The sequence below is a fragment of the Erythrobacter longus genome, assembly GCF_000715015.1.
Classification (GTDB): Bacteria; Pseudomonadota; Alphaproteobacteria; order Sphingomonadales; family Sphingomonadaceae; genus Erythrobacter; species Erythrobacter longus.
On record NZ_JMIW01000003.1, the window covers coordinates 57,672 to 288,357 of the forward strand.

The 230,686-nt window shown below is 57.5% G+C and carries 195 protein-coding genes, 4 tRNA genes and 2 pseudogenes (2 of these 201 only partly in view); 103 read left to right on the plus strand and 98 right to left on the minus strand.

What is annotated here, in order from left to right:
• A protein-coding gene (locus EH31_RS07565) for a lipopolysaccharide biosynthesis protein (RefSeq protein ID WP_034959562.1) crosses the window boundary here: on the minus strand, positions 1-1,282 show its 5' portion. It extends 35 nt beyond the left edge of the window; 1,282 of the gene's 1,317 nt are visible here — the first part of the coding sequence; the start codon lies at positions 1,280-1,282; its stop codon lies beyond the left edge, outside the window.
• Between the two features lie 139 nt (positions 1,283-1,421).
• Here EH31_RS07565 and EH31_RS07570 point away from each other — a divergent pair, with 139 nt between their 5' ends.
• Positions 1,422-2,147, plus strand: coding sequence for an Nmad3 family putative nucleotide modification protein (locus EH31_RS07570; protein WP_034960031.1), 726 nt, complete (start codon positions 1,422-1,424; stop codon positions 2,145-2,147).
• 45 nt (positions 2,148-2,192) lie between these two features.
• On the opposite strand, the gene mmsB is transcribed toward EH31_RS07570, so the two are convergent.
• The 5 genes from mmsB to EH31_RS07600 form a co-directional block, all read right to left on the minus strand.
• A complete protein-coding gene (gene mmsB / locus EH31_RS07575; protein WP_034959564.1) occupies positions 2,193-3,065 on the minus strand; it encodes a 3-hydroxyisobutyrate dehydrogenase in 873 nt (290 codons plus the stop codon).
• Positions 3,066-3,171: 106 nt separating this feature from the next.
• A complete protein-coding gene (locus EH31_RS07580) occupies positions 3,172-3,966 on the minus strand; it encodes an enoyl-CoA hydratase-related protein (RefSeq protein WP_034959565.1) in 795 nt (264 codons plus the stop codon).
• An 88-nt stretch (positions 3,967-4,054) separates the two neighbouring features.
• Entirely contained in the window at positions 4,055-5,113 is a 1,059-nt protein-coding gene (locus tag EH31_RS07585; protein ID WP_034959566.1) for an enoyl-CoA hydratase/isomerase family protein, read from the minus strand.
• Positions 5,085-5,516 carry a VOC family protein gene (locus EH31_RS07590; protein WP_034959567.1) on the minus strand — a complete coding sequence of 144 codons (432 nt, stop codon included), beginning with the start codon at positions 5,514-5,516 and terminating at the stop codon, positions 5,085-5,087. The genes EH31_RS07585 and EH31_RS07590 overlap by 29 nt, the downstream gene beginning before the upstream one ends.
• 418 nt (positions 5,517-5,934) lie before the next feature.
• The gene (locus EH31_RS07600; protein ID WP_034959570.1) at positions 5,935-7,080 is read right to left on the minus strand and encodes an acyl-CoA dehydrogenase family protein; all 1,146 of its coding nucleotides are present in this window, start codon (positions 7,078-7,080) and stop codon (positions 5,935-5,937) included.
• Positions 7,081-7,211: 131 nt separating this feature from the next.
• Here EH31_RS07600 and EH31_RS07605 point away from each other — a divergent pair, with 131 nt between their 5' ends.
• The gene (locus tag EH31_RS07605) at positions 7,212-7,640 is read left to right on the plus strand and encodes a hypothetical protein (RefSeq protein WP_034959571.1); all 429 of its coding nucleotides are present in this window, start codon (positions 7,212-7,214) and stop codon (positions 7,638-7,640) included.
• A gap of 44 nt (positions 7,641-7,684) precedes the next feature.
• Complete coding sequence (locus EH31_RS07610) at positions 7,685-8,683, plus strand: Kelch repeat-containing protein (RefSeq protein WP_034959572.1); 999 nt, start codon at positions 7,685-7,687, stop codon at positions 8,681-8,683.
• On the opposite strand, the gene EH31_RS07615 is transcribed toward EH31_RS07610, so the two are convergent.
• From EH31_RS07615 to EH31_RS07645, 8 genes and pseudogenes are all read right to left on the minus strand, one after another.
• On the minus strand, positions 8,674-9,195 hold the full coding sequence (locus tag EH31_RS07615; RefSeq protein ID WP_034959574.1) for a DUF1254 domain-containing protein: 522 nt from the start codon (positions 9,193-9,195) through the stop codon (positions 8,674-8,676). The two genes, EH31_RS07610 and EH31_RS07615, sit on opposite strands and share 10 nt — an antisense overlap.
• Complete coding sequence (locus EH31_RS07620) at positions 9,192-9,803, minus strand: DUF1214 domain-containing protein (RefSeq protein WP_241765861.1); 612 nt, start codon at positions 9,801-9,803, stop codon at positions 9,192-9,194. The genes EH31_RS07615 and EH31_RS07620 overlap by 4 nt, the downstream gene beginning before the upstream one ends.
• The gene (locus EH31_RS07625; RefSeq protein ID WP_034959575.1) at positions 9,796-10,188 is read right to left on the minus strand and encodes a RidA family protein; all 393 of its coding nucleotides are present in this window, start codon (positions 10,186-10,188) and stop codon (positions 9,796-9,798) included. Before EH31_RS07625 ends, EH31_RS07620 begins: the two co-directional genes overlap by 8 nt.
• Positions 10,189-10,194: 6 nt before the next feature.
• A complete protein-coding gene (locus EH31_RS07630; RefSeq protein WP_034959576.1) occupies positions 10,195-11,706 on the minus strand; it encodes a CoA-acylating methylmalonate-semialdehyde dehydrogenase in 1,512 nt (503 codons plus the stop codon).
• Between the two features lie 184 nt (positions 11,707-11,890).
• The gene (locus tag EH31_RS18135) at positions 11,891-12,598 is read right to left on the minus strand and encodes a methyl-accepting chemotaxis protein (protein ID WP_422110922.1); all 708 of its coding nucleotides are present in this window, start codon (positions 12,596-12,598) and stop codon (positions 11,891-11,893) included.
• Positions 12,599-12,874: 276 nt separating this feature from the next.
• Positions 12,875-13,591 (minus strand): annotated as a pseudogene (locus EH31_RS18140) (protoglobin domain-containing protein); the annotation flags it as partial.
• A gap of 192 nt (positions 13,592-13,783) precedes the next feature.
• Entirely contained in the window at positions 13,784-14,914 is a 1,131-nt protein-coding gene (locus EH31_RS07640; protein ID WP_199797007.1) for a YeeE/YedE family protein, read from the minus strand.
• Between the two features lie 52 nt (positions 14,915-14,966).
• Complete coding sequence (locus EH31_RS07645; RefSeq protein WP_051699056.1) at positions 14,967-15,407, minus strand: rhodanese-like domain-containing protein; 441 nt, start codon at positions 15,405-15,407, stop codon at positions 14,967-14,969.
• Between the two features lie 110 nt (positions 15,408-15,517).
• Between EH31_RS07645 and EH31_RS07650 the strand changes: the two genes are divergently transcribed.
• From EH31_RS07650 to EH31_RS07700, 11 genes are all read left to right on the plus strand, one after another.
• Positions 15,518-15,591 (plus strand) — tRNA-Gly (locus EH31_RS07650).
• A gap of 337 nt (positions 15,592-15,928) precedes the next feature.
• Positions 15,929-17,095: an acetylornithine deacetylase gene (gene argE / locus EH31_RS07655; RefSeq protein WP_034959578.1), complete on the plus strand. Its 1,167-nt coding sequence runs from the start codon at positions 15,929-15,931 to the stop codon at positions 17,093-17,095.
• 169 nt (positions 17,096-17,264) lie between these two features.
• Positions 17,265-19,742, plus strand: a complete 2,478-nt coding sequence (locus tag EH31_RS07660) for a M1 family metallopeptidase (protein WP_034959579.1) — start codon at positions 17,265-17,267, stop codon at positions 19,740-19,742.
• Positions 19,742-20,245, plus strand: coding sequence for a DUF6702 family protein (locus tag EH31_RS07665; RefSeq protein ID WP_051699057.1), 504 nt, complete (start codon positions 19,742-19,744; stop codon positions 20,243-20,245). The genes EH31_RS07660 and EH31_RS07665 overlap by 1 nt, the downstream gene beginning before the upstream one ends.
• Positions 20,246-21,109, plus strand: a complete 864-nt coding sequence (locus EH31_RS07670) for a purine-nucleoside phosphorylase (protein ID WP_034959582.1) — start codon at positions 20,246-20,248, stop codon at positions 21,107-21,109.
• On the plus strand, positions 21,106-22,449 hold the full coding sequence (locus EH31_RS07675) for an amidohydrolase family protein (RefSeq protein WP_051699058.1): 1,344 nt from the start codon (positions 21,106-21,108) through the stop codon (positions 22,447-22,449). The genes EH31_RS07670 and EH31_RS07675 overlap by 4 nt, the downstream gene beginning before the upstream one ends.
• The gene (gene mtnA / locus EH31_RS07680) at positions 22,439-23,494 is read left to right on the plus strand and encodes an S-methyl-5-thioribose-1-phosphate isomerase (RefSeq protein ID WP_034960038.1); all 1,056 of its coding nucleotides are present in this window, start codon (positions 22,439-22,441) and stop codon (positions 23,492-23,494) included. The genes EH31_RS07675 and mtnA overlap by 11 nt, the downstream gene beginning before the upstream one ends.
• A complete protein-coding gene (locus tag EH31_RS07685) occupies positions 23,484-24,437 on the plus strand; it encodes a transketolase (RefSeq protein WP_051699059.1) in 954 nt (317 codons plus the stop codon). The genes mtnA and EH31_RS07685 overlap by 11 nt, the downstream gene beginning before the upstream one ends.
• Positions 24,425-25,447 carry a transketolase family protein gene (locus EH31_RS07690; RefSeq protein WP_034959584.1) on the plus strand — a complete coding sequence of 341 codons (1,023 nt, stop codon included), beginning with the start codon at positions 24,425-24,427 and terminating at the stop codon, positions 25,445-25,447. The genes EH31_RS07685 and EH31_RS07690 overlap by 13 nt, the downstream gene beginning before the upstream one ends.
• Entirely contained in the window at positions 25,448-26,608 is a 1,161-nt protein-coding gene (locus EH31_RS07695; protein ID WP_034959586.1) for a RuBisCO large subunit C-terminal-like domain-containing protein, read from the plus strand. It begins immediately after the preceding gene.
• Between the two features lie 20 nt (positions 26,609-26,628).
• Positions 26,629-27,834 (plus strand): NupC/NupG family nucleoside CNT transporter, encoded by a 1,206-nt coding sequence (locus EH31_RS07700; RefSeq protein ID WP_051699060.1) that lies wholly within the window; start codon positions 26,629-26,631, stop codon positions 27,832-27,834.
• On the opposite strand, the gene EH31_RS07705 is transcribed toward EH31_RS07700, so the two are convergent.
• Entirely contained in the window at positions 27,831-28,388 is a 558-nt protein-coding gene (locus EH31_RS07705; protein ID WP_152553508.1) for a phosphoribosyltransferase, read from the minus strand. The genes EH31_RS07700 and EH31_RS07705 overlap by 4 nt on opposite strands.
• 202 nt (positions 28,389-28,590) lie before the next feature.
• Between EH31_RS07705 and EH31_RS07710 the strand changes: the two genes are divergently transcribed.
• The 6 genes from EH31_RS07710 to EH31_RS07735 all read left to right on the plus strand — a co-directional run bounded on the left by EH31_RS07710 (position 28,591) and on the right by EH31_RS07735 (position 41,110).
• Positions 28,591-29,787 (plus strand): acyl-CoA dehydrogenase family protein, encoded by a 1,197-nt coding sequence (locus EH31_RS07710; RefSeq protein WP_034959589.1) that lies wholly within the window; start codon positions 28,591-28,593, stop codon positions 29,785-29,787.
• Positions 29,788-29,819: 32 nt separating this feature from the next.
• On the plus strand, positions 29,820-30,953 hold the full coding sequence (locus EH31_RS07715; protein ID WP_034959590.1) for an acyl-CoA dehydrogenase family protein: 1,134 nt from the start codon (positions 29,820-29,822) through the stop codon (positions 30,951-30,953).
• A 397-nt stretch (positions 30,954-31,350) separates the two neighbouring features.
• Entirely contained in the window at positions 31,351-32,688 is a 1,338-nt protein-coding gene (locus tag EH31_RS07720) for a multiheme c-type cytochrome (RefSeq protein WP_034960040.1), read from the plus strand.
• A 2-nt stretch (positions 32,689-32,690) separates the two neighbouring features.
• Positions 32,691-34,667 carry a heme-binding protein gene (locus EH31_RS07725; RefSeq protein WP_034960041.1) on the plus strand — a complete coding sequence of 659 codons (1,977 nt, stop codon included), beginning with the start codon at positions 32,691-32,693 and terminating at the stop codon, positions 34,665-34,667.
• Positions 34,668-34,670: 3 nt separating this feature from the next.
• Positions 34,671-36,596, plus strand: a complete 1,926-nt coding sequence (locus tag EH31_RS07730; protein ID WP_034959592.1) for a hypothetical protein — start codon at positions 34,671-34,673, stop codon at positions 36,594-36,596.
• A 56-nt stretch (positions 36,597-36,652) separates the two neighbouring features.
• Positions 36,653-41,110 carry a multiheme c-type cytochrome gene (locus tag EH31_RS07735; RefSeq protein ID WP_051699061.1) on the plus strand — a complete coding sequence of 1,486 codons (4,458 nt, stop codon included), beginning with the start codon at positions 36,653-36,655 and terminating at the stop codon, positions 41,108-41,110.
• Positions 41,111-41,209: 99 nt separating this feature from the next.
• Here EH31_RS07735 and EH31_RS07740 read toward each other — a convergent pair whose 3' ends face one another.
• From EH31_RS07740 to EH31_RS07755, 4 genes are read right to left on the minus strand one after another with little or no spacing between them, the layout of a single operon-like run.
• Entirely contained in the window at positions 41,210-42,136 is a 927-nt protein-coding gene (locus EH31_RS07740; RefSeq protein WP_081853287.1) for a metallophosphoesterase, read from the minus strand.
• 1 nt (position 42,137) lies between these two features.
• The gene (locus tag EH31_RS07745; RefSeq protein ID WP_034959593.1) at positions 42,138-43,928 is read right to left on the minus strand and encodes a cytochrome c3 family protein; all 1,791 of its coding nucleotides are present in this window, start codon (positions 43,926-43,928) and stop codon (positions 42,138-42,140) included.
• A 10-nt stretch (positions 43,929-43,938) separates the two neighbouring features.
• Complete coding sequence (locus EH31_RS07750; protein WP_034959594.1) at positions 43,939-44,802, minus strand: MFS transporter; 864 nt, start codon at positions 44,800-44,802, stop codon at positions 43,939-43,941.
• A complete protein-coding gene (locus EH31_RS07755; protein ID WP_241765892.1) occupies positions 44,802-47,273 on the minus strand; it encodes a cyclic nucleotide-binding domain-containing protein in 2,472 nt (823 codons plus the stop codon). The genes EH31_RS07750 and EH31_RS07755 overlap by 1 nt, the downstream gene beginning before the upstream one ends.
• Before the next feature lie 197 nt (positions 47,274-47,470).
• On the opposite strand from EH31_RS07755, the gene EH31_RS07760 reads away from it, so the two are divergent.
• Positions 47,471-48,430: a tetratricopeptide repeat protein gene (locus EH31_RS07760; RefSeq protein WP_034959595.1), complete on the plus strand. Its 960-nt coding sequence runs from the start codon at positions 47,471-47,473 to the stop codon at positions 48,428-48,430.
• A 105-nt stretch (positions 48,431-48,535) separates the two neighbouring features.
• On the opposite strand, the gene EH31_RS07765 is transcribed toward EH31_RS07760, so the two are convergent.
• Both EH31_RS07765 and gdhA read right to left on the minus strand, forming a co-directional pair.
• On the minus strand, positions 48,536-49,726 hold the full coding sequence (locus EH31_RS07765; RefSeq protein ID WP_206742017.1) for a S41 family peptidase: 1,191 nt from the start codon (positions 49,724-49,726) through the stop codon (positions 48,536-48,538).
• Between the two features lie 105 nt (positions 49,727-49,831).
• The gene (gene gdhA / locus EH31_RS07770; RefSeq protein WP_034959596.1) at positions 49,832-51,187 is read right to left on the minus strand and encodes an NADP-specific glutamate dehydrogenase; all 1,356 of its coding nucleotides are present in this window, start codon (positions 51,185-51,187) and stop codon (positions 49,832-49,834) included.
• Between the two features lie 291 nt (positions 51,188-51,478).
• On the opposite strand from gdhA, the gene EH31_RS07775 reads away from it, so the two are divergent.
• The 3 genes from EH31_RS07775 to EH31_RS07785 all read left to right on the plus strand — a co-directional run bounded on the left by EH31_RS07775 (position 51,479) and on the right by EH31_RS07785 (position 58,324).
• Positions 51,479-53,251: a BCCT family transporter gene (locus EH31_RS07775; RefSeq protein WP_081853288.1), complete on the plus strand. Its 1,773-nt coding sequence runs from the start codon at positions 51,479-51,481 to the stop codon at positions 53,249-53,251.
• A gap of 374 nt (positions 53,252-53,625) precedes the next feature.
• Positions 53,626-56,277 (plus strand): TonB-dependent receptor, encoded by a 2,652-nt coding sequence (locus EH31_RS07780; protein ID WP_034959597.1) that lies wholly within the window; start codon positions 53,626-53,628, stop codon positions 56,275-56,277.
• Positions 56,278-56,350: 73 nt separating this feature from the next.
• Entirely contained in the window at positions 56,351-58,324 is a 1,974-nt protein-coding gene (locus EH31_RS07785) for a tetratricopeptide repeat-containing sulfotransferase family protein (protein ID WP_034959598.1), read from the plus strand.
• Positions 58,325-58,328: 4 nt separating this feature from the next.
• On the opposite strand, the gene EH31_RS07790 is transcribed toward EH31_RS07785, so the two are convergent.
• The gene (locus EH31_RS07790; RefSeq protein ID WP_034959599.1) at positions 58,329-58,667 is read right to left on the minus strand and encodes a tRNA-binding protein; all 339 of its coding nucleotides are present in this window, start codon (positions 58,665-58,667) and stop codon (positions 58,329-58,331) included.
• A gap of 100 nt (positions 58,668-58,767) precedes the next feature.
• Here EH31_RS07790 and EH31_RS07795 point away from each other — a divergent pair, with 100 nt between their 5' ends.
• From EH31_RS07795 to EH31_RS07815, 5 genes are read left to right on the plus strand one after another with little or no spacing between them, the layout of a single operon-like run.
• Positions 58,768-59,250, plus strand: coding sequence for a (2Fe-2S)-binding protein (locus EH31_RS07795; RefSeq protein WP_034960049.1), 483 nt, complete (start codon positions 58,768-58,770; stop codon positions 59,248-59,250).
• A gap of 3 nt (positions 59,251-59,253) precedes the next feature.
• On the plus strand, positions 59,254-61,506 hold the full coding sequence (locus tag EH31_RS07800) for a xanthine dehydrogenase family protein molybdopterin-binding subunit (protein ID WP_051699062.1): 2,253 nt from the start codon (positions 59,254-59,256) through the stop codon (positions 61,504-61,506).
• 38 nt (positions 61,507-61,544) lie between these two features.
• A complete protein-coding gene (locus EH31_RS07805) occupies positions 61,545-62,006 on the plus strand; it encodes a c-type cytochrome (RefSeq protein WP_081853290.1) in 462 nt (153 codons plus the stop codon).
• A gap of 27 nt (positions 62,007-62,033) precedes the next feature.
• Positions 62,034-62,972: an XdhC family protein gene (locus EH31_RS07810; protein WP_034959601.1), complete on the plus strand. Its 939-nt coding sequence runs from the start codon at positions 62,034-62,036 to the stop codon at positions 62,970-62,972.
• Complete coding sequence (locus EH31_RS07815; RefSeq protein WP_081853291.1) at positions 62,957-63,523, plus strand: nucleotidyltransferase family protein; 567 nt, start codon at positions 62,957-62,959, stop codon at positions 63,521-63,523. The genes EH31_RS07810 and EH31_RS07815 overlap by 16 nt, the downstream gene beginning before the upstream one ends.
• Here the strand turns inward: EH31_RS07815 and EH31_RS07820 are convergent, their stop codons facing one another.
• Genes EH31_RS07820 through EH31_RS07830 form a run of 3 tightly spaced genes read right to left on the minus strand, consistent with a single transcriptional unit; the run spans position 63,524 to position 67,838 of the window.
• Positions 63,524-64,993: a TolC family protein gene (locus EH31_RS07820; RefSeq protein WP_051699064.1), complete on the minus strand. Its 1,470-nt coding sequence runs from the start codon at positions 64,991-64,993 to the stop codon at positions 63,524-63,526.
• 2 nt (positions 64,994-64,995) lie between these two features.
• Positions 64,996-66,069: an HlyD family secretion protein gene (locus EH31_RS07825; RefSeq protein ID WP_034959603.1), complete on the minus strand. Its 1,074-nt coding sequence runs from the start codon at positions 66,067-66,069 to the stop codon at positions 64,996-64,998.
• Positions 66,066-67,838, minus strand: a complete 1,773-nt coding sequence (locus tag EH31_RS07830; protein WP_051699065.1) for an ABC transporter transmembrane domain-containing protein — start codon at positions 67,836-67,838, stop codon at positions 66,066-66,068. The genes EH31_RS07825 and EH31_RS07830 overlap by 4 nt, the downstream gene beginning before the upstream one ends.
• Positions 67,839-68,108: 270 nt before the next feature.
• Between EH31_RS07830 and EH31_RS07835 the strand changes: the two genes are divergently transcribed.
• The 4 genes from EH31_RS07835 to EH31_RS07850 all read left to right on the plus strand — a co-directional run bounded on the left by EH31_RS07835 (position 68,109) and on the right by EH31_RS07850 (position 73,293).
• Complete coding sequence (locus tag EH31_RS07835; protein ID WP_152553533.1) at positions 68,109-69,188, plus strand: FAD-dependent oxidoreductase; 1,080 nt, start codon at positions 68,109-68,111, stop codon at positions 69,186-69,188.
• Positions 69,189-69,269: 81 nt separating this feature from the next.
• Positions 69,270-71,408, plus strand: a complete 2,139-nt coding sequence (locus EH31_RS07840) for an FAD-dependent oxidoreductase (protein WP_034959605.1) — start codon at positions 69,270-69,272, stop codon at positions 71,406-71,408.
• The gene (locus EH31_RS07845; protein ID WP_241765863.1) at positions 71,372-72,691 is read left to right on the plus strand and encodes a NupC/NupG family nucleoside CNT transporter; all 1,320 of its coding nucleotides are present in this window, start codon (positions 71,372-71,374) and stop codon (positions 72,689-72,691) included. The genes EH31_RS07840 and EH31_RS07845 overlap by 37 nt, the downstream gene beginning before the upstream one ends.
• On the plus strand, positions 72,691-73,293 hold the full coding sequence (locus EH31_RS07850) for a CDP-alcohol phosphatidyltransferase family protein (RefSeq protein ID WP_034959607.1): 603 nt from the start codon (positions 72,691-72,693) through the stop codon (positions 73,291-73,293). The genes EH31_RS07845 and EH31_RS07850 overlap by 1 nt, the downstream gene beginning before the upstream one ends.
• Positions 73,294-73,296: 3 nt before the next feature.
• On the opposite strand, the gene EH31_RS07855 is transcribed toward EH31_RS07850, so the two are convergent.
• Entirely contained in the window at positions 73,297-74,139 is an 843-nt protein-coding gene (locus tag EH31_RS07855) for a DUF1499 domain-containing protein (RefSeq protein ID WP_034959608.1), read from the minus strand.
• Positions 74,140-74,428: 289 nt separating this feature from the next.
• Between EH31_RS07855 and EH31_RS07860 the strand changes: the two genes are divergently transcribed.
• On the plus strand, positions 74,429-74,908 hold the full coding sequence (locus EH31_RS07860; protein ID WP_241765864.1) for a c-type cytochrome: 480 nt from the start codon (positions 74,429-74,431) through the stop codon (positions 74,906-74,908).
• Between the two features lie 96 nt (positions 74,909-75,004).
• Here the strand turns inward: EH31_RS07860 and hemA are convergent, their stop codons facing one another.
• The 14 genes from hemA to bchF all read right to left on the minus strand — a co-directional run bounded on the left by hemA (position 75,005) and on the right by bchF (position 90,695).
• Complete coding sequence (gene hemA, locus EH31_RS07865) at positions 75,005-76,225, minus strand: 5-aminolevulinate synthase (protein WP_034959610.1); 1,221 nt, start codon at positions 76,223-76,225, stop codon at positions 75,005-75,007.
• Positions 76,226-76,267: 42 nt separating this feature from the next.
• Complete coding sequence (gene puhE / locus EH31_RS07870; protein WP_034959612.1) at positions 76,268-77,062, minus strand: putative photosynthetic complex assembly protein PuhE; 795 nt, start codon at positions 77,060-77,062, stop codon at positions 76,268-76,270.
• The gene (gene acsF / locus EH31_RS07875) at positions 77,056-78,141 is read right to left on the minus strand and encodes a magnesium-protoporphyrin IX monomethyl ester (oxidative) cyclase (protein WP_081853292.1); all 1,086 of its coding nucleotides are present in this window, start codon (positions 78,139-78,141) and stop codon (positions 77,056-77,058) included. The genes puhE and acsF overlap by 7 nt, the downstream gene beginning before the upstream one ends.
• Positions 78,138-78,476 carry a hypothetical protein gene (locus EH31_RS07880; protein WP_034959613.1) on the minus strand — a complete coding sequence of 113 codons (339 nt, stop codon included), beginning with the start codon at positions 78,474-78,476 and terminating at the stop codon, positions 78,138-78,140. The genes acsF and EH31_RS07880 overlap by 4 nt, the downstream gene beginning before the upstream one ends.
• A complete protein-coding gene (gene puhC / locus EH31_RS07885) occupies positions 78,476-78,958 on the minus strand; it encodes a photosynthetic complex assembly protein PuhC (RefSeq protein ID WP_034959614.1) in 483 nt (160 codons plus the stop codon). Before puhC ends, EH31_RS07880 begins: the two co-directional genes overlap by 1 nt.
• A complete protein-coding gene (gene puhB / locus EH31_RS07890; protein ID WP_241765866.1) occupies positions 78,955-79,623 on the minus strand; it encodes a photosynthetic complex putative assembly protein PuhB in 669 nt (222 codons plus the stop codon). The genes puhC and puhB overlap by 4 nt, the downstream gene beginning before the upstream one ends.
• A gap of 41 nt (positions 79,624-79,664) precedes the next feature.
• The gene (gene puhA, locus EH31_RS07895; RefSeq protein ID WP_034959616.1) at positions 79,665-80,489 is read right to left on the minus strand and encodes a photosynthetic reaction center subunit H; all 825 of its coding nucleotides are present in this window, start codon (positions 80,487-80,489) and stop codon (positions 79,665-79,667) included.
• Between the two features lie 80 nt (positions 80,490-80,569).
• Positions 80,570-82,003, minus strand: coding sequence for a BCD family MFS transporter (locus EH31_RS07900; protein WP_034959621.1), 1,434 nt, complete (start codon positions 82,001-82,003; stop codon positions 80,570-80,572).
• Positions 82,000-82,722, minus strand: coding sequence for a magnesium protoporphyrin IX methyltransferase (bchM, locus tag EH31_RS07905; protein WP_034960060.1), 723 nt, complete (start codon positions 82,720-82,722; stop codon positions 82,000-82,002). The genes EH31_RS07900 and bchM overlap by 4 nt, the downstream gene beginning before the upstream one ends.
• Complete coding sequence (gene bchL, locus EH31_RS07910; RefSeq protein WP_034959622.1) at positions 82,722-83,618, minus strand: ferredoxin:protochlorophyllide reductase (ATP-dependent) iron-sulfur ATP-binding protein; 897 nt, start codon at positions 83,616-83,618, stop codon at positions 82,722-82,724. The genes bchM and bchL overlap by 1 nt, the downstream gene beginning before the upstream one ends.
• A 16-nt stretch (positions 83,619-83,634) precedes the next feature.
• Positions 83,635-87,270: a magnesium chelatase subunit H gene (locus EH31_RS07915; protein ID WP_081853293.1), complete on the minus strand. Its 3,636-nt coding sequence runs from the start codon at positions 87,268-87,270 to the stop codon at positions 83,635-83,637.
• Positions 87,260-88,825, minus strand: coding sequence for a ferredoxin:protochlorophyllide reductase (ATP-dependent) subunit B (gene bchB, locus EH31_RS07920; RefSeq protein ID WP_034959625.1), 1,566 nt, complete (start codon positions 88,823-88,825; stop codon positions 87,260-87,262). The genes EH31_RS07915 and bchB overlap by 11 nt, the downstream gene beginning before the upstream one ends.
• 2 nt (positions 88,826-88,827) lie before the next feature.
• Positions 88,828-90,123, minus strand: coding sequence for a ferredoxin:protochlorophyllide reductase (ATP-dependent) subunit N (locus EH31_RS07925; protein WP_034959626.1), 1,296 nt, complete (start codon positions 90,121-90,123; stop codon positions 88,828-88,830).
• The gene (gene bchF, locus EH31_RS07930) at positions 90,120-90,695 is read right to left on the minus strand and encodes a 2-vinyl bacteriochlorophyllide hydratase (protein WP_081853294.1); all 576 of its coding nucleotides are present in this window, start codon (positions 90,693-90,695) and stop codon (positions 90,120-90,122) included. The genes EH31_RS07925 and bchF overlap by 4 nt, the downstream gene beginning before the upstream one ends.
• A 321-nt stretch (positions 90,696-91,016) precedes the next feature.
• Here bchF and EH31_RS07935 point away from each other — a divergent pair, with 321 nt between their 5' ends.
• The 7 genes from EH31_RS07935 to EH31_RS07965 all read left to right on the plus strand — a co-directional run bounded on the left by EH31_RS07935 (position 91,017) and on the right by EH31_RS07965 (position 97,932).
• Positions 91,017-91,790: a cobalamin B12-binding domain-containing protein gene (locus tag EH31_RS07935; protein WP_241765867.1), complete on the plus strand. Its 774-nt coding sequence runs from the start codon at positions 91,017-91,019 to the stop codon at positions 91,788-91,790.
• Positions 91,791-91,802: 12 nt separating this feature from the next.
• Positions 91,803-93,227: a transcriptional regulator PpsR gene (ppsR, locus tag EH31_RS07940; RefSeq protein ID WP_034959629.1), complete on the plus strand. Its 1,425-nt coding sequence runs from the start codon at positions 91,803-91,805 to the stop codon at positions 93,225-93,227.
• Positions 93,228-93,578: 351 nt separating this feature from the next.
• The gene (gene chlG, locus EH31_RS07945; RefSeq protein WP_034960062.1) at positions 93,579-94,460 is read left to right on the plus strand and encodes a chlorophyll synthase ChlG; all 882 of its coding nucleotides are present in this window, start codon (positions 93,579-93,581) and stop codon (positions 94,458-94,460) included.
• The gene (locus EH31_RS07950) at positions 94,460-95,848 is read left to right on the plus strand and encodes a BCD family MFS transporter (RefSeq protein WP_051699068.1); all 1,389 of its coding nucleotides are present in this window, start codon (positions 94,460-94,462) and stop codon (positions 95,846-95,848) included. Before chlG ends, EH31_RS07950 begins: the two co-directional genes overlap by 1 nt.
• Positions 95,845-97,068 carry a geranylgeranyl diphosphate reductase gene (locus EH31_RS07955; RefSeq protein WP_034959630.1) on the plus strand — a complete coding sequence of 408 codons (1,224 nt, stop codon included), beginning with the start codon at positions 95,845-95,847 and terminating at the stop codon, positions 97,066-97,068. Before EH31_RS07950 ends, EH31_RS07955 begins: the two co-directional genes overlap by 4 nt.
• Before the next feature lie 57 nt (positions 97,069-97,125).
• Positions 97,126-97,656, plus strand: coding sequence for a TspO/MBR family protein (locus EH31_RS07960; RefSeq protein WP_081853296.1), 531 nt, complete (start codon positions 97,126-97,128; stop codon positions 97,654-97,656).
• A gap of 21 nt (positions 97,657-97,677) precedes the next feature.
• Entirely contained in the window at positions 97,678-97,932 is a 255-nt protein-coding gene (locus tag EH31_RS07965; protein ID WP_051699069.1) for a hypothetical protein, read from the plus strand.
• 104 nt (positions 97,933-98,036) lie between these two features.
• On the opposite strand, the gene EH31_RS07970 is transcribed toward EH31_RS07965, so the two are convergent.
• The 10 genes from EH31_RS07970 to EH31_RS08005 all read right to left on the minus strand — a co-directional run bounded on the left by EH31_RS07970 (position 98,037) and on the right by EH31_RS08005 (position 109,312).
• Positions 98,037-100,400, minus strand: a complete 2,364-nt coding sequence (locus EH31_RS07970) for a TonB-dependent receptor (protein ID WP_034959631.1) — start codon at positions 100,398-100,400, stop codon at positions 98,037-98,039.
• Between the two features lie 227 nt (positions 100,401-100,627).
• Positions 100,628-101,554: a photosynthetic reaction center subunit M gene (gene pufM, locus EH31_RS07975; RefSeq protein ID WP_034959633.1), complete on the minus strand. Its 927-nt coding sequence runs from the start codon at positions 101,552-101,554 to the stop codon at positions 100,628-100,630.
• The gene (pufL, locus tag EH31_RS07980; protein WP_034959635.1) at positions 101,554-102,390 is read right to left on the minus strand and encodes a photosynthetic reaction center subunit L; all 837 of its coding nucleotides are present in this window, start codon (positions 102,388-102,390) and stop codon (positions 101,554-101,556) included. The genes pufM and pufL overlap by 1 nt, the downstream gene beginning before the upstream one ends.
• 134 nt (positions 102,391-102,524) lie before the next feature.
• Positions 102,525-102,653, minus strand: coding sequence for a light-harvesting antenna LH1, alpha subunit (gene pufA, locus EH31_RS17215; RefSeq protein ID WP_081853297.1), 129 nt, complete (start codon positions 102,651-102,653; stop codon positions 102,525-102,527).
• 86 nt (positions 102,654-102,739) lie between these two features.
• A complete protein-coding gene (gene pufB / locus EH31_RS17220) occupies positions 102,740-102,898 on the minus strand; it encodes a light-harvesting antenna LH1, beta subunit (protein ID WP_081853298.1) in 159 nt (52 codons plus the stop codon).
• A gap of 150 nt (positions 102,899-103,048) precedes the next feature.
• Complete coding sequence (gene bchZ / locus EH31_RS07985) at positions 103,049-104,533, minus strand: chlorophyllide a reductase subunit Z (protein WP_034959636.1); 1,485 nt, start codon at positions 104,531-104,533, stop codon at positions 103,049-103,051.
• Complete coding sequence (gene bchY, locus EH31_RS07990) at positions 104,530-106,056, minus strand: chlorophyllide a reductase subunit Y (protein WP_051699150.1); 1,527 nt, start codon at positions 106,054-106,056, stop codon at positions 104,530-104,532. The genes bchZ and bchY overlap by 4 nt, the downstream gene beginning before the upstream one ends.
• A 40-nt stretch (positions 106,057-106,096) precedes the next feature.
• Positions 106,097-107,086 (minus strand): chlorophyllide a reductase iron protein subunit X, encoded by a 990-nt coding sequence (locus tag EH31_RS07995; protein ID WP_034959639.1) that lies wholly within the window; start codon positions 107,084-107,086, stop codon positions 106,097-106,099.
• A complete protein-coding gene (bchC, locus tag EH31_RS08000) occupies positions 107,083-108,018 on the minus strand; it encodes a chlorophyll synthesis pathway protein BchC (RefSeq protein WP_034959640.1) in 936 nt (311 codons plus the stop codon). Before bchC ends, EH31_RS07995 begins: the two co-directional genes overlap by 4 nt.
• Before the next feature lie 160 nt (positions 108,019-108,178).
• On the minus strand, positions 108,179-109,312 hold the full coding sequence (locus EH31_RS08005) for a methyltransferase (RefSeq protein WP_034959641.1): 1,134 nt from the start codon (positions 109,310-109,312) through the stop codon (positions 108,179-108,181).
• A 117-nt stretch (positions 109,313-109,429) separates the two neighbouring features.
• Between EH31_RS08005 and crtD the strand changes: the two genes are divergently transcribed.
• Entirely contained in the window at positions 109,430-111,013 is a 1,584-nt protein-coding gene (gene crtD, locus EH31_RS08010; protein WP_034959642.1) for a 1-hydroxycarotenoid 3,4-desaturase CrtD, read from the plus strand.
• On the plus strand, positions 110,914-111,846 hold the full coding sequence (locus EH31_RS08015; RefSeq protein ID WP_081853299.1) for a hydroxyneurosporene dehydrogenase: 933 nt from the start codon (positions 110,914-110,916) through the stop codon (positions 111,844-111,846). Before crtD ends, EH31_RS08015 begins: the two co-directional genes overlap by 100 nt.
• Here EH31_RS08015 and EH31_RS08020 read toward each other — a convergent pair.
• The 5 genes from EH31_RS08020 to EH31_RS08040 form a co-directional block, all read right to left on the minus strand.
• Positions 111,843-112,061 carry a hypothetical protein gene (locus EH31_RS08020; protein WP_034959645.1) on the minus strand — a complete coding sequence of 73 codons (219 nt, stop codon included), beginning with the start codon at positions 112,059-112,061 and terminating at the stop codon, positions 111,843-111,845. The genes EH31_RS08015 and EH31_RS08020 overlap by 4 nt on opposite strands.
• On the minus strand, positions 112,058-112,963 hold the full coding sequence (gene bchO, locus EH31_RS08025) for an alpha/beta fold hydrolase BchO (RefSeq protein WP_034959646.1): 906 nt from the start codon (positions 112,961-112,963) through the stop codon (positions 112,058-112,060). The genes EH31_RS08020 and bchO overlap by 4 nt, the downstream gene beginning before the upstream one ends.
• Positions 112,960-114,636 carry a magnesium chelatase subunit D gene (locus tag EH31_RS08030; RefSeq protein ID WP_051699071.1) on the minus strand — a complete coding sequence of 559 codons (1,677 nt, stop codon included), beginning with the start codon at positions 114,634-114,636 and terminating at the stop codon, positions 112,960-112,962. Before EH31_RS08030 ends, bchO begins: the two co-directional genes overlap by 4 nt.
• The gene (gene bchI, locus EH31_RS08035; protein ID WP_034959647.1) at positions 114,633-115,634 is read right to left on the minus strand and encodes a magnesium chelatase ATPase subunit I; all 1,002 of its coding nucleotides are present in this window, start codon (positions 115,632-115,634) and stop codon (positions 114,633-114,635) included. Before bchI ends, EH31_RS08030 begins: the two co-directional genes overlap by 4 nt.
• An 84-nt stretch (positions 115,635-115,718) precedes the next feature.
• Positions 115,719-117,395: an ABC transporter permease gene (locus tag EH31_RS08040; RefSeq protein WP_081853335.1), complete on the minus strand. Its 1,677-nt coding sequence runs from the start codon at positions 117,393-117,395 to the stop codon at positions 115,719-115,721.
• Positions 117,396-117,436: 41 nt separating this feature from the next.
• Here EH31_RS08040 and EH31_RS08045 point away from each other — a divergent pair, with 41 nt between their 5' ends.
• From EH31_RS08045 to EH31_RS08075, 7 genes are all read left to right on the plus strand, one after another.
• Positions 117,437-118,471, plus strand: coding sequence for an ABC transporter ATP-binding protein (locus tag EH31_RS08045; protein WP_034959648.1), 1,035 nt, complete (start codon positions 117,437-117,439; stop codon positions 118,469-118,471).
• Between the two features lie 62 nt (positions 118,472-118,533).
• On the plus strand, positions 118,534-119,574 hold the full coding sequence (locus EH31_RS08050) for a Fe(3+) ABC transporter substrate-binding protein (RefSeq protein WP_034959649.1): 1,041 nt from the start codon (positions 118,534-118,536) through the stop codon (positions 119,572-119,574).
• A gap of 143 nt (positions 119,575-119,717) precedes the next feature.
• Positions 119,718-120,548 carry a ferredoxin--NADP reductase gene (locus EH31_RS08055; RefSeq protein WP_081853336.1) on the plus strand — a complete coding sequence of 277 codons (831 nt, stop codon included), beginning with the start codon at positions 119,718-119,720 and terminating at the stop codon, positions 120,546-120,548.
• Between the two features lie 200 nt (positions 120,549-120,748).
• The gene (locus EH31_RS08060) at positions 120,749-121,891 is read left to right on the plus strand and encodes an acyl-CoA dehydrogenase family protein (RefSeq protein WP_034959651.1); all 1,143 of its coding nucleotides are present in this window, start codon (positions 120,749-120,751) and stop codon (positions 121,889-121,891) included.
• 25 nt (positions 121,892-121,916) lie between these two features.
• Entirely contained in the window at positions 121,917-122,657 is a 741-nt protein-coding gene (locus EH31_RS08065; protein WP_034959653.1) for an SDR family NAD(P)-dependent oxidoreductase, read from the plus strand.
• A 239-nt stretch (positions 122,658-122,896) separates the two neighbouring features.
• Complete coding sequence (locus EH31_RS08070) at positions 122,897-123,919, plus strand: aldo/keto reductase (RefSeq protein ID WP_034959655.1); 1,023 nt, start codon at positions 122,897-122,899, stop codon at positions 123,917-123,919.
• Positions 123,920-124,013: 94 nt separating this feature from the next.
• A complete protein-coding gene (locus EH31_RS08075) occupies positions 124,014-124,703 on the plus strand; it encodes a response regulator transcription factor (protein ID WP_034960072.1) in 690 nt (229 codons plus the stop codon).
• Between the two features lie 143 nt (positions 124,704-124,846).
• Here EH31_RS08075 and EH31_RS08080 read toward each other — a convergent pair whose 3' ends face one another.
• Together EH31_RS08080 and EH31_RS08085 are read right to left on the minus strand one after the other, a co-directional pair.
• Positions 124,847-127,573, minus strand: a complete 2,727-nt coding sequence (locus EH31_RS08080) for a TonB-dependent receptor domain-containing protein (RefSeq protein ID WP_034959656.1) — start codon at positions 127,571-127,573, stop codon at positions 124,847-124,849.
• A gap of 120 nt (positions 127,574-127,693) precedes the next feature.
• A complete protein-coding gene (locus EH31_RS08085; protein ID WP_034959657.1) occupies positions 127,694-129,256 on the minus strand; it encodes a hypothetical protein in 1,563 nt (520 codons plus the stop codon).
• A 317-nt stretch (positions 129,257-129,573) separates the two neighbouring features.
• Here EH31_RS08085 and EH31_RS16865 point away from each other — a divergent pair, with 317 nt between their 5' ends.
• The 11 genes from EH31_RS16865 to EH31_RS08140 all read left to right on the plus strand — a co-directional run bounded on the left by EH31_RS16865 (position 129,574) and on the right by EH31_RS08140 (position 142,233).
• Entirely contained in the window at positions 129,574-130,005 is a 432-nt protein-coding gene (locus tag EH31_RS16865; RefSeq protein WP_051699072.1) for a tetratricopeptide repeat protein, read from the plus strand.
• 315 nt (positions 130,006-130,320) lie between these two features.
• Positions 130,321-131,001: a lytic transglycosylase domain-containing protein gene (locus EH31_RS08095; protein ID WP_081853300.1), complete on the plus strand. Its 681-nt coding sequence runs from the start codon at positions 130,321-130,323 to the stop codon at positions 130,999-131,001.
• 60 nt (positions 131,002-131,061) lie between these two features.
• Entirely contained in the window at positions 131,062-131,388 is a 327-nt protein-coding gene (locus EH31_RS08100; RefSeq protein WP_152553510.1) for a TrbC/VirB2 family type IV secretion system protein, read from the plus strand.
• 4 nt (positions 131,389-131,392) lie between these two features.
• Complete coding sequence (locus EH31_RS08105) at positions 131,393-131,701, plus strand: VirB3 family type IV secretion system protein (RefSeq protein ID WP_034960076.1); 309 nt, start codon at positions 131,393-131,395, stop codon at positions 131,699-131,701.
• Between the two features lie 41 nt (positions 131,702-131,742).
• The gene (locus tag EH31_RS08110) at positions 131,743-134,184 is read left to right on the plus strand and encodes a VirB4 family type IV secretion/conjugal transfer ATPase (RefSeq protein WP_034959658.1); all 2,442 of its coding nucleotides are present in this window, start codon (positions 131,743-131,745) and stop codon (positions 134,182-134,184) included.
• Positions 134,181-135,371, plus strand: coding sequence for a TrbL/VirB6 family protein (locus EH31_RS08115; protein ID WP_034959659.1), 1,191 nt, complete (start codon positions 134,181-134,183; stop codon positions 135,369-135,371). The genes EH31_RS08110 and EH31_RS08115 overlap by 4 nt, the downstream gene beginning before the upstream one ends.
• Positions 135,368-136,204: a TrbG/VirB9 family P-type conjugative transfer protein gene (locus EH31_RS08120; RefSeq protein WP_081853302.1), complete on the plus strand. Its 837-nt coding sequence runs from the start codon at positions 135,368-135,370 to the stop codon at positions 136,202-136,204. The genes EH31_RS08115 and EH31_RS08120 overlap by 4 nt, the downstream gene beginning before the upstream one ends.
• A 17-nt stretch (positions 136,205-136,221) precedes the next feature.
• Entirely contained in the window at positions 136,222-137,349 is a 1,128-nt protein-coding gene (locus tag EH31_RS08125; RefSeq protein WP_241765868.1) for a TrbI/VirB10 family protein, read from the plus strand.
• A complete protein-coding gene (gene virB11, locus EH31_RS08130; protein WP_034959661.1) occupies positions 137,346-138,374 on the plus strand; it encodes a P-type DNA transfer ATPase VirB11 in 1,029 nt (342 codons plus the stop codon). Before EH31_RS08125 ends, virB11 begins: the two co-directional genes overlap by 4 nt.
• A gap of 74 nt (positions 138,375-138,448) precedes the next feature.
• On the plus strand, positions 138,449-140,686 hold the full coding sequence (locus EH31_RS08135) for an RNA degradosome polyphosphate kinase (RefSeq protein WP_081853303.1): 2,238 nt from the start codon (positions 138,449-138,451) through the stop codon (positions 140,684-140,686).
• Positions 140,683-142,233 (plus strand): Ppx/GppA family phosphatase, encoded by a 1,551-nt coding sequence (locus EH31_RS08140; protein WP_034959662.1) that lies wholly within the window; start codon positions 140,683-140,685, stop codon positions 142,231-142,233. Before EH31_RS08135 ends, EH31_RS08140 begins: the two co-directional genes overlap by 4 nt.
• Here the strand turns inward: EH31_RS08140 and EH31_RS08145 are convergent.
• On the minus strand, positions 142,230-143,120 hold the full coding sequence (locus EH31_RS08145) for a queuosine precursor transporter (protein WP_081853304.1): 891 nt from the start codon (positions 143,118-143,120) through the stop codon (positions 142,230-142,232). The two genes, EH31_RS08140 and EH31_RS08145, sit on opposite strands and share 4 nt — an antisense overlap.
• Before the next feature lie 72 nt (positions 143,121-143,192).
• On the opposite strand from EH31_RS08145, the gene EH31_RS08150 reads away from it, so the two are divergent.
• Both EH31_RS08150 and EH31_RS08155 read left to right on the plus strand, forming a co-directional pair.
• Positions 143,193-143,269: transfer RNA gene (locus EH31_RS08150), tRNA-Arg, on the plus strand.
• A gap of 639 nt (positions 143,270-143,908) precedes the next feature.
• The gene (locus tag EH31_RS08155; protein ID WP_034960080.1) at positions 143,909-144,607 is read left to right on the plus strand and encodes a Crp/Fnr family transcriptional regulator; all 699 of its coding nucleotides are present in this window, start codon (positions 143,909-143,911) and stop codon (positions 144,605-144,607) included.
• A 22-nt stretch (positions 144,608-144,629) separates the two neighbouring features.
• Here EH31_RS08155 and acs read toward each other — a convergent pair.
• The 9 genes and pseudogenes from acs to EH31_RS08200 all read right to left on the minus strand — a co-directional run bounded on the left by acs (position 144,630) and on the right by EH31_RS08200 (position 157,137).
• A pseudogene (acs, locus tag EH31_RS08160) lies at positions 144,630-146,550 on the minus strand (acetate--CoA ligase).
• Between the two features lie 107 nt (positions 146,551-146,657).
• The gene (locus tag EH31_RS16870; protein ID WP_051699073.1) at positions 146,658-148,499 is read right to left on the minus strand and encodes a methyl-accepting chemotaxis protein; all 1,842 of its coding nucleotides are present in this window, start codon (positions 148,497-148,499) and stop codon (positions 146,658-146,660) included.
• Positions 148,496-150,058, minus strand: coding sequence for a putative bifunctional diguanylate cyclase/phosphodiesterase (locus EH31_RS08170; RefSeq protein ID WP_241765869.1), 1,563 nt, complete (start codon positions 150,056-150,058; stop codon positions 148,496-148,498). The genes EH31_RS16870 and EH31_RS08170 overlap by 4 nt, the downstream gene beginning before the upstream one ends.
• 153 nt (positions 150,059-150,211) lie before the next feature.
• Positions 150,212-151,078: a CheR family methyltransferase gene (locus tag EH31_RS08175; RefSeq protein WP_034959664.1), complete on the minus strand. Its 867-nt coding sequence runs from the start codon at positions 151,076-151,078 to the stop codon at positions 150,212-150,214.
• A 17-nt stretch (positions 151,079-151,095) separates the two neighbouring features.
• Positions 151,096-152,193, minus strand: a complete 1,098-nt coding sequence (gene cheB, locus EH31_RS08180; RefSeq protein WP_051699074.1) for a chemotaxis-specific protein-glutamate methyltransferase CheB — start codon at positions 152,191-152,193, stop codon at positions 151,096-151,098.
• A gap of 128 nt (positions 152,194-152,321) precedes the next feature.
• Positions 152,322-152,687 (minus strand): response regulator, encoded by a 366-nt coding sequence (locus EH31_RS08185; protein WP_034959666.1) that lies wholly within the window; start codon positions 152,685-152,687, stop codon positions 152,322-152,324.
• A gap of 55 nt (positions 152,688-152,742) precedes the next feature.
• Positions 152,743-153,183 (minus strand): chemotaxis protein CheW, encoded by a 441-nt coding sequence (locus EH31_RS08190; protein ID WP_034959667.1) that lies wholly within the window; start codon positions 153,181-153,183, stop codon positions 152,743-152,745.
• Positions 153,180-155,600, minus strand: coding sequence for a chemotaxis protein CheA (locus tag EH31_RS08195; protein ID WP_034959669.1), 2,421 nt, complete (start codon positions 155,598-155,600; stop codon positions 153,180-153,182). Before EH31_RS08195 ends, EH31_RS08190 begins: the two co-directional genes overlap by 4 nt.
• A 154-nt stretch (positions 155,601-155,754) precedes the next feature.
• Complete coding sequence (locus EH31_RS08200) at positions 155,755-157,137, minus strand: MATE family efflux transporter (RefSeq protein ID WP_051699075.1); 1,383 nt, start codon at positions 157,135-157,137, stop codon at positions 155,755-155,757.
• A 192-nt stretch (positions 157,138-157,329) separates the two neighbouring features.
• Here EH31_RS08200 and EH31_RS08205 point away from each other — a divergent pair, with 192 nt between their 5' ends.
• Together EH31_RS08205 and EH31_RS08210 are read left to right on the plus strand one after the other, a co-directional pair.
• Positions 157,330-158,106, plus strand: a complete 777-nt coding sequence (locus EH31_RS08205; protein ID WP_034959670.1) for a class II aldolase/adducin family protein — start codon at positions 157,330-157,332, stop codon at positions 158,104-158,106.
• 68 nt (positions 158,107-158,174) lie between these two features.
• Positions 158,175-158,735, plus strand: a complete 561-nt coding sequence (locus EH31_RS08210) for a (2Fe-2S)-binding protein (RefSeq protein WP_034959671.1) — start codon at positions 158,175-158,177, stop codon at positions 158,733-158,735.
• 16 nt (positions 158,736-158,751) lie between these two features.
• Here the strand turns inward: EH31_RS08210 and EH31_RS08215 are convergent, their stop codons facing one another.
• Positions 158,752-160,962, minus strand: coding sequence for a TonB-dependent receptor (locus tag EH31_RS08215; RefSeq protein WP_241765870.1), 2,211 nt, complete (start codon positions 160,960-160,962; stop codon positions 158,752-158,754).
• A 157-nt stretch (positions 160,963-161,119) separates the two neighbouring features.
• Between EH31_RS08215 and arsC the strand changes: the two genes are divergently transcribed.
• Entirely contained in the window at positions 161,120-161,464 is a 345-nt protein-coding gene (gene arsC, locus EH31_RS08220) for an arsenate reductase (glutaredoxin) (protein ID WP_034959675.1), read from the plus strand.
• 22 nt (positions 161,465-161,486) lie between these two features.
• Here arsC and EH31_RS08225 read toward each other — a convergent pair whose 3' ends face one another.
• Together EH31_RS08225 and EH31_RS08230 are read right to left on the minus strand one after the other, a co-directional pair.
• On the minus strand, positions 161,487-162,890 hold the full coding sequence (locus EH31_RS08225) for an MFS transporter (protein ID WP_034959677.1): 1,404 nt from the start codon (positions 162,888-162,890) through the stop codon (positions 161,487-161,489).
• Between the two features lie 93 nt (positions 162,891-162,983).
• On the minus strand, positions 162,984-163,814 hold the full coding sequence (locus EH31_RS08230) for a hypothetical protein (protein ID WP_034959679.1): 831 nt from the start codon (positions 163,812-163,814) through the stop codon (positions 162,984-162,986).
• Between the two features lie 72 nt (positions 163,815-163,886).
• Between EH31_RS08230 and lipB the strand changes: the two genes are divergently transcribed.
• Both lipB and EH31_RS08240 read left to right on the plus strand, forming a co-directional pair.
• The gene (lipB, locus tag EH31_RS08235) at positions 163,887-164,600 is read left to right on the plus strand and encodes a lipoyl(octanoyl) transferase LipB (protein ID WP_081853306.1); all 714 of its coding nucleotides are present in this window, start codon (positions 163,887-163,889) and stop codon (positions 164,598-164,600) included.
• Positions 164,597-164,926, plus strand: coding sequence for a hypothetical protein (locus EH31_RS08240; protein WP_152553511.1), 330 nt, complete (start codon positions 164,597-164,599; stop codon positions 164,924-164,926). The genes lipB and EH31_RS08240 overlap by 4 nt, the downstream gene beginning before the upstream one ends.
• Before the next feature lie 49 nt (positions 164,927-164,975).
• Here the strand turns inward: EH31_RS08240 and EH31_RS08245 are convergent, their stop codons facing one another.
• Positions 164,976-166,088 (minus strand): alkene reductase, encoded by a 1,113-nt coding sequence (locus tag EH31_RS08245; RefSeq protein WP_034959681.1) that lies wholly within the window; start codon positions 166,086-166,088, stop codon positions 164,976-164,978.
• Positions 166,089-166,157: 69 nt separating this feature from the next.
• Here EH31_RS08245 and EH31_RS08250 point away from each other — a divergent pair, with 69 nt between their 5' ends.
• Together EH31_RS08250 and EH31_RS08255 are read left to right on the plus strand one after the other, a co-directional pair.
• The gene (locus tag EH31_RS08250) at positions 166,158-167,081 is read left to right on the plus strand and encodes a DMT family transporter (RefSeq protein WP_034959682.1); all 924 of its coding nucleotides are present in this window, start codon (positions 166,158-166,160) and stop codon (positions 167,079-167,081) included.
• Positions 167,082-167,199: 118 nt separating this feature from the next.
• Entirely contained in the window at positions 167,200-168,042 is an 843-nt protein-coding gene (locus EH31_RS08255; protein WP_152553512.1) for a hypothetical protein, read from the plus strand.
• 2 nt (positions 168,043-168,044) lie between these two features.
• Here the strand turns inward: EH31_RS08255 and nadA are convergent, their stop codons facing one another.
• Positions 168,045-169,046: a quinolinate synthase NadA gene (gene nadA / locus EH31_RS08260; protein WP_034959684.1), complete on the minus strand. Its 1,002-nt coding sequence runs from the start codon at positions 169,044-169,046 to the stop codon at positions 168,045-168,047.
• 142 nt (positions 169,047-169,188) lie between these two features.
• Between nadA and EH31_RS08265 the strand changes: the two genes are divergently transcribed.
• Positions 169,189-170,802, plus strand: coding sequence for a class I adenylate-forming enzyme family protein (locus tag EH31_RS08265; RefSeq protein ID WP_034959685.1), 1,614 nt, complete (start codon positions 169,189-169,191; stop codon positions 170,800-170,802).
• Between the two features lie 23 nt (positions 170,803-170,825).
• A complete protein-coding gene (locus EH31_RS08270) occupies positions 170,826-171,269 on the plus strand; it encodes a DUF1499 domain-containing protein (protein ID WP_051699076.1) in 444 nt (147 codons plus the stop codon).
• An 8-nt stretch (positions 171,270-171,277) separates the two neighbouring features.
• Here the strand turns inward: EH31_RS08270 and EH31_RS08275 are convergent, their stop codons facing one another.
• From EH31_RS08275 to EH31_RS08285, 3 genes are read right to left on the minus strand one after another with little or no spacing between them, the layout of a single operon-like run.
• Complete coding sequence (locus tag EH31_RS08275; protein WP_051699077.1) at positions 171,278-171,970, minus strand: SDR family oxidoreductase; 693 nt, start codon at positions 171,968-171,970, stop codon at positions 171,278-171,280.
• 35 nt (positions 171,971-172,005) lie between these two features.
• Complete coding sequence (locus tag EH31_RS08280) at positions 172,006-172,707, minus strand: VIT1/CCC1 transporter family protein (protein WP_034959688.1); 702 nt, start codon at positions 172,705-172,707, stop codon at positions 172,006-172,008.
• Positions 172,708-172,711: 4 nt separating this feature from the next.
• On the minus strand, positions 172,712-173,590 hold the full coding sequence (locus EH31_RS08285) for an MBL fold metallo-hydrolase (protein ID WP_034959690.1): 879 nt from the start codon (positions 173,588-173,590) through the stop codon (positions 172,712-172,714).
• Positions 173,591-173,762: 172 nt separating this feature from the next.
• Here EH31_RS08285 and EH31_RS08290 point away from each other — a divergent pair, with 172 nt between their 5' ends.
• Positions 173,763-175,235 carry a glycerol kinase gene (locus tag EH31_RS08290; protein WP_034959691.1) on the plus strand — a complete coding sequence of 491 codons (1,473 nt, stop codon included), beginning with the start codon at positions 173,763-173,765 and terminating at the stop codon, positions 175,233-175,235.
• Positions 175,236-175,267: 32 nt separating this feature from the next.
• Here EH31_RS08290 and EH31_RS08295 read toward each other — a convergent pair whose 3' ends face one another.
• Positions 175,268-175,744 carry a DUF1465 family protein gene (locus EH31_RS08295; protein ID WP_034959692.1) on the minus strand — a complete coding sequence of 159 codons (477 nt, stop codon included), beginning with the start codon at positions 175,742-175,744 and terminating at the stop codon, positions 175,268-175,270.
• A 240-nt stretch (positions 175,745-175,984) separates the two neighbouring features.
• Positions 175,985-176,182 (minus strand): YdcH family protein, encoded by a 198-nt coding sequence (locus EH31_RS08300; RefSeq protein WP_034959693.1) that lies wholly within the window; start codon positions 176,180-176,182, stop codon positions 175,985-175,987.
• 332 nt (positions 176,183-176,514) lie between these two features.
• On the opposite strand from EH31_RS08300, the gene EH31_RS08310 reads away from it, so the two are divergent.
• The 5 genes from EH31_RS08310 to tilS all read left to right on the plus strand — a co-directional run bounded on the left by EH31_RS08310 (position 176,515) and on the right by tilS (position 182,464).
• Positions 176,515-176,694: a YdcH family protein gene (locus EH31_RS08310; protein WP_034959696.1), complete on the plus strand. Its 180-nt coding sequence runs from the start codon at positions 176,515-176,517 to the stop codon at positions 176,692-176,694.
• Between the two features lie 185 nt (positions 176,695-176,879).
• Entirely contained in the window at positions 176,880-179,162 is a 2,283-nt protein-coding gene (gene ptsP, locus EH31_RS08315) for a phosphoenolpyruvate--protein phosphotransferase (protein WP_034959698.1), read from the plus strand.
• Between the two features lie 173 nt (positions 179,163-179,335).
• Positions 179,336-180,193, plus strand: coding sequence for a helix-turn-helix domain-containing protein (locus EH31_RS08325; RefSeq protein WP_051699078.1), 858 nt, complete (start codon positions 179,336-179,338; stop codon positions 180,191-180,193).
• A gap of 178 nt (positions 180,194-180,371) precedes the next feature.
• Positions 180,372-181,412: a tetratricopeptide repeat protein gene (locus EH31_RS08330; RefSeq protein WP_152553513.1), complete on the plus strand. Its 1,041-nt coding sequence runs from the start codon at positions 180,372-180,374 to the stop codon at positions 181,410-181,412.
• 20 nt (positions 181,413-181,432) lie between these two features.
• Positions 181,433-182,464 carry a tRNA lysidine(34) synthetase TilS gene (gene tilS / locus EH31_RS08335; protein WP_241765871.1) on the plus strand — a complete coding sequence of 344 codons (1,032 nt, stop codon included), beginning with the start codon at positions 181,433-181,435 and terminating at the stop codon, positions 182,462-182,464.
• Between the two features lie 185 nt (positions 182,465-182,649).
• Here tilS and EH31_RS08340 read toward each other — a convergent pair whose 3' ends face one another.
• From EH31_RS08340 to zwf, 5 genes are all read right to left on the minus strand, one after another.
• Complete coding sequence (locus tag EH31_RS08340; RefSeq protein WP_034960099.1) at positions 182,650-183,519, minus strand: L,D-transpeptidase family protein; 870 nt, start codon at positions 183,517-183,519, stop codon at positions 182,650-182,652.
• Between the two features lie 147 nt (positions 183,520-183,666).
• Complete coding sequence (locus EH31_RS08345; protein ID WP_034959700.1) at positions 183,667-186,447, minus strand: phosphoenolpyruvate carboxylase; 2,781 nt, start codon at positions 186,445-186,447, stop codon at positions 183,667-183,669.
• Positions 186,444-187,460, minus strand: coding sequence for a glucokinase (locus tag EH31_RS08350; protein ID WP_034959701.1), 1,017 nt, complete (start codon positions 187,458-187,460; stop codon positions 186,444-186,446). Before EH31_RS08350 ends, EH31_RS08345 begins: the two co-directional genes overlap by 4 nt.
• A 154-nt stretch (positions 187,461-187,614) precedes the next feature.
• Positions 187,615-189,420, minus strand: coding sequence for a phosphogluconate dehydratase (gene edd, locus EH31_RS08355; RefSeq protein ID WP_034959703.1), 1,806 nt, complete (start codon positions 189,418-189,420; stop codon positions 187,615-187,617).
• Complete coding sequence (gene zwf, locus EH31_RS08360; RefSeq protein ID WP_034959704.1) at positions 189,413-190,894, minus strand: glucose-6-phosphate dehydrogenase; 1,482 nt, start codon at positions 190,892-190,894, stop codon at positions 189,413-189,415. The genes edd and zwf overlap by 8 nt, the downstream gene beginning before the upstream one ends.
• A 148-nt stretch (positions 190,895-191,042) precedes the next feature.
• Here zwf and EH31_RS08365 point away from each other — a divergent pair, with 148 nt between their 5' ends.
• The gene (locus tag EH31_RS08365) at positions 191,043-192,086 is read left to right on the plus strand and encodes a LacI family DNA-binding transcriptional regulator (protein WP_081853307.1); all 1,044 of its coding nucleotides are present in this window, start codon (positions 191,043-191,045) and stop codon (positions 192,084-192,086) included.
• 181 nt (positions 192,087-192,267) lie between these two features.
• Here EH31_RS08365 and rimO read toward each other — a convergent pair whose 3' ends face one another.
• Positions 192,268-193,644: a 30S ribosomal protein S12 methylthiotransferase RimO gene (gene rimO, locus EH31_RS08370; RefSeq protein WP_034959705.1), complete on the minus strand. Its 1,377-nt coding sequence runs from the start codon at positions 193,642-193,644 to the stop codon at positions 192,268-192,270.
• A gap of 71 nt (positions 193,645-193,715) precedes the next feature.
• Between rimO and EH31_RS08375 the strand changes: the two genes are divergently transcribed.
• Positions 193,716-194,114 (plus strand): DUF1761 domain-containing protein, encoded by a 399-nt coding sequence (locus EH31_RS08375; protein WP_034959706.1) that lies wholly within the window; start codon positions 193,716-193,718, stop codon positions 194,112-194,114.
• 4 nt (positions 194,115-194,118) lie between these two features.
• Here the strand turns inward: EH31_RS08375 and EH31_RS08380 are convergent, their stop codons facing one another.
• The 4 genes from EH31_RS08380 to EH31_RS16875 all read right to left on the minus strand — a co-directional run bounded on the left by EH31_RS08380 (position 194,119) and on the right by EH31_RS16875 (position 198,589).
• Positions 194,119-195,189, minus strand: coding sequence for a potassium channel family protein (locus EH31_RS08380; RefSeq protein WP_241765872.1), 1,071 nt, complete (start codon positions 195,187-195,189; stop codon positions 194,119-194,121).
• A 90-nt stretch (positions 195,190-195,279) separates the two neighbouring features.
• On the minus strand, positions 195,280-196,035 hold the full coding sequence (gene surE / locus EH31_RS08385; RefSeq protein ID WP_034959707.1) for a 5'/3'-nucleotidase SurE: 756 nt from the start codon (positions 196,033-196,035) through the stop codon (positions 195,280-195,282).
• A gap of 107 nt (positions 196,036-196,142) precedes the next feature.
• Complete coding sequence (gene serS / locus EH31_RS17955) at positions 196,143-197,699, minus strand: serine--tRNA ligase (protein WP_034959708.1); 1,557 nt, start codon at positions 197,697-197,699, stop codon at positions 196,143-196,145.
• Positions 197,700-197,755: 56 nt separating this feature from the next.
• Positions 197,756-198,589, minus strand: a complete 834-nt coding sequence (locus EH31_RS16875) for a hypothetical protein (protein WP_051699080.1) — start codon at positions 198,587-198,589, stop codon at positions 197,756-197,758.
• A gap of 81 nt (positions 198,590-198,670) precedes the next feature.
• Here EH31_RS16875 and EH31_RS08400 point away from each other — a divergent pair, with 81 nt between their 5' ends.
• The gene (locus EH31_RS08400; protein WP_034959710.1) at positions 198,671-199,348 is read left to right on the plus strand and encodes a Fe2+-dependent dioxygenase; all 678 of its coding nucleotides are present in this window, start codon (positions 198,671-198,673) and stop codon (positions 199,346-199,348) included.
• On the opposite strand, the gene EH31_RS08405 is transcribed toward EH31_RS08400, so the two are convergent.
• The 3 genes from EH31_RS08405 to EH31_RS08415 are packed head-to-tail and all read right to left on the minus strand — an operon-like array spanning position 199,323 to position 201,822.
• A complete protein-coding gene (locus EH31_RS08405; protein ID WP_034959711.1) occupies positions 199,323-200,060 on the minus strand; it encodes a hypothetical protein in 738 nt (245 codons plus the stop codon). The two genes, EH31_RS08400 and EH31_RS08405, sit on opposite strands and share 26 nt — an antisense overlap.
• A gap of 53 nt (positions 200,061-200,113) precedes the next feature.
• Positions 200,114-201,592: a sodium:solute symporter family protein gene (locus EH31_RS08410; RefSeq protein WP_034959712.1), complete on the minus strand. Its 1,479-nt coding sequence runs from the start codon at positions 201,590-201,592 to the stop codon at positions 200,114-200,116.
• 20 nt (positions 201,593-201,612) lie between these two features.
• A complete protein-coding gene (locus tag EH31_RS08415) occupies positions 201,613-201,822 on the minus strand; it encodes a hypothetical protein (protein ID WP_152553514.1) in 210 nt (69 codons plus the stop codon).
• A gap of 400 nt (positions 201,823-202,222) precedes the next feature.
• Here EH31_RS08415 and EH31_RS17535 point away from each other — a divergent pair, with 400 nt between their 5' ends.
• From EH31_RS17535 to EH31_RS18145, 14 genes are all read left to right on the plus strand, one after another.
• Positions 202,223-202,810 (plus strand): hypothetical protein, encoded by a 588-nt coding sequence (locus EH31_RS17535; protein ID WP_206742018.1) that lies wholly within the window; start codon positions 202,223-202,225, stop codon positions 202,808-202,810.
• A 9-nt stretch (positions 202,811-202,819) separates the two neighbouring features.
• Positions 202,820-203,284 (plus strand): GGDEF domain-containing protein, encoded by a 465-nt coding sequence (locus EH31_RS08425; protein WP_081853308.1) that lies wholly within the window; start codon positions 202,820-202,822, stop codon positions 203,282-203,284.
• Positions 203,285-203,425: 141 nt separating this feature from the next.
• On the plus strand, positions 203,426-203,755 hold the full coding sequence (locus tag EH31_RS08430; protein ID WP_152553516.1) for a hypothetical protein: 330 nt from the start codon (positions 203,426-203,428) through the stop codon (positions 203,753-203,755).
• A 107-nt stretch (positions 203,756-203,862) separates the two neighbouring features.
• Complete coding sequence (locus tag EH31_RS08435; protein WP_051699082.1) at positions 203,863-204,402, plus strand: heme NO-binding domain-containing protein; 540 nt, start codon at positions 203,863-203,865, stop codon at positions 204,400-204,402.
• Positions 204,403-204,419: 17 nt separating this feature from the next.
• Positions 204,420-205,538 carry a GGDEF domain-containing protein gene (locus EH31_RS08440; protein ID WP_034959716.1) on the plus strand — a complete coding sequence of 373 codons (1,119 nt, stop codon included), beginning with the start codon at positions 204,420-204,422 and terminating at the stop codon, positions 205,536-205,538.
• On the plus strand, positions 205,457-206,236 hold the full coding sequence (locus tag EH31_RS08445; RefSeq protein WP_161782136.1) for an EAL domain-containing protein: 780 nt from the start codon (positions 205,457-205,459) through the stop codon (positions 206,234-206,236). The genes EH31_RS08440 and EH31_RS08445 overlap by 82 nt, the downstream gene beginning before the upstream one ends.
• Before the next feature lie 258 nt (positions 206,237-206,494).
• Positions 206,495-207,664: a tyrosine-type recombinase/integrase gene (locus EH31_RS08450; RefSeq protein WP_034959718.1), complete on the plus strand. Its 1,170-nt coding sequence runs from the start codon at positions 206,495-206,497 to the stop codon at positions 207,662-207,664.
• A 290-nt stretch (positions 207,665-207,954) separates the two neighbouring features.
• On the plus strand, positions 207,955-211,191 hold the full coding sequence (locus EH31_RS08455) for a type ISP restriction/modification enzyme (RefSeq protein WP_034959719.1): 3,237 nt from the start codon (positions 207,955-207,957) through the stop codon (positions 211,189-211,191).
• A 364-nt stretch (positions 211,192-211,555) separates the two neighbouring features.
• Positions 211,556-211,744: a helix-turn-helix domain-containing protein gene (locus tag EH31_RS08460; protein ID WP_034959720.1), complete on the plus strand. Its 189-nt coding sequence runs from the start codon at positions 211,556-211,558 to the stop codon at positions 211,742-211,744.
• Between the two features lie 3 nt (positions 211,745-211,747).
• The gene (locus EH31_RS08465) at positions 211,748-211,939 is read left to right on the plus strand and encodes a hypothetical protein (protein WP_034959721.1); all 192 of its coding nucleotides are present in this window, start codon (positions 211,748-211,750) and stop codon (positions 211,937-211,939) included.
• Positions 211,936-212,820, plus strand: coding sequence for a DUF7146 domain-containing protein (locus EH31_RS08470; protein ID WP_034959722.1), 885 nt, complete (start codon positions 211,936-211,938; stop codon positions 212,818-212,820). The genes EH31_RS08465 and EH31_RS08470 overlap by 4 nt, the downstream gene beginning before the upstream one ends.
• A complete protein-coding gene (locus EH31_RS08475) occupies positions 212,817-214,316 on the plus strand; it encodes a YfjI family protein (protein ID WP_034959724.1) in 1,500 nt (499 codons plus the stop codon). Before EH31_RS08470 ends, EH31_RS08475 begins: the two co-directional genes overlap by 4 nt.
• A 134-nt stretch (positions 214,317-214,450) precedes the next feature.
• The gene (locus tag EH31_RS17650; RefSeq protein ID WP_051699083.1) at positions 214,451-215,110 is read left to right on the plus strand and encodes a hypothetical protein; all 660 of its coding nucleotides are present in this window, start codon (positions 214,451-214,453) and stop codon (positions 215,108-215,110) included.
• Entirely contained in the window at positions 215,010-215,219 is a 210-nt protein-coding gene (locus EH31_RS18145; protein WP_422110923.1) for an HGGxSTG domain-containing protein, read from the plus strand. The genes EH31_RS17650 and EH31_RS18145 overlap by 101 nt, the downstream gene beginning before the upstream one ends.
• An 84-nt stretch (positions 215,220-215,303) precedes the next feature.
• On the opposite strand, the gene EH31_RS08485 is transcribed toward EH31_RS18145, so the two are convergent.
• Together EH31_RS08485 and sppA are read right to left on the minus strand one after the other, a co-directional pair.
• Positions 215,304-215,378 (minus strand) — tRNA-Val (locus tag EH31_RS08485).
• 124 nt (positions 215,379-215,502) lie between these two features.
• The gene (gene sppA / locus EH31_RS08490) at positions 215,503-217,401 is read right to left on the minus strand and encodes a signal peptide peptidase SppA (protein ID WP_034959725.1); all 1,899 of its coding nucleotides are present in this window, start codon (positions 217,399-217,401) and stop codon (positions 215,503-215,505) included.
• 161 nt (positions 217,402-217,562) lie between these two features.
• Here sppA and EH31_RS08495 point away from each other — a divergent pair, with 161 nt between their 5' ends.
• Both EH31_RS08495 and EH31_RS08500 read left to right on the plus strand, forming a co-directional pair.
• A complete protein-coding gene (locus EH31_RS08495; protein WP_034959726.1) occupies positions 217,563-218,609 on the plus strand; it encodes an aspartate carbamoyltransferase catalytic subunit in 1,047 nt (348 codons plus the stop codon).
• On the plus strand, positions 218,606-219,841 hold the full coding sequence (locus EH31_RS08500; RefSeq protein ID WP_034960108.1) for a dihydroorotase: 1,236 nt from the start codon (positions 218,606-218,608) through the stop codon (positions 219,839-219,841). The genes EH31_RS08495 and EH31_RS08500 overlap by 4 nt, the downstream gene beginning before the upstream one ends.
• Before the next feature lie 111 nt (positions 219,842-219,952).
• Here EH31_RS08500 and EH31_RS08505 read toward each other — a convergent pair whose 3' ends face one another.
• Genes EH31_RS08505 through EH31_RS08515 form a run of 3 tightly spaced genes read right to left on the minus strand, consistent with a single transcriptional unit; the run spans position 219,953 to position 222,615 of the window.
• Positions 219,953-221,332 (minus strand): SPOR domain-containing protein, encoded by a 1,380-nt coding sequence (locus EH31_RS08505; RefSeq protein WP_051699084.1) that lies wholly within the window; start codon positions 221,330-221,332, stop codon positions 219,953-219,955.
• Positions 221,333-221,392: 60 nt separating this feature from the next.
• Positions 221,393-221,887, minus strand: coding sequence for a hypothetical protein (locus EH31_RS08510; RefSeq protein ID WP_051699085.1), 495 nt, complete (start codon positions 221,885-221,887; stop codon positions 221,393-221,395).
• Positions 221,888-221,892: 5 nt separating this feature from the next.
• On the minus strand, positions 221,893-222,615 hold the full coding sequence (locus EH31_RS08515; protein ID WP_034959728.1) for a ParA family protein: 723 nt from the start codon (positions 222,613-222,615) through the stop codon (positions 221,893-221,895).
• Between the two features lie 319 nt (positions 222,616-222,934).
• Between EH31_RS08515 and EH31_RS08520 the strand changes: the two genes are divergently transcribed.
• From EH31_RS08520 to bfr, 3 genes are all read left to right on the plus strand, one after another.
• Entirely contained in the window at positions 222,935-224,002 is a 1,068-nt protein-coding gene (locus EH31_RS08520) for an SPOR domain-containing protein (protein ID WP_241765873.1), read from the plus strand.
• Positions 224,003-224,082: 80 nt separating this feature from the next.
• Positions 224,083-225,396, plus strand: coding sequence for a DUF418 domain-containing protein (locus EH31_RS08525; protein WP_034959729.1), 1,314 nt, complete (start codon positions 224,083-224,085; stop codon positions 225,394-225,396).
• Positions 225,397-225,908: 512 nt separating this feature from the next.
• Positions 225,909-226,397 (plus strand): bacterioferritin, encoded by a 489-nt coding sequence (gene bfr, locus EH31_RS08535; protein WP_034959732.1) that lies wholly within the window; start codon positions 225,909-225,911, stop codon positions 226,395-226,397.
• Between the two features lie 67 nt (positions 226,398-226,464).
• Here the strand turns inward: bfr and EH31_RS08540 are convergent, their stop codons facing one another.
• Positions 226,465-226,941, minus strand: a complete 477-nt coding sequence (locus EH31_RS08540) for a DUF2721 domain-containing protein (protein ID WP_034959734.1) — start codon at positions 226,939-226,941, stop codon at positions 226,465-226,467.
• Positions 226,938-228,389 (minus strand): ribosome biogenesis GTPase Der, encoded by a 1,452-nt coding sequence (gene der, locus EH31_RS08545; RefSeq protein WP_034959735.1) that lies wholly within the window; start codon positions 228,387-228,389, stop codon positions 226,938-226,940. Before der ends, EH31_RS08540 begins: the two co-directional genes overlap by 4 nt.
• A 222-nt stretch (positions 228,390-228,611) precedes the next feature.
• On the opposite strand from der, the gene EH31_RS08550 reads away from it, so the two are divergent.
• On the plus strand, positions 228,612-229,175 hold the full coding sequence (locus tag EH31_RS08550; protein WP_241765874.1) for a CHAP domain-containing protein: 564 nt from the start codon (positions 228,612-228,614) through the stop codon (positions 229,173-229,175).
• Positions 229,176-229,186: 11 nt separating this feature from the next.
• Here the strand turns inward: EH31_RS08550 and EH31_RS08555 are convergent, their stop codons facing one another.
• Complete coding sequence (locus EH31_RS08555; RefSeq protein WP_034959737.1) at positions 229,187-229,474, minus strand: DUF3297 family protein; 288 nt, start codon at positions 229,472-229,474, stop codon at positions 229,187-229,189.
• Between the two features lie 136 nt (positions 229,475-229,610).
• Between EH31_RS08555 and EH31_RS08560 the strand changes: the two genes are divergently transcribed.
• Both EH31_RS08560 and tig read left to right on the plus strand, forming a co-directional pair.
• Positions 229,611-229,695, plus strand: a tRNA-Leu gene (locus tag EH31_RS08560).
• Positions 229,696-229,766: 71 nt separating this feature from the next.
• A protein-coding gene (gene tig / locus EH31_RS08565; protein ID WP_034959738.1) for a trigger factor crosses the window boundary here: on the plus strand, positions 229,767-230,686 show its 5' portion. It continues 688 nt past the right edge of the window; the window shows 920 of its 1,608 coding nt (coding positions 1-920); its start codon is at positions 229,767-229,769; its stop codon lies beyond the right edge, outside the window.

Below are 230,686 nucleotides of genomic sequence, written 5' to 3' on the forward strand. Positions count from 1 at the left end.
CCTTATCGGCGTCCACTTCGATCCTGATTTCGGCAAGGTTGAGGATCGCTACATAAAACCCGATCACCGCCAGCGCGCTTGAGCCCAGAACTGTGAAGGCCGCGCCCAATGCGCCGTTCCAACCGATGGCCAGATCGAGCAATCCAAAGGCGAGCAGGGTAGGCGCAGCGCGCACGAGAAAAGCTGTGCCGGCACGCCCGGCTGACACCAGAAGCGATTCCAGGCTTGCGCCCACAAGCTCCACTGCGCCTGCGATCGACAGGATCACCAGCGCCCAATAAAAGCCGCGCCCGCGAAATTCGCTGCCCGCAATCAGATCAAGACCAAGGCGGCCAAAGACCACCGCGAAAAGCACCGCGAGTATCCCCCCGATAAGCGCCACATTGGCCATGCGCCGCGCGATCACCAGAGCGTCTTCCTTGGCATGGACCAGCTCTGGCAGGATGGCTTTGGAAATGGTCTGAGCGAGCGCCACCAATGCCTGTCCCAATTGGCTGGCCACGCGAAAGCCCCCCAAAAGCGCTGCACCGCCAAAGGCACCGACCAGGAGGATCGTGATCTGCTTGCCTGCAATCGTGAGGCTGCCCGACATATTGGTCGACCAGACAAAGCGCCATGCGTCCTTATGCCGCGCCGGAATACGGGTGAGGCTGAGCGCGGAAAGGTCGATCCTCTCGCTGCGCGCAGCCGCAATCCAAAGCGCGACTGCAACAGCAAGTTCTGAGACCGCATAGGCAAGGATAAAGCCTGTCACCGTAGGCATATAAATCCATGCAAGCACAGCGCCCAGCGTGCGCACGACGGGTTGAACCGTCTCCGCAGCGGTGGCGGCCGCATATTTGAACCGAAGCCTCAAAAGCCCCATCGGCGTTGTGCGGATCGCCAGAAGCGACACCACACAATAGCCAAAGGTGAGCGGCAAAAGATCTTCTGGCAACGGCAACCAATAGGGCGCGCTCCAAACCAGAACCGCCGCCAGAACAAGGCCCATGGCGATCGATAAAAGGTCGAGCGCAATAGCAAAGCCGGTCGCCTCGCTTGCTGCGGTGCCATCACCGTTCGTGCCGTTCGCGCCGTTCGCGCCCCAGCGCACGATAAATTGCCATGTCTGGAAATTGGCGATCCCTGTGACCACCAGACCAACCGCAACAATCGCTGCAAAATGGCCGAACATTTCGAGGCCAAGCGTGCGGGTTGCCAGCGCCAAATAGACGATGCTGAGCACGGCATTGATCCCGCGCCCACCAAGAAGCCAGCCGATATTGGTAAAAAGACGCTGCATGAGCGTGGCCTGACGTCCGTCCCTTAGATTGAGGCACATCTTGAAGCGCGCCTTACGTGCCCAGCGCATAGCAATTAAAACGCAGCTTGGGAGAACAATTTGTCGCACCGTGCATGATCTGTGGCTAACCTTGTGGTCAATGCGCATCATTTTTTCACGCAAAGGCTTTGATTCAAGCGCGGGTGGTGGGCCCTCGCCGATTGTGAAGGGTGTCCCGCTGAGCCTGCCTATCCCGGCAGGTGCGGCGAGCAAGACCACCTATGGTGATCTGGGCCTTGGCGATCATGCGGCGAGGGCGAGCCGGGGGAAACTTGGTGCGGATGATCTGTGCCATCACGATCCGATGTTTCTTTCCGATGGAACCTGCGCTTTTGGACAATGCGGGGCGGCACAAACCCATCTGGAGCGGCAGAGCGTGGGGCCGGGCGATGTGTTTGTGTTCTTTGGCCTGTTCGCCGAGGAAGAAACGCGTGAGCCGCATCACCGCATTTTTGGCTATCTCAAGGTTGAGGAAATGGTGCCTTTGGTCGGCGGTGCGCCTCAAGAGTTGGTGTCGATTGCGCACCCCCATGCCCTTGCCATGCACCATTCCAACGACGTTGTCTGGCGCGGGGAAGGGCGTGTGGCAGGCACAGCAAGCAAGGCTTTGAGACTGACTGTGCCAGAAGGACCGCCGAGCCTGTGGAGCCGTCCGGAGTGGCTTAAACGCGGAGGGCTATCCTACCACGATAGGCAAGAGCGCTGGCTAAGAGGCGGGCGATTGAAAAGCGTTGCCCGGGGTCAGGAATTTGTAGCGGATATTGGACGGCGTTCCGCGCCCCGCGAATGGCTGGAACAGGTGATCCAAGAGATCAATCGCCCCTGACCCGTTAATCCTGAGCCTGTCGAAGGACGCTCGCAATGACGGTGGTTAGTCGTAAGTCTTGATAATCGCCGAGAAATCTAGTCCTTCATTGCCAGCGCCAAGGAAATCCTCGTAAAGCGCCGCCGCCCGCGCGCCCAAAGGTACAGCCGCATCGGACGTCTGCGCCGCTTCCATCGCGAGCCGCAGGTCCTTCACCATCAGGGGCGTCGCAAAGCCGCCCGCGTAACCGTTGTCCGCCGGGCTCTCCACTCCGACACCGGGAAGCGGGGTGTAAGCGTTCAAGGACCAGTTGTAGCCGGAGCTTTGCGAGCTGATCTCGTAGAATTTCTGCGGATCAAGGCCGAGCTTTTCGGCCATCTTCATCGCCTCAGCGGTGCCGATCATGGTGATGGCAAGCAGCATATTGTTGCAAATCTTGGCGGTTTGTCCCGCGCCTGCATCGCCTGCGTGGATCACCGCCTTACCCATCGCTTGCAAGATCGGTTCAGCGCGCGCGAAAGCTTCATCGGTCCCGCCCACCATAAAGGTGAGCGTCCCGCCATTGGCCGCAGCGATCCCGCCAGAGACGGGCGCATCGACCATGTCATAGCCTTGCGATGTAGCGGTCTCGATCACCGATTTTGCGGTCGCAACGTCGATGGTGGAGCAATCGAGCAGCACTGCGCCAGCGGGAGCGTGGCCGAAGACTTCGTTTTCGAACAGCCCCTTCACAATCGCGCCGTTGGGGAGCATGGAGACAACCGCTTCGACGCCCTCGCAGGCCTCTTTGGCGCTATCGAATGTGCTGCACCCGGCATCACGCGCGGCTGCCAAAGCAGGCTGAGCCAAGTCAAAAGCGCGCACTTCGTGGCCAGCTTTCACAAGATTAGCGGCCATCCCGCCGCCCATATTGCCAAGTCCGATAAAGGCGATTTTCATGTGTTCTCTCCCCAATTCGTCATCCCAGCGAAAGCTGGGTTCTCAGGCGGCTAGCACCGCTCTTTTCAGCTCTAGACCCCAGCCTACGCTGGGGTGACGGAGCGGATTAACGCCCCTTCCACTTGCCCTCACGCTTTTCAATAAACGCCGCCATGCCTTCAGCTTTATCCTCGCTCGCGGTGAGGATCTGGAAAATGCGGCGTTCCATAATCACGCCTTGCTCAAGCGTCATTTCAAACGCGGCGTTGACCATTTCCTTGTTCGCAATTGCGGCCATCGGCGGCTTGGATGCAATGGTCGCAGCGCTCTTGAGCGCATCGGCGAGCAAGTCCGCTTGAGGGACAACGCGTACTACAAGGTTTGCGCGTTCGGCTTCCTCTGCGCCCATCATCCGGCCTGTGAGGCACATTTCCATAGCCTTGGATTTACCGATAGCGCGGGTCAGGCGCTGCGATCCGCCCATGCCAGGCGCGACGCCCAAATTGATCTCCGGCTGGCCGAATTTTGCATTGTCGGATGCGATGATGAAGTCCGCCATCATCGCCAGCTCGCAACCCCCGCCAAGGGCAAAGCCATTGACCGCTGCGATCCATGGTTTGCGCGTGGTCTTGACCAGATGCGACGTCCATTTGGAGAAGAAATCGTCGAGGTAAAAGTCTGCCGCTGGCTTATCCGACATCTCTTTAATGTCCGCGCCCGCTGCAAACGCCTTTTCACCCGCGCCGGTCAGCACTGCGCACTTCTGCGTCTCATCCGCTTGAAACGCGGCGAAGGCCGTGATCAGCTCTTCAAGCACCACAGAGGAAAGCGCATTCAATGCCTTGGGGCGGTTCAGCGTGATAAGGGTGACGCCGCTATTTCCTTGGGCGTTTGGCTCGGCGGTGATGGTTTCAAAGGTCATAGTAGTGTCGTCACTCCGGCGAAGGCCGGAGTCCAGTTCCGGCGTCGTTGGTCTGGATCCCGGCCTTCGCCGGGATGACGGTTGCGTGTCAAAGCGGCGTCCATTCCTCCCCTTCAGGCAGGGGCGCGAAAATCTGATCGAGCAATTCTTCGCTCACGCCTTCGGGTGTCAGGGGGTCCCATTTGGGATCATGGGTCTTGTCAACGATCACTGCGCGCACGCCTTCTGCAAAATCGGGCCGGGTGAGGACGCGCGATCCGATGCGGTATTCCATGCGCATATTGTCGGCAAAATCGGTGAGCGTCGCGCTGGTCGCCAGTTGGCGAAGGGCGACTTTCAGCGTCTGCGGGCTCTTGGTGCCAAGCGTGTCGCGCTCTTTCTGCGCCCACTCGTCACCGTCAGCCGCTGCCGCCTCAAGGCTGGCGAGAATGTCCTCAAGCGTGTCCGAGGCAAAATGCTTGGCGATTTTGAGCGCGTTTTCTTCGAGCCGTGCAGGGGGAGGCGTGCCCACGGGCTCAGACAAAATGCCTGCGATCCTATCGGGCTTTTCTGCGATGCGCGCTTTCAGGTCTTCGATCATTTCGCTCGGCACGTAATGTGTCGCAAGGCCTGCCCAAAGGCATTCCTCGCCCTTGAGCCGCGCGCCGGTCAGCGCGAGGAATTGCCCCAGCCGCCCGCCAAGGCGTGACAGGAACCAGCCGCCGCCCACATCGGGGAAGAGGCCGATGCCGGTTTCGGGCATGGCAAAGCGGGTGTTTTCGGTCGCCACGCGGAATTTGGCTGGCTGCGAAATACCAACACCGCCACCCATCGTCACCCCGTCCATGAAAGCGACAATCGGCTTTTCATAAGCGAACATCTGGTGATTGAGTTGATACTCGTCGTGGAAGAACTTGCGCCCCGATACGCCGCCATCGTTGAGCGCTGAATTGCGCAAGAAAGCGATATCGCCCCCTGCGCAAAAGCCGCGTGAGCCCTCTGCATGGTCGATGATGATCGCGCGCACGTCGTCGTTGCTCGCCCATTCGGTGAGCGCCGCGCTCATCGCATGGCACATCTCCAGCGTGAGGGCATGAAGCGCCTTGGGGCGATTGAGCGTGATGCGGCCAATGGGGCCTTCAATTCGGGTCAGGACGTCTTGTGTCATTTCCAGCTTTCAATTCGATCAGGTCCCATTTGTTGCCGAACGGATCGGCGAACACGGCCACTGTTGCATAAGGCTCGTGCCGGGGTTCTTCTAGGAATTCCACCCCTGCTGCGAGAAACCTTGCATGAGTATCGGCGAAATTGTTGGTATTAAGGAAGAATGACACCCGCCCGCCGGTCTGATTGCCAATGGCGGCGGTTTGCGCTTGCGTTTTGGCCTTGGCGAGCAGCAGGCGGCCACCCCCGGAAGCCTCCACCACAACCCAGCGTTTTCCGCTCCCCCCAGTACTGGCAAACTCTGTGTCTTCGATGAGGGTAAAGCCAAGTGCGCCCACATAAAAGGCGATGCCTGCGTCATAGTCCGGGACCACCAGCGTGGTCATGGCGAAGGTTTCGGTGGTCATGACTGAGTCTTTAAGTGTTTCGGTGGAAAGCATCGCCAAGCCGCCAACCAATAACTTATCCAGCCAGCGCAAAATGGCCAACTGATCATGGCGTAGAAGCTCCAGAAAACTGGCAACCGGCGGTCGTTGGTGAGGACGAAGTAAAGCAGGATGATCGCCGTGTGCAAAATCGCCAGTAAAAGGAAGCCCCAAAGAGGGCCCTTGCGAAGTTTCTCAGTCGCGATGATCGTGGGCAACCCAAGCGGCAACGAAATCAGAGCCGCCCACATTGCTATATAGGTCAAATCCTTAATCCACGCGCTGCCCGGCTGAAGGCTCGGCGCGTTTTCTCTGAGAGAATCTAGTAGGAAGACGACGAAGATCGTCGCGGTTCCAATAAGGCAAGCTAGCGCATAGCTTGCTAGGACTGTGCGCGCCCTCACTGCCGCAGCAGATCCCGGCCCACGATCATGCGCATCACCTGATTGGTGCCTTCAAGGATCGAATGCACCCGCAGGTCGCGCCAGAAACGCTCGATCGGGTAATCGCGCAAGTAGCCATAGCCGCCAAACAATTGCAGCGCGTCGTTGACGATTTTGCTGCCGTTGTCGGTCGCAAGGCGTTTTGCCATGGCGGAAAAGCGCGATTTGTCTGGTGCATTCTCGGTGACCTTGGCCGCCGCCAGATAGAGCAGCGCGCGCGCAGCCTCCAGATCGGTCGCCATATCGGCGAGCATGAACTGCGTGTTCTGGAAGTCTGCAACGGCGGTATCGAATTGCTTGCGATCCTTGGTGTAGCTGATTGCCTCGTCCAGACACCTTTGCGCGCCGCCAAGCGAGCACGCGCCAATGTTCAAACGACCGCCATCCAGGCCCATCATCGCAAAGCGGAAACCTTCGCCCTCATCGCCGACACGGTTGGCGACCGGTACGCGCGCATCTTCGAATATGACCTGCGCGGTTGGTGACGCGTTCCAGCCGAGTTTCTTCTCCGGCGCGCCAAAGCTGACGCCGGGCGTGTCCTTGTCGATCACAAGGCAGGTGATACCTTTGGTTTTGTGCTCGCCCGTGCGCACCATGCAGACATAGACATCATTGACGCCGCCGCCTGAAATGAACTGTTTCGTGCCGTTCAGCACATAGTGGTCGCCGTCCAGCTTCGCCTGCGTTTTGAGCGCGGCTGCATCCGACCCGCTACCCGGTTCCGTCAGGCAGTAGCTCGCGATTTTGTCCATGCCGATAAGGTCGGGTAGGTAGCGGTCTTTCAATTCCTGACCGCCAAATTCGTCGATCATCCATGCGGCCATATTGTGGATCGAAATGAACGCCGATGTCGTGGGACAGCCATAGGCCATCGCCTCCATAATCAGCGCCGCTTCCAACCGGCCAAGCCCGATGCCGCCCGATTCTTCGGACACATAAATCGCGCCAAAGCCAAGCTCTGCCGTCTTCTTGATCGTGTCCTTTGGGAAGATGTGTTTCTCGTCCCATTCGGCCGCGAAAGGCGTGATGTTGTCGGCGGTGAAACGCTGCGCCATCTCTTGAATGGCGAGCTGATCGTCGGTGAGTGAAAATTGTCCTTGCATGGCATCGAGACTAGCTTCTCTGGACGATCAAGAAAAGGTCTCAAAATAGCGAGGGTAAGGAGCGTGCAGCGCATGGGACCTCACGCGAAATTTTCTGTAACCCAAATGGGGTCTGGCGCGTATTATAAGTTATGTCACACTCATCGCCCTCCGATCCAAAGCGGCTCATTTGCGTTTACAATGCGGATACGGGCCTGATTCAGGCGCTGATGCATGCCGTGCACAAGCAGGTCCGGCCCGATACCTATCCGTGTTCCTTGTGTGCGCTAACCTATGGCGCGGTGTCCATGCGGGGCGATTGGAAGGCCTTTTGGCAAGCGCTGGAGCCGCAGGTTGATTTCTATCACCGCGATGATTTTACAGCGGACTTTCCAGCCTTCGGCACTGGCGGCAATAAAGAGGTCGCCTTGCCCGCGATCCTGATTGATGAAGCGGACGCCGACCTGCGCATTCTGATCTCGAATGAAGAGCTTGATGCGATGGCCAATGTGAACGATCTGATGGCGAGTGTGACAGGCAAATTGGGCTTGGCCGCCTCGCAGGCGCAAGCAGCGACCTGACGCGCCTGCTTGACCAATTGCGCCGTGTGCTCTTCAAAAGAGCGATGCGTATTTTTCGTTATGCTCCAAAGCTTCTCGCGGCGCTTGCAGCCCTTCTCGTCGTGGTTCCGGCAGGCGCCTATCTGATCGGCCCATCGCTTATGACGGGTGCTGGCGATATGTCCGAGCCGCGATCCGAAGTGCACGCAGCCGAGCTTGACGGCACCATCTATGTCGCAGGCGGCATCGGGTTTCAGAGGACGCTGAAAAGCTGCGTTGCCTTTGAAGTTGCCACGCAAGGCTTTTCCGATTGCCCCGACTTGCCGCGCACATTGCATCATGTTGGTATGGCAGCTGGAGAGGGTGAGGTGTTTGCGAGTGGCGGCTACTCAAGTCTGCCCTTCAACCAGGACCCCGATGGCGCCCTTTTTGCCTTCTCGCCCGATGATGCGCAGCCGCAATGGCGCGAATTGTCCCGCCTGCCAGAGCCGCTTGGCCAGCACGCGATGTTCTACCGCGACGGGAAATTGTGGCTGATCGGGGGGCAGTCGGGCGACAGGACGCTTGGCACGATCCGCACCTATGATCTGGCGAGCGGCAAATGGGGCGAGGTCACGCCTATGCCAACGCCGCGCCATTCTCATGCTTTCGCGTTTGACGAGGACAAGCTCTACGTGACCGGCGGGCGCAGCGATACACTTGGCCCCCATGCAACGGTGATCGAGGTCTATGATTTCGCGAGCGACAGCTGGGAAAGCCTGCCCGATGCGCCATTCCCCCTCGCAGGACACGGCGCGGCTGTGTTTGAGGGGCGCTTGCACATTTATGGCGGCGAGGACGTGACGACTTCGGAAGTGTTCACACAGCATTTCTCCATGGACCTTGCCGACCCGTCAAGCGGCTGGCGCGAAGAAGTGCCCATGAGCGCAGGCCGCCACGGCTTTGCCACTTGGCGCGTGGGCGATACGGCGTGGATCTTGGGCGGGGGAGAGCTTGCGGGGTGGAAAACGCTGACCTCGGTGACGGGGACTGCGATTCCGCTAAAACTGAGTGATCAAGAGTAGCCGATCTCGCATCGGTCATTCTTCGCAGCTTCCAGAGCTTGATCGAACAGCTCCTGTGTTGGGGCCAGGCGGCGGATGAGGACGACGCCGCGCTCCGAAGGACTGACGATCTCACCCTCTTTCTTGGAGCCCGCCATGTCGGGAGGTAGAAGCGTCTTAGTCCGCGCAACGCCTTGCCCGCGAACGGTCGCAAAATTGTTGGTCGAGGCATCGAAGAAAGACAGCGATTGATACCCAGGCCAATCGCCCATGGTGACGCGAACGGCGCTCCCCGGCTGGGTCAGATCATAACGGCACAGCGCGTAGAACAGGTCAGGCGATGAGCACACAACCACCTGCGTTTGGGGCGTGATCCGCTCGGGATTGGTGAAGGAATGCAGCGCGATATTGCGCTTGGCGAGCATAAAGAGCGCCTGATCCATGATCACATTTGGCGCGAGAGCCAGAGTTGCGAAGTGCGCCGCGATTCCCGTGACGGCCGCTAGCGCAGTGGGTCCGATCCAGCCTCTCATGCGGCGTCCTCCTTACACGAAAGCCGCTCTATCAGCGGGGGTGAAACAGTGTCTTCGGGAGCTTCGAGCAAAGCCCGTCTTGGCACATAGAGCCGCAAGGTGAGGTCGAAATTTCCCGCAGCTTTGCTGGATATCCATGCCGTGCCTTCCGCAGGTCGCCGTGCTGCGATGATTGCTTCCCACGCGCCTTCTCCAGCATTCAGCCGGGTTGCATCAATGCTAAGCGCGCCGTCGGTGTTATCGGGAAGGAGGCTCTCGCCATTATAGAGCGTGATCGACCACCAATCGGCGGGCATTGCGCCGCCGGTCATCCGGTAGTCGCAATTCTCGCGCAAGGGTTGGCCGTCGCTGTCGGTGGTCCGTGTGAAATAGACCGCCTCGCTTTTCGCAAGTCCCAAAAGACCGTGGCGCGCCACCCGCGCTCTTGTGTAGGGATCGGCAGCCTCCGAGCCGATTGCAAAATCGCTGCGCCAACCGCCAATCTCGACATCGCCGAAATCGAGCGGTTTGGCCCCCGGCCACAACCCCGCCAAATAGAGCGCGCTAGCAGGACCCAGAACAAGGCCGAGAATGAGCGCGAGGATGTAGGCCGCAATCCGCTTAATCATCGCCTATCACAGCTTCCGCTTCGATTTCGACCTTCCATTCGCGGCGGCAAAGCCATGCGACGCCTGCCATGGTCGCAGCGGGGCGCGCTTCGCCGAAATAGCGGGCGTGGACATCGCCAACGGCTTCCTGATCGTCGAAATCGGTCAGCAGCATCCGCGTGCGCACCACGTCTTTTGCAGAGCCTCCCAATTCCTCAATCGCAGCAACGATAATGGCTAAGCACCTGTCAGCCTGCTTGGCAGCGCCGCCCGGTGTGGTCGAGCCGTCGGGCTCCACCGGGCCGGTGCCCGCAACGATGATGCGGTTGCCTTCGCGGATAGCTCGGCAAAAGCCGAATTGGTCTTCGAAGGGCGAACCCGAGGTGGTGCGTTTGCGGTTGCTCACCGCTGATCAGCCCATCGTCGGAATGACAAATGCATTCGACCCATCGCCGCCACCAAAGTCATTGGTTTCTGGCCAGCGTTCGGTGATCTTCTTCTTCTTGGTCCAGAAAGCAAGGCCCTCGGTCCCGTATTGGTCGATATCGCCAAAGCCTGAACGCTTCCATCCGCCGAACGAGTGGTAGGCGACTGGCACAGGGATCGGTACGTTGACGCCAACCATACCCACTTGAACGCGGCTCGCAAATTCGCGGGCGGCGTGGCCGTTGCGGGTGAAGATTGCGACGCCGTTTCCGTACTGGTGCTCAGACGGCAGGCGCACGGCCTCTTCAAAATCCCTGGCGCGCACAATCTGTAGCACGGGGCCAAAGATTTCCTCTTTGTAAGAGGACATTTCAGGCGTCACATGGTCGATCAGGGTTGGGCCTACGAAGAAGCCCTTTTCATGGCCTTGAAGCGTGAAGCCGCGTCCGTCGATGACGATTTCGCCGCCTTCTTCCTCTGCCGTGGTGATCCACTGCTCGATACGCGCCTTGTGCTCTGGTGTTACCACCGGGCCATAATGCGCGTCCGGGTCGGTCGAGACACCCACGCGAAGGGCGTGGATCGCCGGGATCAGCTTTTCTTTTAGACGTTCTGCCGTATCCTCGCCCACTGGCACCACAACAGGCAGCGCCATGCAGCGTTCGCCCGCTGAACCAAAGGCAGCGCCCGCCAGATCGTTCACAACCTGATCGAGGTCAGCGTCCGGCATCACAACGCCGTGGTTTTTCGCGCCGCCAAAGGCTTGAACGCGTTTGCCGTTTTCCGCGCCCCGGTGGTAAATATAGTGCGCAATATCGGACGATCCGACGAAACTGATCGCAGGAATGTCTGGGTGGTCGAGGATCGCATCGACCATTTCCTTGTCGCCGTGGACGACCTGCAAAAGCCCCTCTGGCGCGCCCGCTTCGACGAAGAGTTCCGCGAGGCGAACCGGCACCGAAGGATCGCGCTCGGATGGTTTGAGGATAAAGGCATTGCCCGCCGCACACGCCATGCCGAACATCCACATCGGGATCATCGCAGGGAAGTTGAACGGGGTGATGCCAGCGCCAATGCCGAGCGGTTGACGCATGGAATAGACATCAATGCCGGGCCCTGCGCCTTGGGTAAATTCGCCTTTGAGCACCTGCGGAATGCCGCAAGCGTATTCGATCACCTCAAGCCCGCGCTGAACATCGCCCATGGCATCGGGAACGGTCTTGCCGTGCTCACTCGAAAGAAGCTCTGCCAAAGGCTTCATATTGGCCTCGATCAGCTCCTTGAACTTGAACATAACGCGGGCGCGTTTTTGCGGGTTTGTCGCCGCCCATTCGGGCTGAACGCGCTTGGCAGTTGCGACCGCCCGATCAAGCACATCACGCCCGGCAAGGGTCACTTCGGCCTGCACTTCGCCCGTTGAAGGGTTCCAGATCTGGTGTGTGCGCGATCCACTGCCGCTTGCACCAAGGCTATTTGGAAAATGGTCTACTTGACGCATCAGTGTCCTCTCCTGTCGTTTGGCCAAAGCCATGACGAGGAGAGGTCAGATGCGCAAGCAGGTCTTTCCGCAGAGCGCTTATCAATTATCCATCGCGATCCTTGTGAACAATTATTGCTCAAGAAATGCTGTGAAAGACCGGTTTGAAAATCACTTCGAACACAAAGGTTTGGACGCCGAAACGTCAAGCCGCGAGGCTACGACCCAATCCAGGAGATTGAATTCCGCGCTGCGCGCTGGAGCTTACGCTGAAATGGGCAACCGAGTTCCCAAGCACGTCCGATTCGCGCGACAGGCTGACGGCGGCGGCGTTGCACTGTTCGGCCATCGCTGCGTTCTGCTGAGTAGAGCGGTCAAGATCGCTTACGGTTGCATCGATTTGTTCAAGGCTTTGCGCCTGATCGTGGGCCGCCTGGCTGATGGTTTCCACCGATACTGCAAGCTCGGCCACGCCGTGCGCGATCGAGGCGAAGGATTCGCCGCTGCGATTGACCAGATCAACGCCAGAGGTCACGTGCTCGCTGCTCTTTGATATGAGCGATTTGACCTCGTCTGCCGCCTCGGTGCAGCGCTGCGCCAAGGCGCGCACTTCGCTTGCCACGACGGCAAAGCCCTTGCCCGTTTCCCCCGCGCGCGCGGCTTCGACCCCGGCGTTTAAGGCGAGCAAATTGGTCTGGAACGCAATCGATTCAATCACTGTGATAATGTTGTTGATCTCTTCAGATGACTTTTCAATCTGCGCCATCGCTGTGACGGCTTGTTCAACAATTTGAGAACCATCTTTTGCGACCGTATTAGCCGATGAAATTGTGCTGAGCGCATCGGATGTGGTTCGCGCGGTCTCCTTAAGGCTTTGCGTCGTCTTGGAGACAGCTGCTGCTGTTTCTTCCAGTCTTGCCGCTTGTTCCTCTGTGCGCCGCGCCAGATCATCAGACGCGCTGCGAATTTCCGAGCAGCCATTAGACATGGTATCGACGCCGTTCACGACGGTTGTGATGGTCTGGCGCAACGAACCCATTGCGCTGTTAAAGTCTGCTTCGACTTTGGCGTAGTCTACGGGAAGCTCACTCAATGCAACGTCAAGATTGCCACGGGCAAGTGCTTCGAGTGCATCGCCAAGTTTGTTGCTGACCTCTTGGCGATCGGCATCTATGCCTTCAAAATACCCGGTGAGCGCAAGATCAATATCCAGCAATGCCACTTTCACCAAAGCATTTACGGCATTGGCCTGCGCGCGTTTGCCCGGCAGCACGCTTTGTACTCCCGAACCGATGAGTTCGGTAATGATGTGTTCCAGAACGATCGAATAAGCGCCGACATACCAGCGCGGCTCAAGGCCGATTTTGGAATGAACCTCGCCGATATGGCGCGCGCGGTTCTGAAAACTTTCGTCAACGCCGGTCCTGAACACCTCCCGCCAGTGTTTTCCTTGCATATCTTTGGCTCGGTCCATGCTTTGCTGCCCGCCGAAAAAGTCGCTTAATTCCTGACGAGCCGCAACGGTTTCGTAAAAACCGGTCAGCGCCTTGTCGAGCTTGCGGTCAAGGGCCTTGCTTACGCTTTTAAAAGCGGCCGGTTTGACGCGGTCAAACCCATAGAAATCAAGCCGTTCATGCAAGGGGACATTTGGCATCGGTAGAGGCTCCTTAGGGTCAAATCGCCACAAGAAAAGGGATGTAGATATGCGAAAAAGGGCCGGTAATCGTGGCCCTCCAACGGCGACCATGTCTAGGCACGGTGGTCGAAGATCGGATTGAGTGGAGCCCTCGCGCAAACCCGTAAGGTGTGACTTTGCATTCTTTGGACTTGCCCTTGAACCTCGCGCTTTCGTGCAATTCGCCACAGGAGCATTTTCCTGGCAGGACCATTTTCCTGCCAGTTCCATTTTCCTGGCAGTTCCATTTTCCTACAGGCCCCTCGAATGGGTAAACGTTGATGCAATGACTTGCCCCTTAACCTTTACCTTGACCTGTAATCGCCCAAGTCGATTAATTGCTTGGCCTGTGACCGATTGGTTTTTTGCCCTTGAACAGTGTGTCAAGTGTGTCAAAACTTCGCGATTATTTCGGTTATTCAATTATTTGCTTGAAATGAGGAAACCGCGTCCCGTTCGCAGCTTGAGCGCAGCCGCGCTGCCCACCAAAGCCGCGATCATCCAGACCAATCCATGGAGACTGCCTGAAATCATTCCCCCCAAATATCCGCCGATATTGCAGCCATAGGCAATGCGCGCACCGTACCCCATTAACACGCCGCCAAGCAGGGCGGTGCCCACATCGCTCCATGAAAGGCGAAGGGTAGGGGCAAAGCGCCCAGCAAGGTGAGCTGCAAGCATGGCTCCGCCAATGATGCCGAAATTCATGACTGACGTTGCATCGGTAAGAACGGGGCGGTCGAGCCAGCCTTGGCGATTTTGCCAATAGGGCCAGCTGGCAATGTCGATCCCTGCGAGCGTGCCGATCTTCGCGCCCCAAAGGGTGAAGGCAGAGGTAATGCCCCAAGGCCGTCCAAGCAGCGCCAAAGTGGCGATACTCACCACGAAGAGCGCGGCAGCTCCTGCTAAAAGGGACCATGGGCCTACGATCAGGGATCCGGTTTCGCGAGGGGGCTCAAGCTCGCCGTATAGTGCCTTTTCCCGGCGCACCGAGAGGAATGCAATGATGCCTAAGACGGCAAGCAGAATGGCGAGCCCGCCAAAGGCTCCAGCCTCTTCGACAAGGCCCACGCGGGGCCCACTGGGAAGGGCGCGCCACCACGGGACATGGAGCGTGGCAAAGACCGAGCCTCCGACAAATGCGCTTAACGTGATGACCATACGCGAGCTGCCACCGCCAACTGTAAACAAGGTGCCCGATCCACATCCGCCTGCGAACATCATGCCGAAACCGAAAGTGAAGGCCCCTGCAAGTACGCCGATGCTAACCGGTGCAACAGAGCCGCGCGCGCTGATCCCGATCACGTCGCCATATGCGATCAGGGGGAAGCTGACGATGCTGACAAGGCTGATAAGCAGCAATTGCATGCGCAATCCCCCGCCACGCCCAGCGATAAGAAATGCGCGCCAATGTGCGGTGAAACCAAAGGCTGCGTGGTACAACGCAAAACCGGCCAAAAGCCCGATGCACGTCGCCATTGTAAGCGTAACGCCAGAGACGTGCCAAACCGCGATGAGCAGCGACGCGAGCCCTGCGAGGACCAAGTCAAGCAAGGTCCGCCTTGATCTGAGTGTGCTGGGCAAGGAAGGCACGGTTCAAGCGCCCTTATTGGGGGTCTTGCGCAGCCTTCCACCCATCATATCCAGCGGTGAGATGGGCGACGTTGGTAAAGCCTTGCTCTTTCAGGATTTCCAAAGCGCGCGCGCTGCGCGATCCAGACTTGCAATGCAGGATATAGGCGGTGTCGCGGTCCAGATCGGCGATAGCGGTCACAAAGTCACCGGCGAGGAAATCGGCGTTAATCGCGCCATCGATACGACCTGCGTCAAACTCTGCCGGAGTGCGCACATCGAGCACCACCGCGCCGTTGTCGCCAGCAAGCATTTCATTCGCCTCGGCAACGCTGATGTCGCGAATGCTGCTTGGCGCAGACGTTGCTTGGGTCGCGGCTTTGGCTGCGCCCGCGTCATGCTCGCTCGAGCAACCGGTAAGGGCAATGCTGGCGCAAAGGACGATGGGGGAGGCAATCTGCAATAGTGACTTCATTGATTGTTCCAATTCGAATCTGTGCGGGGCGTAGAATAGATGAAGGGATTGCCCAAGCAAAACCAGTGTTGACGAACGCAAGGACATGATGGAGATGAGCCTTGGCGAAAGCGGGTGTAGCTCAATGGTAGAGCAGCAGCTTCCCAAGCTGACGACGAGGGTTCGATTCCCTTCACCCGCTCCAGCGCCGCCTTCCCAAAACATCCCGGAAACGCTATAAAACCCTTGGAAATCTGAGGGTTTTGATGTCGTGTAGTCCTGCATTTGCCCGGCTAGTCTCGCCAAATCTCCCGAAATTGGGGGCCTTTTTGGGGGCCTCTTAGGTTTCCACCAATTCGAAAGGCCCCCAATCTGGGGGCCTTTTCTGGGTAAAGGTTTGAAATCATGGCGCTAACAGACGTTGGGATTCGCAAGGCTAAGGCTCGTCCGAAAGCCTATAAGTTGGGCGATTCGTTAGCTCCAGCGCCTATCTTGAAACAACAGGCTGGCAGCCATTGTTCGAGCGCGCTAGGTGCTTGTGCATGACTGACCTCCCAAAACTCCATTACGACCGGGCCCGCGCTATCCTTGACCGGCTGATCGCTTTTGACACCACTTCTCGCAATAGCAATTTGGCGCTGATCGAATGGGTGGAGGGCTACCTCGCCGAGCATGGCGTGGCCAGCCACCGGGTGAGCAATGAGGATGGCACCAAGTCCAATCTCTTCGCAACTGTTGGCCCTGATGTTGAAGGCGGCATTATTATGTCGGGGCACACCGATGTGGTGCCTGTCGACAATCAGGATTGGTCAAGCGACCCTTGGGTAACGCTCGAAAAAGACGGCAAGCTGTATGGGCGCGGTACGTCGGATATGAAGAGCTTCATCGCACTGACGCTTGCGTGGGTTCCGGCGTTTGTGAAGGGTTCAAAGCCGATCCATCTCGCGATCAGCTATGACGAGGAAATCGGATGTCTGGGCGCACCTGCGATGATCGAACAGATGGCAAAGCAAGTGCCCACGCCGCGCATGGCGATTGTCGGTGAGCCGACCTCTATGCGCCTTGTCACGGGGCACAAGGGGATCAGCGTTTACCGGGTCGAAGTGACCGGGGTCGAGGCGCATTCAAGCCTCGTCAATCACGGCATCTCTGCTAACGAACACGCGGTCGATCTGATGCACTCTTTGCTGGAGCTTTCGCGCGATCTCAAAGCGAAGGCCGACCCAGGCAATGGCTTTGACCCGCCGTATCCAACACTCACCATTGGCGTGATGCAAGGGGGCGAGGCGGCCAATATCCTGGCGGGCCATGCCCAGTTCCAGTTCGATCTGCGCTGCCCTCCCGGCTTTGTCTCAGCCGATCTGCTCGCCCCTTTCAAGGCGCGTTGCGAGGCGCTCGATATAGAGCTCAAAGCGCGCTTTCCTCAAGCAGGCGTGACCTTCATGAAGGTCGCCGATGCGCCGCCATTGGGCGATGCGGGAAGCGAGGATGCGATAGCCTTTGTGCAAGGGCTGACAGGTGAAAACTCGGCTCCATCCAAAGTCTCTTACGGTGCCGAAGCCGGGCAATTCCAGCAAGGCGGCTTTCCCACTGTTATCTGCGGCCCCGGCTCGATCGAGCAGGCGCACCAGCCCAATGAATGGATCGCAATCGAGCAGCTGGAGAAGGGCGCGCGCTTTATGGAACGCCTCGCCGAGGAGTTGGCGTAAGCTTGCGAAAGGCGTCTTATAAAAGGCATGGCAAGAAAGGCATGGAAACCACACGTCATCCATCGCATTTCGTTTGCCGTTCGTCGAAACTCATGACCCACCGTTGCGACGGGCCAATGTTCCATGTACCCGCCTCGGTCAGTCACTCGAACAGTCTTAGGAATGTGCCTTGCGTCTTATAGTTCTCCTCCTTGCGCTTTTGGTTTCTTCTCCGGCCCTTGCTCAAGGGATTCAGCAAACCAAGGGCGATTTTGAAGACAAGTTTCGCCAATTGGACGAGGTGCTGGCCGATCCAAACGTCTATCGCAATGCAAGCGGTGCGCCGGGTCACCAATATTGGCAGCAGGAAGCCGATTACAGCATCAATGCAACGCTGGACGAAGATGGCCGCCGCCTGACCGCGCGTGCGACGGTCACGTATAAGAACAACTCGCCTGACACTCTGCCTTGGATCTGGATGCAGCTTGATCAGAACCGTTTCCGCACCGATTCCATGGCTGAGCTGACCGATACGTTTGGTGGTCCGGGCAGGCGCGGTCCTGCGCGCTCTCTGGGCAATGGCAGCGCCCCTGCGCGCCTTTCATTGGAAGAGCTACGCCGTCAGCAAGCGCTTGCCGATAACACCTATGGCTATGACATCAGCCGTGTTCAGCTCACCAGCGGACGCGCGCTCGATCACACGATTGTCGGCACGCTGATGCGCATTGATCTGCCCACGCCATTGCGCTCCGGTCAAAGCGTCAGCTTCAATATCGATTGGGCGTACAACATTGTCGAAGAGAACGTGATCTTTGCCCGTTCCGGCTATGAGCACTTTCCCGACGACGCTCGCGAAGGGGGCAATGACCTTTTCCTTTTCGCGCAGTGGTTTCCAAGGCTGGTCGCCTATTCCGACTATGAGGGATGGCACAATAAGGAGTTTCTGGGGCGCGGTGAATTTACGCTCGAATTTGGCGATTATGATGTCGCAATGACGGTTCCTAACGACCACATCGTCTCGTCAACGGGCGTCCTTGCAAACCCCACGAGCGTCCTGACCGCGACCCAGCGTCAACGTCTTGCACAAGCGCGAAACAAAACCGATGAGCCCATGTTCATCGTCACGCCTGAAGAGGCGCTCGCCAATGAAAGCTCCAACCCGACCGGCACCAAGACCTGGCGCTTTACCGCGCAAAAGGTGCGCGATTTTGCTTGGGCGACGAGCCGCAAGTTCATCTGGGATGCGCAGGCTCATAAGCAGCCGGGCGCGGAGCAAGAGACCGTCATGGCGATGTCCTTCTGGCCCAAAGAAGGCGGTGAGCTGTGGCGCAAATATTCAACCGCTGCCGTGGTCCACACGATGGAAGTCTATTCGCGCTATTCCTTCGACTATCCCTACCCAACCGCGCAGTCGGTGAACGGGCCGGTGGGCGGCATGGAATATCCCATGATCACCTTCAACGGGCCGCGCACGACGCTTCAGGATGATGGCTCGCGGACGTACTCTGAGAGCGAGAAGATCTTCCTCATCGGCGTCGTCATCCACGAGATCGGGCACATCTATTTCCCGATGGTCGTCAACTCGGACGAGCGCCAGTGGACGTGGATGGATGAAGGGATCAACTCCTTCCTCGACAGCGTGGCTGGATACGAGTGGGACCCCGACATCCAATGGACCCGCAGTCTGCCGCGCGATCTCATCCCTTATATGACGTCGAGCCAGCAAGTGCCGATCATGACGCAATCGGACAGCGTTCTGAACATCGGGCCGAACGCTTATGGCAAGCCATCGGCTGCTTATCACATCCTACGCGATACGGTGATTGGCCGCGAACGGTTCGATTTTGCCCTTCGCGAATATGCGCGGCGGTGGAAGTTCAAGCGGCCAACGCCGACCGATTTCTTCCGCACGATGGAAGAGGCTTCGGGCACCGACCTCGACTGGTTCTGGCGCGGCTGGTTCTTCACCACCGACCACGTTGATATCTCGCTCGACAGCATTCACCGCCTGCGTATTGATACCGCAAACCCTGACATCGACCTTGCGCGCCGCCGTCAGGAGCTTGCCAATGAGCCTGAGAAGGTTGGTGTGCGCCTTAACCGTGAACAAGGCGTGCCGATTTGGGTGCTTGAAAATCCGGGCGTTACTGATTTCTATGACGAGAACGACCAGTTCACTGTCACCCCGCGCGACACCAAGAAGTATGAAAGCTTTCTTGACGGGCTCGAGGGTTGGGAGCGGCAGGTTTTCGACCGCGCGGTGGAAGAAGACGCCAATTACTACGTGCTCAGCTTTTCCAACCTTGGTGGCCTTGTGATGCCTATCATCCTTGATCTTCACTTTGTCGATGGTTCGAAAGAGCGCATGCACATCCCGGCGGAAATCTGGCGTCGCAATTCGCGCGAAGTTTCCAAACTTTTGATATTCCCCAAGGGCAAGGAGCTTTCCGAAGTGGTGCTTGATCCTGACTGGGAGACAGCGGATGCGGACATCAACAACAACCACTATCCGCGCAAAATCATCGACAGCCGGGTTGAGGCGTTCAAAAGCCCTGAGCCAACCTCGCGTTCGGGTCGTGACCTGATGGCTGAGGTTCAACAAGGCGCCAAAAAGGCCGCTGAGGAAGAGGCCTCCGAAGGTGAAGGGTCAGAAGAGAGTAACCCATAATGCTGCGCTGGATTGCTGCCTTTTTGATGCTTGCGCCAATCACTTTTGGGGCTGCTGTCCCGGCAGCTGCGCATCAACAAAAGGCTGCGATTACCAGCGTGGAGCATAATCCGCGCACTGGCATGATTGAGGTTGTGCATTCCATCCCCTTGCATGATGCCGAACACGCACTGCGCCATCAGGGGCAAAAGAGCGCCGACATCAAAGGCAATGTCGAAAGCCGCCGCGCCTTTGCCCGCTATGCAGCGCAGCGTTTTTCGATTGCTGCCGATGGGCGCGAGCTCGAGCTAGCGGTGCTTGGAACTGAGATTGAAGGTGCGAGCCTGCTGGTCTATCAGGAAGGTCCATCGCCGGGGCCGGGGACACAGCTCGCGATCCGCTCGCAGGTGCTCACCGATATCTGGTTGAGGCAAACCAACAGCGTGAATGTAGGTCGCGGGACCTCGCCTGAAACACTCGTCTTTCGTGGAGGCGATGGGGCCAAGACTGCGGTGCTGCGCTAGATGAAAACCGCGCAATCAAAAGCATTGGGGCAACGCCTTGATGAAGCGGTCGCCTTTATTCGCGGGCGTACCGGCCAGGTGCCAAGCCTTGCGCTGGTGCTGGGATCTGGGTTGGGCGATCTTGCTGATGCGATTGAAGGCGTCGCTATTCCCTATGGGATGATCCCCCATTTCCCCTCATCCACCGCGCCCAGCCACAAGGGTGTCCTGCACATCGGGACTCTTGCAGGTGTGCGCGTGGTTGCAATGCAGGGGCGAATGCATCTGTTCGAAGGTTACACACCTCAAGACGTCGTTTTACCGATGCAGGTGATGGCAAGACTTGGCGCAACAACCGCGCTTCTCACCAATGCAGCTGGCGGCATCCGTGAGGATTTTTTGGTTACCGATCTTGTGCTCATCGAAGATCACCTCAGCCTTGCAGGACTTGCCGGCAATGACCCGCTGCGCGGCATCAATGATGAGAGTGTTGGGCAACGTTTTATCAGCATGAATGATGCTTATGCAAAACGGCTCCGCTGCGAGGCGATGGCGGTTGCGGGTGAGACAGGCGTGGACCTGAAAAGCGGGGTCTACGGCTTTGTAACCGGGCCCAGCTTTGAAACCCCTGCCGAAATCCGCGCTATGCGTGCACTTGGCGCAGACCTTGTTGGGATGTCCACCGTTCCCGAAGTGATCGCCGCGCGCCATTCGGGAATGGAGGTGCTTGCGATCAGCACTGTCACGAATAAAACGGTTAGCAGTCTGGACGATGACCACATCACCAATGCTGAGGAAGTGTGGGAGGCAGCCGAACTGATCCGTCCAAAACTTGCAAGCTTTGTGAATGCGCTCCTCCCGCGCATTGCCGGGACGGCGAAGTGACACGCGTCGATCCGCTGATTACAGGCGGCCACGTCCTCACAATGGATGAGGCATTCACCGATTTTGCCGATGGCGCGGTGGTTATCCGGGACGGCAAGATTATTCAATGCGGCGCAGCGGGCTACCTTGCCGCTCGCTATCAGGCCGATGAAACGATTGACGCAGATGGCGGGATTATCATGCCCGGTCTTGTGAATGGCCATTGCCATGCGGCGATGACGCTTTTCCGCGGCTATGCTGAGAACGTCACGCTCGATGCTTTCCTCGAAAAGCTCAGCCATGCAGAAACCAACTACGTCTCGCCCGAGACGGTTTATATCGGTGCGGCGGTTGCCTGCGCGGAAATGGCGCTTGGCGGGATCACCAGCTTTGTCGATATGTATTGGTACCCGGACGAGACGGTCCGCGCGGCGCGCGGGCTTCATATGTCGATTGTCGCAGGGCCGGTCTTTGTCGCCTTTCCCGGCTATGATGATCTTGCCGAATGGTCGATGCGCACCGGGTTTGCTCCGGCGTTTGCAGAGCGGCAGCGTGATGCGGCAGGTGTCTTTCCCGCCCTTGCACCCCATGGATGTTATACCTTGGATGAGGAAAAGCTGACCGAGCTTGCCGGTATGGCTGAGGCGCTTGATCTGCCTGTCCATATCCACGCCTCCGAAGCGCCAAGCGAGATGCAATTGGTGCGCGATGGTTATGGCGGCGCAACGCCGATTGAGGTGCTGGATCGCACCGGGCTATTGCATCGCAACTGCCAGCTTGCACACGGCGTCCACCTCTCCGACAGCGACATTGACCTCATCGCCAAAGCGGGCGCGAGCGTCATTCACAACCCGCAGTCCAACACCAAGCTTGCCTCTGGAATCGCGCGGGTGTGCGACCTGATGAAAGCTGGCGTCCCTGTCGGGCTTGGCACTGATGGCCCATCCTCTGGCAATGATCTCGACATGTGGAAGGCCATGCGGCTGGCGGCAAATTTGCAGTCGGTTAACTCGGGTAAGCCAGGCGCGCTTAGCGACCGCGACACGGTGGCCCTTGCGACAAGGTTTGGCGCGAAAGCGGCGGGCATGGGTGAGCACACAGGATCACTCGAACCTGGCAAAAACGCTGACGTCATCGTCGTCTCCACCAAAGGGCTCCATATGCGGCCTGTCTTCAACCCTTATGCGGCTCTTGTCTATTCGGCAGGGCGCGATGATGTTGCCCATGTGTTTGCGAGCGGGCGCCACATCGTGAAAGACCGTGTCCTTGCGTGGGAGGGATTTGACGCCGTGCTTGACCAATTTGACTGTATCGCCAAAGCCATCGCTTTGGATCAAAAGGTTGGGCAATTTGGCGTTTAGAAGCATCGAGTGGATCGAGGATAAAGGCGTCTTGCGCCTGATCGATCAGACCCGTCTGCCCGACACGCTTGTCTATCTCGACCTTACCGATGAACACGCCATTTGTGATGCTATCCGCGATATGAAAGTGCGCGGTGCGCCCGCGATTGGAGTGGCGGCGGCTTACGCAATAGTGGCTGCGGCAAAGCGAAGCAAAGCTGAGAGCCTGAAAGATTTGCGCGAGGACCTGCGAGCGGCAGATAACAGCTTGCGCGCCTCGCGCCCGACTGCGGTCAATCTGTTCTGGGCGCTTGACCGGATGGCCCGCGTGATCGGCGCTGCCACCAGCATGAAGAGCCTTCGCACGAGCGTTCTTGCCGAAGCGCGGGCAATTGAGGCCGAAGATGTCGCCGTCAATCAAGCGATCTCGCGCTACGCGATGGAAGTGGTCCCGCAGCGAGCGACGTTCTTCCACCATTGCAACACAGGGTCGCTTGCCACGGTTGATCTTGGTACTGCTCTTGGCGTTATCCGCACAGCGCATGAAAGCGGGCACGAGGTTTTTGCCTATCTCGATGAAACGCGTCCCCGGCTTCAGGGGGCTAAACTCTCCGCATGGGAGCTGATGCAATATGGCGTGCCCCATGCTGTGATTGTCGATGGCGCTGCGCCCCACATCATGCGCACCAAAGGCGCAGACCTTTGCGTTGTGGGATGCGACCGGGTGGCGGCCAATGGCGACACAGCCAATAAGATCGGCACCTATGCTCTTGCCTTGGCGGCAAAGGATAATGGCGTGCCGTTCTATGTGTGCGCGCCGACATCTACCATCGATATGACGACGCAGACTGGCGAGTGTATCGAGATTGAGACCCGCGATGAGGGCGAAATCACACATATCAACGCGGTGCGGGTCGCAGCGAAGGGCGCAGGCGTCTACAACCCCGCGTTCGACGTAACGCCGGCCCGCCTCATCAGCGGGATCATCACCGAATTTGGCATTGCAAAGCCGCCTTTTGAGGACAGCTTGATGCGGATTATGAAAGACAAACACGATGGCAAGTGACGCCCCCACCGCTCTTGCCAATGACGACTGGCTCGCCTGCGCCCAGCGCATGGCAGAACGAATGCGTGTGCGCGGCTTTGATTACGTCATGCGCAACGATGGCGGGTATCTGAGCCAGATTTGTTCCTCGGCGGAAATCTTCTCCTACCTTTACACACGCGGGCTCAACATCGGGGGCAGCATCGCTCCTTTGGTGCCGGAACCCTTTGCGGGCAATCCGGGTGCGGACAATCCGGGCTATACCAATGGCGGGCTTTACAATGGCCCCCGAACCCCTGATTTTGATCGCTTCTACTTCTCGCCTGCGCATTATGCCTTGGTGCTTTACGTCGCTTTGATTGAATGCGGGCGTTTGTCCGAAGAAGCGTTGGAGGCGTTCAACAAAGACGGCTCAAAAGTGGAATTGATCGGCGCGGAGCATTCGCCCGGGGTTGAATCAACCACCGGTTCACTTGGCCAGGCGCTTAGTCAGGCAATCGGCGTTGCCATGGCACGCCGTCACCGTGATGAGGCGGGCAATGTGTGGGTGATGATGTCCGACGGCGAGTTTCAGGAGGGTCAGACCTGGGAGGCGATCCAATGCGCCTCGCATTATAAACTCGGCAATCTCGCAGCGATTGTGGACGTCAACGCGCAGCAATGCGACGGGCCGATGGAAGGCGTTATGACGGTGGAACCATTGGCGCAGCGCATCCGCGCTTTTGGCGGTGAGGCGGTTGATATTGATGGGCACGATATGGCGGCAATGGATGCAGCGTTCAAAACCCGCGCGCCCGATCGCCCACTGTTCATCCTTGCCCGGACTGATCCCACCAGAGGTGTGCCATTGATGAATGAACGGCCCGTGCTCCATTATCTGCGTTTCGGCTCTCACGAAGAACGCGCGCGCTACCAAGCTGCGTTTGAACAATTGAAAGCGGAGAGTGCAGCATGGAACGGGTAAGCACAGAACTCGTAAAACGCCCCCATGTCGAAAACTTCATCCGCTGGGCCAAGGACAGGCCCGAGGTCGTGGTGCTGTCCGCTGATCTTACCAATTCGTGCGAAGTGGGACAGTGGCGCGACACCTATCCTGACCGCTTTTTCTCCATGGGAATGGCCGAACAGAACATGATGGGGGTGGCCGCTGGCATGGCGCGCGAGGGGCTTGTGCCCTTCATCCATACCTTCTCGGTATTCATCTACCGCAGGGCTTATGATCAACTCGCCATGTCGATTGCCTATCCCAATTTAAAGGTGCGGTTTTTCGGATTTTTGCCCGGCATTGTGACGCCGGGCGGGGTGACGCACCAAGCGATTGAGGACGTGGCAATCATGCGTGCGGTGCCCAATATGACGATCCTTGAAACGGGCGATGCGACCGAAGTGGAAAGCGTTCTGGACGCAAGTCACGGCGTCGATGGCCCCTGCTATGTGCGTTTCCTGCGCGGAGAAATGCCCCGGCTTTTCCCGCAGAGCGAACCGATGGAGATCGGCAAAGCAAGGGTGCTTTCAAGCGGTTCAGACGTTGCGATCCTCACCGCCGGGATCACGACCGAAGAAGCCATGCGCGCCTCCGATTATCTCGCGCGCCAGGGCATTGCGGTGCGCCACCTGCATATCTCGACCCATAAGCCGTTTGATGACCCGCAAGTCTTGGCCGCCGTGCAGGAATGCGAGCATGGTGTTGTAACCTTGGAAAACCACCTGATAACGGGCGGACTGGGCACAGCGGTAAGCGAGCTTATGACCGACCACGGCATTGGTAAGCGCCTGATCCGGCTAGGCCTTAATGATACCTACGCTCACGGGGCGAGCCTTCCCTATTTGCTCGACGAATATGGCCTTGATGCCAAAGCGCTGGTGGCAGCAGTGGGCACGCTTATGGGGCGCGAGCTTAAGGTGACGGACGCCGACATCGCAGCCACGCGCCAAGATAGCGCGGCGTCTGATGCCAAAGCGGAAGCGCTCTAGATGATTGCCGATACCCAGGTTGCGGTGTCGGGTGAGCGGCTAACCGTCACATATTCGCTGCACGCAGGGCCCAAGGATGCACTGGCAATCGCTGAGAAAGCGACCACCGAACAGACCATTGAGTTTCCGCCTGAGCTGATCGGGGATGATGGCATTCGCGACCACATCTTTGGCCGGATTGAACGGTTTGAGGCAGTGGAAGAGCGTCTCCACCATGCAGACATTTCTTATGCGGTGGAGTGTTCTGCGTTTAACCTGCCGCAGCTGTTCAACCTTATCTACGGCAACATTTCGCTATTCCCGCAAATGCGGGTGGAGCGGTTTGCTTTGCCTCAGTCTCTCGCCAGTGTTTTCAAGGGGCCGCGGTTTGGGATTGCTGGCCTGCGGGAAACGCTTGCCGCGCCCAAGGGCCCGCTGTTCATGACCGCGCTAAAACCGCAAGGTCTTCCAGCAAACCGGCTTGCCGCCCAAGCTTATGAGTTTGCGCGCGGAGGCCTTGATATTGTGAAGGACGACCATGGCCTTGCCAATCAGCCTTTTGCGCCGTTCCGTGAGAGGGTGGCCCAGTGCTGTGACGCAGTGGCGCGGGCCAACGCCGAAACGGGAGGAAACACGGTCTATGCCCCCATGATCTCCGGCCCTTCCGAACAGATTGTCGAGCAGGCCTTTTGGGCAAAAGAACAAGGCGCAGGCGCGCTTCTGATTGCGCCTGCCTTGATCGGTTTTGATGTGGCACGCCGGTTGGCGCAGGATGATGCGTTGGGCCTTCCCATGATTGGGCACCCTGCGATGATGGGAAGCTATGTTGTCTCTCCCACGAACGGTTTTTCGCATTACGCCATGTTTGGGCAGGTGATGCGCCTTGTTGGAATGGATGTATCGATCTTTCCAAACTTTGGCGGGCGTTTTGCCTTTTCGCCTGGCGAGTGCCGGTCGATCATGGCGGGCTGCACTGATCCGATGGACCATTTTGCATCGATCGTCCCATCACCAGGCGGGGGGATGACGTTCGAAAATGTGCCCGACATGGCGCGATTTTACGGCGAGGATGTGATGTATCTGATGGGCGGGGACTTGCACAAACAGGCGGGCACTCTGGAAGAAAACTGCTGGAAGCTTCGCGCACTTGCCAATGTGCCAGATGGGGGAGAAGTGCGCTGATTGGACTTGTTGGAATTGTAGTGTTGCTTGCGCTTGCCGTGGCTTTGTCAGAGGCGCGCGGGGCCATTCACTACCTTAACGCGGCGAAAGCGCTCGGCTTGCAAATTGCGGTTGCGGTTCTCGCGTTGGTGACGCCCGTTGGACAGGCGATTTTGCAGACCCTTTCTGCCGGAGTGGTTGAAGCAATCTCTTACGCTAATGCAGGGATCGGTTTCGTGTTCGGCCCGCTTGCGGACCCTGCGGAGGGGCTGGTCCTCGCCTTTCAGGTGCTCCCCGTCATCATCTTTATCGCCACCATCATGGCGGTGTTGTTCCATATCGGCGTAATGACTTGGGTGATCCGCATTATCGGGGGCGCTTTGCGGGTTTTAACCGGGGCATCTCGCCTCGAATCCACTTGCGGGGCGGCCAATATCTTTGTCGGCATGGCCGAAAGCCCGCTCACCGTCCTGCCCTATTTGCCAAAGATTTCGCGTGCGCAATTGTTCGTGATGATGTCATTGGGTCTCTCAAGCGTCGCAGGCACTGTCCTTGTCGCTTACTCTGCGCTTGGCATCCGCAGTGATCTGCTTTTGACCGCCGCTTTCATGGCGCCAGCAGGAGGCATACTTTTTGGCCGCATTCTGGTGCCAGAGACGCAAACGCCGTTTGACTTGGGGGAAGGTGATGACACCCAGCCAGCAAGCCTTTCCAAAGCCTCAAGCCTGATTGAAGCGGCAACCGATGGCGCGGTTTTGGGGATGCAGATCATGATCAGCGTTGTTGCCGTGCTGATCGGTTTTATCGCTGGCATCGCTTTGCTCAATGGCATTTTAGGAGGGGTCGGCGGATTGCTTGGCTTCCCCGACCTCAGCCTCGAACTCATCATCGGCTATGCCTTTGCGCCCGTCTCCTACATCATTGGTGTCCCGTGGGAGGAAGCGGCGCGCGCAGGTGTGTTGCTGGGTCAAAAGGTCGTCTTGAATGAGTTTCTAGCCTATGCCAATTTTGCGCCGGTCGCCGACAGTTTCAGCGCAGCAGGCCAGATTGCGCTCACCATTGCGATGTGTGGTTTTGCCAATTTTGGCGGGCTCGCGATCCTGATCGCGGGGCTGGGTGCAGCGGTGCCAGAACGCAAGGCCGAGATTTCCAAGCTTGGTATCAAAGCGCTTCTTGCAGGCACACTATCAAACTTCACCAGCGCCGCGATTGTAAGCGTGATCTTTGCAGCGGGAGGCTTTGCCTAACCTTTGGCGAGCACCACGTTTGCGGCAGGTTTGTGTTCGCGGATTTCATCATCCGTGAGCCCCTGCAATTCATGCGGAAATACCAGCCAATCGTCGGTTTCATGCACGAAAAAGTCGGGTGTCAATTCCGTCTGATTGCGCGAAGGTTTGTAATACACGGTCGCGACTTTGATCGTCTCAGGCAGATTGCGGCGGCATTTGGTGGAAAGCTCGCGCAACAGCGCTTCGATGGAGCGGCCGCTGTCAAAGACATCGTCAATGATCAGCAGCGAATGCTCGCGGTCGAGATTGTCGATAAGATAGTTGAGGCCCAGGACCTTCACCACTTTGTCCTGCTGGTCGATCCCTGTGTAGGACGAAGTGCGCACCGCAATATGGTCGCACGGGTGTCCGCGATATTCGAGCAGTTCCTGCACCGCGATTCCAATTGGCGCGCCCCCGCGCCAGATGCCTACGATATGGGTGGGATAAAATCCCGATTCGATAATCTGGTCGCCGAGCACGAAGGAATCTTCGAGCAATCCATCCGCGCTCAAGAATGTTTTTGAGATCATTATATCTGTCGCCCCGATAGCTCAAACCGCCCGCTTCCCTTACGGCTTTGGGCCATACATGATAGCTTGCATCCAAGCATAGGCCACGCGCGTTGCTTTGAATAGAACACGACGTGCCTGAAATGCGACGAAACAGCCCTTGACGTTTACGTAAGGTGTGGCAGGACGGGGACAACCACAGACCCATTTGGAGAGAGAGAGCATGAATCTGGAATTCACGCCCGAAGAGAACGCCTTTCGCGAAGAAGTGCGCACCTTTATCGAGGAAAACCATCCCAAGCACCTTGAGGGCATGGGCAACCGTGAAGACATGTCGCCTGAAGACATGACCGCATGGCACAAGATTTTGGGCAAAAAGGGTTGGTCAGCCCCTGCATGGCCGGTCGAATATGGCGGCACGGGCTGGGACGCGACACAGCGTTACATCTGGTCAGAAGAAAACGCCCGCGTTGGCACCTTTATGCCGCTTCCCTTCGGCGTTTCGATGGTTGGGCCGGTGATCTACACCTTCGGTAATGAAGAGCAGAAGAAACAGCACCTTCCCGGCATTCTTTCCGGTGATGTTTGGTGGTGTCAGGGGTATTCAGAGCCGGGCGCAGGGTCTGACCTTGCATCCCTCAAGACCACCGCTGTACGTGATGGCGATCATTATGTGATCAACGGTCAAAAGACCTGGACAACTTTGGCGCAGCACGCCGATTGGGGCTTTTTCCTGTGCCGCACCGATCCTGATGCGGCGAAACCTCAGCAAGGCATCTCTTTTATCCTTGTTGATATGAAAACGCCGGGGATCGAAGTGAAGCCGATCAAGCTCATCGATGGCGGCTATGAGGTCAATGAAACCTGGCTTACCGATGTGCGTGTGCCAGTTGAAAACCTGGTCGGTGTTGAGAACCAGGGCTGGACCTACGCCAAATTCCTCCTGGCGCACGAGCGCAGCGGAATTGCTGGCGTTGCCCGGTCGAAACGCGGTGTCGAGAAGCTGCGCGAAATCGCTGCGTCTGAAACACAAAATGGCGCGCCGCTTATCAAAGACTTCGATTTTGCCCGCAAGGTGAGCCAGCTTGAGATTGATCTGGCCGCGCTTGAAATCACCGAATTGCGCACGCTCGCAGGCGAACAGGCGGGTAAAGGTCCGGGCCCGGAAAGCTCGATCCTCAAGATCAAGGGCACCGAAATTCAGCAGCGGCTTACCGAACTGACGCTTGAGGCGGTCGGTTCATACGGCACGCCAATGTATGGCTCGATCGCGGATATCGGCTCTAACGAATATCCGATCGGTCCCGACTATGCGCAGCATTCCGCCGCGACCTATTTCAACATGCGCAAGACCTCGATCTATGGCGGGTCGAACGAAATTCAGCGCAACATCATCACGAAAATGATCCTCGGCCTGTAAGGCGCGAAGACTAAAGGGAAGAGGAAGAAACCGTGGATTTTAACTTCACCGAAGAACAGGACATGGTGCGCGATGGTTTGTCGCGCATGGTTCGTGAGCAATATGGTCCAGAAGAGCGCCGCCAGCTGATCGCAAGTGACGCAGGTTGGAGCAAGGCCATCTGGGGCCAGCTCGCTGAGCTTGGCATCCTTGGCATGTCATTTAGCGAGGAAGACGGCGGCTTTGGCGGCGGCGCGATTGATTCCATGGTTATCATGGAAGAATTTGGCAAAGGCCTTGTGGTCGAGCCATTTGTCCCGACTGTGGTGTGCGCAGGCGGATTCTTAAAACACGCCGGCACCGCGGCACAAAAGGAAGAGCATATTGGCGGCATCGTTTCTGGTGAGCGTGTGTTTGCCTTTGCTTATGCCGAACCGCGCGGTCGCTATGACCTTGCCAATATTGAGACCACCGCCAAAAAAGATGGCGGCGACTATGTGCTGAACGGCCACAAGGCGGTCGTGATTGGCGCACCTTGGGCAAGTCACCTTGTCGTCACAGCTCGCACCGGTGGTGAACGCACTGACGCACAAGGCATTTCTGTTTTCGTCGTCGACAAGTCGGCTGATGGCATTGTCACCCGCGACTACGCCACCGTCGACGGGCGCCGCGCTTCTGAAGTCTACTTTGAGAACGTGCGCGTTCCCGCAGATGCTCTGATCGGTGAAGAGGGCAACGCCCTCCCCCTGATCGAGCGCGTCACGGACGAAGCTATCGCAGCACAATGCGCAGAAGCCTGCGGCGCGATGAAAGTCGCCCATGCGATGACGCTTGATTATGCCAAGCAGCGCAAGCAGTTCGGCGTTCCAATCGCGAGTTTCCAGGTGCTGCAACACCGCATGGTCGATATGTACACTGAGTATGAATGCTCGGTCTCGATGACTTATCTTGCGACCCTTCGCCTCGATGCTGATGAGCGTACCCGCAAGGAGGCGGTGTCCGCTGCCAAGGTCCGCGTTGCGCAAGCTGCGCACCATGTGGGACAAGAAGCGATCCAGATCCACGGCGGCAATGGTATGACCGATGAATATGCCATCGGGCACTATTTCAAGCGTCTGACGATATTCGATTCTGAGTTCGGCAATATCGACCATCACATGAAGCGTCATATCGCTCTGGCGAGCTGATCTTCTCATATAATCAGGGCATAGCCTGACAATTCGAAAGCCCCGGAGCGCGATGCTTCGGGGCTTTTGTGTTCTGTGTCACTTTTTTGCATCCACTGCGGTGCTAAGCACGAATGAAGGCTTGCATCCTCTTGGAAAGCTTGAGAGGTTGTGATTTGTAACATCCGTATGGTTAATTGCTCAGTTTCAGGCTTGTCCGTTCGGGGCGATGTGTGGAAGAACTGCCAACCAGCGCGGATGGGCCAAGAACTGAGGGCGGCTATTCGAGCTAGGGCTTGCGCCTGCTCTCAAAAAAGGCAAAGTTAGCGCATCTCCTGGGGGGGAAGAGATGACAGTATTAAAGCCAAATTGGGGTTTCCTGACCCCGCTGCGCCGCGCAAACGCTGCTGCACTTCGTATGTCTACGGTGCGCGTGATTGCGGCATTTGGGCTTCTTGCAATCTTTCCGTCAGTTACCGCCTCGGGCAGCGGCACCTTCGAAGGTGTCGCTTCTTGCGCTGGCTCCACATGCCACGGCCGCGCCGAAGGCAATGGCGCAGTGGTGCGTCAGGATGAGATCGCAACCTGGCAAGAGCCTTCCTCACCCAGCGGCGCACACAGCCGTGCTTATGCCGTCCTTGCTGGCCGCCGTGGTCAGCAGATCGCGAAAAGTTTGGGGCTGGGTGATGCGACTCAGGCCAAGGATTGCCTTGGTTGCCACGCGACGTTCGCGCCGAGCGCTCAGCGCGGGGCACGTTTTCAGCTATCTGATGGAGTGGGCTGCGAAAGTTGTCATGGCGCATCCGAAAAATGGCTTTCCAGCCACTATGCCGTGCCTGCAACCCACGCATCCAACGTCGCCGATGGTCTGACCCCGCTCGAAAATCCGCAAGTGCGCGCTCAAGTCTGTCTTGATTGCCATTATGGATCGACCAAACCGGGGCAGTTTGTAACGCACTCCATGATGGCGGCAGGTCACCCGCGTGTGTCCTTTGAGCTCGACCTTTTCAGTGCGCTTCAGCAGCACCACAATATCGACGACGATTACAAGCGCCGCAAACGCGCCCCTGATGGAGTGCGTTTCTGGGCGGTTGGTCAGGCCGAAGCGGTAAAGCGTGCAACTGGCCTCTTCTCCAATCCCAAGTTTGCGATGGAAGGGGTGTTCCCGCAATATTACTTCTTCGACTGCCATTCGTGTCACCGCCAGATACAGGACTCCTCCAATCGTCGCCTGACGTTTGAAGAGAACCCAGGGCGGCCCATTCCGTTCGGCAATGCGCCGTTCAATGATGAAAACATCATCATGCTTTCAGCGGTTGCTGGTGCGCTTGTTCCGGGCAAGGCTGATGAATTCAAGCAGGCCAGTCGCAACTTCCACGGCGCGCTTGGCGGGAAGGGTCAGGACCCGCGCAGTGCTGCGCAGGATCTCTCGCGCAGAGCAGGCGCGCTTTCCGATGCTTTGAGCCAGCGGGCTTACAGCAATGCAGACGCTTTCGAAGTGATCGACATCATTGGCAATAACGCGACGCGCCCGCGCTTCACCGATTATTCGGGGTCAGTGCAGGCGGTGATGGCGGTGGATACGCTTCTCAACGGTCTTGTGACCAACGGGCGTGTCACACCGGGCGCTGCTGCCAGTATCCGGGCGAGCATCAACCGCGCATACAAAGCGGTTGAAGAGCCCAATTCTTATAATCCGGCCGACTTCCGCACGTCGCTTGCTTCGGCTCTGGCTTCTATCCGAAGGTTGAAATGATCATGCCGGGGGGACGTAAATCGGCGGGATGGAAATCTCTGGTGGCGGTGCCGCTATTGGCCCTTACGCTGACGGTATCGGCGTGTGGGGGCGGCGGCTCGTCCACGCCTTCTGGCGGAGGTCCGACGGCTGGCCCCGTTCCATCACCGACGCCTACAACTGCACCTCCAGGTGATCTGTTCGCAGCGCCCGCTCAAGAAAGTTTGAGTGTCGCGGAAGTTCAGCAAATCATTGCGCAGGCAGCTGCTCAAGCGAGCTCGCAAGGTGCTCCAGCAACGATTGCGGTCACAGACCGCGTGGGCAATGTGCTTGGCGTGTTTGCCATGCCCGGCGCACGCGACTTTGTCGCTATTCCCGGCGCGCCAAATGGGCAGGATGTCGATATCCAGGGGCTAAATGTACCTGCTGCGGGGGCCGCTATCGCAAAGGCGATCACGGGTGCGTATTTGTCGAGCGCAGGCAACGCCTTTTCGACCCGTGTCGCATCGCAGATCGTGCAAGAGCACTTTCCCCCATCACCAACCACGCTAGGCCTCGAAAGCGGTCCGCTTTTCGGTGTGCAGTTCAGCCAGCTTCCGTGCTCCGACTTTTCCGCGCGCGCGATTGATGGCCTCATTGGACCTAAGCGCTCGCCATTGGGGCTTTCGGCTGATCCCGGCGGCTTCCCGCTCTATAAGAACGGCGTTGTCGTGGGCGGCATAGGCGTTGCGGCCGACCCTGATTATACCTTCGACCCCAACGTTCTCGACGTCGATAATGACGTGGACGAGTTCATCGCGCTCGCTGGTACCGTAGGGTTCGAAGCGCCCGTGGAAATCCGGGCGGATCGCATTTCCGCGGACGGCACCAATTTTCGCTACACTGATGCGACTTACAACGCGCTTGCCAGCGTGACCGGGGCAAGCTTTGCTGGAACAGCGGGCAGTGTCGTTCCGGTAAATGGTTACAATGCCGGTGCGATTGTCGCTGGCACGGCCTATGGCTCTGAGGCATCGGGCATTCGCCCTGCGACCGATACCGAGTTTTCGCTTGGCGGTGCGTTCGTGATGTCTGATGGGGCGGGCAACAACCGCTTCCCCATTCGTGCTGGAACGGACGGCGCGGATGTTGGCAATCCGATCACGCAAGATGAGGCCACCGCAATCCTTGAAGAGGCGTTCAAGGTGATCGCCCGTTCGCGCGCGCAAATCCGCCGCCCATTGGATAGCCAGGCGCAAGTCACATTGAGCCTTGTCGATACGCGCGGCCAGATCCTCGGCATTGTGCGTTCCGCCGATGCTCCGATTTTCGGGTCTGATGTGTCTTTGCAAAAAGCGCGGACCGCCAATTTCTTCTCAGCGTCCTTTGCTGCCAATGAGCTTTTGGCAGGCGACCTTGAGGTGCCGCAATATGTTCAACGGGTACGCGATTTTCTGGGTGATCCCAATGTTCTGACGGGTACGTTTGCCTTCGCCGACAGGTCGGGCGGCAACCTTGCACGGCCGTATTTCCCAGATGGCGAGCTGGGCACGCCCAATGGTCCGCTTTCGCGCCCGATTGAGCAATTTAATCCCTTCTCGACCGGATTGCAGTCAGCTCTGGTTCTACAAAACCTTGCTGAACACCTGCAATTCGTCCTTGGGCAGTCGACCACAGATACCGTGCGCGGCTGCACCAAACTGCCGCAAATTGCTGGCGCGCCGAGGCTGGGCAATGGCATTCAAATCTTCCCCGGCTCGGTTCCCGTTTATCGCGGCAATCAGCTTATCGGCGGGATTGGCGTGTCGGGCGATGGTATCGACCAGGATGACATGATCAGCTTCCTTGGTCTCCACAACGCAGGGGTGCGAACGGGCACGATCAACAATGCTCCCAAAGAAATCCGCGCGGACCGCATCGTGGTGCAAGTGGGCTCACGTCAGGTTCGGCTGCGTTATATCAACTGCCCGTTTGCGCCGTTCCTCGATGATCCGTCGCAAAATGTGTGTGAGGGGCTCTAGACGATGAGTTCGGTCTCTCTTCTCCCGTTCATGATCCTGATGCAGGCCACTCCCGGTGCGGAGCCTGCAACCGCGCCAGTGAGCGATAAGATGCCTGAGGGCATGCAGGATGGGGCCGAGCACAATCAAAGCATTGACCGTGAGGGGTTGAACACGACGGCCAAGGAAGAGGCCGAAGATCTCGACAATCAGGTCATCGAAGGGCGCGAGCGTCCCGGTTACACTGCCCCTTTGCCAGAGCGTGTGACACAGGAAAATCCGGGGGCCGTGCGCGCGCCGCCACCTCAAGCCTTTTCGCCCGATCAAGTTCCGATCCCTGATCGCTGGCGTTTGATCGACAATGTCACTGACATCAACGGCAATCCTGTGATCAAGGAGGCCTTGCTCGACCCCTATAATCAGAACACCTACAAGGGCGACCGTCCGATCAACCCGGACAAGGTTCCTTGGCTTCCGATTAAAGAAAACGACTGGTTCTTCGTCCTCAATGCGATCAGCGACACAGTGTATGAGCCGCGCACTTTCCCGATCCCGGTGGGGATTCAAACGACTGAGGACCCCGACCGGCTGGACGTATTCGGCAATGATTTCTCGACCGTCTTGTCACAGACTTTCATCGTGGGCGCCGCGCTTCTCAAAGGATCGACCGCTTACAAGCCGCCCAGCATCGAGTACCGTCTGACGCTGGCCTACAACGTCAACTATGTCGATGTGCCAGAGCGGCGAGTTCTGTTCGTGGAGCCTTCGCGCCCCAGCCACCGTCTGGATCATTTCCTTGGTGTGCAGGAAGCTTTCGTCGATTACCACTTTACCAAATACGACCGCGACCGGTTCGACTTTATCTCGATCCGCGCAGGGATTCAGCCATTTCAGGCCGACTTCCGCGGTTTCCTTTTTCAGGATCAACAGCTTGGCGTACGTCTGTTTGGTAACCGGGACAACAACCGCTTTCAGTTTAATCTGGCCGGTTTTTGGCGGCTTGAGAAAGACACCAACAGCGGCCTTAATTCGGTCGCGAAAACGCCGCGCGATGATTTCGTCTTTATCGCCAATGTTTACCGTCAGGATTTCCTGATCCCGGCTCTGACCAGCCAGTTTACGGTCGCCTACAACCGCAACCGCGAAGCCAATGATATCCAGATCGATACCAACGGCTTCCCTGTGCGCCCCGCGCTTCTTGGCGATTTGAGGGGGCGCGATTACGACGTTTACTACCTTGGCTACAATGTCGATGGCCGCATTGGCCGGATCAATCTGACCGGCAGCGCCTATTGGGCGCTTGGCGAAGATCGCAATTCCATCCTTACGGGCGAGCCTGTTGACATTAATGCGCAGTTTGCGGCCGCTGAGATCAGCTATGACCGGGACTGGATGCGTTTTCGTCTGTCGGGCCTTTATCAAAGTGGCGACAGCGACCCCTTTGATGACACGCACACCGGGTTCGATGCGATCTTTGAAAACCCGCAATTTGCAGGGGCCGATACGTCGTATTGGATCAGGCAGACTCTACCCTTTGCAGGCGGTGGCCGGGTCATTTCGGTCAATGGCCGCAACGGCATTTTGAATACGCTGCGCTCGTCCAAAGAGCAGGGGCAGTCGAACTTCCTCAACCCTGGCTTGTGGCTGGTGGGCGTGGGCGCAGACTTTGATCTGACACCAGAAGTTCGCCTTACCGCCAATGCCAACCATTTGTGGTTTGAGGACACTGCGACGCTTGAGAATTTCCGGATCGAAGGGAGCATCCCAAGCGAGATCGGCTATGATCTTTCGGCAAGCGCGATATGGCGGCCCAAAGCCAATCAGAACATCGTGTTCCGCCTGTCTGCGGCGACCCTGCTTTCAGGTAAAGGGTTCGAGGATCTGTTCGACAACCTCGGCAATGACGGCAATTTCTATTCCATCCTCGCTAACCTGACGCTGACCTACTGATGGTAAGGAGCAAATTCTTGACGAGCCAAAGCTCACAATTTCGCTTCTTTACGCCGATGCACGTTCTTTTGGCTGTTGCGGCGCTGATCCTTGGTCTTTCGGTTTTTCAAGCTGAGACGCAGGCCGCTGACAAGGAAAAGCCGACAAAGCGCAATTACAGCCTCGTCATCTCAGCGCCGGCGCCCGCGCGTCAGTCACAGGCCGATGCGGATGCAAAATCGGAAGGGTGCCTTACCTGTCACCGCGCAAGCGATGCGCCGACCATGCACGAAACGCCTGCCGTGGTGCTGGGCTGTGTGGACTGTCACGGCGGCAATGCGAGCGTCGCTGGCAATCCATCGCTTCCTTACGATCACCCCGATTATCTGGCTGCGCGCGACACGGCGCACGTGCTTCCCAAATATCCTGACAGCTGGCACTTTCCATCGTCTGCGAACCCTGAACGCTCTTACGCACTGCTCAATAAAGAAGCGCCAGAGTTCATCAAATTCGTAAACCCATCGGACTACCGCGTTGCGCGGGAAGCTTGCGGTTCGTGCCATATCCAGGCGATTGAGAGCGCTGAACGTTCCATCATGGCAACCGGCGCGATGTTGTGGGGCGGTGCGACTTACAACAACGGCATATTGCCCTTCAAAAACTACATTCTGGGTGAAGCGTACACCCGCGCTGGCGACAGCGCGACGATTGCTGGCGTTGGCAGCGTGATCGCATCGCCAGGCGATGATCCATCAGGTCAGCTGTCCGAGGAACAAAAGGCGCGAGGCGTCCTTGGACAGCTGTACCCGCTTCCGACTTGGCACGTGATCCCGCCTGCAGACGTCTTCCGCGTGTTTGAGCGTGGTGGGCGGACCATCAACTCGCAGTTCCCAGAGATTGGCCAACCCAATATCACGGGCCGGATTCAGCTTCTCGAAGAGCCTGGTCGCCCTGACCTCAAACAATCCAACCGTGGTCCAGGAACGGGTCTTCGCGTGGCGATCCCGGCACTCAACATTCACAAGACGCGCCTCAACGATCCGTTCACATGGTTCATGGGAACCAATGATCAGCCCGGTGACTATCGCCATTCGGGCTGTGCCTCTTGTCACGTAATCTATGCCAATGACCGCGAGCCGCGTCACAGCCTCACCTATGCGCAATATGGCCGCGATGGTCAGACGGTGACGGCCGATCCGTGCATCAATCCAGAAGCGAACACAAATTCCGCGCTTCAATGCTACAGCCGCGTGACCAGTGGTGGTCGCAATCCTGGCGAAGCAGGGCATCACGGTTACAAGAAAGACATCGGCCTGCCCGAAAGCGGTCTTAAAGACAGCTCGTTCGATGGTGCTGGCGGCCACGGCGCTTTGAAAGGTCCCGACGATCACGCCGAAGAGGGGTATGATGATGGTCACGGTACCCACAGCGACAAGCCGAAGCGCGAAAAAGGCCACCCGCTCAAACACGTCTTTACCCGCGCGATCCCAACCGCGCAGTGCATGACCTGTCACATGCACCAGCCTAACATCTTCCTCAATTCCTACCTTGGCTACACCATGTGGGATTATGAGAGCGACGCGCCCAAGATGTGGCCTGGCCCCGAAAACGAAACACCGCGCCCGCACGGCATGTCAGATAAGGACTACGAGACGTTCTATAAAACGCAGCGTTTCCCAACTGCCGAGCAAGTGCGTGCGATCATGGACCGCAACCCCGAAGGGGCCGCTGCGCGCGGAATGTGGGCCGATGTGGACTTCCTGCGCAATGTCTATGACCTCAACCCAGAGCTCGAAGACACACAATTTGCCGATTATCATGGCCACGGCTGGAATTTCCGCGGCATCTTCAAACGCGACCGCGACGGCAATCTTCTGGATGCAGAAGGCGAAATTCTGCGCCCGGGCAATCCGGAAACCGACACTCCTGAAGAACAAGCCTATCACGACAACCGCTGGCGTCAGCGCTGGCGCAAGGACGGCGAGGGCAAATTTGTCGAGGTCGAAAAAGACCCGGCGAAAAACGGCTCTAACAATCCTGGCACGGCCGTTCATATGATGAGCATCCACGCTGAGGTCGGCATGCAGTGCGTCGATTGCCACTATGAGCAAGACACGCACGGCAATGGCCTCATCTATGGCGAAGTCGCCAATGCGATCGAGATCGGGTGTAAGGATTGCCACGGTACAGCAGACGCCTATCCAACGCTTCGAACCAGCGGCCCTGCTGCGCCGCCCGAAGGGCACAACCTTGCGCTTTTGCGCAACCCTGATGGACAGCGCCGCTTTGAGTGGATGGAGAAAGAAAACGGCGAGCGGGTTTTGATCCAACGCTCCATTCTTGATCCAGAGCTTCAGTGGGAAATGAGCCTTGTCAAAGACTCGGTCGACCCGAACGCCTCCACCTTCAACGCCAAGGCTGCGCGCTCCAAACTGATGAGCGTCTATGGCGCAGAAACCGGCAATTTCGAGTTTGGCACAGGCGTCGCGAAGGGCGAACGCGCGCACGATGATGACAATATGGCGTGCTTTACCTGCCACCTTTCATGGACGACCAGCTGTGGCGGGTGTCACCTGCCGATTGAGGCGAACTGGAAGACCAAATCGCACCGCTATGAAGGCGGTTCGACTAGGAACTTTGCAACCTATAACCCGCAGGTTGCGCGCGATCAGATGTTCCAGCTGGGCAAGCACCAGACGACAAAGGGCAATCAAACTGCGCCGGTGCGTTCAACCTCGGCGCTTGTATTGTCCTCCACCAACATCAACCGCGAGCGCATCTATGTGCAGCAGCCGCCGATTTCGGCGATTGGCTTCTCGTCACAGGCGTTCGCACCGCACTTCCCGCACACGGTGAGGAAGACAGAGACGAAGCAGTGCTCTGACTGTCACCTTGCCGAAGCAGAAGACAACAACGCCATCATGGCGCAGCTCCTGCTTCTTGGCACAAACTATGTGAACTTCGTCGGCATGCACGCCTTCACCGGCCTCGAAGGCGGGATTTCCGCAGTTCGCGTCACCGAGTATGACGAACCGCAAGCTGTGCTGGGCTCATACCTCCACCGCTATTCCTACCCTGACTATTGGCGTCGCCATGTCGAGGACAATGGCCGCGAGCTTAAGAACTGGGTGCGCGGTGAAGCGTTCGATGGCGATATCTCAGGCGAGACCAAGCCGTTCGAAGAATTCGTCAATGTCCATGAGGGCACAGGCGATGAGGTCCGCTGCCTTCAGATGCGCGGCGAATATCTTTTCGTGGCTGAAGGCAAGGGCGGTTTTCGTGCCTATGATATCGCCTCGGTTGCTAACAAAGGCATTTCAGAACGCATCCTTACAGCGCCTTTCTCACCGCTTGGCCACGACACGCATGTCGATACCAAGGATGCGACCTGTATGGCGGTTGCGACCAACCAGCCTATTGCGCCAGAGCGCAACACGGCCCGCATGCGCGAAGTGAATGAGGAACAACCGTTCAGCCCGATCTATGACTATGCGTTCATCACCGATGCTCAAGAGGGCTTGATCGCGGTCGATGTGAACACATTGAACGATGGCGAGTTCCGCAACAACTTCTTTGACCGGGCACAATTCCCCGGCGGTGTGGATGCGTGGAACCCGAACGGTGTTCTAAACGGAGCAAGCCATATTACCCTTGCAGGCGACTATGCCTACATCACGGCGGACGCTGGCCTTGTGGTTGTCTATCTGCCCAAAGATATCCCGGATAATCCCGCGACCCCATATGTGGATGAGTGCGAGATCGATCCTGCAAACCCGGCTGAGAGCTGCCTTGCACCGCGCGTGACCAAAGTCATTCCGCTTCAAGGTGCACGCGCGACAACCGTCCAGTTCCGCTATCTTTGGGTGACTGACAATGACGGCCTCAAGGTCTTTGATGTCACAGAGATGGGCGATCCTGTGGCTGTACCAGAGGCGACGTACCCTATTGCCGATGCTCGCCGGATCTATGTCGCGCGCACCTATGCATATGTGGCAGCTAAGGGCGATGGCCTTATGATCTTCGATGTGAAGAACCCGCGCTCGCCAAAACTGTATCAAAAGGTCACGCTGGACGGGACGCTAAACGATGCAGAGGATGTGATCGTTGGCTCCACCAATGCGTCGCTGTTCGCCTATGTCGCGGACGGGGTGAACGGTCTTAAAGTGCTTCAGCTGACCAGTCCTGAAAGCCAGCGCAATTTCTACGGCTTCAGCCCCGCGCCAGTGCCAGAGCTTGTTTCTTACGCGAAGACACCTTCGCCTGCGCTCGCGCTCTCGAAGGGCCTCGACCGTGACCGCGCGGTGGATGAAACGGGCGGGCAGATGGCGGTGTTTGGTCGGCTTGGTTCACGCCCATTCACACGCGCTGAGATGGAGAAGCTCTTCATTACCAGAGCCGGTGTGCCATGGAAGGTCACCGATGATGTCGACATGAACCGCTGGGTGGGAAGCGGCTTTGGCCCCAATGTGGCGGTCCGCCGTGAGGAAGAAGCACCTGAGGCGCGGGCTGAGGATGAGCCTGACCTCGGCGGCTAAGCTGCGCAGTCCTGCTACTGGCCGGGCGTGAACTCACAATTGGAATAAAGTGCGATGGCCAAATGGCCGTCCAACAAGGGCCGATAACCGCCCCTGGGCTTATTCCTCGCGTTCGGCGAAGAGTCCCTTCATCATCGGCTTGATGTGCTCTTCAAACCGAGCGAGTGTTTGCCACTGGCCGACAGGTTGGAAGTGCGAGACGAAGGTGGAATTACGCCAGATATGAAGCGAGTAAAAGGGTGGCTCTGCATCAACGATCGGGCGGTGATCGGCGACATCTGTGTCCATTGGACGCAGGTCCAACGCCACTGCGGGGGCAACGGCCGGGGTCACGCTAATCGGGATGCCTTCTACCACAGAATGAAGCGGGCGATGCAGGTGCCCTGCCTGGATCGACAGGATCTGGCTGTGCCCACGCACCGCGTCACGAAAACGGAGCATCCACGGCTCATGCGGCTTGGGGTCCATCCACTCTATCGATGAAACCACCGGCGGGTGGTGAATAAACAGTACCGTTGGCGTGTCAGGATGCGCCTCGAGCTCTTTAGTCAGCCATGCGGCGCGCACCTCGCAGAATGCACCGCCGTGGCGGCCCGGTTCAAAGCTGTCGAGGCAAAGAAGGCGCAAACGCTCCTCTCCCTCACCCAGCTCCAGCGCGAATTGTGCAAAGCCGTCTGCGGTTGGGCATTCCGGGAAAACCTCAAGCATGACGTCGCGGCTGTCGTGATTGCCCGGAATGATTTCATAGGGGATCGGGCAGTCGTTCATCAGATCGCGGATACGGGCGTAGCATTCTGCGCTCCCATTGTCGGTCAAATCACCAGACAGGATCAGCAGATCAGGCTGAACCGGTTGGCTGAGCAAATGGCCCAGCACATTGCGGAAACGCACGAAGTTAAATTCGTTCTCACCCGCCTCGGGTTCAAATCCGACATGAGTGTCAGTGATCTGAGCAATGATCACGCCGGGATGGGCATTGTGGGCTGAGCCCTGAGGTCTGCCGCTGTCCGGCGAATATCTATGCATCCTAGCGCCTTAGACTGCTTAAGATTGCTGCAACATTATCATTTCCACCATTTCCGGGCAAATCGGGGTGATCGGCGGGCTTCCACGGCATCGCAGGCGTGTGATACCCATGGCACATCGCGCAGCCAGATGGCACGATTTCCTCAGTCTTCACAGCCGTTTCACCAAGGTGGCAATCGCGGCAGCTTTCAAGGTCAGGGATCAACAGATCGGTTGCTTCGCCAGAGGTCTCGGTCGCGTGGCAATCTTTGCATTCTGCAACATCATCGCCGTGCGCTTCGTGCGGGAAGAAACCGCCGTGGATGTATTTGTCAGGGATGTTTACAGGAATCAGGTCAAGCCTGCCATCGGTTGTGGTGCGCAGGTGGCAATCCCCGCAGGTGCCGCCTTTTTGAAGTGCCCGGTTGATCGCTATATAGGCGGTCATTGGACGGCCAAAGTTCGCATAATACCGCCCACTTGACGCATACTGCCCTGGACGGCCGCGTCCGGTGACAACCGTCCGTCGGCTGGCAAGGTTTACCTTGGCAAGGTCTTCCATAAGATCGGTGACATCGCCGTGGCGAAGTTTTGTAAAGGCCCCGCCTGCCGTGCCTGAGACAAGGCTGTGACACGCCTCGCAGGAATCTTCCATAACGACTGGTTTGAACCCGCCGGGCGCATTCTTGTCTTCTTCGTGACAGTCGCTGCATTCCAGAGGTGCGCCATATTGTGACAGGCTCAAAGCCATTTTGGCAGCGCCGCCCGTTTCAGAGACATGGATATCGTGTGGGAAGACAAGGCCGCTCTTTTCAACGGGCTTATCATCAAGGCTTACGCGCTTGGCTTTCTTGTCGAAATGCGCGGTGTAGAATTTGGGGCGGAATTGTGGGTGCTTCTCACCGAAATCGCCTGCATTACTGAACGCCACATCCGTCAAGCGTGCGTCCATATCGTTATGGCAATCTGCGCAGAATTTCTCCGTAGAGGCTTCCAGCTTGACCGGGCCCTCGTGCTCTGTGTGGCACGAAACACAGCCCAATGGTCCCTCTTTGCCGAGCGCTTGGCCGATATCCCATTGGATCTGATCGCCCGTGCTGAACGGAGCCATCCCGGTAAGCTGGCGATCCATCTTGGCGTGGTCGTCCAGTTCCTCGTGGCACGTGATACAGGTTTCATCTTGCACGGAAACAAATGCGGTCTGGTGACAGGCCTCGCAATTGTCCTCCAGATCGTGGTGAGCCATGCTAAGATCGCCCGTGCTCCACGAGGCATCAAACAGCACAGAGCCGGTTTCCAAATTCTCCGGATCGTTTTCGACCTTTTCGCGAAACTGGTGCGTAATGACCGGCACCGACAACAGCAGCACGAAGATCAGGCCGAAGAATGTCCAGGCCATAGCGCGCTTGCTGGGCATTGCGCTGGCCATAAGGAAGCCAGCTTCTGGCTCGCCTGCCGATTTGTCTTTAGGCGCAGGCTTGATGATAATCTGAACAGAACCATCTGCATCGCGCGACACAGCGAGAAGGGCAGGGCCCACCGCAATTTCAGCGCCCGCATCAGGATCAATCCGGGCCTCGGTGACGCTCGTCCCATCAAGGTTAAACGGCAGTTCGCCCAATGCGCGCGCTGCGACCATGCCTTTGCCTGCATCGGTCAGCTTCAAGTGCTGAAGCTCAACTGTCAGGTCGGGCAGATGGATGTCGCTTGCCGGGTCGCGCCCGATGATGAGCTCATCCTTTTCAACCCTGCGGTCGCGGACGATTTCGCGGCCCGATTTGGCAACGGCAATGGTACGGATCAGGAATGCCATGGAGCGCGCCTCACCAATAATAGAACACGCTGATCACATGCGCGAGGAGCGCAGCGAGCAGGGCGATCGTTGCCGGGATGTGGATAAAGAGCCAAATTTCAAGCATCGCTTTGATGCGAAGATGGCGGCGGATTTGGGCGAGTTGTTCGGCCCGTGCGGTCAGTAATTCGTGAACGCGGATTTCGGCGTCACTGCCTGTGGCTGGAATGCCTGCCAAGGCGCGCTTGGTTGCGCATCCGGGATAGGACCCCGTAAGACGCGAGAAGGCGCCTGCGTAAAACACATCCTGTTCAAGCACGCCGATCACAAGATCGGACCCTGCACGTCCCAATGGCTGAGCAGCGCTTTCAAGTTTGCGATCAATATCAGCGATTGTATCGAGCATATCACCGCCCGTTTTATCGCCCCTGTTGGCTGACAATTCCTTGGGCAGAGCAGCGTAGGCGTAAACGCCGTAAATCCCGCTAATGATGACGATGAGCATCAGGACATAGGCGAGTGTGTGGACGTTCCAACCGATTTGAAACCCGGTGTGAAGCGTGCCCACAACGATGAGCGCAAGTCCCAGATAAACATGCGCGCTCGTCCACGCCTTAAGGCTCCACGCGCCTTCGGAAATACGCCGTTTGCGAATGCCGAGCATGGATAGCCAGACGATCAGCAAAAGCCCGACTGTCCCAAGTGTATAACCATACCAGCTACCGCCATTGGGGCGCGGTTCCTGATCAATCAGCGCGTAGCCGATGATGCTGAAGGCGCACAAAAGCAGCGCCATCCAAAGCCAGCGAAAGCCGCGATGTTTGAGGAAGCTGATATGGTCCGCATCCCGCCGCTTTTCGTCTTCGCGAAACCTGTTGTCTGCTGCGGTCGCCATCAGCCCTCTACATCCTCTGTCATTTTGGCAAAGGTCAGGAACTTGTCAGGCGACACCCGGATTGCAGCGCCTGTTGGGCATGCGCGAACACACGAAGGGCCGCCCTCGATACCAGCGCACATATCGCATTTGACCGCCTTTTTGGCGACGCCGGGATCGGAATTTTCCTTGCGCCATGAATAGGGCGCCTCGCCTGGCCCAGGCCCGGAACCAAACATCATCCAGCTAAGAAGGCTGGGCTTTTCAGGGGGCACCGGCTCCATATTGATAACGCCGTAAGGGCAGTTACTTTTGCAATTGCCGCAACCAATACAGGTCTCGCGGTTGATGTTGACCTCGCCATCTGCGCCGCGCTGGATCGCGTTTGGCGGGCAATCGGTCATGCAATGCGGGTGTTCGCAGTGGCGGCAGCTGATCGGCACGTGGAGATAGGCGAAGGTCTTGCCCGTCTCCCGGTCAAGGCGCGAAAGGCCATCGTGGCTGTCCGCGCACGCCTTTTCACAATTGTCACAGCCAATGCACAGCCGTTCATCGATCAGCAGGGCATCGGTCGCCTCGCCCATGCCTTCATCAAAGAGGAAGGATGCAAGGCCGGAGAAGTTATCGACTTTACCGCCGTCTTTGTCCTGTCGGCTTTCAATCTCTTCGTTTGAGCGGCGGCGATCATCCATGATCTGGAGCGCGCGTTCACGCAGCTGCGGCTTTTGGGCAAGCAGATCGAGGAAGCCTTCACCCGGCAAACGGATGACCTCAGATTTTACCGCAGCACGCACAGTGGACATGCGCGGTAGCCCGTCAATAATGCCCATTTCGCCGAAGAAATTGCCTGCAGGGATAAGGCCAAGGAACGTCTGTCGTTCCCCTTCGCCTTTTTCCACCCGCATCGAACCAAGTCGCACGATAAACAGGTCTTTATCGTCCGCACCTTCCTGAATGACCACTTTGCCAGCGCTAATCTCTTCGACCACTGCGCTATCGGTCAAAGGCTTGATGTCCTCAGGCGTCAGGCCAGAACCAAACAGCTGAAGGATTTGCCGCTCGATCGAAATGCGTTTGACCGCTTCATCCGCCTCGGGCGAGGAGCCGATGAGTTTAAGCGCCGCCTTACGTGAAAGTTCGACAACCACGGTGTCTTCAGCGGCGCGAATGGTTGCGCCCCGGCGCCTGCCCGAAACCAGGCCAACCTCGCCAAAGATTGATCCTTGACCAATCGGCACAGTGATTGATGGATCGTTCGGGTTGACCTCTACCGCAACGCTGCCCTGGGCGATGGCGAAGAGGGATGATCCGGGGGCATCGCGCCGGAAGATCACCTCGCCCGGCGCAAAGGCGGTGCAAATGGAATCGAGCATCAACTCGCGCATTTGCAGCGTTGAAAGGCCTGCAAAAATATCGACATTGGTGCGATAAAGCTCGAGCCAGTAGTCGACACTTTTGCCGCCCGGAAGGTTTTCGAATACCTTTTCGAGCAGCGGCTCGTCCGCAGGCTTCACCGCTTCGCCGGTCGCCAAGAATTCGATGACGTCGTAGCCCTGGTTCATGCAGTGTTTGATCAGCGGATAGCCAGCCAGCGCGCCGATTACAAAGACGCCTGCTTTGGTTGTCTCGAATTCGGGGGAGAGTTTGGGGAAGGCGCTGCGATCCTCGCTCGTAAACTCAATCCCCATCGCCTCGATAAATTTGCGCGGCGGCTGTGATCCGATGCGGGTGATGATCATGTCGCACGGGATGATTTCCTGCCCCGTCTCAGTCTCAACTACCATCTCACCATCGCGCACTTCGGCAGGCGATGTGCGGTAAGATATGTTGAGGAAGCCTTCTTCATCTGCGCTGGTCAGATCGGTCGCGTTCTTGATCTTTGCCTTTGCAAAATCGGTGCCGCGGTTAAGAACGGTGACAGTGTTGCCAAGCGCCGGGTCTGTCGCAAGGCCAAGCGCGTTTTCAATCCCGGCATCGCCTGTGCCAACGACGATCACATGCTTATCGATGTGGTCTTCAGGATCGTCCAATTGCGGCGTGATCATCGGGTGATCTGCACCCGGGCACCGCAGCAGATTGGGGTTGCCTTGCGTGCCGATAGCAAGGACTATCGTCTCGGCGCGGATGGTATCACCATCCTTCAACTTGATCGAGAAATTGCCTTTTTCGCCTTCGACCGAGACAACTTCCGCGTTCAGCCGGGTGTTGATGTCGAAATCTTGGACCTCGCCCTCATATGTGGGCATGCGTTCATCTTCGATGCGGCAGTGCTTGTTCCAAATACCAAGGATACGCTCACGCGTGCCCTCTTCAAACTCCATGCCCTGATGCACGCCTTCCTCGTACCCGCCTGCGCGAAGCGCGAGGTCGGAAGGGGTCGCCATCACGTGCTTGCCCTTTTGATATTTGAAGATCGTGTCTGAGAGGTGATCGGTTTTTTCGAGCAGGATGTGCGACATCTCGCGCTTTGCGGCCTGTCCCGCAGCGCTCATTCCGGCAGGGCCGGACCCAATAATCGCGACTTTGAATAAGTCAGACAATCTATCCCCCCCTTTTGGATAGATTTTACATACAAGCGCTAACCATAAGGAAAGCGCGCCCCAATGCCGGTTACAATTGCCGCTTTTGCCCGCGGATGCTAGTGCAAAATGCACAGGACTAGTCGAAATACGTGCAAATGAGGGTGTAAATGGGGGAAAATACGCAAAGCCCATCCGGTTCTAAAGCCGGCTGGATACTGCTTGGCGGCGCAGCTTTGCTGGCGGTCGCATCAGTTGGATATAACGTATACTCGGGCGGTGAGGACGACGCCGTGGCAGAGGCCACGAGCGACGGTGTGCCTACGATTGCTGAACTACGCAAGGCAGCAGAGGCGTCGAGCGATGATGCAGGGCCCTGGAGCGAACTGGGCTTTGCCCATTTTGAACGCGGCGAATTTGCTGAGGCAGTAGAGGCTTATGAGAAAGCGGTCGCAATTGACGAGACATCGGCATCACTTTGGTCCGCTTTGGGCGAAGCGCGCGTGATGGCGGTTGATGCGGCGCAAGCTGATGCTGACCCGCTGCCCGCATCCGCATTAGAAGCTTTTGCCAAAGCACTCGAGCGCGATGGAAACGACCCACGTGCGCGTTATTTCATGGCCGTAAAGAAAGACATCGACGGCGACCATCAAGGCGCGATTGACGGTTGGTTTGCCCTGCTTGAAGACACGCCGGTTGGGGCCCCGTGGGAAGGCGATGTGGTCCGCACGATCGAGCAAGTGGCCGCAATCAACGAGATTGATTTGGGCGATCGCCTTTCCACTGCGATGGCCACCCGAACCCCTGAAATCGCGATCCCGGGCTCAGGTTCGGTAGCGGGCGATGCAGCATCGGACAATGTGCGCGGCCCCACCGCTCAACAAGTCGCCGATGCGCGCCAAATGTCGGAAAGCGACCAGCGCCAGATGATTGCGGGTATGGTGTCGGGCCTTGAGGAGCGGCTTGAGGGCGATCCCAGCAATCTGGACGGCTGGGTAATGCTGATGCGCAGCCGGATGACCCTTGGCGAAAGAGGCAAGGCGCGAGACGCCCTGGCGAAAGCGGTTGCGGCTAATCCGGGTGAGGCTGATGAGCTGAGAAGGCAGGCGGCGCAGCTGGGAATTGAGTAAAGGGGCAGCGATCACGCGAATAAGAGATTTCTTGTCGCAGTCGTCCAATTCTTAGTCACTGGTCATGGGGGCAAATCGGGCGTTGTATATACTTCCGCCGGAGGCTCAATTTGTGGGCACAAACTCTTCGCGTGGCGTCCCATCTACCGCGAATAGGCGCTCAACCGGTAGCTTCACGACCAACTGCGAATTGGGTAAGCGCTCATCGTAAACTGCACCCAGCAAACCTGCCATACGCGAGCCTTCGGTTTTTGCTCCAAGAGCGTCAAAGCCAATCGTCAAGCCCTCGCCCATGCTTCCTGTCCAGCGGCCGACGCGCACCGTAACGGGACCAGAATGGTATTTGCCTTCGCGGGGCAGCACTTGTTCAATCCACTGTCGATCAATACCAGTTCGGCGTTTTTCTGCTGGAAGCTGGTGAATTTGATAATTTGTTGGTTCCTGAACAAACCAACCTAAGATTCCGCGAGCGACAACGGTGTTCCCCCCGCTAGCGGTATCAGTCAGGTCGATAATGATATGCTGATCGTTGATCGCTTGGCCCATGGCCTGATCAAAAGCAGCGATGGTATCATTGCGGCCCAGTGAGTCATGAAACCTGATGACTAGACTGTCGTTCTCATTGCTCACAGATATGCTTGGCCTTTCGGCATCATCTATCGAATAGAGGTTGGGTAATTGCAGAACCCGCGGATTGTCTTGTGGGCTTTGCAAAGTGAGTGTTCGTGGTCGATCGCGTCTGCCAGCGGCAAGGACACGGGCAGCAAATGCCTCATCACCGCTTTCATCTATGACCCCAAGATCACGCCAAAACGTATCGATTGCATCTTGAACCGGTAACTCGCCTATCGCGATAAGACGGTCACCTGGTTTTATTCCTTCTTGCGATGCCGGAGAATTCTTTCGCACTTGCTCGATGAGATAATCGTCGCCACGCTTTTCAATCCATAAGTCGCCATAACTGGGAAACACTGCCCAGCTGTCAGAAAGCGATGCGCCCGTAATCGCATGGTGATCGGCGAGTAGCATCAGCGCCCGCTCAGCAAAGCGAATAAGCTCACGGCTGGTTTGAACGCTGGCAGCCTCTGCTCTTAACGTTTCGGTCAATTCGAAATTGCCGTTTGGTAGCCGGTCTAGATAAGCATATTGATACTTAACAAGTCGCTCCAACAGCTCCGCGTCTTCACGAAAGCCATCTGGCTGCGTAGCGAACGAAGCTGTAGCACTTAGCAGGGCGAATACGGTCAAAAGCCATTTCATGAAGGTGACGATACAACCATTGCCGAAAGTCAGCAAATGGGTCGCAATCGGGCTTTGCGTTAATGGCTTGCTTATCCAACAAGAAAAGGGACGCTCCCCGCAAAGGAGGCGCCCCTTTTGTGTTCGTCTTCAGGCTGCGGCTTAAACCACGCCGAAGGCCAGCATTGCGTCGGCCACTTTCTTGAAGCCTGCGATATTTGCGCCTTTGACATAGTCAACATAGCCATCGCCTTGGTCGCCATATTCGGTGCACTTGTCGTGAATGCCTTCCATCAGATCGGTCAGCATTTCGCCGAGGCGTTCATGGTTCCAACTGATGCGTTCCGAGTTCTGGCTCATCTCGAGGCCGGACACCGCGACACCGCCAGCGTTGGCCGCTTTGCCTGGGCCGTACAGGATCTTGGCATCGTGGAAGACCTTCACGCCATCAAGCGTGGTCGGCATATTCGCGCCTTCCGATACGCCTTTACAGCCATTGCTGACCAGCGCTTTGGCTTCGTCTTCGTTCAGCTCGTTCTGCGTCGCGCACGGCAGAGCGAGGTCGCATGACACATCCCAAGGCCGCTTGCCTTCGTGGAAGGTCGCGTTGGTAAAGTGGTCGGCATATTCACTGATACGGCCGCGTTTCACGTTCTTCAGCTCTTTTACCCAGTCGATCTTTTCTTGATCGAACCCATCGGGATCATGGATGAAACCGCCCGAATCCGACATGGTCAGCACTTTACCGCCAAGCTGCGTGATCTTTTCAGCGGCATGGGTTGCGACATTGCCTGAGCCTGAAATCACTGCGGAGTGCCCTTCGACATCCATGCCTTTGTGCTTGAGCATGTTTTGCAGGAAATAGACCGCGCCATAGCCGGTTGCCTCGGGGCGCATTTGCGAGCCGCCATATTCCTGACCCTTGCCGGTCAAGACGCCTTCCCAGCGGCCCGTGATGCGCTTGTATTGGCCAAACATATAGCCAATTTCGCGCCCGCCAACGCCGATATCGCCCGCTGGCACGTCGGTGTCAGGGCCGATGTGGCGGTAAAGCTCTGTCATAAAGCTTTGGCAAAAACGCATGACTTCTGCGTCAGATTTGCCCTTGGGATTGAAGTTTGCGCCGCCTTTGCCGCCGCCCATGGGAAGGCCAGTCAATGAGTTTTTGAAGGTTTGCTCAAACGCAAGGAACTTAAGAACGCTTTCGGTCACCGATGGGTGAAAGCGAATGCCGCCTTTATAAGGGCCGATGGCGTTGTTGTTCTGGACCCGCCAGCCGCGCTGAACGCGGATGTTGTGATTGTCATCTTCCCAGCATACGCGGAACGAGACGATGCGATCCGGCTCCGCAATCCGGCGCAGGATCTGCGCTTCGTGATATTGGACCTTGTCGGCCATGAATTCGAAGATGTCTTGAGCAACTTCATGAACAGCCTGAATAAATTCAGTTTGTCCCGGATTACGCTTTTTCACGCCTTCCATGAATTGCGATAGATTTACGTGGTCAGAAACCGGCATTGCATACCCCCCTTATGAATAACAACGCGACCGCATTTTTGTTTTTGCGTGTAGGCTCTATCCTTTGAAAGCGGGTTTGACGCAAGTGCAAGGATGCACATTGCTCCGCTCTGGCACCAACGCTTGCGCTAAGGGGACGCGGGGTTGCAATCCCTACGCGAAGCCTTGTAGGCAGGCCCCAACGCAAGCGCGCCCATCACGAGGCGTGCGGCTGGGCCCGCCAAATTGCTTGGGCCCGGCAGGCATCAGGGCCGCCAGTTTTGGCCCAAAACAATCGGAACGCACTTTTCCATGACCAGCCCCGGAGCTGACCAGACGCCTGTTGAACAATCGCCTGCTGAAAAAAGGCCTGCTGACCAAATCAATTCGAGCGACCATCCTATTGCGCCGCCATTGGTTGAGCTTGACATTGATACGCATGACAGCGGCTTTTACGACGGGTTCAGCCGCGAGGTGACGATCCCCGCGAAAATCATTGTGTCGCTCATCATATTGTGGGCGATCTTCTTCCCGGTGAATGCGATGGAGACCCTCCAGGTCGCTAATTCAACCATCATCAGCGCGTTCAGCGGATGGTATGTCTATCTCGTCGCGTTTCTCGTTTTGAGCTGCGCCGTTTTAGTGGCGGTCCCTCAGATCGGGTCTTTGCGTATCGGTCCACCGGGTGAAAAGCCGGAATTCTCGCGCGCTTCTTGGTTCTCCATGCTGTTTGGCGCTGGCATCGGCATCGGGATGCTAACCTTCTCCACCGGGGAGCCGCTCGCGCACTTTTCGAACAATCCCGACATCATTCGCGGGACGATAGAGGCGCGCTCTGCTGAAGCGGTGCGACCTGCCTATCTCTACACCTTCCTGCACTGGGGCTTTGGCGCTTGGTGCACCTATGCATTGGTCGGGCTTGGCATTGGTTATGTGGCGCACAGGCGGGGCTTGCTGCTGACTATCCGGTCGAGCTTGGCTCCCCTTTTTGGTGAGCGCATGTCAGGCCTTGGGGGTCATGCAGTTGACGTTGTGGCAGTAGTGGCGACGATCCTGGGCGTCTCTTACACGCTTGCTTTCGGGGTCCAGCAGTTTGTCGCAGGGCTTTACCGAATAGGCTTTGGCGATTGGTTGATGGTCGAAGGCGAGGGCGGGGTGCTTATCGCTTCGAATATGGCGATTGTTGTCGCTCTGGTTGTGTTGGTGGGGGCCTCTACGATCAGCGCCTTGTCCGGCGTTGGGCGCGGGATCAAATGGCTTTCCAACATCAATATGGCGCTGTCATTTGGGCTCTTGGCCCTGTTCGCCATTGTTGGGTCCGGCCTTTTTGGTTTGCAGCTTATGGGCACTGCCACGTGGGATTACATCGTCAATCTGCCCGCACAATCGCTTGCCTTGTTTGCTGATGATGGCAGCGAAACCGCAGGCGCGCTGGTTGACTGGCAGCTTGGCTGGACGGTGATGTATTGGGCGTGGTGGATCGCGTTTGCGCCGTTTGTCGGCATGTTTATCGCCCGCATTTCGCGCGGGCGCACGATCCGTGAGTACATTCTCGGGGTCGCCTTGGTCCCATCGCTCATGTGCTTCATTTGGATGACTTTGGTGGGCGGCACTGCGATTGATCTTGAGCTTTCGGGTGTTGCAGGCGGTACGATTGTCGATGCACCAATGTCCGATCAATTGTTTGCAACGCTCGCATTGCTGCTTGATCCGGGCACTGCGGCCATCGTCTCAGGGCTCGTTGTGATCTTGCTGATGACCTATCTCATCACCTCAGCCGACAGCGCGATCCTGATCGTCAACACGATCAATGGCGCTGGCGATAACGAAGGTGCGCGGCGATTTCATATTCTCTTTTGGGGTTTGGCCCTCGCGTTTGTGGTAGGCTCGATGCTTATCCTTGGCGGGATTGAGGCCATTCGCATCACCATGATTATCGGCGCTTTGCCGTTCTCTGTGGTGCTTGCTGCCATGAGCGTATCAATCGTGAAGGCGGTGGTGTTCGACCTTATCCGCAAAAAACACGGTGTGCCCACCACACAAGAGGCTTGTGAGAACTGGGATGGGGAAGTTACAACCCCTTGAGGACTTTGTGCGGCACTTATAAAGGCAAAGTATTCGCGAAGATATACAGAACAGTATAGATAATTTATGAAGTATGATATCGGATACTTATAAAAGTCGTTTTGTAAAATTTGCGATAGCAATGAATAGTTCTCTGATTACCTAGAGTTTTCATGGCCTAGATTTACATTGTTGTTTCAATGCAACACATCTTTGTAGCTTTGGAAAATGCGAGGGCGCGCTGTGGCCAGCCCGCTTTGCTCTTGTTACCTGCCCCATCAGCGCGCCCCGTAGTTTGTGAAGTTCGCAAACTTCGTTGAGCCCGCTGTTCTTGGATGAACTGGCGCGAACCGTCGCGCCGCCCCCCTCATCCGCAGTCCAAAAGGGATTACATAATGAAGAACATTATAACCGGCGCGTCGCTGGGCGCGCTGGCTGTCGCAATCGCATCGCCTGCCGCAGCGCAGGATGCCGGCGCACCTGCCGCTGAAGAGCGCCAGGGCGGTGTGAACACCATCATCGTAACGGCGCAGCGTCGCAGCGAAGACCTGCAGGACGTTCCAATTTCGGTTTCTGCCATCGGTGAAGAACAGCTCGAAGAGCTCAACATCGACACGTTCGAAGATTATCTCGACCAGATCCCGTCTGTCACAGCAGGCGGTAACGGTCCGGGTCAAAGCACGATCTACATTCGCGGTCTTGCGTCAACCACGCCAAACATCACTGTTGCCGGTGTGGCGGGGCTCGCCCCCAACGTGGCGCTGTATCTCAACGATCAACCGCTTTCACAACCAGGCCGTAACCTTGATGTTTACGCCGCCGACTTGGCGCGGATCGAGGTGCTTTCGGGCCCGCAAGGCACTCTGTTTGGCGCAAGTTCGCAGGCAGGCGTTGTACGTCTCATCACCAACAAGCCGGATCTCTCCGGTTTCTCGGCGAAGTCCTCGGCTGGCGTGTCCTTCACTAAAGGCGGTGAGGCGAGCTATCAGGGCGAATTTATGATCAACGTGCCGGTAAGCGACACGTTTGCTCTGCGCGGTGTTGCCTATCTTGATGACCAAGGCGGCTACATCGACAATGTTCAAGGGACCCGCGACCTCACCGAGAGCGCGCGTTTCCGTCCCGAAGGTTTCGTTCGTGAAAACGGCGTTCCGGTTTCCGCTGTTCGCGCCGGTTTCCAATCGACCGCTGACCTGTCGGGCGTGGAATTCCTTCAGGCCGACAACGCTGGCCTTGTTCAGGATGATTTCAACGACACGACCTACTCCGGCTTCCGTGTAAGCGCTCTGTGGGAAGTGACGCCTGACTGGACCGTCAATATTTCGCACCAACGTCAAAGCCTTGAATCAGACGGCGTGTTCTTCGCCGATCCTGAGCTTGATGGCCTTGGCGATCTTGAAATTCAGCGTTTTGAAGAAGACCGTCTCGAAGACGACTTCTCGAACACAAGCTGGACCGTGGAAGGCCGCATCGGCTGGCTCGATGTGATCTACACCGGTGCCTACACCGACCGTGAAAGCGAGCAGCGTGCGGATTACACCGACTACCTGTTTGCTGGCCAATATCTGCCGTACTACATCTGTGACGGGTCAGTAACCTATCCCGGTGCAGCAGCGCCGAGCGGAACCTGTCAGGCACCAAACCTGTTCATCAATTCGCTTTCGAACACCGAAGTGTTTACGCAGGAGCTGCGTTTCAGCACGCCTGACGATTGGCGCGTGAGCTTTCAGGGTGGTGCGTTCTATTCGGACCTCAGCCTCGAAGAGCGTGTGGACTTTGCCTATCCGAACAATGTTCTGGCAAATCCGTTTGGTCCATTTGCGGAAAATTTCCCGCAAACAACCGGCTTCTTCTCTGATCCGGGCCCGTTCCCGGCATCTACGATTTTCCGCAACGACATTCGCCGTACAGACGAACAGTTCGGCATCTTTGGTGAAGCCAACTTTGATGTCATCCCTGACTTGCTCAGCGTGACACTCGGTGCGCGTTACTACGATGTTGAAGTCGACTTTGAAGGGTCTGCGAACGGTTCGTTCTGTAACTCTGGCGCTGCTACCGATGCCAATGCCTTTGGTACTGACATCAGCGATCTTTATGACGGTGACGGACAGTTCACTTTCATCGGATCGTGTAATGCGGCCTTGCGTCAGACGTTTGACCTCGATGACAGCATCGCTGACATTCAGGCAGCCGGCCTTTCCGAAGCGCAAGCAACGCAGGTCTTCAACGCGGTGCGTGCGCCAGATGTTGCTGAAACCAGCGGCGTGATCTTCAAAGGGACCGTCACTCTGACGCCTACACCCGATATGCTGTTCTACGCGACATATTCGGAAGGCTTCCGTCCCGGCTTCCTCAACCGTCCCGGCGGGGCCGTTGGTGCTGGCGGATTTGTGGTGCCGTTCGAGCTCGAAACCGATGAAGTGAAAAACTACGAACTGGGCTGGAAACTGGACCTCATCGATGGTCAATTCCGCTGGAATGGTTCGGCCTTCTTCGTGGACATTCAAAACCTGCAAACGCAGATTTTTGACCCCTCGATCACAAACCTGTTCTTCTCGTCAAACGCTGCGGATGCAGAGATTTACGGGATTGAATCGGACTTCACGGTCGCACCTTATGCGACGCCGGGTCTGACCTTTGCAGGTGCGTTTTCGATCCTTGACACTGAGATCACCGAAATCCTCATCCCGACCAATGACGTGATCCTCGGAAGCGATCTCGCTTACGCGCCAAGCTTCCAAGGTAACATTCGTGCACGGTATGAATGGGATGTGTCGGACAGCCTTGAGGCTTTCATTCAGCCACAAGCGACCTATTCGGCATCGAAGCAGACCGACATCATCGCGATCAACAATATCCAACTGGACAGCTACACAACCTTCGATTTGTCGATGGGCGTAAAAGCGGACCAGTGGAAGTTCGAGATCTTCGGTGAGAACCTCAGCGACGAGCGCGCTGAAGTTTCCGGCATCTTCGGCAATGACCGTGAGCGCATCATCACCAACCGTCCTCTGACGGTGGGCATGCGCGTTTCGTTCGACTATTAATCGAACGCATCCAATAACAAGCGGCGGGAGTGGCAGTGTTCACTCCCGCCGTTTTGCTGTCTAAGGCAGGCGTATGAACCGCACAGAGCAACTCCAATCCGCGCAAAAGTCCCTTCAAGCTGGTGAGTTTGAAGCAGGGCTTGATGCTGCGCGCGGGCTTCTTGCCGAGAGCCCCTCGGATGGAGAGGCGCTCTACATGGCGGCGGTAGCGTGCCGCTATTTGAAACGATTTGATGAGGCGGGTGAGCACCTCACCGCGCTGCATTCCGCCATGCCTGAATATGGCCGCGCGTGGCAGGAGCAGGGGCATTTGGCCTTGGCGCGCGGTGACAATGCAGGAGCATTGGCGGCGTTTAGCCGAGCCACTCGGTTCAATCCGGCACTGGAGGCCAGCTGGCGCGAACAATCGCGTTTGGAAGCGGCCGCGGGGCGGATGGTCGAAGCCAACGTCGCCAAGGCTCAGCAAGAGCGGATTGCGCGCCTCCCACGCGAGCTTGTCGCGGTGACTAACCATTTGGCCGAAGGGCGCATTGCGCGTGCGGAGGAGATTTGCCGCCACTATCTGCGCACCCATCCCACCCGCGATGCCGCCCATATCGAAGGCATGCGCCTGCTCGCCAAAATCGGGATTGAACTGGGCGTTCTGGATGATGCTGAGTTTCTGCTGGAGAGCGCGGTGGAGTTCTCTCCCGATGACGTGCAACTCAGGCTCGATTACATCGACGCTTTGCGCCGCCGTCAGAAATCAGCAGAAGCGTTGGAGCAGGCCGAACTTCTCATCAAACGCGATCCGGAAAGCCCCGTTTTTCAGTCGCGCCTTGCGATCGAACGCATTCAGATGGGTGACTATGAAGGGGGCCTCGCGCTCTTTGACGAGGTGCTCAAAAAGCTACCCGGAGACCCCGCCAGTCTCACTAGCCGTGGGCACGCGCTTAAGACCAAAGGCGACCGCAGCGAGGCGGAGGCAAGCTACCGCGCTGCCATCAAGGCAAAACCCGATCACGGCGATGCCTACTATGCGCTAGCCAACCTCAAGACCTACCGCTTTGAGCCTTCCGAAATGGCGGCGATGCGCACGCAGGTTGAGCGCAGCGATCTGGCATTCATGGACCGCGTCCACCTCCACTTTGCGCTTGCCAAAGCGATGGAGGACGAGCGTGATTATGAGGCGGCGTTCCATCACTACGATACTGGCAACGGGCTGAAGCGCGCGCAAACGCGGTACAAAGCAGAGGCGATGAGCGCGGAGCTGACCAAGCAGAAAGAGCATTGCACGCCCGAGCTTTTCGCCAAGCATGAAGGGGCAGGGCACGGTGCGCCCGATCCGATCTTTATCCTTGGCCTGCCGCGTGCTGGTTCCACCTTGCTTGAGCAGATTTTGGCAAGTCACAGCCAGATTGACGGCACGCTGGAGCTGCCCAATATCTTGGCGCTTGCCCACCGGCTTAGAGGGCGCAAAGCGGGGCAATCGCTATACCCGCAAGTGCTCCACGATCTGACGGCGGAGCAGCTCGAAAAATTCGGCGCGGATTTCATCGAAAACACCCGCATCCACCGCCAAGGCGCACCCTTCTTTATCGATAAAATGCCCAACAACTTCCGGCATATCGGCCTGATCCATCTGATCCTGCCCAACGCCAAGATCATAGATGCAAGGCGCGCACCGCTCGACTGCTGTTTCTCCGGGTTCAAACAGCTCTTTGCCGAGGGTCAGGAATTCACCTACGGTTTGCACGAGGTAGGGCAGTATTACGCCGATTATGTCGATTTAATGGACCATTGGGATGCGGTGCTTCCCGGCAAAGTCCTGCGCGTGAGCCACGAGGATGTGCTCGACGATCTCGAAGGGCAAACACGCCGGATGCTCGACTTTCTAGAGGTGCCGTTCGAGGAGCAATGCCTCGCCTTCCACAAAACCGACCGGGCCGTCCGCACGGCGTCTTCGGAACAGGTGCGCCAACCGATCAACCGCAAGGGGCAGGATGCATGGAAGCCATTTGAGCCGTGGCTCAGCCCCCTAAAAGAGGCGCTCAAAGGCCACCTATAGCGCCTCACATCAGGCGCACACCTTTGGGCACAGCTTTATCTGGTGCAGCTAGCACAATCGCGCCGCTCTCATCCTCAAAGCCAAGTACCAAAATCTCGCTCATAAACGGGCCAATCTGGCGTGGGGGAAAGTTCACCACTGCCATTACAGTGCGACCCACAAGGCTTTCTGGCGTATACTGCGCGGTGACCTGTGCTGAGCTTTTCTTGACGCCCAGCTCTTCGCCGAAATCGACCCATAGTTTGATCGCTGGCTTGCGCGCTTCGGGAAAGGGTTCTGCGCGCACAACTTCGCCTGTGCGGATATCGACCTTCAAGAAGTCATCAAAGGAAATCTGAGCCATGGGGTCTCCATCAGGCGCGGCTGGACATTCGCGCTATCAATTTCGGGCCTCGCAGGATAGATTGCTCATCGCAACTGAGAAAAAGCAAGAGAGAGACGCCTTGGCAAATTTCATCCTCAACGGTGAGTCGGTCAATATTGACGCTGAACCAGAAATGCCGCTGCTTTGGGCAGTGCGCGAAAAGGCAGGGCTGGTGGGCACCAAATTCGGCTGCGGAATTGCGCAGTGCGGGGCCTGCACCATGCATTTGGACGGACAGCCGGTGCGCTCTTGTTCGACGCCTGTCAGCATGGCTGAGGGACGCGAAGTTACCACCATCGAAGGCATCGGAGGTGTCGATGGCATGATGAGCGCGGTCCAACAGGCTTGGATCAGCGAGCAGGTGCCCCAATGCGGATATTGCCAATCGGGCCAGATTATGAGCGCGACCGCGCTTCTTCGCGACAATCCGAGCCCTAGCGACGATGACATTGATGCGGCGATGAAAGGCAATATCTGCCGCTGCGGCACCTACACCCGCATCCGCCGCGCGATTAAAGTTGCGAGCGGTCAGCTCGAACCCCGCTCAGAGGAGGAGGCGTAAGTCATGAACGATCTAACTCCTGGTGAAAAAGAACGCTCAAAACTCGCCAAATGGAGCCGCCGTGGGTTTATCGGGGCTGGTGTCCTTGCAGGCGGAGGCCTTCTTATTGGCATTGGCGTGCGGCCGGGCAATCCCATCGGCAAGCTGGCCCCCAAAGTCGCCGGCGGTGCGGGTGAGCAGTTGGTCAACAGCTGGGTCAAAATCGACACGAACAACATCATTACCGCTATCGTTCCCCATTGCGAAATGGGGCAGGGTGCTCACTCAGTGCTGGCGCAAATGCTGGCCGATGAGCTTGATGCGGATTGGGACAAAGTGCGCGTCCAACAAGCACCCACCGATGGCTCTTACGTGGTCACAGACACAGCGCGCATGTTTGTCGCACCCTTCACGATGAACGCGGCCGACTGGATTGAGCCGACATGGAACGGCCTTTTCACGCAAGTGGCGCGCATGGCCGATGCAATGCTTACTGGCGGTTCGTCCTCGATCCGCACCACAGGTCAGCACTCCATGCGTATCGCAGGCGCTGCGGCGCGCGGAATGCTCGTCGGGGCGGCGGCTGACGAATGGGGTGTGCCAGCCGGGGAAATCACCACTGAAAACAGCACGCTGTTCCATAAGGCATCGGGCAAATCTGCAAGCTATGCCGAATTTGCCACTGCGGCAGCAGATCAGCCAATGGACCAGACCCCCGCGCTCAAAACACCTGACCAATACAAGCTGATGGGCAAAAGCAAGGCGCGCACCGACATCCCCGCCAAAATCAATGGCACGGCTGAGTTTGGGATTGATGCTGTGCCAGAGGGACTCGATCTCTCTTACGCAGCCATTGTGCGCCCACCTGTGCCGGGCACGAGCGTTGTGAGCATGGATTCGGCCCGAGCGAAGTCCATGAAGGGGGTCTTACAGATCCTCAATATGGAGACTTTCGTTGCGGTTGTAGCTGACAGCTATTGGCAAGCGCAGCAAGCGGCCAACACGATTGGGATCGAGTGGAGCAAATCGGCAAGCCCGATCAAAACCATGGACGATCAGTATGCAGCGTTTGCAGCGGCCTTGGATGAGGCTGGCGAAACCGGCGGCGAGGAAGCCGCAAAGAAGGGCGATGCGCAAAGCACATTGGGTTCAGCTGCCAAAACGATCAAGGCCGAATACAAAGCGCCCTATCTTGCGCACTCTCCGATGGAGCCGATCAATTGCACCGCTCATGTAGCAGACGGCAAATGCGACATTTGGGCGAGCACGCAGGTGCCTTTGATGGCGCGCAGCGGAGTGGCAGAGACGCTTGGGTTCGATGCCGAAAATGTGACGGTCCACCACCCTTATCTAGGAGGCGCGTTTGGAAGGCGGCTCGGCGTGGACGAGATGACTTTGGCCGCGCGCGTGGCTCAGGCAACGGGCTATCCGGTGAAGGTCATCTGGAGCCGCGAAGAAGACACGCAAAAGGCGCTCTATCGCTGCGCTGACATGGCTCGGATGCGTGCAGGGCTGGATGGTGATGGCAAGCTGGTTGCTTTCGATCATGTGTTCACACAGCGTCACGATCCGGCTGAGGCGTGTGTGCCGGCGATCTACAACATCGCCAACACATCCGTGCGCCATGCGCCCGCCGATCTGCACCTGCCGTTTCAGGCATGGCGCTCGGTTGACCATTCACAGCAAGGCTTTTTCATCGAAAGCTTTATTGACGAAGCCGCGCATGAGGCAGGCGCTGATCCGCTCGAATATCGCATGGAAATGCTCAAGGGCTCACCGCGCCATGTGGCGGTGCTCAAGAAGGTTCGCGAGATCAGCGATTGGGGCGGAGAGACGCCTAAAGGCCATGCTAAGGGCGTGGCCATGGTCGAGAGTTTCGGCACGATCGTTGCCGAGGTGATCGAGGTTGATATGACATCGGGCAAGCCCAAACTCGTGAACGCTTGGGCGGTTTGCGACGCGGGCTATGTGATGAACCCGGATGGGTTTAGAAACCAGATCGAGGGCGGGATCGTTTTTGGCCTGACTGCCGCCATGTATGGCGAGCTTGAGCTGGTCGATGGCGCGATCAAACAGAGCAATTTCCACGATTACAAGATGCTGCGCATGGATGAGACCCCGAATATCGAAGTGGCTATTATCAACTCGGGCGATGTGCCGGTTGGCGGTGCCGGTGAACCAGGTCTTCCCCCTGCTGCGCCTGCCTTTGCCAATGCAATTTATGCCGCTACCGGCAAGCGTTTGCGCACATTGCCCATCGCAAAACAATTCGCCTGAACGCTGTGGCAAAATTGAGATTGAGGGAGAAATTGAGGATGCGAAATCGCGGGATGCTCGCTGTGTGTCTGCTAACCGTGATGGTCACTGCTTGCGGGTCATCACAAGAACCACCGCAAGTGGTTGAACAGATCGTGGTTCGCGAGCGTGGTGCCCCTGATGTGGCGCAAACCGCGTCAGCAGGCACGCTCGATCTGGTAGCTCTTGGCGAGGACGCTTTTCAAACCTGTACTGGATGCCATTCGGTCGCGCCGGACGGACGCTCTGCTGCAGGACCTAATCTGTATGGCGTTATGGGGCGCAAAGCTGGCGGCCTCGAAGGGTATTCCTTCTCCGATGCCTTTGCCGCCTCCGACATCACGTGGGATGAGGCAAGCATGGATGGATTTCTCGCAGACCCGCAAGGCTACATTCCGGGAAGCGAAATGCTTGTAGGGGCGGTGCCTGATGAAGAGCAGCGCAAGGCGATCATCGCGTACCTCGCTGCGCAAAGCAAATAAGCGGCAAGGTCGCGGAAGCTTAGCCAAGTGGACCTCACCCAGACCTGTCAGTTCCTAGACGATGCGCAAGGAAAGGGCCTTCGCACGGTTCTGGTCACTGTGTGCGGCGTCGAAGGGTCCTCGATGCGCAACCCCGGCACGATCATGGGCGTCGCCGAAGATGGCAGCTTTGCTGGCTCCTTGTCAGGCGGCTGTATCGAGAATGCAGTGGTGTCAGAGGCTCTGGAAGTGCTGGCCCAAGGCGGCCCCCGGATTGTGCGCTTTGGTGCTGGCTCACCTTATCTCGATATTAAATTGCCGTGCGGCGGTGGGCTTGATGTGGCTTTTCATGTGATCGAGGATGCCGCATTTGCTGCATCGTGCTGCGCGTCGATTGAGGCGCGTGAACCTTTCTCTATCGCGACGGGAGCACGTGGCGCTGCGCACCTGGCCGAATGGCGCGAAGCGTGGTTCGATGCCGACACGGGCGAGGCGGTTTTTGGGCATTATCCGGGCCCGCACCTCCAGATCATCGGTCACGGCGCAGGGGTGGAGGCTCTGGCTTTGCTGGCTAGCGCTTACGGGTGCACTGTCCGCATTCTCACGCCGGATAAGCGGCTGATCGAGCAATTGGCTGCGCGTGCCATTGATGCTCTTTGCCTTGACCGCACCGATCAAACGAGCCTTCTCCAAAGCGATCGCTGGACAGCGACGGTTTTTCTTTTTCACGACCACGATTGGGAGATCGATTTGATGCAAAGCGCGCTCTCCATGCCGCATTTTTACATCGGCGCAATGGGAGGGCGGCGCGCCCATGCGTTTCGGACAGAAGCGCTGATGCAGCGCGGGGCAAGTGCGGAAAAGCTGGTGAGCATCCGCGCACCCATTGGCCTGTTCCATTCCTCACGCGATCCGCAAACCCTTGCGCTTTCCACTCTGGCCGAGATTATCCGTGCCTATGAAGAGACATCATGGACCGCCGACTAGGAGTGGCGCTTCTTGCTGCTGGCTCGTCAAAGCGGTTCGGTAAAGCGGACAAGCTTGCAGCGGACTATCGCGGGCGAATGCTGGCCCAATATGCAGCACTGGCGATCCCGGTCGAGAGGTTTGAAAAAGCCTGGGTGGTGAGCTCTGCCCCTGATCATCCTTGCGAGCCCACATGGCGGGACAGTGGGTTTTCGCCCCTTTTGAACCCCGACGCTACTTATGGGATGGGCACATCTGTAGCCCTTGCGGCACGTGCGGCGATCGAGGCATCACTTGATGGGTTGCTGATTGCCTTGGCCGATATGCCGTTGGTCCCGCGATCCCATTTCGAAGCCCTGATCCAAAGCTGCGAAGGACCGGAAAGGCTGGCAGTTTCTGCGCTGGGTAAGGTGCGGATGCCGCCTGCGATTTTTGGGTCAGCGCATTTCTCAAGGTTAGGCGACACGGCAGGCGACAGAGGCGCGCGAGAACTTCTTGGTCAGGGAGTAATTGTGGAGTGCCCAGCTGCTTGGCTAAAAGACATCGACACCATCAATGATCTCAGCGGCTGATTATTCCAGGCCTAATGCCTTCAAATCCATCGTTGCCGCATTGTAGCTGGCCTCTGCCATTTTGCCGTTGAGGTTTGCGCGGATCTTGCGGATTTGCGCGGTCGCAGCGCTTTCTTCGCGCAGGTTCACAAGAAAGAAGTCGCCGGCGCCAAGGCGAAAGCGTTTGCGTTCTGCCGTCACCATTGCGTTGGCCTGCTCCACCTCGTTTTCGGCTAAGTTCGCAAGTCGCAGGGAAGCGTTCAAAGTGGTCAGGATGTTATCAAGCTCGACCGAAATCTGATCGGCAATCCTCCGTTCGCGCATCTCAATCTCGCGCAATTCAGCCTCTGCGCGCCTGAGCCGACCCTGCGCCGTGCGCCGTTGAAGCGGCACGCTGAAGGTTACGCCCACCACTGTATCGGTTGAGTCAAATGTCGGACCGCCATCGCCAATCGCGCCAAAATCACGCGACAATTCAGCTTTCAGTTCCAGCTGCGGCTGCAGATCGTTCTCTCGCAACGCGACTTTGTTCTGCGCCCGCTCCAAAGCGATTCTGAAGTTTTGGAGTTCAGGACGGTTCGCCAGAAGATCGCTGCGCTGCGCGGTTAAAAGCGCCTGCATATCGGGCAGGCGATCCAGAATTTCGCTTGCAGGAAGCTGTGCGCGGGTGGGAACGATGAGGTTCCCGTTATTGTCACGCAGATAAAAGCTCAAACTTGTGGCCGCTGTTTGAAAGTTGCGCTGCGCTTCGGTCAGCAAGGTGCGTCTGCGAATGACGTTTTGTTCGTTCTCTGTGAGAGCAATGCGCGGCGTTGCGCCTTCGCGAACCTGGCGCGCCAGTCCAATGGCGCGCGCCTCGGCGATCTCGAGAAGCTCCTCATAAACGGCGATTTCCTGGCCCAATGCGACCCAGCGCCAATACGCCGAAAGCGCCTCGTGCTGCACTTTGAGCTGCACCAGAAGCACATCGAGACGCGCCTGATCGCGTGCCAGCTGCGTGTCCCTCACATTAAACCGGCGTTCGTCGATCCGGCGGTCGCGCAGCAGCGACAAAAGGCCGCCGATCTTGAATTCGCCCGCCTGATTGGTGTTGAAAATATTCTCATAAATCGGAAAAGTGCCGTCCGAGAGGCGGTAACTCCCAAAGACTTCAGCGCCCATGGCTGCAATCGGTTGGCGCGCGCCAACTTCTGCATAGCCGCCCGAAAATGTACCTGTGACACGGTCGTAGGCCTCGCCTTCAAGAATAAGGTCAAAAGCGCCATCTGCTGCCAATTGGTCAGAACGCGCTGCCGCCTCGCGCTCGAAGCTTTCAAGGATGCTGGGAAAAGTCAGAGCCGAACTGCGAAGAACGCTTTCAGGCAAAAGCGGACCCGTGCTCAACTGTTCTTCAAGCGGTACGCCGACGCTTTCGATATTCTGCGCGGACAATGGCTGACCAATGACGAGCATTGCCGTCAGGCCTGCGCAGAGGCGTGAAAAAGGCCGCATCCTTACGCACCTGTTCCATTGGCGCTGATTAGGCTGGCAGAGGATTGGCCAGAAGTAGTAGCCGATGAAGGCAGTTCAGGCGGGAAGTTGTTCAACTGACGCCAGATTTCAAAGCCAACAGGCACGGTTTCGAGCAAAATCCATGCGCGCACAAGCGTGCCAAACCGGGCATAGCGTTCCTCCGGCCATTTTTGCTCAGCTTTAGGATCTTCTGCAATCAGAACGCGGAAGCGGCCATCGGGCTGTGCAACCTGATCCACCGATGCAACGATACCGGGGAATGTGCCGATCGCGACCGACGGCCAGCCGCTGAACTGTACGGCAGGCCAGCCTTCAAATTCGATCCGTGCTTCTTCGCCTGATTGGATCAAAGAGACATCGCGGCCATCAACGAACACCTCGACCACACGCGTTTGCGCTTCGGGGACGAAGGTCGCGAGGACTTGCCCCGCGCGAACGAAGGTCGCGGCATCGCCGGCATTTATGCTTTGAATAAAACCATCGCGCGGCGCGGTCACAAGCTGTTCGGATTGGCGCGCAAGGTTGGTTTCTGATCGCGCCAGAGACCCTTGAGCCTCTGCTACGCGCCCGCGCATTTCCTCTACCCGGATCTGCGCCTGCTCATAATCACGCCTTGCAGTCAGCCCTGCTTCAAATAGCTCTCTCATCCGGCGAAGATCAATCTGCGCAGTGGCCAGCGCGTTTTTCGCGCTTTGCAGTTGCACCTCGACCTGCGCGCGCTCTGCTTCCAGTCGATCAACCAGATTGCGATCGATATCCGCAATCCGCACAATTGGATCGCCGCGTTTCACCCGGTCGCCATCCTCGACGAACCATTCGTCAATGCGCCCTTCGACCAGCGCGTTCAATTCTTGCTGGCGTTCATTGGGGTTCAACGTTGTGACAACCCCGCGTCCTGCCGTGGTCTGCACCCATGGCACATAGATCAAGAACAAGACTGTAATCACGATGCCAATCAGCAAGGTAATAAGGACCGCGCGAAAGACCCGTGGACGGCGCACGGTATCAAGGGCGGTGAATTTGGAGCGATCTCTTTCAAGGTGCGCTAACATCATGCGTCTCCTGCCGCCGAGGCACTTGGCGCTGGAAATAGTCGCTCTGGTGAATTGGCCTTGATCGATTTTTCATTTTGGGCGGCAAGAAAATCGCCAAAGTCGTCAAACTTGCGCTGTTTATCCGCCTCCAAATAGAGGAAGCGATCAAACCCAAGATCAGTGCGCCTGCCTGAAAAATAGATAACGGTCGAATAGGATTGAGAGCGAAGATCGCGAATGGCGCGCGCCAGATTGTCTTCGTCCAAAAGGTCAAACAGTTGGCTCAATACCAGAATACGCGGCCGTTCCAGAAGCGCATTGGCAAGCTTCAATTGTTGCAATTCCACCGCAGACAGCGGCCAACCGGTATAAGCCACGGGCGTGTCGAGGCCCTGATCAAGGCTTGAGACAATATCGATTAAGCCTACGGTCTCAAGTGCGCCCATCATCCGCTTGCTCGCCGTATCCTTGCACGACAGCGCCAGATATTCACGGATCGTCATGCCGACAAAGCTTGGCCGGTCAAGAACGTGAACGTCCTTGCGCAAATTGTAAGCTGAGATGTCATTTACATCCACACCGCCAACGGTGATGAACCCGTGCGATGACCGCTTGTGAAGCTTGAGGAAGTTCGTGAAAAGGCGCTGTACCCCGTGGTTGCTCGCCTTTGCCATGATCAATTCACCAGTGGGTATTTCAAGGTCAAACTCGACATCTTCGCCTCTTGCGGTCCCGGTGACACCTTTGAAAACGATGGAGTGGTCAGTGCCGGTCAGTTCGGATGCGCTCATCGGGGGTTCTTGTTCGACCTCGTAGAACAGAGAGATTTCCTCCACCGCGGCGCAAAGATCGTAGAAATAGGTGAGGTAAGTGCCAAGCTGAGCGACGCCGAAGAAGGCGACCGAAAGGACCAGTTCGGCTGCCACCAATTGGCCAAGGGTAAGCTGGCCCTGAATGACAAGCCATCCGCCAAGACCAAGCAGGGCAGCGCTTGCCAATGCATAAAGCAGGAGGAACGAGAGTGTTTGCGAGAAATGCTGCCGAAAATGGCGGCGATGCGCGTTGAGATATTCGTGAGTGTATTGGTCTGTACGCGCGATCGCATCGTCAATGCGGCGCTGTGATTTAAAGAACCCGTTGGACCCACCGATCGTCTCTAACCAATTGGCGGTCTCATGTTTTGCATGAGACAGATCGATCCCGGTGCGGATCGCGCGCGCGCCCCAGATCAGCCAGATCACCCAGATGAGCGCTGACATGACCAGAGTGAACACGAGGAAAAGCGGGTGGTATAGCGAGACCAGCACAAATCCGACCGCGACCTGCAAGACAACGGAAAACCCTCCGATAAACAGAACGGGAATGGCTTTTTGCACGATAATAACGTCGAAATAGCGGTTGAAGAGCGCAGAAGACTTGCGATCTGAAAAGAACGGGTCTTGCGCATAGACGGACAAAAGCGCGATTTCTTGCACCATGCGGGCGTAAAAATGCCGTTGAAACAGCTCCATCAAGTGGATGCGCAAAGCATAAAGCAGACCGAACAATATAAGCAGGCCAAACAGTGTCATCGACAAGATCACCAGTGGCGCAGCCAAAGCGGTGTTTGCAACGGTATTGACCAGAAACTGAACCGAGATCGGCGTTGCAAGCGAGAGCAAGCTGACACCGATACCGTACACGATCGCCAGCCCATAGAAGCTGCGCTCAGGCTTCATTATGGCCAGAAATATCCGGAAAAACTGGACCAGAGAAATCTGGGTGCCTTTAGTGGGAGCCTCTAGAGCCATTACCGTCCTTTAATTCCATTTTCGATGGTCAAACCGGGACCCCTTCCAGCATGATCATGGAATGTGCTTTATCGCACTGTTTAAACGCATAGATGGGGGTAAGGGTTCCTGCAACTTAAACGCATAGATGGTGGTAAGGGTTCCTGCAACAAGTGGGGCATTGCCTTGGAACATTGTATGGGCTCTGCGGAATAGGCCATATGACGGATGTCATAACCATCCGGGCACTTTGATTGGACAGACAAGTTGATGGAGCAACATGCGCAGCACATGATGCTTGTAGGCGGTGGGCATGCTCATGTTGCGGTGCTTGCGGATTGGATTGCCAATGGCTTGCCTGCTGCGCGCGCCACGCTGCTAACCCCGCACCGCCATTTGCGGTATTCGGGCGTGGTGCCAGGCTGGATTGCCGGACAATATCAGCGCGAAGACGGGCTTGTCGATCTGGCGGCATTGGCAAAGCGTGCGGGGGTTCAGTTTTTACTGGGGCGATGCACCGGAATTGATCCGGAGGCGCGCTGGGTCAAAACCGGCGGTGGTCAGGTTCTGGAATATGATGTCGCCTCGTTTGATACAGGCGGTGTCGGGCGCGCGCATAACGTCTTGGGCAAGGACAAGCGCCTTATTGACGTGCGCCCGATCGACCGGTTTGTGGAGCGTTTGGAAACGGCCGAAAAGGCGGGCGATATTGCGGTAGTCGGCGGAGGCGCTGCGGGGGTCGAGATTGCCTTTGCAATGCGAAACCGCGCCGGCACCAAAGATGCAAAAGTAACATTGATCGCAGGCGATGATGGCCTCCTGCCCAGCTTTTCAGCCGGAGTGCGCCGCAAGGTTTCCCGCGAACTGGCCGCGCAAGGGATCGCCGTTCTCAATGAAAATGCGCGTCTTTCAGAAGGGGAATTGGTGACCACGAGCGGTTCTTGTGTTCCTGCGGATATTATTGTCGCAAGCCTTGGCAGCGGCGCGCCGGATTGGCCGAAGGCCGGCGGGCTTGCGACGGATAGCCAAGGCTTCATCGCGGTCGATCAACATCAGCGTTCAACTTCGCATCCAGATGTGTTCGCCGTTGGTGATGTTGCCTCGCGTCAGGACCGTCATGTCGCGCATTCGGGCGTCCATGCGGTAATGGCGGGGCCGCACCTAGCCCGAAACTTGCGGGATGCGGTGCAGGGACGCGAAGTGGGCTCTGTCTACCGCCCGCGCCCGGTGAGCCTCTACCTCCTCTCCACCGGCAATGGCCGCGCGATTTTGAGTTATGGACCGCTTTCGGCGCAAGGGGCATGGGTGGCAAAGCTAAAGCACGCCATCGACAAGCGCTGGATTTCCCAATACGCCTCCCTTTGTCGGTAAAGGCGGCGATTGTAACCGCATAACGGGCCCTGGCGAACACGGGCTTGAAAGCGTATTTTCGACGCGCACAAAGGGGTTTTCGTGAAAAAGATTTTGATCCTTGCAGCCCTTGCGGCGCTGATTGCGTCCTACTTCTACTTCGATCTGGGTCAGTATCTGACGATTGAAGGGATCAAGGGTGTCGTGAACGATGTCCAAGGGTTCTATGCCGAAAACCAGTTCTTGGTGCTCGCGATCTTCTTCGCGATTTATGTTGGTGTGACCGCTGCCTCGCTTCCGGGCGCTGCGATCATGACTTTGGGTGCAGGCGCGCTATTTGGATTGGTGACAGGCACAATTCTGGTGTCTTTTGCCTCTACGCTCGGGGCGACGCTGGCGTTCTTATCCTCGCGCTTTGTACTGCGTGACACGATTGAGGCGCGTTTTGGCGACCGGCTTAAAACCATCAACAGCGGGCTGGAACGGGACGGGGCGTTTTACCTGTTTACCCTGCGGATGATCCCTGCATTCCCATTTTTCGTGATCAACCTTGTGATGGGTCTGACGCGCATCAAGACGTGGACCTTTGTATGGGTGAGCCAGATCGGGATGCTTTTGGGCACGATTGTGTTTGTGAACGCCGGTACGCAATTGGCACAGATCGAGAGCACGTCTGGCCTTCTGTCACCCGCCTTGATCGGCAGCTTCGTACTGCTGGCTATTGTCCCATGGATCGCGAAGGGGGTGGTTGGCTTTATCCAGGCGCGCAAAGTGTATCGCGGGTTCACACGGCCCAAAAGTTATGACCGCAATATGGTTGTGATCGGGGCAGGGGCCGCTGGCCTTGTTTCCTCGCTCATCGCCTCCACGGTCAAAGCCAAGGTGACTTTGGTCGAAGCGCACAAGATGGGCGGCGATTGCCTTAACACCGGCTGCGTTCCGTCTAAGGCTCTGATCAAAAGCGCCAAGGTCGCAAACCAGATGCGTAATGCTGATAAATACGGGCTTGCTCCCCACGAACCCACAGTTCCGTTCAAGCAAACTATCGCGCAGGTGATGCAGGCGGTAAAGACCATCGAACCGCACGACAGCGTGGAACGCTATGAAAGCCTCGGCGTGGATTGTGTCTCTGGCTATGCCAGGATTATCGACCCGTGGACGGTGGAGATTGCCCGCAATGATGGCGAAACGCAGCGCCTCACTACCCGAAGCATTGTGATCGCCGCAGGTGCAGCGCCTTTCGTGCCGCCCATTCCGGGGCTCACCGAAAGCGATTACCTAACCTCGGACACGATGTGGGATGCGTTCGCCGAAATGGATGCTCCGCCTTCGCGCGTTGCAATTCTTGGCGGCGGACCGATTGGGTGTGAGATTGCGCAAAGCCTTGCACGGCTGGGTTCTAAGGTCACTCAGATCGAGATGATGGACCGCATCATGGGCCGCGAGGACGAGGAAGTTTCCGCTCTCGCCAAGGCGGCTCTGGAAGAGTCTGGCGTGACCGTGCTTACTGGGCATAAAGCGGTCAAAGTCGCCAATGGCGCGGTGCACACCGAACATGATGGCGGCGAAGCTGAAGTGGGTTTTGATGCGTTGATCGTCGCCGTCGGGCGCGCTGCCCGGCTTTCGGGTTACGGGTTGGAAGACCTTGGCATCGACACCAAGAAAACCGTCGTGACCGACGAATTTCTCGCAACCAAATTCCCCAACATCTTTGCGTGCGGCGATGTTGCGGGACCGTTCCAGTTCACCCATACCGCCAGCCATCAGGCATGGTTTGCCAGCGTCAATGCGCTGTTCGGCCAGTTCAAGAAATTCAAAGCGGATTATTCGGTGATACCCGCGGTCACCTTCCTCGACCCGGAAATCGCTCGCGTTGGCATCAACGAGGCGGAGGCAAAGGAGCAGGGCATCGAGTATGAGGTCACGCGCTATGACATCGACGACCTCGACCGCGCCATTGCCGAAAACGAGACCAAGGGATTTGTGAAAGTGCTCACCAAGCCTGGCAAAGACACGATCTTGGGCGCGACTATCGTCAGTATGAATGCAGGCGAGATGCTGGCCGAATACACGCTTGCAATGAAGCACAAGCTGGGCCTCAACAAAATCCTTGGTACAATTCATCCATACCCGACCATGGCCGAAGGCAATAAATTTGCCGCAGGGGAATGGAAGAAGGCAAGGAAACCTGAAAAGCTCCTTGAGTGGGTGGAGAAGTATCACGATTGGCGGCGCGGGTAGGCTACGGCGAAGTGGAGTATTTTGACCAGTTTCGCGGCATCATCGGCATTGCAGTATTGCTACTGATCGCGTGGGGGCTGAGCGAAGATCGCTCTGCTCGCCCAAGCGCCAAGTGGATCGCAGGCGCGCTCGCGCTTCAATTGGCGCTGGCACTGCTTATCGTTCGGGTTCCCTTCGTCTGGGATGTTGTGACGCTCGCAAATGAAGGGGTTGCCGCGATTGAACGCGCGACACTTGATGGCTCTGCCTACATGTTCGGATATTTGGGCGGTGCGGACCTGCCCTTTGAGCTCAAAGAAGGCGCGCAGCCGCCGCTGGTGATCGCTTTCCAGATCCTGCCATTGGTGATCGTCTTCTCCGCGCTTGCCGCCCTCTTTTGGCATTGGGGTGTGCTGAGATGGCTGGTCAATGGCCTGTCCTTCCTTCTTCGCCGAACATTGGGCGTTAGCGGTGTCGTCGGCCTATCGGGCGGCTCAAACATGTTCCTTGGCGTGGTCGAAAGCCCGCTGGTTGTGCGCGCATATTTTGCAAAGATGAGCCGCGCCGAATTGTTCCAGGTCATGGTGCTCGCCATGGCAACGATCTCGGGCGCAATCCTGATCCTTTATGCCACCACCTTGCGCGAAACCGTGCCCGATGCGGTGGGTCATATGATTTCGGCCTCGCTCGTCTCGCTTCCGGCCGCTTTGCTGATCGCCAAGCTGATGGTGCCGGGGAGCGCAGAGGACGAGGCCACCGAAACGAGCGAGGGCGAAGAGGGACTGAAATACGAAAGCAGCATCGATGCGATCGTCAAAGGCACAATGGACGGAATGCAGCTTTTCCTGGCGGTCATCGCGGTGATCATCGTGGTCTTTGCGCTGGTGTCGCTCTCAGATCAGATACTCGCTCTGCTACCCTTGGTGGGCGATGAACCCCTCACGTTGAAACGCATCTTTGGCTGGATATTTGCGCCCTTTATGTGGCTGATCGGCATTCCTTGGAGCGAGGCCCAAGCAGCAGGCGGCCTTATGGGCACCAAGGCGATCCTGAATGAATATGTCGCCTATCTCGAACTCGCAGCGCTTCCCGAAGACACGTTTTCGCAGCGCAGCCTGCTGATCGTCACCTATGCGCTTTGCGGGGTAGCCAACCTTGCAAGCGTTGGGCTGCTGGTCTCCACCATTGGCACGCTGTGTCCTGACCGCCGAGCAGAGGCCGCAGGATTAGGCATGAAAAGCTGGATCGCGGGCAATATCGCCACTGCGATGACCGGCGCGTGGATCGGGTTGGTGACCTCTTAATGTTCGATGCAAAACTGCGCCCCCTAATCGACCCGCCTTTGAACGCGGTTGGGGCGAAGCTTGCAAGGGCTGGCATCAGCGCCAACGCGCTCACCTTTACAGGCCTTGCGATGGGGCTTGGCGGGGCGGTGGCCATCGCGTTTGGAAATTTATGGCTCGGCCTTGGGCTCATCATCGCAAACCGGATAATCGACGGCCTTGACGGTGCTGTTGCAAGAGCCACCACTCCAACGCCATTGGGTGGATATTTCGACATCGTTGCCGACTTTGCGTTCTATGTCTCTGTGCCCGTGGGCTTTGGGGTTCTATCAAGCGAAAACACGTTGCCCGCGCTTGTTCTGGTTGCAAGCTTCGTGCTTACCGGGGTGAGCTTTTTGGCCTTTGCTGTCATCGCAGCAGAGCGAGGCGAGGAGACTCAGAGCCACGGGAAGAAGAGCTTTTTCTATTCGACAGGCCTCGCAGAAGGTACAGAAACCATCGCGGTGTTTATTGCCATGTGCGTGTTTCCGGCATGGTTTGGCATAATCGCCTACGCATACGCAGGACTCTGCGTGATTACCGTGTTCCAGCGCAGCCTGCGCGCAAGAGCGACGTTTCGATAGGCTTTATCGCTGCCCGATCTGGGCCGCGACCTTCTCGCGAAGTTCGGCGATGCGAGCCGCATTTGCGCCAAGGTCGCTGCGGCCCACCCGGCTGACTGAGCGAAAGTCGATTTCATTCTCGCCAACGCGAGCCACAACATCGTCTTTAAAGCCGTACCAGAAGGTTTCAGCCACGCCTTCAACGCGGCCCTCTGCTGCGTCCTGACGAATATCGACAAAGCCCATTGAGCCCATCGCCGCCGCTACCGCTGCGACCCCGTCCGCCTTGCTCGCACCGCCCAGTGGCAAAGGCGCAAGGTCGGCATAGATGTCGTTGATAATCTGAGCATGGCTTTGGATTGCAAGTTCAGGCGGACTGCCTGCAAACACTTCGATTTCGCCCAGTGGTATTTGATAATCATGCACCGGGTTCGATTCACCTTGCGCACGCTCTGCCATTACTTCGGCGGAAAAAACCGGCGGGTTTGAGGTGTCTGTCGCAACATCGTGAATAGGGTTCGCACCAGCTGTCGATGAAACCGATTGCCCGAAAAGAACGAAGCCTGCCGGCACAATCAGGCCCAAGATGGCGGAACCAACAACGATCTTGTTGCGAGGGCGTTTGACGCCGTCTTCTTTTTCCGCCTTGCGCCCTGACCAATTGATCAACCCGAATATGAGCGAAATGAGGGCAACGATTGCAACGATGCCGACCACGAACGGTCCGGCTGTGAATGTCATGGCGCCAAGCCCAACCTGCCAGCCCCAAAGGCCGATTTTGGCGCCGAGGGCGGCGACCATAAAATACAGTGGCAGAAACGCGGTAAGGGCGAGGACGAGCTTGGTATGCCAGGGTTGATTTTTCATGGCCCCAGTGTTTAGCGCGGCCCCGGCTAAAGGCAATCCAAAGTGCTTCCCTTCTACCCGTTTGGACCTAATGTCCCCTTCACAGATTTTTTTTGCATTTTGTGCAGGATTTCAGGGAACCAGCCTAATAAGCATTCGTTTGATTTACCGAGTTCAGCTGAGGATTTACTCGAAGACTCGTTGAATTGCGGCGCTAGGTCCTCTAGAGGATTGCCGTGGGATATAGATCAGGCAGGCTTTTCGTTGCACTTATCGGCCTGTCTCGAACTTGGAAAAGGGAAGAAGTTGAATGCGTAAAATTGTAATGAGCGCAGCCCTCGTGCCCGCTGTACTGGCACTGGCTGCATGTGGCGGCAAGCAACCTGAAGCTGAAACAGAGGCACCGGCCGAAGAAGTGGCTGAAGAAGCTGCTGAAGTCGAAGCACCTGAGCCTGCTGCTGATGTTGCTTTTGCTGACCTGACAGGCGACGCTGCTGCTGGTGAAACTGTGTTTGCACAGTGCCGCACCTGCCACCTTGTCGAAGAAGGCAAAAACGGCGTTGGTCCATCGCTTTATGGTATCGTTGGCCGCGCTTCGGGTTCGATCGAAGGGTTCAAATACTCTGACGCCAACGCAAACAGCGGCGTGACCTGGACCCCGGAAGTGTTGTTCGAATATCTCGAAGCACCGCGTGAGTTTATGCCGGGCACACGGATGGCCTTTCCAGGCCTCAAAAACCCACAGGACCGCGCAGACGTCATCGCTTACCTTGATGCGACTGACGACTAAGTGATACCAAGGTTCCCGTGCTTTTAGCCGGGTGCACACAAAAGGGCGGCGTGGTTACCACGCCGCCCTTTTTGTTTGTCCTCGTGAAAGAGGCGGTTAAGCGGCGATCCGCCCGCGAGCCAATTCGCATTGCGACCAGATTTCACTCAGCGCATTAATCAACCGGGTGATATCACCTGTGTCATGAACGGGTGACGGCGTGAGCCGCAGACGCTCTGTTCCAACAGGCACGGTCGGATAATTGATCGGTTGCACATAAATGCCGTGATTATCCATCAGCCAGTCGCTGATCATTTTGCACTTCTTCGCATCACCCACCATCACCGGAATGATGTGGCTGGGGTTGGGCAGGTGCGGGATATTCATCATATCAAGTTGCCGGCGCACCTCTGCCACCCGCTGCTTTTGAAGATCGCGCTCTTCGCTGCTTTCCTTAAGGTGGCGGATACTCGCCGCAGCGCCCGCAGCAACGGCCGGGGGAAGGGCAGTCGAAAAGATGAAGCCGCTGGCAAAACTGCGCACGAAATCGACCAGATCACGGCTCGCCGCGATATATCCGCCCATGACGCCAAACGCTTTGCCAAGGGTGCCTTCAATCACGGTGATGCGGTCCATCAACCCTTCTTGTTCGGCAACACCGCCGCCGCGCGGACCGTAAAGGCCAACACCGTGAACTTCGTCGATATAGCTCATTGCACCGTGTTTCTCGCATACGTCCAAAATGTCTGCGATAGGGGCAATGTCGCCGTCCATCGAATAAACGCTCTCAAACGCGACCAGCTTTGGCGTGTCGGAGGGATATTCGGAAAGCAGGCGGTCGAGGTCTTCGACATCGTTGTGCTTCCACACTTTGTAAGGCGCTCTGGAGTGGCGAATGCCTTCGATCATGCTTGCATGGTTCAGCGCATCAGAGAAGACGACGCAGCCCGGAATTTTGCTCGCCAAAGTGCCAAGGCCGGCCCAGTTGGAGACATATCCGCTCGTGAACAAAAGCGCGCTTTCCTTGCGGTGCAAATCGGCCAGCTCGGCTTCCAATTCAACGTGATAGTGATTGGTGCCAGAGATATTGCGCGTGCCCCCTGCGCCCGCGCCGCATTCATCAAGGGTCGCGTGCATGGCATCGATCACCTTGGGGTGTTGGCCCATGCCAAGATAATCATTGGAACACCAAACGGTAACAGCCTGCGTTTCATTGTCGACAAAGCGGGTGGCGTGCGGGAATTTGCCGCAGTGGCGCTTGATGTCGGTGAAGACGCGGTATCGTCCTTCTTCGCGAACGCCGTCCAGCTGCTCAGCAAAAAATGTATCAAAGTCCATGGGTGTTCCCCTGCTCAATCATGGTATTGTTATTGTTAGTGTTCATACAGGATCGCTCCTGCGCTTGAATGCCCAGCCCCACAGCATTCCGTCCCGAAACGGTAAGGCCAAGAATAGATGTTCGAGTGTGCCTAGCAAGCACAATGCGGTAAGAAGGCTTGCCCCGACCATTTCAGGACTTCCCGCAGGCGCTGTCATCGCAAGGTTTGCAAACCAGGCGGCAAGCGCGGTGATCCCAAGGATCGACACTGCCAACAGGACTGTCATCCGGTTGGCGCCAAAATAACTTTTGAGATAGCCAAGATGGGCAGGCATCATTTCGGTGGTGGTGTTGGGCACGCCGACGAACAGGTTGATCTTGGAAGAGATCCTGAGGCCAAACATCAACACAAAGACCGTCGCCCCGATTTGATTGGGAGCATTCCATGAAAGCGAGATCAGCATCAGTGCCGTAAAAGCGAGGGCTAGTTCATGGTGCATCACTGTCGCGCTTGCTTGTGTAAAGCGCTCCACTCCGCGCGCGCCCAAGGTTTGTGCCTTGCGCCTGGGGCCTGCTGCGGCCCCTGTCAAAAAGCCGATTTCATGCCAGCCCCAGACCATCAATGCGCCCACAAAGGAGAGGTAAACAGCGGCAACGCTGACCATGGTGGAGGCAAGAAGGATCGCGACCAGTCCCGCAATTCCAGCAATGCCGCCAACTGCAACGCTGCGCCGAAACGTACCGTGGCCACGCGTATCTGTTCCGCGGTTCGCGAAAAACGCGATAAGCCCGGTTGCCATAAACCAAATGGCCAGTGTCACGATGAACGGGACAATATGACCGCTCCAACTTACCATGCAGGATGAAGCCGAATGGTCGCGGGCAGTTCATTGGTCTTTGGCGTCATGAAATACATCCGCGCAAAGTTGTATCCTGCGCCTGCCATGCCGCTTACACGCTTGAAAAAGCCGCCAATGCCGCCTTGCGCTTTGCCATCCTCGATCCTGAGCGATGCTTGGCGCAATGCCTCCATCGCTTCGCGAAACTTGGGATTGTCGATGTCGAGTTCGACTGGATAAACCTGGCGCGAAATCTGATTGCAGATGTCGAAGACCTTGTAATCATATTCGGTCGGATCAACGCCAAGAGCCTTGTGAAACACCGGGCGGGAGTGATCGCGCACATACATGGTGGCATAGACCGACAAGAGAAAGAACCGGATCCACAGTTTGTTATGGCCTTTGAGAAGGTCCGGGTCTGCATGCATCAACATCGCAAACGCCTCGCCGTGGCGAAACTCGTCATTGCACCACTCTTCGAACCAATCGAAGATCGGGTGAAACTTGTTTTCCGGATGCTTTTCCAGATGGCGGTAAATCGCGATGTAACGCGCGTAGCCAATTTTCTCGGAGAGGTAGACCGCATACCAAATGAATTTGGGACGGAAATAGGTGTATTTCTTGGTCTTCGTCAGGAAGCCCAGATCCACTCCGATGCCTGCGTCTTTAAGGCTTTCGTTGATAAAGCCAGCATGGCGGCTTTCATCGCGAGCAAGCAGTTTGAAGAGCTGCTTCACATCAGGGTTCTTGGTGCGACGCGCGATCTCTGCATACAGCACACAGCCGGAAAACTCTGAGGTCATCGAGCTTACAAGAAAGTCGGTAAACTCGGCGCGAAGCTCAGGCTCCATCCCTTCGATGATGCCAGCAAAATCGTTCTTGTGGCGAAAGTGGGTCTTGTTGGGGTCGCCCACCATGTCGGCGATCAGCTGGTCCCATTCCTCGCGCACGAGGCTGACGTCAATTGCGTCAAGCGCGTCAAAATCGGTGGTGTAGAAGCGCGGCGTCAAGACTGTGTCCTGCGTTGCCAGAGCCATCGCCTCTTCGCTGGTCATCATGTGACCCGGATCAGCCTTGATCTGTGCATGTGCGTTCATTTGATCCTCCCAGCATTAAAACTCACTTCGTAAAGTTCGGCCAAGTCGAAATAGGCGGCAAATTTGGTCAGCACGCGCATAACCGGCCCGGCGCGCGTCACAGTGGCGGTGCGATTGAACACCTCGCGGCTGCCGAACGGAATTGAAATTGGCGCGCCGTGTACCCGCACCTTGTCGCCTGGTTCCATCGTGATGGTTTCAGGCAATTCGACATGCGCATGAAAATGCAGTGAGCTTTGTTCAACCGTGATCGTACAGGGCGCGTCGAAGACGCGGGTGTCGGGCGGTGTAAACCTGTTGAGGTCAGCCGATCCCTTAGCTGCCAGTGTCGCCATTATTGTGCTCCAGTTTTCAAGAAATTCGCGAAAGTCGTGCGGTTGCCCTCACCAAAGGAGTGAAGCTCGACGGTCTCTTGTGTGGTCGGGTCAAGAAGGGTGAGCATGCCATTGTTCCACTCGATCAGCTCAAACGGCACTTCACGGCCAAATCCATGGACACGCCTTTGGTAAACAAGGCTGCGCAAAGTCGAGCGGACAAAACCGCCTGTGCCAGGGCCAAAACTCCCGACTATCTCACCAGTGCCGGCGTCTTCGACCCGCACTGTGCCGTCGGCTTCGTCGAAGAACAGCAGCGAACGGGTTGCGGTTGCTTGCGTTCCGCTTGCTTCGCGCACTTCGCTTGGAACAGCCTGGCGTTCAAACACACCCAAACTCACAGCCGATGTGAGAGCAAGGCTGATCACAATCAGCCCTCCCATAAGCATTAGCGGGAAGCGATTGACGGTAATTTCGTCTTCTTCATACTCGCGAACAATCATGCGGTGACCCCCCTTACATCGCCTTCGGTAAGACCACTCTTGGAGGAGGTCTCGGAAGTTGCATTGATCTGTGTCAAATTTTGCTCGAGCGATACATGTTTTGACGCAGCCTCAGCCAGAATATTGGCGACCTTTTGCGCCTCAGGCACAGCGCGCAGCATCGGCTCTGGTTTTGACACGCGCCATGGCCGCGCATGGGGCCACAACAATGCATAGCCGAGCAACCGGTCGCCCCCGATCGTCATCGCAATATCGCCCATCGTCTTGCCCCGCGAACGCAGGTTTGCCGATTGGACATGCTTCAAAGGAATGTTGATGCGCGTCTCAATCCCCATACCGATACGCATGATGAGACGCGTATCGGTGAGGATGTAGAGCGTTGTGCGCGCACTAAGCCAGGCAAGGCCATACAATATGGCCACACCCAAAACGCCCAACCCTGCGCAAACGAGCGCGGTGCTCACATTGCCAAGCACCAACGAGATCGCAACGAGCAGGGCAAAATAGATGCCAACTGTTCGTGTATGAAAAGCGGTGCGCGCCAACGTCGGCAGGTCAGGCCGCCCCTGCCACAGGACTTTTTCCTGCGGCTGGGGCGTACCCATGGGATCACCATGGGCAGCCGGTCCTGCTTCTTCCAGCGCTTGGGCTGTCTTGGACAGCACGCGTTTTGGCAAAGCTGTTTGCGTAGGGGCGGGCGTGGTTTTTAGATCCATGGCTCAGAACGCTCCGGCAGGGCATGGATATAGCCGCCGCCATAATAGGCCTGGATCTTGTCCTCTTCGAGGCGGGTGATCTGGCCTGGTGTCGCAATCGCTGGAACAGTGTCAAATTGGTCGGCACGGATTGCGTCAATGTCGATCAATTCAGGTTGGTCATCCACAATCGGGATGAGGCCACCAAACCAGCTTTTGCCTTGCACGGCGGCAAAGGCCATCGGAGCAAGAACCTTCTTGCCTGAATTGGTGGTAATCTCGAGATAGCGGATGAGGTGCTCGGCCTGGTCAACCCAGACATCGCTGACGACGCCCGCTTTCTTCTTATCAGCAGCATAGACCGACAGCCCAACCGGGTTGCGATCCTGCGCCGCGATTTCGATGGCATGAACGGTATTCGCAATCGGCACGATGCGCGGGTGGCCATCCATCGTAAGGTCAGGATAGTCTTCGCGCATCGCATAGGCTGCGGTGCCAAGGCCATCTGCCATCGCGTCGCCGGTTGGCTCCCAAGGGGCGCCAGCAGCGCCAAAGGTTTGCTTGGCCGGGATGTTGCCGACTTTCGAAAGCTCGTCGCGTGGCACATCTTCGGGCACATAAGTGCCGCGGCCGTGTGGCAGGTGGAAGGTCTTTTTACCGGCATCTGAAAGCGGAACGCCGCGATCAATGATTCCGGTTTGTTCATGCTCAAGCGGATAGCCTTCGCGGCGGCTTTCACGATTGAGATAAATCACCAGTCCGACAAAGAAGATGAAGAACAAAATGAACGTTAGCTCGGCTACGTCAAAAAGCCCGGCAATGTATACGTTACCCATGGTACTTTCCTTTAGTCATTAGACAGAGCCCCTGCAGAAGGCCCTCTCGGCTTTTGGACCGCTCTATCCCGAGCAAGCGATCATGTTGGGAATTCGCGCAGGCCAAAAGGTTGGTCGGCGCTATTCCGTGATTGGATGGATGATATGCGAGAGTGTCCGACAAGCGGACCAATCGCGGCGAGGCCTGCGATAAGCAGCAGGATTTCAAGAATATAGACGGATGTGTATCCGCTTGCGCGGGTTGCAATCGTGGCGCTGGCATCGGCTGCGGCTACCCATGCGATAAGGTCGCGCAGTGCCCCGCCAATGGCGATCCCGCCGCCTGCACAGGTCGCTTGAACTGCGCCCCACGCACCAAGCGCAAGACCAGCGGTCTCGCTTTTTGCAAGCGCCATAGCTTCGATAAGGGTGCCCACTGAGAAAAGGCCAAGGCCAAGCCCGATTAGCCCCGCACCTGCATACAGCATTACAGCTGATCCAAACGGCCCAGCAAACAGCACGAGGAGGAAAGCATTGACGCCAATAACAAGGCCAAGCCCGGCAAGCCGGAGCGGATCAGCGCCAAGCGACATTTTGCGGCCTGAATAGATAAAGCCAATCAGCGCGCCCAATGCCCATGCGCCCGTAAGCCCCGTGGTTGCGCCCACGGAAAGACCAAGGATTTCCCCGCCAAAAGGCTCAAGCAAAGCATCCTGCATGGCAAAGCCAGCAGCCCCGATGCCGATAGCGATCAAAAGCCGCGCATTGCGGCCATCGCGCACAAAGGCGTTCCAAAGCTCGCTAAAGCTCGGCGCATCAGAGTCCGCTTTCGTGCGTTCAGGGGCGCGTGCCTCTTGCTTCCACAAAGCCACCAAATTGAGCACCATGGTAAACACGGCAGCCCCTTGGATGACCTGCACAAGACGCGTCGGTGAGAAATCGATCAAAAGCCCGCCAATAACGAAAGCCGATAGCATCATGCCGACGAGCAGCATCACATAGAGCAGCGCCACAGCACGCGGACGTTTTTCTTCAGGCGCAAGGTCAGTCGCCAGCGCAAGACCAGCGGTTTGCGTCACATGGAAGCCAAGGCCCGTGAGAAGGAAGGCAATAGCGGCCGCCACAAGGCCGATTTCAAACCGTCCTTCAAGCTCCAGCAAAAGCAGCGCGAAAGGCATGATCGCAAGGCCGCCAAATTGCATCATCGTACCAAACCAGATGTAAGGCACGCGCCTCCACCCAAGGGCCGAGACGTGGCGGTCCGATTTATGTCCAATGAGCGCGCGGAAGGGCGCGACCAGCATAGGCACCGCGATCAACGTCGCGATCAGCCATGTCGGCGTGCCAAGTTCGACCACCATTACGCGGTTCAAAGTCCCGCTCAGCAAAACCATCGCCATACCCACGCTCACCTGGAACAGCGACAGGCGAAGGAGGCGCGACAGAGGCAGCTCCTTGCTGGCCGCGTCGGCGAACGGCATTAGGTCCGCCATCATCCGGGCAAATTGATAGGAAGGGCGAGGAGGCTGGCTCATCCGTGCTTCACCAGCTCCAGCGCTTGGCTGGTGTAGAACCCGCTCGAAACCCGCTCAGTGCGGCCAATTCTCCACCCATCAAGGCGGGAAAGCCGCGCGTGAAGATCGCTCTCAGCAACTGGTACAATCGCTGGCGAACGGTCGCTTTTGGGAAAGACCTTGCCCACCGAATGCATCGCGCCCAGCAGTTTTGTGTGCGGGGCATATGTGAAGATGATCGAACCGCTCGTCCGCTCGCTCAGCTCTTCCAAGGCATCGACCAGATTGTCGGGCGAATAGTGGATGAGCGAATCCATCGCGACCACATGGGCAAATTCGCCATGCGCAGGGTCGAGCATATCGCCCGCTCTCCAGCGCACTTTGCCGTGACCGATAAATCCGGTGGCGCGGCTTTTGGCGACTTCTACAAGCCCGCCTGCCACATCGACTGCGGTGACATCTGCGCCAAGGCACGCGGCTTCCAAAGCGAGCGCTCCTGTTCCGCACCCTGCGTCGAGAAGGCGCGTGCGCCTGAGATCGGTCGGCAGCCAGCTCACCAAGGTGCGCCGCATCTGCTCGCGGCCTGCGCGCACAGTCGCGCGAATGCCGCTGACCTTCACGTCAGAGGTAAGGTCGATCCAAGCCTGCTTTGCAGTGCTGTCGAAATACGTTGCCAGCGCCTCGCGGCGTGCCGTGTAGGGCGCGCTTAAGCCGGTGCGTTCGGGAGCGTGTGTAGCCATCATTCAAACCCCAAAAAGTCGAAGATGTCGCGGTCCTTCATTGGCGCCGCGCTCGAAGGTTCAACACCTGCCCACAGCATGGCGGCAAGCCGCATGTATTCGTCCTGTGCCTGAATAACCTCAGGGCTGTCGGGCATTTCAAAGAGGGTGCATTTCTTCAGGCGCGAGCGGCGGATTTCGTCGACATCGCGGAAGTGTGCGAGGCGCGGCATGCCGACCGCTTCACAGAAACGGTCGATCTCATCGGTTTCGCGGCTGCGATTGGCGACGACGCCAGCAAGGCGCACGTCATAGTTCTTTGCCTTTGCACCGATTGCCTGAACGATCCGGTTCATGGCAAAAATGCTATCAAAATCGTTTGCAGCGACCACCACAGCGCGTTCAGCGTGCTGCAAAGGCGCGGCAAATCCGCCACACACAACATCGCCCAGAACGTCAAAGATCACCACATCGGTATCTTCGAGAAGGTGGTGCTGTTTCAGGAGCTTAACTGTCTGTCCTACGACATAACCGCCGCAGCCTGTGCCCGCAGGCGGTCCGCCCGCTTCCACGCACATGACGCCGTTATAGCCTTCGAACATATAGTCTTCGGGCCGCAGTTCTTCAGAGTGAAACTCGACCGTCTCAAGCACGTCAATCACCGTCGGCATCAGCTTTTTGGTGAGTGTAAAGGTGCTGTCGTGCTTGGGGTCGCACCCAATTTGCAGCACTCTGTGGCCAAGCTTTGAAAAGGCGGCTGAAAGGTTCGAGGAGGTCGTCGATTTGCCGATCCCGCCCTTGCCATAAACGGCAAAAACCTTCGCGCCCTTGATTTTGTCCGCAGGGTCCAGTTGCACTTGAACCGAGCCATCCCCGTCCGGGCGGCTAAAGCCTTGTTTTGGTGTGTGAAGGTTCATGAGCGTCCCTACTCTTTCAATTTTCTGCAACAAAGACGCCTTCAAGGCGGTCTTCGAGTTCGTCATTGGCCTCGCGAAGCGCTTCCAATGTCGCTTCGTCAGGCTCCCACAATTGCCGGTCACATGCCTCCAGAAGGCGGCCTGCAACGCGCGCGCTCGCCTTCGGGTTCAGTTTGGCGAGGCGCCGGCGCATTTCTTCGTCGAGCACAAATGTCTCGGAGATTTTCTGATAGACCCAAGGTTGCACCTGGCCCGTTGTCGCGGACCAGCCAAAGGTCGAATTCACATGGCCTTCGATCGCGCGCACGCCTTCAAAGCCGTGTTCAAGCATGCCCTCAAACCACTTGGGGTTGAGCGTACGGGTGCGCGCTTCGAGGTCGATCTGTTCCGACAAAGTGCGTACCTTGGCTTTGCCGCGGGTCGCATCAAGGATGTAAACGGGCGCGTTCTTGCCCTTGGCTTTGGAAACCGAACGGCTCACCCCGCCAAGTCCGTCGACATATTGGTCAACGTCGTTGATGCCGAGTTCCACGCTCTCAAGGTTTTGATAGGTGAAGTCCACTGAGGCGAGGTGGCTTTGCAGCAGTTCGCGTTGTTGCACCGGAGCACCGCCGACGCCGTAGGCAAAACCTTTATTGATCTCAAACGCATTGGCGAGTTCGTCGGGGTCGGCCCAAACGCCGCCTTCAATCATCTGGTTAACGTTCGCGCCGTATGCCCCTTCGGCGTTGGAGAAGACGCGAAGTGCCGCCGTCTCCATGTCGCAGCCGTGTTGTTTTTGCTGGGCAAGGGAGTGTTTGCGCACAAAATTGCGCTCCAAAGGCTCGTCCACCTGGCTTGCAAGCAAAGCGGCTTCGGCCAGCATCCGGGTTTGCAGTGGCAAAAGGTCGCGGAAGATACCCGACAGGGTCATCACAACATCGATGCGCGGCCGGCCTAATTCCTCGAGTGGGATCAACTCAGCGCCTGCAAGACGCCCATAGGAATCGCGACGCGGCCGCGCTCCGAGGAGGGTCATCGCTTGCGCAATTTGCACCCCTTCGGTTTTCATATTGTCTGTGCCCCACAGCACCATGGCGATGCTTTCGGGGAAGGGTTCACCACTATCTACATGGCGGGCAATCAGTCGCTCTGCCTGATCCTGCCCTTGCATACAGGCATAGGCGGACGGGATGCGGAACGGGTCGAAACCGTGGATATTGCGCCCTGTGGGGAGCACTTCCGGGTTTGCTACGATATCGCCGCCGGGGGCTGGCTGGACATAGCCGCCATCAAGGGCGTGGATCAGCGAACCGAGTTCGTCGCAAGAGGCAATTTTGGCAGCAAGTGAGGCGCGGTCGTTGTTACCGTCACCGTCTTCTTGCGCTTCCATCATTGCATCGAGCATGTCCTCAAGCTGATCGCCTGTCGGGTTGCTTCCCAGAACGTGGAGACCATGGGGGATAAGCGTCTGTTCAAGCTCGTAAAGACGCCCTGAGAGGCCGCCGATATCGCCCATCTCAATGTCGAGTGCGTCGCATTGGTCAGCGATAAGCTGCGACAGATCAGCGCGTTCGGCTTCATCCGCGCCCATGCGCCAGCGTTCGACGCTCGCTTTGAGTTCGGCAAGATCCTTATAGAGCCCGGCCTGTGCCAAAGGCGGCGTCATATAGCTCACCAAAGTGGCAGCAGACCGGCGCTTTGCCAACATGCCTTCAGATGGGTTGTTGGCGGCATAAAGGTAGAAATTGGGCAGGTCGCCAATCAGGCGCTCTGGCCAGCAATGGCCGCTCATGCCCGTTTGTTTGCCCGGCATAAATTCAAGCGCACCATGGGTGCCAAAGTGAAGCACCGAATGCGCGCCAAAGTCTTCGCGAATCCAGCGGTAGAACGCGCTGAATGCATGGGTAGGGGCAAAGCTACCTTCGAAAAGAAGGCGCATCGGATCGCCCTCATATCCGAACGCAGGTTGTACCCCGACAAACACATTGCCGAAATGCGCGCCGTAAACGTGGATATTGCTGCCATCTGACTGCGCTTTGCCAGGGGCAGGGCCCCAAGCGGCTTCGATCTCTGAAAGGTAGGTCTCGCGCCGGACGTGTTCGTCGGCGGGTATGCGCACTGCGACATTCGCGTCCGAACCAAAGCGGTCGCAATTGCCTTTAAGGATCGCGTCTTGGAGCGCTTCGAGGCTTTCTGGCACATCCACGCTGTAGCCTTCGGCAGAAAGGCGCTTAAGCGTTGCGTAGAGCGATTGGAAAACCGAAAGGAACGCCGCCGAACCTGTTGCGCCCGCATTGGGTGGGAAGTTGAAGATCACAACGGCAAGCTTGCGCGCGGCACGTTCTTCGCGGCGAAGAGCGACCATTTTAACAACCCGCGCAGCCAAAGCTTCGGCGCGTTCAGGGCAGCCTTGCATGGGGCGCACTTGATCGGAATGGGCGCGCTCACAATGGCGGTCACAGCCATTGCAAACCGAGCCTGCCTCACCAAAGCGGCCACCGAAGACAGATGGTGTGATCGCCCCGTCCAATTCGGGCAGAGCCACCATCATTGTGGCTTCTAATGGCAGCAGGCCCTGCGCGCGCTTTTGCCAATCCTCAATCGATTGAAACTCAATCGCGTGAGCGGCAAGATAGGGCACATCCATGGTGCCTAGAACTTCGCGTGCTGCTTCTGAATCGTTGTATGCGGGGCCACCCACAAGGCTAAAGCCGGTGAGGTTCACAATCGCATCGACCGTGGGCTTCCCGCGCTCGACGAAGAATTTCTCAATCGCAGGCCGCGCATCAAGCCCGCTTGCAAAGACGGGGACGACTTTCAGACCCGCCGCTTCAAACGCCGCAATCGCGCCGTCATAATGCCCCGCATCGCGGCCCAAGAGGTAGGAGCGCAGGAGGATTAACCCAACGGTGCCGCTCTTGCCGCCGCCATCATTGGTTCGCGCCTTGGGAAGGATACGAAGGCTTTCCGAAATCCGCTGCTCTGCGCCGGGATGATAGACACCCGTTTCGGGATATTCGACCGGAGCATCAGCTTGTGTCTCACCGCGCCGGCTTTCGCGCTCCCCACTTGCGTATCGGTCGATCAGAGCGCGCACCATGGCGATAACGTTTTCATCCGAACCCGACAGCCAATATTGCAGCGTCAGGAAATAGGCGCGCACGTCCTGCGCTGTGCCGGGAATGAATTTGAGGATTTTGGGCAGACGCCGCAGCATCTTCATTTGCCCTGCGCCAGAGCTTGCGCCCTTCTTAGGCGAGCCGCGCAGTTTTTTAAGGAGCGCCAGCGGCCCCTTGGCAGGCGCGTCCATCCGGTAACCGCCCATGCGCGTGAGCTTCACAATCTCGCCTGCCGACATCATGCAAACCATGGCGTCGCACTGTTCGCGGCGCGCTTCCAAGGCCGGCAGGATCGCGCGCATGTGATCATCGAGGAAGATCATCGTGGTGATGACGATATGCGCCTCAGCGATTGCCTCTTCGCATTTTTCGAGCTGACCAGCTTCCGCGCCCCATTCAGAGGCCGCGTGCAAAGTCAGGCAGATATTGTCGCGGGCAAGCACTTCATTCGCGCGTTCCACAGCCCCTTTGAGGTGATTGTCGAGAGTGACGATCACCACATTGACCGGCGCTTTTGCGCGGTTGGCAGAAGGTGTCGCCTTACCGTGCATAATGCGCTTTCGCATCGTAGAGCGTGTCGAGATCAATCTCGCCGCGTCCAAATTCGGCAGCAAAAGCCTCTGTATTCCGCTTGGCTTTCCCGCGCACGAAGAACGGGATTTTCTTAAGCTCTTTGGAAGCCTCTTGTGTCCACGCCGGGCTGTCGAGCTCGGTTACTTCCGGCTCTGGAATAACTTCTTCTTCCATCACCGGCGCTTTGTGAGCGGTGTTGGGCGCATGCGCCGCATGATGCGAGGGGCCTGCTTCGTCGGAGAACTCAAAGTCCTCGCGGAACATGGTAAGGAGGTGCTCCTCCAGCCCCATAACAAGTGGGTGGACCCAGGTGTCGAAAATGACATTGGCGCCTTCAAAACCCATCTGGGGTGAGTGGCGCGCAGGGAAATCCTGCACATGGACCGGCGATGAAATCACCGCGCAAGGAATGCCCAGACGTTTGGCAATGTGCCGCTCCATCTGAGTCCCTAGCACCATTTCAGGCGCGGCCTTGCCGATGGCGTCTTCGACCTCGAGATGGTCATCGGTGATCAGCGGCTCTATACCGTGGTCTTTTGCAGCTTCGCGCACGTCGCGGGCAAATTCACGGTTGTAACAGCCAAGGCCGCACACTTCGAAGCCAAGCTCATCACGCGCAATACGCGCAGCGGCCACCGCATGGGTCGCATCGCCAAAGATGAAGACGCGTTTGCCGGTGAGATACGTCGAATCGACGCTGCGGCTCCACCAGGGGAGCCGGGAAGAGGTGTCGCCGAGGGCAGGCGTGGGATCTGCACCCACCAACTCGGCGACTTCGGATATAAATGCACGAGTGGCACTCACACCGAATGGGATTGAGCGGATACGCGGCTGATTGAACGTGCGTTCAAGCCAGCGAGCCGCCTCATCTGCAATTTCTGGATAAAGGACGATGTTGAAGTCAGCATTGCCGATCCGGGCAATATCGGATGGCCGCGCGTTCAAAGGCGCCACCAGGTTCACTTCAACGTCCAGTTGTTCAAGGATCTTGCGAACCTCGATTAAATCGTCGCGGTGGCGAAAACCAAGGGCGGTAGGCCCGAGGATATTGGCGCGCGCTTTTCTGCCTTCGCGCGGGCCGGGCGAGACAGACTTGTCCGCCAGATGCCGCAAGATTTGATAAAATGTCTCTGCTGCGCCCCAGTTTTCTTTGCGCTGATAGCTTGGAAGCTCCAGCGGGATCGCAGGGCAGGGCAGGTCCATCGCTTCAATAAGGCCGCCGGGATCATCCTGGATCAGTTCAGCGGTGCAGGACGCGCCCACGATGATCGCCTCAGGCTTGAAGCGCTCAATCGCATCCATTGCGGCGTCCTGGAACAGCTGCGCTGTATCCTTGCCAAGGTCGCGCGCTTCGAATGTTGTATATGTCACCGGTGGACGGTGATTGCGCCGCTCGATCATGGTGAAGAGCAGGTCCGCATAGGTGTCACCCTGCGGCGCGTGCAGCACGTAGTGCAGCCCCTTCATCGCCGTGGCGATCCGCATTGCGCCCACATGGGGCGGGCCTTCATATGTCCAGACCGAAAGCTGCATCTCTAAACCTCCAGCCTGTCGCGCCGGCGCATGGGCCGTGCGAAAAGTTCGGCGAGGTCACCCGCTTGGTCGAACCCGTGAATGGGGGAGAAAACGAGCTCAATCGCCCATTTGGTGGTGAAGCCTTCCGCCTCGAGCGGATTGGCAAGACCAAGACCGCAAACGATGAGGTCAGGCTTGTCAGAGCGCACACGGTCGAGTTGATTGTCGACGTGCTGGCCTTCGCTGATGCGCGTAGTTTCCGGCAGAAGCGCAACTTCATCAGCGCAGTGCGAGGCATGCAGATAAGGCGTGCCCACTTCAACCGGGTCCATGCCAAGCTCTGTGTGAAGGAAGCGCGCAAGCGGCACTTCCAATTGCGAATCTGGCAGGAAGGTCACTCGCTTGCCTTGAAGTGCAGCTTTTGAGTGCTCAATCGCGCGCGCGGCCCGTTCGCGACCAGGAGCGATGACGGCCTCGACATGGGCGCTATCAATGCCAAATTCACGGCCAATCGCACGCAGCCAATCGCTTGTGCCTTCGGCTCCAAACGGGAAGAGCGCATTGATGCGGGTCGCGCCTCTGCCTTCCAACGCCATGGCGGTGTCGGAAAGGAAAGGCTGTGCCAGAATATACCGGGTGTTTGGCCCTACAGGCGGCAAATCGCGGGCATTGCGAGCGGGCAAGACGCCGACATGCTCGATACCAAGCTGGCCAAGGAGGCGCAGGAATTGGTCTTCTACGATGTCCGGCAGTGCGCCCACCATCAGCAATTGCTTGGGAGCGGCCTCGGCCTCAGCGGGCATAACCGGGACAAGCGCGGCCAAGCACGCATCCTCGCCTTGCGTGAATGTCGTTTCAATACCGCTGCCCGAATAGTTCAGGATCCGGACCCTCGGCATATATTGCGCGCCAAGGCGTTCAGCTGCCTTAGCCAAGTCCAGCTTGATGACTTCCGATGGGCATGAGCCGACGAGAAACAGCGTCTTGATGTCCGGGCGCCGCTCAAGAAGGCGGGTCACCACGCGGTCAAGCTCGTCCTGCGCATCGACCATACCAGCCAAATCGCGCTCTTCCATGATGGCGGTTGCAAAGCGGGGCTCTGCAAAGATCATCACGCCTGCGGCTGATTGCAAAAGGTGTGCACACGTACGAGAGCCCACCACGAGGAAAAAAGCATCCTGCATCTTGCGGTGGAGCCACACGATGCCGGTCAGGCCGCAGAAAACCTCGCGTTGACCGCGTTCGCGCAGCACAGGCTTCGCGGCGGATTGAGCTTGAGGGGCATCACAGCCCGGAAGGGTCGTGGCGACGCTCATGCGGGCACCGCCTGCTGTTGTTCTTCTTGCGGGGTCGAACCTTGCAAACGCGCCTGACGCAGTTTCCAGAGGAATTGGCCTGCATTGATCACATATGCCGCATATCCGGCCAATGCGACGCCGAGTCGCTGCTCAACCGTGCCAATCGCGCCGAACAGCATGACCAGATAGGCCGTGTGCAAGGCCAGCACGAGCATGGAGAAGACATCTTCCCAGAAGAAGCTTTCGGCAAACAACCATTTGCCGAACACGACCTTCTCCCAGATCGAGCCGGTAATCATGATCGTGTATAGAATAAGCGTTTTCACGATGATCGAGACGTCAGCGGCAAATGCGCCCTCTCCCGATGACAGAGTGCGAAGCACAAGCCCCAGACTGATGATGAACACGAGGAACTGTAAGGGAGCAAGGACACCTTGCACCACGGTCCAAACCGAATCGTCTCGCCGCTGCCGCTCCTCTGGTGAGTAAAGCGACCCAGTGCTCCTGTGGTCATTGCTTTCCTGCGCCCTAGCAAGATTGGCATTGGGCGGAGGGGAAATGGCCTGGGATGTGTGCGTAGTGCGAGTCATCCTCGGTTGTTGCCCTTCGTATTAGAATTGGAACTTACGCCCATATTCCTACAGGTGTCAATTAAATTGGACGTAAAAAGAAATGGACAACTAAATCATCCCAAGTGCAGTCAATCATCGGCGTGATTGCCATTGCGGAGTTTCTAGGGTAATGCTGCTTTCGCTGATGGACGAAGAGTCGGAAGCGTTTCGACCTCATCAGCCTCGACGCAGGTGTGCGCCAAACTCGGAGACTATCAGCCGAGATCTCGGAGGCATGTCATAGCTTTTCCCAAGATACCACGAAGCAGAGGCCTTAATCGCTTTGGCTTGGGTGCGACCTTGGGTGGAGCGATCCGCCGGGAAGAGGCGTCTGGTTCGCGCGCTTCAAAAGTATTGTCGGACTTCCAGCATAAAGCTCTGCCCGGTCGGCGTATTACGCCTGAAGAGGCGCAGCAGTTTTCTCAGCTTCCTTTAACTGTGGGGGCCGATGGCCTTCTGTCAGAGATCGACCATCTGATGGAGCAGGGCGTCACGGTCGATACAATCTACATCGATCTTCTCGCTCCAGCGGCACGCCGAATGGGCGAGCTGTGGGAAGAAGATCAATGCGACTTTGTGGATGTGACCATGGGATTATGGCGTTTGCAGGAGGTTTTGCACGAAATCTCCTCGCGCACTCCTTCGCGTTCGGCTCTGCTTGAGCCCGGTGCCCGGCGCGCGATGTTCCTGCCAATGCCAGGCGATCAACATTTCCTCGGCCCGCAAATGCTTGAAGATGTGTTTGCCCGTTCTGGGTGGGACACACTTGTGATGACAAAGCCATTGCGCCGAGACGTGCTCAACCTTTTGTCAAACACGCGCTTCGACCTCGTAGGATTGACGCTTTCTAGGGATTGCCCTAGCGCGGCGGTCAAGAGCATAATAAGGGCCGTGCGCAGCGTTTCACGCAATGAACATATTTCAATTCTCGTCGGTGGTCATATGATCAACCAAAATCCAGCATTAGTTGCCGAAGTGGGAGCCGATGGGACCGGCGCCGACGCTAGGTCTGCCCTCGAGGTGGCAGAAGCGTTGGTCCAGTCCGCGAAGGTGCGTGCGCAAACGCTAAAATAGGCATTCTCCCGCATGCTAACCCGTAAGCATTCGATCGAGGGTAAAAACCCTTTCGGCAAAGCCGCAGAACTGTTCAATTCGCTCGACGCTGATGCAGCGATGAAGCTTGCAATGGTGGCTGGCGACATCACTCTTGTGCTCGATGAAACCGGATTGATTGTTGATACAGCTTTTGATCCCAAGGAATTCCCCGGCTTTGAAGGCTGGGAGGGCACCAACTGGCTCGACACCGTCACGGTGGAAAGTCGCCCGAAAGTCATGGAAATGCTTGCCGCTTCACGCCGCGGCGAGGTGCAGCATTGGCGGCAGGTGAACCATCCAACAAGAGACGGCGATGTGCCGATCCGTTACGCGGTTCTCACCGTAAACGGGGGAGAGCACCGGATCGCCTTTGGACGGGACCTGCGCGAGGCGGGCCGGATGCAGCAGCGCTTGTTGCAAGTTCAGCAGTCGCTTGAGCGAGACTATTTGCGAATGCGCCAACTGGATGCGCGCTATCGCATGTTGTTCGAAAACTCGGGTGAGCCGATGATGCTCGTCGAAGCGGCAAATCTCAAAATCCGTGAAGCAAACTCGATGGCACATTCGCTGCTCGGCGCGCGTGCCGGAAGCCTGTCAGGCAAGAAGCTTTCTGGTTTTGTTGATAAATCATCGCGTGATGCGCTTCAGTCTTTGGTCGGCGCAGCCTTGGCTTCCAATGCAGCCTCGCCAGCTGAAATCACCTTGTCAAAAGGCAACCGCACCGTTGCGGCCTATGCCAGCGGCTTTATCCAGGACCGCGCGCAGCAATTGCTCGTTCGGTTTGCGAGCGTTGAGGGGGCGGATGCAGATATCACCTCTCCTGTGCTGGAACTGGTCAATGAGATGCCCGATGGCTTTGTCATCACGGATGCAAATCTTGACGTGGTAAGCGCAAACACGGCCTTCATCGAAATGGTACAAGCCTCGAGCCTTGACCCAATCGTTGGCCGCAATTTGTCCAGTTGGATCGGCCGGCCCGGTATCGACCTTGAGCTTATCGAAGGGCAGGTTGACCAGCACGGAAGTGCCCGCAATGTAAGCACCGTCTTGCGCGTAAATGATGACCTTGAAGGAGAGCAGATCGAACTCTCGGCTGTGCGCGGTGATGCAGAGGATGGACACTACGCTTTTGTTATTCGGCCCATCGGCAGGCGCCTTCGCGATCTTCCGCCTGGGCCCCAGGATTTGCCGCGTTCGGTTGAGCAATTGACCGATCTTGTGGGCCGCGTGTCCTTGAAGGAGATCGTGCGCGAAAGCACCGATTTGATTGAGCGGCTGTGTATTGAGGCAGCGCTCCAATACACCTCGGACAATCGCGCGTCCGCCGCTGAGATTCTCGGCCTTTCGCGCCAAAGCCTTTATTCCAAGCTTCACCGTCACGGGTTGGGCAATTTGACCGGCGAAGACTCCGACTAATCGGACCCACATTCTCTTGAGGTTTGCTTGGTTTGCACGCCATTAGAAACGGTGCGAGGCGGAAAGCGGTTCAAGTAAAATCCGGCTTGCCCGCTGTCCTTAGAATGCCGCTTTGGCACCAATATTGGGGCCCAAAGCCTTCTCGCCTACTTGCAAAACACCGGAATCCGGCGCGCTCTGCCGATAAAAACGGCTCAATTTGGGATTCTCGGCAACTAAGTGTCAAATTTATTTGACGCATTGGGCTGTCAAGCATAGTTTCGAACTATGGAGCCTTCTGTAGTCTCGACTCACACATCCACTCTGCCCCCGGGGCGGACTGACGATGAACGAGTGGAAGGCGCGCCCACCGTGATCGACCAGCGCTCACCGCGCGTTCGAGACATTGTCGAACTTTTGAAGCCGATCACATGGTTTCCGCCGATGTGGGCGTTCATGTGCGGCGCGGTTTCGTCCGGCGCAGGCTTGGATGGCCGCTGGCTGTTTGTGGCAGGCGGCGTGCTTCTTGCAGGGCCGCTTGTTTGCGGGACCAGCCAAGTGGTGAACGATTGGTTTGATCGCCACGTTGATGCCATCAATGAACCTGATCGGCCTATCCCCTCGGGTCGTATTCCGGGCCGGATGGGGCTTTGGATCGCGCTGATCGCGACGCTTCTTTCAGCAGTGGTGGGCTGGCTCTTGGGGCCGCTTGTTTTTGCAGCAGCCTTGGTGGGGCTTGCGCTTGCCTGGGGCTACAGCGCGCCGCCGTTCCGTTTCAAGACCAGCGGTTGGACGGGCCCTGCGGTCGTTGGCCTCACCTATGAAGGGCTGAGCTGGTTTACCGGCGCGACCGTTATGCTGGGGGCACTGCCACGCGCTGAGGTGCTGATCGTCCTCGTGCTGTATAGCCTTGGCGCCCATGGCATCATGACTTTGAACGACTTTAAGGCGGTTGAAGGCGACCGGGCCACAGGGCTCAAATCTCTTCCCGTAACATTGGGCGTTGCCAATGCGGCGCGTCTGGCCTGCGCTGTGATGGCATTGGCGCAGCTTGTCGTGATCGCGCTTCTGGGCGTTTGGGGCGAATGGATTTCGGCAGCGATAGTGGCGCTTGTCCTCGTCGCCCAGTTCGCCGCCATGCCGCGGCTGCTCAGCAATCCAAAGAAATATGCGCCCTGGTACAATGGGGTAGGGGTCACACTCTACGTGCTTGGCATGTTGGCAGCAGCTCTTGGTTTGGGCGGGTACATCTGATGCACGCGCCCACATCACCCACGCTGCAAAAGCCCCAAGGCCTGTCGTGGTTTGCGATTATCCGCATTGGCCTGGTGCAAGCCTCAATCGGGGCGATGGTCATGCTCACCACAACTGTACTCAACCGGTTGATGGTGGTCGAATATTCGCTTGCCGCTGCACTTCCTGCAGGTCTGGTCGGCTGGCATTACGCGGTGCAATTGTGCCGCCCATTGTGGGGGCACGGCTCCGACAAAGGGGGCGGCAGGGCTATCTGGATTATGGGTGGGCTGGGCGTGCTTGGGGCTGGCGCACTGTTGGCGGTTAAAGTCACCTTGATGAGCGCAGCGAGCCCTGTGCCAGGCTTAATGCTGGGCGTTCTTGCCTACACTCTGATCGGCATCGGCGTGGGCGCAAGCGGCACCTCTGCCCTTGCGCTTCTGGCCTCAGGTGTCGCGCCAGAGCGGCGCGCAGCGGCGGCGGCCGTTACTTGGATCATGATGATTGCGGGCATCGTCGTGTCAGCCATTACCGTTAGTCAGCTGATCGACCCATTCTCGCCCCAGCGCCTGTGGTGGGTCGCAAGCGGGCTTTTGGCCGCCTGTTTCATCATTGCTTCGATCGCCACATTCCGGCTGGAGCCGCGCGAAGCGGTTGATTTTGCTGAAACCGCCAAAGACGCATCCCCCCCTGATTTTAAGGAGGCGATTGCCGAGATCTTCGCAGAGAAAGCTGCGCGCCGGTTCACCCTGTTTATCTTTGCCTCGATGATGGCCTTTAACATGCAGGATTTGATCCTTGAGCCGTTTGCCGGCCTCGTTTTTGGCATGACACCGGGCGAGAGCACCGGCCTTGGAGGGATGCAGTCGGGCGGGGTTCTGGTCGGCATGATCGTCGCCGGGATCGGGGGAAGCGCGTTCAAAGGCCGCATGCCGGTAGAGCTTCGCCACTGGATCGTCTTTGGCTGTCTAGGGTCCGCAATAGCGCTCGCCTGCCTTGCGGTCGGGGCCAAGGTTGGGGTCGGTTGGCCGATCCACGCCAATGTCTTCGCTTTGGGTTTTTGTAACGGCCTCTTCGCCGTCGCCGCGATCGGCGCGATGATGGGCCTCGCTGGGTCGGGAGAGCGCACCCGCGAGGGTGTGCGCATGGGCGTTTGGGGCGCGAGCCAGGCCATAGCCTTCGGCCTTGGCGGCCTCGTCGGATCGCTCGGTGTCGATATCGGGCGCAAGATGATGGACGACGGCTCGGCATTCCAATTCGTATTCGCAGCTGAAGGCGCTCTTTTCGTCGTCGCTGCATGGCTAGCTTTGCGGGCTACGCAAAAGGGGCTCACGCCCAGAAAAGCTGCAGCAATCGCCAAAACGCAGAGCAATCAGCAACCCAAATATTCAAACGGAGCATTCGCATGACTGACAAAATTTATGACGCTGTCGTCGTAGGCGGAGGGCCTGCTGGCTCCACGGCCGCGACCGAGCTTGCACTTGAAGGCCATTCGGTTTTGCTGATGGAACGGGGTGGACGGATCAAACCATGCGGAGGCGCTGTACCGCCGCGCCTTTTGGAAGATTTCGACATCCCGCAAAGCCTGCTCGTTGCCAAAGCGCGCTGTGCCCGGATGATCGCTCCCTCTGGCCGCGCGGTCGATATGCCTGTTGGCGAAACCGGCTATGTCGGCATGGTCGACCGTGAAGATTTTGACGAATGGCTGCGCGAACGCGCGGTGGAATGCGGGGCCGAGCGCCTTACTGCGACTTTTGAGAAGATCGAACGCGACGATGAAGCGCACCCTCTCGTGGCGTTCCGCCGTGAGCGTGGCGGCCCGATTGAAACGGTGCGCGCGCGCATGATTATCGGAGCCGATGGAGCCCGTTCAGCGGTAGCGAAACACGCGCTTCCCAATGCCGAGCGGGTTAAATGCGTGTTCGCTTACCATGAGATTATCGCATCGCCCAAAGAAGCGGGCGACGTGTTCGACCCGGACCGCTGCGATGTGTTTTATCAAGGCAAGCTTTCGCCCGATTTCTATGCCTGGGTGTTCCCGCATGGTGACACGGCGAGCGTCGGTGTGGGAAGCGCGAACAAAGGCTTTTCGCTTCGCGGCGCGGTTTCAGAGATGCGCTCTGAGCTTGACCTGACCCGGTGTGAAACCATTCGCCGCGAGGGCGCGCCCATTCCATTGAAACCCCTGAAACGCTGGGACAATGGCGCGGATGTTATCGTTGCAGGTGATGCAGCGGGCATCGTGGCCCCCGCATCGGGTGAGGGCATCTATTACGCCATGGTTGGCGGGCGCTACAGCGCTCAAGCAGCGAGCGAGGCGCTCAAAACGGGCGAGGCCAAAGCGCTCAAGAATGCGCGCAAACGCTTTATGAAAGATCACGGGCGGGTGTTCTGGATCCTGGGGATGATGCAATATTTCTGGTATTCCAGCGACAAACGGCGCGAGCGTTTTGTCGATATGTGCGACGACAAAGACGTGCAGCAGCTCACCTGGCAGGCTTACATGCACAAGAAACTGGTGCGTAAAAAGCCGCTCGCACACCTTAAAATCTTCCTCAAAGACACCGCTCACCTTCTGGGACTGAGACCGGCGAACTCTGAGGTGCGCTCGCAAGAGAAAGTCGCCTAGAAAACAAAACAGTAAGCAAAAGCTGCAAACCAAACGCAAACGAGGAGTGGGATCGTCATGAGCATAATTACAAGCAGAGAAACCGGGGCAGGATTGCCCATTGGCGTCAGCAAGACCTGGATATTACCAGCCATCCTTGCGGCAGTTGCGGCGGCGATGGTTGCAGCCTTGGGCGCAACCATCACCGATTTGGGCCCTTGGTATCAAGCGCTAGAAAAGCCGGGCTGGAACCCGCCTGATGTGATTTTCCCGGTCGGTTGGACGATTATCTATGCGCTCAACACAGCTGCGATTGTGAGCGCGTGGCGCGCGGCCCCGACGCCAAAAGTGTCTGACACGATAGTGGGACTGTTTGCTCTGAACGCTTTCCTCAATATCGGTTGGTCTGTGCTTTTCTTCCGGTTTGAGCGGCCTGACTGGGCGCTTTTCGAAGTGGCACTTTTGCTTGGCTCGATCCTGTCGCTGATCGTCTATTGTGGACGGTATTCCCGCAATTCGGCGTTGCTGTTTACGCCCTATTTGGTCTGGGTTGGTTTTTCCGCAGTGCTCAATTGGGCAATTGTGGATTTGAACGGTCCCTTCGGCTGAGACACGCCGTTTGGCAGCCAGATGATTGCGAACTTCTTTGAAAGCGGTCACGCAGCCGACCTTGTTCTGGCAGTGCTTGCAGCAGAGGCCATCTGGCTGAAGTTGCGCGGGTGGACCCTTGGCAAGATTATCGGCCTTGTGGGCCCGGCGGTCTTCATCGTGCTTGCATTGAGAGCAGCGCTTGTGGGCGCTGACTGGGAATGGGTAGCGGTGTTGCTGGCCCTGTCCTTCCCGCTGCATTTGATGGATCTCAAAGCTCGTCTTTCCCAAATTTAGCCGCCACAGATTTACCCATTACCGCCTTCATAAGAATGAAAAGGTCCGCTGAACCTATGAGTTCAGCGGACCTTTTGCATGACCAGATGGTACCTTAACGATGATCAGTCGCCAAACCGTGCGGTCAATTGAATCCCATAGAAGCGCGGCTCTGCCGGGATGAAGGTTGGGATACCAAACGCGCCGCCTGTATTGCCCGCATCAAGCAGATAGTCTTCGTCAAAGGCGTTGCGGATGAAAGCCGCGATTTCGTAGCGATCATCGGCAAAGCTGACCCCGGCACGTGCATTGACCAGCGTGACGCCTTCTTGGCTGATCAGGTCGCTATTGGGCACTTCGAAGAAAATGCGGCTGCGATGAGTGACGCTTGGCGTTGCGAAGAGGCGGGCGCCATTGCCGAATTCATAATCAACGGTGAAGCCCGCCGAGGCCTGAAATTCGGGTTGGAGACGGAAGCGGGCGCCGGAAAAGGCAGGTGAGAAGGCTCCATCTTCATCAATGCCGCCGTCAATATAGCCAAAGTTGCCGAACACGCGCAGCCAGCCGGTTGCATCAATCGCGACCTCGCCTTCGACGCCAAGGTTGCTGGCAGAGCCCGCGCTTTGAGTAATAAAGGTGCCGACCGGACCGTCCGGGTCCTCAACCGAGACCTGGAAGTTTTCGTAGACCTGATAGTAAACACCAAGCGACGCGGAAACAGGCCCGCTGGCAAGTTTGATCCCGCCTTCGTAATTCCACACCGTCTCTTCGGAAACGATTTGCGGGTCCGGGACCACATTGCCTGCGCCATCGATGGTCGCGCCAAGGTTGACGACGGGCGAACGGCGACCCTTCGAAATGGTCGCAAAGACATTCACCTCATCGCTGATGCGATAAAGTGCGTTGAAGCGGGGAAGGGCGGCAGAAAAGCTCGCTTCGTCTCGGAAAGTCTGGAGATTGGTATCCAGAAATCCGGGAATCAACGGTGCCCCGCTCAGCACGCTGTCAGGCGAAACCGAGATGAAGCCAGACCGGCGGTATTCGGCGAGGAAGCGCACGCCAGCGGTGAGCTCCAGATCGTCGGTCGCAAGCCAGGTCACATCGGCAAAAACCGAATAGGCTTCGTTACGGCCTTGGTTTTCAAACCGGGCGGAATAGGGAAGCGCATCGACCGCCCCCATCGTCGCAAGGCCGGTGACCGCCGTTGCCGGCACACTGCCATCAGGTGCAACGCAGGGGACGCCCGGGATCAAAGGCGCGCCGAAAATGGAGGTCAGGCATTGCAAGAAGAGCCCTTCTTCGGTGGCGAAAGGCACGTTTTGTGCGCCCTCTTCGATGAACACGTTCCACCCTGCGCTTGCACGAAGATTAGTGCCCGAATAGGTAAAGCGGCCTTCATGGCTGGCCTGCCAGCCGTCGGCGATTTCGGCAAATTCAAGAAAGGGCGCAGCCGTTCCATCGGCGTCGAAAACTTCCGCGCTGTTAAATTCGCGGTAGCCGTTGACCGTGGTGAAGGTCCATTCGTCCGCAAACTGGTATTCAGCCGTCAGATTGACGTCGTAAACCTCGCGATTGAGGCCCAATTGATCGTCGCCCAAGGCCGCCGCCCCTTCGGGAAAACCGCCCAGATTTGCATCTGCAAAAGCGTTGTCTGGGCCGCCCGGCGCGCCTGCAAAGGCGGGGAAGGTGCCAGAGACAAACGGTGTGCCGCCGTTGCGTTGTTGATCGTATGTGCCGATCAGGTCGAGCGTGAAATCAGCTGTAGGTGTGTAGCGCAACGACGCGCGCACGCCGAGTTGATCCTGTGCGTACAGATCCTCTTCCTGATTGGGATTGAGGTTTTCGACATAGCCATCGCGGGTGCGATGTTCGAACGCGATCCGGCCCGCCAGCACGTCTGATCCGGCATTGATGAAACCGCCCAGCAGCGTCTGTTCAAAATTGCCATATCCGCCGGTGATCTCGCCGGAGAAGCCTTCACGCGGTTTGGCTGAGACAAGGCTGATCGCGCCAACGGCGGACGCGGTCCCGAACAAGGTCGCCTGAGGGCCTTTAATAACTTCGACGCGTTCAAGATCGTAGATCGCCTGATAGGACCCACGCGAGCGCGAAATATCGACGCCATTGTAATAGAGCGTGACACGCGGACCTTGCTGCGAAGAGCCGCTGTCAGAGGTGATGCCGCGAATGACAACGCCCGGGTTATTGGCGCTCTGTTCCTGGATCAGAAGGCCCGGAATGTAATTTGAAAGTTCGTCAAGGTCAGTCACGCCGAGATCTTCGATATTGTCACCGCTCAGAGCCGAGATAGTGATCGGCACGTCGAGTGCGCGCTGTTCAACCTTTTGCGCGGTAACGATGATCGTGTTGCCGGACGAAGCGGACTGATCGCTCCGTTCAGATTGGTCGGTGGTGTCCTGCGCTGCGGCGAACGTCGGAAAGGAGACAGCAGAGGTAAGAAGAGCGATGCGCAATAGTTTTTTGGTCACGGTGTTTTCCCTGGACTGTAAGAGAGGTTTGACCGCGCGCTAGAGCAGAGTGATGACAACCGTGCGGCGTTCATGTTTCAAATCAGCGAAAAACGGCGATTTATGCGTTTTGCCAACACCAAAGCCCACCTAAGCTCCAAAGAAAAAGCCCGGCCGCACACTTTGTGCAGCCGGGCCTTTTTCGACCTATGGATGAAGGCTCGCCTTAGCCCTTGAGCGTCAAGCCTTTAGTTGGCTGGAGCGTAATAGTGCTCTTGTGCCCAAAGGTACCAATTGTCGACCACAGTGCCTGACAGAAGGATACCAATCCCGCCTGTAAGTGTGGTCAGAACCGCGAACCACCATGCCCAGCGGTGGATCGATTCCATCGTGGCGTTAAAGCCCATGGTCCAGCGCCAGAAGAGGCCCGCACGCTCAGAGGCTGTGCCGCGGTCCGTGATCTGTTCAATCTCACGCTCACCGCCGTAACGGCCCACAGCAAGGATCGTCGCACCGTGCATCGCGAACAGGACTGCTGAACCGTAAAGGAACACAATCGAGAGCGCGTGGAACGGATTGTAGAACAAGTTGCCGTGAATGAGCGAGAAGTTGTTGGTCCAGTCAAGGTGACTGAAGATCCCGTAAGGAACAGCCTGTGACCAATCCCAAAGGAGCAGCGGGCGGATAAAGCCCAATACGAGGAACAGCCAGATTGCCGACGCAAAGGCCCAAGGGATGTGCATCCCCATGCCCAATGCCTTGGCCCGCATATAGGTACGAGCCCACCAGCAAAGAACCGCAATCGAGAGGAACGCGCCGGTCATGATGAACCAGCCGCCTTCATTCAAGGGTACGAACGGGCTAAAGCCGTATTCGGCACTTGGCGGATCAAGCGAGAGCCAGAAAAGCTCGCGCATGAAGGTTTGCGGGTCCCATCCGGCCTGAGCCCAGAAGTTCAGTCCGATGATCATAAAGGCCGCAAAGCCAAAGGTGAGCGAGATCATGCCGAGCCAGCCGAGATAAACCGGGCCAAACTGCGACTGGCCTATCTTGCCCATCCAGTAGGAATAGCCAGTGATAGGAATACGTTCTTCGCTGCCATCGGTCAGCGGAACGCCCATTTCAGGAGCGGCCTTGACCTGGATCTGGGTGAAGATGTTTTGATAGGTAGCCATCAGATCGGTTCTCCTTGCCAGATTGGGATCACACGCCACCAATCCCACCATTCAACCCAGCTTCCTGTCATCAGTGTGCCGGAAATCACGATGCAGATCGCGCTCCAGAACCCTGCGTTGAGGGCCAGGAACAATCCAACACGGTGGATGCCAAGCGTACCGACAGAATAGCCGATGAAATCGCGGAAATAGGTGTCTTCATATTCCGGTGAGCGCACTTCATTGCCCTTGCCAACGTTGACCGCTGACAAGACCAGACCGCCGTGCAGCGCAAGCGCCAGACAATTGGTGAAGAAGAACGTAATCGCCAGCATATGAACCGGATTATAGTGGAAGTTCACATAGTTATATCCGGTGTAGGAAACCCAATCCAAGTGGGACCAGATGCCATAAGGGAATGCGTGCCCCCATGCGCCCATCCAGAATGGACGGATAATGTTGAGTGTCACAAAGGCAAAGACAGCAACACTAAACGCGATCGGAACATGATAACCCATGCCCAGCTTTCGCGAGATTTCTGCTTGTCTTAATACCCAAGATCCAAATGCAATCACCGCGCAAAGCGTGATGATCTGGTGGTAACCCCCTTCATTCAGGGGAGCGAATGCTAACCCTGCTTCAATCGCTGGTGGCTGTATATCGATTAGCCAGGGGTTGAGGGTCGGACCCGCAGCAGCAGCAGCGAAGATCAGCATTGTGCCAAGGGCGGCGCTGATTGCTACCAATACTCCGAAGAATCCGACATAAAACGGCCCGACCCAAAAGTCGAAAAGGTCGCCGCCGATCAATGTGCCACCGCGTACGCGGTATTTCCGCTCGAAACTAAGGAGCGCCATAGGTCCATCCTTCCCGCCTTTGTGGCAGGCGTTGTCGTTTGCGTATCGGTTATTTGTGGGAGGCAGGCAGGCGAACCTGCCCCCTCACAAGGATTTGCCTGTTCAGTTGTAAAAAACAGCCAGCAAACTCACGATTAGGTGAGCCAGCCGTATGTTTCAGTGCTGAGCAGGATGAAGTGGATCGTGAACGCGAGAACCGCGAGGCCGACATGCAGCGCTACGAGGGTCCGGCGAACATCGAAATGATGCCAAATCTTGTACATGATTGTTTCCTTAATTCCAGATACTTGGTTTGCCCGGTCACGCCCCGAAACGAGACGATCAATGGCAAGTCAGGCAATATGGATTATCAGAGTGGGAGCCACGGTTTGTTGACCCACAAAAGAATGTGGGCGACAACCGCAATACCGACATAAAGACCAAAGGTGCCCATGAACGCGCCATGGATTTCCTTTGCCTCTTCGTCGGTCAGATACGTTCCCACGTTGGGGCGATCAGTATCGGCCATAGTTGTATCTCCGTCTATTTACATTGGAGCGAGGACGGAATTGTCCCCGACGGTACCCGCGCGTGATCCCCCACGTGGATTGCGGATGCCCGATACGATCAGGCAAAACTTGTGATCCCTCAAAAGTTTGGTTGGTGAGCGAGAGGCAGGTCATACAGCTTCTCCCTCGAGCAATGCCTCTTGGAGGCAGTCTTTGGTAACTGTGTCTGCGCCTTTTGCGCGCGCGGCTGCCTCGGCGGCATCGCGAAGGCGCTTGGCGACGGAAATGCGGATAAGGACGGGCTGCTCTTCGACCAGCTCATCGAGCCGGGCCTTGGCCTCCGTGTCCCATGTCACTTCGTGTGTTGGCGCGCCGTTTGACCCGGCTTTCACAGGCACATCTGCACCGCGCGCCAAGGTGGCTTGGCCTTTGTCCATGTCTGTGCCCAGGGGCAGGATATGGAACAGCGCATCGAAGAGCGCGTTGCACACTTCCTGCACCAGATAGGTTGCACCCGAATATCCCATGAAAGGCGTGCCGATATGGCGGCGGATGGCCGCGCCCGGGAAGCTTGCCGGGATGAATTTCCCGCGCGCGCCGACCTCGGCCATGTACATGCGCTCATTATAGCTGCCGAACATTACGAGCGGCGGAGACTTGTGAATGTCCTCGCGCACTTCGTCGTTCCTCGGTTTGACCCCTGCTTCGCGCGAATAGGCAAAGGCACACGGGAGCCCCATGTCGTCTTCGAGGAAGTGGCGAATGCCGCGCGCGTAGGTGTCATTGGCGACAATGCCGAAATTGGCGGTCGCAAAGAAGTCTTGTGTGACCGAGCGCCACAAATCCCACAAAGGTTTGATCGTAGTGTGCTTTTCGCGCTCGATAAACGGCTCTGGATCAAGACCCAGTTCCGCGGCCAGGGCGCGCAGGAATTTGGTTGTGCTTGAAAGGCCGACTGGCGCTTGGAAGTAAGGCCGCTCGAGCGTCTCGCACAGATTGCGGCCAAACTCGCGGTACATGCAGACATTGGCGTCCGCTGTGCCGAGTTTGCGAATATCGGCAAGGTGGCAGCCCAGCGGGAATACCACGCCTACTTCTGCGCCGATTCCCTCGACCAAACGCCGGATTTCGGCGAGATCGCTTGGCATGTTGAACATGCCATATGACGGGCCAATGATGTTGACGACGGGCTTTTCGCCCTCTTTGCGTGGCCGAGGCTGCGGCATCTTCTTGGGACCAAATTCGGTCCAGAGCCATGTGAGCGCGCGGTCCGCTGACTGCCATTGATCTTCGTCGATCGTGCGCGGCAGGAAGCGCTTGATATTGGTGCCCTCTGGGGTCACGCCGCCGCCGATCATCTCAGAAATCGAACCCGTTACCACCACAGCAGGAAGCTCAGGATCAAGCGTTTGCCAAGCCCGCTTCATCGCGGCTTCGGTGCCGGTTTTACCAAGTTCCTCTTCGCCAAGGCCTGTGACCACAATCGGCAATTCATGTGGGGGAAGGGCATCGGTGTAATGGAGCACGGATGTCACCGGCAGGTTTTCGCAGCCCACCGGGCCATCGATGATGACCTGCAGGCCCTTTACGGCTGTAAAGACGTATGTTGCGCCCCAGTATCCGCCGGCCCGGTCGTGATCGAGGACGAGGGTCATGTGCCCACCGCCTCAGCCGCTTTACGCGCTGCTTCGTTCAATGCCGCATATTTCTTGCGGAATTTCGGACGGTCGACGGGAGTGTCTTCCCATACGCCAGTTGCGTGGGCCTCGCCAACGCCTTCGAAAAAGTCGCGCATCGTATCGAAGCGCTCTTTATTGGCCATGGCGGCGTTGATGACCTGAGCCAAGCTGCCGGCGCCTGCCGGACCCATCAGGGGGCGGGCTGAGATGAGGTTTGTGAAATAGAGCGCCGGAATGGCTTTCGCCTTCGCGTGTTGCACCACGGGTGTCGTGCCGATGGCGAGATCTGGGCGGAATTCCTCCACCGCTGCAATATCGTCTTCAAGACTTGCGCGGAAGTTTACCCTTACGCCTTTGGCCTCGAGCCATTCGCGGTCTGGATCTGACCATTTTGTCTTGGGGCAAGCGCTGCCAACGTAAGGCACATCGGCGCCGCTTTCGATGAGCAGGCGCGCAACCAGAAGCTCCGAACCCTCATAGCCCGAAACGGTTACACGGCCCTTGATCGGAGCCGAGGCAATTGCGCCCTTGCAAGCGCCAATCATCGCGTTTTTGACGCCTGCAACTTTGTCCGCTGGCAAGCCCATGACATCGCCAAGGCTATCAAGCCATGCAGCTGTGCCGTCGGCGCCCACGGGGGCAGAGCCAATCACCGGACGGCCTGCGTGTTCAAACTCGCGAATGCTCGCGGTGTAGAAGGGGTGGATCGCAGCCACGACTGAACAATCAAGCGCTGCGTACAATTCGCGCCATTCGCGTGTGGGAACAACCGGTCCAGCCGCCAAGCCAAGCGGCTCCAGCATTTGGTCGATCACCACCGGATCAGCTGGGAACATCTCGCCCAAAAGCGCAACCGTCGGTTTGTCAGAGCGTTTTTCGGGCGTTGCAACCGGGCCTTCCATCGCCTCTTTACGGGCATAAGCAAGCATTGCGCCCGCCAGAACATCCTTCGCCTCGGCGTGGGTTGGAATACCAAATCCAGGCACGTCGATGCCGATAATACGCACACCGTTAATCTGGTCCGGCAGCAGCCTCAGCGGAACGCCGCTTGCTGTGGGAACGCACAGATTGGTGACAACAACCGCGTCATAATGCTCTGGATCAGCGAGGTCCTCGACCGCTTCCTTGATGTCTTCAAACAGCTTGCCGGTGACCAGCGTTTCGGAAGAAAACGGCACATAGCCAACCGTGCGCCGCGCGCCGTAGAAATGCGAGGTGAAGGTAAGGCCGTACACACAGCAAGCCGAGCCTGAGAGCACGGTTGCCGTACGCTTCATCCGAAGGCCAACGCGCAGTGACCCGAATGCGGGGCACATGGATTGCGGTTGATCGTGTGGCCCTTTTTGAGGGTCCACCGGATAGTCGGCGGCGTATTGGTCGAGAATGTCACGTTTCCCGGCCGCGCGCGCTGCCTCGCGCATGGTATCCTTGCTCGAACACGCGCCGCTTGGCTGCGTGGCAGTGCCACTGCCCACATCCAATGTGTCACGATTGCGCATCGCATTTTTGGGCGCGTCTGAGGAAGAGATATCTGTCAAATCAAATCTCGTCGTAGATCACTTCAAGTGATGGTTTTTCTTCAAAAGTGCCGCCGCGCATGTCGGCTTGGGTGGCAGGGACCAGCTCGACGTTTCCGCCTGTTTCGTCGGCAGAAAACAGATTGAGAAGGCCGTCTTGATCCAGAGGCGCAGGTTGGCGCGGCGGGGCTTCTGCGACATTGATGGCAAGCTCTTCAAAGAGGCTTGCCCATTCGCCGCCTGGTATACCAACAATCTGATAATTTGCGCTTTTGCGGCGAATATCTTCGTTTGCGGGGATCGCGGTTAAAACCGGAATATCGACAGCTTTTGCAAAGGCTTGCGCCTCGCCTGTTCCGTCATCTTTGTTGATGATCATGCCAGCAACGCCGACATTGCCGCCCATTTTGCGGAAATACTCAACCGCATGGCACACATTGTTTGCAACATAGAGCGATTGGAGGTCGTTTGAGCCGACCACGATCACTTTTTGACACATGTCGCGCGCAATCGGCAGGCCAAAGCCGCCGCACACAACATCGCCTAGGAAGTCCAACAGAACGTAGTCAAAGCCCCAGTCATGGAAGCCCAGCTTCTCAAGCAGTTCAAAGCCGTGAATAATCCCGCGACCACCACAGCCACGGCCCACTTCTGGCCCGCCAAGCTCCATCGCAAACACACCGTCACGCTGGAAACAGACATCTTCGATAGAAACCTCTTCGCCGGCGAGCTTCTTCTTCGACGAGGTTTCAATGATCGTAGGACAGCTTTTGCCGCCGAACAGAAGGCTGGTCGTGTCGGACTTCGGATCGCAGCCGATCAGAAGAACACGCTTCCCTTGCTGCGCCATCATGTAAGACAGGTTGGACAGCGCAAATGACTTGCCCGAACCGCCCTTGCCATAAATCGCGATGACCTGCGTTTCCTTGGTCACTTCCCCGGTGTGTACCGGGTCTGGCTCTTGCGAAGCTTCGTCGCGTAGAGCCTGATCTTGGGCTTCCAACATCGTCATGCAGCTTCACTCCAGTCTAGAACCATTTTGAGGCAGTCAGGATCGCTGAACGCTTTGGGATAAGCCTCAGTCGCGCGCGATGCCGGACTTGTGTCAGTGATCAAGCCGCCCAGATTGAGAGCTCCTGCCTGAATAAGGGCGATGGTCTGCGCAATGTCTTGCGGCTGCCATTCCGCCGCCACGCGAAAACGCGCCTCTCTCATGAAAGCAGGGGCAAAATCGAACCCGAGCCGGCTTTTGTAAAAGCCCGCCAGTGTGATTTCCCCGCCTTTGGAGAGGCGGCCAATCAACTCATCGAGCAGCCCCGCATCGCCGCTTGCATCATAGATGGATGCGTAGTCGGTGCGCGTGTCATTTTCTGGCGAGATGACGTTATAGCCTACCGCGCCAAAGCGGCGGTTATTGCTGACTTCCCAAACGGTCGGGGCTTTTCCGCCAAGCGCGAGGGTAAGCCTCGCGAGCAAACGCCCAAGCACGCCGTGACCAATAATCAAATCGGGAAGCTCGCCTGCGTTGATCGCATGGAGCGCAGTCGCGGCCAGTGCGCACAAAACGCCGTCGGCGCCTAAACTTTCAGGGATCGCAAGGGCGCGCGCCGATGGCAGCATCACTTTGCTTGCCGTACCGCCAAACAGGCCGCGAGCACCAGAATAGCAATTGGAGCCGGGCACAAACACCCATTCCCCAATCCGCGATTTGGCAGCGGGTCCCGCTTCCACGACCCGGCCGATAGATTCGTACCCTGGCACAAGCGGATAACCCATGCCGGGAAAATCAGGCATTTGCCCTGTGAATAGGAGTTTTTCAGTGCCTGAGCTGATCCCGCTCCAGGCAATTTCAACGAGGACGTCACTAGCGCCAGCTGGGCTTAGCTCGAGCGGCTGAAGCGCAACGGCCTCAGGTTTCTCAAGTATTACAGCCAAGCTATGCATCGGTGGACTCGCTTTCCCGGTATTCAGCCTCTCCATTCGCTTTGGCGCAACAAACATGCGACTCGGCGAATGTCCCAGGAGGGGCTTCCTCTCATCATGTGCTAGGCTTTACACTTTAATGTGTCAACTAAAGCGGACAGTTAATAGTGTAATGTTGCATTTATGCGAAGGCGATGAGGATGCTGGCGTTGATGGGTTGGGGTGTGGGAACGGCTTTTGTGCGGACAAACCCCGCTTTGCGCGCCATGGCGGCGATCTCATCTGCGCTGCGCGCGCGGCCAGATCCCATGGCCCATAAATACATCCCAAAAAACGCCTCGCCCATGCCCTGTGCACCTGGCGTGCGCGCCATCGGCTCTGCGATGAGCAGTTGTGCCCCCGGCGCAAGGCTGGCGCGGATGTTGGTGAGCAGTTTGAGTGCGGCCTCATCGTCGTGATCATGCAGGATCCGCACAAGCGACAAGACGTCGTAACCTTCCGGAATCGCGTCATTAAAGAAGTTACCCGGATGCGGCGTCACCCTGTGAGCACCAAAGCGTTGGGATAGTATCGCAGCGCCTGCCTGGGCCACTTCGGGAAGGTCAAACAGTCCAAGGTGCAGGTCCTCGAAAGCGTTCCCCATATGCATCAGAAACGCACCATGTCCGCCGCCCACATCAAGCAGCCGTGCGTTTTTGGGAAAGCGATAAGAGGCGAGCACCTGGTCGGCCACAAAATGCTGTGAGGTGGCCATTAGTTCGGAATATTCCGCCGTCTCAGTCCCGCGTTCCGCCGCGCCGTGCAAAGCACCAGCATAGGACCAGAAACGCGATAGCTCGGTCGGCTCCTTGCGATCTTTCCTGAGCAATTCCAGCGGGTCAGCAAGGTCGCGGTATAACAAACGGTGGTGGCGTACCATCGCCTGTGCGCCCTTGTCAGCGGCCAGAACCGCGCCCGCCTCACCCAGCATCCAGCCATCTTCGATTGGTTCTTCGGACAGTCTTAGGGCTCGTCCTGCGCGAAGGAGGGTCAGTGCCGCATCACGGCTGAGGTCCAGCTGGGAGGCGACGTGTTGGTGGCCAACAGGGCCGTGGCCGAGCAGGTCGAAAAGCCCGGATTCCACATAACTTCTAAGGATTTGGCTGTAAGTGAAGCCTGCAAGGATATCGAAAGCCTCGCCTGCGCGCGCTCTCGCAATGCGGTTCACCAAAGGCAGTTTGGCGCACCAATATTGGAACCGCGGGGATGCGAACACCGCATTGCGGCGTGCAATCCAGCGCACTTTTAGCGGTGCTTTGGGTGATCCCCCACTCATGCTTTAGACGCAAATCCCAAAAAAATGACACTTCATTTGTCCAAAGAAGTGGACACATGCTACAGTCAGGTCAACTAGAATGTCACATTTGACCGGTGAGAGGTCCCGGCTGGAGGGGTGTTGGAGACATCAGTCGTCATTATTGGTGCAGGGATGGGCGGGCTTGCGAGCGCGGCCAGACTTGCTGCGCGCGGGGTGCGTGTCACCCTCGTGGAAAAGGCCGATGACGTCGGTGGAAAGGCGCGCCGGGTCGAAGTGGATGGCCAGCTTATTGATGCAGGCCCCACCGTCTTCACCATGCGCGATGTCTTCGATGAAATCTTCGCCGACTGCGGCGCGCGACTCGAAGACTATGTAAGCGTCAAAAAGGCACAAGTGCTCGCCCGTCATGCCTGGGCTGGGGGGAATCGCGGCGACACGCTCGATCTATACGCTGACCGTGCCCGCAGCATTGATGCGGTTGGCGATTTTGCAGGGGTAAAGGCAGCGCAGGGGTATGCCCGGTTCACCGATGAAACTGCGCGCATGTATGACATCCTCAATGAACCGATGATGCGCGGCGACAATGTGTCGAGCCCGCTGCCGCTGCTATGGCGCATTGGTCTTACGAGGCTGGGTGATTTTGCCGCGATGCGTCCGCACAAGACCATGTGGAAGGCATTGCGCGAATTCTTCCCTGACCCGCGATTGCAGCAATTGTTTGGCCGCTATTCGACCTATTGCGGATCGTCCCCGTTCGAAGCGCCCGCGACACTAATGTTGATCGCCCATGTTGAGGCGATGGGCGTGTGGCAGATCGATGGCGGTATCCACGCGCTTGCGGTGGGATTGCGAAAACTTGCCGAAGGGCAAGGTGCGCGTTTTCGCATGGGTGAAAGCGTTGCAGAGATCCTCACCCAAGGGGGCAGAGCACGCGGTGTGCGCCTTGCCAACGGTGAGGTAATCGCGGCCGATGCGGTGATCTGCAATGCCGATCCCAATGCAATTGCTGTCGGCAAATTCGGAGGGCTCGTGAGGTCTGCGGTCAAGCCGTTGCCGCCGTCCAAACGCTCACTTTCCGCGCTTGTCTGGTACGCCCACGCCGAAACGAGTGGGTTCGATTTGACCCATCACAATGTCTTTTTCTCAGGCGATTACAAACGCGAGTTTGATGAGATCGCCAGCGGGCGTCCGCCAAGCAATCCCACCGCTTATATCTGCGCCATCGATCGCAGTTCGGACGCTTCCGCCAGCTCAGCACAAGCCAAGCGAGAGCGCCTGCAAATCATCGTCAATGCGCCTGCCAATGGCGACACCAATCCCTATGATCCCAAGGAGACTGAGCAATGCACGAGCGCAATGAGAGAGACGCTTCGATGCTGCGGCCTGACACTAGAGGACGAGATGCCTCACCAGGTCGCGACACCGGCACAGTGGGAGAGCCTGTTTCCGGCAAGCGGGGGGGCTCTATATGGCAGAGCGTCGCACGGCTCGGCGGCCTCTTTCCTGAGGCAGGGGCCGCGCACCAGGATCAAACATCTTTATTGCGCTGGGGGCGCGACGCATCCTTCAGCGGGCGTCCCGATGGCCGCCTTATCCGGGCTGCTTGCGGCGAGAAAACTGTGCGAGGACCTCGTTTCGACGAAGACGTACCACCGGGCGGATACACCTGGTGGTACATCGATGCGATCAGCGACGACGGAGCCCACGCCCTCACAATAATCGCCTTCATAGGCAGCGTTTTTTCGCCCTATTACAAGGCATCGGGCAGAGGCTCTCCGCTCGATCACTCTTCAATGAATGTCGCGCTTTACGGGCCTCAGCACCGCTGGGTCATGCATGAACGCCCGCAAGGCGATGTCCGGCGCGATGCGACCAATCTGGAAATCGGGCACAGCGCGATGCGATGGAACGGCGATCATCTCGAAATCGACATTGAAGAACGCGACACCCGCCTGTTCAACCCGATCCACCGCCGTGTGGCAGGCAAGGTTCGCGTTCACCCCGAGGCTCTGAATGCCGCCAGCTTTGCGCTCGACCCTGCGGAAAACCACATCTGGCACTGCATGGCGCCGCGCGCCCGCATCGAGGTGGAGATGGAGGAACCGGGCCTGTCATGGTCAGGCACAGGATATTTCGACCACAACCGGGGCAGCGAGCCTTTGGAGAGCGGCTTTAACACATGGCACTGGTCGCGGGCGCATCTCAAAGAAGGCGCGGTGGTTTGTTATGAAGGAGAGCGCGGCGATGGTTCGCTTTTCGCAAGCGCCATCCGTTTTGATCGCCACGCAGAGGCGTCTCACGTGGAGCTTCCAGCCGTTGCGCCTTTGCCAAAAAGTAAATGGCAGGTCGACCGGCGCACACGCTCCGAAATTGGCGTCGCTGAAGTGCGCAGGACTTGGGAAGATACGCCGTTTTATGCGCGCTCTGAATTGTCGTCCAAATTGTTCGGTGAAGAGGTCGAGACGGTTCAGGAAAGCCTTGATATGCGGCGCTTTGGCTCACCGGTCGTGCAGTTCATGCTGCCTTTCAGGATGCCCAGAAAGCCAGCTTAGTCGCTAGACCTTGTGTCCTTTTCAGTTGGCTCCGTGGCAGCCTTTTCCTCTGATTCGCGCGCTTCTCGAGCTTCTCGTTCGGCCCGCATTTCGCGCACTTCGCGGCGCATTTTCCACCATTGCCAAAAACACACGCCAATCGCGATGGAATAGAAAAATACGATCTCCAGCCAGCCGAAATTATCGGTCACATTGTGCATGTAGCTGGCGATCATGTTGGCTCTCCGTCAGCTAAAGAGGGAGGCAAAGCGGCGAAAGCTGTAATCAAGGGCGCGATCAATTCGGGCGCTTCCTCGTGGGCCAAATGGCCAAGACCTTCGAGCACTTCAAGCCGAGATGTTGGGAGCCAGAGATGGGCTTCCTCAGCCCAATCGAGCGGGATTGCCGCATCGTTGTCAGAATGCACCATCAATATGGGGTTGGAAAGCTCGTGCATCCGCGTGCGCAAGGTGGGCAGGTCCCAATTGGCCATCATCGAGAGCGCGCCCTTGGTGTGAGCCGCATTCTTGATGAGCGCTGCGTAACAAGCGAGCCCTTCCTTATCGAGGCGCGAATGGGTGGAGCGGTAGATAAACCGTTCTGCCTCGTTCCCAAAGCTTGCAAGCCCAGAGAAGATGCGTGGGACAAAAGGGTTCACGAACAACAGCTTGGCAACGGCAGGGAATATCTCTGCGGCCGGACCGGGGAAGGGGCGAAGCGCCGAATTGAGCCCCACGATAGGTCCGGTGTACCCGTGATCCAGCGCCATTTGCAGAGCGAGCGCAGCACCTGCCGAATGGCCCACGATAAGGTCCGGCGTAAAGCCAGTGTGATCGAGCAACCCGGCAATGCTGCGCGCCATACCGGGAAGCGAGGTTTCTTCTGGCGCATGGCCTTTGGTAAAGGCGTGGCGCGGCAGATCGGGCGCGAATAGCTCAAAATCCTGGGCCAAAAGCGGTGCAAGCCCGCGCCATGAATGGACAGAGCCCCCGGTGCCGTGGAGGAGCAGAATGCGCTTTCGCCCGACCTCTCCAAAGCGTTGAGTGTGCCAGTTGGCACGGCCTTGGGAAATGAACTCGCTTGCATTGCGGTGAGGCCAGATGCGCCCGTCGCGCTCCCAGGTTAGGCCAGCGCTCATACCGATTCTCTGGCAGAAATGGCGGCGTGCAGGGTCTTTGCATCGGCGCGCGGCAGGGCGAGGTAACGGGCGTTCATCGCGTCCGCTAACACGGCGCCCTCGCGGCTGGCTCTTGCCGATATATCGACCACCAGAGCATCAACGCCTTCGCGCGCGATGGCTTTGGCCGCGGCCTTGGTGTCTTCGCCCGCTTGTTTGCGCCCCGGCTGGCCTGCTGCATCGATATTGGCGCGCCCGTCGGTGAGGACAATCACGCTTGGCGTGCGCCCCTTTGAGCGCACCGATGCGGCCAATTCGCGCGCGGCGTGAAGGCCCATGGCAAGCGGTGTTCCGCCACCACCGGGAAGCTCTGCAAGAGCGCGGCGCGCCCGTGTGAGAGAGCGGGTTGGGGGCAAGAGCATTTCTGCCACCTCTCCTCGAAAAGCGATCAGGGCGACTTCGCTTCGGGTGACATAGGCCTGCGCCAGCATCATTTCGACCGCGCCTTTTGCCTCGGCCAATCGCGCGGCGGCGGCGGACCCGCTGGCATCGACGGCGAAGATGGTGACGCGCGCGGCTTTTTCCTCAAATCGGCGAACGCGCAGGTCGTCCTTACGCATGATCAGCGGCGCGTCTTGGCCGGCACCCGCCTCGCGTCTGCGCACACCTTGCCAAGGGACCGCTGCTCTAAGCGTGTCGATCATTGCCAGCCTTGCGCCGCCTCTTGGCATTCCGGGACGCGCGCCCAAAGGTTTTCCGCGCAGTCCGCTTTTGCGCTTTTGTCCAGACCCGCTCCCACCCGCCTGGCGCGGAGCGAGGCCTTTGGCGAGTTGCTCCAAAAGGTCGGCGGGGATCGCAGCTGCGGCGGCTTCTACCACCTTGTCCTCAAGCTTTTGATCGGCGGATTGCTGGTCATTGTCTTGCGGCGTTTCTCCCGGTTCGGGCGGCGGCGCATCGTCTGCCTCGGGTTCCTCTGGCGGTGGGGGAAGCTGGGTTGCACGCGGAGCCAGCACAAGGCGAGCAGCAGCCTCTAGATCTGCCCGCTCGGGGGTGTCGCGCCCAGAAATCGCAGCATGCGCGCGCGCCGCTTCGCTTGCATGGATGAGCGCGCGCACGGAATGCACTCCCAGCGCCGCGCCTGTCGAAGCAATCGTGCTGAGCGCGTCATTGCTTAAGGGTGCCGTGTCGCAGGTGCGCGCATCCTGAAGTTCTGCCTCGTGCGCCCTTGAATGCGTCAGGTCGCATTGGAACGCGAGCCGCTCCAGCAGCGCCAGAGGTGCGCCTTCATCCGCCTCACGTGCGTCATCGAGCAGGATCAACGCGACTCGCTTATCATCAAGCGCCTGTGCGAGCCGTCCAGCCAAAGCCTCTCCCATGCGTTCAGCCATGGGCACGACCAAAACGCCGCCTTGAGCTTCGGTAAGGAGGCCGCTGGTTTCCACCGGCCTTCCTGCTGCAAGGCTCGCCGCAATGTCGATCCCGCCGAGCAGGCGCTCATCATCGACATGGGTCGGCAGGCGTCTTGTCGGGATATTCGCAGCAATCGCAGCCACCAGAGCATCGCGGGCAGGGGAACTACCGCGCAGCACCATTCCGCCAAAATTCAGCGGATTCTGAATGAACAGTTGTGCGGCGAGAATGGCGTCGTGAAGAGGGTCGCTTTGAAGGCTATCGGGGGCAGGCTCGCCCGTCACCCGAACAGCTCTTGCAAAGCGCGGGTGATGCGCACGGTGGAGCCTGTTTCATCAAGAACATCGCGGCGCAGGCGGTGGCGCAATGCAGACGGCGCAACCGCAATCAAATGCTCGCGTTTCACTTTGCGCGCGCCTTCAAGCGCTGCAAAAGCACGCGCTGCGCGCATCAAGGTGAGCTCTCCGCGAAGGCCATCCGCACCCACGGCCATGCACAAATGGGCGGCATCGATGAGGATGTCTTCGCCCGTCTCAAGCTTGGCAAGCTTTGCCTTGCCGCGCGCGATCTGTTTGAGGATTTTTTCGTCTTCGCCCGCCCACTGAGCGGTAAAGGCGTCGGGGTCGCGTTCATTAGCCGCCACAAGGCGCATGATGGAAACGCGGGTTTCGATATCTTCGGGCGTGCGCACTTCAACAGATAGGCCGAAACGGTCGAGCAATTGCGGGCGCAGTTCGCCTTCTTCCGGATTGCCGCTGCCGATGAGCACGAATTTGGCAGGGTGGCGGACCGACAGGCCTTCTCTTTCGACCACATTCTCGCCTGATGCAGCGACATCAAGGAGCAGATCAACGAGGTGGTCTTCGAGGAGGTTTATCTCGTCAATGTAAAGAAAACCCCGGTGCGCTTTGGCAAGGAGGCCGGGTTCAAAACCCTTTTCGCCCGATCGAAGAGCCTTCTCCAGGTCGAGCGAGCCAATCACCCGGTCCTCTGTCGCGCCCAAAGGCAAGTCGACGAACGGCACAGCGCGCTTTCGCAATGGCCCGCCGCCGCACACATCAGGGTATGCGAGCGCGTCTTCTTTCGAGCCGCCATAGGGGCAGTTTTCATGCGCGGTAATCGGCGGTAAAAGGCTGGCGAGTGCGCGCGCTGCGGTGCTTTTTCCAGTGCCCCGGTCGCCGAACACCATGACCCCGCCAATGCTCGGATCGACAGCTGCAATCAGCAGCGCCTGCTTCATCTCGTCTTGCCCGACGATTGCGGAGAATGGGAACTTTGCCATGTAAGCGGCATTGTGGACGCTTAAGACGCTTTCGACAAGTATGCGTGACACCCAAACTGACAATTTGTCCTTACATGGAGCGGTTTAGCGTCTGTCCCGCCCTTGGCTCGTGCGTGTCAGAAGCAGGACCGGCAACAGCCCGGCGGCCAGCAATATCAGCGCAGGGATCGAGGCTTCGACCAGCCTTTCATCGCTCGCCAAGCGGTAAGTGCGGGTTGCCAGAGTTTCCAGATTGAAGGGCCGCAGGATCAGCGTTGCAGGAAGCTCTCGAACCGTGTCGATAAAGACCAGCGCGGCTGCTGCGGCAAGGCTGGGGCTTAAGAGGGGCGCATAAATACGCGTCAGAACTTTCGCAGGGCCAGCGCCCAATGACCGCGCAGCAGCGGCAAGCGAGGGCGGGATTTTGCTCATGCCTCCATCGACGCTGTTGTAAGCAACGGTCAGGAACCGCACCGAAAGCGCATAGACCAGAACCGCGCCCGTCCCAGTCAGGATAAGCCCGCCCGAATAGCCGAACACATCGCGCGCAAAGCGGCTGATCGTCACATCAGCGGCCCCTAATGGTGCAAGCAGGCCGACCGCCAAAAGCGCGCCGGGCAGGGCATAGCCAAGGGTCGACACGCGGATAGAGGCCTTTACCAAAGTGCTTTCGGACCGTGCCTTCGCAAAGGCGAGCAAAAGGGCGGCGATCACGCAAACGAACGCAGCGCCAAGGCCAAGCCAGAGACTGCCACTGGCAAAAGACCAAAGGTCGCCTGCTGCATTGATGGCAGCATCGCTCACTGACATGGAGAGGAGGTGCGCTGCCGGTACGACGAAACCCAAGAGCACTGGTGTGGCGCAAACAATCATGGCCATAAATTTGCCCACGGGTGACAGTTCCACCAGTGGCTCATTATCAGCGCGGGCATCTTTGCTTGCCGAACGGCCTTGGCGAGTGCGCGCTTCAAGAACGATAAGCGCGATCACGAATAGCAGCATCATGGCCGCCAATTTTAGCGCGGCCTGCTTGTCCCCCATCGCAAGCCAGCTTCGGAAAATGCCGGTCGAAAATGTGGGGATGCCAAAATACTGCGCGACGCCAAAATCGGCCAGCACTTCCATTAGGACCAGCGCCAGGCCGCCTGCGACCGCTGGCCGCGCGGCGGGCAGGGCCACTTGCCAGAACGCACGCCATGGCGCTGCACCAAGGCTGCGCGCGGCGCGAAATTGCGATACGCTTTGCGAGGCGAATGCACCGCGCGCGAGCAGGTAAACATATGGATAGAGCACAATGCCAAGGACAAAGGCTCCGCCCGGCAATGAGCGTACTCTGGGGAACCAATATTCTCCAACACCAAGCCCGGTGACACTGCGAAGGGCGCTTTGCACTGGCCCTGAAAAATCGAGCAAATCGGCATAAAGATAGGCCGCGATATAGGCAGGCACAGCAAGCGGGAGAACAAGCGCCCATGCAAGGATTGAGCGTCCCGGAAAGCGAGCGGCGCTGACCAGCCACGCGCAGCTTGTGCCCACCACCAAGGCGATGCCCCCTGCCATCACCATCAACAAAAGCGTGTTCGCAATATAGCTGCCAAGGACGGTGCGGGCGAGGTGGGCAATCGCCTCAAACCCGCCATTTGGGGCAGAGACAAGGATTGCCACGATCGGCAATGCAGCAAGGCCAGCGAGCACGAAAGCGCCCACGCTCCATCCGTCAATTCGCGGCGCTTTCACCATCAGCCCACTTGCGGGGCGGCCAGCAGATTGCCTAAGGCTCATGCCAACAATTTCCGCAGACCGTTTTTGCATCGGACAATTTTGTGAGCCTTGAATTTCGACATATTGCCCATGCTTACACCGGAAGAACCGGAAGGGTGGAGGCGCTCTCGGACATCGCCTTTACAGCGCCGGCTGGAAAAATCACCTGTCTGCTTGGCTCGTCAGGCTCGGGCAAGTCAACCTTGTTGAATTTGGCAGCGGGCCTTCTCCCCGTCCAATCGGGCAGTATATCGGTGGGAGGGAATGAAATGGCCGCCCCCGGTGTCAACCCGCCGCCCGAAGCGCGGCCCGTGGGCCTTGTGTTTCAGGACGGCGCGCTCTTCCCGCATATGACCATTGCTAAGAATATTGCTTTTGGATTGCCAGGGGGCGGGAGCGCTGGAGTGATCGAACAATGGCTGGACCGTGTGGGGCTTGCAGGGTTGGGTGAGCGCTTTCCCCACGAGCTTTCCGGCGGTCAGCAACAACGCGCCAGCCTTGCCCGCGCCATGGCGCCAGAACCGCAAGTGCTGTTGATGGATGAACCCTTTGCCAGCGTCGATATTGTCCTTCGTCGCCGTCTTCGCCGCGATTGCAGGAGGCTGCTGCGCGAGGCGGGGACGACCACGATTTTGGTGACGCATGACCCGGAAGAAGCGCTCGATATTGCGGATCACATTGCGGTGATGGAAAACGGGCGGATCATTCAATTTGGCACGCCAGAAGACTTGCACGAACGCCCAGCGAGCGCTTCGGTGGGCGCGATTTTTGGCGGGGCTCAGATTGTCTCTGCGATGCGCGACGGCGATGTGTTGCGAACATCGATGGGCGTATGGCCGCTTTCCTGCATTGCTGGCGATCTGCCAGATGGGGCCGAGTTTGACCTGCTTGTCCATGCCGAAACGCTTGGTTGTGAAGCGGATGAGGCGGGGCTGGAAGTGGTCGACGTGCACCCCTTGGGCGTTGCCAGTCGCCTGCTTCTGCAAACACCCGATGGCAAAGAAATTACGGTGCAATCAACCGCCACTGTCAAAGAGGGGATGCGGTACCGCATTGTCCCGCAGACGCGCAGCGTTCGGGCATTTCTACGCAGATAAAGCTTGCATTGGTAAAGCCACTATTGCAAGTCGTTCGCAAATACGACGGAAGGCTATCCAACATGAAAAAAGTGATTCTCGGGCTCGCAGCAATGCTGGCCGTCACCGCCTGTGCTGAGACTGAAGGGGGCGATACCGCTGGTCAGGGAGGCGAGGTGAACATCTATTCCTCGCGCCATTATGACACTGACCTTGCACTTTACGAGGATTTTACTGCGCAAACCGGGATCAAGGTCAACCGGATCGAAGCTGATGCCGACGCTCTGATCGAACGTATCCAAAGCGAGGGCGAGTTTTCACCCGCTGACCTTTTGATCACTGTGGATGCAGGTCGCCTTTGGCGCGCGGAAGAGGCCGGGATATTCTCGGCCGTTCAATCCGATGTCTTGAATGAACGCCTTCCTGCCCATCTGCGCCACCCCAATGGCCTGTGGTTTGGCCTTTCCACCCGTGCGCGCATAATTATCTACAATAAAGAAGCAGGCGTTCCAGAAGGCCTCGATACCTACGCTGACCTCGCTGACCCGCAATGGAAAGGCGACATCTGCATCCGCTCCTCGTCCAATATCTACAACATCTCGCTCCTTTCCAGCATCATCGCCAACGACGGCGCAGAGGCAGCGGAAAGCTGGGCCAAGGGCGTTGTTGCAAACTTCGCGCGCCCGCCAGAGGGCAATGACACAGCGCAAATCGAAAGCGTGGCGGCGGGTGAGTGCCGCATTGCTGTGGTGAATTCCTACTACCTTGGCCGATTTGCAGGCGGCGAAGGCGAAGAGCGGGCGGTGTTCGATAAGCTCGGCGTGATCTTCCCCAATCAAGGCGAAGGTGACCGCGGCGCGCACGTCAATGTCAGCGGCGCTGGCGTCACGGTCAACGCGCCCAATCGCGAGAACGCGATTGCCTTCCTCGAATACCTCACCAGCGAGAGCGCCCAGCGGTATTTCGCCGATGGCAATAATGAATATCCGGCTGTTATCGGTATGAAGGGCAATTCCGCTCTGGAAGAGATGGGCACTTTCCGCGCTGACACTTTGAACGCGGCCAGAATTGGCTCTGGCCAGGCGCAGGCGGTGCAGATTTTTGACCGCGCTGGCTGGAACTAATTGATGTGATTGGGGGGCGAATGGCGAAGTCGCACTTTTGCCCCCAATCGCTAATCTAACTTGAAGCGGCGCTACAAAAAGGCCATTTGCGCATCGCAACAGGGCGCGACTCTCCCGCGTCAGACCAGATTTCGAGGCCGATTTTGACCGATACAGCAGTCACATCTCCGATCCCTTCCCGAGATGCTTTTACCGAAAGCGGCGCTGTTTCGGTTGAGACGATCACCCACGTTCATCAGTGGAACGAGGAGCTGTTCACGCTGCGCATGACGCGTCCAGCTTCGTTCCGCTTCCGCTCGGGCGAATTTGTGATGATCGGCCTTCCCAAGGAAGACGGCAAGCCGCTGCTTCGCGCCTATTCGGTGGCCTCGCCGTCCTATGATGAGGAATTGGAATTCCTTTCAATCATCGTGCAGGACGGGCCGCTCACCTCGCGTCTTCAGCATATTAAGGTCGGCGATCCCGTCTACCTTGGAAAGAAACCGACCGGCACGCTTGTGACCGACGCGCTTTTGCCCGGCAAACGCCTGTTCATGCTATCAACCGGGACTGGCCTTGCGCCGTTTATGAGCCTTGTTCGCGACCCGGACGTCTATGAGATGTACGAGGAAGTCATCGTCGTGCATTCGGTGCGCCGCGTGGTCGATCTTGCCTACCGCGAACTTCTCGAAAGCAAGCTTGAAGGCGATCCGCTGCTCGAAGATGATCAGCGTGAGCGCATGATCTATGTCCCCACCGTGACGCGCGAAGATTTCCGTAACCAGGGCCGTATCCAGACATTGATCGAAGATGGCCGCCTGTTTGAACAATCCAAAGGCCCAAAGCGGTTCGATTCAGAAACCGACCGCGTCATGCTGTGCGGTTCGATGGCGATGATCAAGGACCACGCAGCCGATCTGGAAGCGCGCGGCTTTGAAGAGGGCGCAAACAACAAGCCGGGTTCATTCGTGATCGAACGCGCCTTTGTGGGGTAAGGTCAACAAACATCTTCGCCTTTAACCGTCATCCTGAACTCGTTTCAGGATAACCCTCAATGCAAGTGTGAAGCCGCTGTTATCCTGAAATGCGCTCACGGTGGCGGCGCTTGGTGAGACTTTTGCACTTTACTTAGGCTCCTTTCTTGGGTCAGTTGCTACTCGCAACTTGAAAAACACCAAGAGAGAGACCCCACCCCATGCTCGAAGTAGCAAACCGCACCGCTTACAACGAAGACCACGAGGCGTTCCGCGAAACGGTCCGCAAAGTGTTTGGCGAGCATATGGAGCCGCACCTCGACCAGCATGAGGCAGAGGGCATTGTCCCGCGCTCTGCGTGGAAGGCATTGGGCGAAGCGGGGATGCTGTGCCCCACGGTTTCGGAAGAAAACGGCGGGCTTGGCCTCGATTTCGGCTTCAACTGCGTGCTTGCCGAAGAGCTTGCCTATTTGGGCTCGTCTGCTGGATTTACGCTGCAAAACGACATCACGGTCAATTATTTTGAGCGGCTGGGAAGCCCGGAGCAGAAGGCCAAATACCTTCCCGGCATGATCTCGGGCGATATCATCACCGCCATTGCGATGACTGAACCTGGCGCAGGCTCCGACCTTCAGGGCATTCGTACGACGGCGGTTGAGGATGGCAATCACCTCGTGATCAATGGCTCCAAAACCTACATCACCAATGGCCAGAACGCTGATGTGGTGATTGTGGTCGCCAAGACTGACCCGACAGCAGGCGCTAAAGGCACTTCGCTGATCCTTGTGGACGCCGACACCCCCGGCTTTGCGCGCGGGCGCAACCTCGACAAGATCGGACAGCATTCCGCTGACACCTCAGAGCTGTTTTTCGAAGACGTGCGCGTGCCCAAGACTAACATTCTGGGCGGGGAAAATCGCGGCTTTATCCACCTGATGGAGGAGCTTCCGCAAGAGCGCCTCTCCATCGCGGTCTCAGCCATGGGCGGGGCTCAGCGCGCGTTTGACGAAGCGGTGAAGTTTACCAAGGAGCGCAAGGCCTTTGGCAAGACGGTGTTCGAGTTCCAGAACTCCAAATTCACCCTCGCGGACCTAGCGGCCAAGCTGCAAGTGGGCTGGGCGCACCTCGATTGGGCGATTGCGCGCCACCTTAAAGGTGAGCTCACCACGGGCGAAGCGTCCGCTGCAAAGCTTTGGCACACCGAAATGCAATGGGAGATGGTCGACGCCTGCCTGCAACTCCACGGCGGCGCTGGCTATATGAACGAATACCCCATTGCGCGTCTGTGGCGCGATGCCCGCGTCCAGCGCATCTACGGTGGCACGAGCGAGATCATGAAAGAAGTGGTCAGCCGCGAGATTTGATGTAGCGTTCGCGGGGGAGACAAACATGACCAATCCATTGGACTTCACTGGCAAGCGCGTCGTCATCATTGGCGGGTCAAGCGGCATCGGTAATGGCATGGCGCATGAGTTCCGCCGCGCCGGAGCCGACGTTCTCGTGACGGGTACTCGGCCAGATGAGGGCGACTATCTCGAAGCCGAGGACAGCGATTTTACCGGGCTCTCCTATGCGCAATTGAATGTGAGCGACCGCGATGCCGTCGGCGCGCTGGTGGAGACGCTCGGCGCGGTGGACGTTCTCATCCAATGCCAAGGCATCGTGCGATATGCACGCGGTGAGTTTGAGCGTGAGGGCTGGGACGCGGTCGTTGATGTGAACCTCAATTCGGTGATGGATGTGGCCCGCGCTTTCCACCCAAAACTCGCCGAGGCGGATGGCTCGATGATCGTTGTATCCTCGGTCGCGGGGTTCAAGGCGAATATCGGCAACCCTGCCTATTCCGCATCGAAGGCGGGCGCGGTGAGCCTTGTGAAAACGCTTGGCGCAGCTTGGGCAAGGGACGGTATCCGCGTGAACGGCATTGCGCCGGGGCTGGTGCCGACAAAGATTACTGCGGTCACGACCGAGCATCCCGAACGCCTCGAAGGGGCGCTGCGGTCCATCCCGCTAAAACGGTTGGGCACGCCCGAAGATATGGCTGGTGCAGCGATGTTCCTCGCCTCGCCACTATCGTCCTATATGACCGGGCAAACGCTGGTGGTGGATGGCGGCCTGACGCTTGCCTGATGGGAGAGCTTGATGGGGGAGCCTGGTCCAATTGGCTTTCCTACAGGCGGCCTTGCGTGGCAATCTTCACCAGCTTCGGCTTGGGGTAAGGTGGACGATAGGCACAGGGCAGAACGCAGATTTGAAAGTTGACACTTACTATCCGCAAAAGGCACAATTATCTATTTAAATCAGGTATTTACTCGCAATGGGAAGCTTTTTAAGACGGTAGCTTCGGTGTTCCACGAGGAGAAGAGAATATGAAATTTACCCGCCTCGGAAACTCTGGTCTGACCGTCTCGCGCCTTTGCCTGGGTTGCATGACGTACGGCGACAAAGCCGCCGGATGGCATGGCGATTGGCTGCTCGATGAAGACGAAAGCCGCCCCTTCTTTCGCCAGGCGTTGGAGGCCGGGATCAACTTCTTCGACACCGCCAATGGCTATGCGGGCGGCACATCGGAAGAGATTACTGGCAAGCTCCTGAATGAAATGGCCAGCCGTGATGAGATTGTGGTGGCGACCAAAGCATACATCCCATGGCGGCGCGCGCCCAATACGGGTCTGCTTTCGCGCAAGGCCTTGTTTCAGGCGATTGACGACAGCCTGACGCGCCTTGGCATGGATTATGTCGATCTGTTCCAGATCCACCGCTGGGACGATGCGACCCCGATTGAAGAAACAATGGAGGCGCTGCACGACATCGTAAAAGCGGGCAAGGCGCGCTATATTGGGGCGTCGTCGATGTACGCATGGCAGTTTGCAAAGGCGCAAGAGACAGCGCGCAGCAATGGGTGGACGCGGTTTATCTCCATGCAAAACCAACTCAATCTCCTCTACCGTGAGGAAGAGCGCGAGATGCTGCCGCTTTGCGCAGATCAAGGCGTTGGGGTCATCCCTTGGAGCCCGCTTGCAAGGGGGCGTTTGGCAAGGCCTATGGGTGAAACAACCGTGCGCAGCGAAACGGACGGCGTTGGCAAAGTGCTCTATAAAGATGATGATGCGGCAGACGGCGCAATCATCACAGCGCTTTCGCAAATGGCTGAGGCGCGCGGAGCCAAGATGGCGAGCCTTGGCCTTGCCTGGCACTTCACAAAACCGGGCGTGACCGCTCCCATTATCGGAGCAAGCAAGCCGCATCACATTGCCGATGCCGTGGCCGCACTGGACGTGGAATTGAGCGTTGAAGAGCTGGCCCAGTTGCAAGGGCCATATCGCCCCAAATGGCCTACCGGCCTTGGTATGCCTCTGGCACCGATGGATCAGGTGACATTACGACAATAAGAGGCGCAAACCGGCGCATTTCGTCATAAACGCGTCACAGAATTGCGTCACTCATCACTGTGAATTCTCAATGCAGTGGCGGGCAATTGCGAGCATGGAAGTCATCAATATTTTCCTGACAAGTGCGCTTGAGGCAGGGACTGAAGATTTTGTCCATAATGGGCACCGCTTTGTCTTTGATACGATTGGGCCAGACGGGCCCGAGCGTCTTGTTGATGGGCCCATCTGGGCTTTCGTCGATTGGGTCATGGATGATCTGGCGGGCCTTGAGATGTGTCGCCGATTGCGGGCTGATGAGCGCACCTCTCATGCCCATGTGACGATGGTTCTGGAAGAGGACGATGCCGAGGATCGCAGGCGCTCTCTAAAGGCTGGCGCGGATGATTACATGGTGGGCCCGCTTGACCGAACCAAAGTGCTGGACCGGGTGCTAGCCTTGCAATCAAGCAGCTGTGAGCCGCACGTGATCCGCAGCTTTGAACACGGCGCTTTGGTGATCGATATGGCGGCATTGCGGGCACGTTGGAATGGACAGGTGATCGAAGCGCGGCCCAACGAATTCCGCTTGCTACGCTATTTCGCGCAGAATGCCGGAGTGGTGATGAGCCGTGATGAGATCATTGCGGGCCTTGGCAAAGGGGCTACAGGTTCTTCTGGGCCGCCTCTGGATGAGCGCACGGTTGATGTCTGGGTGGGCCGCCTTCGCCGCGCGATAAAGGCTGCGGGTGGTGGCAATCCGCTGCGCACGGTACGTTCACGAGGCTATGTCCTGGACCTTAGCTAAAGCGGGCCGGCGCTTGCCCCGTTTCCTACTTGGCTTTGCCCCGCTACGAACACAGCACCTTAAAGAAAATGGCCGCTCCCTACACGCTTTTGCGTGAAGGAAACGGCCAGTTGTCGGCGGGAGAGGGTGCCGATTAGAAAGCTCTAGAATTCTGCCTTAATGCCAATCGAGAAGCTTGTTCCCACATCGAAAGTGTTGATTTCGAGGCGGCCCGTTTCGCTTTCCTGGAATTCGAAATTGTCGCGTCCAAAGATGTTGCGAACCTGCATCGACAACTCCACGCCTTCGCGCAGGAAACCAAGCTCTGTGCGAGCGACAAAGTCGACGGTAAAGCCGGGGTCTTCGACGACATCGGGAAGCGGGCCGCCGCGCAAGGTCACACGCTCGCTCGCGTAATTGACGAGGATGCTGGCCTGCTGGGTTTTCTCAGTGTCTTCGATCCCAACGGAGAAGTTTGCAATGTGATCCGATTGTCCAACCAATTGCGCGCCGTCGTCGAACAGCAGGCTTGCAAGCTGGTTAGGAGCACCAATGATGGGTGCCACATCATCCGGGCCAACTTGAATTTCCGATTGGGTGAACGTGTAGTTGAACTGGATCAGAACCTGCTTGGTTTCAAAGAAGCTTCCGCCAAGGTCGTACAGGTCAATGCCGTAAACAAAGTCGAATTCTGCGCCGTAAAGCTCTGCTGTTGGAGCGTTTGCAAAACCTGTGCGAACCACGCCTGACGCCGATTGGAGAGTGTTCTCAATCGGATTGTCGATCTTCTTGTAAAAGCCTGCAAGGCTGACCTTGTCGGGACCACCGAAGTAATATTCGGAGCGTGCTTCAAGGTTGAGAAGCTCGCTGTCGTTCAAAAGCGGGTTACCCACAAATTCGCGGTTGCTTTCCGGGTCGAAATACACCTGCTCGACAAGTTCACGAAACTGCGGGCGGGCAATCGTTTGGGATGCTGACAAACGCAATTGGAGATCGGGAATAGGCTCCCATGTCACCGTGCCGCTTGGCAGGAAATAGTCGTTGTTGAGGTTCGTGGACGTTGCCCCTGGAATCGGCGTGTTAAACACCGATTGGTCAAGCGCCACGACTTGGGCGGCTTCCTCATACCGAAGGCCCACTTCGATTGTGAGCGTGTCGGTAGGAACCCAGCGCGCAAGGCCGTAGCCAGCGTTGATCTCAAGCGCTGCATCAAACACCGGGAACGGTGTCGCCTCTGTCAATGTGACATTAAAACCGGCCAAGGTCGCGCCATTGATGATGTCACCGGGACGCCGAAGGCCAAGCGCTGGTACGACGCTGTCGTCGACCACGTCACCGGAAATGAAGGGGCGAAATTCACGGCTTTCCGAACGGCGCGTGGTATCCGAATAGGCATATCCGGCCGTCACTTCGAGATTGTCGAGAAGCTCGTAGGACAAATCGATGCTGCCAAACCAAAGTTCTTCGCGAAGATCATCGAAAGCAACGGTTGAAATGCCTGCATCCGAGAGCTGGTTGAAGTATGCTACGAATTGGTCACCGAACGGGTCGCCGGGAAGGTTCGTGCGGGTGTAGCTGAAGTTGGCGTTATACGGCGCCTCGCGGTCGGTGCGAGCATAGCCGCCGCGAACGTCCACGCTGAGGCGGTCAAACTCAAATTCACCCACAAGCTGGCTGTCGATCAACTGGCGTTCGAACCATGCGGTTTGCTGGTTCTGGAAATCAAAGCCGGTGACACCGGGGAAGATATCAAAGCCTTGGGAAAGGCGAGCGGTCTTCAGCGTGTCGCGGATGTAAAGATTGGTCCAGCGAACCGTGTTCTCACCAAAATCGAGGCCAAAGCTCAAGAGCCCGTTCACAAGGATGTTTTCATCGGTGATGAAAGTCTCTTGCTGCTGGAAGATCTCGGTAAGGTCACCGCTCCCACTCTGGCTCAGGACTGAGCGGTTGCGAAGGTTGTTCTTGATCCCGGCTGTTGCAATGATCCCGAGGAAAGTATCTTCGCCAAGGTCCACTGACAAACCGCCTGTGACCGAGCCTGAGAAGTTGGGGCGCTGATCATCGACGCGTTGCAAAGTGACAAGGTTGGTCGGGAAAAGCTGTCCGGCGATCCCCTCTGTCACTGAAAGCGGAACACCGCCGATGCGTTCCCCGCTGTCGAAGAAGGCTTGAAGGTTTGATGGTACTGCGCGGTTGCCATTGTCGAAACCGAAGGAGTCGAGATTGGACCCAAAATAGGTGAGCCCGTTCTGGAAGGTCGTCTCAGTATCCCCGCTTGCGCCAAAGCTGACTGTGAGGAAGTCTTCTGTGGGAACGGCCTTGGTCGTGAGGTTGATTACACCGCCGCCAAATTCGCCGGGATAGTTGGCAGAATAGGTCTTTTGGACCAGCGAAGACGCCACGACATTGGTCGGGAAAATATCAAGCGGAACAACGCGGCTAAGCGGTTCCGGGCTTGGCAGGGGAAGACCGTTGAGTAGCGCGAGCGAATAACGATCACCAAGACCGCGCACGAACACACGGCCATCGCCCACAACCGAAAGGCCGGTCACGCGGGTAAGCGCGCCAGCGATATCGCCTTCGCCGGTGCGGGCAATATCGGCTTCGGTAAGAACGTTCAAAACCTGTGTCGAAGAACGCGCTGGATCGCGGTTGCGACGACCAGTCACGATGATCCCGCCGCCGGGCACCGAAATTTCCGGTTCCTGTGCGTCGTCTTGATCGTCATTTTGTTGGGCGTCATCCTGATCTTCTTCGTCTGCGCCCGTATCCTGAACCATCTGGTCTTCATCATTGCCGGCATCGTCAGCCGTTTGCGCAAGAAGGACCGATGGAAAGGTGAGCGACGAAGTGAGAAGCAGCAACCCTGCGAGGCGCGTGCCGGTCGACATAATATTAGACCCCCTCATAAAATAGGTCTGAAAATTTCAATGAGCTCTCGTGGAACTCTGCAAAAGCGAAGAAGGGGACGCTCGCGAAACGCTGCGCCCCCTCAATTCAAAAGACGTGGTTTAGTAAACCGGGAGCGATGTGCAGGCGCCGGTCGCGCTGCCGAAGTCCTGGATGCTGGAGTTACAGGTCCAATCACCAAAGTCTGCAGCAAGGTCCGCTTGAACAGCGCCGATCACGCTGGCGGAGGTGAAGAACGAAGATCGTGCGGTTGCATCAAAAACAGTGACGCCGTTTTCAGTCGCACCGTTCACCAGATTGTTGGTGAGCGAGAGCGTGGCGGTGAGATTGTTGTTGGTCCCTGCGTTCACAACCGTTTGGACTTCAGCATCGCTGACACCCGAAGAACCGCGAACAGGGCGGTTCGCGCCGTCACAGATCAACGAATCGAAGCCTATGATCGCCGCCAAAGTGATCTGTTCATCAATCCGGATGCAGACGCTATCAGCCGTGTTCACGTCGATCACACCGTTTGTAAGGCCAAGAGCTGGACCACCACGGGCACGGATCGCTTGGCCAGAGGCCGAAGAACGCTGGACGAAAGTGAAGTTGTTAACCTGCAAAGTGCTCTGCGGGATCGCATTACCTGGTGTGCCATCAGCAAGGTCGTCTGGAGAATCGAACTCGATGATGCTGTCACCTGTGGTGCCGCGCTGAACGACAACGGCGTCTTCGATATTGGCCTGAGCGCCCGAATCGACGTCGATCGAGTCGTCTGACGCGCCAATGACAGCAAGCTGGCTCATGTTGACCGAGCCACCGAAGAACTCAACGCCATCATCCGAACTGTTGAATGACATGACGTGGTTAAATGTGGTGCCGCTGCCCACGCCGCCGGTGGTGAGGCACTGAAGCTCATTGCCCTGAGTAAGTTCAAAGCCGCAGAAGCGCATTTGAACATATTCGAAGGTACCAGACGAGTCTGCGTCATTACCGCCGCCAAAGAAGAAGGTTGCGGCCGAGCCTTCGAGGCGTTGCTGACAGGTCGGGTTGGCGTTTGGAACTGCGGCGGTGTTGAACACATTGTCCTGGCAGTCGGAAACAGGTGCGCGGCCAAGCATCACGATGCCACCCCACTGCGCCTGACTGTTGTCATTGTTGAGGCCAAGGACGTTGTCGCGGCTGGTGAAGACAATCGGCATTGTCGGCGTGCCACTCGCGTTGAGCGCATTGCCGCGGTTAACGATGAGCGCTGATGCTGCCTGCGCGAAGAAGATTGCGCCTGGCTCAACCGAAAGAGTGACCTTGGTGCCAGTGCTGCTGAAGCCTTCATCAACGCCGACCGTTACTGTGTCTTGGATTTGATAAAGGAGGCCCTCGATAAACGGCAGATTGTCGTTGGTGTCGAAGGTGCTCGGCAGGGTGCATACGCGATATTCACCAGTCGGACCGGTGATTGTTCCGCCATCAGTCAGGCCGCCGGTAGACGCGATTGTCGGGCAGCCTGCTGCAGGTGTTACGGTTCCGCCTGTGGATGGGGGTGTTGGCGTTGAAGTGGGCGTTGGTGAAGGATTGTTAATGATGATGTCGCCTGAAGTACCAGGCGAAACAATTTCATCAGCGCCGCAGCCTGCAAGTGCCACAATGCTGACGCCAAGAACGAGAGTACGTTGGATGTTTTTCACAGCAAGCTGTCCCCTAAAAAACCGAGAATCAAATCGCGAGAATTGGCTCGCGTGATGTCCGGCTAGGGTGTCGATGTGACAGAATTTATGCGGCGATCACGTTTGTGCGACAATTTTGTAATGCGACAAAAACATGACGAATGTGACATTCGTTCTGACGCTGTTTGTAACAAGAATGCAATATAAGGGATTGTCTAAGTCTCTGTAATTCAACAATTCAGCCGAATTACAATTGCGAAATTATGACAATGTTACAGATTTATTGCATTCTCGCCCGACGTCAGTCATTCTCTGACAAAGATTGAAGGAGACGAGAGATGACCTTGCTGCAACCGACCAAACTGCGTCTGGCTCTAATTGCCGCAATCGGCCTTGGTAGTGTGGTGCCTGTGGCCCCGGCTTTTGCGCAAAGCGATAACGTAGGTGGTGAGGGGCTTGCTTCGGCAGCTTTGGTCGATGGCAACGCCTCGACCGCGATTGAGCTTTTGCAGTCCGAGCTAAAAGAAGCCCCGCAGGATCCAGCGATTTTGATCAATCTTGGGATTGCCTATGCGCAAACCGGAAACGAAGCCGAAGCGCGCTCCCATTTCGAAGCCGCTTTGACATCGCGCCAAGTTATCGAGCTTGATACTGCCAATGGCCGCACGACCGATTCGCGCCGTCTTGCTCGTCAGGCAATATCCATGCTTGATCGCGGTGAGTTTCGTCCCTTGGCACGCCAAACAGACCAACTCACTCTGCGCCAATAGTTGGGGCGCCAATAGTTGGGGCGCCGGTAATCGGGGCGCCAGTAATCGGGCCTCCATTGGTAGGCTTTCCCGAAAGTCCGCGCGCATGCGTTGAGGCCCACAAATGACTGAGCTGGACACAGCTGGCCCGATGCGGTCCGCACGGCATGAAGAAAAAACCGGACCTTGGATCAAGGGGGCTTTGCGCCCCCTTTTTCGTGTGTAGCCGGTATCTGACGTAAAGGTGGCACCGCTTGCCGGGTGGCCCTTTATGGCTATGCTGTCACCTGCTTGTCATTTAGGTTAGACAAGAGAGCTGTATCGGGAGGAACCGGAATGATTTTCATTCGTGCGAGGGGAACAGTGACCGCTGCCATTTTGGCAATGTTTGCAAGCACTTCGCTTGTGAGCCCAGCGAAGGCTGACGTTTTGGAGATCACTCCTGACGGCGCGCGCTGGGTTGCTGGTGGTCCTTTGCAGACCGTGGTTCAACCGGCAGGCGTCGTGACTGCTGATGCAAGCGGAGTGGTCGTCCCAGACCGTATTATCGCCAATCCGCAAGCCCATGCCGCCGGTATCCCGATGCAATATGCAGCCAAGATTGCTGAACTTTCAGAGCGGTTTGACCTTAGTCCTGCGCTTCTCGAAGCGGTGGTATGGCAAGAAAGCCGTTGGCGTGAAGGGGCCGTGTCGCCTGCAGGCGCGCGCGGTCTTGCGCAATTGATGCCGGGAACGGCGCGGGACCTCGGCGTGGACCCCGATGATCCGATGCAAAACCTTGAAGGCGGCGCGCGATATCTGCGTGAGCAGCTCGACCGCTTCGATGGTGATCTGGAAAAGGCGCTTGCTGCCTATAATGCGGGCCCTGGGCGGGTGGAGCGTGCAGGCGGTGTTCCCAATATTCGCGAGACAAAGCATTATGTTGCGGCCATTTTGGGCCGTCTTGCCAATCATTCGCGGCCTGCAATGCAGGGCGCTCCCATGCAGCTTCGGGCAATGGTGCCTGCGCAAAGGTAGATGGATTTCGGTGTTTGGCGGCATTCGCGCCTTCAAGACTAAAGGGATATGAGAACTGTAATGACTTCGCTTCTTCAACTGCCTGTCCGTTTGAAGGCCCGCTTGATGGCTTTTCTGGCGCTTTTCCTGACGCCAAGCGCGGCAATGGCCCAGCAGGCGACCAACCAAGGCGGCGACCCGATCACCTCTGCGCTTTTGTGGATGCAGAGCATTCTTCTCGGTCCCATCGCAACTGCGCTTGCTGTGATGGCTGTGGCAGGTGTTGGTTTCATGATGCTGACCGGCCGCATGAACTGGCGGTATGGTATGACTGTGATCATCGGCGTATTCATCATCTTTGGAGCGCCGCGTTTGGTGGCAACCATTGCTGGCGGAGCGGGGGTTTAAAGCGGTGAGCGATCTCATCCGTCACCCCGTGCACCGGACCCTTACCCGGCCGCAGATGTTTGCGGGCGTCACCATGGTGTTCTTCATCATCAACATGATGGTCTCGATGATTACCTATCTCGTACTGTCCCACTTGATGACCAATATTTTCATGGTGTTGCTGTTCTTGCTCGTGCCGCTCACGATCCATGTGATCGGCTATTTTGCGTCGCTTCGCGAGCCACGTATCTTTGACCTTTGGATCACCAAGGTGTCGAAATGCCCGCGTGTCCCCAATTTCCGGCGGTGGAGCTGTAACAGCTACGCGCCTTGATGAATTTTGAGTTTGAGGCCTTTTAAGGAGGGCCTGTAAGTATGGTGAAATGGATCGGACCCGCGAGCTGGAGCGCTAAAGAAGCGCTTGCTGGTGATCGCCTGCCGTATGAACGGCTGGTCGATGAAAGCACCGTTCTATTGCGCGATGGATCTGTGATGAGCGTGATCCAAGTGCCGGGGCTCTTGTTTGAGACAGAGGATTCAGACGCGCTGAACTCTCATGCGGCGACCCGCGAAGTGGTGCTGCGCTCAACCCTTGATGCGCGCTTTGTCCTTTATCACCATGTGATCCGCAGACGGGTTGAGGTGGAGCTTGATGCAGAGTTTCCTGATCCGCTCTCGCGCCATATTGATGCGCGTTGGAAAGAGCGGCTCGCGGGTGGATCGCTGTTTATCAATGACCAATTCGTGACCCTTATCCGTCGCCCTGCGCGGGGAAAAACTGGCCTGCCCGAGAGGATTTCCAAATTCTTCTCCCGCACCACACAAGAACAGCTTGAGGCCGATCCTAAAGACATTCGCAGCCTTAAAGCAGCCGTGACGGGGCTAACCGCAGCGCTCTCGGCCTATGGGGCCAGCGTTCTGGGCGAATACAATTCCCCCGCTGGCGGTACGAATTCGGAGATGCTGGAGCTGCTTTCTGCGCTTTACAATGGCGAGATGCGTCCTGTGCGCCGGCCTTCGGGCGATACGGACATTGGCCACATGATCCCCTATCGCCGGGCCAGCTTTGGGCTTGATGCGATGGAGTTGAGGGGAGCGGGTCAGCCTGATTTTGCTGCGATCCTCGGCCTCAAGGAATATCCTGAGGCGACCTCGCCGGGACTGCTCGATCCTCTTTTGCGGCTGCCGTTCGAGATGATCGTGACCGAGAGTTATGCGCCCAATGAACGCACCACTGCGCGCGAGCGAATTGATCTGGCTCTTCGCCGGTCGCGTTCGGTTGACGAAGAGGCTGCGGCTGAACGGGCCGACATGATGGCTGCGCGCGATGCTCTGGGCAATGGCGCGGTGGGCTTTGGCGATCACCATCTCACGGTGCTTGTGCGCGAACGCTCGCTTGACCGGCTCGATGATGCTTGCGCCTCTGCAGCGGCGGCATTGGCAGATACGGGCGCGATTGCGGTGCGCGAAGACACCAATCTGGAGCCCAGTTTCTGGGCGCAATTCCCCGGCAATGAAGATTATGTGGTGCGCCGTGCGCTTATCTCAAGCGCCAATATGGCGAGCTTCGGAAGCTTCCATGGCTTTGCCTTGGGACAGGCCAGCGGTAACCATTGGGGCGATGCGGTAACGCTGTTGGAGACGACGAGCGCGACCCCGTTCTTCTTCAACTTCCACAATGGCGATTTGGGAAATTTCAGCGTCATCGGTCCATCCGGCTCGGGTAAAACAGTGGTGATGAATTTCTTGGCGGCCCAAGCGCAAAAGTTCAAACCGCGCACCATCCTGTTCGATAAGGACCGGGGCGCAGAGCTGTTTATTCGCGGGATCGGCGGGCGGTATGACCGGATCAATCCGGGTGAGCCAACAGGGTTTAACCCGCTCTCGTTGCCCGATACCCCTGCGAACAAAGCGTTCCTTCGCGATTGGCTTGGCGTGCTTCTGAATGCCGATGGGCCAGAGGAATTTGCGACGATCAGCGCGGCGGTCGATGCGACCTATGCCAATGATCCATCATTGCGCCGTCTGCGGCATTTCAAGGAATTGCTGGCGGGGGCCCGACGTCCTCAGCCGGGTGATCTGGCCGACCGGTTGAGCGCGTGGATTGGCTCCACCAGCGGAGATGGCGGCGAACACGCCTGGTTGTTCGATAATCAGGTTGATGCGCTTGACCTTGACCAACGTGTCCTTGGCTTTGACATGACGCAGCTGCTCGACAATCCGCGCCTGCGCACGCCGACGATGATGTATCTCTTCCACCGCATTGATGAGCGGTTGGACGGTGAGCCCACCATGATCCTGATCGACGAGGGCTGGAAGGCGCTCGATGATGAGGTGTTCGCAGCGCGCATTCGCGATTGGCTGAAGACACTGCGGAAACGCAACGCTCTGGTCGGGTTTGCAACGCAAAGCGCCAAGGACGCCTTGGAAAGCCGTATTTCAACCGCTCTGGTTGAACAGACCGCGACCATGGTCTTCATGCCCAACAGCCGCGCGCGGCCCGAGGATTATTGCGACGGCTTTGGCCTGACTGAGCATGAGTTGGCCCTGATCCGCTCGCTTCCGGCTCATTCGCGCTGTTTCCTTGTACGCCAGCCCGATGCGTCGGTCGTGGTGCGGTTGGACCTGTCGGGGGCTCCGGAAGTCCTCACAATCCTGTCCGGGCGCGAGGCTTCTGTGCGCAGGCTCGATCTTTTGCGAGAGGCTGTGGGTGATGCCCCAAGCGCATGGTATCCAGCGCTCACCAATCGCGATTGGCCAGATGGCAGCGCGCAAGTGAACGAAGACGGCTCGCCCGTCTGGCAGGCGGCCGAATGACAACCGCTTGCGATCTTGTCGCTGGGGAAATGGGCTCGGGCGTTGCCGGGGCTTTGACCGCGGTTGATTGCATCGCAAGCGAGGTAAGCAAGCAGGCATTTGAGCGCCTGTTTGGCGCCGATGGTCAATTTGGCACTGCGCTTATGGTGCTGCTGACGTTTTATATCGCCTTTTTCGGCATTTCTTTGCTGCTGGGCCGGTCGAACCTGTCAGTGCGCGCGCTGATCCCAAAGATGGTGACGGTCGGGCTTGTGCTGACTTTTGCGACCAGCTTTGCCGCTTTCTCGACGATCTTTTACACATTCTTTGTCGCGTCGCCTGACCTTTTGGCGGGCGTGCTCACCGATAGTGAAGGCTCTGCCACCGCCACTTTCGCGATGAAGCTCGATATTGTGTTCCTTGCGATCCAGGAGGCGAGCACGGGGATCGAGGATATCAGCGCATTCTCACCCCCCGGCATGATGTGGATCGGGGCGATGTTGCTTTTGATCGGGACCGTTGGCCTTCTGGTGACGGCGCGCATTGGCTTGGCGCTGTTGCTCGCGGTTGGTCCGATTTTCGTGGTGCTTGCGCTGTTCAATGGCACACGCGGGCTGTTTGTGGGCTGGCTCAAAGGCATGGTCATGCTCGCGCTTGCGCCGCTGTTTGCGGTTGTTGGGGGGTCAATCATGCTTGAGATGGCGGTGCCTATCCTCTCCGCTCTTGTCTCCACTCCTGGCCAGATCGATCAACAAGCCGCAATGGCGTTTTTCCTCGTGGGCTTCGTCCACTGCGTGCTGATGCTGATGGTGCTTTATGTCGGGTCCAAGATGGTAAGCGGGTGGGAAGTCTTTGGCTTTGCAAAGCCGGATGTGGCAACTGAACCCAATGCCGACGCCTATCGCACGACACCGGTCGCGCCGCTTGCAAGCTCGCTAGGCCGCGCGGTTCAAGTGACACCGGCGGCAACCATGACCAATCCTCAGCGGCGCATCAACGTGGCGATGGCAAACGCTGTTGCCGCCAATGATGGTGGCGGCCAAGCCGGCTCTACCACGGTGCGCGAGACCAAGGTTTACGCCACCAGCTCTGGAAATGCACAGAGCGGGCCGACAACCGCTGCTGCTTCGCGTACAAGGGGCATTGGCAACCGTTTCCGCTCGGCACCTTCTGCGCCCGCGCTAAAAAATACGGAGACTTCGCAATGAACCCGTCAGGGACCCGGGCAAAGCCATTTGGGCTTTTTCTTTTAGCTGGATCGCTGGCGCTTGCTGCGCCTGCATACGCGCAAGACCCCGCTCCCGGCGCGCCTGCCGATCCGCGCCTTGTGACGCAGGTTTTTGACGAGGCGCAGGTTTACACCATCAATGGCCGCGTAAAGGTTCAAACGACGATCAAATTTGCGCCCGACGAAGCGATCCAGAACGTTGCAATTGGCGACAGCAGCGCGTGGCAGGTCCAGCCCAATCAGGCGCAGACTTTGCTTTTCGTGAAACCATTGGCGACATCGGCGCGCACAAATATGACCGTGGTGACAAGCCGCCGGACCTATCTGTTCGACCTTGTAGCATCCCCTCGCAATGCGCCGCTTTATGTGATGCAATTCCGCTATCCCGAGCTTGAACGCGCGGCTGAAGAAGCGGCAATCGCCGCCGCGGCCCAAGCAGAGCGAGAGGCGGCAAATGAGGTGGAACTGGCCGCAGCCCGTGATCCTTATGCGGTGGTGGACCCCGCGCGACTGAATTTCGATTGGGCGCCAGCCGGGGAGCGCAATCTGTTCCCGGCGCGCGCTTATGATGATGGGGAGGCATTGTTCCTCACATGGCCCGCAGGCACCGCGATTCCAGCCATCCTCACAACTAATGAGGAGGGCGATGAAGGCCCTGTCAATTTCACCGTTCGCGGGGAGACTGTGGTGGTCGATACCGTGCCGACTCAGATCATCCTGCGGTCAGGCAAAGAAACGGCAACACTCACCAACCTTGGGCCCAATCTATCGCGAAGTGCGAGCGCTGACGACAGCCGTTCGCGCGGTTCATAAGAGAGAGAGAAGACGATATGCGACTTGCGATGCGACTTCCATCCAAATCCGGCGGCAATGGCGCAGCGAATACCGACCCGCGTGAAGAGACGAGCGCAGAGGTTATCGACCTTGCCAGCCGCACTGGCTTTTCCCCCGTGGCACAGCGCAAGACCAAGACCGAAGGGTTGGGGCTGGCAGCCGGTGTTGCCATCGTCGCGCTATTGGGGGTGACCACATTTTGGGCGATGAATGCGGCGCAATTGCCGGAACCCGAGACGGTAGGAGCCGCTGCTCCCGCGCCGGTGCCGGCCGCTGTCCCGCCTGCTGGACCAGTGGAAGTGGCAGCGCCAGTCTCTCCGGTTGTGGCCCCGGTTGATCCCGCTCCATCGCCCGTCCTTGCGAACAGGCCGGCAGTTGGGCCAGCGGTCAATCCTTACGCCTCGCCTTCGCTCGTCTTCGATGCCAGCGCCGCTGCGCGTCAGGCCGCCAATGCCACCGATGCAATCGCTGCGCCCGCCACAGGCGCTGCTGTGAACGAAAGCAATGGCGCGGGCGGTGCGGCCGCAGCCTTTGCCAGCCGTATAGGCGGGGTAGGGGGCGCGCCTGCTCAAGCACGGGCCATGACCAATCCGTCCACGACGGTCACCGAAGGCACCATGATCCCTGCGATCCTTGAAACGGCGATCAACACCGATGTGCCAGGATATGTCCGCGCCGTTGTTAGCCAGGACGTGCGCAGTTTTGACGGGACAAAGGTGCTCGTCCCGCGTTCATCGCGTCTCATCGGACAATATCAATCCGGCGTGCAGCAGGGGCAAAAGCGCGCCTATGTCATCTGGACAAGGCTGATCCGCCCCGATGGCGCTTCGGTAAACATCGCCTCGCCTGCGGTCGCGTTCAACGGGACCACCGGGCTTGAAGGGGACGTGGATAACCACTTCTTCCGCCGCTTTGGTTCAGCCATGTTATTATCAGTGGTCGGGGGGCTTGGTGCGTTCGCATCGGGCGGAGGATCGGTGATATTGGGCGGAGCAGGGCAGAGCGCAGCCTCTGTCGCAGCGCAGCAGGATGGGGCGATCAGCCCAACGATCCGCGTGCGCATGGGTGAACCGATCCGCGTCTTTACCGCGCGTGACCTGGACTTTTCGACGGTCAGTGGATGAGCGCGGATATCCACCCATTGAATGCCGCACCCGAAGCTGAGCCGGTCGCGACCACGGACGCACCTATTTCCGGTGAGCGCAGCGTCTATCTTGAGGCGTATCTTGCCCCGTTTCAACGCTGGCTTGAACAAGACACTGTGACCGAAATCATGGTCAATCAGCCCGGCGAGGTTTGGGTTGAGGATGCGCGCGATCCTGGCATGAAGAAGGTCGTCATCCCTGAAATCGATGACCGTCTCATTCAGCGGCTTGCGGAGCAAGTCGCGCGGGTCAGCCACCAGGGTATTAACCGCGAACACCCGCTTTTGGGTGCGACGTTGCCCGATGGCGCGCGCATTCAGTTTTGTGGGCCGCCTGCAAGCCGCAAGCATTGGGTGATGGCTATTCGCCGCCACCGCAGGCTTGATTTGCCATTGGATGCGTATGACGCGGGGCCTCTCGCGGGCGAGCAAGCGGTCACCATGCCCGATCCCAGCCGGGAGCCGATCGCTTACCTGCGCACGGCCATTCAAAACCGCCGAACGATCCTGATTTCGGGCGGGACAAGCACGGGCAAGACCACATTCCTTAACGCGATGATGGGAGAAATCCCCCGCGAAGAGCGCGTAGTCATGGTCGAGGATACGCCTGAACTCAAATTCCCGGGCGAAAACTCGGTCGGTCTTGTCGCGGTCAAAGGTGAACTTGGCGAGGCCAAGGTGACGCCTAATGAGCTGTTGCAGGCTGCGCTTCGCCTTCGCCCGGACCGCATCGTATTGGGCGAACTTCGCGGCGCAGAAAGCGTCTCGTTTCTTCGGGCGATCAACACTGGCCACCCAGGCAGTTTTTCCACGATCCACGCCAACTCCCTGCGGGGCGCGCTTGAGCAATTGTCGCTTATGGTGATGCAAACCGGCATTGGGCTGACCCGTCAGGACACGATTGAATATGCCGCAAGCGTCATTGACGTGATCGTTCAACTTGGGCGTGATGGAGCAGGCAAACGCGGGATTACGGCGATTGCGGACAGCAAATCGCTCCTTTGAAATGCGCCCGGCAATCTCCATTTGGAAAGCCGTTGGCAGGTAGACAGGTACGCACATAGGCAGGCAGGTTCCAGATGAGCAGCCCGAACATCGTTGAGACAGCAAATGGCGAACAAAGCGCGCAGCCCGCTGTCTCGGCCGCGTCCCCGCCATCTGTGCCCCAGCCTTTCTCCGTCCCGGAAAGCGATCGTTACTTCAATCGCGAGCTTTCATGGTTGGCCTTTAACGAACGCGTACTCGCCGAAGCGTTCAATCAACGTTATCCGCTGCTTGAGCGTTTGCGCTTTCTCTCCATATCGGGGAGCAATCTGGACGAGTTTATGATGATCCGTGTGGCGGGCCTTGTGGGGCAAGCCCAACGCGGAATTGACAAGCCCGCGATCGATGGCCGCTCGCCCACTCAGCAATTGACCGCGATCAGGGAGAAGCTCGCCTCTATTTCTTCGCGGCAGCAAGACATTTGGCTCGATCTCAATACCGCTCTTGCAGAGGCCGGTATCCATATCGCAGATGAGAAACGGGTGGAACCGGCGGCTCATGCGTGGCTTGAGGCGTTCTTTCGGGATGAAATTCTGCCGATCATAACGCCGCAAGCGCTCGATCCTGCGCATCCGTTCCCTTTCGTTCACAACGAAGGGATGGGGCTGCTGTTTACGCTCACGCGCGAGGCAGATCGCGAACAGATTATCGAGATGATCCTCATCCCCTCAGCGCTCCCTCGCTTCGTGCGTGTGCCCGGCGATATCGCTGGGGCAGGGGAGGCCGTTTACATCTCTATCGCCAGCCTCATCCAGCGCTATGCAAGGAAGCTCTTCCCCGGATTTACTATCGAGGGCGATGGCCTGTTCCGGGTCCTGCGCGACAGCGATATTGAAATCGAGGAAGAGGCAGAGGACCTTGTACGCACCTTCCGCAGCGCCATCCAGCGCCGTCGGCGAGGCCAGGTGATCCAGCTCGAGATTGAAGAGGACTTTGACCCCAAGGCCGAAGAAATCCTGCTTGAACAATTGGGCGTGCACGAAGCCGCGGTCATCAAGACCGATGGCATGATTGGTATCGATGGCCTTGCGGAAATCGTTGAAGAAGACCGTCCGGATTTGAAATTCGATGCCTATTCGCCGCGCTATCCAGAGCGCGTGAGAGAGCACGACGGAGACGTCTTTTCCGCCATTCGCGAGAAAGATATGATCGTCCACCACCCGTATGAAAGCTTTGAGGTGGTAGTCGATTTTATCCGTCAGGCTGCGGTCGATCCCGATGTTGTGGCGATCAAACAGACGCTTTATCGCGCAGGCTCCCAGTCGGCAGTGATCAATGCTCTGATCGAAGCGGCTGAAAACGGTAAATCTGTGACAGCTGTGGTTGAGCTTAAGGCTCGCTTTGATGAGGAGCAGAACCTCAAGTGGGCGACCAAGCTGGAACGCGCCGGTGTGCAGGTGATCTATGGTTTTACCGATTGGAAAACCCACGCGAAGATATCCATGGTGGTGCGGCGCGAGGACAAGGGATTTCGCACCTATTGCCACTTTGGCACTGGCAATTATCACCCTGTCACCGCCAAGATTTACACTGATATGAGCTTCTTTACCGCGGATCCCAAATTGGGCCGGGATGCTGCGAAGATGATGAATTTCGTAACCGGCTATGTTGAACCAGCAGGCCTTGAGCGCATCGCTCTTGCCCCGCTTAACCTGCGTGAAAGAATCCTTGAAAGGATCGATGCCGAAATCGCGAACGCGCAAGAAGGCAAGCCTGCGGCGATTTGGTTCAAGTGCAATCAGATCACCGACAAGGGCATGATCGACCGTCTCTATGCGGCGAGCGATGCCGGGGTTAGCGTGGAATTGGTGGTGCGTGGTATTTGCTGTCTCAAGCCGGGCGTGCCGGGCCTTTCTGAAAACATCCGGGTCAAATCGATCATCGGCCGCTTTTTGGAGCACAGCCGCATTTATGCCTTTGCCAACGGTAAGCCGATGCCCAGCCCCGGCGCCTTGGTCTATATCGCTTCTGCAGATCTCATGGAACGCAACCTTGATCGCCGGGTGGAAACGCTGATCCCGATCCTTAACCGCACGGTGCATGATCAGGTTCTGCAACAGGTCTTGCTCGCCAATATGCTCGATGTGGAGCAAAGCTGGTGGCTTCATTCAGATGGCAGTTATGCACGGGTCGATCAGGCCCCTGAAGGTGACAGCAAGCCCTTTAACTGCCACAGATATTTTATGACTAACCCTTCCCTTTCAGGTCGCGGCGGCGCGTTAGAAGCGGGCGGGGTGCCCAAACTTTCGTTACGCAAAGGGCGCGCTGGGTGAGCTCGGCGAAGCGCCGGGCTGGTCGCGACGGCACGTTCTCGGGAAATACGCCGGGCCGTGCAATCATTGATATCGGCTCCAACACAGTTCGCCTGATGATCTATGGCGGCTCCATGCGTGCGCCCACCGTGCTGCTTAACGAAAAGGTGACGGCCAAGCTTGGGCGAGACATCGCAAGCGAAGGTGTGCTTGCAGACGAAGCGATCGACCTTTCGATGCGCGGGCTCAAACGGTTCGCGCTGCTTTTGGAAGACTTGAAAGTTGAGCACGTCGACACGGTCGCCACTGCTGCTGTGCGCGAGGCCAGCAATGGCAAGAAATTCATACGCCAGCTGAAAAAGCTTGGGTTTGATCCACGGATTGTCTCTGGCGAAGAAGAGGCCTGTTTGAGCGCCAATGGCATCATCGGCGCATTTCCCGGCGCGCGCGGTACAGTTGCCGATTTGGGCGGGGGAAGCCTTGAGCTTGTTCGGATTGGCGACGAGGGCGTGCGCGATCCGGTCTCCTTGCCGCTTGGCACTTTGCGCTTGCCCGATTATCGCGGGAACTCGCGCAGTGATATGCGAAACGCGCTTGAAAAAGCTCTCAAGAAAGGCGCGCCTGATATCGTCAAGGGTGAACCTCTTTACCTTGTCGGCGGCACGCTTCGCACCATGGCCGTTTATGTCATGCAAGAGGAAGGCCACCCGCTCTCTGACCCGCATGGCTTTGAGCTTGATCCCAAGCAGGCCAAGCGCTTTTTGGGCAAGGCGCTTGCCAATGAGACGATGGAAAGCCTCAAGATGCGCGAGCGGATTTCGACGATGCGTGCAGAAAAGCTGCCTGACGCGTCCGTCTTGGCAGAGGCGATGCTTTCGCGGTTTGAGCCTAGCCGGATCATCTTTTCCTCCTGGGGAATTCGCGAAGGCCTGCTCTACTCCTCGCTGCCCGAGCACACGCAGGCGCGCGACCCGCTGCTGGCCGGCATTTCGGTTTTCGCAGCACAGCGCGGCGCGCCTACGATTTTGGCGACGCGTATCGCCGGGTGGACGGTGGATGCTGCGCCCTCGCGTGTTCTTGGCAGCAAGAGCCATGGCAGCGAGAGGCTTCGCATGGCTGCAACCATGCTGGCGCTTGCATCGATGCAGATCGAACCCAATATCCGCGTGCCCCACGCCATCGACTGGGCTTTGCACAAACGCTGGATCGCGCTTGACAGCAAGGAGCGCGCCATGCTCGCAGCGGCCATTGCTGCCAACGGCAATGTGCTCGAATTGCCCAGCGAAGTGACCGCTTTGGCAAGCGAGGAAGCGCTTGAAGAAGCGGTGTGTTGGGGCCTTGCTGTGCGGCTGGCACGGCGGCTTGGCGCAGGATCGCGAAGATCGCTGCAGGAAAGCCGGTTGAGCGTTCAGGACGGCACGCTCACCATGCGATTGGCGCAGAGCCAGGCGGCGCTGTTTGGCTTCTCGACCGAGAAGGACATCAAGCTGCTCGCCGGGCGGCTTGGCCTTGATTGGATCGTCGAAGTCGTCGCCGATGACGAAATTCGTAAAGCCAAGAGCCGTTAAGCCTTCTTGGTTGAGAAAGGTGAGAAATCGGTGTCTGTGTCGAACAGATCAACGCCTTCAGCCTTCTTCAGCTTGCCCACCACGAAATAGGTTACCGGCGTCAAAGCAGCTTCCCAAAAGACCTTCAACAGCCAATTGGTGATCATCACCGTGACGACCAATTCGGTGCTCCAGATCCCGTAGAACGCAAGCGGGTAAAAGATCAGGCTGTCGACACCCTGACCCACAACGGTCGACCCAATCGTGCGGGTCCAAAGCGCCTTGCCTTTGGTCCAGACCTTCATATTGGCCATCACATAGGAATTGACGAATTCGCCCGCCCAAAAGGCGATGATGGAGGCGGCCACAATGCGCCATGCATTGCCAAAGACCGAGACATAGGTTTCCTGACAAATCTGGCCCAAGGGCACATCACCGCCGCCGCGCGCGGTCAATGGGCCTTGCCCGTCAAAGCCGCTCGCCGCGCACCGCCAGTCATCAAACGGGGGCAGGGCCACCACGACATAGCTCATAAACGCCAGGAACAGCATCGCGGCAAACCCGGTCCAGATGACCCGGCGCGCTCGTGCAAAGCCGTAAATTTCGGTCAGGACGTCGCCGATCACATAGCCCAGTGGGAAGAACAGGATCCCCGCGCCATAGACAAATACGCCATCGGACGCAGGCCACAACCCATCGGGCCAAAACGGCACTTCGACAAAGGTCGTCTTCGCAGCGCCAATGATGTTCGACAGCAAGAGGATCGCCACAAAGGCCGCCATGACAAAGTCATAGTATTTGAACGTCACCGGCGCGTGGCTGGTCGCCTGTATCCCGTCATAAGGATCGGTGTCGAATGCAGCGCCCCTGTCTAGGCTTTGATCCGAAGAGGTTTGGTCTTTTTCCATTGCTCAGCCGTTAGCGCGATTTGAAACTGACGCAAAGCACGCTATGGGGCGCCCTATTGGCACAAACGATGCGCGCCCTTAGCTCAGTTGGATAGAGCACGGGATTTCTAATCCTGAGGCCGCAGGTTCGAATCCTGCAGGGCGCGCCACCTCTTTTTTCCTTGCTGCAATTTCCTCCCCCTGAAATGCGTTCAGGGTTCGGAGCATCTGCGGGCGGGCGGTCGCCCTTGCGAACTCTTGCGAGTTCGAAACTGGGCGTTCCTTGCGTGCCAAGCCCCTTAAAGCCACAACCCTTTCTATTCCCGCGATTAAACGCAAGTTTTGACACACTTGACACACTGTTCAAGGCAAGAAATCGGTTCGATTGAAAACGCGGGTTTTGATCGGGAAAAGCGATTAAACCTGGGCGAGGACAAGCAAGCATTCTCATGCGTTAGCAAGCGCTCTTGCAGTAGGAAATGGCGAGTAAGGCCCAGCACCTCTGATTTGCGGGTAAGGCCCACACTTCCCCCCGAAGTGTGGGCCAGGCGCCGGAAGGGTGCACCCCCTTCCGCTCGGGTCGCCTTCTTTTGCCCCCGCGTATGCTCCCCCCGCTATGCGTGACGGCGTTTGCATGACGTCGTAAGCATGGGGGTGATTTAGGCAGGGTCGTTCTTTGGGTATGTGATGAGCATCACTATTCAGCCTAAAATTTTTAAGCCAAGGTGCTTGATACTTTCGAAATCCGCCTCTCAGGGGTAACGCTTGAGAGTGCGGATTTGGTTGTGGTGCTTGGGGGAAACGCAAATATGGATACGGCCAAAACCATCATTGATACGCTCGCACCCGACAGCCTCCTGCGCGCGCTTTCGCCTGAGCAGTTGGAGCGCTTGCTTGCCAAATCGACCCGCCGCTCGTTGAAGAAAGGCGATGTCCTTATCAACCAGGGCGATGAGGATGGCGATTTTGCGGTCTATCTTTTATCGGGCGCGCTCAAGATCAGTTTTGTGAGCGCAGGCGGTCGCGAGATTATTCTGAACTACAGCGCGCCTAACGAACTCGTCGGCGAAATTGCTCTTCTGGACAGCGGCCCGCGCACAGCATCGGTCACAGCGGTTGTCCCGTCCGAGGCGTTGTTATTGCCAACCAGCACGTTTCTGGAAACCGTCTCGACCAGCCCCGCCTCGGTTGTGGGGGTCATGCGCGAACTTGCCCGGCGGGTGCGGCAATTGAACCTTGTGGTGGAAAGCGACCGGACGTTCTCCATGGGACCACGGCTTGCGCGCGCGCTGGTGCGCCTTGTCGATCAAAACCGCGATGATGGACAGCTTATCTACAACCCAAGTCAGAACGATCTGGGAGCTTTTGCAGGGTTGGCGCGCGAAAATGTCAGCCGCCTGCTGTCCGAATGGGAAAGCCAGGGGATCATCGCACGCGAGGGTCGCGCATTGCTGGTTCGCGATGCGGAGTATCTCGAACTGCTCGCCGAATTTGGCGACGATATTTGATCCCGTTTCGGGGGCAAGAGCCTTAGCGGTTTTGCCGCCCTTCGATCAAACGCTCTACCAGCGAAGGATCAGCCAGCGTCGATGTATCGCCAAGCGAGCCGTAATCGTTCTCTGCCACTTTGCGCAAAATCCGGCGCATGATCTTGCCCGAACGGGTCTTGGGAAGGCCATCGGTGAACTGGATATGATCGGGCGTTGCAATCGGGCCGATTTCCTTGCGCACATGGCCACGAAGCTCCTTGTCCTTTGATATCATGCGGATAGCCAACCACGGCGGCTTCGGCGACGAGGGGGTGGAGCACCAATGCGCTTTCCACCTCGGCGGTTCCCATGCGGTGGCCAGACACGTTGATCACATCATCAACGCGGCCTGTGATACGGTAATAACCGTCGGCGTCGCGCTTGCATCCGTCGCCGGTGAAATACTTGGCCTTGTAGGTGCTGAAATAGGTTTGGATGAAGCGTTCGTGGTCGCCATAGACCGACCGGGCCTGGCCGGGCCATGAATGGGTAAGGCACAAATTGCCTTCATTTGCGCCTTCCAAAACCGCGCCTTCATTATCGACTAATTCCAATTGCACCCCGAACATCGGCAGGCCAGCGCTTCCCGGTTTCATATCGTGCGCACCGGGCAGGGTGGTCAGCATACAGCCGCCCGTTTCCGTCTGCCACCACGTGTCGATAATGGGACAGCGCTGATCGCCAACGACATCGAAATACCACCGCCAGGCTTCCGGATTGATCGGCTCACCCACGGTGCCAAGGAGGCGCAGCGAAGAGCGGTCGCGGCTGGTCACAAAATCGTCGCCTTCACGCATCAAGGCGCGGATCGCGGTGGGGGCAGTGTAGAGGATATTGACCTTGTGTTTGTCCACTACATCCCAGAAACGGCCATGGTCGGGGTAGTTGGGAACGCCTTCAAAGATGACCTGTGTCGCCCCGTTAAAAAGCGGGCCGTAAACGATGTAGGAATGGCCCGTGACCCAGCCAATGTCGGCACTGCACCAGAACACTTCGCCTTGTTTGTAATCAAAGATGTAGTGAAACGTTGTCGCCGTCCAAACGCCGTATCCGCCGGTTGTGTGGAGCACGCCCTTGGGTTTGCCGGTGGAGCCAGAGGTGTAAAGGATGAAGAGCGGGTCTTCTGCGTCCATAACCTCGCACGGGACAGCGGCATCGGATCTGGCTTCATGGAACCATTGATCGCGGCCCTCGTGCATCGTGATTTCGCCGCCGGTGTGCTTTACCACCAGAACGCCATCGACCGCTTCTGCGCCAGCTTCCCTATTGGCGATTTCAATCGCGGCATCTACATTGGCTTTGAGCGGGATGGGCTTTGATCCTCGCGACCCTTCATCAGCGGTCACAACAAAGCGCGAGCCGCAATCCTGAATGCGCCCGGCCAGCGCCTCGGGGGAGAAGCCGCCAAAGACCACAGAGTGAATGGCCCCAATCCGCGCGCAGGCGAGCATGGCGGTGACCCCTTCGATCACCATCGGCATATAGATCGTGACGCGCTCGCCTTTGGTAACGCCAATCGCTTTAAGAGCATTGGCCATGGCGATCACCTCGGATTGCAATTGCTTAAAGGTAAGGGTGCGCCCCGGACTATCGGGACTGTCGGGTTCAAAGATCAGCGCGGTGACATCGCCGCGCCCTGCGTCCACATGGCGGTCAACCGCGTTGTGGCACAGGTTCAAGGAGCCATCTTCGAACCATTTGATCGCGACCGGATCATAGGACCAATTCCCGCCCTTTGTCGGCAGGCTCGCCCAATCGAGGCATTCCGCCTGCTCAAGCCAGAAACCATCGGGATCTGCAATCGAGCGGGCATACATCTCTTCATATTGCGCGGCGGTGCAATGCGTTGGCGGGCCAGATTGTGGGCCAGATTGCGTGCCAGATTGCGGGCCTGCTTGCGGGCGCTGAACGGCCTCTGTCATTATCGTGTGCTCCCATGGATTTGTCTTGGGAACGATCAATAGTCGCAAGAAGGCTTGCGGGGGAAGGTCTGAATTTGGCTTTGCGATAGAAGCTTAGGGTCCTGAGCCTAAGGCGCGCGCACTTCGTCAAGGAAGCCGTTCACCTGGCTGCGCAGAGTTGCTGCCTGCTGTTGGAGCGCGGTCGCGCTGGAGAGCACCTGACTTGCAGCATTGCCCGTGGATGCGGAAAGCTCTTGCACTTCCTTAATATGCTCAGAGACTTCTGCGGTTCCGCGCGCGGCCATATCGATGCTGCGCGCAAGGTCCTGGCCAGCATAGCTTTGCTGATTGACCGCGCCTGCCATTTCGACGGCCACGCGTTCAAGCCCTTCCACTTCTATGGCAATCGAACGCAAAGCCGCAACGCTGGCCCCGGTGGTCTCCTGCATCTCGCGGATCTGTTTAGCCACCTTTTCCGTGGCCCGGCTGGTCTGCATCGCGAGCTCTTTCACCTCGCTTGCGACCACGGCAAAGCCGCGTCCCGCCTCGCCGCCGCGTGCCGCTTCGATAGAGGCGTTCAATGCAAGCAGATTGGTGCGCTGCGCAATGGTCTGGATAAGCTCGACAATTTGCCCGACCTGCTGCGCGCTTGCCGCCAGTTTGGCGATGGTCTCATCTGCTTCTTGGGTCGATGCGGAGGCCTTGCGTGCGAGCTGCGCGGAAGATTCAGCCTGCCGACTGACTTCGCCAATGGATACCGCAAACTCATCAGATGCCGACGCTGCCGCTGTTGCTCCGAAATTGGCGTCCTGCATTGCGGAGGAAACCTCGCTTGTGCGGGTTGATGTTTGCTGTGCTCTTGCCGCCATTGAGGTTGCGGTTGTTTGCAGCTGGCTGGATGCGGCGGCGACTTCACCAACGACATCGCCGATCTTGCGTTCAAAAGAATCGGCGATTTTGCGCAAGGTCTGCTCTCGCTCGGTCCTTGCTGCTTCGCGCTCTTGCTGGACGCGGGCTTGTTCTTCAAGCTGTTCGCGCGCCTTTTGCGAGCGCTCAAGGCTCAGCCGTTCGAGCCTGATGGCTGCCCGTTGGAAAACCATCACGGCGCGGGTCATCTGGCCAATTTCATCAGCGCGGTTGCCGTGCTCGAATTTCTCGATCTGTTCGCCCGATGAAAGGCGCGTCATCACATTGGCGAGCCCGGACAATGCAGCGCTTACGTGCCGGTCAAAGAATCGCTGCGCCATCAAGGTCAGGGCAAGAAGTATGATGACAATCGCGATCCAGAAAGCGAGGACACTCGTCATCAAGGAACTGTTGAACGATGCCGTTTGCAGGGCATCCGCTTCAAGCTGTTTGGCAAGCGCTTGGGCTGTATCCAAATCGAATGAACCCATTTCAGCAGAGCTTATGCCAAGTGTGCTCGCACCAATTGCGCGCGAACGTATGATGGTATCACCAAGGTCTTCGCGCAGCTTCGATACCGAAGTGGTGAGTTGCGCAATTTGAGCGGAGTTTGCGTCTGATTGGCGCTCAATCTTTTGGCCCTGAGCCGTTTGATTTCGCGTCGTCGATTGCAATTCACCAAGCGATACCAGCGCGCTATCAAGCCGTGACAGAGCCACTGCGCCAGTCGTTGGATCGCCTGCTTTGACAAGATTATTTATCTGATGCTCGGCCTCGGTCAGGTCGGCCACAACACGCTCCGCCAAAAAGGCGCTCCGATGCGAGTTGGTTGTCTGCTGCGTTTGCTTGTTGAGCTCAACAAAAGCGAAAATGAAAACGACACCGCCGAGAAGCGCAAGCGCCAAATTGACGCTGAAAAACAATGTGATTTTGCGACCAATGGAGAGACCTTTGAGCCATTCCAGGACACCTCCTTCACCTGTTTGCAGGCCGCCGTCTGCTCGCTTTGGATCGGCTGCCCGGCTGGCCTCAAGGTCAATTGCGATTTCTTGCAATGCGCTCATTGCGTGGGCTCGCGATTTGCGCAGGGCAGCGAGTCTTCCAAACGCATCTCTGTCTCATTGTCGCTTTGTGCGGTTTGGCGATCAATCAGAGCATCGATCTGCGCTGCAGGCATAGGCTTGTAATAAAGCCACCCCTGAATTTGATCGCACCCTGCCAAGCGCACCAGATCAGCCTGATCGTTGGTTTCAACACCTTCAGCGGTCACGTCCATCTGAAGCGCACGGGCGACCGCAATGCTCGATAGCATCATCGCACGGCTTCCTTCGTCAAGGGAGGCCTGAACCACAAGGCTTCGATCAAGCTTCAGTTTATCGAACCGGAACCGGCGCAAAAATCCAATCGAAGCGTAGCCTGTGCCAAAATCATCGAGCGAAATCCTGACCCCGAATTTGCGGATCACATCCAAAGTGCGTTCAGCGACATGGGGGTCGAGCACAAGATAGGTTTCGGTCACCTCCAGCTCGAGCATGTGCGGAGGAAAGCTGGTTTCTTCGAGTATCTCGCCAAGATTGATTGCAAATTCGGAATTGCGCAATTGCGCAGCGGATATGTTGACCGACAAGGTGATCCCGGGCCAACCGCGCGCCATGGTCATGGCTTCTTGCAAGACCCAAAGGCCGATTGAGTTGATGATCCCTGCTTCTTCAGCCACCGGAATAAACACATTGGGGCCGATTGGCTTCCCGTCAGACCGGTTCCAGCGCAGCAAAGCTTCAACCGCGACGATGCGGCCATCTTGAGCATCTACCAGGGGTTGGTAGGCAAGCTCAAACTCGCCCTTTTTCAAGCCTTCGCGCAAGCCATCTTCGAGATCGCGAACGATTTCGCGGCGTTTGTCGAAGCTTGAATTGAACCAGGTGCAGCGCATTTTGCCGCTGCGCTTTGACATATACATCGCCACATCCGCCCGGCGCATCAACTCTGCTGGATCAAGGCTGAAATCAGTGGTGATTGTGGCAAGGCCGACACTTGCGCCAATCGCCAGTTCCCGCTCGCCAACGCCAATGGGCGCTTGAAGCCGATCAAGTATTTTGCGGCACAGACCTTCGAGGATTGTGCCTGCCAGGGGGCCGCTGGCGAGGCTTGCAAATTCATCACCGCCAAGGCGATAACAGCGCGCCTCATCGCCAATCAATTCCTGCATAAGCACAGCGTATTGCTTGATCAATTCATCGCCTTCTTCGTGGCCGAAACGATCATTGATGAGCTTGAACCCGTCAAGGTCGAATACCGCCAGAGCAACCTCCTCACCGCTTTGGGCAAGATTGGCGATATCTCTTCGTAAAGCGCTGCGATTGGGGAGGTTTGTGAGGGTATCTCTGCGTCCCAATCGCTCCAATTCGCGGACATTGGCAACGCCGCTGCGGCTCAGGAAAAAGACTGTTGCTGCGTAAAGGAAGGCTCCTGCGATCAGCAAAAGGCTTGTGTCAATTAATGACAGCTTCTCGCTTGCAATAACCACCAAAGCGATTGCCGAAACCACCAATGAGACGGTGGCGAGCGGAAGCAGCACCAATCCTGTTGGGGTCAAACGCAGTGGTTTGGATGGTTGAGGCACTCAGCTTCCCTTAGAGGCGCGATCATTCCTGATCGCCAGCAGTTCACGCTAAAGATGAATGGCTAACGCCCGGTAAAATGTGGGCCTGTTTGAGCTACGCAATGCGGGCGTAAGACTTAGAATCACGGCCTATGTGCATCTACTTACTTGCATCTATGCAAATTGGGCGGTGGGCTCGGCCCCCTGGATGGAGCTGCGCAGTTCGAAAATGCTGGCGCGTTTGCCCGAGGGGATGAACGCATCGGTGTGCGGCGACACGGTTTCGCCAGCGCCCAGCATAAGAAATCCGTCATTGGCAAGCGCATTGGAAAGCCGCTGGAACGCAAGCGCGCGTTTCTCGCTACCGAAATAGAGCAGAACATTGCGACATAAGATGAGATCAAATCGCCCCCGACCCGGGCTTTGCGTAAGGATATTGTGCTCTTCAAATCGGCTATGCCGGCGTGCATTCTCGCGCATCTGCCAACCACCTGCTGCCTCATCGAAATAGCTGAGCATTGCCGACACACCAAGGCCGCGCTGAATTTCGAATTGGGTGTATAGACCTTTGCGGGCGACCTGAATCGCCTTGTTGGAAATGTCAGTTCCCAGGATTTCAATGTTCCAGCCAGCCCACAGACCTTTTTGCTCTTCAAACAGCATTCCAAGGCTGTGGACCTCTTGGCCGGTTGAACATCCCGCGCACCAAATTGAAAGACGCCGCTCGCGTTGGCGGCGCTTTTTCAATTCGGGTAAAACCTCCAACGGGATCTGATCAAATGTGGGCTTGTCGCGGAAGAAATAGGTTTCGTTATTGAGAAGCGCCTCGACGATTTCATCCGCCAGATCGTTGTACTGGGATGGCTGGGAAGCGGCACCAAGCAGGCACACAAGCTGATCGATATTGGCAATGCCGTGCCGCCGAAAAACGCCTGAGAGCGCCGATTCAAGGCGCCATTTGCGGCTATCGGTCAACTGTTGCCCGGTCCGCTGGGCCAAAAGATCAGAGATGATCTTGTAGGAGGCTTGGCTAAATTCCATGAGCAAATCGCCGCGGGTTACGCGGCAGGAACTCCGCCGCGGGGCACCGCTTTGTCGGCAAGCCTTGCCATGATTGCCTGGCCCAAGCCTTGAGGCGTAGCGACAAAGCTTGTGAGGCCTGCTTTTGTGACTGCGCCCGGCATTCCCCAGACCGCACACGTTTCTGCGCTTTGTGCCCAGATGGAGCCACCTGCCTCGACCAGACTTTGCGCGCCGTGGAATCCATCGCGGCCCATGCCCGACAAGATAATGGCAAGAACGCGGCCCTCGCAGGCCTCCGCCAGGCTTTTGAGCATTGGGTCAACTGACGGCAAGCAGCCGCTCACCGCTGGCTCAGCAGAGGTGCGAGCGACCAGGCGGTCAGAAAGGCGGGACACGCGCATATGGCCATGACCGGTCGCAATAGCGATTTCGCCCCCGCGTATCTCGGTTCCATCTTCGGCAATCTTGGTCGGTCGCCCGCTCGCAACTTCGATCTGGCGGGCGAAAACCGGAATGAAATTGCTCGGAAGATGCTGAGTGATCAAGATGGGCAAGGTGCATGAAGGAGAAAGCTCTCGCAGCATGAGGTTGATCGCGTGGATGCCCCCGGTAGAGGCTCCAATAGCGATCACGTCAGGCCGTTTGAGCCTCGGGGTCTTAAGAGCTGGCGTGATAGAGCCCGATGTGGCCTGTGCGTCCAATGCTGTCCCAGCCAGTGCGCCCATTTGTTCAGCGGATGATGCCGCATCAGTCCCGTCAGAACCAAGCGCGCGAATTTTGCTCAGGAGCTGGCTGCGATAGTCTTCAGTAAAGCCGCCGGGACGCGGTTTTTGCAAGGTGTCTGCTGCCCCGTTTGAAAGCGCTTCAACCGTTGCCTCTGCGCCATCTTGGGTGAGCGAGGACACCACCAGAACTTGAACGCCCGGAGCTGCTGCAAGAAGGTCCGGCAACGCTTTGAGCCCGCCAATGCCCGGCATCTCCAGATCAAGCAGGACGACGTCGGCTGGCTCTTTTTTGATTTGCGCGATGGCACGCTCGGCGCTGCTTGCCGTTCCTGCGATTTCCATTGAGGGATCGCCTTCCACCATGCGGCGGAAAATTGTGCGCACCGTCAGCGAATCGTCGACGATCATCACTCGGATGAGCGAACCCGCCTTACCCTCAGCAAGACGCTGAATGCGGCTCTGGATTCGAGGTGAGGCAGGAGCCGTTGACGAAGGCTTAGAACCTGCCTTCCCGAAAGGAGGGCTGGGCGGGATGTTCATGCAAAGCCAACAAGCTGGAGTTTGATCTGAAGCGTTTCGTGGTCGAAAGGTTTCATTACATATTCGTCAGCACCAGCGCTGATCGCTTCGCGGATATGGGAAACATCGTTTTCCGTGGTGCAAAAGACCACCTTCGGCTTATCCCCGCCATCCCTTTTGCGAAGGTGAGTGATGAACTCGATCCCGGTCATTACCGGCATATTCCAATCCAGCAGAATGACGTCAGGCATCGCCTTGTCACACGCATCCAGACCCAATTGACCGTTTTCGGCCTCACCCACAGTAAATCCCAAGGTTTCAAGGATGTGCCTCGAAACCTTTCGGATCACTTTAGAATCATCAACAACAAGGCAGGTTTTCATTATTATTCCCCGAAGCCAGAACCCTTATCGGTATGCCGATAAGGTAAGCATTGAATTAAGCGGCCATGTCGTTTGCTGCGTGCCCGTCGACTATTTTTTCAAGATTTAGCAAGAGTGCAGGCCCCACCCGAGTTTCGATCAAGCCTTTGGAAACACGCGACCACCGTTTGCCAAACCCACCCGGAACGGATGCGGGTTCGCTCATGGCGGTGCAAATATCCTCGATTGCATCCACTCTTAAAGCGTAAGCGTCTCCATGAAAGCTGGCCACGATAGCGCGGTGATCGGTTGCAAAGTTGTCTGCGTCAAAACCCATCGCGGTCCGGCAATCCAATACCGTCAATGCCTGGCTTCGCAGAGCGGTAAGGCCGGTGATGTAACTGGGCGTGCGCGGGATTGGGGTGACCGCCGCGATCTCGATCACAGACTGCACCTCTGGCGCTAGAAATGCACAGCGGCGCCCTGCGATAAGCGCCATGACAAGGAGCGAATTCATGTGGCGGTCCCTCCTGCGCGTCGAACTTTACGAAGCGCCTTGATCAGGCCTTCTCGGTCATATTTGTAGACGGTGTCTGCATCCCCGCTGGCCTCTGGCGCATCGCGAAGGCGTACAACAGGAGTGGTTGATGCGGTGCCCGGATCGCCTGAGGGTTCGGCTTGATCTTCAAAGTAGATCGCAACGTCTTCCACAGCATCGCTATCGGATGCGACATCGTATCCCGCTGATACAACTAACGGCGCAAGAACGGTGCGTGCCCAATCGCCATCGGGTATGCGGCAGACCGGCTTTGCCGCGCTCTCAGGCGCTTCACCAAAGCGGGCGAACAAGTCGTGCCCGTCAAGTAGTCTGACGGTTTTTTCACCCGTGGCTTTGTCCCCTACCAGGATCACAGCCTCGACCGATTGCTCGTCTCTTACCGGCTTAAGATCGCCACTAAGGTCAATCGCCTCTTCGACCGCGCGCACAGCGTAAAGCAATTGCATCGTGCCATCGTTGAGGTGCAGCAGGCGTAGTTTTTGAAGCTCAATCGGGTCTTTGGGAAGTCCAGCCAAAGGCAGGATTTGCCCATCGAGAATAGCGCGCATTTGGGTGCCGGTGCGGTCAACCGCGTCCATCGCGATGGTCTCGATGCGTTGAACAAGCTCCAAACGGACAGCGCATCGGCGGCCTTCGAAGTCTTTGAAAAGCATAGCGCGGCCTGCTTGACCCAATTGTGCCTCAGCAAAATCACCCTCGCTTTGCAGAACACTGCTGCTGAGGTCGGAGGTGATTTTCTGCTCTGAGGCAATGTTGGTCACATCAAGCAGCAAGACGGGCTGACCGTCATCAAGCAGGGTGGAGCCAGCATAAACGCCCGCTTTCATCACTGCAGGCGCAAGAGGTTTCACCACGATATCGCCGTGGGAATGGATCCCATCGACCGCAAGGGCAAACAAATCCCCATTCGCCAGCCGAAGCATGACCATCGTGTGTTCGCTTTCAGCCACCGTGCTTGGGGGAAGGCCAAGAACTTTGTGCAGGTGGAGGCATGGCACGCGCTTGCCTCTGAACGTGACAAGCGCGGTTTCGCCCACCCGAGTGAAATCGAGCGCCTTTGATGAGGAGTGTATGATTTCGTCGATATAGCTTTGCGGTATGGCAAAACGCTGGCCGCTGGTCTCCACGGTAAGCCCGGCGATAATGCTGAGTGTCAAAGGGATTTGCAGGGTAAACTGCGAGCCAACGCCTTTGGTTGATTTGACCGATATGGTGCCACCAACACGTCCCAGATTCTGGCGCACCACATCAAGGCCAACCCCGCGTCCTGAGATATTGCTGACTGTTTCTGCGGTTGAAAAGCCCGGCTGAAAGACGAGCTGTAAAATCGCATCGCGGTTCATTGCGGCTCGCTGAGCTTTGGTGATCAGGCCGGTTGCGACGGCTTTATCTGCGATATTGTCTTCGCAAAGGCCGCGTCCATCATCGCTGACCACAACCAGGATCATATTTCCTGATTGGCGCGCAGTGATCGACAAAAACCCGATCTCAGGTTTACCAAGGGAAAGGCGTTCAGACGGTGGTTCGATGCCGTGGTCGATGGAATTGCGGATGATGTGCGTGAGCGGATCGCGGATCGTCTCGATCATCTCGCGGTCAAGCTCAACATCGCCGCCTTCCAGATCGATCATCACCTGTTTGCCAAGATCATTGGAAAGGTCGCGGACAAGCCGGGGGAATGCGTTGAACAAGGTTTCTATGCGCTGCATCCGCATCCGCGTGATGGCATCGCGAACATCGGAAAGGATCGCTGTCAGCCGCTCAAAAGGGCCGTCGATCATGGGCTGAGTGCCGGCTTGGCGCAGGCGGTGGGCCAGATCGTTGCGGGCCAGAACCATATCGGAAACGCCGCTCATCACCCGGTCAAGCAGATCGACAGGCAGGCGAATAGAGCGCTGGCCCCCGACACCATCGGCTCTCTTCGTGTTTTGTGCAGGGCCCTTATCTTCAGCCGTGTTGCTTTGGGAAAACGTGTTTGCAGCCGCGGTTGCGTCCGCATTTTGCACACCGTCCGCTTCAAGCGCTGCGATCAGCGCTTCATCCCCGCCATTGGGAAGGTCTTCACCTGCATCAATTGCATCGACCATGACGACAATCCGGTCGATGATGGCCAAGACGGCGGTGACAAGTCGTTGATCGGGCTGGCGCTTACCCGAGCGGCAATCAGACAGCGCATCTTCAGCGGCGTGGCTGAGCGTGGCGAGCCGGGGAAGATCGAAAAAGCCGCAATTGCCTTTGACCGTATGGACAAAGCGGAAAATGGTGTCGAGACGCGCGCTATCTGCTGGATTGGCCTCCCAAGCGACAATTTCGCCTGCGCTTGCCTCCAGCATTTCGCGTGTTTCTGCGACGAAATCCGCCAGCAGGTCGTCCATATTGCGCGTGCCCTTTGTTCGTTGCCGAACCGCTTTTATTGGGGTGTCACCTGTAAAGAGATGTCACTTCGGAGGTCGCTTATGAACGGGGATGGTTAACGATTGCCTATCTTGCGGGACTTATCGTTACCTGCGTGATGCAGTGGCTTTCGCATCAACTGCTGTGTTTGTCGGGCGCTCTTTTCGCAAGCAACCAATAGGCAAGCGCGCCGCCGGTCAGGCCGCCGAAAATATTGGCAGCAAGTTCAGCGGAATAGACAGCAGCGCTGCCCCAACTGGCAAGGAACACCCATGCAAAGGGCAGCATGACGAGGAAAACACGGGCCGCCGATTGGCTCAGCGCAAAAGAGGCCCTGTCGATCGCATTGAGAATGCCGTTTGAAACGATCAAAACGCCAAAGCCTGCATATCCCCACGCAGCGATCTGGATATAGAGCGCGAACTGCTCAATGATTTTTGGGTCTTGGCTAAAGAAGCCTGCAAACCATTCAGCCATCGGTACTGTGACAGCGACAAGCGCAAGGCCCCAGACAAGACAAAAGCCAAAGGCATAAAGCGCGGATTTTCGGGCGCGGCCATATTCGCGCGCGCCCCAGTTCTGGCCCACGATCGCCCCGATTGATCCCGACAATGCGAGCAACGGGACAGTCGCAATTCCCTGCAAACGTCCCGCTGCGCCAAAGGCTGCGACCGCCGCTTCGCCCTGGGTCGCGATTACGGCAGTGAGGACCGAAAGGCCAATCGGGTTGATCGAATTGGAGAAGGCGGCAGGGCCTGCCACGCGCAAGATCGATACCGCTGGATCAACCCAGCTTCCCTCGCGGATAAGCGATGGGTCAAACGGCAGGTCAGTCTGGCGAAGCAACACGAACGCCACCACAACGCCGATCAAGTATCCGATGATCGTCGCATAGGCGGCGCCGACAATTCCATAACCTTCGAACCCAAATGCGCCGGTGATGAGAAGGGGGTCGAGCACCCAATTGGCCGCTGCATAGCTGACCGAGACAATGCTGGTTTTCTTCGCTTCGCCCTGACCGCGAAGCACGCCGTTAAAACCCATTATTGCAAGGACCAGCGGAAAGCCAATCGCATAGGGTTGCATATATTCAAGGATGAGAGGCCGCAGATGATCGGGGGCATTCATAAGCGCAAACAGCGGATCAAGCAGGGCAAAAAGCACCAGGCCCATGACGACACCGATCAGAACCGCAAAGATCAGCCCAAAATTCGCCCGCCGTGCGCAGCGTTCAAAATCCCCTTCGCCAAGGGCTCTTGCAACGACCGAATTGATCCCGACCATTACCCCCACACCGATGGAAGAAAGCGCGACGGTGATAGGGAAAATGAACGAAATCGCAGCCAGCGCATCGGAACCCAACTGGCCGATGAAATAGGCATCCACCAGCCCGATTGACATGATCGCCGAGACACCGATGATCGCAGGCAGAGTTTGCCCGATCAGGTGCCCGATCACGCTGCCTGTGGCGAGCTTTGCAGATGTATCTGATGATGGGGCAGAGGCGGATTTGCTCATGGAAGGCGCGGGCTTATCCGGCCAAACACGTTGGCGCAAAGCAATTCACCTTCGCGCTTTTCAAACAAGGCCTTGTGAACTTCCAACGGCAGGCCAAAACAGCAGGTACCCGCCTATGCGCAGAGATGCTTGCCGCGATGGGCAGATTAGTGCGATAAGGGCACCAAAGATATTTGAGAAAGGGATAGTTCCATGGCAACCCAACTGAAGCCTTCTGAGAGCTTAGAGGGACAAGTGAGCAAGGAAGAATGGCAGGCGCGCCTTGATCTGGCCGCATGCTACCGGATTTTCGACCACATGGGTTGGGGCGAATCGATCTACAACCACATCTCTTTGAAAGTGCCGGGCGAAGAGGACACCTTCCTCATCAACCCGTTTGGGCTTCTTTATGACGAAGTGACCGCATCGAACCTTGTGAAGATCGATGTCGAGGGCAACAATGTGGGCGGTTCGCCATACATGGTGAACAAAGCGGGCTTCACCCAGCACGCGCATTTTCACAAACATTTGGGCGGGCGCGCTGATGCGATTTGCCACGTGCACACGACCGCAACCATGGCGGTTTGCAGCCACAAGGAAGGCCTTCGCCCGATCAGCTTTTACGCCTGCAATTTCCAGGACCAGATCGGCTATCACGACTTTGAAGGCGTGACGGTGCGCGCCGAAGAAGGCGACCGTTTGGTGCAAAACCTTGGCAACCACACCATTTTGATGCTGCGCAATCATGGCCCGGTTGTCATGGACGGCACCATTCAGGGCATGTTTGTGAAGATGTGGGCGCTGCAACGCGCCTGCGAAATTCAGGTTGCAACCCTTTCCCAAGGCGAGCCGCAGGTTGTGCCGCAAGAGGTGATCGACGTCCACCAGCGCGATCTTTCAGTCATGGCCAGCCAGGGCGGGGCAGGCGTCTTCGACTTTGAAGCGTGGAAGCGCCGCATCGACAAGATCGACGACAGCTGGCGCCATTAAGGCGGGCTGCGCGTTCACATTTTTCTCATTCCATTCACCTCGATGGTAAATCGCCTTGATGGTCAATCATGCCTAGGATGACAGTGAACGGGCGTCCGGTTGAGTTTGATCTCGACCCGGATATGCCATTGCTCTTCGCGCTGCGCGAGGCGGCGAACCTGACTGGCACCAAGAACGGTGGCGGCGGGGCGACGTGTGAATGCGGGGCGTGTACCGTTTTGGTCGATGGGGCCGCGCTTCGCTCTTGCCGGATTACTCTGGCAGAGGCGGAAGGGCGCTTTATCACCACGATCGAAGGACTGTCGCGTGACCGGGCTCACCCGGTGCAGCAGGCCATGGTGGCAGAGCAAGCGATACAATGCGGATTTTGCACGCCGGGCATTGTGATGGCAGGTGCGGGCCTCCTCACCCGAAACCCCGCGCCCAGCCGGGCTGAAATCGAAGAGGCGATCCCCAATGATTGCCGCTGCGGCGTATATCCGCGCCTTGTCAGCGCGATTGAGCGTGCAGGGCGCGTGACACAGCGCCAGGAAAGCATCAGCGCAGCGCCCGCGCCTGCGATTGACGCAGACGACGCAGCGCAAGCTGTTCCAGCGCTCAGAGTGGCTCCGAGTTCCGAAGAACCCTGAGCCTAGTCTCTGATCCTTAAAAACGTCCCGTAATCGCGAAGCGTGCATTGAGCGGCGCGCCGACGGTTACTTCGTGTGTCGAATGTGAATTGGGGAAATATGTTGTGTCAGTCAGGTTCTCGATATTGACCTGCACGCGCACATTGTCGCTCACATCATAAAATGCGGCGGCGTCAATTCGCGTATATGCGGGCAGAACGGCGGTGTTGCCATTGTTGACGAAGCTTTCGTCCTGATGCGTCAGGCCAAGCCCGATGCCAAAGCGCTCAGTGACTTCCACCTGGTTCCAGATTGAGAACGTGTTTTCCGGCAATTCACGCGGGCGAAGGTCGGTTGGGCCAAGGCGGTCCACCTGTTCGCCATCGAGATAGGAATATCCCGCAATCACCGTCCAGCCGGGCAGCACTTCGCCTTGCAATTGCAATTCAAACCCTTGGATTTCGCTGTCAATTATATCGAGCGTTGCCGCGTCATTGTCATTGGGCTGAGGTGAGCTTTGGCGGATCTCGAAAATCGCCGCTGTCAGGCTAAGGTCGTTCGCAAAATCCCATTTGACGCCTGCTTCAAGGTTTTCAAACCGGTCGGGATCAAGTGCATTGTTGGCGCCATTAATATCGGTAAACTGCTCGCCTGAACGCGGCAGGAAGCTTTCCGAATAGCTGGCGTAAATCGAGATGTTTTCTTGCGGTTTGAGGATGATACCACCGCGCGGCGAAAACTCTTCATCCTTGCGGGTGCGGATTTCGGCTGCGGGGACATTGTTGACGGTGATGTCAAAGCTGTCGAAGCGCCCGCCCACAATCACGTTCAGCCAGTCGGTAATCTCGATCTCATCTTGAATGTAGAGCGAGACAACGTCGATATCGACCTGTGTAAAATCATTGAGGTCGGTGGTGAAATCATTGGTCGTGGTGCGCCCGTCGGCAAGTGTGCCGGTGTTTGCGCGAAGGGCAAGCGGGCGGTTGGCAAAGAAGATCGCCAGATCGGAGCGCGCTGCGCCAAAGAAGGGGTCAACCACGCCATTGGCTGCGTCCTGGACAGATGTGTCAAAGCGCGAATTGAAGCGGTCCTGATCTGACGATGTGTTGATGTATTCCCCGCCGATCAAAAGCGTGTGCGCAAGCGAGCCGGTTTCAAATTCGCCGATCAGATTGCCCGACAGGATCAGGTTCTCGCGAAAGGTGCTGTCGATATATCCATCAAGCTCGATCCGGTTGGTGGCCGGGTCATAGTCAGAGTTGAAGAAGTTCGAATACACTTTGTCAAAGTCGCCATAGAACGCGTTGAAGACGCCTTTCCAATTGTCGGAAAAATTGTGGGCGACATTGGCGCGTAAGATATGCGCTTCCAGATCGTTGAAGTTTTCTTGCTGCGTGCCAAAGGTCACACGGTCAAGCGCTTCGACCGGGCGGCCATCTGCGCCGGTGGGAATTCCGCGATCCACAAAACGGCGGTGGTTGGCATATTCATACGCCACATCGACAATGGTGTCTTCGCCCAAGGCAAAACGCGCTGTTGGGTTAATCCCGATCCGTTCGCCATCATACAAATCGCGGTGGTTGTTGAGGCTTTCATAGGCCGCGTTAAGGCGGAAGGCGGCCGTATCGGAGGATGAAAGGTTGAAGTCGGCAAAGACGCTGAATTCGCCAAAGGTGTCGACCGCGACCTGGCCACCGGCAAAGTTGGTGTTGAATTCGCCTTTCTTGGTCACACGGTTGAGAACGCCGCCTGCACCGCCGCGACCGAACAGCAAAGCGTTGGGACCTCGCAGGATTTCGACCTGCTCGATATTATAGAGGCTGCGATAGTATTGCACGTCATCGCGCGCGCCATCGATGAAGAAGTCGGCTGTGGAGCGAACGCCGCGAAAGACGATTGCGTCGCGGTGCCCTTCGCCCTGAGATGTGTTTACGCCGGGCGTGTAGTCGATGATCTCGCCAATGCTGACCCAGCCGCGATCCTGAATCTGCTGTTCAGTTGTGATCGACAGGCTTTGCGGCACGTCGATAATCGGGGTCGGTGTCTTGACCGAATTGACGGCAGAGGATTGGAGGATGTCGCCGGTTACAAGGATGTCATTGCCCTGCGTTTCCATGATCGGTCCTGCGTCAGTGATCAGCGGAGCATTGCGTCCAGCATCTGATTCGGTTTTTGTCTCAGCAGCGGCAGGAAACGCGATTGCGGCACAGCCAATAAGAAGCGCGGTGCGGGCGAGATGAGTAGTCAAGATATTCCCCTAGAATGATGTCCGGCCACTCTGCTATTGCAAGCCATTCGCAACTGCAAGACAAATATTGCGAATAATTCGCATATTCTATTCCTGTGGCAAATTTGCCCCGTCGAAGCTATGGGCGCGCTGATCAAAAACTGAGGAATACAACGGCATGAAAGCGACCATCTGGCACAATCCGAAATGCGGCACTTCGCGCAAAACGCTCGCCATATTGGAAGAACGCGATGATGTGGAATTGACCGTGGTTGAATATCTGAAACAGCCTCCCACCCGCGAAAAACTTGCGCAGCTTTACAAGGACGCCGGGATCACCCCCAATCAGGGCCTTCGTATTCGCGGAACCGATGCGACAGAACGCGGGCTGCCTGATGCGGATGCTGACGCGGTTCTGGATGCGATGGCAGCGGACCCCATCTTTATCGAGCGTCCTTTGGTGGAAACCGACAAGGGCGTTGCGATTTGCCGACCGCAAGAAGAGGTGCTGAAGCTGCTTTAGCGGCTATCCGTTGACCTCACACTCAGCGGTCTGTGGTCAGCACTTCATCGCGCGCAAGGTTGAGCCAGCTCACCAGCGCAACGCCAAGGCAGACCGCGATGATCGCACCAAAGCCGAGCCAGTCGTTGATAGAATAAAGCCACACGCCAAGGCCGGGCGCATAGATGAAGCTTGCGCCTGCAACGCTTGCGACAATGCCGGATGCCTGCCCTTGTTCAGCGCGCGTGACCGCCAGCGATGTGCCTGCGGTGGTGCCGGGGCGAAACAATCCAAAGCCAAGCGAGGCAATGGCAAAGCCCAGAGACAGCGTCAGCACCGTATCTGCAACGCCCAGAATAGCTGTGCCAAAAGCTGCGACGACCAATCCCCACAAGGTGGCAGCACGCGGCCCAATCTGGAAACGCGGGATAATGCCCCATTGCGCAAGCAAGGTCGCAAGCGCTCCAAACACCAGAACAAGGCTTACCAAGCTTGTTCCTTCGGTCAGGTTATCGCGCAGGTCCAGGCGGTCGAGCACAAGAAACCCAACAATCCCCATGATCATCGCCTGCGCATGACCGCCAAAAAGGCTGGCGATGACCCAATGGCGAAGGCGCGGTTCAAACCATTTGAGGCGAGCCTGATCGCCTTGCGGAAGCGCGGGGTCGCTTTCCTCTTCATCGTCCTCCTGATCGTCTTTATCGCGTTCGTTCATCGCATCGGAATCGTTTACCCCGGCCCCTGGATCGCCAAAGGTTTTCCCGCGCGCGGCAAACTGCGGCTCATCATTGGGCAGGCGAAGGCGCACAAGGATGAGCACAATGATGCCCACCAGAGTGAAGAACCAGAACGGACCCGTCAGCCCAATGCCAAAGAAGGGCACGATCATCAGCGGGGCAAGGACGGGACCCACCACTGTGCCAAGGCCAAAGCTTGAAGCGACAAGCGACAGCGCTTTGGTGCGTTCAGAGCGCGGGGTGCGCGCGGCGACATAGGCTTGCACGGCTGGCGGGGCCGCGCTGCCAAATCCGCCATAGGCGCTGCGGGCGATGGCAAACAGGATAAGCGTCCAAGTGCCTGCAAGCCAGCCGGAAAGCCCTGCCCAAAGGACAGCGGCACACAGCGACATCGAGGCGATAAACCCGATCAGCCCCAGCGCCATCATCGCCTTGCGCCCGCGTTTATCGGAACGCCGCGCCCAGATGGGCGCGCACGCCACCCACAGCAAAGCCGACCATGAATAAGCAAGGCTGATCCAGACATCATCGATTTTGAGAGCCGTACCCACCGAAGGCATGACCGAATGCATTGCCGTGTTGCCAGCCGCCGCAACCAGCATGACCATAAACAATAGCGCCATGCGCCCGTTGGAAATGGCGCTATGACCTTGGGTGTGATCGGCAGGCGGTAAAGCGCTGCTTTGAGGTGGAGGCTGGGTTTGGGACATTGGCAATGCCGCTAGGCCAGTGGGGCGCGGTGATCAATCAGTGATTGATCCGCCGACGTTCTAAAGCGCGCTTTTCAAGGCGCGCCTTTGCCCTTACCCGAACGTGTCCTCGATCGCGGCTTCGCTTGGACCTGCCAATTGGCCGTACATTGCCACTGCGATACCGCACAAAACCATGCCGTAAACCATGCCGGTAAAACCGCTCGCAAGGCCAAGGATCATGGCAGAGACAAGCCCCGTCCCGGCAAGCGCTGCGATGACGCCAAATACACCTGTGAAAATCAGGCTGGCCACGATCATCACAATGATGATGATCGCCCAAAACCCGATGATCGGCCATTGCTTTGGCTTGGTCAGGGCAAAACTTCTGGTGATCGCGGTGATCGGGTTAAGAGTGCCCTCCAGAACCATGACAGGCATCGCCATGCATACGCGGCCCGCAAGCCATGCGACGAAAAGCACAACCGGGATAACCCCGATAATCCCGAACACCGCAGACCCGGCAAGCCCTGCCAGAAGCGAGATTGGCACGATAATCACCATCGCGCCCAAGAAATACATGACAAAAAACAATAGGGTAACGGCAAACAGGCTTGGCACGGTCTTGGCCCCTGTGCCCAAGGCTTGGCCAACGGTGGGGCGGTTGTCGCCCATCAATGCAACCATTGCCGAATACCCTGCCAGTTGAAACGCCAACGAGAACAACCCGCCGCCAATCAATGGCCCGATCAAACCTTCCATTTGCGCGGCCACCACATCAGGGTCCGCCATGGGGTCAACCAACGCCTGCATGTTGGGGACCAGCATATAAATCGCGACATTGGGCAGCAGCAAAAAGACCGCTGCGACAATAAGAAGCAATTGAAAATTCGCCTGGATCAGCTCAACAGCGCGCGACCAACAGCTATTCATGTCAAAGTTCATTGCTATCCCTCAGTACGCAAAACTTGCGCATTGTTTCTTGATTTTGAGCAGCATTGGCCCCACGCCGGAGCAATGGCAAGCCATGCACAGATTTTGCCCCAAGACTTTGGCGCTACCGCTCTTGATTGGCGGCGTGAAACCGCGCTCGTGCCTTACCGCGAGGCATTGGAAGCGATGGAGGCGCGCAACGCCGCTATTGTAGCGGGCGAGGCGGTGGAGCAGGTCTGGCTGCTGGAACACCCGCCTGTCTATACAGCGGGGACATCCGCTGATCCCGCAGAGCTCACAGACCCGCGTTTTGACGTGGTCGAGACAGGGCGCGGCGGGCGCTACACCTATCACGGGCCGGGGCAGCGAGTCGGCTATCTTCTGCTCGACCTCAATAAACGCGGCAAAGACGTACGCTGTTTTGTCCATGCGATTGAGGGCTGGGTGATCGATACGCTGTCGGATTTCGGAGTTGACGCGTGGCGAGCTGAGGGGCGCGTCGGGATCTGGTGCAAGGATATTGACGGGCGCGAGGCCAAAATCGGCGCGATTGGTGTGCGCGTTCGCCGCTGGGTTACGATGCACGGTTTTTCAGTGAACCTTGACCCGGACTTGTCGCACTTTGGCGGCATCGTCCCTTGCGGGATTGACGAATTTGGCGTCACCAGCCTTGCGCGGCTGGGCAAGAATGTCTCCGCCATGGAATGGGACGAGGCATTGATGCAGCGCGCCGACGGATTTTTGGGCACGCTTGAGGCGGCCCGCCAAAGAGCTAGCCAGAAGGCATGTCAAAAATGAGAATTTCTAAGCGTTTAATGTTGGTAGCCCCGCTTTTGGTTGTGGCCGCGTGCGAGGAAGAGGCGCCGGAATCGGTCGGCAGCGAAACCGGCGGGGAGGCCGCTGGCGAAGTTTTGGGCGGCACGATCAGCGACGAAATGATCCCGTTGGAAGAGCTGACCTCGACATCGCCCCCAGCCGAGCGTTCTCCGAGCGCATCATCCGGTGATGGCGCGGCTGTATCCACTGAACAGGGGGATGGGGCGGATGTGCCTGAACCCGACGGCCCTGTGACCGCAGGACCTGCGGGTCCTGAACCCGAAACGTCAGAGGAAGATATACAATAAGCCGGGCCACCTTTCGATAGCCCGGCTTATTCAATGCGTTACGCCAGGCTTACGCGGCGTTTGCAGCCTGTTCTTCTTCCAATGTGGGATAGTCGATGTATCCGTCGGGAATTGGGAAGTACCAGCTTTTGGGCACGTCCTTGTTCGGGTTGAAGTCGGCCCCTGCCGCGATCCGTTTTTCGAGGTCCGGGTTAGAGATATACGGACGGCCAAAGCTCACCGCATCACAGCGGCCACTGGTCACATCATCGTCGGCTTCTTGCGCGGTGTAGTCGGAGTTCAGAATCAACGCGCCGGAGTAAAGGCCACGGATGAGCGCATCCTGCTTGGGCACATCGGTTTGGCCAAAGGTGCCGTCGGGCCCCGGTTGGCGCAGTTCGAGATAGGCAAGACCCAGCTCTTCGATCACTTTGGTCGCCGCGCCAAAAGTCGCGGGCGGGTTGCTGTCATCGGTCCCTTGGCTGTCGCCATTGGGCGAGAGGCGGATGCCAACACGATCCGCGCCCCACACATCTACAAGCCGCTCCAGAACCTCGCGCATAAAGCGGGTGCGGTTTTCAGGGCTTCCGCCATATTCGTCTTCGCGAAGATTGGTCTTATCGCGCAAGAATTGGTCGATCAGATAGCCGTTCGCACCATGCAATTGAACGCTGTCGAAACCAGCCTTCTTCGCGTTTTCAGCGGCGCGTTGATAGTGGTCTAGGGTGCGGTTGATATCGTCCTTGGTCATAGCGCGGGCGACATCGTATTCTTGGCGTCCTACCGGCGTGTGTGCTTCGCCAGGAGCCTTGGTTTCGCTGGCCGAGAAGGGGCGTTCGCCGTCCAGGAAGTAAGACGAGACAATCCGGCCCATATGCCACAATTGCATCGCGATCAGGCCGCCTTCTTCATGCACGCCTTCGACAATAGGCTTCCACGCCTCGGTCTGCTCATCGCTCCAGATACCGGGGGCCGATGGCCAGCCAAGCCCTTCGGTGGAAATGCCAGTCGCCTCGGTCAGGATCATCCCTGCGCCTGCGCGCTGACGGTAATAGGTGCCCATCATTTCATTGGGCACAAACATCGGATCAGCCGCGCGGCCACGGGTGAGCGGGGCCATGAAAATACGGTTTCTGGCCTCGAGCGCGCCCATCTTCAGTGGTTGGAACAAAGCATCATGCATCAGTGGATTTCCTTTCGGATCAGTTTCATTTGGCTATTCACTTGGAGACTTCGGGGCTAGGGCGCAAGCATGGAAACGGTTGAACGCCAAGAAGAGAAAGTTGGGGGTGAGGGTTCGGCCGTTCGCTCGGCTTTGCTCTTGGCGGCGCTTCTGGCGGGCAATTTTGCGCTTGCGCTGGGCCCGTGGTTGGTGCGGCTGGCCGATACTGGCGCGGTGAGCGCGGCGTTCTGGCGATTGTTTTTGGCGCTGCCGTTTCTGGTGCTCTTTGCGCGAATGGCGGGTCAGCCCATGCGCGGCCTTCCCAAAAAGACGCTTATCGTAGTGGCGATTGGCTCCATCGCCTTTGCGAGCGACCTTGCCAGTTGGCACATCGGGATCGAGATGACGCGGCTGGGCAATGCGACCTTGTTCGGCAATGCGGGCTCGATCATCCTCCTCTTCTGGGGTTTTATCGTTGCTCGGATGCTGCCCAAGGGTTTCGAGTGGCTTGCCATCGTCTGCGCGCTTGGCGGGGCGGGGATATTGCTGGGCCGGTCATTGGAGATTTCCGCACAGACATTCGTGGGCGACCTGTTCTGCATCACGGCGGGCCTGCTCTATGCGGTGTATTTGCTCACGCTTCAAAAAGAGCGCAGGGCATTCGGTTCGTGGAGCCTGCTCGTCTGGGTGAGCATCTTTGCCTGCCCCTATTTGCTGGGCCTCGCGCTCATCTTGGGAGAGCCGGTCTGGCCGACCGATTGGACGCCGGTGATCGTGCTGTTCGTGACAAGCCAGCTGATCGGGCAGGGGCTGCTTGTCTATTCGCTAGGCCACTTCCCGCCGCTGATTATTGGCTTGGCGCTGTTGACCCAGCCCGCGATTGCGGCGGTGATCGGCTACTTCGTGTTTGACGAGGTGCTCAGCGCGCTGGACGTTGTGGGGATGTTGCTACTGGGCTCGGCGCTAGTTGTGGCGCGGGTTGCTCAGGGACGGGCCAATTCGTCGAAGCTATGAAGATAGAATGTTAGAGCCACCAAAGACAGTATTCTTAGATCAGAATAAGTGGATCGACCTTGCGCATGCGTTTGAGGACCCGAGTGCAAATCGGGAGACTTATGAGATCGGATGCGCGATGATTGAAGCACTCAAGGCAGGGCAACTACAATTCCCTCTGACTAGCGGTATTCTCATCGAAACTTATCGAATGCGCAACGATGACCACCGAAGGCTCATCGCAGAAGTGCAAGCTCGACTGAGCCAAGGTCGAGTGTTTCGGAATCGAGATTTCTTGATCCGACACGAGATTTTGAGGTTCTTCGAGCAAGATGATCCATCCTCAATCTCGCAGATTCCACCGCTTTGGTGGATGTCGCGTCACTTTCTAGAAGCTTTCGTGGACTTTCAGACCGCAATTTCTGAAATGGGACTGGAAGCTCATCAGGTCAAAGGGTTGTTGGCGGATCCAATTTTGGCGTTGTTTGACTGGGTCGCAAGCGCGCCGAGTGACGAACGTGAAATGGCAATTGGCCACTGGGAAAGAGAGGCTGGCCGCCTGATAAGTCAGTTCGACGAGCGTCGCTCAAGACTGAAAGATGAGTCTTTCAGTATGCAGAAGAGAGTCTATGCGACGACTTTGGCAATCGAAGAGCAAGACCGGATAATCTCGGTATGTCTAGGTTCAGGTCGTGATTGGAACCAGCTGACTGAGAACGGTCCGAAAATCCTCAAAGACATTATTCAGTATGTCTCGACCTACCAGGCTGAGATCGCGTTGGCTTGTTCTATCGAACGATTGGGCAGGCAAATTCAGTTGAACGACCTTCGCGATATGAGCTCCTATGTCGCTGTCTTACCCAATTCTGACGTTATTATTGGTGAGAAGCTATTCGTCAACTTGGCTCGTCAGGGCGGCTTGGGGAAAAGATTTGGTTGCGAGCTCCACACCGACCTGAGTTCGCTAAAGCCATTTTTGTAGGCTCAACTCCCCCCAAACTTCACAAAGCCCAAATCTCCCTGACCTACAGTCCCGCTCGCCATCTCCAGCATACGGTCAAGGCTCTTCTTCGCTTGCAAACGCAACTCCTCGTCCATCTCGATGCGCGGCTCCAGATCGCGTAGCGCCGTGTACATCTTCTCCATGGTGTTGAGCGCCATATAGGGGCAGATGTTGCAGTTGCAGTTGCCGTCCGCTCCCGGCGCTCCGATGAAGGTTTTTTCGGGCAGCGCCTTTTCCATCTGGTGCATAATGTGCGGCTCGGTCGCGACGATCAGAGTGTCGCCTTCAAAGCTTTGCGCGAATTTTAGGATACCGCTGGTTGAACCAACGTAATCGGCGTGGTCGACGATGGCTGGCGGGCACTCGGGGTGTGCGGCCACAGGCGCGCCGGGGTGCTGTTCCTTGAGTTTAAGAAGCTCGGTTTCAGAAAACGCCTCGTGCACCACGCAGACACCCGGCCACAGCAGCATTTCGCGGTTGAAATTGCGCGACAACCAGCCGCCCAAGTGACGGTCGGGGCCAAAGATGATCTTCTGGTCCTCGGGGATTTGCGACAGGATCGTCTCAGCGCTGGAGCTGGTCACGATAATGTCGCTCAATGCTTTCACCTCGGTCGAGCAATTGATGTAGGTGAGCGCGATGTGATCGGGGTTTGCTTCGCGGAAAGCCTTGAACTTCTCGGGTGGGCAGCTGTCTTCCAAAGAACACCCTGCGTCCATATCGGGCAGGATCACGGTCTTTTCTGGCGAGAGGATTTTGGCGGTTTCGGCCATGAATTTGACCCCGCAAAACAGGATCACATCCGCGTCTGTCTCCGCCGCCTTGCGCGATAACTCGAGGCTGTCGCCCACGAAATCGGCAATGTCCTGAATATCGGGGGTCTGGTAATAGTGGGCAAGGATCACCGCATTGCGCGTCTTTTTGAGGCGGTTGATCTCGGCGTGGAGTGCTTCCCCGCTTGGTACTTTGCTTTCGAAGCTCATGGATGGGTCCCTAAGTCTTTGGCCTGCTATCTTACTTGCGTTTGACATAAGCATGATTGCCGAGATTTGCGAGAGTTCAGTTTGCGAATGACTCTCGCGCACAGTGTGTTAGCTTTGGCCCGAGTGAGAGAGGGGAACAGCTATGTACAAGCTTGATCTCAAAGAGGCCTATTGCCCCGCGCAAACCGACACCGAGTATAAAGAGCGCACCATCGAAGGGGTCTTGCGCGAGCAGGTGGCAATACGCCCCGATGCGCTGGCCTTGCGCGAATTGCTGGCCGATGGATCTGCGGGCCGCGACTGGACCTATGCTGAATTGCTTGCAGATAGCGAGCGGGCAGCGCGCGCGCTTGCGGCGCGGCATCCGGCTGGCACGCGCATTGCGGTGATGGGCGGCAATTGCCCGGAATGGGTGATGATACAGCTTGGCGCGGCGATGGCGGGGCTGGTCATCGTCACCGTCAACCCGAGCTTTATCGCGCGCGAGGTGCGCTATGTCCTAGAACAATCGGGCTCCGGCGCGGTCTATTATCAGCCCAATGTGCGCGGGAGTGCGCTTCGTCCCGTAGTGGATGAGGCCGCAGCAGGGCTCGCGGCGTCCGAGTATGTGCTTGACATGACTGATCATGGCGAATTGTTCGCGGGCGAGAAAGACGGCGAGCTGCGTTCAAGTAACCCGCGCGATATCGTCATGATCCAATACACATCGGGCACCACCGGCTTTCCCAAGGGCGTGCTGCTCCATCAACATGGATTGGTGCAATCGAACAGGGACGTGTTCGAGCGCTGGAATATTGGGCCAGGCGACAAGGTGACGTGCCCGTTCCCGCTGTTCCACACGGCTGGCAGCGCGGTGTGTGTGCTTGGTACGATGGCACGAGGTGGCACTTTGATGCTTGTCTCGGTGTTTGATCCGGTCGCGGTTGCAAAGATGATCGAGCGCGAGAAACCGGAGGTTCTGGGCGGCGTTGCAACCATGCTCTTTGCTATCATGGAGGCGGCCAAGGCGACCGGCACCGATGTGTCGAGCGTGCGCACGATCCTGTCTGGCGGCGCGATGGTACCACCGGAATTGAACCGCGCGGCGCAGGCCATTTTCGGAGTGCCGATCCTGATCGTTTATGGCCAGACCGAAACATCGCCTGCGATCACCGCTGCATGGCCCACCGATACCGGCGAAGAGCTGATGGAGACCATCGGCCAACCGTGCAGCCATATGGAAGTCTCGATCCGCAACCCCAATGACAACAGCGTGTGCGCCATTGATGAACAAGGCGAGATCTGCATGCGCGGGTTCAATATGATGGCGGGTTATAACGACAATCCGCAGGCGACTGCGGAGACAATCGATCAGGACGGCTGGCTCCACACAGGCGACTTGGGCAGCATTTCTGCGACCGGATATGTGAAGATCACGGGCCGGGTAAAAGAGATGATCATCAGAGGCGGCGAGAACCTCTTTCCCGCCGAAATCGAGGCCGCGATGATCGAGCATCCTGCCATTGCCGAGGTTGCCGTGGCAGGTGTGCCGGATGAAAAGTGGGGCGAGATTGTCGCGTGCTTTATGCGGCTTGCCGAAGGCGCGACACGGCCTTCGAACGATGACCTCAAAGCCTTTGTGCGCGAGCGTTTGTCGCCGCAAAAGACCCCTGCGCATTGGGTTTGGGTCAGGGAATTCCCGCTCACGGGCTCTGGCAAAATTCAGAAGTTTCAACTGGCGGAAGACTTCGCCAAGGGTGAATTGGCAAGCGCCTGAACCTGCACGAAAAAGGAACGGTAATGGGTATTTTGAAAGCTTTGGTCTTCGGCATTTTGGGCCTTGCGGTTCTGGGCGCAGCGGGATTTTTCGTCCTTGGCTTGATGTCGCAAAATGGTGAGGCACCCGGCCTTGTCCAGGGTCAATTGGCCCCCTGTCCCGACAGCCCCAATTGCGTAAGCAGCGAGACGGGCACCGTTGCGGAAAAAGCGACGCAACCTTTGTCTGCGGATGCATGGGACAAACTTCCCGAAGCGATCGCTGCGCAAGGCGGCACAGTCACCAGCGCGTCGGACGATTACATCTCAGCCGAGTTCAAATCCGCCATTTTCGGTTTTGTCGACGATGTCGAATTTCGCAAGGCCGAGGACGCGGTTCATCTGCGTTCAGCCTCGCGGGTCGGATATTCGGACGCAGGCGCAAACGCTGCGCGGGTGGCGGCGCTTCGCGGAGCGCTTGGCGAGTAGGGGCGACCTTACCAGGGGTGCTCTGTCCCGGCCCATGTCCAGAAGCGGCCTGACATCTCATTGTTAAGACCACTTGCGAGGAGGAATATTCCCTCAGCGCTTTCTTTGGGCGAAATGGCAGCTTGTGGTCCGCCCATATCGGTGCGCACCCAGCCGGGGTGTATCGGGACCACAGTGATGCCATCGCTCGCAAAATTGGTGGCAAGAACCTGCATCGCCTTGTTCACCGCCGCCTTGCTGGTGCGGTATGCGATGGCGCCTTCCAGATTTTGATTGAGCGATCCCATCTCGCTGGACACTGTCACAATGCGCGGATTGGGCGAGCGTTTGAGATTGTCTTTCAACGCCAGCGACATGCGAACAGGGGCCATTGAATTGGTCGCAAATATTGCTTGCCACTCGTCATAATCGATGGATGACAAATCATTGCGGTTCGCATCCAGAATGCCAGCGTTGTTGATAAGGACATCAAGTGGTTCATCACCCAACTGCTGTGCAAGAGCGGCGATGTCATCGGGATTGGTTACATCAAGCTTGCAGATTTGGATGTCATGGCCCTCTTGCAACGCGGTCAGAGCAGTGGCTTGGGCAGGGTTGCGGCATCCTGCGATGACCTTCCAACCGGCCTCAGCAAATTTCTGTGCCAAAGCAAGGCCAAGGCCGCGATTAGCACCTGAGATTAGAACGGTTTCGATCGACATTCTCCTTTGGATTGGCAATTCGCATTAATTGCCCTTTAAACCGCTATCCCGAACAGCGAGCCGATGGCAGCCGTTGCCGCCATTGCAAGGATACCCCAGCCTACCACGCGGATGATCGCTGGCATGGTTGGTGCACCGCCCAGCTTTGCACCGGTTGCTCCCAGCAAGGCCAGCGCGATAATTGAAACAACAGCGATAGCCCAGATCGTCCATTCTTGGGGGGCGAGAACAGCTGCAAGAACGGGCGGGGCTGCTCCCACGGTGAAGGTCACGCCCGATGCAATCGCTGCTTGAAGAGGCTTTGCCGCCAATTCATCCGACAGGCCAAGTTCGTCGCGCAAATGGGCGGACAGTGGGTCTTTTGCCGTCAACTCACGCGCAACCAGCGAGGCAGTTTTCTCGCTAAGTCCGCGTTCCTTGTAGATGGCGATGAGTTCGGCGAGCTCTTCGCCTGGTGTTTCTTCGATAGCCTTTCGCTCGCGTGCAATATCGGCCTGTTCGGAATCGCGCTGTGCCGAGACAGAGATATATTCGCCCGCTGCCATCGACATGGCGCCTGCGACGAGGCCTGCAACGCCCGAGATTATGATGACGGAAGGGTCCGGATTGGCGGCAGCGACGCCAATGACGAGCGATGCGACCGAGATGATCCCGTCATTGCCGCCAAGCACCGCTGCACGAAGCCAGCCGCCGCGCTCGACATAGTGCGGGTCGTCAGGATGCGCGCTGGGGGTCATGGGGTCAATTCACGCTCCAAAGCGTGCCGTCTTGCTTGGCAAGCCCGCGTTTCTCAAGGTCGAGCAAATGGGCCGTCACGCTCATTTCAGCGGCACCGATCAGGCGTTTATCAAGCCCCTTGTACATGTCGGGAATGAAATCGGCGGCAATTCTTGCCCGCTCTCCCATCAGGCGCAAGATCTGGTTCTCGCGCTGGCGGCGGTGGCCAATCATACCGCGCACCAATTGCTGCGGCTTGGTGATCGCTGCACCATGGGCCGAGTGGTAGACTTTGTCGCCGCGCGCCTGAAGCTTCTCGAGGCTCGCCATATAATCACCCATATCGCCATCGGGCGGGATGACGACGCTGGTGGACCAGCCCATGACATGATCGCCGGTGAACAGCGAACCGCTTTCTTCAAGCGCAAAGCACAGATGGTTCGAGGTATGCCCCGGTGTGGCCACAGCGGTTAGCGTCCAGCCGGTTCCGCGCATTTGCTCGCCGTCTTCAAGCACGCGGTCAGGTTCATATGTGGTGTCGAACGCCTCATCAGAACGCGGGCCATCCACTTTGAGCACCAAAGGCGCGCAGCCCACAATGGGCGCGCCCGTTTTCTCAGCCAAAGGTGCAGCGGCAGGAGAATGGTCGCGGTGCGTGTGGGTACACATGATCGCAGTGACCGTGCGGGTGCCAACAGCGGCAAGGATTGCCTCGATATGCGGTGCCTCGTCTGGCCCCGGGTCAATCACCGCGCAGTCCGGGCCAGTGGGATCGCCCACGACATAGGTCTGCGTGCCGGTAAAGGTATAGGGCGATGGATTGGGCGCGAGCACCCGCATGACAAGCGGCTCTACCGGATCGGCAAGGCCTGTGGGCCATGGCTTCGGGGGTATCTTCGACATGGGTATTGCATATGCCGTCATGGACGGTCCGTGTCGAGGGCAGGCCCACCCCGCTGCGACTAAGCACGACCCAACTTCGTTAGGGTCTTGCCAAGTCTCGCCCCCCTCCCGCTTGCGGGAGGGGTTGGGGGTGGGTAAGCGGCGAAGAACCAAGACTTGATAAGGGATCACCATGTCTGATTACATTCTCGTCCTTGATGAAGGCACCACCTCCACGCGTGCAATGTTGTTTGCAAGCGATGGCGTGCTTGTCGCGAGTGCACAAGCGGAGCTGACCCAGCATTATCCGCAAGGCGGGTGGGTCGAACATGACGCGGGCGAGATCTGGTTGAAGACGCTGGCCTGCGCAAACGAGGTGATCCCCAAGGCGGGTGGTGCGGCGATGATCGCTGGCATGGGCATTACGAACCAACGCGAAACCGTCGTTGCCTGGGACAAGGTTACGGGCGAGCCGTTGACCCGCGCTATTGTGTGGCAGGACCGGCGCACAGAGCCGCTTTGCGATGCGTTGAGAGGGGCGGGTCACGAGCCGGACATTCAATCAAAAACGGGCCTTTTGCTCGATCCATATTTTTCCGGCACCAAAATGCGCTGGATGCTCGACAATGTGCCTTCGGTGCGCGCGGCCGCCAATGCGCGCACCTTGGCTTTTGGGACGGTGGAAAGCTGGCTCACCTTCAAGCTTTCAGGCGGCGCTACGCACATCACCGATGCCAGCAATGCAAGCCGGACCTTGTTGATGGGCCTTGGCGATCCGGGCTTTGATGAAGGGCTCTGCGATCTGTTGGGTGTGCCGATGGATGCTCTTCCTCGGGTGGTCGATATGTCGGGCGAACTTGCCCATACTGCCCGGTCATTGTTCGGGTGCGAAATTCCAATCACAGGCCTTGCAGGCGATCAGCAATCGGCAACCATCGGGCAGGCGTGTTTTGCCCCCGGTGAGACAAAGGCAACCTTTGGCACTGGCGCGTTTGTTCTGACCAATCAGGGCAGCGTTATTCCAAAGTCCGATAACCGCCTGCTTGGCACAGTGTTGATGCAGATTGGAGGCAAGCGAACCTATGCCATCGAGGGCTCGGTTTTTGTTGCAGGAAGCCTTGTTCAATGGCTGCGCGATAGCCTTGGCATTGTGGGTGCAGCAAGCGAGACCGAAGCGCTGGCCCGGTCGATCCCCAACAGTGGCGGTGTGACCATTGTGCCCGCTCTATCCGGGCTCGGCGCGCCGCATTGGAAGCCGCAAGCGCGCGCAGTTCTAACCGGCCTCAGCTTCTCCAGCGGTAAAGCCGAAATCGCCAGAGCCGCGTTGGAAGCCATGGCGCATCAAACGTATGATCTGGCGCAGGCTTTTGCGGGTGACGGGGCCCGGTGGCAGACATTGCGGATCGACGGCGGAATGGCGGCCAATGACTGGATGGCGCAGGACCTGGCGGATATGCTTGGCATCACTGTCGAGCGGCCCGACTTTATCGAAACCACCGCCCTTGGAGCAGCGATGCTGGCAGCGGCCGGGGCAGGCCTTCACAGCGATCTTGGAACTGCAGGAAAGGCGATGCGCGGCGGGCAATCAGCCTTTGAACCTGCGATGGAAGAGGCGGTGCGCGAAGAGCGTTTGACCCGCTGGCGGCGCGCGCTTGAGGCGGTTTGAGTGGGCGGGTAAGCACGCCCACCACACGGAATTTATATCGAAAGGTCGCTCAACCGCCGCTCTAGCCGTGAGTGAATGGCGCGCGCAGGCGAGGCCATTTCAAAGCCTGAACGCCATGCTTCATCAAGGCGCGCGATACGTTGATGCAATTGCTCGCTTTCCGAAATCAGATCGCGGGTCGCGGGTTCGAGCACGGCAAGCGCTCTTTGATCCGATGGGCGATCTTCGGGCAAGGTGCCGTGCAAGCGCACCTGCTTTTCTGTAAGCTCACCGGAGAAAAAGGCGCGCTGATTAAGCAGCCATGCAAGGACGTGCATCATCCGCGTGGTGGTCTTCAATCCCTCAGTTGAAAGGGCGAGGCGCATGATAGTGTCATTGCCCGTTTCCAAAGCAATTTCAGGTTCATAAGTGCCACGCGCAAACACCGCCCGCACTTCGTCGGCGAGCACCAGGGCTTCGGTGTAAAGCGCTTCCACAATAGGGCGCGAAAGGTTCGTGGCGTTTGTCATATATTATCAGCTAGTCCGATGAGCGCGCATGTTCCAGTGGCCTTTGGTTACTTTCCATTTAAGATTTTCCCGTGTCTCTAAAAGGGACGATAAGGGGTATATACTTACCCATTCAGGTGAGTCCCTTAGGTAGAAACGCGCATAGGGAAGACTACGTATAAATCTGAGCGCCGCAGTGCCGCACGTGTGAGGTTCGCCCGGCTGTATGGGGTACGCCCGCTTTGACAGTTTCAGCCGCGCTTACGCGATGATGTCCGGAAGCAATGCGTCCTCGATGATCGCAATCTGATCTTTCAATCGAAGTTTGCGTTTTTTCAGCCGTGCGATTTGCAATTGATCACCTGAGCCCGCTTCGCTCAATGCAGTTATGGCTGCGTCAAGGTCGCGGTGCTCGGTCCGCAACATCTCAAGTCGCTTTTGCAGCTCTTGCTCATTCATGACTGTGTTCGACCTGTTCGGCTTTGCGCAAAGATGTGGTGCCTGACGCGGCTATCAACCGCAGTCATTTCCATGGCGGGTTCGCAGGCGGACTGCAAGGGCTCTACTTGGACCGGGGCCTTGCGCATCACCCCTAAGGGATTGCCCCGTTGATGTGAGCGGTTCGTCTTGGATAAACCCTGAACGGTCGCTTCATATCTCAGTAGCACTTTGCAAGTTACCCAAAGATATGATTGTATCGCAATTGCGGCGCGGACTTGTCGATCCGAGTCGCTTTCCGGGGGCAAACCCCCGAAAAATTTTTGGCCCGACCAACATAGGAGACCAAGCATATGGCAACAGCCCATTCCTCTGGCGCAGCATCCTCACACGTAAATGCTCTCCAATCCAAACACGCGGGGTTAGAAGCCCGTCTTCGTGACGAGATGGCTCGCCCGGTTCCCGATGCAGCGGCGGTTCAGGCGATCAAACGACAGAAATTGAAAATAAAAGAAGAGATTGCGCGCTGTTGATCCGCAAAGCGCGTTTTTTCCCTGACATCAGCTCCCCATTGGTGGGCCTTCACGCCGATCCCGTGTGGCAGTCCCGTTTGGGCTCCGTCGGGTGTCTTATTCTGACTAAAAGCACGCGAGCGGTCGCAATTTGAGGCCGCTCGCCTTTTCCTTTGCCGCTCTGCGCGCTAGGGACCATAGCCATAATGACAGCCGTTGACGCAGCCCGCCAGATTCTGACGAGCCTTCATGATGTGATGGCTTCGCGCGCACGCGCTCAGGAAAAGCTTGATCAGGTGGTCGATATCATCGGCGAAAGCCTCTCTTCTGAGGTCTGCTCGATCTATCTCCTGCGCGAAGGGATGCTGGAATTATACGCGACGCGCGGCCTTAACAAAAGCGCAGTGCACGTCACCCGCATGGCCATTGGCGAGGGGCTAACCGGTTCCATCGCGGACAAGGTTGAAACGCTCAACCTTGCAGAGGCCAAGGCGCATCCTGATTTCCAATACCGCCCTGAGACGGGGGAGGACAAGTTTCACTCCTTTGCCGGTGTCCCCATTGTCTATCGTGAGCGCGCGGTTGGCGTTTTGTGTGTCCAGCATGTCGACCCCCGCAAATATGCAGATGTAGAGATCGAGGCGCTGCAAACGACGGCCATGGTCCTGTCCGAACTCATCACCAATGCCGAATTGGTGGATGAGGAAGATGCGCTTGGCCTGACGCCTGAACAATCAGGGCCACAAATCATCAGTGGCCTATCCCTTGTCAAAGGCCTTGGCGCAGGCTTTGCCGCTTATCACCAACCCCGCGTTCAAATCACGCAAGTGGTGGCCGATGATATCGAGGCAGAGCGGCACCGCGTTTACAATGCCTTTGATAAAATGCACGAGCAGATCGACGGCCTTTCTGCGCAAGCCGATTTTGGCGTCGGCGGCGAGCATGAAGAGGTGCTCCAAACCTACAAAATGTTCGCTTACGATGAAGGCTGGTCGCGCCGCATCAACGAAGCGATCAGCTCTGGTCTGACCGCAGAGGCCGCGATTGAGCGCGTACAACAGCATACCCGCATGCGGATGCGCGAGATTGACGATCCGCTTCTGGCTGATCGGATGCACGATCTTGAGGATCTGGCGAACCGGCTTTTGCGGATTGTGTCGGGGCAACTCGGCACTGCGGCGCAGCAGGGGCTTCGCCAGGACACGATCCTTATCGCGCGCAATCTGGGCCCTGCGGAATTGCTCGAATATGACCGGCGGCGTTTGAAAGGTGTGATCCTCGAAGAAGGCTCGCTCACCGCTCACGTCGTTATTGTCGCGCGCGCGATGGGTGTGCCTGTTCTGGGCCGTGCGAACCATGGCAATGGCGGGCTGCGCGGGACCGTGCGTGATGGCGATGAAATCCTGCTTGATGCAACGGCGGCGACTGCAACCGTCAGACCAACCGCGCCTGTCGCCGATGCCTTTTTGCAGCGTTTTGCCAAGACCAAAGAGCGGCAGGCCGTTTACGCTTCCTTGCGCGATGTGGAACCCTTCACCAAATGCGGCACGCGCATTCAGGTGATGATGAACGCAGGGCTTCGCGATGATATCAGCGCGCTTGCAATGACAGGCGCAGACGGCGTTGGCCTGTTCCGAACCGAGTTCCAGTTCCTCGTGTCTGCAACTTTGCCCGCGCGCGAACGCCAGCAAAAACTCTACCGCGATGTGCTTGATGCAGCGGGTGAAAAGCCGGTGATTTTCCGCACAGTCGATATCGGCGGTGACAAATCGGTGCCCTACCTTGCATCGGAAATGGCGCGTCAGGATGAAAATCCGGCGATGGGCTGGCGCGCCTTGCGCCTCGCATTGGAACGCGATGGCTTGATGAAGGCACAAGCCCGCTCGCTGCTTGAGGCAGCCGCTGGCCGGTCGCTTTACGTCATGTTCCCCATGGTGTCCGAAGTGTGGGAATTTGACGCCGCCAAAAAGGTGTTCGACGAACAACTCGCTTTCCTGCGCTCCAAAAAGAAGATGGTGCCAGAAGCGATCCATTTCGGCGCTATGCTCGAAGTGCCCGCATTGGCAGAGGTGCTGGACCTTCTTTTGCCGCGTTTGTCGTTCCTGTCGATTGGCACCAATGACCTGACGCAATTCCTTTATGCCGCAGACCGGGGCAATCCGGCCTTGGCAGAGCGGTACGACTGGCTTTCTGTTGCTATCCTGCGCTTCCTGCGCCGGGTTTCCCAACAGACGGTGGGAAGCGGTGTCGATGTGGGTGTTTGCGGCGAGATGGGGGGACGCCGTTTGGAGGCGCTCGCGCTTCTTGGGATTGGTTATCGTCGTTTGTCGATCACGCCTGCTGCAGTTGGTCCGATCAAGGAACTCGTGCGAAAAGTGGATTTGGCAGAGCTGACCGAGGCGATGTCGCAATGGCTTTTGAAGCCGGAGACAAACTTGCGTCAGGAGCTCAGCGCTTGGGCACAGGAGCGCGAAATCGAATTTGATTAACCATCCAACCGCCCAGAGCGCACGGCTTAAAGCTCAGGTGAGCGATTTTTGGGGTCGCTCTGTCTTGGCAGCGCAAGTTTTTTACGAAGCCTCCCTTGACTTAAGTCTCATCGCAAAGCTTCTATACGCCAATAACAAAAATATGATTTTGGGCGCACATGCGAAACGGTTTGATGGATAGCGAACACAACAGCACCGATGAAACCGGCACTGATGAAACCGGCGACGATCTGCTGGGCACTGCCAGTGCGGGCGCAGGGGATCGCTTAAGGGCTGCGCGAGAGACGCGGCGGATGGACCTCGCTCACATCGCCGCTGAAACTCGCATCCCTATACGGCATCTTGAAGCTATCGAGGCAGGTGCCTACGACACGCTGCCCTCACGCACTTATGCCATTGGATTTGCACGCACTTATGCGCGCATCGTTGGTCTTGATGAAAAATCCATCGCTGACGCTGTGCGCGCGGACCTTGCTGAAGGCGGGCTTCATCCATCGGTTATGGCAGGCGGGATGGAGCCGGGTGATGCAAACAAACTGCCATCGCGTGGTCTTGCCTGGTTTGGCGCTTTTGCAGCTTTATTGCTGATTGTTGGCGTGATCGCCTTTGCCAGCACATATTTTGGGGCTGGCGCCCCGCTTCCTTCGCTCATCGCTGAGGGCGATGAGGCGCAAGGGACGAGCACTGACGTGCAAGAGCCGGTTGCAGTTGCAAGCGAAGAGGGCGCGCCTGCTGGCCTTTCACCTGACGGTCAAGTGGTCCTGACGATGACAGGTGACGAGGCATGGGTGCGCTTTTACGAAGACGGAGGAGAGCGTCTTTTCGAGGGCGTGATGCGCAATGGCGACACATACGAAGTGCCTCTTGATGCTGATGATCCGCGCATCAATACCGGGCGTCCCAACCTGTTTGAGGTGACTATCAACGGACAGGCGGTTCCCCCGCTTGCAACCGAAATGGTCCCTGTGAGCGATGCCCCCATTTCGGCAAGCGCTCTGCTTGCGCGGGGCACTGAAGACGCCGCGAATTGATCGCGCGGCTGGACCGGAGCGAAGCACATTCCCCCGATTAGTGATGTTCCGGGCTCGACTTGGCCGCTTGGCTTGGGCAAGATTCGGACACTATTCATGTGGCCCGTGCCAGACCCCTGGAAGGCGCATATTTTGCCACAAAAACACTATGATGGACCATGAGGGAGCCTGACAAGTCATGCATCTGACCCGTGCAATCACCCTTTTGCGCAAACACGCGCCTGCCCGTAAGGTGGGGGCCGCGCTTGGCGCGTTTACCGCTGCAGCGGTTGTTGCAACCACGCCCATTCCTGCAATGGCCCAGGATGATACAGAAGCGCGCTTGCGCCGGGCAGAGGCGGAAATTCGCGCCTTGCAACGCACCGTCTTTCCGGGCGGCGATGGCCGTTTCTTTGAACCATCCATCCCGGCTAACGGGGGTGAGCAGCCTACGCGCACCACTGCACAAACAAATGCGCGACCTTCGACCACTGCGGTGACAGATATCCTCGCAAGGCTTGATGCGATGGAGCTTCAGCTTCAGCGTCTGACCGCGAAGACTGAAGAGAACAGCAACGCTTTGAGCGCGCTTGATACAAGGCTTGCGGCCTTAGAGGGCGGAGGGGCTGCTCGCACTCTTCCATCAGGAACACCATCGGGAACCGAAATCGCACCCGAAGTCACTGGCGAGGCGACCAATCGGAATCTCGGTGTTATGACGGGAACAGGCTCAGGTGCTGGCGGCAGCAGTCAGGAGCAAGCATCGGGCACTACGACAAGCGCGGCTGCGGGACCAAGCGCTGAGCGTGTGGCGGGCGTCCAGGCCATCACAAAGCCGCAGACCGATGATGCGGGCGATGACGAATATTCCTACGGCTTCCGGCTGTGGGAGGCGGGATATTATCCCGAAGCGCGCCAGCAATTGGCCTCTTTCGTTGAAGCATACCCCAACCATTCGCGCATCACTTATGGCCGCAACCTTTTGGGCCGCGCCTTCCTTGACGATGGTATGCCCGAAGAAGCCGCGCGCTGGTTCCTGCGCAATTATCAGGCTGATCGCACAGCGCTTCGCGCGCCGGATAGCCTGTTGTACCTCGCACAATCCATGATTGCGATGGATGATACGCGCCGCGCCTGTATCGCTTTGGCAGAGTTTGGTGAGACTTATCCAGCGGTCGCAACCGGGCGTTTGGCGGGCCAATATCAGAGCAATCTGCAAAAGGTCGCTTGCGACAACTAATCCCTCGAAGAGAGGAGGGGGTGCTGATTGCTAGGCCGCTTGATCTGACCGCGATTGACCCGGAACGCCTTGTGCGTTTCGCGGGCGCTCTCGAACGCCTGTGGCCCCAGGAACACCGCGAGGGACCTTTGGGGCTGGCGGTTTCAGGCGGGCCGGACAGCCTTGCTCTGTTGTTCTTGGCAGCCAGCGCCATGCCCGGTGAAATCGCAGTTATGAGCGTGGATCACAGCCTTCGCACAAGTGCTGAAGGCGAAGTCGCGCTGGTCGAAAACCTGTGCGGCGCGCTTGGCGTCCCGTTTACCAGGGCCAAGGTGAAACTTGCATCGGGCAACCTTCAGGCCAAAGCGCGCGAGGCCCGCTATGCAGCGCTTGGGCATTGGGCGCATCAAGAGGGGCTGGGCGCGGTTGCAACGGCCCATCACACCGATGATGCGGCTGAAACGCTGCTTATGCGGCTTGCGCGCGGGAGCGGTATCGCCGGGCTTGCCGGGGTGCGTGAATGGACCCACGTGCCGGGTTATGAAGACTTGCCGCTGATCCGCCCGCTTCTCGGCTTTAGAAAGGCCGAGCTTGAGGAGGTGGTGCACGCCGCCGGGGTTGCGCCTGTGCGCGACCCGTCCAATGCGAACCCAGCCTTTGACCGGGTGCGGGTCCGCCAACATCTGGCGCAGCACGAATGGCTCGATGCGCAAAACCTCGCGGCCAGCGCGCAGCATTTGGCGGAAGGGTGGCGGGCGCTTGAATGGTACGCGCAAGCCGATTGGGAAGAGATGGTCACGCGCGAGGAGACGGCGCAGGGCCTCCCCCAATATCGGTATTACTGCAATGTGCCGCGCGTTATTCAGATCGAGACTGTGGTGCGCATCGTGTCCGAACTTGGCGGCCGGGTGAGCCGGAGCGAAGCGGGCACAGCGGTAGACCGGCTATGGCGCGGCGAAAATGCCTCGCTTGGCGGGGTGCTGGGCCGCTGCGATATTGAGAAGGTCGCCAAAGTGGGCGTGGAAATGCGCGTGTGGCGCTTTGTCCCCGAACCGCCGAGGCGGATGCACTAGGCTCAGGACCTATGAATCCCACCTTCGAGGTTTGAAGCAAAATGGCCTTGGGCAAGGAGTAAAGGTGCAGGAATACTGGCGGTCTTTCAAACCTTTATGACGCAGCACAGGGCCATTTTGGTCAAATCCGTGCTGGAAGTCATTCCGGCGCCTCGATGGAGGGATTCATAGGTCCTGAGCCTAAGTCACCCGCTGATGAGCTTGTCGCCCACGTTGACCATCCTGCCGCGCGTGACGATCACCTTGTCCCCGCGCTTGGCGATGGCGAAAAGCTTTTCCGCAAATGGGTCAGGCACACCCACACAGCCGTGCGAGGCGTAGCCGTTCATTACCGGTGAGCCGTGGATTGCAATACCATCCCACGTCATGCGCAGCGTCCAAGGCATTGGCGCATTGTCATATTTCTCCGACACATTGTCCTTTTCCTTGGTCAGGATTGGGAAGGTGCCGACGGGCGTCGGGTGGCTTTTTGTGCCGAGCAGCGCGACCGCTGTGCCAATTTCGTGGCCGTCGCGAAAAACGCTGATGACGCGCGCATCGAGGTCAACAGTGATAACCAGCTTGCCCTTGGCAGGGGCGCGGCTTTCATCCCAGAACCACTCGCCATATTTGATCGTGCCTTCAATCGGCAGGATTGAGTTGATCACAAAGGGATCTTCGGGCGCTTCTTTTTTGGGAGCAAGAGCAGGGGCGGGCGCTGGTGCCCGTTCCAAAGCGCGCGCCGTGATGTCGGCAGGCGCTGCTGGAAGCTCTGGCAGGGCGCCATCTTGCGCAGGGATCATGCGAGCCGCGGGCCCGCGTGGTGCATCCTGCAGGGCTGCGCTGGTTAGTTCTTCTGGTGCCGACGGAAGTTCAGGCAGGGAGGCGTCATTGGCCGCGTATGGATCAGGCAAGGACGGGTCGAACACCAGCGAGTCGCCACCCGTCGTGGGGTCGATCGCCCGGATTTCGTCAACCGCCATATCGCCAGCGTTTTGTCCAACCACAAGCGTTGCACCGCCCGTCAACGCAGCCAACCCTACGACGGTTGCCAAGCGAAGTTTGCCAAAAGCCATAACCAAAAATCCCTTCATTACGCAGCGCATTATGCCGTTTTTTGGAGCTCGCCGCTAGGGGTAAGCGCGCAGGCGTCCCTCGTGGGGACGTAAAAGGGTGCAAATTCTTAACGCGGGACCTGTGAAATGCGAGCGCCGAGGCGGCAATTAGCCATGCGCTCCAAACTGGTTGGCGATAGCGACCGAGAGGCGCAGCATCAGACCGTAGGCGCGTTCAATCGGGTCGATGTAATCGCGCGATATTGCACCGTAACCCTCGCTTGACGCATCAGGATAATCGGACGGCGCATCCATCGCAAAGTCGGATGGCGATGGAAACTCAACCGGGAACGCGCGGCGCAATTGCGCAAGCGCATCATCAATCCGCAGGCTGAACACCATTTCCAGCACATCTTCGCGGGCGATGTCGTTGGCGCGGCTGAAGACCGGCACAGAGACGGCGCGAAGGAATATGTGCTGCATCAATGCGAGGCGCAGAGCCTGTGCGGCCCCAATCATCCGGCGCGTGTCCTGGTCAAAACCAAGGCGTTCTTCGGCCGGAAGCTGATCGAGCAGACGGTGGAATTTCAATGCGTCCACGCGGACACGCGAAGCCAGGCGGCGGAAAACTCCTGTGCGATCGTCCTTGGTCAGATATTCCGCTAACACTTCGCACGCTGCCGACAAATGCGGCTCGGTCCCGCGATAGGGGCGGCTTGCCCAATAGGCGGAATTGAACAGCTCGCCATAGGCTGCAACGGTCTTGATACTGGCAAGCGCGTTTGAGGTTTGCGCAAGGCGCATCAATTGCCGCCCGCGTTCGCTTTCCGCCAAAAGCGCGGCCAATTCTTCGTAATTGCCGTCCGCCGCGCTGCCGATACCGGCGATGACATTCACCGGATAGCCCAGCTGTTGCAGGATTGAATTGTGCGGAATTGCGCGGATTTGCCGCAGGTTCATGTCGCGGTCAGCCGAAAGGTCGCTTTGCCGGCGCGACACGCGGCTGCCGGTGGAATTAAGGAGGCCAAGCCCAAATGCAGTGACTGCGCGGCTGTAAGTCTGGCTGTGCAGATGCCGGCGTTGATGGGTGCGAATGGCGCGATAGAAATCGAGGCTCAGATCCGTGCGGGCATAAAACGGGTCATCGCACACTTCGCTTTGTTCAGGTGTATCTGCGATGATCCGCATAAGCGTCGCGCGCGCCAATGTGTCATTGGCAAACGGCAGATATCCATCGCCGCCCTGAAAACTGACCTCTGGTTCAAGTGCGATTGCGTTGCGGTGAAACCGGCTGCGCGCCCAAGGGCTGAGCGGCCATGTCAGGCGGTCGGCAAAAGACGATGGATGCGCGCCGCGCCCCATACTTTCACCATGGGTGTTAAAGATAAGCGCGGCCACATCGTTCAGCCCGTTCTTGCCCATCGCCTGTGCCAAGCGTCCCTGAAGCCGTTCAATCGCAAGGCTAGCCGGGATTTGCCCGACGAACCGGCCCGCATCGGAAAAGCCCGTTTGAATACAGACCCTTCCCCGCCCGCGTGCATATTCCTGATAGGATTTTTCCGCGCATAATGCGTCAAGGAAACGGCCCCCGTGCTCCAATGCCTCTTCGGTTTCAAACAAGGGCGAGACATCGACCTTGCCCTCGATCCCGAACAATTTGGCAAGGTAGAGCGCGGCCAGAACGGTTGAGGGCTGTTCGCATTCGGCAACCAGCATGCGGATCGGCGTATCGGCATCGATATGCTCAAGGATTTGCGCCATAGCGAGAAATTGCCGGGTCGCGGTCGAGCTTTCGATGGCGAGCGAGGCGAAATTGGTGCGTTTGGGCGTCACCTTGGCCAGCATACCGCGAAGGGTTGCGACTGCCCCCTTGCTCGACAGGTCGAGTTGCGGGCTTTCGTGAAGGTGGACGCGGATAGCGTTGTGCAATTGCTTGGCGTTCACCCGGAAATGGATATGCGCCATGCCAAGCCCATCGGCGCGCATTGCCGCTGCCAATGTCAAAAGGTCGGCAGCTTTGGCGTCCTTGCCTTGCGCCTCGGCTTCTTCCTCAAGCTGCGCGATCAGAGGTTCCAGGCTGGTCAGTTTTGCCGGGTCATCAGCCGTCAGGCGATTGGCAGCATCGGACAGCGCTTTGGGCTGCGACAAATCGCCCGCAAAATCCTGCGCGCTTGCCGAGGCATGGGCGCTGGCCCCTTTCAATGTTTTGATAAGGGCGTGGCCTGCATCAATCGCGGACAGTTCATCGGCATAGCGGGCAAGGCGCTGCGCCTTTTCGCTCAATCGGAAACGGATCGATGTGTACCACGCAATATCGGTGCGCCCGTCCATGTCATAACCAACCCATGTGGCAAAACGGAACGGCAGCGGGCGCAGGGTCTTCCACTGTTTGGGCCAGCACCCATAGGCGTGTTCGTACACCTCGCGCACAATGGCGCTGCGGGCGGTTTGTGCATGGGCAATCGCGGCCATCGCTTCTGCGTGTTCGTACTCAAGCGTGATTTGCGGGCGGTTGGCCCCGCTTAAGTCAGGGGCTCTGACTAGAGTGCCGCCATCGCTTGCTGCATTGGCCACCGCGCGGGTTTGTTCGGGTGTCAGCAGGAATGTGGGGTGAGCGGTGAAAACGGCGTGGAGGCTCGGGCGCTCCCAGCGTTTTTGAAAGCTTTCAAATTCTACGCCGTCTTCGCACGATGCGGCCACCGGGCTTTGCGTTTCGTTTGGCTGTATCAATGCGCGAAGCCGTTTGGTGCGCGCATTAAGGCTGGCACATTCAAGCTCTTCGACCAGCACCTCTAACCCATCAAGGTCGAGCCCATCCCCTTCGAGCCCACGCGACAGGTCCAGACCCAGTTGAAACACCGGATTGAACAGCGGCGTCTCCCTCGTGCGCGCGTGCAGTTCCTGCAGACGCTGAGACAGATGATCGACGGTGTTCAGGGGAAGGTTCATTGAGGTTCCATATCCGATTGAGCCCCGTCCAGATAGGTTTGCGCAAAGGCAGCTGCGGCGCCCAAAAGGCCGGGTTGGGGATGAGTGATAAGCTTAACGGGAAGCGATGCCATAAGCGAGGTAAAGCGTCCTTTCGCGCAAAAACGGTCGGCAAAACCGGATGCGAGGAGTGTTTCGCGAATACGATAGCCAAGCCCGCCTGCGATCACGACGCCTGATGCGCCTTGAACAAGAGCGATATCGCCAGCGACCGATCCAAGCGCGAGGCAGAAACGGTCGACCGCCGCTGCCGCTAGAGAATCGTTTCCACTGGTGCCAGCGGTCCATATCTCGACATCGGTCCGCTCAACCACGGCGCGCCCTTCCATCGCGGCAAGCGCTTGATAGATATCGACAATCGCCGGGCCAGAGACAACGCGCTCGTTAGAGACACGGGTGTGCCGCTGGCGCAGGCGCGCAAGGATAGTGTCTTCGATCTGGTCAAGCGGTGCGAAATCGCCGTGCCCGCCTTCGGTGGCTTGCACGTGATAGCGAGTGGGCGCGGTGCGGTGGAAATGCGCAACGCCAAGCCCGGTGCCAGGGCCAAGCACGCTGATTGTGCCGGTTGCGGGAAGAGGGGTGTCTGGCCCAGCCAGATGCAGGAATTGGTCCGCAGGCGCGCGCGCGGCGGCATGGGCAACGGCGGCAAAGTCATTGATGACAACGTGCGCGGACGCACCGAGTTTCTCTTTTATAAGAGGCGGGCGGATGATCCACGGATTGTTGGTGAAGCGGATGAGATCAGGCTTGATCTGAGCCGCGACAGCCATGGCGAGTTTGTCAGGAAGCGTGCCGCCTTCGCGTTCGTGCCTTTCGCGAAAATCCTCCCATGCGGTCTGAAAACTCGCGTGGTCGGATGTGTGGAGCGTGGTTGGCTCATCCAAGGAGATAGTGCCATCGCTGGCAACGCTCGCAATCGCAAAGCGCGCATGGGTGCCGCCAACGTCCACGGCGACGATTTGGGTGTCCGTCATTGGGCTCCCCTCCCGCTTGCAGGAGGGGGTGAGGGTGGGCCAGCGAGGTCGAGTAGGCCCAGCCCGCTGCGGCTAGGCAGCAGGCTGCCAAGTCTCGCTGCCCCTCCCGCAAGCGGGAGGGGCGAATTATTTGCCACCTTCATAGCCTCAACACTCACAACCCCGCCGCAACCAGCATCGCTGATGCGCCTTTTTCCGCCTCGTCCGCGTGGACTTGCATCATGCGGAAAAGCTCGCGGCCTACGCCCCATTCCTGAACCGGATCGGGCGCAGGTGTGCGGGCCGAAAGGTCGGCGCTAGTGCTAAGAGTGCCGGTCGCGGCGCAAACGGTGATCTCGTCACCGTCTTCAAGAAGGCTCAACGGTCCGCCGCCATACGCTTCGGGTGAGCAATGGATTGCGGCAGGCACCTTGCCCGATGCGCCAGACATACGCCCATCTGTGACCAGCGCAACGCGGAAACCCTTGTCTTGCAGCACGCCCAGAGATGGGGTGAGGCCGTGAAGCTCTGGCATCCCATTGGCGCGCGGCCCTTGGAAACGCACGACAACCACAACGTCGCGGTCAAGCTCGCCGTTCTGGAAGGCTTCTTTCACCGCCTCTTGTGTTTGGAACACGCGGGCACGGGCGGTGATGGTGTAGCGTTCCTTGGCAACCGCGCTGGATTTAAAGCACGCGCGGCCAAGGTTGCCAGTGAGCAGCTTCATCCCGCCATCGTCCTGAAACGGGGCAGAGGCAGGGCGCAGCATGGTATCGTCCTTGCTTGCCTCCACGCGGTTCCATTGAAGGGTGTCTTCTTCCCACACAGGTTCAGCGCGGTAAGCGTCAAGGCCGTCCTCCCACACGGTCAGGATATCCCCATGCGCAAGGCCTGCATCGAGCAGTTCGCTGATGACATAACCCATACCGCCCGCCGCATGGAATTGGTTCACATCACCAGAGCCATTGGGATAGACGCGCGCCAGAAGCGGCACGGCGCTCGACAGCTCAGCCATATCGCTCCAGTCGATAATAATGCCAGCTGCGCGCGCCATCGCCGGGATATGGATCGCATGGTTGGTTGATCCGCCCGTGGCGAGCAGACCGATAACCGCGTTCACAATCGCCTTTTCGTCAATCACTTGGGCGAGAGTGCGTTCCGTAGTACCCGAAAGCTCAGCCAAGCGGTGTACAGCGGCGCGGTCGAGCGCTTGCCGCAATTTCGTACCCGGCTGGACAAAGGCGCTGCCCGGTACGTGCAGGCCCATCATCTCCATCATCATCTGATTGGAGTTGGCGGTGCCGAAAAAGGTGCAGGTGCCCGGCGAATGGTAGGAGGCAAGCTCGCTTTCCAGAAGAGCATCGCGGCCCACTTCGCCGCTTGCGTATTTTTGGCGGGTTTCCTGTTTTTGCTTGTTGGAAATGCCGCTTGGCATCGGGCCAGAGGGCACGAAGATAGCGGGCAGGTGCCCGAACCGCAGCGCGCCCATCAAAAGGCCCGGTACAATCTTGTCGCAAATGCCAAGGAAGGCGGCGCCATCATACATCTGGTGGGAGAGCGCAACGCCCGTTGCCATGGCGATATTGTCGCGGGAAAAGAGCGAAAGCTCCATCCCGTCTTCGCCCTGCGTCACCCCGTCGCACATCGCAGGGGTCCCGCCAGCCACTTGAGCGGTCGCGCCCACTTCCCGGGCATAAATCTTCATCCTGTCAGGATACCGCCCATAGGGTTGGTGGGCGCTAAGCATGTCATTGTACGCGGTGACAATGCCGATGTTCGGCCCGCGATTGTCCTTTAGCGCATCCTGATCTTCCAAAGCGCCCGCAAAAGCATGGGCAAGGACCGAACACGAGACGGCTGAGCGTTCAGGCCGGCGGTCCGCCTCGCGCTGCATTAAATCGAGATAGCCCTTACGCGATGGCTTTGAGCGCTCAATGATGCGCTGTGTAACGCGCTCAATAGTGGGATTGAGATTACTCATGCCAGCTCACTCCGTCGCGTTCGGTAAGGGCAATTGCGCCCGATGGTCCCCATGATCCAGCCGTGTAGGTCTGGGGTTTGACGCGGTGCAATTCCCATTCGGCGCGAATACCGTCGATCCAGTTCCACTGCGCCTCGACCTCATCGCGGCGCACGAACAAGGTCTGATCGCCTTTGATAAGGTCCAAAAGGAGCCGTTCATAAGCAATGCGCCGCTGCGCTTCGGCAAAGGCATCGGGCATAGTGATCGCCAAAGGCACTTCGCGAAGGCGCACGCCGTCTTCGTCAAGACCCGGAACCTTCGCCATCAATGAAAGGGTGATGTTCTCTTCCGGCTGGATTTCGATCAACAGGTGATTGGGCTGGAGCCCTGCGCCGGTCTTAAGTTTCTGGCCTTCAAAGATTGAGTGGGGGACGCTGCGAAACTGCACAAGGATTTCTGTCACACGCTGAGGCATGCGCTTGCCCGTGCGAAGGTAGAAGGGAACGCCCTTCCAGCGCCAATTGTCGACATGCGCTTTGATTGCGGTGAATGTCTCGGTCTGGCTTTCGCCAAGGCCATGTTCCGCCAGTTCCTCGTCATAGCCCGGGACCGCTTTGCCATTGCTTGCGCCTGCGCGGTATTGCCCGGTCACCGTCTCGCTTGCTGTAACCTGACGAAGCGCGCGCAGCACTTTCACCTTTTCATCGCGAACGGCGGTCGCATCGAACGAGGTCGGCGGCTCCATCGCCACCAGCGCGAGCAATTGCAGCATATGGTTCTGAACCATGTCGCGCAGCGCGCCCGCATCGTCATAAAAGCCCACGCGCCCCTCAAGCCCCACGGTCTCCGCCACGGTGATCTGCACATGCTCGATCACATTGGAGTTCCAGATGGGTTCAAACAAGATGTTGGCAAAGCGAAGCGCAAGAAGGTTCTGAACCGTTTCCTTGCCCAGATAATGGTCGATGCGGAAAATGCGTTCCTCGGGGAATGCCGCAGCGACGGCGTCATTAATTTGGGCAGAGGAAGCAAGATCAGTGCCCAATGGCTTTTCAAGGCACATGCGCACCTTTTCGCCCGTCAGCCCAGCTTTTTCGAGACCCGCAATCGTTGGCCCAAACAGGCTTGGTGCAGTCGATAAGAAGATCGCCAGACCGCCCTCGGTGGTACCAGCATCTTCAATCTTGGCCGCAAGCTCGTCAAAGCCATCCAAAGTGCTGGCATCGAGCGCCTGATAGCTCAAGCGGTTGAGAAAGCCCGCCATTCCGCCCCGGCGATCGGCTGGCAAGAACTCTTCTAATGCGGCGCGCGCCATGTCGCGAAAGCCGGCATCATCAAGCTCGCTGCGCGCTGTACCGATAATCTTGAGCTTTTCGGGAAGCAGTCCTTCGGCATCAAGCGCGCACAATGACGGCAAGAGCTTGCGCCGTGACAGATCGCCTGTCGCGCCAAATAAGAGCAATCGCTCAGCAGCAAATTGGGCTGCGGCCATAAATCTTCTCCTCAAGCGCGCATGGATGTGCGCACATATTACCCCTCTAGCAGGCCGAGCTAGATGTGGACCATACATTGCATAGCTATTCAAATGCGCACCATGGTCATTTACGACGGTATTGCGACAGCAAAAAGGATGCGCGTTGATGGAAGACCTGCGCAAGAATGCACGGATCACAAGCTTTGATGTGGCTGAACGCGCAGGCGTGAGCCAGTCTACGGTGAGCCGCGCGCTTTCCGGTTCTGCTGTGATCAGTGAGGCGACCCGGCAAAAGGTCATGAGCGCAGCCCAGGAAATGGGATATTACGTCGACGAACGCGCCGCCCGGTTACGGCGCGGGCATACCGGCACGCTGGCGGTTGTCGTGATCTGTAAACCGGGCGCACGCGCGCGCGATGTGAACCCGTTTTCCTATGCTCTACTGGGCGGGATTTGCGCAGCGGCTGCGGAGCAAGGTTTAGAGGTCCTCGTCTCGCTCCAAGCGGATGAAGACAAGCTGTTTGGCCATTATGTTGAACGTGGACAGGCAGAGGGGCTGATCGTAATCGGCACCACCGCCAACCGCCCCGCGTGGGATTATTTCAGCGATATTGGAAAGGCAGCGGCACAAACGGGCGCGCCTGTGGCCTTTTGGGGGTCGCCATTGGGTGACCTTGACCGGGTCCTTTCCGACAATGAAACGGGCGCAAAGGCGGCGGCCGATCACCTGATCGATCAGGGAGCGAAGAACCTTGTTTGCATCGGTTCTTTGGGAAGCCCTCAACGCCAATTTGCGGAGCGGGCGCAAGTTTTCCTGAACCGGGCAAAGATGCGCGGTGTCACCGCCAGCCTTATCGAAATCGAACCGGCAGATGCACGGCGCGATCAAGGGCGGCTGGCGGCGAAAAAATTGCTTGAAGAGCATGGCGAATGCGACGGCGTGTTTGCGGTGTGCGATGCGCTTGCCTTTGGTGTGATCGAGGAATTGCAAACGGCGGGTAAGGCCATCCCCGATGACCTTCGCCTGGTGGGTTTTGACGGCATTCCGGCAAGCGAGATGACATCGCCTCCGCTTACCACGGTTGAGCCTGATCTGGATTTGGCAGGCCGTATGCTGGTCGAAGCGGTCGCAGGTGCAATAGGCGAGGGGGGCGCCCATCCCAAGGTGCAGCGCGTACCGGTAAAGCTGGTCAAACGGGCGAGTTCGTAGCGGGCCCATAAACGGCCCTCATAATTTCGGATTTTCCTACAGCATCGGCAAGGCGCTAGGCGTTAACGAATGGGCCCTTTTGCACTTTCATTACCCCTGCAACAGCCATGGATTCTGACCCACAAACTTTTTGGCCCTTGGACAGTGTGTCAAGTGTGTCAAACTTTTCGCCATAAATTGGCTATTGATCTGAAATCACGCCAAAAAGATCGTGCGCATCGGCATCTTCGATTCCAACATTCACAATATCGCCCGGAACCAGCGTTTCAGGGACATTGCGCAAGTAAACCGCGCCGTCGATTTCCGGCGCATCGGCCTGTGATCGGCCGGTCGCGCCAATGTCGCCGTCCTCATCTGGCTCGCCCACCTCGTCGATGATGACGCTAAGCGTACGGCCCACTTTGGCGGTCAGTTTGGCGGCGCTGATCCGTTCGGTGACTTCCATCAGCCGGGCGTATCGTTCTTCTTTGACCTCTTCGGGCACCGGATTGGGCAGAGCATTGGCACGCGCCCCTTCGACGGGCTCAAACCGGAACGCGCCCACGCGGTCCAATTGCGCTTCTTCAAGCCATTCCAGGAGATATTGGAAATCCGCCTCAGTTTCACCTGGAAAGCCCACAACGAACGAGGATCGGATCGCAATATCTGGACAGATGTCGCGCCATTTCGTGAGGCGTTCCAAGACCTTGGCCTCATTTGCCGGGCGGCGCATGGATTTAAGGACGGAAGGGGCAGCGTGCTGAAACGGGATATCCAGATAGGGCGTCAAAAGCCCCTCTGCCATCAACGGGATCACATGGTCGACGTGCGGGTAGGGGTAAACGTAATGGAGGCGGACCCAAGGCGTGCGGTCATCGCTGGTGCGCAATTGGCCAAGCTCGCGGGCCAGATCGGTCATATGGGCGCGCACCTCGCGACCCTTCCATTGGCGCGGGTCATGCTTGGTATCGACGCCGTAAGCGGAGGTGTCCTGAGAGATGACAAGCAGCTCTTTCGTGCCCGCCGCGACCAGCTTCTCTGCCTCGCGCAGCACAGCATCAATCCGGCGGCTTGCCAGTTTCCCGCGAAGGTCGGGGATGATGCAGAAAGAGCAGGAGTGATTGCAGCCTTCAGAAATCTTCAGATAGCTGTAGTGGCGCGGCGTCAGCTTTATATCCGGCTGGGGGATAAGGTCGACGAACGGCCCTTGCGACGGGGGCGCATGTTCGTGCACGGCCTCAACCACTTGTTCGTACTGATGCGCGCCTGTGACGGCGAGAACCTGAGGGTGAGCGGCGCGAATGGCGTCTGCCTCTTCACCCATGCAACCGGTGACGATCACGCGGCCATTTTCGGCAATCGCCTCGCCAATCGCGGCGAGGCTTTCTTCCTTGGCGCTGTCGAGGAAGCCGCAAGTGTTGACCAGCACCACGTCAGCGCCCGCATAATCGGCAACAAACGCATAGCCATCAGCGCGAAGCCGCGTGAGGATGCGTTCAGAATCGACCAGCGCTTTGGGACAGCCAAGCGAGACCATGCCAACTTTCTTGGCATCAGGGAGTGTGGTGGTGTTCGACATGATTGCCGCGCCCCTACACCGGAAGCGAACATTGCGCTAGAGAGTGCAAAACAAATCGGGAGGGATCAAACATGAGTGACTTTGCATTGTGGCCAGTTTTGGCCGGAGCAGCCGCATTCTTTGTAGTGGGCGCGATTTGGTACGGCGTGCTTTTTGGCAAGGCTTGGCAAAAGGCCGCAGGGCTTTCTGACGAGGATGTGCAAACCGGCAATATGCTGGTGATATTCGGGCTCACATTCCTGTTCGAGATGCTGATCGCGATGGTGCTGTGGCACTTGATCGCTCGCACGGGCGCTGCGCCCCATGTCGTCATGATGATGTCGATCGGCTTTGCCCACGGGATCATGGCACCGGCAATCGGGATCAACTACCTCTATCAGCGCAAATCAGGCATGCTTTTTGCGATTGATGTGGGGCACTTTACCGTTGGCATGGCGGCAATGGGCGGGGTGTTCTTGCTCTTCCTATAGCGGTTCAGCTGTCGCCGTTACTCTTGGAGTGGCCGCTGCCATTCCCGCTGCCATTCCCGTCGCCATTCTGGTTGCCATTTTCGGACGGCACGATTTCGACAATCACATCGCCGGGTTGCAGGCTCTCGCATTCCTCTTCCCAGAAACCGATCGCGCGGCCATTGCGATAGATGCGAAGGCCTCTGCCCCCGGTGCTAAGCTCAGTGATAGAGCATCCGCATTCCTCTTCGGTAACGACCCGTTCGACCAGCTGGACCCGGCCTGAAACCGATGCCAGATCGGCGAGGTATTCCGCAATATGCGCGCCGTTTGCGCTGCCTGCCAGAAGAAGCCCGGTAAACCGCACCGGATTGATCACATTGGTCGCGCCCGCCTGACGTGCGAGGATTTCGTTGTCATCTGCACGCACGACAACACTGATCGGTACTTTCGGAGCCAGATGGCGAACAGTAAGCACAATCAGGATTGAGGTGTCGTCGCGCCCAGCGGACACAAGAATATTCTTCGCCGTCGATATGCGCGCGGCTTTCAAGGTCTCATCGCGGGTCGCATCGGCGGCAAGGACGTTGACCCCCAGCTTCTCCGCTTCGCGCAGACGATCCTCGCTTGGGTCCACGACGACAATCTTGTCAGCAGGTGTCCCGCGTTCGATCAATTCCTCGACGCTCTGCGAACCTGAGACGCCGTAGCCAAGGACAACCACATGGTTCGAGAGCTTTTCCTGAATGCGGGCCATGCGCCATTTCTCCCAGCTGTGCTTGATGAAAAAGTTGTAAGTCGTGCCAACGAAAATGAAGAGGACAAGGAAACGGATCGGGGTGACGATCACCGCCTCTTTGAACCGGGCAGCTGCGGACACCGGGGCGATATCGCCAAAACCGGTCGTCGTGATCGAGATCATGGTGAAATACACAACGTCGAGGAAGCTGATATGCCCATCGACATTGTCAACCAAGCCTTCGCGATCAAACCAATGGATCATCACCACCAGTAGAATAAGGGCAAAGGCGGCCCCCAAACGAATTGACACATCGGCCCAGACCGATAGACCCACTGCGCGGCGCAGTGGCCTCATGCGTTTTTGCACAGGGTGACGACCGCGCTGGCTGTCTCTGGGCCGCGAAAAGGACCGCTCGGTCTCCCGTTGTGCCATCGCTCGTCTGTTTTACCCCTCGAACCTGCCGGCAAGATTGTCGATTGTAGGGTAATGCGTCAAGTCGAGCTGGAGCGGTGTCACCGTCACAAATCGATCATCGATCGCTTCCAGATCAGTGCCATGGTCAAGCGTATGCTCGATCGGGTCGAGGCCAAACCAGAAATAGCGAAGCCCGCGCGGGTCGGTGCCTTCAACCACGCTGCCGCGCGAATAATCGTGAAAGCCCTGGCGAGTGATACGGATGCCCTTGGCATCTTTCGGCGGGAAATTCACATTCAGGAACGTGCGATTGCCAAAGGGCGCATCGATCAGCGGCCTTATGACTTTGGGAGCCCACTCGAGCGCCTGCGCAAACTCCGCGGCCGTGCCCCGTGTTTCAGGCGAGATCACTTGGGAAAGCGCAATCGCGCGAATGCCTGCCAGCGCCCCTTCCATCGCGGCCGATGCTGTGCCCGAATAGGTGACGTCATCGCCAAGGTTTGCGCCCCGGTTCACGCCGGAAAGGATGAGGTCAGGCGGCCTGTCGAGCACTTGGCGCAGGCCCATTGTGACCGCATCCGTCGGCGTGCCGGTGACGGCAAAACGCCTGTCACCAAACTTCTGGAGCCGCACGGGATGATTGAGGGTCAGCGAGTGGCCCGCGCCCGATTGCTCTTCCGAAGGCGCGCATACCCAGACATCGTCAGAAAACTGAGCCGCGATTGCCTCAAGCACCTCAAGGCCAGGGGCATGAATGCCATCATCATTGGTGAGGAGAATTCTCACTCTAACTTCTCTCCTAATACGTCATCCTGAACTTGTTTCAGGATAACCATCGAACCTTGGTCCTGCGCTTCTGTTATCCTGAAACGAGTTCAGGATGACAATTCTTACTATTGAGGCTCAAGCTTGGTCACACCGCCCATGTAAGGGTGCAGCACCTCGGGCACGAGCACAGAGCCGTCCGCCTGTTGGTAGTTCTCGATAACCGCAACCAGCGTGCGGCCCACAGCAAGGCCGGAACCGTTGAGGGTATGGACGAATTCGTTGCGCTTTTTCTCGCCCGCCACCTTATAGCGGGTCTTCATCCGACGCGCCTGAAAGTCGCCCGTGTTGGAGCACGAGCTAATCTCACGATAGGCACCTTGGCCCGGTAACCACACTTCAAGATCGTATGTCTTGCGCGCGCCGAACCCCATGTCGCCCGTGCACAGCAGCATTTTGCGATAGGGCAGGCCCAATGCTTCGAGCACTTCTTCTGCTGCCCGCGTCATGCGCTCGTGCTCGGCTTCGCTGTCTTCGGGTTTGACGATGCTGACAAGCTCGCATTTTTCAAACTGGTGCTGGCGAATGAACCCTCGTGTGTCGCGTCCCGCAGACCCCGCCTCAGAACGAAAGCACTGGGTGAGCGCGGTGAGGCGGATTGGGAGGGCGCTTTCTTCGAGGATTTGGCCCATGACGCTGGCCGTGAGGGAGACTTCGGATGTGGGGATGAGCCAGAGTGAAGAGTCTTGACCCCGCTTCCTCAGCTCTTTCTCTTCTTTCAGTAACTCGTCGTATTTCTCGGGGAGACCTTCCCCCTTGGCTTCAATCACTTTGCCAAGCTCGAAAACCTTATCGAAAGCTATCGAGAATTCCTTCGAAACCCGATGGGAAAGATCATTATCCAGCTTCCAAAGCATCAAGTCTCCGACTGCTGTAAGCAAAGCATCGTATTCTTGGCTAAGTTGCTCTGTCAGTTCCTCGGCAGCATCTAACTGAATGCTTAGCGCCTTGTATCTGTTGATTACTGCAAAACTATCCTCGGCAAACTTCGGTAGCTTGTCTGTCCCATACATCGCCTCGTCTTTGACCAGCACGGGCGGCATGCATTCGGTATAGCCATACTCTCGCGTCTGGCGGTCGATCATAAACTGACCAAGGGCGCGGTGGAGCCGTGCCATATCGCCGCGAAGGAAGGTGAAACGCGCGCCGGAAAGCAGCGCGCCTGTCTCAAAATCCATTCCCAGATCGGGGGCGAAATCGGCGTGTTCCTTGGGCTCGAAATCAAAGCTGGGCTTCTCACCCCAGACCGCGATTTCGACATTCTGCTCTTCGCCTGCCCCTTGCGGCACATCGTCAAACGGCAGGTTGGGAATGCGGGCAAGCGCATCTTGCAATTTTGCACCCAGTTCCCGCTCGCTTTCTTCAAGCGCAGGCATCGTCTGCTTGAGCTCGGCAACCTCGGCCTTCAGGCTTTCGGCCTTGTCCTTGTCGCCTTGGCCCATCGCCATACCGATAGCTTTGGATGCTTCATTGCGGCGCGATTGCATCTCTTGCAGCTTGGTGGTGAGAGCGCGGCGCTCCTCGTCAAGCGCAAGGATCTGCGCCGACACAGGATCAATTCCGCGCCGGGCTAGAATGGCATCAAACCCTTCCGGGTCATCTCTGATCAAGCGAATATCATGCATGGGTCACGCCTATGCCCTCATCGCCCAATGATGAAAAGGGGGATTGAAAGACCCGATCAGCTTGCGGCCAGCAGAACGCCTGCCGAAGCGCCCGAGAGCGCGCCTTGTTCCGCATCAAGGGTATCTGGGCGAAGAGCGCCAGGATACGCTTTGCCAAGCAGCTTCAAGGCCGCTTCAATGCGGCTTGCCAGGTTGGCATTTTCGCCTTTGATTGCGCCTCCTGATCGCTCGTAGGTGGCCGTCGCCGCTTTGAAATAGCCATAGCCGTCAAGGTAAGGGCCGTAATTCGTGCTCTCGCGCGCCTGTGCATACATGGCGACGGCGCGCTCGATCTGGTCGGCCACAATGCCGCCTGCGACCTTGCCCGCGCTTGCATCGCTTGCTGGTGCTTTGGTTTCGGCTTTGCGAAGCGCTGCGATGATTGCGTCTGTTTGCTCTGCGATTTTCTCAGCACTGGCGCCTTTCAGAGCCGCTTCAGATGCGCGTGTAAAAAGGGGTGAGAAATCCTCTACGCCTCGGCTCGCGAACACCGGCTGCATCTCTAACAGAACTTCGGAAACAGGATGCGCGAACATTTCAGCGCCTGCCTCGGTTTGGCCCGCCGCATAGGCGTCGCGCGCGGCCAGGACATGGGCTTCTGCAATACCAAGGGCAGAGCCATAGACGACCGGATCATTGCCCGCCGCCGCGATCTCTACGCCGCCTTCGCCGCCCTCTCCGCCAGTGCCTTCGCCCGCTTCGCCGCCTTCACCTTCGCCAGCGGTGCCGACCACGGCGCTCTCATCACTCTGGCCCGCGTCACCTGCCTCGCCCGAACACCCCGCAAGCGTGAGGCCCGCCAAAGCGGTCGCAACGCCAAGCTGGCTCCAGGTTTTCAATTCGACTTTCATTTAAGGCGCTCCAAATCTATTCCTTGGTCAAGCGCATAAGGGAAGCGATCCTTTTTGCAAACCATTATCAAGAGGCCTTTTATGATCCTCAGTATCGCCGCCATTTCACAGGCAGGTAAGCTCGACGAAATCCGCGAGGGGCTTACCAAGCTGGAGTGGCAGGACGGGCGCGCCACGGCGGGCAAAGTGGCCTCGCGCGTTAAGGTCAACGAACAAGCCATCATGAGCAAACCGGCGGGGCGCGCGCTTCAGCAAATGCTCACGCCATTGATCCTTGATCACCCGGTTGTAACAGCGGCCGTGCGCCCGCGTCATATGTCATCGCTTATGATAAGCAGGACGATGGATGGCGGGCATTACGGCGCGCATGTCGACAATGCGCTTATGGGCAAAGGGGCCGCGCAGCTTCGAACCGATATGTCCTTCACTCTCTTTTTGAGCGATCCCGAAAGCTATGAGGGCGGCGAATTGGTGGTGCAATCAGCGGGCCTGACGCAGACGGTCAAAGCGCCGGCTGGCAATCTTGTTCTGTACCCCTCGACCAGCATTCACGAGGTGAAACCCGTTACCAGCGGCACACGCATTGTCGCAGTGGGATGGATTGAAAGCCAGATCCGCGATGCAGCTCAGCGCGAGCTTTTGTTCGACTTGCAAAACACGCGCAGTTCATTGGCTGAAAAACTGCCTGTAGATGCGCCCGAGCTTTTGATGATCGACAAGTCGATCGCCAACCTTATGCGGATGTGGGCCGGGCGTTAGCCTGCGCGCGCGGTTTGGCCACCCGCTTCGCCTGAAGCGTGAAGCCGATGATGAGCGACACGCCAACCGCGCTCGGCAAAGCCCAGACCAGCGGGTTGAACACATGTTCCGGGATATAGCGGATAAGGCCCACCGACATGAAAGCGGTGTAGGCGGAAATGCCCATGCCGATCAGCGCGCGGAAGTGTTCGCCAACGTATGAACGCGGGGCAGGCGCTGCCTTGCGCCAGATGTAGAGCTGCTGGATGCTCATCGCCACAATGCCCAGCACCGCGACCGCCATCATCAAGGCCTCGCCAATGGTGAAACCGTAATAAAAACAATAGGCAGCCGATGCGAGCACGGCGGCAATAACGAGCTGATAACGCGCGCTTCGCAGCGCCTTGCGCTCGCGCGAATGCTTGACCACCGCAAGCCCATAATCGGCAAAACCAATGGTGAGCAGGCCCAGATACAGCATCATCCAGCCAAACAGCCCATCGAACAACACGCGGTCTGTGACAGAGGGAATGCGCTCCTCAGGCCCGTACAATGACAAAAGCGCCATCGCGATCGCGAGCGCTCCTGCGCCCATAAAGCCATAACAACAAATGCGGCCCCAGCGCCGGTGGTTCTTTGCGCCTTTCTTGGAGACTATCGGCACCCAGAACGCGATCAGGCCGGTGAGCCCGGTGATCACATGAAAGACAACGAGAATCTCGAACAGGTGCATGGCCAAGGGTGTACAGAAATCTGGACTATTTGAAAATCCAGCTTGATTGACGCCTAGGCTGCGGCCCTTGTGAACCCTTCACTGTGGTCAGCATTTTGCGGCTGGGTCAGCAGGCTCACCGCGATCAAAACCGGGATATGGACCATAAGTCCCAGCATCCCTTCGTGCAGGTCAAAAGGCCTGAGATCATTGCCTAAATATCCGCTGAGGAAGAAGAAGGCGGCGGTCAGGGAGCCGCTGGCAAAACCTGCGATCACGCCCGCTGTGGTCGCACGGCCCCAATACATCGCGGCGACAATGGGCGGGGCAAGCTGGCAGATGATCCCGTATGCAGTGAGTAGCAGCACGACGAGCGACACACCCTCGACCACGGCAAAGGCATAGGCGAGCGCGCCGACAACAACCACAAGCACCTGGATCAATCGCCGCCGTGCTTCGTCTGACATCTCCTTGAAGGGTTTGATCCCATCTTCAACCGTGACGGATGCGGCGGCGTGCATCAATGAATCGCCCGTGGACATGCTGGCGGACAATGCGCCAGCGCAAAACAGGCCAACGACGATTGCCGGAAGTTCCGCGTTGAGGATCATGAACGGCAGGATGAAATCGGATGAAGGCGGAGCTTTGGGATAAAGCACCCCTGCAAACCCGATCAGGAAGACCGGGATCAGAAACAGCTGAAACGTCGGGAACAGGACCACTGTGCGTCGCAAAGTGTTGTCCGAGCGCGCGGTAAAGGCCTTCATAAACAGATGCGGCCACATCATCAGGCCAACAGCGGAGACGATGATCGCGCTGGAATAGCCGCCCCAGCTCCAAGGCTCGCCGCTCGCGGTCAGCCCTGGCATAGTCAAAAGCTCGGGTCGCTCTGCCATGATCTGCGTGAACATGTCGCCGACCCCGCCATAGAGCGAAATCGGCAGGTAGAGGCCGAGTGTCCACGCGATGGTGAGCATGAAAATGCCCTGAAAAGTGTTGGTCCACCCCACCGCAGCAACGCCTGAAAACAGGACATAGATGAGCACAATTCCGTAAGCGACGAGCGAGCCTACCCACAGCGGAATGTTCCCCTCGGTCACCGCCTCGATCACAATGCCGGCCCCGCGCATCTGCAAGGTGATGTAAGGGATGAACGCCAGCACAGTGAGGACGGCTATCATCAACGACAGGCTGCGCGACGGGAACCGCCCGCAGATCAATTGCGCCTGCGTCACATATCCGAATTTGCGCCCCAGTGCGGCGGCTTTGGGGCCGAGGAAGAAATAGGGCGCGATGCCCAATACGCCGTAACAAAGGATGTAAAAGGCAGCCGCGCCCCGGCTATACGCCCAACCAGGCCCACCCAGAAATGCGAAAGCGCTGAAGATCGAGGCGCCAAGCACGAAATACATGACCAGAAGGCCGAAATCGCGGTCGCCTGCAACATAGCCAGCCACGCTCTTCGAAGCGCGCCTTCCCGACAGCAATCCGATGGCCAACGTGATGCCAAGATACGCCGCGATAACGGCTGCAATGATGTGCCAGCGTTCCATCGCGACCTAGCTCCCGGTTATCATTCTTCAGGTCGCGTTTCGCTAACGTACAATGCTGCCAACATGACCAACGCTACCGAGATCAGCATCGCCAAGACAAACAGGTTGAACGGCAAGCCCAGAACAAGCGGTGTGGCGGTGTTGAAAAGTGTTGCACCCGGCCATGTCGTGGCAAGCAAGAACAGCAGCATGTAAGCTGTGACCAGTCCTCGCACCATACTCTTGCTCAACAACAAACGCTCCCATTTCATACAGCTGCAAATTCACACTGCTGCCAGTTCACAAAGGCTGATCGTGTAGCCAAAGCCGCCGTTCCATCAAGCGCAATATCAAATGTGAAATGTGCAATCGAATTCGGAAATCTACCTCTCAGTACATCTGGCTTGGTCCATGAATGCGCTCTAATCTGTTCTTTTTCGCACCTTTTTTACCAACACCAATGGTCTTTGAAATGTGAATTCGCTACATTCTTCAACAGATGTTGGTGCAAACATGAATATTGAAGCAGCCTTGGCTTGGCCCGCCCTTGCACTTGTATTTGCGGGTGTATTTGCTGGCCTTTGGAATGCGAACCGAAAAAGGATGCACCTTCTGGGCTTCGGGGTCGGTTTTTTTGCGCTCTTTTTGGCCATGACGGTCGTGATCGCGGCCCCTTGCGCGAACCAGCCAGTGATTACGACCGGGCTCCACCTATTGGCTTGCATAAGCGTGATGGCGATTGTTTGGGGGAGCTTACAACGCCTCAATCAAAGAACACCGATTTTCGCGATGTGCACTTTGTCGGTTTTCTCCAGCGCGCTTCTTTATCTTGCACTAGAGAATGCCGAACAAGAAGTGGCTTTGCTCGTCCATAATGAAGCAAGCGGGCTGCTGTTTGCGATTGGCGCTGTCTTACTGTGGACAGCCCGCACGACCAACATGCTGGATCGCATATTGGTGTGGACCATGAGCTTGCTTGCGATTTTCAGCCTCCTGCGCCCGATTGTTCTGTTTTATCTTCAAACCGGGCCGGCCTCTCTGGTTCAGCACAAGATTGAAGCCAGTGCCGCAAGCTTTGTCCTCTTCATGGTTCTGACTGCGATGCTGGGGGGTGTTCATGTTGCGATTGCCATCCACGAAGCGATAGACATTCGCCATGGTTCCAAACGCACTGATCCGGTGTCCGGCTTTCTCGATCAGCGCACTTTTGAACTGACTGGCGAGCGCGCACTGGCTTAGGCGCACCGCCTGAAAGCTCCGGTTGCACTTGCGGTGCTTCAATTTGATTGGTTCCATTCCATTACAGAGAAATGGGGCCAAGTGACCAGTGATATGGTGGTCCGGGAAATCTCGGATGTTGTACGAAAATGGAAGCGCGACAGCGATGTTTTCGGCCGGGTGGGTGAGGACCGTTTTGCGATCATTTTTGTGGGCGTTAAAGCCGTTTCAGCGCAAGCAATCGTAAACACGCTTCGCGATGAAATCGATGAGGCCTGTAACGAGCGCATGAGCGGCCTTCTTAAATTCACTATCAGCTCGTCAATCTTGGATGCGCAATCTGGAACGCTTTTGGGAACGTTGATGCGCAAGGCGCTCATCCCCCTTGGCCGGGCGGGAAAACTGGGAGCCAATATCAGCTTTGTGAATGGAGTTTACGAACAGCATTTGGGTCTTGGCGCTGCTAATGACGCAACCTTCATGGCCCACGGATAGTATTCTCACCCAATACTTCTCGAAACTGGCTGGCGAGTAAGCAGAAACATGGCAAACGGGAGTTCTCAAGCGTCAAGACAGTTCAAACGCTTTGGCGAAACGCTTTCAGAGACTGCAATGAGGGCTCCTGAGGAGCGACGGATGCGCTCGGAGCATCTGGTTATTCCAGAGCTGTTCGGTGAACCGGCATGGGATATCCTCTTGCACATTTTCTATGGGCAGTCAGAAGGGCGAGAAATCAAAATCCAGAGCATAGCAATGAGTTGTCGCCTGCAGATCACTAGCGTGCTGCGATGGCTTGAGGTGTTGGAGCGCAGGCGCCTGATTTTCGCATATCGCAAGGAAGACAGCGAGACACTCAAACCAGGGCAGGTCTGCTTGCGCCTTTCGTCCCAGGGGTATGAGGCGATGGCACAATATCTGGAGCGCTTCGCATGGCGCGATCCGTTCTGCGATCGTTACAGAGTATAAGGTGCCTTAGAGGAGAATACTCAGGCGCTGTGTCTCGCCGCCTTAATATATTCACAGCGTATCCCAACATCTTACTCAAATCTACGAGTGAGGCGCGCATATATGGGATGGTCAACGAAGGTGTCCGCACATTCGTAATCAAGAAATTCGGCAAAGATGCTTGGGAAACCATTCGTTTGGATGCGGGTATTGATACCTCGCAGTTTGATCGGATGCACGCCTATGACGACGCCATAACCTGCGATCTTGTAGCTGCAGTGGCTAAGCATAGGGATATGGCTCAAGGCGAGGTTCTCAGCGTTTTTGGCGAATACTGGGTTGGCTATGCTGGCAATTCGGGTCTTGGCAATCTGCTCTCTTTATCTGGCCGCAACTTTGTCGAGCGCGTTCAGAACCTCGACGATATGCATGATCGCAAGATGATGGCCATGCCAGGTCTAAAACCGCCTTCCTTTGAGATTGTTGAGCTTGATCAGAGCATTTTTGAACTGAGTTACTATTCGGTTCGCCCTGGCCTTACTCCGATGGTTATCGGCTTGCTGCATGGCCTGGCAGCTCAGACAAATGAGAAGATATCGGTTGAGCTTACATCTGCTCGCTCTTCGGCGAACGCGCCTGATCTATTTCGGATTGAGCTGCTTGCTTAAAGAGTGCCCTGAGACCAATGCTCTCCTCACCTGATCTTGCGTACTGCCTCACTGCCGGAGCATTGAACACGCTGTTTCCGATGCACTGCATCCTTGATGATGAGGGGCGTATCGTTCAGGCCGGATCAACTTTGTCCAAAGTCATGCGGCGCGCGGTCGTTGGAGAGGCGCTGTTCGACCTTTTTGAGATCAAACGCCCACGTTCATTGCACTCCTTAGCAGACCTGCAATCGTATACCGGCCCAAAATTCGTCCTTCGTGCAGTCTTCGAAGCCGAGCACCCTCTGGAATTTCGATGTGTGGCTACTGCAATGGAGGCAGGCGGGAAAACCCTGCTCATCGATTTCGCCTTTAGCGCAGACTTCCTCGATCTGTTTTCTTTGCTTCAATTGAACGCCTCGGACTTTAAGCCCAATGACCCTTCCCTGGATTTGATCTACACGATTGAAACCCAAAGAACGCTGGTCGAAGACAGCCAAAAACTCACGCTTGCGCTGGAACGCTCAAGAAAAGAGGCAGAGCACGCGGCCAATATTGATCTGCTCACCGGCATCGCCAATCGCCGCTTTCTGTCGAGTTATCTTCGTCAAGAGCCTGCACCGATCATTTCTCGGTGTGGCGGTTTTTTGCTCCATCTGGACCTCAATAAGTTCAAATCCATCAACGATACGAGCGGCCATTCAGCCGGGGACGCAGTGCTGCAACATACGGCGCGCATTCTTGATGAGGCGGCGGGCGAAACGGGCTTTGCGGCTCGCCTTGGCGGGGATGAATTCGTCTTGCTGGTGCGCGGCTACACATCGCGCGCGGCCATCGAAAGCCTCTCTATAGGCATTTGTCAGCGCATATCAGAGCCGATTGCTCATGGTGGACATGTGCTTCAGGTATCGACCTTGCTGAGCATGGCGGTGTTGCTCCTGATCAATTGCTCAGCTTCTCTGACATCGCACTCTACGAAGCAAAACGCAGCCGGGAAGACATCGTCTTCTTGGATCAAGAGATGCTTCACAACCATCACGAGCGCCAAGCGCTCATCCAACAGATCGAAGACGGGTTGCAGCTGGGCCAATTCGTTCCGTTCTTTCAACCAAAGATTGATACGCGGACAAACCGCATATCCGGCGTGGAAGTCTTAGTGCGATGGCAGCATCCACAGCGCGGTCTATTGCCGCCATCACAGTTTATTGATGAGGCGGAAGCCGCCAATCTTATGGGGAGGATTGATCGCTGCATTATCGCGCAAGCGGTCAAGGCTTACGGAGACTGGCTCAACGCTGGTTTCATCATTGGCAAACTGTCGATCAATCTGACCGCCTACAATTTGCAGTCCGGGACTTTCGTCGAATATCTGGCTGATGAGCTGCGCAACTCCGGTCTGACTGCGCGGCACGTTGAGCTTGAGTTGCTGGAGTCGATACTTTTCGATTGCGATGATTCGTCGTTGTTTGAGAGGTGCCGCGAGCTAAGTCAGGCTGGTTTTCACTTGGCGCTCGATGATTTTGGGACTGGCTACGCTTCGATCTCAACCTTGATCGACAATTCGATCACGACAATCAAGATTGACCGCTCCTTCATCTCCGGGATCGACAAACAACCTCGATTGCAGCGCATCACCCGGTCAATTCTGGCTTTGTCACAGCAACTTTATCTTGATGTTGTGGCAGAAGGGGTGGAGACCGCTGCCGAACTGGAAGTGTTGACGGCGTTTGGATGCCATCTGGTTCAGGGATACCATTTCAGCCGGCCGCTCGATGCCAACCGGATGACTGGCTGGCTGCGCGCTCGGGACGAGTGTGCTGAAGAGCAAAGCCGAACCCAGCAGTCCATGAGATAGCGTGGACTCACCCCGCAGGCACCCCGCAGGCACCCCGCAGGCCCCCCGCAGCATAGCGGAAGGTAAAGCGCCAAGGAATTCAATAATTGGTGGGCGCGGCAAGGATTGAACTTGCGACCCCACCCGTGTGAAGGGTGGGAAACTGGGCGATTGCGGCTATACACGGACGATAAAATCCAATAAAAACAATCACAGGCGTTCAAGTGTGTCCGCCCATGTTTTTCATGTTTTTTTCATGGATTTTGAAAGAGCCGTTGGATGCCTGATTTAAGCCGGATCAAAGAACGCGAAAAATTGAAGCCTAAAGCTGGAGACGAACCGCACTGGCAGCGCTTGCGCCAAGGCTGCTATTTGGGCTTCCGGCCTTCCAAGAAAGGTAAGCGGGGCACTTGGTTTGCGCGCGCTTACGATCCCGATGGCAACAAGTATCGCCGTAAGTCTCTTGGAGATTATGGCGCGCTATCTGGCCATGATGTTTTTTCGCAAGCGAAGGTGGATGCCGAAGGCTGGACCGAAACGGTCGAGAGTGGCGGCGAACGCGCCCGCGATATGGTGACGGTCAAGGATGCGTGTGAAGCCTATCTTGCCGAAAAGCCGGGAGCGATTGCCGAAGGCGTATTCCGGCGGCACGTCTATTCTGACCCCATTGCCAGAGTGAAGCTCGATAAGCTGCGTCGGCACCATCTTCGAAGCTGGCGCAAGCGGCTGGAAGAGGCACCGGCTTTGCTCACCCGCTCCAAGAAAGGCGAGAAGCGCTGGAAGGAGCGCGCCAAGTCGACTGTCAATCGCGACATGGTGCCGCTGCGTGCCGCATTAGGGCAGGTGCTAAAGCCCGGTGCGCCAAACACAGATGCGGCATGGCAAGAGGCTCTGAGGCCATTCAAAGGTGCGGATAAGCGCCGAGAGCTCTATCTTGACCGTGATGAGCGCAAGAGGATGATTGAAGCCTTTGACGGGGAAGCCTTGCCCTTTGTTAAAGCGCTTTGCCTTTTGCCTTTGCGACCCGGTGCGCTGGCTAGTTTGACGGTACGCGACTTCGACAAGCGCACGCGAAGTCTCACAATCGGCAAAGACAAGAACGACAACCCCCGCCAGATTTCCTTGCCGCAAGTCATTGCCGATTTCTTCACCGAGCAGGTTAAAGGGAAAATGCCAGCCGCGCCGATCTTCACGCGCGGCGGTGGCGAGGCATGGAACAAAGACGCATGGAAATACCCAATCAAGGAAGCGGTGAAGGTGGCTGGTTTGCCCCTTGCTGCATCCGCCTACACACTGCGCCATAGCGTCATAACGGACCTGATCCGCGCTCGCTTGCCAATCCTCACGGTTGCGCAGCTATCGGGAACAAGTGTGGCGATGATTGAAAAGCATTACGGCCACCTTGTGCGCGATGATGCGGAAGAGGCATTGGCGAGTATTGCGTTTTAGGTCTTACTTAGAAAACCTCTTATGGCCTTTTAGTCTAGAAGAGCAGCGCGACTGAGATAGGGTCGTAAGAAACTAAGGGGCAATTCTGGAAGGGAGGGGTGGCCAAATCTCCAAGCCTTTTTTGCCGGACACCGCTGCCTTGTCCGCTACACAATCGCTAAGATAGTTTTTTGCCCTTGCGATTGGGCGGCTCGACACATCACAAAAATCAGGTTTTCCCTATTGATTTAGGAAAACAATTGGCGGCTGGGGCAATGGCCATTAGCAAAGGCATGAATAGGAGAGCATTTATGGAAATTGCTGAGTATCTGGCCGAAATAAAAAAGCTTTATGATAGCGGCCAGACAACTGAGCACAGTTTCCGGCCAGCGCTTGAGCGGCTTTTCAAGTCGATTGATCCAGACTTGACCGTAATCAATGAACCCCGGCGCACAGTGGATGTTGGCGCGCCTGATTTCGTGTTCCAGCGGGGCGACGTTTCGATTGGCTGGTGCGAGGCCAAGGACATCGGCAAGGACATCCGCAAGTTTGCCAAGGGCGATTACAGCAAAGAGCAAAAGGGCCGCTACGCAAAAGGCCTGCCCAATCTGATCTACACAAACGGGCTCGACTTTGAGTTTATTCGCGATGGTGAGGCGGTGGACTTCATCACCATTGCGGACCTGATCCCGACAATGCCCGCGCGAACAGAGGCGTTCCCGCTTCTCGAAGCGCGGCTGGCAGAATTCGCACAAGTCACCCCGCTTAGCGTTACCTCGTCAAAGCGCCTTGCCGAGCTGATGGCGGGTAAGGCTGCGCTCATCAAAGAGATCATGGGTAATGCTCTGGTGAGCGACCTCAAGGCGCAAGGCGACGGCGGCCAGCCGACCGACCTTATCGGCCAGTACGAAGCGTTCAAAGAAAGCCTGATCCACGACATCACAGTTGCAGAATTTGCGGACATCTATGCCGAAACCATAGCTTACGGCCTGTTTGCAGCGCGCCTGCATGATGAGACGTTAGAGACGTTCAGCCGGACCGAGGCGCTGGAGCTTTTGCCCAAGTCTAACCCGTTTTTGCGGGCGCTGTTTGTCTATATCGCAGGCCCCAATCTGGACGAACGTCTGCGCCGCGTGGTTGATGATCTGTGCGAAGTTTTCCGTGCGACCGATATGGAGAAGGTGCTGCGCCATTTTGGCAAGGTCACAAAGCGTCAAGACCCCTTCCTGCACTTTTACGAAGACTTCCTCGCCGAATATAACCCCAAGAAGCGCAAAGCACGCGGGGTCTGGTACACACCGGAACCCGTGGTCAATTTCATTGTGCGGGCCGTGGATGAGGTGCTCAAGACCGAATTTGGGTTAAGCGATGGCCTTGCGGACACAAGCAAGATTTCGATTGATTGGGACACAGGGCAAACGGACAAGCACGGCAAGCCTGCGACCATCAAGAAAGAGGTACACCGCGTCCAGATTTTGGACCCTGCAACCGGAACGGGCACATTCCTGGCGGAAGCAATCAAGCTGATTGCGGGACGCGTACAGAACATCGCGCCCAGCCAATGGTCCGGCTATGTCGAGAATGATCTGATCCCGCGCATTCACGGCTTTGAGTTGCTGATGGCAAGCTATGCCATGTGCCATATGAAGCTGGATATGATCCTTACCGGATTGGGGTACAAACCCAGCGACAAAGCGCCCCGGCTGGGGGTTTATCTCACCAACTCGCTGGAGGAAGGCGAGCGGGTGGAGCAAACACTGTTTGGTCTATCGCGCGCCATTGCTGAGGAAGCGAAAGCAGCGAGTGACATTAAGCGGCAGACACCCATCATGTGCGTGATTGGGAATCCGCCTTATGCTGTGAGCAGCAGCAATAAGTCGCCGTTCATCGACCGCCTTCTGGCCGACTATAAGAAGGACTTGAACGAGCGTAATATTCAGCCTTTGTCAGACGATTATATCAAATTCATCCGATATTCTCAGCATCTGATTGAGCAAAATGGAGAGGGCGTCTTAGGGTTCATCACAAACAACAGCTACTTGGATGGCCTCATTCACCGGCAAATGCGGCAATCACTCCTTGATACCTTCGACCAAATCTACGTGATTGACCTGCATGGCAGCAGCAAAAAGAAAGAGGTTTCACCGGACGGTTCACCCGATCAGAATGTTTTTGACATCATGCAGGGCGTCGCGATCATCGTAGCGGCGAAGCTTAATCGCGAAAAACAAATGCCCGCAACGGTTAGGCACCTCGATGTTTGGGGAAGCAGAAAGGCAAAGAACTCGTCTTTGTTTGAGCTCGAGATCGACGCGACGGATTTTGCAGAGATCGATACTACGGCACCCAATCGCTATCTTGTGCCAAAGGATTTTGAATCGGCAACTAGTTACAGCAACGGTGTTTCGCTCAAGGGCCTGTTCTCAAAAATTACCTCTGGAATAAAAACCCACAAAGATCACCTTGTGATCGACTTTGAACGGTCGGCCTTAGTTGCTCGTATGCAATCCTACTTCGATCCCGCAATTGGTGAGAGTGAAATCCGCGAACGGCTGAGATTGAAAGACAACAAGTCTTGGAGCGTGGAGGCATCCCGAAAAGATAACAATTTTAAAGATAGCAACGTCAAAAACGTGTTCTATCGGCCATTCGATTCACGCTCTCTTTACTATGATTCTAGGATCGTCGAGCGTGACCGAACAGCCGTAATGAAGCATATGATGTTTGGCGGTAATCTTGGGTTTGGTTTGAACCGACAAATCGAAGTGAAACGAGGGTTTCATGACATTGTCGTTTCAGACGAGGTTTTTGACCTCCATGCCTTGAGCCTCAAAGAAGGTAACCACTTCGCCCCCCTCTACCTTTACCCAGACGAGCAAGACCTAGACCAATCCATCCGCGTCAATTTCGACCACAAGTTATACGCTAGAATCCGTGAGGCCGCTGGGCTCACTGGCCCAATCAAAGCGCCAGACACGCAGGCCGTCGAAAGCGGCGCTTTCCGCACAGCCACTGGTGACAGCCGCCCTGATGAGGTCAAGGTCTTCGATTACATCTACGGCGTGCTCCATTGCCCTCAATACCGCGAAACCTACGCGGAGTTTCTCAAAATCGACTTCCCCCGCGTTCCCTTCCCGCCATCACCCGAAGTCTTCCGCACAATCAGTGGGCAAGGCGAGGCCCTGCGCCGTCTACACCTGATGGAAGACGCAAGCATTGGCGACACCGCCTACCGCTTCGATGGCGAAGCGCCAGAGGGGCAGGACAACGAGGTCGAAAAACCCCGCTTTGAGCTCCAGCCGGACGGCACAGGCCGCGTCTACATCAACGGCAAAGGCACTGAGGGGCAGTATTTCGAAGGCGTCCCAGAAGTCTCATGGGGCTTCCCCATCGGTGGCTATCAGCCTGCGCAAAAATGGCTCAAAGACCGCAAAGGCCGGAAGCTGAGCTTCGACGACATCCGCCACTATCAAAAGATAATCAAAATCTTGGCGGAAACTGATGGAATTATGAAAGGCATTCAGATGCCAAGTATTGGTGATGGCTGATTCTCTACCCTGACTGCGCTTTAGGGGCCATTGGTCCTATTCGGCATTGATCTGTCCACAGCGAATCAAAAGTCGCACGGCTTATCCCCACCGAATCATACACCCTTGTCTTCGGTTGCCTCGCTTGCTTCTCTATAATGGGGACGCAAACGCACGTGTTTGCGTTCACTAACCACTAGGAGAACAGCCATTTTTGACACCACATAAACGAAACCCCCGCCGAGATGGCAGGGGCTCCGTGCGAAAGATTGGCGTCTCATCGCACTGCAGTTTCTACCCATTCCGGCGGTCTTCGACAACCGCAAATATGTGCGCGGGCGAACAACAAGGTTCGCTGGCGGACGCTACGAATGGATTGACTACAATGACAAACACCTCTCCAAATCTTGAACCTCTGGCCTACAGCGTCGCAGATGCCTGCCGCGTCTCCAGCATAGGCCGCACCCGCCTTTATCAGCTTATCGGTGAAGGCCGACTCGAAGCCAAAAAGATTGGCAAACGCACCCTTATTCCAGCCGCCAGCCTTCGCGCCCTTATCGAAGGGGAGGCTTGAACCATGCACCCTTGCAACAAAGAAACCCCGCTGGCGGCAACCGGCGGGGCTCTAAGCGATGGTTTGGAAGGCCTCTCGCTTAACCCTTCTAGCCTTGCGTTCCAACGGGCGCAATTCCTGATGAGCGCCCATGCGATCCGGCCAGATTTGGCTTTGATGCTTGGCGGATTGATCTTTGAAGGGGGCGCACAATGACTGATGCACGCGAAGTGACGCTGGCGCTCGGCGGGCGCTGGCATGGCCGCTATGGAACTGCGCCTTGCCCGGTTTGCCAAATGGATCGGCGGCGCGACCAGAACGCGCTAACCTTGGCCGATGGCGAGGCGGGATTGCTTGCCCATTGCAAACGGTCTGGCTGCGACTTTCTCGACATTCTGAGCGCGGCTGGTCTGCGCTCCGGTGATTATCGCGCCCCCGATGCGGTCACGGCTGCCAAACGTGAAGCCAAGGCAAAGGCGGACACGATCCGCAAGCAAAATGCTGCAAGGCGGCTTTGGGAGCAATCCCAGCCAATAGGGGACACTCTGGCAGAAACCTATCTGCGTGGGCGCGGTATAGGCTGCGCTTTGCCCGACACGCTGCGCTTTCATCCAAATTGCTGGCACGGGCCAAGCGAAAGCCGGTGCCCTGCAATGATGGCGCTTGTCGAAGGGGGCGATGGCTTTGCGGTGCATCGCACCTATTTGCGCGCCGATGGCAGCGGGAAGGCGGGTGTAGCTGGTGGCGACAAGCTTATGCTGGGCGCGACCGCTGGGGGCGCTGTAAGGCTCTCGAAGGGCGCTTCGCGGCTTGCGGTGGCGGAAGGCATTGAAAGCGCCTTGTCGCTGTTGTGTGGGCTTATGGTTGAGCCTGCGACTGTCTGGGCAGCGCTCTCGACAAGCGGGATGCGCTCGCTTCGATTGCCTGAGAAACCCGCGCGGTTGGTGATTGCTGGCGATGGCGACAAACCGGGCCGTGCTGCATCGCACGCGCTCGCGACAAGGGCGCATGCGCTGGGCTGGCAAGTCTCGATGCTCGACCCCGGCAATGGTGCAGACTTTAACGATGTCCTCACCGGAAAGGCGGTGGCAGCATGAGCGCGCAAGCCAAACAAGTCGAAACCCCTTTCAAGCCCGAAGCGCCGCAACCGCTCTTACGAGAAATCCCACCGGGTGCGCCCTATCCCATTCATGCGCTCGGGCCGCTTAAAGGTGCGGTGGAAGCGGTGCAGGGTATGACACAAGCTCCAATGGCGATCCCGGCACAATCCGCGCTCGCGGTTGCATCGCTTGCGGTGCAAGGCTTTGCCGATGTGGAGACACTTGGGGGCAAGAGGCCAACGTCTCTTTACGCTCTGACTATTGCGCAATCTGGCGAGCGGAAATCCGCCTGCGATGCGCCTCTAATGGCGGCTGTTAGAGAACACGAGCAAGAGCAGGCGAGATTGCATCGCAAGGCTATGCAAGCATGGCAGCGAAGGCACGACGTATGGAAAGCAAAACGCGAGCGGATTTTGGCCGATGTGAAGAAGGCAAAAGGCGGAGATAGTGCAGCATCTGAAGCTGAGTTGCAGGCACTGGGGCCTGCACCAGAGCAGCCACCTTCGACCGACCGACTTGTCACCGAACCGACCTTTGAAGGGCTCACTAAGCTATTCGCGAATGGAGAGCCTAGCCTTGGCCTGTTTTCAGATGAAGGCGGGCAATTCCTGGGCGGTCATGCAATGAACAGCGACAACCGGCAAAAAACTCTAGCCGCTTTCAATGACCTTTGGCAGGGCAACCCCATACGGCGGACACGCGCTGGCGATGGCCATGCAACGCTTTACGGGCGGCGATTGGCTGTTCACTTGATGGCCCAACCAACTGTTGCGCGGGCTTTCATGGCGGACCCGCTGGCGGCTGATACGGGCTTCCTGCCTCGCTTTCTCATCTGCGAACCGCCCAGCACAATCGGCACACGCTTACACGAAACCGCGCGCAATGATGATCGTGCAATCCTTAGCTTCAATGACCAACTGCGGTTCATTCTTGAAAGCGAAATGCCGATGCATGCGGAAACCCGCGAACTCCAGCCGCGATGTTTGCAGCTAAGCCATGGTGCGCGGGAAGCACTGGTGCGGTTCTCGGACAGTGTGGAACGGGCACAAAACCCCGGCGGCGATATGGCGCACCTTACTGGCACGGCTTCAAAGGCGGCGGAACAAGCGGCACGAATTGCCGGTGTGCTGACACTCTGGCGGGACTTAAAGGCGGAGCAAATTGAACCCGCTGATATGGCCAACGGAATTGAGCTTGCTAAGTTCTATTTGCTCGAAGCCGTACGGCTTGCCGATGCGGCGCAAGTATCGGCAGAGATTGGGCAAGCCGAAAAACTTAGGCGGTGGCTTCTCGAAGGCTTTGATGAAGCCGAAGTGACGGTGCGCGATGTGGTACGTCTTGGCCCTAATTCGCTTCGCGAAAGCCCGAAGGCACGGGCCGCGCTCGCGATTCTCGAAAAGCATGGATGGCTTTCACCGCTTGACGCGGGAACCGTAGTGCGAGGCTCTGCGCGCAAGGAGGCTTGGCGAGTTATGAGGCCCAGCGTGGAATGAGACGTGAAGCCATACCCCTGCGACATTCGCGACTGCTGCGACAATGGCCAAGCGCGGCTGGATTTTGTCGCAATTGTCGCGGTTGTCGCAAGGGGGAAGTGATTGCCCAAAATTGAGCAAAGGACGAAAACCAGATGACTGCAAAATCGAAGAAAAGCAAAGCAGGTTCGGCGCGAAGCAAGGCTCGCCTTGATATTGAGGGAGAACCCGAAAAGAGCAAAGAACGCAACCTTGCTAATGTCTCGCTTGATCCAGCGGCGAGCGGGATGGCAGCAACCCGCATGTTCAACGCGGGGAGCTTTGGTGAGCAAGATTCCACTGAGCTCTATCTATCTCTCAGTGACAAGGGAAAGGCTGCGACCTCTGGCGACCTAACTCATTACAAGGCCATGCTGGCTGCGCAGGCGGATACTCTCAATTCAATCTTTACTGAACTGGCACGGCGGGCCGCTCTCAACATGGGCGAATATATCAGTGCAACCGAAATATACATGCGCTTGGCCCTAAAGGCACAGGCACAGTGCAAGGCAAACATAGAAGCGCTCGACCGGCTCTCGAATGGGCGGGTGCAAACTGTGCGGCACGTGCACGTCAACGAGGGCGGGCAGGCTGTTATCGCGGACGAGTTTCACCATCACACAGGGGGATGCAAAAATGGAAAATCAGACAAACAACCCCATACAACCGGAACGGCTGGCAAAAGCCCCGCGCTGCTTAGCCAAGACGCGCAAGGGGACGGCGTGCCAATCTCCAGCGGTAAAGGGAAGCAAGAGGTGCCGGATGCACGGCGGTAAAGGCAGCGGAGCGCCAAAGGGCAATAGCAACGCTCTTATGCACGGCGCACGATCTGCAAACGCTAGAGAAGTACTAGACCTGATCCGGCGATTGGGCCTGCCAGATTAGAATGAAACACAGCTATTCTCGCACGCTCTTTTTCATGTTTTTTTCATGGAAATGTGGCCCATCTCTTCTAAGTCATTGAAAAGATGGTGGGCGCGGCAAGGATTGAACTTGCGACCCCACCCGTGTGAAGGGTGTGCTCTACCACTGAGCTACGCGCCCGCCCGAGCTTCATATCCATGTCTGGACGGATTGAGGGCAGGGCCGGTCAAATACTGCCGACGCTGCCGTGATGCAAGATGACTTTTGGCAAGGTACCTGTGGCCAAGTCATCCGCTAGCGTGCCTTAATCAACGAGCCATGAGCCGATGAGCTTGGCGAAACCTGCAGCCTCATTGGCTTGCAAGGGACGCGCATCAGCCGGGCATTCGAGGCAATAGGCCTGCACCCCTTGAGTGCCGGTGAGCATCTTAGCATCGCTCGCCAATTGTCCGATCAAGACTTCGCGTTGACGCGCGGTCATTGCGAAAAGATCAGCGCGGCGTGAAACCGTCGCAGGGGCAACCGCATTGGTGACGAGCTGACGGATGAGAGAATCGTAATTGCCCGGCGTATCGCCAAGGAACATCGCGCTCCAATCGTCTTCGGAAAGGCCAGCTTCGCCAGCCACCCATTGCATTGCATCCGAAAGTCCGCCGAATTGATCGACAAGACCAAGCTGGCGCGCCGTACCGCCGTCCCACACGCGTCCTTGCGCGATCTGGTCGACCTTGTCATTCGTCATCCCGCGCGCCTCGGCAACGATGGTGAGAAAGTCGGAATAGGTGTCTTCAACCCCTGCTTGCAGGATAGAATCGAGTTCCGGCGACAATCCGCTCACAAGGTCAGGTTGGCCCGACAATGGCGTGGTGCGGTATCCGCCTGCACTAACGCCAAGCTCATCCGCGGTTCCTTCAAAGGTCGGGATGACCGCAAACACACCAATGGAACCTGTAATCGTTTCAGGTTGGGCAAAGATCCGGTCGGCTTTGGTCGCGACCCAATACCCGCCGCTGGCAGCAACATTGGCGAAGGACACTGCGACCGGCACATCCTTGTCGGCGCGGTAGCGTTCGATCGCCTGGCGAATGTCTTCTGATGCCAGAGCGGAACCACCCGGCGAATCCACGCGCACCACCAACCCTTTGATGTTGTCATCGCTAAGCGCTGTGTCGAGCAAGTCGACAATCCGCTCACCGCCTGCAATACCGGGTCCTGCTTCGCCGTCGACTATAGTGCCCGCGATGGTCACAATCGCGATTTTGTTGCTGGATGATCCTGTGCCGGGGCCGACATCGGCAAGATACGGCGCAAATTCGCTTTTGGCATATGCGCCCGGTTTTTTGTCGAAGGCATCTTCGCCAGCGATTTCAGCAACGCGTTCGCCAAATTTTACGCGGGTTCCGATTGTGTCGACAAGCCCCGCATCAAGCGCCGCTTTGGCAAGATCACCCGATGATGCCTCAACCCATGCAACCGTATCGCCGGTTACCCGGTCGAGATCGAGCGAGGGGCGCGCTTTCTTGACGTTGGCCTGCCATTCTTCCCACAGCGAACCATAAAGTGCGGCCAGATTTTCGCGGCTCGCCTCTGATGGGCCATCAAGCAGATAGGGTTCAACCGCCGATTTGAAGGTCCCGACGCGGTAAACGCGCACATTGACTTTGAGCTTTTCCAGAAGGCCAGCGTAATACAACCGCGCGCCGCCGGGCCCTGCGATTGTTGCGCCGCCCATCGGATTGACCCAAACTTCGCTTGCGTGAGAGGCCAAGTGCATATGGTCATCGCCATAGCCAAGCGCGTAGGTGAGTACCGGTTTTTCCGCCTTGCGCACCCGGTCCATGGCGTCTGCGATTTCTTGCATATGCACCTGACCGCCGCCGATAAAAGTGGTCATATCCATGACAACAGCTTTCACGCGGTCATCGGTGGCTGCTGCATCAAGAGCGCGCACAAGATCACGGGCGCGCAATTCAACCGGCGGGGCCGTGCCGCTCAAAAGCGTTGCAAGCGGGTCAACCTTGCTGTTCTCTTCAACCACATATCCGGTCATGTCGATGTAAAGAGCGCCTTCGCGCACTTGCCCCGGATTGGGGGCAGCGGAAAGAATGCTGAACAATGCGACGAAGAAAAGCAGCATGAAAACGAGGACCAAGCCATCCTTGATCCCGACGATAATTTTCCATGCCTTACCCAAAAAGCTCATTATTTTTCCTTGTTTCTCTCGCAAATCAGCCTTGACCGAACAACGACCCGACAACCTTTGCGGTTCCCTTGGAACATAACCACGTATTCGTAAACTTCTAGGGGAGGGGAGAGGCTCATGGGTTGAGCGCCCGACACGTCTCGACTAAGGGCTTGGGTTTAATGAACCAGACACCGCAATCCAGCGAGCCGCCAAGTGCAGGCAACACACTTGGTTCGGGACGCTTTCCCGAAGGCCGCCTCGCTTTTCCGCACCGCGATCTAACCGGTATCAGCCAGCTTGAGAGGCACGAAATCCTCTATCTCCTTGCGTCAGCTGAGGAGTGGGTGGAGCACAATAGAGGCCGTAACAAGCGTGCCGATCTTTTAAGCGGGCTCACCATCATCAATGCCTTTTTCGAAAACTCAACGCGCACGCTTTTGAGTTTTGAAATCGCGGGCAAACGCCTTGGCGCAGATGTTGTGAACATGCACGCTGCGCAATCAAGCGTTAAGAAGGGTGAGACGCTGATCGATACAGCGATCACGCTGAACGCGATGCGGGCCGATGCAATTGTCATACGCCACGGGTCAAGCGGCGCGACACAGCTGATCGCGGATAAAGTTGATTGCCCGGTTTTGAACGCGGGCGATGGCCAACACGAACATCCTACACAGGCGCTGCTCGATGCGCTTGCCTTGCGTCAGGCATTGGCGGCGCGTGGTGAGGGCGCAGAGGACTTTACCGGGCGCACCGTCCTGATTTGCGGAGACATCCTGCACAGCCGCGTCGCGCGCTCAAACATCTTGTGCCTTCAGGCAATGGGCGCAAAAGTGCGCCTGTGTTCCCCGCCAGCCCTTATGCCGCAAGGGGTGGAGATGATGGGCGCAGAAGCGTTCCACGATTTTGATGTCGCTCTCGAAGGCAGCGATGTGGTGATGATGCTGCGATTGCAAACCGAACGTATGTCCGGCCAGTTTATCCCGTCGGCTCGCGAGTATCATCACCTTTACGGCCTTACGAAAGCGCGGCTTGAACGCGCTTCACCAGATGCGCTCGTGATGCACCCTGGGCCGATGAACAGGGGCGTTGAGATCGATAGCGATGTTGCCGATATGCTCGACCGGTCGATTATCACCAGCCAGGTCGAGATGGGGGTCGCCATTCGCATGGCGTGCCTTGAAATTCTGACGCGTTCCGGGCGCGGTGTTGAGGGGTGGGCGGCATGAAGCAGATCAAACCCCTGACAATCACACATGGGAAGCTCGTCACCAGCGAAGGCATCGTCGAAGGCGCTGTGCGCTGTGTTGGCGGTCTGATCGAAACGGTTGGCCGCGATGTCACTGCGCAAGACGGCGATGAAGTCCTGTCAGCCAAAGGCAAGCTTATTACGCCGGGCATTGTCGATTTTGGCGTCTTTGCCATCGACAAGCCTGCTTTTCATTTTGGCGGGATTACGCGGGCGGCCTTGATGCCGGATCAATCCCCTCCGCTCGATTACCCGAGCCGCGTCAATTACATCGCCAAAAGCGGCAAGCCGGACCTGTGGGTGCACCCCCTTGCGGCGGCAACGCGCTCGCTTAAAGGCGAAGAACTTGCTGAGATTGGCCTTATGCGCGAGGCAGGCGCAAGGGGCGTTGCAACGGGCCGCAAGTGGATAGGTGACAGCGGTGTTATGCTCCGCCTTTTGCAATATGCCGCCATGCTTGATCTGGTAGTGGTGACCCATGCCGAAGATGCAGCTTTAGTGGGCAGCGCGGCAGCAACAGCTGGCGAATATGCAACGCGTCTGGGTTTGCCAAGCGCGCCTGCTGAGGCGGAGGCGCTGGCTGTGGCCCGCGATATCGCCTTGGCAGAGCTAAGCGGCGCGCAGCTCCATTTGCGCCAAGTGACAACCGCTGCCGGGTTCGATCTGGTGCGCGCTGCCAAAGGGCGGGGCGTGCGTGTGACTTGCGGGATTACGCCTGCCCATTTCATGCTATCTGATCTTGCCACAGCTGATTTCAGGACTTTCACCAAGCTGTCGCCCCCCTTGCGCAGCGAAGCGGACCGTCAGGCAGCGCTTGCCGCGATCGCAGATGGGACGATTGATGTCATTTCAAGCGGGCATGACCCGCGCGGGGCAGAGGACAAGCGCCTGCCTTTTTCCGATGCAGAGCCCGGTATGGCAGGCGCTGAAACACTGCTCGCGATGGTCTTGGGCCTTGTCCGGGACGACGTGATCGACTTGGTCAGGGCGTTTGACGTGCTGGCCGCGAACCCAGCAAAGCTCCTCGATGTACCAGCGGGCGCGCTCGCAAGCGGATTTGAGGCTGACCTTGCGATTGTCGATCCCGAAGCGCCCTGGGTCATCGACCGCCGCAAGATGACAGCAACGGGTGATAACACCCCTTTCGATATGCAGGGCGTCCAAGGCCGGGTGAAAGCCCTCATCAAAGGCGGCGTGCCGGTCGAGGGATAAGCTAGAGCCAGTTTGCCAAACAAAAAATACCCTCGGAGGCCAGGCTTTTGGGCCGGGGCTCTGAGGGTAATTTTGCTAAAAGCTGTTTGAGCTTTCAAGCGGGGGGAAGGGTTATCTTGAGCGTGAGGCGACGCGGATGTCGCGCTCGACCGCTCCAGCAGGTGGGCTGGATTTCGCATAAGCAAAGCAACCAATACCCGATGCTTTGACCGAGCCGCACATTGAGCGAGCAGAACGTGCGCCAAAGCCAGCGGCGGCAACACGGAAGAACGTGCGACCATTCACGCGCGCTTCGGTGATGACAGCGTCATGACCTTTAAGCGCAGGGAAGCGGCGTTGGAATTCGCCCCATTTTTGTTCGGCGACCTGACGGCTGTCGAACGACCCAAGCTGGATGCGGTGCGTGTCAGCTGAACCGGATGCCGGAGTGCTGATTGAAGGAGTGCTGGCACGGCTGGGTGCTGAACGCGCTGCCACGCTGGGTGCAGAACGCGTTGCCACACTGGGGGCGGGAGCCGATGCAGGAACTTTCTGCACAACCGCGTTTGAAACAAAGCGCGGTGCTGGCGGCGCTGCTGGGCGCGGTTTTGCCGCCGCAGGTTGAGCAATGGGAGGGGCAATCGAGGGCGCTGGTGCCGATGACGCCAATGCGACCGGCTGTGCGACTGGAGCAGCGACGACTTCTGGGGCCGGTTGAGGCTCTGCCATTGCCAGTTGCGCGGCTTCATCTGCCATCTGTTGCTGGGTCGGGAAGTTTGCAAGCGCAAGGTGGCGCGGCTGTCCGCCATCGCTCACGGGTTTAAGGCCAAGCAGATTGGATACGCGAAGCAGATGATCTTCTGGACGTGCGCTTGATGCCCAATTCGACAGACGTGTGTCGAGCTGGTCAGCTGGCACATCTTCTGCGGCCATCACGCGTGCAGCGCGCCAGTTGCCGGCAAGTGAATAGGCATATGCAAGGTTTTGACGCGCTTTGGGCGACGTGTTGCCTTCGCGGATCGCATCGACAAGCAGTTTGACACCGCGATCGGCTTCGCCAGCAAGAGCGAGCGCAAGACCAAGATCAGCGCGCGGGATACTGTTTTGACGCTCTTGAAGAACGCGCACCGCATCGCGGTTGTTGCCATTGGCAGCTTGCGTAAGGGCATAGCTTAGCGCGGTGCGTCCGCGATTATCGCCAAGGTCAATCGCATCGCCAAACGCGGTTGCGGCAGATTGGAAGCGACCCGCTTCGAGATAGGCTGTGCCAAGGGTGGCGCGGTATTCTGGATCGCGGGGGGACGCAAGAACGGCAGCCTCAGCGTAAGCGATTGCCTTGTCGACTTTGCCGTCTTCCAAAGCGGTTTGCGCCTTGTTGAAAGATACCTGAGCAGGAGGCGCGGAAGACGCGCAACTTGCAAGGGCAAGACTAGCCAAAGCTGTCCCAAGGATAAGGCCAACTTTCTGGCCGCTGGATTGTGCAGGCGATGCACCAAAATTGCTGCGAGCCATTTTTGTTTCCCCTAATTTAATCATGTTCTTGTCTGTCTTATTGACGGCAAGGGTTAATATTCAGTTGCGTTTCATGCGCTTGGCGAGTGCGTCGAGGTCTTCGATCTCGTTGAACATCGCATCAATCGCTTCAGTCACCAGAGCTTGTGCACTCATGCCGTGCATGGTTGCGGCCAGGCGCAGTTTGAGGTGGCGGTCAGCGTCAAGACGCAATGTGAAAGCTGCGCGCTTCACGGGTTTGGAGCCGGACTTTTCGGCAGCTTTGAAAGCAAGCTCGGATTTCTTCGAAGCTGCGGCCTTCTTTGCCTTTTTGGCAGACCGTTTTTCGGACGACGTACGCCTTGCGCCGCCGTATTCCCTTGCTTCGCCCATATCGTTCCAGCCAAGATCTTCGAGCATCTCGGGATCAACCAGAGCGATATCTGGAAGAGCTGCGATCTGTGGGCGCATCGCGGGCTTAGCGCCGCCCTTGCGAGCGAGCAAAGTCGGTCCCAGCGAGGCGAATTCGATCTCTGGGCTCGATTTCGCCTCAGAGTCAGAGTGGGCGCGGGCCACTGTTCTTACTGCGCCACGCGGCGGCCAAAGCCACCGGCTGGACGTTGTACGCCATTGGACTGAACCTGCTGGCCAGTACCGGGAGCTGCGAAAACGGTGCGACGGAAATTCTTTTCAAGCCGGTCAGAGATGTACTTCCACAGCGCTGTGATTTCAGCGCAGCTGCGGCCTTCAGGATCGACTTCCATCACAGTGCGGCCATCGATCATCGAGGCGGCAAAGTCGGTGCGGTGGTGAAGGGTGATCGGTGCAACGGTTCCGTGCTGTGACAATGCAACAGCTGCTTCCGAAGTGATCTTGGCCTTGGGCGTTGCAGCGTTCACTACAAAGACAAGCGGCTTTCCGGCGCGTTCACACAGGTCCACGGTCGCTCCAACAGCGCGCAGGTCGTGCGGGCTTGGGCGGGTTGGCACCACAATCAGCTCCGCCACCGAAATGACCGATTGGATCGCCATCGTAATGGCTGGCGGCGTATCGATAACCGCCAGTTTGAATCCCTGCTGGCGCAGAACGGCCAGATCGTTCGCAAGACGCGAAACCGTGGTTTGAGCAAAGGCAGGATATTCCGCCTCACGTTCATTCCACCAATCGGCGAGCGAACCTTGCGGGTCGATATCGATAAGAACGACCGGGCCAGCGCCAGCGCGCTGTGCCTGAACGGCCAGATGCCCGGAAAGGGTTGTCTTACCTGATCCGCCTTTCTGCGATGCCAAAGCTAGTACGCGCAAAACCGGTCCCCCTGAAATGTGACCATAATAAATGCCGCCTGATTGCAGCTGTTGGACCAGTGGGATCGCAGACTACCCCTAATTTAGAGTTAACAGCGACCCGCTTTAGGTTGATCGGGTCCTGGCTCCAGCGCGGTCATTAGGAGCTTAAAACTCGAAACTCGTGGCAGGATGCGAAGCAAGATTTGCCCCATCACGAAGCTTACCCCCTTTACCCGTCAACCAAATGCTAACCATTATGACGCTAGGAAACCTGCGTCTGATTAAGCGGACCCCAGCGCGATTTGACCCGCGCAAACAACACAGGAACCCAGACGCCATGGCACAAGGCACCGACTTTAAACCGAGCATTCTTCGTTTCTTAGGCGGCATGGGCACAGCAGCAGCTGTTCTTGGTGCAGCGCCTGTTTTCGCCAACGTAAAACAGGGCGTCGATGCGTGGAGCTCGGGCAATTACACTGCGGCAGTGGCTGAATGGCAGCAGCCTGCAAGCAATGGGGACGCCGATGCGCTGTTCAATCTGGCGCAGGCCTACAGGCTTGGCCGGGGGGTTCCAGCCGACATTAACCGGGCGCGCGAACTGTACGCAGAAGCCGCGCAAAAAGGGCATGTAAAGGCGGCCGATAACTACGGCCTTCTCTTGTTCCAGCAAGGCGAACAAGCCAGTGCCATGCCGCTTATCAAAGATGCGGCCGAACGCGGCGATCCGCGCGCGCAATATGTTTTGGGGCTCGCCCACTTCAATGCTGACTATGCGCAAAAGGATTGGGTTCGTGCCTATGCTCTTTTGACGCTCGCCAATGGCGCTGGTCTGCCGCAAGCGGCCAATGCATTGGCACAGATGGACGCCTATGTCCCGATCGAACAACGCCAGGTGGCGCAGTCGGTCGCGCGCGAATTGGAAGCCAATGCTGCGCAGCGCCGGACCGCAGAACTCGCAGCGCTTGATCTGGGCAGCACTGGTGGCACTTTTCCCGCTCCTGCCACCTCTCCATCGCCGCAGCCTCGTCCTGCTTTTGTAGAGCGCGCACCGCGCGGTGGCTCTGTTGAGGCCGCACAAGTTTCGGCAACACCGGCAGTTGTGTCCGCTCCAGCGCCTCAGCCCGTTCGCGTGGCACAACCTGTCGCATCGTCGCCGGCTCCGTCCACAGCGCGTAATGGCAACTGGCGCGTCCAGCTTGGCGCGTTTGGTGTGAAGGCCAATGCGGACCGCCTGTGGTCGACGCTTCAATCAAACCCGGCATTGTCCGGGACGAGCAAGGCACTTGTTCCTGGAGGCAATGTTACCCGCCTTCAGGCGGTTGGTTTCTACAGCCGCGCAGAAGCCCAGCGTGCCTGCGACAGCCTGAAGCGCGAAGGGCAAGGCTGCCTCGTTAAACAGCCCTGAGCCGGATCGCGCTCGTTCCCCCTTCCCCTGAGCCACCGCGATGCTAAGCTTCGCGATGACTTGGGATCAGGGGAATATGCATGACCACTTCTGAAAGTGCTGCTCAGGCCGGTATTGGCTTGGACGCTGACGCTGCTGGTGAGAGCGCGAGGGCAAAAGTTGCAGCCCCTGTTGCCACCAAGGACCGCATCGAAACGCTCGATTTTATTCGCGGACTGGCGGTGATGGGCATTCTGGCGGCAAACATTGTTGCCTTTGGTCAACCCTTCAACGCCTACACCTATCCCGGTGCTTGGATCGGGCCCACGGGTGATCCCGATGGTTGGTTGTGGATCGCGCAATTTGTGACGGTCGATGGCAAGATGCGGGGGCTTTTCACCCTGTTGTTTGGCGCTGGGATGTACTTGTTCATGGAGCGGGCATGGGCGCGCGGGGACACAGCAAAACTCCAGGCGTGGCGATTGATGATATTGTTCGCCTTTGGATACGCGCATTTCCTCTTCCTTTGGGTAGGGGACATTTTGGCGATGTATGCCCTTATCGGCCTTCTTGCCCTTACCTGTGTGGGATGGAAGGCAAAGACACAGCTTGTCGTGGGGCTTGCCGCATATGGCTTTGGCGCTGCGGTCAGTCTCCTTTTTTCATTCCCCTATTTGGTCACCAATACAAAATTGGGCGAAGCTGAAGGCATGGGAGAATTGAAGTCTGAATTCCTTAAGGCGACAGAGCAGGCCTTGGCTGACGACAAAGTCATCACTGCCTTCAAAACTTCAGGCGATTATCTCGGGCTCGTACAGCACCGTTTGAGCGATGAATGGTACATTCCGTTCGCCAATTCCGCGATGTTCTTCCTTGAGACGTTTCCGCTGATGCTGCTTGGCATGGCGCTATACCGGCTTGGCTTTTTCAGCGGCGCATTAAACCGCGGCAAGATGATTGCGTGGGGATGGATTGGCCTATTTGTTGGCGCAGGCGTGACCTTGATGATCGGCCTGATCGCAAAAGGCTCAGGGTTCGATTATTGGGCGAGCAATTCGGCCTTCCTTGCATGGAGCCCGCTTCCACGCCTCGCGATGGTTCTGGGGCTGGCTGCGCTTCTGGTCGCCTATTCGCCCGCTTGGACGGGTTGGTTTGCGACACGGGTGAGGGCTGCGGGAAGGGCGGCATTCACCAATTACCTCGGCACTTCTGTCGTGATGCTGTTTGTGATGCACGGTTGGGCGTTTGGCCTGTTCGGTGAGCTTACCCGGCCTCAGCTTTATCTGGTTACGCTGCTGACCTGCGCTCTGATGCTGGCATGGTCCAAGCCGTGGCTGGATCGCTATCGCTATGGCCCGCTTGAGTGGTTGTGGCGCTGTCTAACCTATCGGCGGGTCTTCCCAAACAAGCGATAAGTCACGCGCGCATGCCGGCGCGGGTGTGGGAAAAGGCGTTCGGCGGCTACGATTTGGCTTGCTATTGCGATTAATTCGCATATCTAGGTGTTGCAAACGCCTCGCAGGAGAGATTCGGAAGCTTATGTACACTTGCATTTGCAACGCTATTCGCGAAACAGACTTACGTGCAGCTGCGCTGAAGTCAGATGGCTGTGCCGAAACGGTCTATGCGAGCCTCGGAAAAAAACCGAATTGCGGGCAGTGCCTTGAGAAAGCTCAGAAAACTATCGAGGAAGAGCGCGCTTTGATCGCAAGCCTCGATCCGCGCCGGAAGTTTTGCAAAGAAGTCGCATTATAAGCCGCTAACGCGCAATTGCGAATAGGTCGCAAGCACCTGATTTATAACGAAAAATGTTACGCTAGCCCTTGCGCATACAGGGGTGCAGCCTCTATATAAGTGTTCAACAAGGGCCGGCATTGATCTGGCTCAAAGGTATTTAACCCCGCACACCAATAGAGGACTTCCACCCATGAAGGGCGATCCCAAAGTAATCGAATTTTTGAACAAGGCGCTCACCAACGAGCTGACCGCGATCAACCAATACTGGCTCCACTACCGTGTGCTCGATGATTGGGGCGTGACGAAGCTCGCCGAATATGAGCGCAAAGAATCCATCGAGGAGATGGAGCATGCCGACAAGCTGGCGGCGCGTGTTCTGTTCCTGAATGGCCTCCCCAACTTTCAGGCGATCCACAACCTTCGCGTGGGCGAGAACGTACTTGAGATCCTCAAGGCCGATATGGCCCTGGAAGAAGACGCGATCCCACTGCTGCGCGATGCGGTCGAATATTGCGAAAGCGTGCGCGACTATGTCAGCCGCGATCTGTTCGCTTACATCCTCGACAACGAGGAAGAGCACGTTGATTTTCTTGAGACACAGTTCGATATGATCGAGCGGATGGGCCTTGAAAACTACGTTCAGTTGAACAGCCGGGCTGCCGGTGACAAAAGCGAATAAGCCGTTTTGACAATGTGAATCGAAAAAGGGCGGAGCAGTGGTGCTCCGCCCTTTTTCTTATGCCCAATTAGGGGCGCTGATCGTTCTTAGGCCCGTCAGCGGCAAGAAGCGTCTCGCGCAGGAAATAGACAAGGGCTGTTATCAAAAGAACGACAGTTGTGACCCACAAAATCGCCACAAGGGTCCCGATCTTAGGGTCGATATAAGCTGACACGAACAGGATCGCGATGACCACGCTTATTACAACAGCAGCGGCGGTCGAAAACTTGATCGCCACGCGCACAAGACTGCGGCGTTTGCGGAGCCATTCGATCTCGCTTGCATGCGCCACATCGCACGACACGTTGTCGCTTTCGGCCAAGCGCTCAATCCGACCCGCGACCCAAATGATCCGCGCCATCATCACATTCATAATGCTGCCAATGCCAACCAACAGGAAGGCTGGTGCAAGGCTGAGTTCAACCGCCCGCAGCACACGCGGTGTGTCAGCCGTCCGCTCAAGGAATTCGCTGGCAACGCCCGCCGATAAAAACTCAAAAATCATGATTTCTTTGTGCCGCTTGAATAGTTCCCCCCGCCGCCGCGATTGGCGTTATAGGGGTTTTTGGCGCTCTTCAATGTGACACGCACGGGCACTGCGTCAAACCCAAGTTTGGAACGGATGCCGTTGATCAAATAGCGCTCATAACTCTTGGGTAAATCATCCAGCCGTGATCCGAAGATAACGAAGCGAGGGGGCCGGGTGCCTGCCTGTGTAATATAACGCAGCTTGATCCGGCGGCCTCCCGGCGCTGGCGGCGGGTTTGCGGCCAATGCATCGTCAAACCAGCGGTTAAGAGCGGCGGTTGGTACGCGCTTTGACCAGCTATCGCGCAAGGTGAAGGCTGCGCCCAGCATAGTGTCCAAACCTTTGCCGGTTTTGGCGCTGACAGAGAACACGGGGAGGCCCCGGACCTGCGCCAAACCATCGTACAATGCCGCCTTGATCCCGTTGAAAAGCGAGGACGCGTCTTCTGCAATGTCCCATTTGTTGATCGCGACCATTAAAGCGCGACCCTCTTCAAGAGCAAGGGCAGCGATTTTGAGGTCTTGGTGTTCCAGACCTTGAGTTGCATCCAATAGCAGGACGACGACTTCGGCAAAATCAACCGCGCGCCGTGCATCGGCAACCGAGAGCTTCTCCAGCTTCTCGGTCACATTGCGTTTCTTGCGCATCCCGGCGGTGTCGATCAGGCGGATTTCGCGGGTCGTGCCCGAACGTTTGTCCTCCCACTCCCAATCAATCGCAATCGAATCGCGGGTGATCCCTGCCTCTGGCCCGGTGAGCAGGCGGTCTTCGCCAAGCAAGCGGTTGATGAGCGTTGATTTGCCCGCATTTGGCCTGCCAACAATCGCAAGCTTTAGCGGGCCAAGCGGTGCCTCTTCGCCTTCTTCGAGAGGCGCGTTGGCTGCAGCTTCTGCTGCGTCGGCCTGCTCTCCGATGATCGGCCAGAGCCCGCCAAACAGGTCGGCAATGCCTTCGCCATGCTCCGCGGATACAGCGACCGGTTCACCAAAGCCGAGCGAGTAGGCTTCAAGAACGCCGCTTTCGCCCGATTTGCCTTCCGCCTTATTGGCGACCAGCACAATCGGCACGTCATGCTCGCGCAGGTAACGGGCAATCTCATTGTCGAGCGGGGTCAGCCCAGCGCGTGCATCGACCACGAACATGGCCGCATCTGCGCCCTCAAGGCTGGCTTCGGTTTGTTTGCGCATCCGGCCGGGCAAAGTGAGTTCGTCCTCATCCTCCCACCCGGCGGTGTCGACTACGGTGAATTGGAGGCCAGCAATTTCTGCATCGCCCAAACGCCGGTCGCGCGTGACGCCGGGTTGATCATCGACCAGCGCAAGCTTCTTGCCCACGAGCCGGTTGAACAGCGTGCTCTTGCCCACATTTGGGCGTCCGATGATGATGACAGTTGGTTTTGCCGGATTGTTTTTTGGCGAATTCATGAGTGTGTGCCTGCTTATTTAGGCGCCAAGTGGGCGCTTAGCCGCAAATACGCAAGGCTAAGGGGATGTGAGAGTTTGTAAAAGGCCAAACGGTGTAAACCCGCAATTAACCCTCCTGCAAAGGCTCATATCAAGATTACCGCGCCATTAGGGGTAATTATGAAATGCCACCTCAAATCTCTTTTTGCAGCCAGACTTGCCCTTGCAAGCGCCTCGCTCGCCATGGTTCCTGCGCCTGCAGTCGCGCAAACCTCGGACTATTTGCAATGCGTTCCTTATGCGCGCGAAATGTCTGGAATTCAGATTTATGGCGATGCCCGCACCTGGTGGGATCAGGCAAATGGCGAGTATGCGCGCGGGCAACGTCCGCAAAAAGGCGCGGTGATGGTGTTCAAACCCCATCGCAATATGCACCTTGGCCACGTTGCCTATGTCAGCGAAGTCGTCGATTCGCGAACCGTGCGCCTGACCCATGCCAACTGGTCAGAGATCAACGGACAGCGCGGTCAGGTGGAGCGCGATGTGCCAGCAATTGATGTGTCGCCCAATAACGATTGGAGCGAGGTGCGCGTTTGGTACCATTCGATCGGAGCGCCGGGCGGCACGCATTGGCCACTGCATGGCTTCATCTACGCCGACGGCCAGATTTCTTCGGGCAGCCGGCCACAGATGCAGCGTGCCACCCCCCGTGAGCGTGGCCCTATCCGCGCGAAAAGCTCAAGCGAGTTTGAAAACGCGTTTGCGAAACTCGAGTTCGAAGACGCTTTTGCCAAATTCAGCCGCTAGCAGCGGCCAAATCAGCCCTTTTTGGCGACGGGTGGGTTTTCGCCCAGATCTTCAAACCAGGCTTCAACAGGTCCGTTGAGTTTAATCGTCAGCGGTTGGCCCTTGCGGTCGACCGTCTTTCCAGCCTGCACCCGGACCCAGCCTCCGGAAATCGAATACTCTTCGATATCCGTGCGCACGCGGTCTTTGAACTTGATCCCTACACCGCGCTGAAGCACCTCGGCATCGAACGCAGCACTGCGTGGATTGACCGAAAGGTGGTCGGGCGGAACGTCATTTGAATTTGTTTTGTCGCTCATGCTTTTCGCCCTTAGTCACGTGTGAGACATGAAACAAGCATCCTTACGCTTGCCCTTTTGGCAAGAGCGATATAGAGGCCCCCTCTGACGCGCGCGGGGAACCTATCTGGTTTGCCGCGCGGCTTCGTCTGGGCATGCGGGCGTGGCGAAATTGGTAGACGCGCCAGATTTAGGTTCTGGTATCGCAAGATGTGGGGGTTCGAGTCCCTTCGCCCGCACCACCTTCGCCGTTCTGCAGACGCCCTTTCGAACCACGAAATTCTTGCTCGCAAAGGCTAAAAGTAACAATCTCATGGCTATCAAGCAGACCACAAACGAAGGCCTCAAACGCGCCTATCTGATCACCATCACTGCCGCAGAAATTGCGTCCAAGATCGAAGCTGAGATCAAAAAGATCGCGCCGCAGGTCAAAATGCCGGGTTTCCGTCCGGGCAAGGTTCCTGCGAACCTCGTCAAGAAGATGCACGGTGAACAGATCCACGGCCAGACGGTGAACGATATGATTCGCGATTCGGTCGATGGCCTGATCCGCGATGAAGACCTGCGCCCTGCAATGCAGCCATCGGTTTCGCTTGGCGAAAGCTATGAAGAAGGCAAGGACGCGGAAATCACTGTTGAGCTCGAAGTGCTCCCAGTGGTCGAAGCGCCTAGCGCCGATGGCCTGAAGCTTGAAAAGCTCACGGTCCCGGTCACCGATGAGCAACTCGAAGAAGCCATTGCGAACATCGCAGGCTCCAACAAGAGCTATAAGGATGCAGCCAAATCCAAGAAGGCAGCCGAAGGCAACCAGCTGATCATCGATTTCGTTGGTAAGCTCGACGGGGAAGAGTTCGAAGGCGGCAAAGCCGAAGACGCAGCGCTCGTTATCGGTTCAGGCGCATTCATTCCCGGCTTTGAAGAGCAGCTTGTGGGCGTAAAGACCGGTGATGAGAAGACCATCACCGTCACTTTCCCTGAAGAGTATCAGGCGGAAAACCTCGCTGGCAAAGAAGCGACTTTCGACATTACTGTTAAGGCCGTGAAGGTTGAAACCGAGACCAAGATCGACGACGAGTTTGCCAAGAACCTTGGCCTCGACAGCCTTGAGAAGCTGCAGGAGATCATGAAAGGTCAGCTTGAACAGCAGACCGCTGGCCTCACCCGCACACAGATGAAGCGTCAGTTGCTCGATCAACTGGCTGCTGGTCACGATTTCGAGGTGCCTTCGCAAAT

Coding starts and splice junctions, on each gene's coding strand:
- EH31_RS07570 (WP_034960031.1), top strand. CDS start 1,422: ATGCGCATCATTTTTTCACGCAAAGGCTTTGATTCAAGCGCGGGTGGT.
- mmsB (WP_034959564.1), bottom strand. CDS start 3,065: ATGAAAATCGCCTTTATCGGACTTGGCAATATGGGCGGCGGGATGGCC.
- EH31_RS07580 (WP_034959565.1), bottom strand. CDS start 3,966: ATGACCTTTGAAACCATCACCGCCGAGCCAAACGCCCAAGGAAATAGC.
- EH31_RS07585 (WP_034959566.1), bottom strand. CDS start 5,113: ATGACACAAGACGTCCTGACCCGAATTGAAGGCCCCATTGGCCGCATC.
- EH31_RS07590 (WP_034959567.1), bottom strand. CDS start 5,516: ATGACCACCGAAACCTTCGCCATGACCACGCTGGTGGTCCCGGACTAT.
- EH31_RS07600 (WP_034959570.1), bottom strand. CDS start 7,080: ATGCAAGGACAATTTTCACTCACCGACGATCAGCTCGCCATTCAAGAG.
- EH31_RS07605 (WP_034959571.1), top strand. CDS start 7,212: ATGTCACACTCATCGCCCTCCGATCCAAAGCGGCTCATTTGCGTTTAC.
- EH31_RS07610 (WP_034959572.1), top strand. CDS start 7,685: ATGCGTATTTTTCGTTATGCTCCAAAGCTTCTCGCGGCGCTTGCAGCC.
- EH31_RS07615 (WP_034959574.1), bottom strand. CDS start 9,195: ATGAGAGGCTGGATCGGACCCACTGCGCTAGCGGCCGTCACGGGAATC.
- EH31_RS07620 (WP_241765861.1), bottom strand. CDS start 9,803: ATGATTAAGCGGATTGCGGCCTACATCCTCGCGCTCATTCTCGGCCTT.
- EH31_RS07630 (WP_034959576.1), bottom strand. CDS start 11,706: ATGCGTCAAGTAGACCATTTTCCAAATAGCCTTGGTGCAAGCGGCAGT.
- EH31_RS07645 (WP_051699056.1), bottom strand. CDS start 15,407: ATGAAGTCACTATTGCAGATTGCCTCCCCCATCGTCCTTTGCGCCAGC.
- argE (WP_034959578.1), top strand. CDS start 15,929: ATGACTGACCTCCCAAAACTCCATTACGACCGGGCCCGCGCTATCCTT.
- EH31_RS07665 (WP_051699057.1), top strand. CDS start 19,742: ATGCTGCGCTGGATTGCTGCCTTTTTGATGCTTGCGCCAATCACTTTT.
- EH31_RS07670 (WP_034959582.1), top strand. CDS start 20,246: ATGAAAACCGCGCAATCAAAAGCATTGGGGCAACGCCTTGATGAAGCG.
- EH31_RS07685 (WP_051699059.1), top strand. CDS start 23,484: ATGGCAAGTGACGCCCCCACCGCTCTTGCCAATGACGACTGGCTCGCC.
- EH31_RS07690 (WP_034959584.1), top strand. CDS start 24,425: ATGGAACGGGTAAGCACAGAACTCGTAAAACGCCCCCATGTCGAAAAC.
- EH31_RS07695 (WP_034959586.1), top strand. CDS start 25,448: ATGATTGCCGATACCCAGGTTGCGGTGTCGGGTGAGCGGCTAACCGTC.
- EH31_RS07705 (WP_152553508.1), bottom strand. CDS start 28,388: ATGATCTCAAAAACATTCTTGAGCGCGGATGGATTGCTCGAAGATTCC.
- EH31_RS07710 (WP_034959589.1), top strand. CDS start 28,591: ATGAATCTGGAATTCACGCCCGAAGAGAACGCCTTTCGCGAAGAAGTG.
- EH31_RS07720 (WP_034960040.1), top strand. CDS start 31,351: ATGTCTACGGTGCGCGTGATTGCGGCATTTGGGCTTCTTGCAATCTTT.
- EH31_RS07725 (WP_034960041.1), top strand. CDS start 32,691: ATGCCGGGGGGACGTAAATCGGCGGGATGGAAATCTCTGGTGGCGGTG.
- EH31_RS07730 (WP_034959592.1), top strand. CDS start 34,671: ATGAGTTCGGTCTCTCTTCTCCCGTTCATGATCCTGATGCAGGCCACT.
- EH31_RS07735 (WP_051699061.1), top strand. CDS start 36,653: ATGCACGTTCTTTTGGCTGTTGCGGCGCTGATCCTTGGTCTTTCGGTT.
- EH31_RS07740 (WP_081853287.1), bottom strand. CDS start 42,136: ATGCATAGATATTCGCCGGACAGCGGCAGACCTCAGGGCTCAGCCCAC.
- EH31_RS07745 (WP_034959593.1), bottom strand. CDS start 43,928: ATGGCATTCCTGATCCGTACCATTGCCGTTGCCAAATCGGGCCGCGAA.
- EH31_RS07750 (WP_034959594.1), bottom strand. CDS start 44,802: ATGGCGACCGCAGCAGACAACAGGTTTCGCGAAGACGAAAAGCGGCGG.
- EH31_RS07755 (WP_241765892.1), bottom strand. CDS start 47,273: ATGAGCGCTGCGGGACAGGCCGCAAAGCGCGAGATGTCGCACATCCTG.
- EH31_RS07760 (WP_034959595.1), top strand. CDS start 47,471: ATGGGGGAAAATACGCAAAGCCCATCCGGTTCTAAAGCCGGCTGGATA.
- gdhA (WP_034959596.1), bottom strand. CDS start 51,187: ATGCCGGTTTCTGACCACGTAAATCTATCGCAATTCATGGAAGGCGTG.
- EH31_RS07775 (WP_081853288.1), top strand. CDS start 51,479: ATGACCAGCCCCGGAGCTGACCAGACGCCTGTTGAACAATCGCCTGCT.
- EH31_RS07780 (WP_034959597.1), top strand. CDS start 53,626: ATGAAGAACATTATAACCGGCGCGTCGCTGGGCGCGCTGGCTGTCGCA.
- EH31_RS07785 (WP_034959598.1), top strand. CDS start 56,351: ATGAACCGCACAGAGCAACTCCAATCCGCGCAAAAGTCCCTTCAAGCT.
- EH31_RS07790 (WP_034959599.1), bottom strand. CDS start 58,667: ATGGCTCAGATTTCCTTTGATGACTTCTTGAAGGTCGATATCCGCACA.
- EH31_RS07800 (WP_051699062.1), top strand. CDS start 59,254: ATGAACGATCTAACTCCTGGTGAAAAAGAACGCTCAAAACTCGCCAAA.
- EH31_RS07805 (WP_081853290.1), top strand. CDS start 61,545: ATGCGAAATCGCGGGATGCTCGCTGTGTGTCTGCTAACCGTGATGGTC.
- EH31_RS07815 (WP_081853291.1), top strand. CDS start 62,957: ATGGACCGCCGACTAGGAGTGGCGCTTCTTGCTGCTGGCTCGTCAAAG.
- EH31_RS07820 (WP_051699064.1), bottom strand. CDS start 64,993: ATGCGGCCTTTTTCACGCCTCTGCGCAGGCCTGACGGCAATGCTCGTC.
- EH31_RS07825 (WP_034959603.1), bottom strand. CDS start 66,069: ATGATGTTAGCGCACCTTGAAAGAGATCGCTCCAAATTCACCGCCCTT.
- EH31_RS07830 (WP_051699065.1), bottom strand. CDS start 67,838: ATGGCTCTAGAGGCTCCCACTAAAGGCACCCAGATTTCTCTGGTCCAG.
- EH31_RS07835 (WP_152553533.1), top strand. CDS start 68,109: ATGATGCTTGTAGGCGGTGGGCATGCTCATGTTGCGGTGCTTGCGGAT.
- EH31_RS07850 (WP_034959607.1), top strand. CDS start 72,691: ATGTTCGATGCAAAACTGCGCCCCCTAATCGACCCGCCTTTGAACGCG.
- EH31_RS07855 (WP_034959608.1), bottom strand. CDS start 74,139: ATGAAAAATCAACCCTGGCATACCAAGCTCGTCCTCGCCCTTACCGCG.
- EH31_RS07860 (WP_241765864.1), top strand. CDS start 74,429: ATGCGTAAAATTGTAATGAGCGCAGCCCTCGTGCCCGCTGTACTGGCA.
- hemA (WP_034959610.1), bottom strand. CDS start 76,225: ATGGACTTTGATACATTTTTTGCTGAGCAGCTGGACGGCGTTCGCGAA.
- puhE (WP_034959612.1), bottom strand. CDS start 77,062: ATGGTAAGTTGGAGCGGTCATATTGTCCCGTTCATCGTGACACTGGCC.
- acsF (WP_081853292.1), bottom strand. CDS start 78,141: ATGAACGCACATGCACAGATCAAGGCTGATCCGGGTCACATGATGACC.
- EH31_RS07880 (WP_034959613.1), bottom strand. CDS start 78,476: ATGGCGACACTGGCAGCTAAGGGATCGGCTGACCTCAACAGGTTTACA.
- puhC (WP_034959614.1), bottom strand. CDS start 78,958: ATGATTGTTCGCGAGTATGAAGAAGACGAAATTACCGTCAATCGCTTC.
- puhA (WP_034959616.1), bottom strand. CDS start 80,489: ATGGGTAACGTATACATTGCCGGGCTTTTTGACGTAGCCGAGCTAACG.
- EH31_RS07900 (WP_034959621.1), bottom strand. CDS start 82,003: ATGAGCCAGCCTCCTCGCCCTTCCTATCAATTTGCCCGGATGATGGCG.
- bchM (WP_034960060.1), bottom strand. CDS start 82,722: ATGGCTACACACGCTCCCGAACGCACCGGCTTAAGCGCGCCCTACACG.
- bchL (WP_034959622.1), bottom strand. CDS start 83,618: ATGAACCTTCACACACCAAAACAAGGCTTTAGCCGCCCGGACGGGGAT.
- EH31_RS07915 (WP_081853293.1), bottom strand. CDS start 87,270: ATGCACGGTAAGGCGACACCTTCTGCCAACCGCGCAAAAGCGCCGGTC.
- bchB (WP_034959625.1), bottom strand. CDS start 88,825: ATGCAGCTTTCGGTCTGGACATATGAAGGCCCGCCCCATGTGGGCGCA.
- EH31_RS07925 (WP_034959626.1), bottom strand. CDS start 90,123: ATGAGCGTCGCCACGACCCTTCCGGGCTGTGATGCCCCTCAAGCTCAA.
- bchF (WP_081853294.1), bottom strand. CDS start 90,695: ATGACTCGCACTACGCACACATCCCAGGCCATTTCCCCTCCGCCCAAT.
- ppsR (WP_034959629.1), top strand. CDS start 91,803: ATGCTAACCCGTAAGCATTCGATCGAGGGTAAAAACCCTTTCGGCAAA.
- EH31_RS07950 (WP_051699068.1), top strand. CDS start 94,460: ATGCACGCGCCCACATCACCCACGCTGCAAAAGCCCCAAGGCCTGTCG.
- EH31_RS07955 (WP_034959630.1), top strand. CDS start 95,845: ATGACTGACAAAATTTATGACGCTGTCGTCGTAGGCGGAGGGCCTGCT.
- EH31_RS07960 (WP_081853296.1), top strand. CDS start 97,126: ATGAGCATAATTACAAGCAGAGAAACCGGGGCAGGATTGCCCATTGGC.
- EH31_RS07965 (WP_051699069.1), top strand. CDS start 97,678: ATGATTGCGAACTTCTTTGAAAGCGGTCACGCAGCCGACCTTGTTCTG.
- pufM (WP_034959633.1), bottom strand. CDS start 101,554: ATGGCTACCTATCAAAACATCTTCACCCAGATCCAGGTCAAGGCCGCT.
- pufL (WP_034959635.1), bottom strand. CDS start 102,390: ATGGCGCTCCTTAGTTTCGAGCGGAAATACCGCGTACGCGGTGGCACA.
- pufA (WP_081853297.1), bottom strand. CDS start 102,653: ATGTACAAGATTTGGCATCATTTCGATGTTCGCCGGACCCTCGTAGCG.
- pufB (WP_081853298.1), bottom strand. CDS start 102,898: ATGGCCGATACTGATCGCCCCAACGTGGGAACGTATCTGACCGACGAA.
- bchZ (WP_034959636.1), bottom strand. CDS start 104,533: ATGACCCTCGTCCTCGATCACGACCGGGCCGGCGGATACTGGGGCGCA.
- bchY (WP_051699150.1), bottom strand. CDS start 106,056: ATGCGCAATCGTGACACATTGGATGTGGGCAGTGGCACTGCCACGCAG.
- EH31_RS07995 (WP_034959639.1), bottom strand. CDS start 107,086: ATGACGATGTTGGAAGCCCAAGATCAGGCTCTACGCGACGAAGCTTCG.
- bchC (WP_034959640.1), bottom strand. CDS start 108,018: ATGCATAGCTTGGCTGTAATACTTGAGAAACCTGAGGCCGTTGCGCTT.
- EH31_RS08005 (WP_034959641.1), bottom strand. CDS start 109,312: ATGAGTGGGGGATCACCCAAAGCACCGCTAAAAGTGCGCTGGATTGCA.
- EH31_RS08020 (WP_034959645.1), bottom strand. CDS start 112,061: ATGATCGCCAGCTACATGCACAATGTGACCGATAATTTCGGCTGGCTG.
- bchO (WP_034959646.1), bottom strand. CDS start 112,963: ATGAGCGCTGGCCTAACCTGGGAGCGCGACGGGCGCATCTGGCCTCAC.
- bchI (WP_034959647.1), bottom strand. CDS start 115,634: ATGGCAAAGTTCCCATTCTCCGCAATCGTCGGGCAAGACGAGATGAAG.
- EH31_RS08040 (WP_081853335.1), bottom strand. CDS start 117,395: ATGAGCCTTAGGCAATCTGCTGGCCGCCCCGCAAGTGGGCTGATGGTG.
- EH31_RS08050 (WP_034959649.1), top strand. CDS start 118,534: ATGAAAAAAGTGATTCTCGGGCTCGCAGCAATGCTGGCCGTCACCGCC.
- EH31_RS08060 (WP_034959651.1), top strand. CDS start 120,749: ATGCTCGAAGTAGCAAACCGCACCGCTTACAACGAAGACCACGAGGCG.
- EH31_RS08065 (WP_034959653.1), top strand. CDS start 121,917: ATGACCAATCCATTGGACTTCACTGGCAAGCGCGTCGTCATCATTGGC.
- EH31_RS08070 (WP_034959655.1), top strand. CDS start 122,897: ATGAAATTTACCCGCCTCGGAAACTCTGGTCTGACCGTCTCGCGCCTT.
- EH31_RS08075 (WP_034960072.1), top strand. CDS start 124,014: ATGGAAGTCATCAATATTTTCCTGACAAGTGCGCTTGAGGCAGGGACT.
- EH31_RS08080 (WP_034959656.1), bottom strand. CDS start 127,573: ATGTCGACCGGCACGCGCCTCGCAGGGTTGCTGCTTCTCACTTCGTCG.
- EH31_RS16865 (WP_051699072.1), top strand. CDS start 129,574: ATGACCTTGCTGCAACCGACCAAACTGCGTCTGGCTCTAATTGCCGCA.
- EH31_RS08095 (WP_081853300.1), top strand. CDS start 130,321: ATGATTTTCATTCGTGCGAGGGGAACAGTGACCGCTGCCATTTTGGCA.
- EH31_RS08100 (WP_152553510.1), top strand. CDS start 131,062: ATGACTTCGCTTCTTCAACTGCCTGTCCGTTTGAAGGCCCGCTTGATG.
- EH31_RS08110 (WP_034959658.1), top strand. CDS start 131,743: ATGGTGAAATGGATCGGACCCGCGAGCTGGAGCGCTAAAGAAGCGCTT.
- EH31_RS08115 (WP_034959659.1), top strand. CDS start 134,181: ATGACAACCGCTTGCGATCTTGTCGCTGGGGAAATGGGCTCGGGCGTT.
- EH31_RS08120 (WP_081853302.1), top strand. CDS start 135,368: ATGAACCCGTCAGGGACCCGGGCAAAGCCATTTGGGCTTTTTCTTTTA.
- EH31_RS08125 (WP_241765868.1), top strand. CDS start 136,222: ATGCGACTTGCGATGCGACTTCCATCCAAATCCGGCGGCAATGGCGCA.
- virB11 (WP_034959661.1), top strand. CDS start 137,346: ATGAGCGCGGATATCCACCCATTGAATGCCGCACCCGAAGCTGAGCCG.
- EH31_RS08135 (WP_081853303.1), top strand. CDS start 138,449: ATGAGCAGCCCGAACATCGTTGAGACAGCAAATGGCGAACAAAGCGCG.
- EH31_RS08145 (WP_081853304.1), bottom strand. CDS start 143,120: ATGGAAAAAGACCAAACCTCTTCGGATCAAAGCCTAGACAGGGGCGCT.
- EH31_RS08155 (WP_034960080.1), top strand. CDS start 143,909: ATGGATACGGCCAAAACCATCATTGATACGCTCGCACCCGACAGCCTC.
- EH31_RS16870 (WP_051699073.1), bottom strand. CDS start 148,499: ATGAGCGCATTGCAAGAAATCGCAATTGACCTTGAGGCCAGCCGGGCA.
- EH31_RS08175 (WP_034959664.1), bottom strand. CDS start 151,078: ATGGAATTTAGCCAAGCCTCCTACAAGATCATCTCTGATCTTTTGGCC.
- cheB (WP_051699074.1), bottom strand. CDS start 152,193: ATGATCGTCGACGATTCGCTGACGGTGCGCACAATTTTCCGCCGCATG.
- EH31_RS08185 (WP_034959666.1), bottom strand. CDS start 152,687: ATGAAAACCTGCCTTGTTGTTGATGATTCTAAAGTGATCCGAAAGGTT.
- EH31_RS08190 (WP_034959667.1), bottom strand. CDS start 153,183: ATGAATTCGCTCCTTGTCATGGCGCTTATCGCAGGGCGCCGCTGTGCA.
- EH31_RS08195 (WP_034959669.1), bottom strand. CDS start 155,600: ATGGACGACCTGCTGGCGGATTTCGTCGCAGAAACACGCGAAATGCTG.
- EH31_RS08200 (WP_051699075.1), bottom strand. CDS start 157,137: ATGAGCAAATCCGCCTCTGCCCCATCATCAGATACATCTGCAAAGCTC.
- EH31_RS08205 (WP_034959670.1), top strand. CDS start 157,330: ATGGCAACCCAACTGAAGCCTTCTGAGAGCTTAGAGGGACAAGTGAGC.
- EH31_RS08210 (WP_034959671.1), top strand. CDS start 158,175: ATGCCTAGGATGACAGTGAACGGGCGTCCGGTTGAGTTTGATCTCGAC.
- arsC (WP_034959675.1), top strand. CDS start 161,120: ATGAAAGCGACCATCTGGCACAATCCGAAATGCGGCACTTCGCGCAAA.
- EH31_RS08225 (WP_034959677.1), bottom strand. CDS start 162,890: ATGTCCCAAACCCAGCCTCCACCTCAAAGCAGCGCTTTACCGCCTGCC.
- EH31_RS08230 (WP_034959679.1), bottom strand. CDS start 163,814: ATGAACTTTGACATGAATAGCTGTTGGTCGCGCGCTGTTGAGCTGATC.
- lipB (WP_081853306.1), top strand. CDS start 163,887: ATGGCAAGCCATGCACAGATTTTGCCCCAAGACTTTGGCGCTACCGCT.
- EH31_RS08240 (WP_152553511.1), top strand. CDS start 164,597: ATGAGAATTTCTAAGCGTTTAATGTTGGTAGCCCCGCTTTTGGTTGTG.
- EH31_RS08245 (WP_034959681.1), bottom strand. CDS start 166,088: ATGCATGATGCTTTGTTCCAACCACTGAAGATGGGCGCGCTCGAGGCC.
- EH31_RS08250 (WP_034959682.1), top strand. CDS start 166,158: ATGGAAACGGTTGAACGCCAAGAAGAGAAAGTTGGGGGTGAGGGTTCG.
- EH31_RS08255 (WP_152553512.1), top strand. CDS start 167,200: ATGATTGAAGCACTCAAGGCAGGGCAACTACAATTCCCTCTGACTAGC.
- nadA (WP_034959684.1), bottom strand. CDS start 169,046: ATGAGCTTCGAAAGCAAAGTACCAAGCGGGGAAGCACTCCACGCCGAG.
- EH31_RS08265 (WP_034959685.1), top strand. CDS start 169,189: ATGTACAAGCTTGATCTCAAAGAGGCCTATTGCCCCGCGCAAACCGAC.
- EH31_RS08270 (WP_051699076.1), top strand. CDS start 170,826: ATGGGTATTTTGAAAGCTTTGGTCTTCGGCATTTTGGGCCTTGCGGTT.
- EH31_RS08275 (WP_051699077.1), bottom strand. CDS start 171,970: ATGTCGATCGAAACCGTTCTAATCTCAGGTGCTAATCGCGGCCTTGGC.
- EH31_RS08280 (WP_034959688.1), bottom strand. CDS start 172,707: ATGACCCCCAGCGCGCATCCTGACGACCCGCACTATGTCGAGCGCGGC.
- EH31_RS08285 (WP_034959690.1), bottom strand. CDS start 173,590: ATGTCGAAGATACCCCCGAAGCCATGGCCCACAGGCCTTGCCGATCCG.
- EH31_RS08290 (WP_034959691.1), top strand. CDS start 173,763: ATGTCTGATTACATTCTCGTCCTTGATGAAGGCACCACCTCCACGCGT.
- EH31_RS08295 (WP_034959692.1), bottom strand. CDS start 175,744: ATGACAAACGCCACGAACCTTTCGCGCCCTATTGTGGAAGCGCTTTAC.
- EH31_RS08300 (WP_034959693.1), bottom strand. CDS start 176,182: ATGAATGAGCAAGAGCTGCAAAAGCGACTTGAGATGTTGCGGACCGAG.
- EH31_RS08310 (WP_034959696.1), top strand. CDS start 176,515: ATGGCAACAGCCCATTCCTCTGGCGCAGCATCCTCACACGTAAATGCT.
- ptsP (WP_034959698.1), top strand. CDS start 176,880: ATGACAGCCGTTGACGCAGCCCGCCAGATTCTGACGAGCCTTCATGAT.
- EH31_RS08325 (WP_051699078.1), top strand. CDS start 179,336: ATGGATAGCGAACACAACAGCACCGATGAAACCGGCACTGATGAAACC.
- EH31_RS08330 (WP_152553513.1), top strand. CDS start 180,372: ATGCATCTGACCCGTGCAATCACCCTTTTGCGCAAACACGCGCCTGCC.
- EH31_RS08340 (WP_034960099.1), bottom strand. CDS start 183,519: ATGGCTTTTGGCAAACTTCGCTTGGCAACCGTCGTAGGGTTGGCTGCG.
- EH31_RS08345 (WP_034959700.1), bottom strand. CDS start 186,447: ATGAACCTTCCCCTGAACACCGTCGATCATCTGTCTCAGCGTCTGCAG.
- EH31_RS08350 (WP_034959701.1), bottom strand. CDS start 187,460: ATGACGGACACCCAAATCGTCGCCGTGGACGTTGGCGGCACCCATGCG.
- edd (WP_034959703.1), bottom strand. CDS start 189,420: ATGAGTAATCTCAATCCCACTATTGAGCGCGTTACACAGCGCATCATT.
- zwf (WP_034959704.1), bottom strand. CDS start 190,894: ATGGCCGCAGCCCAATTTGCTGCTGAGCGATTGCTCTTATTTGGCGCG.
- EH31_RS08365 (WP_081853307.1), top strand. CDS start 191,043: ATGGAAGACCTGCGCAAGAATGCACGGATCACAAGCTTTGATGTGGCT.
- rimO (WP_034959705.1), bottom strand. CDS start 193,644: ATGTCGAACACCACCACACTCCCTGATGCCAAGAAAGTTGGCATGGTC.
- EH31_RS08375 (WP_034959706.1), top strand. CDS start 193,716: ATGAGTGACTTTGCATTGTGGCCAGTTTTGGCCGGAGCAGCCGCATTC.
- EH31_RS08380 (WP_241765872.1), bottom strand. CDS start 195,189: ATGAGGCCACTGCGCCGCGCAGTGGGTCTATCGGTCTGGGCCGATGTG.
- serS (WP_034959708.1), bottom strand. CDS start 197,699: ATGCATGATATTCGCTTGATCAGAGATGACCCGGAAGGGTTTGATGCC.
- EH31_RS16875 (WP_051699080.1), bottom strand. CDS start 198,589: ATGAAAGTCGAATTGAAAACCTGGAGCCAGCTTGGCGTTGCGACCGCT.
- EH31_RS08400 (WP_034959710.1), top strand. CDS start 198,671: ATGATCCTCAGTATCGCCGCCATTTCACAGGCAGGTAAGCTCGACGAA.
- EH31_RS08405 (WP_034959711.1), bottom strand. CDS start 200,060: ATGCACCTGTTCGAGATTCTCGTTGTCTTTCATGTGATCACCGGGCTC.
- EH31_RS08410 (WP_034959712.1), bottom strand. CDS start 201,592: ATGGAACGCTGGCACATCATTGCAGCCGTTATCGCGGCGTATCTTGGC.
- EH31_RS17535 (WP_206742018.1), top strand. CDS start 202,223: ATGACGGTCGTGATCGCGGCCCCTTGCGCGAACCAGCCAGTGATTACG.
- EH31_RS08430 (WP_152553516.1), top strand. CDS start 203,426: ATGCGCTCGGAGCATCTGGTTATTCCAGAGCTGTTCGGTGAACCGGCA.
- EH31_RS08435 (WP_051699082.1), top strand. CDS start 203,863: ATGGTCAACGAAGGTGTCCGCACATTCGTAATCAAGAAATTCGGCAAA.
- EH31_RS08440 (WP_034959716.1), top strand. CDS start 204,420: ATGCTCTCCTCACCTGATCTTGCGTACTGCCTCACTGCCGGAGCATTG.
- EH31_RS08450 (WP_034959718.1), top strand. CDS start 206,495: ATGCCTGATTTAAGCCGGATCAAAGAACGCGAAAAATTGAAGCCTAAA.
- EH31_RS08455 (WP_034959719.1), top strand. CDS start 207,955: ATGGAAATTGCTGAGTATCTGGCCGAAATAAAAAAGCTTTATGATAGC.
- EH31_RS08460 (WP_034959720.1), top strand. CDS start 211,556: ATGACAAACACCTCTCCAAATCTTGAACCTCTGGCCTACAGCGTCGCA.
- EH31_RS08465 (WP_034959721.1), top strand. CDS start 211,748: ATGCACCCTTGCAACAAAGAAACCCCGCTGGCGGCAACCGGCGGGGCT.
- EH31_RS08470 (WP_034959722.1), top strand. CDS start 211,936: ATGACTGATGCACGCGAAGTGACGCTGGCGCTCGGCGGGCGCTGGCAT.
- EH31_RS08475 (WP_034959724.1), top strand. CDS start 212,817: ATGAGCGCGCAAGCCAAACAAGTCGAAACCCCTTTCAAGCCCGAAGCG.
- EH31_RS17650 (WP_051699083.1), top strand. CDS start 214,451: ATGACTGCAAAATCGAAGAAAAGCAAAGCAGGTTCGGCGCGAAGCAAG.
- sppA (WP_034959725.1), bottom strand. CDS start 217,401: ATGAGCTTTTTGGGTAAGGCATGGAAAATTATCGTCGGGATCAAGGAT.
- EH31_RS08495 (WP_034959726.1), top strand. CDS start 217,563: ATGAACCAGACACCGCAATCCAGCGAGCCGCCAAGTGCAGGCAACACA.
- EH31_RS08500 (WP_034960108.1), top strand. CDS start 218,606: ATGAAGCAGATCAAACCCCTGACAATCACACATGGGAAGCTCGTCACC.
- EH31_RS08505 (WP_051699084.1), bottom strand. CDS start 221,332: ATGGCTCGCAGCAATTTTGGTGCATCGCCTGCACAATCCAGCGGCCAG.
- EH31_RS08520 (WP_241765873.1), top strand. CDS start 222,935: ATGGCACAAGGCACCGACTTTAAACCGAGCATTCTTCGTTTCTTAGGC.
- EH31_RS08525 (WP_034959729.1), top strand. CDS start 224,083: ATGACCACTTCTGAAAGTGCTGCTCAGGCCGGTATTGGCTTGGACGCT.
- bfr (WP_034959732.1), top strand. CDS start 225,909: ATGAAGGGCGATCCCAAAGTAATCGAATTTTTGAACAAGGCGCTCACC.
- EH31_RS08540 (WP_034959734.1), bottom strand. CDS start 226,941: ATGATTTTTGAGTTTTTATCGGCGGGCGTTGCCAGCGAATTCCTTGAG.
- der (WP_034959735.1), bottom strand. CDS start 228,389: ATGAATTCGCCAAAAAACAATCCGGCAAAACCAACTGTCATCATCATC.
- EH31_RS08550 (WP_241765874.1), top strand. CDS start 228,612: ATGGTTCCTGCGCCTGCAGTCGCGCAAACCTCGGACTATTTGCAATGC.
- EH31_RS08555 (WP_034959737.1), bottom strand. CDS start 229,474: ATGAGCGACAAAACAAATTCAAATGACGTTCCGCCCGACCACCTTTCG.